This is a genomic window from Methanosarcina acetivorans C2A, assembly GCF_000007345.1.
Lineage (GTDB): Archaea > Halobacteriota > Methanosarcinia > Methanosarcinales > Methanosarcinaceae > Methanosarcina > Methanosarcina acetivorans.
The window spans coordinates 2,249,192-2,479,877 of record NC_003552.1 but is presented as its reverse complement, the minus strand read 5'-3'; the positions used below and the strand labels follow the sequence as shown (position 1 = coordinate 2,479,877).

Annotated in this window: 180 protein-coding genes, 3 pseudogenes and 3 CRISPR repeat arrays (1 of these 186 only partly in view); of the genes and pseudogenes, 99 read left to right on the top strand and 84 right to left on the bottom strand. The window is 40.8% G+C overall.

Annotation, left to right across the window (positions count from 1 at the left end):
• The first annotated feature begins 715 nt into the window (after positions 1 to 715).
• Positions 716 to 2,974, top strand: a complete 2,259-nt coding sequence (gene glgX / locus MA_RS10415; RefSeq protein WP_011021995.1) for a glycogen debranching protein GlgX — start codon at positions 716 to 718, stop codon at positions 2,972 to 2,974.
• A gap of 28 nt (positions 2,975 to 3,002) precedes the next feature.
• Here glgX and MA_RS10410 read toward each other — a convergent pair whose 3' ends face one another.
• Complete coding sequence (locus tag MA_RS10410) at positions 3,003 to 4,691, bottom strand: SulP family inorganic anion transporter (protein WP_048065280.1); 1,689 nt, start codon at positions 4,689 to 4,691, stop codon at positions 3,003 to 3,005.
• A 445-nt stretch (positions 4,692 to 5,136) separates the two neighbouring features.
• Here MA_RS10410 and MA_RS10405 point away from each other — a divergent pair, with 445 nt between their 5' ends.
• Positions 5,137 to 5,499 carry an STAS/SEC14 domain-containing protein gene (locus tag MA_RS10405; RefSeq protein ID WP_011021993.1) on the top strand — a complete coding sequence of 121 codons (363 nt, stop codon included), beginning with the start codon at positions 5,137 to 5,139 and terminating at the stop codon, positions 5,497 to 5,499.
• A 444-nt stretch (positions 5,500 to 5,943) separates the two neighbouring features.
• Here MA_RS10405 and MA_RS10400 read toward each other — a convergent pair whose 3' ends face one another.
• The 4 genes from MA_RS10400 to MA_RS26850 all read right to left on the bottom strand — a co-directional run bounded on the left by MA_RS10400 (position 5,944) and on the right by MA_RS26850 (position 9,379).
• Positions 5,944 to 6,258, bottom strand: a complete 315-nt coding sequence (locus tag MA_RS10400) for a hypothetical protein (protein WP_157860170.1) — start codon at positions 6,256 to 6,258, stop codon at positions 5,944 to 5,946.
• Between the two features lie 365 nt (positions 6,259 to 6,623).
• Entirely contained in the window at positions 6,624 to 7,415 is a 792-nt protein-coding gene (locus MA_RS28555) for a fasciclin domain-containing protein (protein WP_011021991.1), read from the bottom strand.
• Between the two features lie 444 nt (positions 7,416 to 7,859).
• Complete coding sequence (locus tag MA_RS10390) at positions 7,860 to 9,029, bottom strand: ATP-grasp domain-containing protein (RefSeq protein ID WP_011021990.1); 1,170 nt, start codon at positions 9,027 to 9,029, stop codon at positions 7,860 to 7,862.
• Positions 9,030 to 9,229: 200 nt separating this feature from the next.
• Complete coding sequence (locus tag MA_RS26850) at positions 9,230 to 9,379, bottom strand: hypothetical protein (protein WP_157860169.1); 150 nt, start codon at positions 9,377 to 9,379, stop codon at positions 9,230 to 9,232.
• A gap of 225 nt (positions 9,380 to 9,604) precedes the next feature.
• On the opposite strand from MA_RS26850, the gene MA_RS10385 reads away from it, so the two are divergent.
• From MA_RS10385 to MA_RS24525, 4 genes are all read left to right on the top strand, one after another.
• Positions 9,605 to 9,865, top strand: coding sequence for a glyoxalase/bleomycin resistance/dioxygenase family protein (locus MA_RS10385; RefSeq protein ID WP_011021989.1), 261 nt, complete (start codon positions 9,605 to 9,607; stop codon positions 9,863 to 9,865).
• A gap of 205 nt (positions 9,866 to 10,070) precedes the next feature.
• Positions 10,071 to 11,000 (top strand): DUF5996 family protein, encoded by a 930-nt coding sequence (locus MA_RS10380; protein ID WP_048065279.1) that lies wholly within the window; start codon positions 10,071 to 10,073, stop codon positions 10,998 to 11,000.
• 136 nt (positions 11,001 to 11,136) lie between these two features.
• Positions 11,137 to 11,340 carry a hypothetical protein gene (locus MA_RS10375; protein ID WP_011021987.1) on the top strand — a complete coding sequence of 68 codons (204 nt, stop codon included), beginning with the start codon at positions 11,137 to 11,139 and terminating at the stop codon, positions 11,338 to 11,340.
• A 113-nt stretch (positions 11,341 to 11,453) separates the two neighbouring features.
• On the top strand, positions 11,454 to 14,252 hold the full coding sequence (locus tag MA_RS24525; protein ID WP_052279148.1) for a PAS domain S-box protein: 2,799 nt from the start codon (positions 11,454 to 11,456) through the stop codon (positions 14,250 to 14,252).
• A 1,018-nt stretch (positions 14,253 to 15,270) separates the two neighbouring features.
• Here the strand turns inward: MA_RS24525 and MA_RS10360 are convergent.
• Positions 15,271 to 18,429 carry a chemotaxis protein CheB gene (locus tag MA_RS10360; protein ID WP_011021984.1) on the bottom strand — a complete coding sequence of 1,053 codons (3,159 nt, stop codon included), beginning with the start codon at positions 18,427 to 18,429 and terminating at the stop codon, positions 15,271 to 15,273.
• A gap of 1,169 nt (positions 18,430 to 19,598) precedes the next feature.
• Between MA_RS10360 and MA_RS10350 the strand changes: the two genes are divergently transcribed.
• The 3 genes from MA_RS10350 (at position 19,599) to MA_RS10340 (ending at position 23,868) form a co-directional block, all read left to right on the top strand.
• Positions 19,599 to 19,841, top strand: a complete 243-nt coding sequence (locus MA_RS10350) for a hypothetical protein (RefSeq protein WP_048065276.1) — start codon at positions 19,599 to 19,601, stop codon at positions 19,839 to 19,841.
• Positions 19,842 to 20,556: 715 nt separating this feature from the next.
• On the top strand, positions 20,557 to 22,041 hold the full coding sequence (locus MA_RS10345; RefSeq protein ID WP_011021981.1) for an IS1182-like element ISMac2 family transposase: 1,485 nt from the start codon (positions 20,557 to 20,559) through the stop codon (positions 22,039 to 22,041).
• 903 nt (positions 22,042 to 22,944) lie between these two features.
• A complete protein-coding gene (locus MA_RS10340) occupies positions 22,945 to 23,868 on the top strand; it encodes a helix-turn-helix transcriptional regulator (RefSeq protein ID WP_226990819.1) in 924 nt (307 codons plus the stop codon).
• Between the two features lie 825 nt (positions 23,869 to 24,693).
• Here MA_RS10340 and MA_RS10335 read toward each other — a convergent pair.
• From MA_RS10335 to radC, 6 genes are all read right to left on the bottom strand, one after another.
• On the bottom strand, positions 24,694 to 25,047 hold the full coding sequence (locus MA_RS10335; RefSeq protein WP_157860168.1) for a hypothetical protein: 354 nt from the start codon (positions 25,045 to 25,047) through the stop codon (positions 24,694 to 24,696).
• A gap of 213 nt (positions 25,048 to 25,260) precedes the next feature.
• Positions 25,261 to 25,575 (bottom strand): hypothetical protein, encoded by a 315-nt coding sequence (locus MA_RS10330; protein WP_157860167.1) that lies wholly within the window; start codon positions 25,573 to 25,575, stop codon positions 25,261 to 25,263.
• Between the two features lie 2,260 nt (positions 25,576 to 27,835).
• Positions 27,836 to 29,512 (bottom strand): indolepyruvate ferredoxin oxidoreductase subunit alpha, encoded by a 1,677-nt coding sequence (locus MA_RS10325; protein ID WP_011021977.1) that lies wholly within the window; start codon positions 29,510 to 29,512, stop codon positions 27,836 to 27,838.
• 55 nt (positions 29,513 to 29,567) lie between these two features.
• Complete coding sequence (gene mmp11 / locus MA_RS10320; protein ID WP_011021976.1) at positions 29,568 to 30,623, bottom strand: methanogenesis marker protein 11; 1,056 nt, start codon at positions 30,621 to 30,623, stop codon at positions 29,568 to 29,570.
• A gap of 198 nt (positions 30,624 to 30,821) precedes the next feature.
• A complete protein-coding gene (locus MA_RS10315) occupies positions 30,822 to 31,400 on the bottom strand; it encodes a flavodoxin family protein (RefSeq protein ID WP_011021975.1) in 579 nt (192 codons plus the stop codon).
• Between the two features lie 365 nt (positions 31,401 to 31,765).
• Positions 31,766 to 32,455 (bottom strand): RadC family protein, encoded by a 690-nt coding sequence (radC, locus tag MA_RS10310; protein ID WP_011021974.1) that lies wholly within the window; start codon positions 32,453 to 32,455, stop codon positions 31,766 to 31,768.
• A 320-nt stretch (positions 32,456 to 32,775) separates the two neighbouring features.
• Between radC and MA_RS10305 the strand changes: the two genes are divergently transcribed.
• Positions 32,776 to 33,612 (top strand): molybdopterin synthase, encoded by an 837-nt coding sequence (locus MA_RS10305; RefSeq protein WP_048065273.1) that lies wholly within the window; start codon positions 32,776 to 32,778, stop codon positions 33,610 to 33,612.
• 59 nt (positions 33,613 to 33,671) lie between these two features.
• Positions 33,672 to 34,349 (top strand): molybdenum cofactor guanylyltransferase, encoded by a 678-nt coding sequence (locus tag MA_RS10300; protein WP_011021972.1) that lies wholly within the window; start codon positions 33,672 to 33,674, stop codon positions 34,347 to 34,349.
• A gap of 472 nt (positions 34,350 to 34,821) precedes the next feature.
• Here MA_RS10300 and MA_RS26840 read toward each other — a convergent pair whose 3' ends face one another.
• Together MA_RS26840 and MA_RS10295 are read right to left on the bottom strand one after the other, a co-directional pair.
• Complete coding sequence (locus MA_RS26840) at positions 34,822 to 34,980, bottom strand: hypothetical protein (RefSeq protein ID WP_157860166.1); 159 nt, start codon at positions 34,978 to 34,980, stop codon at positions 34,822 to 34,824.
• Between the two features lie 421 nt (positions 34,981 to 35,401).
• Positions 35,402 to 35,983: a DUF523 domain-containing protein gene (locus tag MA_RS10295; protein ID WP_011021971.1), complete on the bottom strand. Its 582-nt coding sequence runs from the start codon at positions 35,981 to 35,983 to the stop codon at positions 35,402 to 35,404.
• Between the two features lie 87 nt (positions 35,984 to 36,070).
• On the opposite strand from MA_RS10295, the gene MA_RS26835 reads away from it, so the two are divergent.
• Positions 36,071 to 36,226: a hypothetical protein gene (locus MA_RS26835; protein WP_157860165.1), complete on the top strand. Its 156-nt coding sequence runs from the start codon at positions 36,071 to 36,073 to the stop codon at positions 36,224 to 36,226.
• Positions 36,219 to 37,124 (top strand): hypothetical protein, encoded by a 906-nt coding sequence (locus MA_RS10290; RefSeq protein WP_011021970.1) that lies wholly within the window; start codon positions 36,219 to 36,221, stop codon positions 37,122 to 37,124. The genes MA_RS26835 and MA_RS10290 overlap by 8 nt, the downstream gene beginning before the upstream one ends.
• An 805-nt stretch (positions 37,125 to 37,929) precedes the next feature.
• Here the strand turns inward: MA_RS10290 and MA_RS10285 are convergent.
• Positions 37,930 to 38,838, bottom strand: coding sequence for a TIGR00269 family protein (locus MA_RS10285; protein ID WP_011021969.1), 909 nt, complete (start codon positions 38,836 to 38,838; stop codon positions 37,930 to 37,932).
• Positions 38,839 to 40,506: 1,668 nt separating this feature from the next.
• Here MA_RS10285 and MA_RS10280 point away from each other — a divergent pair.
• Complete coding sequence (locus tag MA_RS10280; RefSeq protein WP_011021968.1) at positions 40,507 to 41,895, top strand: tripartite tricarboxylate transporter permease; 1,389 nt, start codon at positions 40,507 to 40,509, stop codon at positions 41,893 to 41,895.
• Positions 41,896 to 41,986: 91 nt separating this feature from the next.
• Here MA_RS10280 and MA_RS10275 read toward each other — a convergent pair whose 3' ends face one another.
• Entirely contained in the window at positions 41,987 to 42,706 is a 720-nt protein-coding gene (locus MA_RS10275) for a DUF169 domain-containing protein (RefSeq protein WP_048065272.1), read from the bottom strand.
• Between the two features lie 461 nt (positions 42,707 to 43,167).
• On the opposite strand from MA_RS10275, the gene MA_RS10270 reads away from it, so the two are divergent.
• The 4 genes from MA_RS10270 (at position 43,168) to MA_RS10255 (ending at position 47,753) form a co-directional block, all read left to right on the top strand.
• Positions 43,168 to 43,677, top strand: a complete 510-nt coding sequence (locus tag MA_RS10270) for a PASTA domain-containing protein (RefSeq protein WP_011021966.1) — start codon at positions 43,168 to 43,170, stop codon at positions 43,675 to 43,677.
• A 274-nt stretch (positions 43,678 to 43,951) separates the two neighbouring features.
• The gene (locus MA_RS10265) at positions 43,952 to 45,118 is read left to right on the top strand and encodes a tetratricopeptide repeat protein (protein WP_085984844.1); all 1,167 of its coding nucleotides are present in this window, start codon (positions 43,952 to 43,954) and stop codon (positions 45,116 to 45,118) included.
• A gap of 194 nt (positions 45,119 to 45,312) precedes the next feature.
• On the top strand, positions 45,313 to 46,926 hold the full coding sequence (gene dacB / locus MA_RS10260; RefSeq protein WP_052279147.1) for a D-alanyl-D-alanine carboxypeptidase/D-alanyl-D-alanine endopeptidase: 1,614 nt from the start codon (positions 45,313 to 45,315) through the stop codon (positions 46,924 to 46,926).
• Positions 46,927 to 47,177: 251 nt separating this feature from the next.
• Entirely contained in the window at positions 47,178 to 47,753 is a 576-nt protein-coding gene (locus MA_RS10255; protein ID WP_011021963.1) for a tetratricopeptide repeat protein, read from the top strand.
• 209 nt (positions 47,754 to 47,962) lie between these two features.
• Here the strand turns inward: MA_RS10255 and MA_RS10250 are convergent, their stop codons facing one another.
• The 3 genes from MA_RS10250 to MA_RS10240 all read right to left on the bottom strand — a co-directional run bounded on the left by MA_RS10250 (position 47,963) and on the right by MA_RS10240 (position 51,528).
• Positions 47,963 to 48,751 (bottom strand): AAA family ATPase, encoded by a 789-nt coding sequence (locus tag MA_RS10250; protein ID WP_011021962.1) that lies wholly within the window; start codon positions 48,749 to 48,751, stop codon positions 47,963 to 47,965.
• A 297-nt stretch (positions 48,752 to 49,048) separates the two neighbouring features.
• Positions 49,049 to 50,542 carry an asparagine synthetase B family protein gene (locus MA_RS10245; RefSeq protein WP_011021961.1) on the bottom strand — a complete coding sequence of 498 codons (1,494 nt, stop codon included), beginning with the start codon at positions 50,540 to 50,542 and terminating at the stop codon, positions 49,049 to 49,051.
• Positions 50,543 to 51,297: 755 nt separating this feature from the next.
• On the bottom strand, positions 51,298 to 51,528 hold the full coding sequence (locus MA_RS10240) for a hypothetical protein (protein ID WP_048065270.1): 231 nt from the start codon (positions 51,526 to 51,528) through the stop codon (positions 51,298 to 51,300).
• A 404-nt stretch (positions 51,529 to 51,932) separates the two neighbouring features.
• On the opposite strand from MA_RS10240, the gene purS reads away from it, so the two are divergent.
• The 3 genes from purS to MA_RS10225 all read left to right on the top strand — a co-directional run bounded on the left by purS (position 51,933) and on the right by MA_RS10225 (position 53,999).
• Positions 51,933 to 52,184: a phosphoribosylformylglycinamidine synthase subunit PurS gene (purS, locus tag MA_RS10235; RefSeq protein WP_048066286.1), complete on the top strand. Its 252-nt coding sequence runs from the start codon at positions 51,933 to 51,935 to the stop codon at positions 52,182 to 52,184.
• A gap of 90 nt (positions 52,185 to 52,274) precedes the next feature.
• Complete coding sequence (gene purQ / locus MA_RS10230) at positions 52,275 to 52,973, top strand: phosphoribosylformylglycinamidine synthase subunit PurQ (RefSeq protein ID WP_011021958.1); 699 nt, start codon at positions 52,275 to 52,277, stop codon at positions 52,971 to 52,973.
• Between the two features lie 183 nt (positions 52,974 to 53,156).
• Positions 53,157 to 53,999 (top strand): MBL fold metallo-hydrolase, encoded by an 843-nt coding sequence (locus MA_RS10225; RefSeq protein WP_011021957.1) that lies wholly within the window; start codon positions 53,157 to 53,159, stop codon positions 53,997 to 53,999.
• Positions 54,000 to 54,275: 276 nt separating this feature from the next.
• Here MA_RS10225 and MA_RS29765 read toward each other — a convergent pair whose 3' ends face one another.
• Complete coding sequence (locus MA_RS29765) at positions 54,276 to 54,350, bottom strand: hypothetical protein (protein ID WP_157860481.1); 75 nt, start codon at positions 54,348 to 54,350, stop codon at positions 54,276 to 54,278.
• A 373-nt stretch (positions 54,351 to 54,723) separates the two neighbouring features.
• Here MA_RS29765 and MA_RS10220 point away from each other — a divergent pair, with 373 nt between their 5' ends.
• On the top strand, positions 54,724 to 55,788 hold the full coding sequence (locus MA_RS10220; protein ID WP_048065269.1) for a right-handed parallel beta-helix repeat-containing protein: 1,065 nt from the start codon (positions 54,724 to 54,726) through the stop codon (positions 55,786 to 55,788).
• 255 nt (positions 55,789 to 56,043) lie between these two features.
• On the opposite strand, the gene rnhB is transcribed toward MA_RS10220, so the two are convergent.
• Entirely contained in the window at positions 56,044 to 56,715 is a 672-nt protein-coding gene (gene rnhB, locus MA_RS10210) for a ribonuclease HII (protein ID WP_011021954.1), read from the bottom strand.
• A 596-nt stretch (positions 56,716 to 57,311) separates the two neighbouring features.
• On the opposite strand from rnhB, the gene MA_RS29360 reads away from it, so the two are divergent.
• The 4 genes from MA_RS29360 (at position 57,312) to pheT (ending at position 63,098) form a co-directional block, all read left to right on the top strand.
• Complete coding sequence (locus tag MA_RS29360) at positions 57,312 to 57,440, top strand: hypothetical protein (RefSeq protein WP_281085415.1); 129 nt, start codon at positions 57,312 to 57,314, stop codon at positions 57,438 to 57,440.
• A 3-nt stretch (positions 57,441 to 57,443) separates the two neighbouring features.
• Positions 57,444 to 59,195, top strand: a complete 1,752-nt coding sequence (locus MA_RS10205; RefSeq protein WP_011021953.1) for an acetolactate synthase large subunit — start codon at positions 57,444 to 57,446, stop codon at positions 59,193 to 59,195.
• Positions 59,196 to 59,726: 531 nt separating this feature from the next.
• Positions 59,727 to 61,250, top strand: coding sequence for a PAS domain-containing sensor histidine kinase (locus MA_RS10200; RefSeq protein ID WP_052279146.1), 1,524 nt, complete (start codon positions 59,727 to 59,729; stop codon positions 61,248 to 61,250).
• 210 nt (positions 61,251 to 61,460) lie between these two features.
• Entirely contained in the window at positions 61,461 to 63,098 is a 1,638-nt protein-coding gene (gene pheT, locus MA_RS10195) for a phenylalanine--tRNA ligase subunit beta (protein WP_011021951.1), read from the top strand.
• An 85-nt stretch (positions 63,099 to 63,183) separates the two neighbouring features.
• Here pheT and MA_RS10190 read toward each other — a convergent pair whose 3' ends face one another.
• A complete protein-coding gene (locus tag MA_RS10190; RefSeq protein ID WP_011021950.1) occupies positions 63,184 to 63,810 on the bottom strand; it encodes a restriction endonuclease in 627 nt (208 codons plus the stop codon).
• 165 nt (positions 63,811 to 63,975) lie between these two features.
• Between MA_RS10190 and MA_RS10185 the strand changes: the two genes are divergently transcribed.
• Positions 63,976 to 64,764: a DUF429 domain-containing protein gene (locus MA_RS10185; RefSeq protein ID WP_011021949.1), complete on the top strand. Its 789-nt coding sequence runs from the start codon at positions 63,976 to 63,978 to the stop codon at positions 64,762 to 64,764.
• A gap of 20 nt (positions 64,765 to 64,784) precedes the next feature.
• Here the strand turns inward: MA_RS10185 and MA_RS10180 are convergent, their stop codons facing one another.
• The gene (locus MA_RS10180; RefSeq protein ID WP_011021948.1) at positions 64,785 to 65,579 is read right to left on the bottom strand and encodes a helix-turn-helix transcriptional regulator; all 795 of its coding nucleotides are present in this window, start codon (positions 65,577 to 65,579) and stop codon (positions 64,785 to 64,787) included.
• A gap of 1,233 nt (positions 65,580 to 66,812) precedes the next feature.
• On the opposite strand from MA_RS10180, the gene MA_RS10175 reads away from it, so the two are divergent.
• Positions 66,813 to 67,634 carry a formylglycine-generating enzyme family protein gene (locus MA_RS10175; RefSeq protein WP_226990818.1) on the top strand — a complete coding sequence of 274 codons (822 nt, stop codon included), beginning with the start codon at positions 66,813 to 66,815 and terminating at the stop codon, positions 67,632 to 67,634.
• Between the two features lie 233 nt (positions 67,635 to 67,867).
• Here the strand turns inward: MA_RS10175 and MA_RS10170 are convergent, their stop codons facing one another.
• Both MA_RS10170 and MA_RS10165 read right to left on the bottom strand, forming a co-directional pair.
• Positions 67,868 to 69,412, bottom strand: a complete 1,545-nt coding sequence (locus MA_RS10170) for an aminotransferase class V-fold PLP-dependent enzyme (protein WP_157860163.1) — start codon at positions 69,410 to 69,412, stop codon at positions 67,868 to 67,870.
• Positions 69,413 to 69,633: 221 nt separating this feature from the next.
• Positions 69,634 to 71,040 (bottom strand): glutamate decarboxylase, encoded by a 1,407-nt coding sequence (locus MA_RS10165; protein ID WP_011021944.1) that lies wholly within the window; start codon positions 71,038 to 71,040, stop codon positions 69,634 to 69,636.
• 316 nt (positions 71,041 to 71,356) lie between these two features.
• On the opposite strand from MA_RS10165, the pseudogene MA_RS10160 reads away from it, so the two are divergent.
• The 3 genes and pseudogenes from MA_RS10160 to MA_RS10150 all read left to right on the top strand — a co-directional run.
• A pseudogene (locus MA_RS10160) lies at positions 71,357 to 72,478 on the top strand (IS1182-like element ISMac1 family transposase); the annotation flags it as partial.
• A 133-nt stretch (positions 72,479 to 72,611) separates the two neighbouring features.
• A pseudogene (locus MA_RS10155) lies at positions 72,612 to 72,974 on the top strand (transposase); the annotation flags it as partial.
• Between the two features lie 914 nt (positions 72,975 to 73,888).
• Positions 73,889 to 74,524 (top strand): DUF2284 domain-containing protein, encoded by a 636-nt coding sequence (locus MA_RS10150; RefSeq protein WP_011021943.1) that lies wholly within the window; start codon positions 73,889 to 73,891, stop codon positions 74,522 to 74,524.
• A gap of 556 nt (positions 74,525 to 75,080) precedes the next feature.
• Here the strand turns inward: MA_RS10150 and MA_RS10145 are convergent.
• From MA_RS10145 to MA_RS10135, 3 genes are all read right to left on the bottom strand, one after another.
• A complete protein-coding gene (locus tag MA_RS10145; protein WP_011021942.1) occupies positions 75,081 to 76,043 on the bottom strand; it encodes an MBL fold metallo-hydrolase in 963 nt (320 codons plus the stop codon).
• A 217-nt stretch (positions 76,044 to 76,260) separates the two neighbouring features.
• The gene (locus tag MA_RS10140) at positions 76,261 to 77,109 is read right to left on the bottom strand and encodes a class I SAM-dependent methyltransferase (protein ID WP_052279145.1); all 849 of its coding nucleotides are present in this window, start codon (positions 77,107 to 77,109) and stop codon (positions 76,261 to 76,263) included.
• Positions 77,110 to 77,285: 176 nt separating this feature from the next.
• Positions 77,286 to 78,623 (bottom strand): TIGR00341 family protein, encoded by a 1,338-nt coding sequence (locus MA_RS10135; RefSeq protein ID WP_011021940.1) that lies wholly within the window; start codon positions 78,621 to 78,623, stop codon positions 77,286 to 77,288.
• A gap of 451 nt (positions 78,624 to 79,074) precedes the next feature.
• On the opposite strand from MA_RS10135, the gene MA_RS10130 reads away from it, so the two are divergent.
• Both MA_RS10130 and MA_RS10125 read left to right on the top strand, forming a co-directional pair.
• Positions 79,075 to 80,364 carry a tetratricopeptide repeat protein gene (locus MA_RS10130; RefSeq protein ID WP_011021939.1) on the top strand — a complete coding sequence of 430 codons (1,290 nt, stop codon included), beginning with the start codon at positions 79,075 to 79,077 and terminating at the stop codon, positions 80,362 to 80,364.
• A gap of 767 nt (positions 80,365 to 81,131) precedes the next feature.
• A complete protein-coding gene (locus MA_RS10125; protein WP_157860162.1) occupies positions 81,132 to 81,299 on the top strand; it encodes a hypothetical protein in 168 nt (55 codons plus the stop codon).
• Between the two features lie 109 nt (positions 81,300 to 81,408).
• Here the strand turns inward: MA_RS10125 and MA_RS10120 are convergent, their stop codons facing one another.
• The 12 genes from MA_RS10120 to cas10 all read right to left on the bottom strand — a co-directional run bounded on the left by MA_RS10120 (position 81,409) and on the right by cas10 (position 95,581).
• Positions 81,409 to 82,890, bottom strand: a complete 1,482-nt coding sequence (locus tag MA_RS10120) for an ATP-binding protein (protein ID WP_011021937.1) — start codon at positions 82,888 to 82,890, stop codon at positions 81,409 to 81,411.
• Between the two features lie 397 nt (positions 82,891 to 83,287).
• Complete coding sequence (locus MA_RS10115) at positions 83,288 to 83,770, bottom strand: hydrolase (protein WP_011021936.1); 483 nt, start codon at positions 83,768 to 83,770, stop codon at positions 83,288 to 83,290.
• 214 nt (positions 83,771 to 83,984) lie between these two features.
• Complete coding sequence (locus tag MA_RS10110; RefSeq protein WP_048065267.1) at positions 83,985 to 84,209, bottom strand: hypothetical protein; 225 nt, start codon at positions 84,207 to 84,209, stop codon at positions 83,985 to 83,987.
• Between the two features lie 45 nt (positions 84,210 to 84,254).
• On the bottom strand, positions 84,255 to 84,503 hold the full coding sequence (locus MA_RS10105; RefSeq protein WP_011021935.1) for a hypothetical protein: 249 nt from the start codon (positions 84,501 to 84,503) through the stop codon (positions 84,255 to 84,257).
• Positions 84,504 to 84,711: 208 nt separating this feature from the next.
• Positions 84,712 to 84,954 (bottom strand): DUF7557 family protein, encoded by a 243-nt coding sequence (locus tag MA_RS10095; RefSeq protein ID WP_048066280.1) that lies wholly within the window; start codon positions 84,952 to 84,954, stop codon positions 84,712 to 84,714.
• Between the two features lie 531 nt (positions 84,955 to 85,485).
• A complete protein-coding gene (locus tag MA_RS10090; protein WP_011021933.1) occupies positions 85,486 to 86,865 on the bottom strand; it encodes a carbon-nitrogen hydrolase family protein in 1,380 nt (459 codons plus the stop codon).
• A 25-nt stretch (positions 86,866 to 86,890) separates the two neighbouring features.
• Positions 86,891 to 90,127: a tetratricopeptide repeat protein gene (locus tag MA_RS24520; protein ID WP_011021932.1), complete on the bottom strand. Its 3,237-nt coding sequence runs from the start codon at positions 90,125 to 90,127 to the stop codon at positions 86,891 to 86,893.
• A 25-nt stretch (positions 90,128 to 90,152) separates the two neighbouring features.
• Positions 90,153 to 91,325, bottom strand: coding sequence for a type III-A CRISPR-associated RAMP protein Csm5 (csm5, locus tag MA_RS10080; protein WP_011021931.1), 1,173 nt, complete (start codon positions 91,323 to 91,325; stop codon positions 90,153 to 90,155).
• A complete protein-coding gene (gene csm4 / locus MA_RS10075; protein ID WP_011021930.1) occupies positions 91,322 to 92,395 on the bottom strand; it encodes a type III-A CRISPR-associated RAMP protein Csm4 in 1,074 nt (357 codons plus the stop codon). The genes csm5 and csm4 overlap by 4 nt, the downstream gene beginning before the upstream one ends.
• Entirely contained in the window at positions 92,388 to 93,164 is a 777-nt protein-coding gene (gene csm3, locus MA_RS10070; protein WP_011021929.1) for a type III-A CRISPR-associated RAMP protein Csm3, read from the bottom strand. The genes csm4 and csm3 overlap by 8 nt, the downstream gene beginning before the upstream one ends.
• Positions 93,165 to 93,665, bottom strand: coding sequence for a type III-A CRISPR-associated protein Csm2 (csm2, locus tag MA_RS10065; RefSeq protein WP_011021928.1), 501 nt, complete (start codon positions 93,663 to 93,665; stop codon positions 93,165 to 93,167). It abuts the gene before it with no gap.
• Positions 93,662 to 95,581, bottom strand: coding sequence for a type III-A CRISPR-associated protein Cas10/Csm1 (gene cas10, locus MA_RS10060; RefSeq protein WP_011021927.1), 1,920 nt, complete (start codon positions 95,579 to 95,581; stop codon positions 93,662 to 93,664). The genes csm2 and cas10 overlap by 4 nt, the downstream gene beginning before the upstream one ends.
• Between cas10 and MA_RS10055 the strand changes: the two genes are divergently transcribed.
• On the top strand, positions 95,547 to 96,464 hold the full coding sequence (locus MA_RS10055) for an IS481-like element ISMac4 family transposase (RefSeq protein WP_011021141.1): 918 nt from the start codon (positions 95,547 to 95,549) through the stop codon (positions 96,462 to 96,464). The genes cas10 and MA_RS10055 overlap by 35 nt on opposite strands.
• 41 nt (positions 96,465 to 96,505) lie before the next feature.
• Here MA_RS10055 and MA_RS10050 read toward each other — a convergent pair whose 3' ends face one another.
• The 5 genes from MA_RS10050 to MA_RS10030 form a co-directional block, all read right to left on the bottom strand.
• Positions 96,506 to 97,207: an HD domain-containing protein gene (locus MA_RS10050; protein ID WP_048065263.1), complete on the bottom strand. Its 702-nt coding sequence runs from the start codon at positions 97,205 to 97,207 to the stop codon at positions 96,506 to 96,508.
• Positions 97,208 to 97,826: 619 nt separating this feature from the next.
• On the bottom strand, positions 97,827 to 98,498 hold the full coding sequence (locus MA_RS10045; protein WP_048065262.1) for a CRISPR-associated endonuclease Cas6: 672 nt from the start codon (positions 98,496 to 98,498) through the stop codon (positions 97,827 to 97,829).
• Positions 98,499 to 98,679: 181 nt separating this feature from the next.
• Positions 98,680 to 100,623: direct repeats of the CRISPR family, unit length 37 nt; unit sequence GTTTCAATCCTTGTTTTAGTGGATCTTGCTCGCGAAT.
• 96 nt (positions 100,624 to 100,719) lie between these two features.
• Positions 100,720 to 101,194: a CRISPR direct-repeat array (repeat unit 37 nt; unit sequence GTTTCAATCCTTGTTTTAGTGGATCTTGCTCGCGAAT).
• Between the two features lie 280 nt (positions 101,195 to 101,474).
• The gene (locus MA_RS10040; RefSeq protein WP_048065261.1) at positions 101,475 to 101,987 is read right to left on the bottom strand and encodes a metal-binding protein; all 513 of its coding nucleotides are present in this window, start codon (positions 101,985 to 101,987) and stop codon (positions 101,475 to 101,477) included.
• Between the two features lie 576 nt (positions 101,988 to 102,563).
• Complete coding sequence (locus tag MA_RS10035; RefSeq protein ID WP_011021922.1) at positions 102,564 to 103,136, bottom strand: plasmid pRiA4b ORF-3 family protein; 573 nt, start codon at positions 103,134 to 103,136, stop codon at positions 102,564 to 102,566.
• Positions 103,137 to 103,261: 125 nt separating this feature from the next.
• Positions 103,262 to 103,675, bottom strand: a complete 414-nt coding sequence (locus MA_RS10030) for a hypothetical protein (RefSeq protein ID WP_048065260.1) — start codon at positions 103,673 to 103,675, stop codon at positions 103,262 to 103,264.
• 102 nt (positions 103,676 to 103,777) lie between these two features.
• Between MA_RS10030 and MA_RS10025 the strand changes: the two genes are divergently transcribed.
• A complete protein-coding gene (locus tag MA_RS10025; protein ID WP_011021920.1) occupies positions 103,778 to 104,125 on the top strand; it encodes a hypothetical protein in 348 nt (115 codons plus the stop codon).
• A 44-nt stretch (positions 104,126 to 104,169) separates the two neighbouring features.
• Here MA_RS10025 and MA_RS10020 read toward each other — a convergent pair whose 3' ends face one another.
• Positions 104,170 to 105,060 (bottom strand): YecA family protein, encoded by an 891-nt coding sequence (locus MA_RS10020; RefSeq protein ID WP_011021919.1) that lies wholly within the window; start codon positions 105,058 to 105,060, stop codon positions 104,170 to 104,172.
• 99 nt (positions 105,061 to 105,159) lie between these two features.
• On the bottom strand, positions 105,160 to 105,732 hold the full coding sequence (locus tag MA_RS10015; RefSeq protein WP_011021918.1) for a plasmid pRiA4b ORF-3 family protein: 573 nt from the start codon (positions 105,730 to 105,732) through the stop codon (positions 105,160 to 105,162).
• Positions 105,733 to 106,324: 592 nt separating this feature from the next.
• On the opposite strand from MA_RS10015, the gene MA_RS24515 reads away from it, so the two are divergent.
• Both MA_RS24515 and MA_RS10005 read left to right on the top strand, forming a co-directional pair.
• Positions 106,325 to 107,068, top strand: a complete 744-nt coding sequence (locus tag MA_RS24515; protein WP_052279143.1) for a class I SAM-dependent methyltransferase — start codon at positions 106,325 to 106,327, stop codon at positions 107,066 to 107,068.
• Positions 107,069 to 107,840: 772 nt separating this feature from the next.
• Positions 107,841 to 109,115, top strand: a complete 1,275-nt coding sequence (locus MA_RS10005; protein ID WP_011021916.1) for an adenylosuccinate synthase — start codon at positions 107,841 to 107,843, stop codon at positions 109,113 to 109,115.
• 90 nt (positions 109,116 to 109,205) lie between these two features.
• Here MA_RS10005 and MA_RS25435 read toward each other — a convergent pair whose 3' ends face one another.
• Together MA_RS25435 and MA_RS09995 are read right to left on the bottom strand one after the other, a co-directional pair.
• Entirely contained in the window at positions 109,206 to 109,604 is a 399-nt protein-coding gene (locus tag MA_RS25435) for an HAD family hydrolase (protein ID WP_248698099.1), read from the bottom strand.
• 20 nt (positions 109,605 to 109,624) lie between these two features.
• A complete protein-coding gene (locus MA_RS09995; protein ID WP_157860161.1) occupies positions 109,625 to 109,912 on the bottom strand; it encodes a hypothetical protein in 288 nt (95 codons plus the stop codon).
• A gap of 274 nt (positions 109,913 to 110,186) precedes the next feature.
• Positions 110,187 to 110,660: direct repeats of the CRISPR family, unit length 37 nt; unit sequence GTTTCAATCCTTGTTTTAGTGGATCTTGCTCTCGAAT.
• Positions 110,661 to 111,295: 635 nt separating this feature from the next.
• Between MA_RS09995 and MA_RS09990 the strand changes: the two genes are divergently transcribed.
• From MA_RS09990 to MA_RS09960, 7 genes are all read left to right on the top strand, one after another.
• The gene (locus MA_RS09990) at positions 111,296 to 112,873 is read left to right on the top strand and encodes an ABC transporter substrate-binding protein (RefSeq protein ID WP_011021913.1); all 1,578 of its coding nucleotides are present in this window, start codon (positions 111,296 to 111,298) and stop codon (positions 112,871 to 112,873) included.
• Positions 112,874 to 113,504: 631 nt separating this feature from the next.
• The gene (locus MA_RS09985; RefSeq protein WP_011021912.1) at positions 113,505 to 115,166 is read left to right on the top strand and encodes an ABC transporter substrate-binding protein; all 1,662 of its coding nucleotides are present in this window, start codon (positions 113,505 to 113,507) and stop codon (positions 115,164 to 115,166) included.
• A 269-nt stretch (positions 115,167 to 115,435) separates the two neighbouring features.
• Complete coding sequence (locus tag MA_RS09980) at positions 115,436 to 117,058, top strand: ABC transporter substrate-binding protein (RefSeq protein WP_011021911.1); 1,623 nt, start codon at positions 115,436 to 115,438, stop codon at positions 117,056 to 117,058.
• Positions 117,059 to 117,289: 231 nt separating this feature from the next.
• Positions 117,290 to 118,282 carry an ABC transporter permease gene (locus tag MA_RS09975; RefSeq protein ID WP_011021910.1) on the top strand — a complete coding sequence of 331 codons (993 nt, stop codon included), beginning with the start codon at positions 117,290 to 117,292 and terminating at the stop codon, positions 118,280 to 118,282.
• On the top strand, positions 118,279 to 119,136 hold the full coding sequence (locus MA_RS09970; RefSeq protein ID WP_011021909.1) for an ABC transporter permease: 858 nt from the start codon (positions 118,279 to 118,281) through the stop codon (positions 119,134 to 119,136). The genes MA_RS09975 and MA_RS09970 overlap by 4 nt, the downstream gene beginning before the upstream one ends.
• 109 nt (positions 119,137 to 119,245) lie before the next feature.
• Positions 119,246 to 120,223: an oligopeptide/dipeptide ABC transporter ATP-binding protein gene (locus MA_RS09965; protein ID WP_011021908.1), complete on the top strand. Its 978-nt coding sequence runs from the start codon at positions 119,246 to 119,248 to the stop codon at positions 120,221 to 120,223.
• On the top strand, positions 120,213 to 120,824 hold the full coding sequence (locus MA_RS09960) for an ABC transporter ATP-binding protein (protein ID WP_011021907.1): 612 nt from the start codon (positions 120,213 to 120,215) through the stop codon (positions 120,822 to 120,824). The genes MA_RS09965 and MA_RS09960 overlap by 11 nt, the downstream gene beginning before the upstream one ends.
• A gap of 365 nt (positions 120,825 to 121,189) precedes the next feature.
• On the opposite strand, the gene MA_RS09955 is transcribed toward MA_RS09960, so the two are convergent.
• From MA_RS09955 to MA_RS09950, 3 genes are all read right to left on the bottom strand, one after another.
• Positions 121,190 to 121,735, bottom strand: a complete 546-nt coding sequence (locus MA_RS09955) for a dTDP-4-dehydrorhamnose 3,5-epimerase family protein (RefSeq protein ID WP_011021906.1) — start codon at positions 121,733 to 121,735, stop codon at positions 121,190 to 121,192.
• Between the two features lie 103 nt (positions 121,736 to 121,838).
• Positions 121,839 to 122,012 (bottom strand): hypothetical protein, encoded by a 174-nt coding sequence (locus MA_RS26820; protein ID WP_157860160.1) that lies wholly within the window; start codon positions 122,010 to 122,012, stop codon positions 121,839 to 121,841.
• 1,546 nt (positions 122,013 to 123,558) lie between these two features.
• Positions 123,559 to 124,491 carry a tetratricopeptide repeat protein gene (locus MA_RS09950; protein ID WP_011021904.1) on the bottom strand — a complete coding sequence of 311 codons (933 nt, stop codon included), beginning with the start codon at positions 124,489 to 124,491 and terminating at the stop codon, positions 123,559 to 123,561.
• A gap of 469 nt (positions 124,492 to 124,960) precedes the next feature.
• Between MA_RS09950 and MA_RS09945 the strand changes: the two genes are divergently transcribed.
• From MA_RS09945 to MA_RS09925, 4 genes are all read left to right on the top strand, one after another.
• Positions 124,961 to 125,368, top strand: coding sequence for a DUF1699 family protein (locus tag MA_RS09945; protein ID WP_011021903.1), 408 nt, complete (start codon positions 124,961 to 124,963; stop codon positions 125,366 to 125,368).
• A 364-nt stretch (positions 125,369 to 125,732) separates the two neighbouring features.
• Positions 125,733 to 127,172, top strand: a complete 1,440-nt coding sequence (locus MA_RS09940; protein ID WP_011021902.1) for a carbon starvation CstA family protein — start codon at positions 125,733 to 125,735, stop codon at positions 127,170 to 127,172.
• A gap of 128 nt (positions 127,173 to 127,300) precedes the next feature.
• Entirely contained in the window at positions 127,301 to 127,438 is a 138-nt protein-coding gene (locus MA_RS26815; protein WP_157860159.1) for a hypothetical protein, read from the top strand.
• Positions 127,439 to 127,825: 387 nt separating this feature from the next.
• Positions 127,826 to 132,829 carry a PKD domain-containing protein gene (locus MA_RS09925; protein WP_048066275.1) on the top strand — a complete coding sequence of 1,668 codons (5,004 nt, stop codon included), beginning with the start codon at positions 127,826 to 127,828 and terminating at the stop codon, positions 132,827 to 132,829.
• 322 nt (positions 132,830 to 133,151) lie between these two features.
• Here the strand turns inward: MA_RS09925 and MA_RS24510 are convergent, their stop codons facing one another.
• A complete protein-coding gene (locus MA_RS24510) occupies positions 133,152 to 133,604 on the bottom strand; it encodes a hypothetical protein (RefSeq protein ID WP_052279141.1) in 453 nt (150 codons plus the stop codon).
• Positions 133,594 to 134,928: an ExeM/NucH family extracellular endonuclease gene (locus MA_RS09920; RefSeq protein WP_052279140.1), complete on the bottom strand. Its 1,335-nt coding sequence runs from the start codon at positions 134,926 to 134,928 to the stop codon at positions 133,594 to 133,596. The genes MA_RS24510 and MA_RS09920 overlap by 11 nt, the downstream gene beginning before the upstream one ends.
• A 519-nt stretch (positions 134,929 to 135,447) precedes the next feature.
• Here MA_RS09920 and MA_RS29355 point away from each other — a divergent pair.
• On the top strand, positions 135,448 to 135,654 hold the full coding sequence (locus MA_RS29355) for a type II toxin-antitoxin system HicB family antitoxin (RefSeq protein ID WP_083755992.1): 207 nt from the start codon (positions 135,448 to 135,450) through the stop codon (positions 135,652 to 135,654).
• 279 nt (positions 135,655 to 135,933) lie between these two features.
• Complete coding sequence (locus tag MA_RS09915) at positions 135,934 to 136,656, top strand: flavodoxin family protein (RefSeq protein ID WP_048065257.1); 723 nt, start codon at positions 135,934 to 135,936, stop codon at positions 136,654 to 136,656.
• A 357-nt stretch (positions 136,657 to 137,013) separates the two neighbouring features.
• On the opposite strand, the gene MA_RS09910 is transcribed toward MA_RS09915, so the two are convergent.
• Positions 137,014 to 138,075 carry an NAD(P)-dependent alcohol dehydrogenase gene (locus MA_RS09910; RefSeq protein ID WP_048065256.1) on the bottom strand — a complete coding sequence of 354 codons (1,062 nt, stop codon included), beginning with the start codon at positions 138,073 to 138,075 and terminating at the stop codon, positions 137,014 to 137,016.
• 223 nt (positions 138,076 to 138,298) lie between these two features.
• On the opposite strand from MA_RS09910, the gene MA_RS09905 reads away from it, so the two are divergent.
• The 11 genes from MA_RS09905 to MA_RS09855 all read left to right on the top strand — a co-directional run bounded on the left by MA_RS09905 (position 138,299) and on the right by MA_RS09855 (position 153,632).
• Positions 138,299 to 139,585: a transposase gene (locus MA_RS09905; protein WP_011021898.1), complete on the top strand. Its 1,287-nt coding sequence runs from the start codon at positions 138,299 to 138,301 to the stop codon at positions 139,583 to 139,585.
• A gap of 618 nt (positions 139,586 to 140,203) precedes the next feature.
• The gene (locus MA_RS09900; protein WP_011021897.1) at positions 140,204 to 140,575 is read left to right on the top strand and encodes a hypothetical protein; all 372 of its coding nucleotides are present in this window, start codon (positions 140,204 to 140,206) and stop codon (positions 140,573 to 140,575) included.
• Between the two features lie 169 nt (positions 140,576 to 140,744).
• Positions 140,745 to 140,981, top strand: a complete 237-nt coding sequence (locus MA_RS09895) for a hypothetical protein (protein WP_048065255.1) — start codon at positions 140,745 to 140,747, stop codon at positions 140,979 to 140,981.
• A 209-nt stretch (positions 140,982 to 141,190) separates the two neighbouring features.
• Positions 141,191 to 141,946: a hypothetical protein gene (locus MA_RS09890; protein WP_011021895.1), complete on the top strand. Its 756-nt coding sequence runs from the start codon at positions 141,191 to 141,193 to the stop codon at positions 141,944 to 141,946.
• 25 nt (positions 141,947 to 141,971) lie between these two features.
• A complete protein-coding gene (locus tag MA_RS09885) occupies positions 141,972 to 143,258 on the top strand; it encodes a transposase (protein WP_011020086.1) in 1,287 nt (428 codons plus the stop codon).
• A 251-nt stretch (positions 143,259 to 143,509) separates the two neighbouring features.
• Positions 143,510 to 145,429 carry a DUF927 domain-containing protein gene (locus MA_RS09880; protein ID WP_011021894.1) on the top strand — a complete coding sequence of 640 codons (1,920 nt, stop codon included), beginning with the start codon at positions 143,510 to 143,512 and terminating at the stop codon, positions 145,427 to 145,429.
• Positions 145,430 to 146,764: 1,335 nt separating this feature from the next.
• Positions 146,765 to 147,076 (top strand): hypothetical protein, encoded by a 312-nt coding sequence (locus tag MA_RS09875; protein WP_011021893.1) that lies wholly within the window; start codon positions 146,765 to 146,767, stop codon positions 147,074 to 147,076.
• Positions 147,073 to 147,927, top strand: a complete 855-nt coding sequence (locus MA_RS09870; RefSeq protein WP_011021892.1) for a hypothetical protein — start codon at positions 147,073 to 147,075, stop codon at positions 147,925 to 147,927. Before MA_RS09875 ends, MA_RS09870 begins: the two co-directional genes overlap by 4 nt.
• Positions 147,924 to 149,606 carry a pentapeptide repeat-containing protein gene (locus tag MA_RS26235; protein WP_011021891.1) on the top strand — a complete coding sequence of 561 codons (1,683 nt, stop codon included), beginning with the start codon at positions 147,924 to 147,926 and terminating at the stop codon, positions 149,604 to 149,606. Before MA_RS09870 ends, MA_RS26235 begins: the two co-directional genes overlap by 4 nt.
• Positions 149,607 to 150,040: 434 nt before the next feature.
• Positions 150,041 to 152,239 (top strand): hypothetical protein, encoded by a 2,199-nt coding sequence (locus tag MA_RS09860; protein ID WP_048065254.1) that lies wholly within the window; start codon positions 150,041 to 150,043, stop codon positions 152,237 to 152,239.
• A gap of 475 nt (positions 152,240 to 152,714) precedes the next feature.
• A complete protein-coding gene (locus tag MA_RS09855) occupies positions 152,715 to 153,632 on the top strand; it encodes an IS481-like element ISMac4 family transposase (RefSeq protein WP_011021141.1) in 918 nt (305 codons plus the stop codon).
• 91 nt (positions 153,633 to 153,723) lie between these two features.
• On the opposite strand, the gene MA_RS09850 is transcribed toward MA_RS09855, so the two are convergent.
• Positions 153,724 to 154,449, bottom strand: a complete 726-nt coding sequence (locus MA_RS09850) for a hypothetical protein (RefSeq protein ID WP_011021889.1) — start codon at positions 154,447 to 154,449, stop codon at positions 153,724 to 153,726.
• 8 nt (positions 154,450 to 154,457) lie between these two features.
• The gene (locus MA_RS09845) at positions 154,458 to 154,778 is read right to left on the bottom strand and encodes a hypothetical protein (RefSeq protein WP_048065253.1); all 321 of its coding nucleotides are present in this window, start codon (positions 154,776 to 154,778) and stop codon (positions 154,458 to 154,460) included.
• Positions 154,779 to 155,323: 545 nt separating this feature from the next.
• Between MA_RS09845 and MA_RS09840 the strand changes: the two genes are divergently transcribed.
• Positions 155,324 to 156,211 carry a hypothetical protein gene (locus MA_RS09840; RefSeq protein ID WP_011021887.1) on the top strand — a complete coding sequence of 296 codons (888 nt, stop codon included), beginning with the start codon at positions 155,324 to 155,326 and terminating at the stop codon, positions 156,209 to 156,211.
• Positions 156,204 to 156,641, top strand: a complete 438-nt coding sequence (locus MA_RS09835; protein ID WP_011021886.1) for a hypothetical protein — start codon at positions 156,204 to 156,206, stop codon at positions 156,639 to 156,641. The genes MA_RS09840 and MA_RS09835 overlap by 8 nt, the downstream gene beginning before the upstream one ends.
• Before the next feature lie 346 nt (positions 156,642 to 156,987).
• On the opposite strand, the gene MA_RS09830 is transcribed toward MA_RS09835, so the two are convergent.
• Positions 156,988 to 157,602 (bottom strand): hypothetical protein, encoded by a 615-nt coding sequence (locus MA_RS09830; RefSeq protein ID WP_048065252.1) that lies wholly within the window; start codon positions 157,600 to 157,602, stop codon positions 156,988 to 156,990.
• 210 nt (positions 157,603 to 157,812) lie between these two features.
• Between MA_RS09830 and MA_RS09825 the strand changes: the two genes are divergently transcribed.
• Both MA_RS09825 and MA_RS26810 read left to right on the top strand, forming a co-directional pair.
• Positions 157,813 to 158,871, top strand: a complete 1,059-nt coding sequence (locus tag MA_RS09825) for a hypothetical protein (RefSeq protein WP_048065251.1) — start codon at positions 157,813 to 157,815, stop codon at positions 158,869 to 158,871.
• Between the two features lie 397 nt (positions 158,872 to 159,268).
• The gene (locus MA_RS26810; RefSeq protein WP_157860158.1) at positions 159,269 to 159,409 is read left to right on the top strand and encodes a hypothetical protein; all 141 of its coding nucleotides are present in this window, start codon (positions 159,269 to 159,271) and stop codon (positions 159,407 to 159,409) included.
• A gap of 80 nt (positions 159,410 to 159,489) precedes the next feature.
• Here the strand turns inward: MA_RS26810 and istB are convergent, their stop codons facing one another.
• The 4 genes from istB to MA_RS25415 form a co-directional block, all read right to left on the bottom strand.
• Complete coding sequence (gene istB, locus MA_RS09820; RefSeq protein WP_011020063.1) at positions 159,490 to 160,263, bottom strand: IS21-like element ISMac3 family helper ATPase IstB; 774 nt, start codon at positions 160,261 to 160,263, stop codon at positions 159,490 to 159,492.
• A complete protein-coding gene (gene istA / locus MA_RS09815) occupies positions 160,260 to 161,504 on the bottom strand; it encodes an IS21 family transposase (protein ID WP_011021883.1) in 1,245 nt (414 codons plus the stop codon). Before istA ends, istB begins: the two co-directional genes overlap by 4 nt.
• 47 nt (positions 161,505 to 161,551) lie before the next feature.
• Positions 161,552 to 162,109 (bottom strand): hypothetical protein, encoded by a 558-nt coding sequence (locus tag MA_RS09810; protein WP_011021882.1) that lies wholly within the window; start codon positions 162,107 to 162,109, stop codon positions 161,552 to 161,554.
• Between the two features lie 25 nt (positions 162,110 to 162,134).
• Positions 162,135 to 162,817 (bottom strand): IS1 family transposase gene (locus MA_RS25415; protein WP_085984841.1). Its coding sequence is split into 2 segments (ribosomal slippage): positions 162,135 to 162,494 and positions 162,497 to 162,817, totalling 681 coding nucleotides; the frame shifts between segments, so codons are not numbered across the junction.
• A gap of 778 nt (positions 162,818 to 163,595) precedes the next feature.
• Between MA_RS25415 and MA_RS09795 the strand changes: the two genes are divergently transcribed.
• Together MA_RS09795 and MA_RS09790 are read left to right on the top strand one after the other, a co-directional pair.
• Positions 163,596 to 165,284, top strand: a complete 1,689-nt coding sequence (locus tag MA_RS09795) for a sensor histidine kinase (protein ID WP_011021879.1) — start codon at positions 163,596 to 163,598, stop codon at positions 165,282 to 165,284.
• A gap of 74 nt (positions 165,285 to 165,358) precedes the next feature.
• Positions 165,359 to 165,655, top strand: coding sequence for a hypothetical protein (locus MA_RS09790; RefSeq protein WP_011021878.1), 297 nt, complete (start codon positions 165,359 to 165,361; stop codon positions 165,653 to 165,655).
• A 19-nt stretch (positions 165,656 to 165,674) separates the two neighbouring features.
• Here the strand turns inward: MA_RS09790 and MA_RS29350 are convergent, their stop codons facing one another.
• Positions 165,675 to 165,800 (bottom strand): hypothetical protein, encoded by a 126-nt coding sequence (locus MA_RS29350; RefSeq protein WP_282680030.1) that lies wholly within the window; start codon positions 165,798 to 165,800, stop codon positions 165,675 to 165,677.
• Positions 165,801 to 166,171: 371 nt separating this feature from the next.
• On the opposite strand from MA_RS29350, the gene MA_RS09785 reads away from it, so the two are divergent.
• The 3 genes from MA_RS09785 (at position 166,172) to glgP (ending at position 168,711) form a co-directional block, all read left to right on the top strand.
• Positions 166,172 to 166,375 carry a hypothetical protein gene (locus MA_RS09785; RefSeq protein WP_011021877.1) on the top strand — a complete coding sequence of 68 codons (204 nt, stop codon included), beginning with the start codon at positions 166,172 to 166,174 and terminating at the stop codon, positions 166,373 to 166,375.
• Positions 166,376 to 166,562: 187 nt separating this feature from the next.
• Positions 166,563 to 166,859: a hypothetical protein gene (locus MA_RS09780; protein ID WP_048065249.1), complete on the top strand. Its 297-nt coding sequence runs from the start codon at positions 166,563 to 166,565 to the stop codon at positions 166,857 to 166,859.
• A gap of 202 nt (positions 166,860 to 167,061) precedes the next feature.
• Complete coding sequence (glgP, locus tag MA_RS09775; RefSeq protein ID WP_011021875.1) at positions 167,062 to 168,711, top strand: alpha-glucan family phosphorylase; 1,650 nt, start codon at positions 167,062 to 167,064, stop codon at positions 168,709 to 168,711.
• Positions 168,712 to 168,997: 286 nt separating this feature from the next.
• On the opposite strand, the gene MA_RS09770 is transcribed toward glgP, so the two are convergent.
• On the bottom strand, positions 168,998 to 170,179 hold the full coding sequence (locus MA_RS09770) for a tetratricopeptide repeat protein (protein ID WP_048065248.1): 1,182 nt from the start codon (positions 170,177 to 170,179) through the stop codon (positions 168,998 to 169,000).
• Between the two features lie 241 nt (positions 170,180 to 170,420).
• Between MA_RS09770 and MA_RS09765 the strand changes: the two genes are divergently transcribed.
• The gene (locus MA_RS09765; protein ID WP_011021873.1) at positions 170,421 to 170,627 is read left to right on the top strand and encodes a hypothetical protein; all 207 of its coding nucleotides are present in this window, start codon (positions 170,421 to 170,423) and stop codon (positions 170,625 to 170,627) included.
• 697 nt (positions 170,628 to 171,324) lie between these two features.
• On the opposite strand, the gene MA_RS09755 is transcribed toward MA_RS09765, so the two are convergent.
• Positions 171,325 to 173,163, bottom strand: coding sequence for a M3 family oligoendopeptidase (locus MA_RS09755; protein ID WP_011021871.1), 1,839 nt, complete (start codon positions 173,161 to 173,163; stop codon positions 171,325 to 171,327).
• A gap of 382 nt (positions 173,164 to 173,545) precedes the next feature.
• Between MA_RS09755 and MA_RS09750 the strand changes: the two genes are divergently transcribed.
• Together MA_RS09750 and MA_RS09745 are read left to right on the top strand one after the other, a co-directional pair.
• On the top strand, positions 173,546 to 173,752 hold the full coding sequence (locus MA_RS09750) for a hypothetical protein (protein ID WP_011021870.1): 207 nt from the start codon (positions 173,546 to 173,548) through the stop codon (positions 173,750 to 173,752).
• A gap of 412 nt (positions 173,753 to 174,164) precedes the next feature.
• Positions 174,165 to 175,457, top strand: a complete 1,293-nt coding sequence (locus tag MA_RS09745; protein ID WP_048065247.1) for a Fic family protein — start codon at positions 174,165 to 174,167, stop codon at positions 175,455 to 175,457.
• A gap of 237 nt (positions 175,458 to 175,694) precedes the next feature.
• Here MA_RS09745 and MA_RS09740 read toward each other — a convergent pair whose 3' ends face one another.
• Positions 175,695 to 176,213 carry a protein-tyrosine phosphatase family protein gene (locus tag MA_RS09740; RefSeq protein WP_011021868.1) on the bottom strand — a complete coding sequence of 173 codons (519 nt, stop codon included), beginning with the start codon at positions 176,211 to 176,213 and terminating at the stop codon, positions 175,695 to 175,697.
• Between the two features lie 331 nt (positions 176,214 to 176,544).
• Between MA_RS09740 and MA_RS24500 the strand changes: the two genes are divergently transcribed.
• From MA_RS24500 to lon, 5 genes are all read left to right on the top strand, one after another.
• Positions 176,545 to 178,401: an ATP-dependent nuclease gene (locus MA_RS24500; RefSeq protein WP_157860157.1), complete on the top strand. Its 1,857-nt coding sequence runs from the start codon at positions 176,545 to 176,547 to the stop codon at positions 178,399 to 178,401.
• Positions 178,398 to 178,847: a UvrD-helicase domain-containing protein gene (locus tag MA_RS09730; RefSeq protein WP_157860155.1), complete on the top strand. Its 450-nt coding sequence runs from the start codon at positions 178,398 to 178,400 to the stop codon at positions 178,845 to 178,847. The genes MA_RS24500 and MA_RS09730 overlap by 4 nt, the downstream gene beginning before the upstream one ends.
• Before the next feature lie 128 nt (positions 178,848 to 178,975).
• Entirely contained in the window at positions 178,976 to 180,352 is a 1,377-nt protein-coding gene (locus MA_RS09725; protein WP_226990855.1) for a UvrD-helicase domain-containing protein, read from the top strand.
• Positions 180,353 to 180,503: 151 nt separating this feature from the next.
• Positions 180,504 to 180,923, top strand: a complete 420-nt coding sequence (locus MA_RS09720) for a MarR family winged helix-turn-helix transcriptional regulator (protein ID WP_011021864.1) — start codon at positions 180,504 to 180,506, stop codon at positions 180,921 to 180,923.
• A gap of 101 nt (positions 180,924 to 181,024) precedes the next feature.
• Positions 181,025 to 183,418: an endopeptidase La gene (gene lon, locus MA_RS09715; protein WP_011021863.1), complete on the top strand. Its 2,394-nt coding sequence runs from the start codon at positions 181,025 to 181,027 to the stop codon at positions 183,416 to 183,418.
• A gap of 150 nt (positions 183,419 to 183,568) precedes the next feature.
• Here the strand turns inward: lon and MA_RS09710 are convergent, their stop codons facing one another.
• A complete protein-coding gene (locus MA_RS09710) occupies positions 183,569 to 185,218 on the bottom strand; it encodes an ABC1 kinase family protein (protein ID WP_226990817.1) in 1,650 nt (549 codons plus the stop codon).
• A gap of 315 nt (positions 185,219 to 185,533) precedes the next feature.
• Here MA_RS09710 and MA_RS09705 point away from each other — a divergent pair, with 315 nt between their 5' ends.
• The gene (locus tag MA_RS09705) at positions 185,534 to 186,202 is read left to right on the top strand and encodes a flavodoxin family protein (RefSeq protein WP_011021861.1); all 669 of its coding nucleotides are present in this window, start codon (positions 185,534 to 185,536) and stop codon (positions 186,200 to 186,202) included.
• A gap of 491 nt (positions 186,203 to 186,693) precedes the next feature.
• Here the strand turns inward: MA_RS09705 and MA_RS09700 are convergent, their stop codons facing one another.
• The 3 genes from MA_RS09700 to MA_RS09695 form a co-directional block, all read right to left on the bottom strand.
• Positions 186,694 to 187,629, bottom strand: coding sequence for a hypothetical protein (locus MA_RS09700; RefSeq protein ID WP_011021860.1), 936 nt, complete (start codon positions 187,627 to 187,629; stop codon positions 186,694 to 186,696).
• A 235-nt stretch (positions 187,630 to 187,864) separates the two neighbouring features.
• Positions 187,865 to 188,008, bottom strand: coding sequence for an antitoxin VapB family protein (locus MA_RS26805; RefSeq protein WP_157860154.1), 144 nt, complete (start codon positions 188,006 to 188,008; stop codon positions 187,865 to 187,867).
• Between the two features lie 47 nt (positions 188,009 to 188,055).
• Positions 188,056 to 189,231, bottom strand: coding sequence for a multidrug effflux MFS transporter (locus tag MA_RS09695; RefSeq protein WP_226990816.1), 1,176 nt, complete (start codon positions 189,229 to 189,231; stop codon positions 188,056 to 188,058).
• A gap of 371 nt (positions 189,232 to 189,602) precedes the next feature.
• Here MA_RS09695 and MA_RS09690 point away from each other — a divergent pair, with 371 nt between their 5' ends.
• The 3 genes from MA_RS09690 (at position 189,603) to MA_RS09680 (ending at position 192,292) form a co-directional block, all read left to right on the top strand.
• A complete protein-coding gene (locus tag MA_RS09690) occupies positions 189,603 to 190,382 on the top strand; it encodes an alpha/beta fold hydrolase (protein WP_011021858.1) in 780 nt (259 codons plus the stop codon).
• A gap of 370 nt (positions 190,383 to 190,752) precedes the next feature.
• Positions 190,753 to 191,547, top strand: a complete 795-nt coding sequence (locus MA_RS09685) for an alpha/beta fold hydrolase (RefSeq protein WP_011021857.1) — start codon at positions 190,753 to 190,755, stop codon at positions 191,545 to 191,547.
• Between the two features lie 109 nt (positions 191,548 to 191,656).
• Positions 191,657 to 192,292, top strand: a complete 636-nt coding sequence (locus tag MA_RS09680) for a LysE family translocator (protein WP_011021856.1) — start codon at positions 191,657 to 191,659, stop codon at positions 192,290 to 192,292.
• 93 nt (positions 192,293 to 192,385) lie between these two features.
• Here the strand turns inward: MA_RS09680 and MA_RS09675 are convergent, their stop codons facing one another.
• Positions 192,386 to 193,555, bottom strand: coding sequence for an AAA family ATPase (locus tag MA_RS09675; protein WP_048065244.1), 1,170 nt, complete (start codon positions 193,553 to 193,555; stop codon positions 192,386 to 192,388).
• A gap of 349 nt (positions 193,556 to 193,904) precedes the next feature.
• The gene (locus MA_RS28550) at positions 193,905 to 194,066 is read right to left on the bottom strand and encodes a hypothetical protein (protein ID WP_157860153.1); all 162 of its coding nucleotides are present in this window, start codon (positions 194,064 to 194,066) and stop codon (positions 193,905 to 193,907) included.
• 1,002 nt (positions 194,067 to 195,068) lie between these two features.
• Between MA_RS28550 and MA_RS09670 the strand changes: the two genes are divergently transcribed.
• From MA_RS09670 to MA_RS09605, 11 genes are all read left to right on the top strand, one after another.
• A complete protein-coding gene (locus MA_RS09670) occupies positions 195,069 to 195,512 on the top strand; it encodes a type VII toxin-antitoxin system MntA family adenylyltransferase antitoxin (RefSeq protein WP_052279139.1) in 444 nt (147 codons plus the stop codon).
• A complete protein-coding gene (locus MA_RS09665; RefSeq protein ID WP_011021853.1) occupies positions 195,509 to 195,931 on the top strand; it encodes a type VII toxin-antitoxin system HepT family RNase toxin in 423 nt (140 codons plus the stop codon). Before MA_RS09670 ends, MA_RS09665 begins: the two co-directional genes overlap by 4 nt.
• A gap of 809 nt (positions 195,932 to 196,740) precedes the next feature.
• The gene (locus MA_RS09655) at positions 196,741 to 197,355 is read left to right on the top strand and encodes a cohesin domain-containing protein (RefSeq protein WP_048065242.1); all 615 of its coding nucleotides are present in this window, start codon (positions 196,741 to 196,743) and stop codon (positions 197,353 to 197,355) included.
• Between the two features lie 5 nt (positions 197,356 to 197,360).
• On the top strand, positions 197,361 to 198,620 hold the full coding sequence (locus MA_RS09650; protein ID WP_157860152.1) for an ABC transporter substrate-binding protein: 1,260 nt from the start codon (positions 197,361 to 197,363) through the stop codon (positions 198,618 to 198,620).
• A 6-nt stretch (positions 198,621 to 198,626) separates the two neighbouring features.
• Entirely contained in the window at positions 198,627 to 199,391 is a 765-nt protein-coding gene (locus tag MA_RS09645) for a DUF4198 domain-containing protein (protein ID WP_011021850.1), read from the top strand.
• A gap of 16 nt (positions 199,392 to 199,407) precedes the next feature.
• Positions 199,408 to 200,034 (top strand): class I SAM-dependent methyltransferase, encoded by a 627-nt coding sequence (locus MA_RS09640; protein ID WP_011021849.1) that lies wholly within the window; start codon positions 199,408 to 199,410, stop codon positions 200,032 to 200,034.
• Between the two features lie 61 nt (positions 200,035 to 200,095).
• Positions 200,096 to 200,278, top strand: coding sequence for a hypothetical protein (locus MA_RS09635; protein ID WP_048065241.1), 183 nt, complete (start codon positions 200,096 to 200,098; stop codon positions 200,276 to 200,278).
• A gap of 193 nt (positions 200,279 to 200,471) precedes the next feature.
• A complete protein-coding gene (locus tag MA_RS09630) occupies positions 200,472 to 201,548 on the top strand; it encodes a FecCD family ABC transporter permease (protein ID WP_157860150.1) in 1,077 nt (358 codons plus the stop codon).
• Between the two features lie 286 nt (positions 201,549 to 201,834).
• Entirely contained in the window at positions 201,835 to 202,038 is a 204-nt protein-coding gene (locus MA_RS09625; protein WP_011021847.1) for a hypothetical protein, read from the top strand.
• A gap of 1,084 nt (positions 202,039 to 203,122) precedes the next feature.
• Positions 203,123 to 206,887, top strand: a complete 3,765-nt coding sequence (locus tag MA_RS24495) for a PAS domain-containing protein (protein ID WP_011021845.1) — start codon at positions 203,123 to 203,125, stop codon at positions 206,885 to 206,887.
• Positions 206,888 to 207,289: 402 nt separating this feature from the next.
• A complete protein-coding gene (locus MA_RS09605; protein ID WP_011021844.1) occupies positions 207,290 to 207,679 on the top strand; it encodes a VOC family protein in 390 nt (129 codons plus the stop codon).
• Positions 207,680 to 207,736: 57 nt separating this feature from the next.
• Here MA_RS09605 and MA_RS09600 read toward each other — a convergent pair whose 3' ends face one another.
• Entirely contained in the window at positions 207,737 to 209,095 is a 1,359-nt protein-coding gene (locus MA_RS09600) for an MATE family efflux transporter (RefSeq protein WP_011021843.1), read from the bottom strand.
• A 535-nt stretch (positions 209,096 to 209,630) separates the two neighbouring features.
• On the opposite strand from MA_RS09600, the gene MA_RS09590 reads away from it, so the two are divergent.
• The 3 genes from MA_RS09590 (at position 209,631) to MA_RS09580 (ending at position 216,778) form a co-directional block, all read left to right on the top strand.
• Positions 209,631 to 211,517 carry a hypothetical protein gene (locus MA_RS09590; protein ID WP_011021842.1) on the top strand — a complete coding sequence of 629 codons (1,887 nt, stop codon included), beginning with the start codon at positions 209,631 to 209,633 and terminating at the stop codon, positions 211,515 to 211,517.
• A 121-nt stretch (positions 211,518 to 211,638) separates the two neighbouring features.
• Positions 211,639 to 212,535, top strand: coding sequence for a carbohydrate kinase family protein (locus tag MA_RS09585; protein WP_048066267.1), 897 nt, complete (start codon positions 211,639 to 211,641; stop codon positions 212,533 to 212,535).
• 199 nt (positions 212,536 to 212,734) lie between these two features.
• Entirely contained in the window at positions 212,735 to 216,778 is a 4,044-nt protein-coding gene (locus MA_RS09580) for a HEAT repeat domain-containing protein (RefSeq protein ID WP_011021840.1), read from the top strand.
• A 184-nt stretch (positions 216,779 to 216,962) separates the two neighbouring features.
• Here the strand turns inward: MA_RS09580 and MA_RS09575 are convergent, their stop codons facing one another.
• Entirely contained in the window at positions 216,963 to 217,169 is a 207-nt protein-coding gene (locus MA_RS09575) for a CRISPR-associated endonuclease Cas1 (protein ID WP_281085527.1), read from the bottom strand.
• A gap of 627 nt (positions 217,170 to 217,796) precedes the next feature.
• Between MA_RS09575 and MA_RS09570 the strand changes: the two genes are divergently transcribed.
• Together MA_RS09570 and MA_RS25405 are read left to right on the top strand one after the other, a co-directional pair.
• Positions 217,797 to 220,556 (top strand): PKD domain-containing protein, encoded by a 2,760-nt coding sequence (locus MA_RS09570; RefSeq protein ID WP_011021839.1) that lies wholly within the window; start codon positions 217,797 to 217,799, stop codon positions 220,554 to 220,556.
• Between the two features lie 123 nt (positions 220,557 to 220,679).
• Positions 220,680 to 220,796, top strand: coding sequence for a hypothetical protein (locus MA_RS25405; RefSeq protein ID WP_157860148.1), 117 nt, complete (start codon positions 220,680 to 220,682; stop codon positions 220,794 to 220,796).
• A gap of 75 nt (positions 220,797 to 220,871) precedes the next feature.
• On the opposite strand, the gene MA_RS09565 is transcribed toward MA_RS25405, so the two are convergent.
• The 4 genes and pseudogenes from MA_RS09565 to MA_RS09550 all read right to left on the bottom strand — a co-directional run bounded on the left by MA_RS09565 (position 220,872) and on the right by MA_RS09550 (position 224,474).
• Complete coding sequence (locus MA_RS09565) at positions 220,872 to 221,708, bottom strand: carotenoid biosynthesis protein (protein ID WP_226990815.1); 837 nt, start codon at positions 221,706 to 221,708, stop codon at positions 220,872 to 220,874.
• 117 nt (positions 221,709 to 221,825) lie between these two features.
• Positions 221,826 to 221,987, bottom strand: a pseudogene (locus MA_RS26795) (transposase); the annotation flags it as partial.
• A gap of 418 nt (positions 221,988 to 222,405) precedes the next feature.
• A complete protein-coding gene (locus MA_RS09555) occupies positions 222,406 to 223,128 on the bottom strand; it encodes a flavodoxin family protein (RefSeq protein WP_011021837.1) in 723 nt (240 codons plus the stop codon).
• 512 nt (positions 223,129 to 223,640) lie between these two features.
• Entirely contained in the window at positions 223,641 to 224,474 is an 834-nt protein-coding gene (locus MA_RS09550) for a TrmB family transcriptional regulator (RefSeq protein WP_011021836.1), read from the bottom strand.
• Positions 224,475 to 224,750: 276 nt separating this feature from the next.
• Between MA_RS09550 and MA_RS09545 the strand changes: the two genes are divergently transcribed.
• Positions 224,751 to 225,464, top strand: a complete 714-nt coding sequence (locus MA_RS09545) for an SAM-dependent methyltransferase (protein WP_193589527.1) — start codon at positions 224,751 to 224,753, stop codon at positions 225,462 to 225,464.
• 693 nt (positions 225,465 to 226,157) lie between these two features.
• Here MA_RS09545 and eif1A read toward each other — a convergent pair.
• The 6 genes from eif1A to MA_RS09515 form a co-directional block, all read right to left on the bottom strand.
• Positions 226,158 to 226,487 (bottom strand): translation initiation factor eIF-1A, encoded by a 330-nt coding sequence (eif1A, locus tag MA_RS25400; RefSeq protein ID WP_083755900.1) that lies wholly within the window; start codon positions 226,485 to 226,487, stop codon positions 226,158 to 226,160.
• A gap of 247 nt (positions 226,488 to 226,734) precedes the next feature.
• The gene (locus MA_RS09535; RefSeq protein ID WP_048065235.1) at positions 226,735 to 226,917 is read right to left on the bottom strand and encodes a CxxC-x17-CxxC domain-containing protein; all 183 of its coding nucleotides are present in this window, start codon (positions 226,915 to 226,917) and stop codon (positions 226,735 to 226,737) included.
• Between the two features lie 462 nt (positions 226,918 to 227,379).
• On the bottom strand, positions 227,380 to 227,568 hold the full coding sequence (locus MA_RS09530; RefSeq protein ID WP_048065234.1) for a CxxC-x17-CxxC domain-containing protein: 189 nt from the start codon (positions 227,566 to 227,568) through the stop codon (positions 227,380 to 227,382).
• A 627-nt stretch (positions 227,569 to 228,195) separates the two neighbouring features.
• Entirely contained in the window at positions 228,196 to 228,810 is a 615-nt protein-coding gene (locus MA_RS09525; protein WP_226990854.1) for an undecaprenyl diphosphate synthase family protein, read from the bottom strand.
• A 690-nt stretch (positions 228,811 to 229,500) separates the two neighbouring features.
• Positions 229,501 to 229,962, bottom strand: a complete 462-nt coding sequence (locus MA_RS28190) for a hypothetical protein (protein ID WP_011021832.1) — start codon at positions 229,960 to 229,962, stop codon at positions 229,501 to 229,503.
• A gap of 439 nt (positions 229,963 to 230,401) precedes the next feature.
• Positions 230,402 to 230,686 carry the final stretch of a transposase gene (locus tag MA_RS09515; protein ID WP_226990814.1) on the bottom strand. Its footprint extends 522 nt past the window's final position, so 285 of the gene's 807 nt are visible here — the last part of the coding sequence; its start codon lies beyond the right edge, outside the window — the gene reads right to left on this strand; the stop codon is at positions 230,402 to 230,404.

Below are 230,686 nucleotides of genomic sequence, written 5' to 3'. Positions count from 1 at the left end.
AGAAATCGGAGATTTTCTGGGAGTTGTGATGTAATCACAACTGTACGAGGTCCTTTTCGCTCCTCTCAGGAGGACTGCTTTGCAAGCTATAGAATGAGCTGAGCTCAAGAGGATCGAAGAACCATGTATAATATTTCTCAACCCCGTACAACGTCATTCACTTTACAGAAGCTTTTTTGTCCCGCTCGACGGAGGAGAGTGGTCTTTTTCTAAAAGACAAAAAAGAGCCAGAAAATGAAAACAGCAAGTCAGCAAGTAAAAGCTTCTGAGCCACTTGTGAGCAAGAACTGGAGTCAAGAAAACAAAATATAAAGAAATTTAGGTCTTAATTTTTCTTTCATTAATTGTGCTTTTTTTCCTTTTGGGAACGGCCACCAGACAAGCTGGCGGGGGCGTACCATATTTACCTGTTACTTCAAATGGGGTTCCCAGGGTTAAGGAATTATTCTCTGGATGGAAAAAAGGGCGGTCAATAGTTCTTTACATAAGTCTGGATGGATGAAAGCCGCAAAATTATTTGCTTTTGAGGATAAAGATAAATTAAACAAATTAAACAAATTAAACAAATTAAACAGATTAAACAGATCCGCAGGATAACCTGTACATAACTGATGAACAAGGTTATCCGAGCTTCAATTTTCAGAACTACGAACAGACACTGCCAGGAACCAAAAAATAATCTCAGGAGAACTATAATACGGATTACGAACAGATTTTGAAGACGCGCAGTTACAAAATTGAAAAAGGATACCCTCACCCTCCTGGAGCGACTTGTGACGAAGAAGGAGTTAATTTTTCAATTTATTCTGAACATGCCGATTATGTTGAGCTCCTGCTTTTCGATAAACATGATGATCTGGAGCCTGTACTTGTCCTTTCAACAAATAGAGTCGAAGAACTTACCCGCCCCGGAAAAGTTGAGAGTTTAGTGGAAGCCTCAAAGGAAATTGGGACCTCAAAGGAAATTGGGACCTCAAAGGAAATTAAAACCTCACAGAAAATCGAAACCGCTGAGACTCCAGGTATTGCCCTTAACAAAACTTTCCACTTCTGGCATGTGTACATACGCGGTCTTAAGCCCGGAGTCCACTATGCCTACAGGATAGGCGGCCCTTTTGATCCATCCGGAGGGTATCGTTTTGATGGGGGGAAAGTCCTGATAGATCCTTACTCGCGGGGGAACAATAAAACCCTCTGGGACAGAGAAAAAGCCAGCGTGCCAGGAGACAACCTTTCTACATCCATGCGTAGCGTGGTGATAGATCCCTCCAGGTACAGGTGGGAAAATAACAGTCACATCACGGCGGAAAAAGTATATGAGATGCCCGGAAAATGGGAGGATCTCTTCGGCAAAAGCAGGCTGCAAGAGCTGAACGAGACCATCATCTATGAGCTGCATGTGGGCGGATTCACGAGATCTCCAAGCTCAGGGGTTAAGACTCCAGGTACATTTTCAGGGATTATAGAAAAAATTCCATATCTCAAGGAGCTTGGCATCACTGCGGTAGAGCTGATGCCTGTCTTTGATTTTGATGATACTATAAGCCCGGAGGGGAAAAGGCACTACTGGGGATATGATCCTATATGTTTTTTTGCTCCTCACAGCGGCTATTGCAAAAACCCTGAACGCGGAGACCATACGAAAGAATTCCGGGATATGGTCAAAGCCCTGCACAAAGCCGGAATAGAGGTAATCCTTGATGTGGTTTTCAACCATACCGCTGAAGGGGACCATCTGGGTCCGGTTTTTTCTTTCAAAGGTATAGACAACAGCATTTACTATCATCTGGAGCCTGACAGGCAATATTACAGCAATTACTCGGGGTGTGGAAACACTGTAAACTGCAACCATCCGATTTCCCAGAAGCTGATCGTAGACAGCCTGAAATACTGGACAGAAGAAATGCATGTTGATGGTTTTCGTTTTGACCAGGGCTCTATTCTTTCACTTGATACCGATGGAAAAGTTATGAAATATCCCCCTGTGATATGGCAGATTGAACTGGACGATTCCCTCGGATACATAAAGGTGATTGCGGAAGCCTGGGACGCGGCTGCACTCAACCAGGTCGGATACTTCCCGGGACCCAGGTGGGCGGAATGGAACGGTTATTATCGGGACGAGATCCGCCGCTTTGTCCGAGGAGACCCCGGGCTTGTAGGGAGGGTTGCAAGCCGGATTGCCGGGAGCCCCGATCTCTACCAGTCCGAATCAAGGCTTCCGATCAATAGTGTTAATTTTGTGACCTGCCACGATGGGTTTACACTTAACGACCTTGTTTCTTACAATTACAAACACAACGAGGCTAATGGGGAAAATAATAGGGATGGGACTGATAACAACCTGAGCTGGAACTGTGGGGTTGAAGGAGAGACCGAAGACCCGGAGATCGAAGCTTTGCGGGAACGGCAGATCAAAAATTTCGCCTCTATCCTTCTGCTTTCCATAGGGGTTCCGATGATTTCCATGGGGGATGAAGTCAGGCGGACCCAAAAAGGCAACAACAACGCTTACTGCCAGGACAATGGGACCGGCTGGTTTGACTGGAACCTTGTGGGAAGAAATCGGGATATGTTCCGCTTCTGGAAACTGATGATCGATTTTCGGAAACGCCATACCACTATTCTTCGCCCCCGTTACTTTACGGGTAAGGAAAACGAGCGGGGGCTAAAAGATATTTCCTGGTACGGCTGCAAGCTCAACAGTCCGGGCTGGGACGACCCTTATGCCCGAGCCCTTTCCTTTACCATGGGAGAACCCGGTGATGAAGAAGACATCCATGTTATGATGAATATGTACTGGGAACCTCTGGAGTTCGAGATTCCAGGACTCAGAGAGCGAAACTGGCACAGGGCAGTCGACACCTTCCTGCCTCCTCCTCAGGATATTGCCGGAGCCGGAGAAGAAGTCCAGGTAAATGGAAGCAGCTGCACTGTTCAGGGAAGAAGTGTAGTTGTGCTGATTTCAAAATGACCAGCTGAAAAAGCTATCAGTTGTTCTCTTAATCTGCTGTTCTTTTATATGCCTCTATAACATCCTGGACGGACTCAAAGATATGGTCCCTGCCAATCATTTTGGTTATGCCGTCCCTGTCAAGCTCATTCATCACAGGCTGCACCACTTCACTTAATACAAGAGTGATATTCATTTGTTGCAGCTGGATGCATACATTTTTGAACGCTTCTATAGCGGTGAAATCGATATCTCCGATATTCGTTGCAGAAATGCAAAACCACTTAAGTGAGCCATCTTTTTTGGCAAGTTCAATTATTTCTTTCGTGAAGCGGTTTTCGTTAGCAAAGTAGAGGTTTGAGCCAAAACGGTAGATTAACAGGCCTTCAACAGCTTGCTGGCCTTTTTCAAGCGGAACTGTCCTCATGGCTCCGCCGGGTTTTGGAACAAGCAGCAGGTTGAGCGGTCGATAACTGTGGCGCAGGTGAGCAATGACCGAGAGTACGATAGCTATCACAATTCCCTGCTCGACGCCTATGACTACGACCGTCATAGCTGTTATCAGGGCGACATTGAATTCTACAGGGCGTTGTCTGTGAAGAGCAGTCATCCCTTCGGTATCGATAAGTCGCAGCCCGATGAGGAATACCATCGATGAAAGTACAGCCGTGGGCAAATAGGCGAATGGTCTGGTAAAGAACATAAGGACTATCAGGACAATGAAGACCGTTGTGAGCTGAGTAAGCTGGGTCTGCCCTCCTACACTTCTGACCATTTCGGTCTTGGTCGGACTGCCGTTGACAACGAAAGTACCTGAAATCCCTGCTGCTGCATTAGCAAGGCTCAATCCGATGAGATCCGAATTCTCATTGAAAGTGTCCGAAAACTTCACAGAATAAGCCCGGGACGTTGCAGCACTCTGGGCGAGGATGATTAAAAAACAGGCTACTGAGATGTTAAAGAGCTTTGGGATATCAGAAAGTGGGACTTGAGGAAAAGAGAGATGAGGCAAACCTCCGGGTACCGCATCAAGGATAATAATCCCGTAAGAAGTAAGATCGAACATCCAGCTTGCAGCAATTGCCCCGATGATAGCTATTAGTGCACCCGGGACTTTGCTTCCAATCCTTTCGCTAAGGAAAATAATCCCGATTACAGATAATGAAACTATGAGTGTGGGAACATTTGTAAGATCCAGGTCTCTCACTAAAGATGCAAGCTGCATAAATGTTCCGTATGACCCTGCAGAAATCCCGAACATCCCGGCAAGCTGTGAGATCGAGATACGGATACCTACACCTGTGAGAAATCCTATCAAAACTGTGTGAGAGAGGAAATCAGCCAGAAAACCGAGTTGCAGCAGGCCTGCAATAAGAAGGAAGATTGCTGCAATTAGAGCGATCATCCCGGCATATGCAACGTATTGAGGAGATCCCGGCACTGCCATTGTTATCAGTCCGCTCGCTATAATTGCCGCAGTCGCAGAATCAGCTCCAACTACGAGATGTCGGGATGATCCAAAAATGGCAAAAACCAACATTGGGAGAAGGATTGTATAGATCCCGGTAACCAGAGGCATACCTGCAATCTTTGTGTACCCCATAACTTCGGGAATGGCAAACGCTGCGAATGCGATTCCTGCAGTGATTTCCAGAGGTATTTGTTTAGGGCTGGAGGGGAATGCACCCTGGAAGAAGGGGAAATGAAGGAACCTTTTAGGATTTTTTTCATGTGTCATATTCGCTTTAATCTCCCCATTAAAAATAATTCTGGATTTGAATTCATGAACAAGGAACCGCCTGAACCGATTTAATTGCCAACTTTCGGCTATGAGCCTCTGATCATATCTTACAGGCCATATTATGGGCTTACAGTTTCAATCATATTCATATATCGATTTTCAATCATAATCCACTATGATTTTTCAGTCATAATTCTTTATGATTTTCAGTCATGATTTATCTATAATTTTTCTTTTATTCCTCAACAAACTTCTGGTCAATTCCTCAACAAACTTCTGGTCATTTTACAAAAGAAATTTTTAATTTATTTGTCCAGGATACATTTTTTGATCACGTCATGAACTACACGGTTTGGAGCCAAAATTTATATTCGTAGGAACAATAAATTAAATTGATTTTGTAACGTTATCAAGTGAAGCAGAATCGAAAAGGGGGAATAAAATGATAGAAATTATGCCTGGTTTGCCGGAAAACGTCGTTGCCGCTGTTGCAAATGGAAAGATAACTGGAGAGGACTATGAAAAGGTGTTGATTCCAGCCATTGAGGACAAAATACGGACGCAAGGAAAGATTCGTATGCTCTATCAATTGGGTCCGAATTTCACGGGTTTTACCTATAATGCCATGTGGGATGATGCCAAAGTTGGCATATGGCACCTCACTGCGTTTGAAAAGATCGCAGTTGTCTCAGACGTGGACTGGATAATTGACGCTGTTAAAGTATTCAAGTTTGCCATTCCCTGTCCGGTAAAAACCTTCCGGAACAAAGAGTTTGCCGAAGCAAAGGCCTGGATCAGTGAATGAAAAACCATGACATGAAAAGCCGCTTTTTCAGCTAATTGCATGTCTTCTTTTGCTCATGGTTTTTAGAGCCTATCCGAAAAGTGTTGTGACCTATTGTAACTTACCATTAGCAATATGCAAAACCGAAGAGGATGCCCTGCTATTATAGACCTGCTGTAACTTTTCGATCGCATTACCGACTTTTCGGATAGGCACTTAGTAGCCGAACCATATACTATTGAGCTCTGGTCCTAGAATCAGAAAATACAAATAAGTTATAAAAAAATGGAAAGATTAAAAAGTATTGAAAATTCTCTTGCGACTCTTGAGTCGTTCTCTTTATTTTTTCCTTATTGAGGTGGGATTATATCTTATCAATTTGATGAATAACCCCACTGTTTAAATTTACATTATAAGTTTTCTTTTTTATTTGTTATTTTTCCTTTTTAAACTCTTTTGCATTCGTCAAATTCTATCAGTCAAGTTCTCCCTCACAGCTGTTAAGTTTTCTCTTTTCTCTGATATATTTTCACTTAAATTTGATAAGTTTTCTCTTTTCTCTGATACATTTTCACTTAAATTCGATAAGTTTTCTTTTTTCCCTGATATATTTTCACTTAAATTTGATAAATTTTCTCTTTTTTCAGTTATGTTTTCACTTAAATTCGATAAGTTCTCTCTTTTTTCAGTTATATTTTCCTTTATATTTTCCACTCTATTTTCGTCTTCCGATGTATTTTGAGAACAGCCGGAAGCGAATAGCATTATTGAGACAAGCATTACCGTGATAAGCACAGTACCCAAAAATCTTATCTTGCTGATAATCTCTCCCCCATTCAGGCTTAAACGTAAATAGAAAAATATGTCCCCTATGTATATTATATATATGATTATATAATTCTTCCCTTCATAGCTGCAACTTCTTTTCCAGTCTTTCGAGGACTTATCGAGGACTTAATTGGCTGATATTTTTCCAGAATATCAATGAAGGAGGCATTTCCCTTTGTTATTGGTGGACGACCAGATTAATGAAGAATCAAAACAGAAAAATCAGAACCGAAAAATGAAGAAGCAGAACCGAAAAATTGGAAAAGAAGAGAAGTATTAAAGCTTCTCACGACTCCAGCGTTTCTCTTTTAGTCAGTTCATGGAGAAGTCGTATTTTCCGCTCCACTGGGCGGGATTAGTACTTTATCTATCTGATGAATTACCCCATTGCTGGCTACGATATCCGCTTCTGTTATGTTTGCACCGCCAACCTGAACACCATTTTCTGTCACAGTGATGGGAAGTTCTTCTCCTTCAAGTGTCCTGACACTCGTCATGTTTTCAAGATTATTTTCCATCAGTATTTTACCGTCAACAATATGGTAAGTTAAGACTTTTTCCAGTTCCCTGGTATTGTTCTCAAGCGCGGGGATCGCGTTTTCAGGAAGTTCGTCGAAGGCTTCGTTAGTTGGAGCAAAAACAGTATAAATTCCCTCCTCGGCGAGAAGCGGCTCAAGTCCTGCAACGTTGAGAAGCTCAACAAAAGTTGTGAAGTTTCTGTCAGCTAACGCTTGCATGACATTTCTATCGCTTTTCTCGACAACATTTAATATTTCTTGAGGTACACCTTCAACTTCCTCTCCTAAATTCTCACGTTCAGTTTCTCTGTATTCGGTTCTATTTGTTTGATTCTCAGTCTCATTTAATAAACTTTCAGATTCGTTTTCTACAATTCCTGTTTCATTTTCTACAATTCCTGTTTCATTTTCTACTACTCTGGTTTCATTTTCTACAATTCCTGTTTCATTTTCTACAATTTCTGTTTCATTTTCGGCACTTTGCTGAGAACATCCTGAAGTGAATAGCATTAGTGCGATAAGCGTCACTGTAATGAATACAGTACCAAAAAGTTTTATTTTCCTGATGATTTCATCTCCCCTTTTATTCATAAAAAATGCAGTGGAAAAATATCCCCCATGAATAATACATACACATCGTTATATAATTTGTCATTAATATAACGCTGCTCCTCTTTAAGACGGTATTAATAAATTATTTCATTCAATAAGATGAATATTTCCAAGGTTCAGAATACAGTAAAAGCAATATTTTTTATCTATTCTCTTTTTTGGCGTCTTTTTCAGTATCAAATAGCTTTTTGAATCTTAAATAAATTCTATAAAATAGAATTAAAAAAGGTAAAAATTTTTGTTTGAGAACTTATCTGAGTTTCTTCTTATTTATCTGGATTCACACTATTAAACCGAAGTTACTGTTTGTGGCTCAGATATCCGGGCACAGGACTCTAGGGCTCTATAAGTGCTTGGCTCGGAATTCCAGGGATATAAGTGGAGGAAGAAGTCACTAGAGGGAAAAATCACCTGAGGGAAAAATCACCTGAAAGTGATGTACTCCTTCAGATCCGATTTCAGAATCCTTCCAATTTCTTCCCAGTTGCTGTTTCTGGTTTCCGTAAATATGTATCCGAAGAACCCGTATTTCTCAGGGTCGGATTTTCTGAGTTCCAGGGGCTTTTCAAAGTCTGAAAGCAGTTTTTCGTAATCGAAAGTTTGTACTGCTTTTGAATCTATTTCTGCAGGCTTGTTCAATACCACAAGGCAGAAGTTTTTTTCTTCTCTGTCTGCAAGGATCTTATCCCAGTCCGGTTCACGTTTTTCATGGAAATACCTGAAAGTGTTAATCCCGTAGGCGAAATATGCGATATCCGTTGTGCACCAGCCTGCAAAACGCATTGGGTTCAGCTCTATTGGTTGAATTCTCCTGTCTTCCCCTATTCGAATCTCGATATGGAGTGGAAAATTCTTAAGCCCGGCAAGTTTTCCTATCTCTTTCAAAAGGTCTTCTACAGTTTCCCTGTAAGTTTCCATAACGGCTTTCGAAGTAAAATATACCCTGTCACTAACATCGTTTTCCGAAGAAAATATATGCTTCAAGATATCGAGGACCACAGGTTTTCCGGCACTGTTGAAGTAAGCGTCAACCGCAAATTCTTCGCCTTCGATATTTTCTTCGATGATGAAGTTCCCCACATCAAGCACCTGAACCGGATAGCGTCCCTTTATTTCCTCTACTTCTGCTTTTATACGCTTGATGACTGGTGCCCAATCCTCATCGGTTGAAACCTTGTACACGCCAAGGCTGAAAAAGCCTACTGCAGGCTTTATAATGAAGGGCTTTTTTATTTCCTCAACCCGGATTTCGTCCAACTTTTCAAACTCAATGCCCTGGAAATAAAAGTCAGGGTATATTCTCTCCAGCAGTTTTCTGAATTTGATTTTGTTCTTAAAAAGCTCTATTTTCTCAGGCAGTCCTGTAAAGCCCAAATTTTCCGAAATCCAGCCAAGAGAATTTTCAGAATTGGAATAAAGGGAATATTCACCTTTTTCTTTCATTAATTCGATAAACTCGGCTTTTTCAAGAAGCTTCATCCCTTTTTCCTCACTTATTTCGGCTGCCATTTCATTTTTTAAAACAGGAATCTGCATTTCTACAGCGGTATCTTTCAAAAATTCAGAGACGTAGGGGTGGTCGAGGATTAACATTTTTTCTAACCTTTCTTATGATCGTTGAGCTTGGAAACCCGAATCTGTTAGGAGCTGAATTCGGATCGAAACCTGAATTTGGACAGGAACCTGAAGCCAGATAATAAGAGAAGTTAGTAATATTTATTTTGGCACTATTTATATCAGGATGTGTTGCAGAAAATGAGTTTTAATAGAAGGTTTTTGTCATCGGAATCTATTCAGCCGGTGGTATAAAGGATTGCAGCGAAAACCGGGACTGAGGCAGCACTGAGGACAATTATATCCGTATATGTCCTGAAAAGGACAATGAGCAGAGAAACCACGCCTGCGCCTATAAGGGGAGATATGTTTTCTCCAGATTTGGTCAATGAAGTTTTCTAAATTTACAAGCTCATTTCCCTAAAAATATCTGTTATAAAAAATATTGGTTATAAACTGGAGGGATAGACCGAATAATATACCTGAAGTACTCAATTAACTTCATTATTGGAACCCAAAAACATGAAAGTACTTCAAACCCTCTCCCGCCTCTACATTTCCGACCTTAACTCCTACCTCGAATTCTACGAAAAACTCCTCAGCACCCCCTCACCATGCGTTTCGAAATCCCACAAATCGGCCTGGAACTGGCTCAAATAGGAGACATTCTGCTAATAGTCGGCTCGGTTGAAGCTCTGAAACCTTTTGGAAGCACACAGGCTACATTTCTTGTCGATTCCCTCGATGAGTTCAGGGTTTATCTGGAAGAAAAAGGAGCAAAAATCATCCGGGGACCGGCAGAAGTTCCGACCGGCAGGAATATGCCAGTAAAACATCCTGAACATCCTGACGGGTCGGTAATAGAGTATGTGTAACACTCAAAAATATCTGAAAGTCAAACGTAAGCGGTAAGCTTCAAAGATCCTGTCCTAAAACCAATATCTTAAATTTTTTATTCGGGCGGAAAATGTTTTAATCTTATGAATCGACCTGTTTACATAAATAAATCATCTGACTCTAACAGGGTTATCGGTAAACCTTACCGTAGTAAATTTGGGGAATTTTGCGAGGGGGATAATCATGGTAAACAGCAGTATACGGGACGAACAGTTTCCGCCTTTGCCGATTGAAGAATGGGAAGATACTAAGAATACGCTGCACCTGTTTCTGCAGGTTGTGGGAAAAGTCAGACTTGCACTTCATCCAAAGATGAACCACTGGTGGCATGTGCCTTTTTATGTTTCGGTACGCGGGCTTACAACGGGACCGATTCCTTACGAGGGCATGATTTTTGAAATGGAGTTTAATTTCCGCGATGAAGGGCATGCTTTAAAGATCGAGACAAGTGTTGGGGACACAAGAAACGTGCCTTTGAAGGGGCTTTCAGTTGCGGGATTTTATGAGAAGGTGTTTTCAAATCTGAATGAACTCGGGATCGTAGCAGGGATCAGGCCTGTACCTTACGATATCCCGTGGACGACAGAGCCTTTTGCATCGGATTATCAGCATATGGCTTATGATGAGGCATATGTGAACAGGTTCTGGAGGATCCTTGTACAGGTCAATTCGATTTTTCAGGTCTTCCGGGGATGGTTTACTGGAAAAAGTTCGCCTGTACACTTTTTCTGGCACCATGCTGACCTTGCCCTTACTCTGTTTTCGGGCAGGTCTGCCCCTGTCAGGGAAGGGGCAAATCCCGTAGAACGTGAAGCGTCTTCGCATGAATTGATCAGCTACGGGTTCTGGGCAGGAGACCAGAATGTTCGGGAGCCGGCTTTTTATGCTTATATGCACCCGCAACCAGCTGGTTTCATGGACGAGCTGCTAAGCCCGAAAGAGGCTTTCTGGAGTCCGGAGGCCGGGCTTGCACTTCTCATGTATGGTGATGTCCGAAAGGCAGAGTCCCCGGAAAAGGCAGTACTCGATTTTCTTGAAAGCGTTTATCAGGCAGGGGTAAAAAGAGCAAAATGGGATATTGAAGCTTTCAGGCTTTCATCATCAGAGCAGTAGTTTGAAGAGCAGACCAAAAAACCTTTAGCCCTGCAAACAGCTGAAAATACTGGAAGGCTGATACACTGGAAAATCTGAAGAATAGCTGAACACGCTGGAAAACTGATATACTGGAAAGTCTGAAAAACAGCTAAAGATGCTGAAATTGCTGGAAAGAATGAAAATACTGGAGAAGCCCGGAAAACCTGGTGCTTGGTTTCGAAATAAAAATCGCATAAGAATTATATATTTCTTCTTAAATATTAATGTTGAAAAATTGTCAGGCAAATTGATCCTCTTTTCTAAAAATGAAATTATGGAGTTTAGCATCAATGCAAAAATAGCATCAATGCAAAAATAGCATCAATGCGAAAATGATTTCAGAAGGTTCCTGTATAATTAGAATATTGCCCAAGAAGAAATGCATGATTTAAACATGTGCTTTTTGATTTTTTTGTATTGGGGAGAAGCGGAATGAGAAAAAAACTGCGAAGTTCTGGTGTCGATATTATTGGCGACGTTCCCTGGGGAACACACTTCTGCCAGTTCTACCATACAAAAAAAGATTTGATGGATGTACTGGCCTCCTATTTCAAGGCTGGACTGGAAAATAATGAATTTTGCATGTGGGTTACATCTCAACCCTCGGAAACGGAAGAGGCAAAAGAAGCCCTCAGAAAGGCTGTGCATGATTTCGATGTTTACCTGGAGAAGGGACAAATCGAAATTGTTTCTTCCACTCACTGGTATGTACAAGAGGGTTCTTTTGATTCGGAAAGAGTATTGAACTGCTGGATCGAAAAACTCAATAAGGCCTTGGCCAGTGGGTATGACGGTTTGAGGTTGAGAGAGAATCCTTTCTGGCAGGAAAAAAAGGACTGGAGTAGTTTTGATAATTATGAAAAAGAACTGGATCGGATTATCGGTAACTACCGGATGATCTCTCTCTGCACCTATTCTCTTGACAGGTGCGACGCGACTGAGATCATTGATGTGGTTAGCAAGCACCAGTTTGCTCTGATCAAAAGGAACGGAAAATGGGAGCAGATAGAAAATTCCAGGCGTGTGAAGATAGAAGATAAAATTCAGACACTCGCGAATATTGTGGAAACGTCGGACGATGCCATTATAACCGAGTCCCTTGATGGCGTTATTATCAGCTGGAATAAAGGTGCCGAACGGATTTATGGATATTCGGCTAAGGAAATTCTGGGGAAGTCCATCTCCACCCTTGAGCCCCCTATACTGGTCGAAGAAACAAGAGAATTGAACGAACTGATTAGACAGGAAGATAAAATTCACCATTATGAAACTTTACGTTCAAGAAAGGACGGTGAGATCATAAATGTCTCACTTAGTGTTTCTCCAATTTTTGATGTCTCCGAAAATCTGAGCGCAATCCTGGTCATCGCCAGGGATATAACCGGAAGTAAAAAAGCAGATGAAAAACTCAAGAAAAGCGAGGAAAGATACAGGATTGTCACAGAGCAAACAGGGCAGGTGATATATGACTACGATATAAGAACGGATAAATGCAGCTGGGCGGGAGCCATAGAAGAAGTTACGGGATATAGTTCTGAAGAATTTCAGAAACTTGGCAAGAATGTCTGGATTAAGAATATCAAGCCCCTAAATACAAATTGTGCGGAAAGAAAATCCCGGGGTGTGAGAAGGGAAGAGAACAGGTTTAAAGAAGAATTAATGTTTAGAAGAAAAGACGGAACCAGCATTTACATAGAAAACAGAGGGGTCTGCCTTACAAATTCTGAAGGTTATCTTTACGGGGCTATCGGAGTACTGAAAGACATTACAGGTTCCAGGCTTGCAAAAATTCAGCTTCAGGAAAGCGAAGAAAGATATCGTATAGCAACCGAAAGGACAGGGCAGGCTGTATTCGATTTTAATCTCAACACATTCGAACTGAGATTGGCGGGGGCCGTCCGGGAAGTAACAGGGTACGATCCGGAGGAGCTGGGAAATCTGGATAAATCGGTCCTGATAGAATATGTGCACCCTGAAGACAGAACCGAACTGCTTGATACGCTCGGAAAGTCTTTTGAGGAAAAGAAAAAATTTCAGGCAGAAAATAAATTCCAGGTAGAATTCAGGCTCAGAAATAGGGATGGGAACTACATTTATGCCGAAAGTCGCGGCATCTGGCTGACAGACGGCAGTGGGGAGATACATAGAGCCATCGGGGTAATTAAAGATATTACGGACCAGATACTTTCAATAAAAAAAGTTGAAGATAGTGAGAAGAAATACCGCTCTTTCATACAGAATTTCCACGGCATTATTTATCAGGCTGATGAAAACTTTGTTCCTATATTTCTGCATGGGGCTATTGAAGAGCTCACAGGGTACAGGGCAAAGGAGTTTACATCCAGGGTTAACTGGAAAGACCTAATTTATCCGGATGACCTGCCTCTTGTTGTAAAAGAAGAGGAAAAGATTAAAAGTTCTCAGTCTGCTGATTATGGAGAACTCGAATATCGTATAAGGCACAGGGATGGGAGGATCAGATGGGTTGATGAAATTTACCAGAAAATTCAGGGAAATGATGGAAATCCGGGATTCTATCAGAGCACGATTTATGATGTAACCGAAAGAAAAGAGGCGGAAAATTTCGTTGCGAATATCGAAGCTGCCCGCAAAAAGGAAATCCACCACAGGATCAAGAATAATTTGCAGGTAATCTCGTCCCTGCTCAGTCTCCAGGCAGAAAAGTTCCGGGATCAGGAGGTACTCGAAGCTTTCAGGGAAAGTCAGGACCGGATAATCTCAATGACCCTTATCCACGAAGAACTCTATAAAGGAGGAGGAACCGATACACTGAACTTCTCAAAATATATTCAAAAATTAACTGAAAACCTCTTCCGGATCTACGGCCTTAAAAGTAAAAATATCTGCCTGTTTATGGATTTGGAAGAAAATGCCTTCTTTAATATGGATACTGCGGTCCCGCTGGGAATAATTGTTAACGAACTCGTCTCCAATTCCCTCAAATATGCATTTATCGATAAGCAGGAAGGAGAAATTCGGATCTGCCTTTGCAGGGAAGAAAAGAATGATGGAATGAACAGGTCCCTTTTCAGCCTTATAATTTCGGATAATGGAACAGGAATTCCTGAAAATGTAGAGTTGGAAAACGTTGAGTCACTAGGACTGCAGCTAGTAAACATCCTTATTGATCAGCTGGATGGAGAAATCGAGCTTAAGCGAGATCATGGGACAGAATTTAGAATTAATTTCGAGGTAGCGGAAGAATCATAAGTTCCATTAATTAATGAACAGCAGGTGTTTTTTGCGACAAAAAAAATCAGGAAAAACATGATCAAGAATCTCTGGAATAAAAAACATCAGATAAAAACATCAGATAAAAACATCAGATAAAAACATCAGATAAAAACATCAGATAAAAACATCAGGTAAAAATATCAGGTAAAAATATCAGGTAAAAATATCAGGTAAAAATATCAGGTAAAAATTGAAGGAAAGCCCGGAAGATTTATGTCCTTTTTACTGTAGACCCCGAGATAGTAGCTCCAAAGATATTTTCCCCAAAATATTCATTCGGAACAGGACAATTGTCTTCCAGGCAATTCTTTTCTGACATACCTTCCCGGTTATTCCCGCTCTTTTTGGCCTATCTTCCCCGTTATAATATACAACGTCTCGTTGTTATTTTAAATTAATTATCAGAAAAATTGTTTCTTAGCAAAAGTTAGTCCTGCATAAAATGTTTTAAAACCAAACAACAATTTAATATTAATTATGTTTTTTTAATTTCTCGGGGCATTCAGAAAATTCAGCGCGGAGTTTTTTCTTGAAAGGCAATGCAAGATAATTTTATTCAAAATCCCGGCTTTAAGGGTTCGATAAGAATTCTTATATCTATTCTATAAAAAATTGAAAGTGTTTGTATTTTGGCTTCGTACAAATTTATCAAAATCAACTTTAATAAGCCGAAAATAAATCAGTAAAAAGACATCAGGCCATTCAGCTAAAATTAATTGTGATTCCTTATTTAGAGGATTTCCACAGACCCTGAACCATTTTTTAATCAGGTGGAGATTTTGGGAATTTTCCTCATGCCTGTACCTGGCAAGCATAGCTTTTGCATCTCCATCCCTCTCCGATGCGCCCGGCCTGCGGAGTAAACGCACGTCGTCTTCAACACAAAGACGATTCCGGTTTTTCCGGCACCCAGAAGGCACCTGGAAGTTTTTTATCCGCCAATCCCTCAACCTTTTTTTGCGAAAGTTAGCCAGCTATCTGAGCATATCCTTTTTCAGTTATTGCCTTCCTTCTGTCTTCTTCCTGATTTTATCTCCCGCTCTGTAGTTGAAATAGCATATACCTCGCCGGCTTCATTTACCAGTGGAGAGGCGGTCAGCCATATATTCACTATCCTGTCATCCTTACTGAGCCGCCGGGTGCAGTAAGGTTTCAGGTCCTCAGCCTGACTAAGCCTCTTCACCATTTCCAGCTCTTCTTCTTTCTGTTTCTGTGGAATCATGCTGCTAATATTCATCTTCAGGGCCTCGGCTTCACTCCAGCCGTACATCTTCTCGGCCTTTTGGTTCCAGGCCATGATGTGACCCTCCAAGTCCTGTAATGTTATAGCATCATTCGAGTCGCGCACGACAACTGAGGATAGGCGGTGAATCGAAGCCTCGGATTCCTTCAGCAACTCCCTCGTCTGCTTCAATTCGGTAATCTCAATGAAGGTTATCACCGCTCCTTTAATGACATTTTCAAGGGTGCGGTAAGGCCGGATGCGCATCAGGTACCACGTGCCGTCCCGGGTCTGGACTTCAATTTCTTTAGGAGTCAGGTTGTCAAGTACCTCCCTCACATCCTCTGTCAGGCGGTCATATCCCAGCATGTTTGAGACAATGTCCCCTACAGGCCTGCCCACATCGGTCGGGATCAGTTTGATCACCCGTGTGACGGCAGGGGTAAAACGCATAATACGCATATGATAGTCGACGAAAATGGTGCCTATGTCAGTGCCTGCAAGCAGGTTGTTCATATCGTTATTGGCCTGAGACAGGTCAGCAACCCTATTCTGCAGTTCGGCATTGACCGTGGCCAGTTCCTCGTTTACCGACTGCAGTTCCTCCTTTGAGCTCTCCAGCTCCTCATTGGCGGATTGTAGTTCCTCATTTATTGACTGCATTTCTTCATTTGAGGATTTTAGTTCTTCATTGGAGGTCTCCAGCTCTTCATTGGCAGCCCTGAGGTCTTCTTCCTTGGTCTGCAGTTCCTTCATCAGCGCCGAAACGCGCTCATCAACTTCTCCTTTGCTCTCGGTAATTCCTTTTATTAAATCCTCGGAAACTGCTTTCCCGAGTATATTCTGTTCGGCCTTCGGAGGTTCTTCAAAAGTGATCAGGAACAGGTCCGGCTCTTCTGCATCAGGACCTGAAACCACAGGTAGCAACGCAAGATTGACGGTAGTGAAGTCGCCGTTGGTTTTGACCCTCAGCCCGGAGTAAAATAATGATCTTTTATCGATTGCTGCTCTGTGCAGGGCCGTAGCCAGCCTGTTGGCCAAACCCTCGCGTGCCATCTTCAGAATGTTCATACCAGCTTCGCCCGGAGCCGGTTCCAGGTACATGCCTGTACGACCATGTATATAAAGGATGTCGCCTTTTTCGTTTACGAGCGCACTTACAGGGGCATAATGTTGAAGCAGGATACGCTCGGTCAACTCACGAAACTTAGGCCTGCCTCCGGGGGGGGTCTCTTCAAAAATTTTTCGAATCACTTTGGGTTCAATTCTTGGTGGGATTAAAGTCACTATGGAGCGGAGTTGTTCATTTCCAACATTCGGTTTACTCTGGTAGAGCTTCGCTTTGCGGTCTAACGTGTCAAAAAGGTTCATGAACCCGTTCACGGTCTCGGAGGAGCCGAGGAAGAGAAATTTGCCGGGGTTCAACGCGTAGTAGAAGAGAGGGATGAGTCTCTTCTGCAGTTCCCCGTCCATATAAATCAGCACGTTGCGGCAGCTGAGCAGGTCGAGTTTGGAGAACGGGGGGTCTTTGACAAGGTCGTGCTCTGAGAAGATTACCATGTCACGGATGTTTTTTCGGATGCGGTAGTTGCCGTCCGGGCCCTGTGTGAAGAAGCGCTCCAACCTTTCCTCCGAGACATCGACCGAGATGCTGGGAGGATAGGTGCCGATGCGGGCCTCTTCGATTGCCTGACTGTCGATATCTGTTGCGAAAATTTGTACATTGAAAGTTTGCTTCAATGCCTCCATATGTTCTTGAAGCAGGATGCCGATCGAATAAGCTTCCTCGCCTGTGGAACAGCCGGGCACCCAAACCCGTATCGATTCGCCTGCGTACTTGCCGACAAAGAGATTGGGGATAATTTTTTTCTGAAACGCATCAAATGCCTTGGGATTACGGAAAAAATTGGTGACGCTGATCAGGAAGTCGCGAAAGAGCGCTTCTACCTCTGCAGGTTTTTGCTCTAAATAATCCACATATTCATCTATTTTCTTGATATTGTGGACGGCCATACGCCGCTCGACACGTCGGACGATAGTGCCCTTCTTGTAATGGGAAAAATCGTGGCTGGTATGGGCAAACACCAGGTTGAATATTTTCTTCATCGCGTCTTCAGCCCTGGAGACCGGCTGGGTTATTTTCCCGAAGGCCTGAGTAACATAGGCAATGAGCTGGGCAGGCATTTCTTCCGGCGGCAAGATGTAGTCTGCCAGACCGGTGTCGATGACGCTACGGGGCATGCTGTCGTATTCGCTGGATTCGGGAGATTGTGCCATCACCATCCCGCCTTCAGCCTTGATTGCCCTTACTCCCAGAGTGCCGTCGCTGCCTGTGCCTGAAAGCACGATTCCGATGGCCTGCTCTTTCTTTTCCTCGGCCAGGGAGCGGAAGAAGAAATCAATCGGCGTACGGTGCCCGTGCGGCTCGACCGGTTCCAGCAGGTGCAGTTCACTCTCACGATAAACCATGTTTCTGTTAGGCGGAATGACATAAACGCAGTTAGGCTTGACGTCCATCCCGTCCTTAACCTCATAAACCGGCATATTTGTGTAGCGCCCTATCAGGGTGTGGAGGATGCTCTTGTGTTTCGGGTCAAGGTGCTGTACCAGGACAAAGGCCATGCCCGGTCCAGGGCTGTCAGGCATGGACGAAAAGAAAGCTTCGAATGCAGCCAGCCCCCCAGCCGACGCGCCGACGCCCACAACGGGAAAGTCCTCTTTTGTGAATTTATCAGAATTCTTATTCGAAACAGGAAGTTCACTGGTAGAGGTTTCTTTTCCTATCTGCTTTTCTCCCGGCTTCTTTTCCTCTTCTGGCATCTTTTCCTTTTCCGGGTTCTTTTCCCCTTCGGGTATCTTTTCCTCTTCCGGCATCTTTTCCTCTTTTGATACCTGTGTTTTCTCTTTGCTCTTGGTTTCACCTGTGCCCATGTTGTCGCATCCTTTCGTCCCTGAACCTGAATCTTTGGAATGACCTTATCAGTATTCTATTATAGAAGTTACATTCAGATATATATGAAAGTTACATTCAGATATGCATAAATCCGGATACTGAACTTTAAAGATGAAATCCGGGAATTTTTCCACCGGAGAGGATATTTTTTAAATATTTACATCCAATCGATTTAATTTTTAGTTTAATCTATTTTCGGTTGTTGAATCGTGAAAATACATATATGTAAACAGCCTGAAGATTTGATAATATTCTCAATTGAAGTTGTTGATGTACTTAATAATAAGTTAATAAGGATCTATGTATTTAATAAGTTAATAAGGATCTATGTATTGAAAGTACAAAAATAGGTGTATCAGACGTTCTATTTTGGCTTCAGGTTTTTTACGGTTAAAAGTCTAATGTTATCCACTTCTCAGTAACCTCAAATCCTGCTGATTTTCTTCCGGGAACCAAATACTCATATCTGGAACATGTATGAACCGTTGATTGAGTCCAAAATTCCAAACTGAAAAAAGCTCTTATTGGGAACAATTAGGGATAATATAATTTTTAAAAGGCTTGATAAATATTTAATCCATTATTTATGATTTTATTTTGAATTAAAAGTTTAGAAATGCTTATTTTTTAAATCAAATTTTATTTGCTTCTCCTCAGTAAGTATATTTATATTTAAACCGGTTAATATTAACGCTAACAACCGACAGACAGCTGACAAGACAATTGGAATGAATTTTACCAGGGCCAAGGAGAAAGTGTAAATGGTCCTCATAGAAAGCATCAATGTGGTCAAACTTCGTTTCAGTCAATATTGTTGGAGCACTGAGCTAATCGAGTCAACAATTTACGGATTTAATCTCCTGATGAATATTGAAGCCTCAGGAGCGACAACTTGGGGAGCAAGTGATTTGGGGATTAAGTTTCAAAGGTCAAATTCTTGCCTGTAAATCCAATCACTGGATTGTAGAAATCACCGGATTTCAGAACAGGGTCTGTTCATCAGTGTGTAAATTATTTTCATACAACTGAACACGATTGGGAGCATAATTTATGAGAACTAAAAAATTTGACAGATCAAAAAAGACTCTTGCTATTTTGCTGTTACTTTGCTTTGTATTGTCAGTGACAGCTACGTTGGTGAGCGCAGATGAAAATATTAAGTATGGCAAGAGTAAAGCTGGCTACAAAGCTGGCTACAGCAAAGGCTACGAAGAAGGTAAAATACAGGGTCAGAACGACTGTGGGCAATACGGCAGCACAGAAGTTCTCAATAAAATACCTACTCCTTTCAACAAATCCAGCTGGACCAAAGATTACACAGAAAGCTACAACAAAGGCTACAAAGATGGATATTTCGATGGCTACACTAAAAGTAGATACGAATGCTTGAAATGAGGAATAAGCCCCTTGAAATTTAAAACCTTAACTCCGCCATTTTTAGGGGATAAGTATGTCTTATTCATAAATTATCAGCATCATCTGCCTCTAACGTGAAAACTTTCGTTTGTTTTTCACATTCCCTAATAGGGAACACATCCTATTGGAGAGGGAGGATTGCAGAATGCCTCTTGATTTGGAATATGAGCTTCATTTTCAATCCTTATTCCCTAATTCGTCCGAGTTAAGGTTAAAATTAAAAGATTTCAATCCCTGAGATGATGCCCGGTACGGTGTTTTTCTGCAAAAGTTTCTATTTTAGAGTTCCTGTTTGAGAATCCTTTCCCGGGTCTTATGACGGGTATGGTTCTCGGCTTTTTAATCCTTTTTAGTAGCTTTTTTCTTACTTCGAAAATAAATGAAGTATCCATACACGAATATGACCTGTAGAGGTCAGGAACATGTAAACTCATTTTTCGAGGAGAAAAATTTCATGAATTAGGTGTTGCCATAATCTTATGCTTGGAAGTCAAATAGCCTGTTTCCGAAGATTAAATATCTTCTCCCAGGATTAGATTTCTTTTTTCTATTTTTTTCATAACAGGCTGTCTCAAAACTATGCTTGATTGTACATTTGGGTAAGAATTATTAGGAACATTTATCTTTTTAAATATATATCTTTATATTAAAAATATATTGTTTGAGAAAATTACCCCCAGTGTCTCACCATGTTCAAAAGGTATGATCAAAAGCAGCAATTTTTACTTCCATTTAACCTGGAAGAGTTTGTTCCTGAAAACCATATTGCCAGAGTGCTAAACGACATCATAGACGTCATCGATATTAGTGCTATTGAATCCACTTATTCTGAGGAAGGCTGCCCTGCCTATCATCCACGACTTCTTTTAAAAATCTTACTTTATGGATACCTGATAAACATCAGAAGCTCACGTAAGATAGAGCAAATGACCCAAACTGATACTGCTTTTATGTACCTTGCAGCCATGCAAAAACCTGATTTCCACACAATATGTCGCTTCCGTTCAACTCATCTTGGCCCCATTAAAGAAATCTTTTCTCAGGTTGTCACGTTTTGCAAAGAAATGGATCTGATTGGTTCCAGTATCTCAATTGACGGAACAAAGGTTAAGGCAAACGCTTCTCCAAGACAAAGCAAGAGCTCGGATGCTCTCGAAAAAGAAATTGACAAGATACTCAAAGAGAGCATTGAAACCGATAAACATGAAGATGAAATTTACGGTGACTCGACACCTTACCAGATTCCAGAAGAACTGGTTGACAAGAAGAAAAGATTAGAGAAAATTAAGGCTGCTAAGAAAAAGCTCGATGAAGAAAAGCTGAAAAAAGTAAACATTACAGACAACGATGCTCGAATTATGAAGCATAAAGATGGAAGCAAGAAACCTTCCTATAATTGTCAGGTTGCTGTTGATGAAAAGGAACAAATAATCGTTGCAGCAGACGTGGTCAACGAAGAAAACGACTTGCATCAGATGGAACCAATGATACAGAATGTAAAAAATACACTGGGGGATAAACCAACAATAGTGCTTGCAGATGCAGGTTATTTCTCATACGATAATGTAGAATTTTTACTCAATGAAGAAATTGATGCTTATATTCCCGACAACTTCTATAAAGCTGAAAAAGAAGGAAAAACCAGGAAGTTCAGGAAAGCTCTTTTTAAATACGATGAAGAAAAGGACTGCTATTATTGTCCTGCTGCATTTGAAATTCCCTTTATAAGAATACAAAAGAGGAAAGGTGAACCTGATTTAAGATATTATGTATGTAGCTATTGTTCTAAGTGTGTGTTGAAAAATGCATGTACTATGAGTGGAAAAAGGACAATAACAAGAGATCCTCGAGAACATTTAATGGAGGATATGAGGGCTAAACTGAATACAGAAAAGGGTACGGAAAAGTATCAGAAAAGAATGTCTACCGTAGAACCTGTGTTTGGTCAGATGAAACAGGATAGAGGATTCAGGGAATTTCTGTTGAGAGGGAAAGGAAAGACAAAAATTGAATTTGTTATGATGTGTACCGTACACAACATAAGGAAAATAGCGGATTTCATGAAGAGGGAAGGTAAAAACCTGAAAGAAATTCTGAATATGATTACTAGAAGAGGAAATGAATGTGGGAATAGATGGGGAAGTGTAGCAGGAATGGCGCATAAGTTATGGTGATCAGTGAAAATTAATCTATTCTTGTCGAAATGAAATAAAAATTGAGATGGGATATTACCCAATTGTAGAATAAGGAATGGTTTTGAGACAGCCTGATAATCAAGGTTTTGCAAGTTTCTATGTATAATTATGCCAATAAATTGAATTTTTTAACATCACATGTGTGTGTTGTTGCAATACTATAACCATCACTTATTTAAATATAAATTAATAATAAATGATATATTTATCTACCATATGTCCTAACTTAATTGTGAGCAGTTGCCCTGATCAATTAGATTTTATTTCGTAAAGTAAAATGTAAATTGTTTCGCGGATTAATGAAGTCAACTTATAATATCAACTCATAGCGTCGATTTATAGATTGGTATCAAATTGGCCGAATCGCATAGTTTGAATAATCGCTCTTGATTGTGATTCGAAAGCAGACCATAGAATAACTAATATTGAATACAGAAATGGATTTTGGTAGATTCAGTAATTAGTACTACATGTCAAATGGGGAAAGCACTACACATCAAATGGGGATTGGGAGAAGCTATAATATATAAGAAATAAATCAATGGGCATCAAAAAGGTCGCAATGAGCCAGCTTCAAAATTTTATATTATTTGAATTTATAAGGTAATTTTGAAACCTGCTCGCAAATAGCAAAATCCATATTGGTCATGGGGGATAACAGAGTCCAAATTGGATCATGGGGGATAACAGAGTCCAAATTGGATCATGGGGGACAATAGAATCCAGATTGGATCCGGGGTGCGATTCGGTGATCAAACCTGAAAAATAAATATCTCCTGTATTCGAGAAAAACATCTCCTATATTCGGAAAAATGTAGAGAAATTTTTGCTTGTAATTTTGAAACTGATCCCACGCCTCAATTTACAATTATGGATTTGTTGATGGAAATGAATCTGAGGTTCTACATTATTTGCATTGCTGCTTTACTCACTTTACTTGCATCTGCTTCACTTGCTTTAGGGGTGCCTTTCTTAGAAGACAACAACGTCACTGCAACAGTCCATGGGGCAACCTATGCCAAGGACACTCTTGAGCTCCTGAACGATACAGTGATTAGTATAAATTCCACTCCCTCTCAATCAATGGTAGCAAAAGACGGCATTTATTCTTTTGAACTGGCTCCCGGAGACTATGCTATCACAGCCAGGTATTACCGTAATAATACTCTCATCTATTCGAAAGAAACCACTTTCAAGATTGAAGGGGAAGGAAATTACGTGTTTGATCTCTTGCTTTATCCTGTCTCCGAATATCCGGTAACAGAACCAATTCAGGACTCCTACAGCATAGACCCCCCCGAAACTATCGGGATTGGTCCTTCAACTACAGATTACCTGCCAATAAGTTACCTGTCAATAGTCTTTGTGCTTATTCTGCTGCTTGGTGGAGGCTATAAATTTTCCAGCAAACACAAAAACACGAATAAAAATAAATTTCAGGAAAGAAAGTTCGATATACCCGGGATTCTGGTAAAAGTCCCCGGTAGAAGCACCGGTTTGGGGGTGAGATCCGAAAGTTCCGGAGGAGCAGTCTCCTTAACAGAGCCAATAATAGAACCTGCAGGTAATCCGGATATTGAAACTGCTGCTCTAAACAGAATTCCTCTCTCTCCAGAGCTTTGTGAAGTCCTGGACATAATTCGAGGCCATAAGGGTAGGATTACCCAGAAAGACTTGCGCAGCAAGCTGGATTATTCCGAAGTAAAAGTCAGTCTCATGCTCTCCGAACTGGAAAAAAGGGGCCTGATTCGGAAGCTCAGGAACGGACGTGAGAATATTTTGGTTTTAGTAGACGAAGAACACTGAAAGTCCGGCGACTTAACATTTTCACTTATCTTTGACCTTTTCACTTATTTTTAGCATCTCTAAATTTAGGTTATGCTATTCTAAATGTGCTTCTAAGTTATGACATTTAAAGTTGGCTGGTGTATCCCGCTGTAAGCAATAAAGTATTCGACTGAAATAAAGCCGTTTTTTCTTAGAATCAGGTGCTTCTTTGTTTATCTCGTTAAAACCTGTAGCCGGACGATTTCTGGGTTGCAGAAGGCGTTTACAGGAGCCTGGCAAGGTCCGAGCATTTTACCTGGGATATTTCCCCATCTTGTGCTCTGCCGAAGATACCTGAACACAGGACGGTATTTGGACTGAAACTTATGGCTCGATCTATTTTAAAGGCATACATTCAGGCATACATTCAGTAACTATATCGATGCTGGAACGACATTACCAGACGAGATTACCAGACGAGATTACCAGACGAGATTACCAGACGGGATTACCAGATGACATTAACAGAAGTGATATGAGAGAAGAATTCTGAAGTTTTTACTAAAAACTCTTGACCTGAAAAGACAGGAATCATCTGGAGAAATGAGGCATCATTGGTTAGAGAAAAAGGCAGAACGGGTTAGGACTTACACAGTAGATTGACTGGAAAACCAGCAGCATGAGACTTTAAAAGGAATATTCAAATCACAATCACTATTACAGACCTGCTAGTGCCTCAGTTTGAACCTTATATGTGTAATTCCTATCCCATTGGGCTCTATATTTTGTGAATAGTTGTTACTCGCCACGTAAACGATTTTGTGTAAGGGCTTATGTCGCTATCTTCCGTTGAAGATTCCCAAGTTAGCTAAAGATTCCATGGTTAAATTTTAAGAGTTTCAATTCCCAGTGACCGGGAACCCATATTCTGATTACCTTTTTGGTTGCTGTTCCGTGGTGATGCTTGTCGTAACTATCCGTCTTTATTACTTTAAACTCATAGTGGCCGGGAACCCATACCCATATCCAAAATTTCTGTTTCCAGCTGTGTATGTTCTTACCTTTATCATTTTTCAGAGATTTGGCGCTACCATCGTTGATGATTTTCTTATCCCTGTACTTATTTTGATCAGCTCCCCCCGCGCTTGCTGCTGCAGCGGTTACTGATAGTACAAAGCAAACTGCTAGAAAGATACCAATTATCTTTTTCATTTTCAAGCTTTGATCCACTCCCAAAACTATTCCCAAAACGATTGTAAAAGTTATCTTTAAAAAAAGTCAGAACTTTGGAAAAAGTCAGAATGAGTTAGGACTTACGCAGTAGTTTAACTGGTAAACCTTAACTGGTAAATTCCTATCTCATCAGGTGTTACCGTCATGGATTGTACTCAAGCTTGTGGTTCGGTATTTTAGTTAGCTAACTTGTTGTAGTTACCAGAACCAGCCCCAGGACCAGAAGCCAGGTATCCACACCATGATTATCTTGTAGTATATAACTTGTATGTACTTATATCCAGTCCACTTCTTCTGGTAGTACCCTACTTTTCTCTTCTCAGAGTGACCTTTCACCCAGCTTTTCTTATATTCTTTATGCTTCTTTCCGTCTTTATAATCATATTTCTTGTAATTATCCCCTTTCTTGTCATATCCTTTGTAACCAGATCCTCCTGCGCTTGCTGCTGCAGCAGTTACTGACAATACAAAACAAACTGCTAAAAAAATACCAATTATCTTTTTCATTTTCAAGACTTTACCCACTCCCAGTATTTATTTAAACAATATATTTCTACACCTAATAAATACCGATAATTCCTCCAGACTTCCAGACTTTCTGAAACCCAGACTTTCTGAAACCATCGGTTTTGTGTATCAAATTGTTTTTCGGTTTTTGTGTATCTGTGTATCAAATCGTTTTCCGGCTACTGCCGGTTTGAAACTAACTTTTTGTCTTACCGCCTGTCTGCGGCTTGACAATTCTAAAATTGAGCAGATTAAATATAAATATACTTATAATAAATCCCAGCCTAAAAAGGTTTAATTAATAAAATAAGAGTTTTGAAGGATTTAATTAATAAAATAAAAGTTTTCAAGTTTTTAAGTCGATTTATATCCTTAAATATTCTATTTAATGCCCGCAAGACCCCTTAAAATTTAAATTTTGAGAGTGAATTATTGAATATCTCAGGCACAAACAAGTTTCTTCATATTTTATAGAACATAGAGGTGGTGTTTGTTTTTTCAGATCAGATATAATAATTCGTCCTCACTATCGATTCTTCCAGGTATTCTTATTTGGTCATTGGTGAAGGAATTTTCTCCCCTGAGACATATTTTTGTTTCCAGGTAAAAAGAGCTTAAGAGGATTTATATCAAAAAATAATTATTTTTAAACTTTTTATTCTCACTATAAGTGCAAATAACGTATTAAATATCTAAAAGGTTCATTAAAAATCTCATATTCTGAGACAAATCAATATAACCAGTTATTTGTAGATTCCCGGGTACAGGCATAAAAAGGCTATATGATTGTTATAGACACAGAGCTTGCGGAGTTTCACTGAGAAAACAGCAGCACAAGGCTCATCGGCTGCATGAGTCTTTGAACTACTGAAGTCATTTCTGTTGGGTAGCCGGGTGCGGCGAGATTCCGATGTAGAGTTTTGCCGCCCGAGTTGCGCCTCGGGAGTACGCGGTCTGTTTCGCTCCGCTCAAGCAGACTAATTTGCAGATAAAAATCGGGAGATTCGCTCAAGCAGACGATTTATGGGTTAAGAAGTGATCTGAGCTCAAGCAGACGATTTATAGGTTATAACAGTTAGCTTCGTTCAAGATGGCTGAATTATAATTTCTGTCCAATACGACCTTACTCGCTGTACTGGGTTGTTCCTGTCCCGCTCGACGCAGGAGAGCGGCCTTTCCTAAAAATGGAAGAAGAGATTAAAACGAAGAGATTAAAACGAAGAGATTAAAAAACTCACGTCAATTTTGAATTACGGGCACAAATAATGAAAGTAATTAAAAGTACTTTCATGGCGTGCGACAAGATGTTATGTCATGAATTGCTAAGATGCTGCCCTTTCCATTTGGGGTAACCCTACCAGAATGTGCGTCATTAGTAATGATGGGGTGCAAAGCTTCTGGGACAATGTGAGAACCTCTGAAAATCCAGTTCAGATAACTTGCTAGGGTAAGGGCTCCATGGGAAACGTAAAGTTAACCATTGTAAAAGTCGTGAAGTACAACAAGCGAAATTGGATTGATACGCTTGAACCAAAATGGTACGAAATCAGGCTTTAACAGCTGGCGTGATGTTAAATCAAATGGACAAACGGTTTCCGGCTTATAGATGGTCCCTAAAGAACCCATAATTATTCATGACATAAAACTTGGTAAGCTCTATTTGTCCCCTTTAAGAGGGTAGGAACTTCGTAAGGAGCAAGAATGACAAAGAGGGTAAAGGATTCAGTAAAAAACGAATGTCAATCCATTGGTCATCGGTTAAGGAGTTTTCTTGCCTGAAAGCTATCGATTTTGCACCAAAAGGCTGCCTTAAATTTTGGCTTTATTACATGAAATCGATATCCAGTTCCAGTCCACAACACATTAAAATTATTGACAATTGTTGTGAGAATGGAGGCAATTTATCACGATTCCTCACTCAACCGAAGACGCATGAATGTCAATCTGTAATGGATTGAATAGGGGTTCAAACTTTGCCCTAATCTGAAAAGATGCTGACTTACTGATAGTGTTTTCTTGTGTGAACGGAAACAAACTCACGAATGTAAGATACTCAAAGACACCAGTAGGTGAGAGGCGTACAGACAGTAATGTTAATGGGCTGTTATCCGGGATCACAAAATCAGTTATGCAAATAACTGATGCCTGATACAGAAAGGGTTTGAAAACACTCGAGCCGTATGAAGGGAAACTTTCACGTACGGTTCCTGGGGGAGAAAGGAGGAGTAATCCTCCCGACTTACCCGACAAAGAGCCGCCAAATGCCTCAATATTTTATGCATCGGCATTTTATGAAAATAACTGAAATTCCCGGAAGAGCAAGTTTTTTCAGGATCAGGTCCGAAAGCTCTGAACCGGGGCCAGGCTTTTTTTCTTCGTCTCTCTCCAGATCAAAAAATGACACATCAGGCACTATTGCTTCGACCATTTTTTGTAGGTCAGGGACTTTCTGCCCACCTGTCATGGCTGCGACTTCGTTCTGGAGTACAAGCACAAGCACTTCATAACCTTCGTTTGCAGCGTTTAAGAGCCCTAAGATTCCGGAATGTGCGAGGGCAAAGTCTCCTATTACGGCTATGCCTTTCTTCTCAAAGCCGCAGGCAACCGAGATTGCCGAGCCGAGGGCAAAGCTTACATCAACTGCAGCAAGGGGTTCTGGAGCGCTCCGGACCGAACAGCCCATGTCGCCGGCGATTTGAACATCGGGTATGCGGAGAAAGCGGTAAAGAGGAAGATAGGGACAGTCATCACAGATGGAAGCCCTGTCTTTTTTCCTGTCACCGGCGCGGACAGAATCCACGGAGACTGAGGGTGTTTCTTCTTCAATGTGCTCAAGGGCAAAAGAGATATCTTCTGGTGTTATTTGCCCGTAGGGTAGATGCCCTGTTTTTTTGCCGCAGACATTGCCTGCAATCCGAATTTGTTCTTCTATGAAGGGTTCTGACTCTTCCGCTATCAGCACCCTGCGTTTATTTTTAAGGAAATTCTCGATTTTCTGCAGGGGAAGGGGATTTACAAGGTTGAGCACAAGATGGGAAACTTCAGGGAGACGATCCATTTTTTTCAATGTGTCTTCCACGAATGAAGCCGCAAAACCGGAGGAGATAATTCCTATCCGTTCAGCCTCTTGCCCTTTTTTCCTTCCTTCTCTGATTTCGTTCAGGTCGGTATTTTCGGCTTCTGCTTCAAGCATCGGATAGGTTTTGGAATGAAAATGCTGGTGTTTTTCTACCATCCTAAGTTTCCAGATCGAACGGTTAAAAGTTGGGTGAGGAGCTGAAGCAGGGGGAAGGCGCAGGATTTTTCCTTCGGTTTTCTCCAGGCCTGCGGTTACCCTTAGAATTACCGGGGCTCGGCTTTCTTCCGAAAGTTCGTAAGCTCTCCGGAGGGCTCGGTACGCAGCATCAGGATCCACCGGGTCAAATACTGCAACTTCCGCTATTCTACCGTACCAGCGGGAGTCCTGCTCATTCTGAGAGCCTTTCACGCCGGGGTCGTCCCCTGTAATGATTACCAGCCCTGCACCTGTCGTATGCGTAACCGAGGTTATAAGGGGGTCGGAGAGCAGATTCATCCCGACGTGTTTTACAAGCACAAGAGCCCTTCTGCCTGAAACCGATGCTCCGAGTGCGATTTCGAGCGCAACTTTCTCGTTTGTAAGCCATCTGGCTTCACAGGTTGAATCGCGTGAGATGGTTGAGGCGTTATCTGCTTTAGTTGAAACCTTGTCCGTTTTAGTCGAGATGCTATCAGTTTTCAAAAAAAGTTCCATCAAGGAGGTGACAGGATATCCGGGGACTCCTGTTATAAGGGTGACGTCGCTGTCAAGGGCTGCAAGATAGAGGGCTTCAAATCCGTTACATGATACTGCTTCTTTTTCTTCTCCGTTCAAATTGACCCCTCCACTTCCGGGAATTTCAGGAATTTCGTCAGGCTTTAACATCTTTCAGGTAAATTCAGATACCATTTAATTGGTTTTAAGTACCATTTAATTGGTTTTAAGTATCATTTAATTGGTTTTTCCCTGTATTCATCGGCTGTATCTCTGTGCCGGGAATAATGGATTCTTCGGGTTTTCCGAACCAGGGCAGGGAGGCAAGAGCACCTATTATCCCGTTGCCGTCAAGCAGAACTTCTACATTGTTTTCTTCGGCACAGTGAAGGGCATCTGCCTTGGAAACCCTTTCTGTCCGGCAGCGATTGCTGTAGGCGTAAAGCCCTTTTGCATAAAAATCAGATAAGACGACAAGCCCCGTTTCTCTGGATGCGCTGTATTTTTGAAGAGTTCTTTTAAAAGAGCTTACGAGCCCTTCCTTTGCTTTTTTGTCCACACAGCCGAATTCCAGGACCGTTGACATGCAGTTCTGAGTCTTTTCCGGAACAGGGAAAAGCTGGACAAGGGAGTGGGAGAGATAGACGGCTTCCTGACAGTCCAGTTCTTTTGCGATGTTATGGGTCAGGGTCCAGGTGGCTCCGACGTCCTTTGAATCGGTGTCGTCTATGCCTATCAGGACGCGATCCCTGCGGGGAACCACAACTGTTCCTTTGGCACAGCGCTCTCCCCCGGATTCGGAAATCCTGTAGCGCAGCACTCCGTCTGCAAGTGCTCTGCAGCGGGTTGCACCGACCCCTCCGCCTCCAAGCCCTGCATAGGTGATTTCCACTTCGTCCCCCTGTACGATCACGGATTCTATGCCTGCGGCTGCTACCGAGGGTTTGAGTTCGAGTTTTGAGGTCCCTGTTTTCATAAAATAGCGGATCATATTTCCCGTTGAACGGGCTTTCAGGATAAGAGGAGCTTTTGCATAATGGTAAAGGGACCAGGCCGCCCCGCTGTAGCAATTGGAATGCTCAATAATCTCAGCATACTCGTTTTTCGCATCACAGACCGCATAGATGCCCCGATAAGGCACGGTATAGGGGTCATTTAGAGTAATTTCCTCAGTCTGTCTTTTATCCAGTGCACAGGCGTTTATATGTTTTGTAATGCCGAAGACCTCCTTTTTGTGGGGGATGGAAAGTGGGAGGATAATTTGTTTGATCGAAAAGCCCATTTCCTATAGATATACATATAGGTATCGCAGGTTTAGCAAGTTATATAGTAGGGGTATAAGGTATTGGTTTGTCAGATGTATTGGTTTGCCGGCTGTATTTGCCGGATGTATTGGTTTGCCAGGTAAATCGGAGGCGAGTATAAGAACCTAACAATACAAGTATCTAACTGTTTTTACCCAATTAAAATGAATTTCATCTCAATTACAATGAATTTTTTTCAGGAGCCAGGCCATATTTTGCCCCAGGTTTTTCATATTCTCAATGCCTTCCTGATCCTGGTCGACTTCTCCTATGGCATTTCCGTAAACCATGTTCCAGTAACTTGAGCCTACAAGAAACATTTCTTTGCTGTACAGGAAGTTGTTAAGGGTATCAAAGGCACTGATAGCCCCTCCGCGGCGGGCAGCAATAACCGAGGCTCCCACTTTATGCTTTAAAAGCCCCCTGTTTCCTGCCAGTACCATACTTGCCCGGTCAATCAGGGCTTTCATCTGGGAAGTCACATTAGCGGAATATACGGGGGAACCAAGAATAATCCCGTCCGAAGCCGCCATTTTCTCCAGGCATTCATTAAAAAAGTCATCTTTATTGACACATTGCTTATTTTTGTTTTTATGACAGGCCCGGCAGGCCTTGCAGCCCACTATGTTTTTGTCTGAGAGTTGAATGAGTTCGGTTTCAATACCCTCTTTCTTCAGTTCGTCAAACACAATTTGAATCAGGATTGCGGTATTCCCGTTTTTTCGCGGGCTTCCGTTAATGCCGATAACTTTCATAAGCTTCAACTCTTAATTTCTTTTTTCCGTTTTTCTTTTTTCCGTAATGTGCACAGATGTGGAATTTGTTCACTTATATTTGTTCACTTACATTTGTTCACTTACATTTGTTCACTTACATTTGTTCACTTACATTTATTCACTTACATTTATTCACTTACATTTATTCACTTACTTGTCCAAATCTGTCATTAAAGGTGAGGAAGATTTCTAAATACTGCCTATTCAAGAAAAACAAGTGATTTTTATGGATTTTTGCTAAAAACGAGTTGTGTAAGAGATTTTCGGTACTTTACGAGTTTAGTTCTTGAAAGTTTAGTTCTTGAAAATTTGATTTTTGCGAGTTCTGAAAGATCAAATGCTTTTTACCTTACAAACCCTTCGTCTTTGAGGCTCACGTACCTGCCATCTCCTATGATTATGTGGTCAAGGATGTCGATTCCGAGGAGTTTTCCTCCTTCGACAAGTTTTTCAGTAACCATTATGTCTTCCCTGCTCGGGCTCGGGTCCCCTGAGGGATGGTTGTGGACCATGATCACCGAAGCCGAGGATTCCAGAAGAGCCGATTTAAAAACCTCACGCGGATGCACGATGCTGGCGTTCAGGCTGCCTATGGATACCACTTCTTCTTTCAGAATCTGGTTTTTTGTATCAAGATAGAGTGTTATAAATTTTTCTTTTTTTTGTTCCCGCATTCTGGGGTACATCAGGGCATAGACATCTTTTGGGGAACAGATTTTCCTCTTTGGCTCTTCCACAAAAGTCTCAAGCCGCCTTGCAAGCTCGAAAACCGCAGCTATCTGGGCAGCTTTTGCTTTTCCGACCCCATGAACCTGCGTAAGCCTTGAAACGTTTGCAAGGCTCAGCTGTTTGATGTTGTATTCCGCAAGTATCCGGCTGCAGAGGCTTATTACATTTTCTTCCTTTGACCCTGTCCTCAGGACTATCCCCAGCAGCTCGGCATTTGAAAGGGACTCCGGCCCGCTTCGAATAAGCCTTTCTCTGGGACGATCTTCTTCGGGAAGGTCATGAATCCTTACTTTGTTTACTTCCATACTCTACCCCTATTTAATCTGATTTTTCTCACAGAACTCCTCTGAATTCTCTGGGTTCCTCTGATTTACTTTGAGTTCCTTGTCTCTGTCTGAATCTCTCCGAATTCGCCGAACAGACAGACACTATATATTATCGAAGTTTCAATATTTGAACCTTTACAAAAATTATCCAATCAGTCTTTTTTTCTACATATTCGACTTAATTACTTTGACTCTTCTTTTAATTTCATCTCGATTGATCTGAACCCTGTAAAAAAAGAAATGAAAGAGAAGAAAGATGCCGGCCCTTACTTATACCGGGAAGTCCATAAGGCTCTTTGATGAAGGTCATTTCTGTTGTAGGGTATAAGAAATCGGGCAAGACAGCCCTTGTTTCAGCTCTTGTCCGGCATCTTTCCGGCTTCGGGACAGTTGGCACTGTAAAACACATGGGAGAACAGCGCCTCAACCCTGGAGAAACGGATACAGGCAGGCATTTTGATGCGGGAGCGGATATGGTAGTAGGGATCACGGGCTCCGAACTTGTCAGCTTTGCCAGAGACTCCAGCCTTGAAAACGCCCTCGATATGCTCTGCGACCGGGGGCTTGATTTTGCTGTAGTAGAAGGGTTTAAGGACAGCAATCTCCCGAAAATCGTGATTGAAGGCCTTGAGGGGGTTTCCAATGTCGTTTTCAGAGTACCTGCTGATATTGATCCTCATGAGGAACTCACGGCTTCCCTTGTAGGCATGACCCTTGCCCAGCCTGACCGCTACACCCTTGAAGCCCTTATAAAGAAAGCCCGGAAAAATCCGGTTATCCAGAAAGCAGGAGCAATCGGCACTTTCACTGGCATCGTCCGCGAACTTGCAGGAGAGGAAAAGACAGCAAGGCTCGAGTTTGAGAAATACGAACCCGAAGCCTCAAAGGTGCTGGACAAAATCGGGGAAGAGATTAAGCAAAAAGAAGGAATCCTCGAGGTCCTCCTCCACCACAAAACAGGCGTCATCGAAGCCGGCGAAGATATAGTCTACATCGTGATCGCATCCGCCCACAGGGCTGAACTCTTCCCCGCCCTCAGCGAAGCCATCGAGCGGATAAAAGCCGAAGCCCCAATCTGGAAAAAGGAATTCACGGAAAAAGAAGAGTTCTGGGTCCACGACAGGGAACACGCCTGACGACAGGGAACACCCCTGAATACAAAAATTGAGAGCAGCAAAAACAGGGACGGAAATTAATGAGCGGAAAAACAGAACTTAAACCGGGGAGAACAAAATCCAGAAGCGCAATCGTGCTGGCAGGAGGCAGGGGCCGCCGGATGGGCATGGTCGAAAAAGCTCTCCTCGAATTTGAAGGAAAAACTATCCTCGAACGCCTGCTTGAAAACCTCTTCCGGGTCGTGGACGAGGTAATCCTTTCGGTCCGCGACATCCCCCAGAAAGAAAAACTCCTCCCGGTGCTCGAAAAATTCCCGGACCGGGAAATCCGTTTCTGTTTTGATTCCAGAGAGGATGCCGGGCCCCTTGAAGGCATCCGGGCAGGGTTGCTCGAATCAAGGTCAGAGTACTCTTTCGTCTGCGCCGGGGATATGCCTTTTGTAAATTCCGAAATTGTTGACCTGCTGTTTGAAAAGGCAAATGGGCATGATGCTGCTCTCCCGAGGTGGGAGGAGGATAGAATGTATGAGCCTCTGCATGCGGTCTACTCAAGAAAAATGCTGCTGGAAATTGAGAAGACTTTTGAAGGGGAAAGGAATTCGGTGCTTACGCCGGTTTTTGCGATGAAGGATGTTGTTTTTGTTGAGGTTTCGGAGATTCGGGGAATTGATCCTGAGTTGAGGACTTTTGCGAATATTAATACGGTTGAAGATATTGAGAGTATGATAGGGTCTGTGGTGGGAAAAGTGGAATTGTGATATGAATTTGGTTAACAGATTTTGATATTTTTACTTGTTTGAATAACCGCTTCATCTGAAAAGTTTATGCTTAAGGCTTATCATCTGGAAAGTTTATGCTTAAGGCTTTATCATCTGAAAAATAAGGTTGAAATCCTCATTTTTTTACTGTTTTGCTATATTTTTCATGAAAAGGCCGGTCGCCTTCGACGACCGGTGAGTGCCCGGGTTTTTTAGAACCTATGCACTAAGGTTAGTCTGGCGGATTGGAGCAAAATGGATCTTTATTTGTCACGCTGATATTTCATTAAACCTATTTTCACTTTCCCGCATTCTCTATTTCAAGCTTCATATCTCGCTTCTATTCCCCTGAATCTGCGCAGCTTCCAGGACTTCAGTAAACTCGGGAGACATTCAGGACAAAAAGCCTTTTTTCCAATAGCACGAGACTTATCCTAAATACACGATCTGAATATATAATGAATCAGTATCCTTAACGATTTTGTGTGTCGCGTGTGAAGTCACTGGCGGTCATACATTTGTCTGACATTTCTTGAATTAGTTTTTCCCTTTCTTCCCTTATCCTTTTCATGTCCTCATCAAATGATTCATGAAGTGGGACGCGTATACACCGTATGGGACCTTTTCTCATGGTTTTTCCTTCTGTCTATATCCATGATTTTTCATATTGATTATTTTTTAAACAAATATATAATTACACATCATTGGTCATCAGTTAAGTAGTTTGATATTTTTTCACCACTGTATGACGAAGAGCCGAAAACGACAAAGTGAGGCTACAATATTTACGGATATATTTAGTTGAAGACCTGATAAGGTTCTCATGGTATGCGGTCTAGGTGCGATCTAGGAGACCCTCATTGTAAACGACATCAGTAAGAGCTGGTATCGATTCAGAAATATATCAAAAACAAATATATCAAAAACAAATTATTGAATTGATCAATGAGAGATTAGTTTATATCGCTCACAAAAACAACGGAAAGTTACATTGGTAAACTACAGTCATCACGACAATCGATTAATTACAGCTTCCAGATGTTTTTTTCCTTTTACCTTCCCGCATCCTCTATCTCAAACTCAACCCCGCGCCCTTCAAGCTCTTTTATAATTTCTTCCATGAACACGCCCGGTCCTGGGGTGTGGTTGTGGTGGAATTCTTTTGATTTTCCGGGTTCGCCGCCTACGCTTGTTATGTATACGCCACAGGAGGGACTTTTGGGGACGCCGATAATCCTGAGCTTTATGCCGTTGGCTGCGAGGTCTTCGAGCATGTCGGCAAGGGGGGTGAAGATTTTGCGGCAGAAGCGTCTGTAGGAGGGGTGGTCGAGCTGGTCTTTCGTGATTTCCCGGCGCCTCATTCCAAGGTACATGGATTCGGGGCAGGGGAGCTGGATTATGTTTGCGCCTTTCGGGTTGACCGGGGTGGCGGGTTTTGCTCCTTTGAGTCTTGCAAGGGGGTTGAGCAGGCAGTGGCCCAGGACTAGGATCTCTTTAGGGGAGTCGTCTGTTTCGGGTTTTTCGGGGAGCGTGTATTTTCTGGGAACTGCGGGGTTTTCAGGGGTTATGGGATTTTCGGGAGATGCGAAGCTGTCCGGGGATGTGGGGGATTTGTAGGTTTCCAGTTTTTTCATGGGGTCACCTTTGCGTCAACTGTTTCTTTTCTTTTATGGGATCGCCATTTTTACATTTACGTAGATGAGAGATTGGGATGAGAGATTATGAGAGATTATATATTTATCTTCTGCATATGTATCCGAAAAATGGTATATGTGAGCCTGCAAACGAACCTTGTTTTTGCAGCCAGTCAGGACATGGCTGTTGTAGGGATGCAGAGCCAATGCCTTTTTATTCGGAAGGTTGTGTCACATGCATGAAGATTTTGGAACAATACTGAATAGAGGGTTCAAGACCTGGGTTAGAAATCTAAATATTTGTATTCCATATGTCCTGAATTTTTTTGTTAATTTAGTCCTTTATGTCTTTTTCTTTGCTATACTGGGTTTCCTGTTCTTCAACTCAGCTTCGGGAAACGTTATTAACCTTTCCACTCTTTCAAACGAGGAACTTTACTCCCTGCTCGTGGACGGGTTTATGGCTAACATTCCAGCCTCGATAGCCTCAATTCTTGTTTTTTCCCTGCTTGGGCTGTTCCTTCAGTCCTTTTTCACGGCAGGAGCAATCGGGATGGCAAAAAAGGCTTCCGAGACCGGGGATACCGTAATTTCCGACATGGTCAGGTTTGGCTCGAAAAACGCTGTCAGGTTCTTCCTTGTAAACCTGCTGTTGACCCTGATACTTCTTGCAGGTATCGTATTCGTAGTGCCTGGAGCCCTTACAATCGGAAACCTGAGCGGGCTGATCGAAAACCCGGCAGCAACTGTACAGGGTATGGGCACACTTGTCTTAGGAATCCTTGCCTGGGGAATCTACGTCCTGGTCATAAATATCACACTTTCCATTACCCCTTATGCCCTCGTAATCGACGAACTTGACCCCCTTGAAGCTATAAAAAAAGGTTACAGTTTTTTCAAGGAGAATAAACTCGATGTTTTCTTCATCTGGATTATTGTAGTCGGGCTGGCTTTCATCAATGGTCTTGTCAGCGAGCTTCTGGGTTCGGAAAACACTCTGATCTCAGGTCTAACATACTTCATCCCGATCCTCATACTTCAGCCGCTGACCACTGTTCTGTGGACCCGCCTCTACCTGACCATGGAAAGCAGGGAGCTCTATGACCCTTATGAACTGCTTTCCGATCCCGATGATTTCTAAAAGCTCCTGGAATCCAAAAATTCTTTTTTAATTTTCTGTTTTTTTCATTTTCTTTTTTAGTGCCTATAATTAAGCCGTTAATCCATTCCGTGCCCGGATCTTGAAGTTTTCAGTTTTTTCTTCCTGCATCGCAAGGGACTGTGCCTTCCTGTCCACCAGAAAAAAACCTGCAAGCCAGTACCGCAATTAAAAGAGGAAATGTCCTGAATAAATGTTACCAGAAATAAGAGAATATGGTCCTTAATCCCGTAAACCGTTTTTATAGTGGGAAATATAAGCGCCCCCGCCGGCTTGTCTGGAGGCCATTCTCATTAGGGAAAAAAGCAGAATATATGAAAAAGAAATAAAGACCGGAATCTATCCCTCGCTGCATGTTCGGTTCCGATTCTTATCCACAAACGTCATCAGTTGTTTTTACTTTTGGCATTTTCTTATTCTTTCTTCTTATTTGTGGGAAGACCGCTCTCCTGCGTCTCTTTATTTTACCATTATTTTAAGTAAGTCCTCTTTGAGCATAGCTCACTTTTTCCCATAGTAGTCTGCTTGAGCGAAACTCACTTTTCAACCACGAGTTAGTCCTCTTGAGCGAAACTCACTTTTCAACCACGAGTTAGTCCTCTTGAGCGAAACGAAGTGGAGCGAAAAGGACGGCGGGCTCCCGAATCGCAATTCGGGTGGCGCAACTCTGCCGGGACAAGAAAGACATAATACAGCGAATACTATTGTATGGGTCAGAAAATTTGTAATTACAGTCCTTTTTCAGGTTCTTTTCAGTTCCTTTTCAGGTGTTATTTTCTGGTCCTTTTCAGGTCCTGCCGAGCAGTTTACATGCCTGGCAGATATCTTCGGTACAGGTATCCCCGCAGATCCTGCATTTTTCGATTTTTGCAGGTGGCAGTTCCTTTGCAAGGGCGCCAACGAGCTTGTCAAAGCCGCGTAGTAAGGAATACTTGGTGCCCGGGTGTCCTGTCTCAAAATTGTTTAGCAGTTCCCTAATTTCCCCTCTGAGGGCTTCTCCTGCATACGGGCACTCACTGAAGTCCACAGGCAGGGAGTTTATTAAGGCATAGAGTGCCACTTCTTTTTCCGGGATATTCCGCAGGGGTTTTGCCCGCAACACAAGTCCTTCTACGGCTGCAGGAGGCGCAAGCCTGACCATGCGTTCCATATCTCCCCTGAAATGGTTGAGGAGAATGGTCTGGGCTTCATCGTCCAGGTTGTGCCCTGTTACAAGTTTCGTTGCCCCTATTTCAAGCGCTACTCTGTTAAGGATACTTTTTCTGAGAACTCCGCAGTAGCTGCATGTGCCTTTTTCCCGGTCCATTGCAGCCAGCTCGTCCATTGTAACCCCGTGTTCGTCTTTAAAAGACTTTATTATATGCCGGACGCCAAGGGTTTCCGTAAGCTTTTTTGCAAGCTCGAGGGAGTGGGGACGATATCCGTGGATTCCCTCATCGATTGAAACAGCCACGATCTGAATATCCGGCCTGTTCCCCAGGATCTTATGCATCACATAGAGAGCAACCGAGCTGTCCTTTCCCCCACTCAGGGCAACGGCTATTACGTCATTTTTCTTGATGCTGTAGTCTTTCCGGACTGTCAGCTTGATTTTCCTTTCAACGTCCTCTATAAAATGCCTTTTGCAGAGGTGCATTCCGGAGTATTTTTGAAAAATGATAGCTTCATGGTTGCACTTTTTACATTTAATAGTCATTTGAAATCCTTTTAAAATCCTTTTTTCTGCTTTGCACGAATTATCTGGAAAAAGCGGAAAATCTGCGTTTGTGAGTGTTTGGACTATATTTTATTTTGAAATAATTTTTCTTTGATCTATTCACTTGGATCTGTAAAATTATAATTGTGAAGGCTGCTTTAGGAAAGGAATCTCTCGTATATATGGTTTTTTACGTGCTTTCTGGAGAAATCGGTGTGTTTTTTATCTGCTTCAAGAGGTTTCCTCAACTTTATTCTGAAACTCTGTTTCCAAAAGTATATCCTTCTCAATAATCAAACCTTACTTATTATTCAGGCATTCGAATAATTTCGGGGAAACCAGGTTCAGCAAGGAGCAAAAACACAGGAAAAAAGGTGACTGCAGATGAATAAAGAGATCGAATAATTGTGGGAATGAGAAAAAATACCTGAAAGAGGAGATGAAAAGAGGCATAATAAACCGAGAAGAGGAAGTGACAGGAAAAAGATACTACCTGGGAGAGGAAGTGACCTGAAAGAGGATCAGCCGGGCAGGGGAGAGTCAGAAGAGGCAGAAGTAATCAGAGAGGGAAGAAAAAGGAAGCAAAAAGAAAAATGACAGAAATAATGAGCTGTACTGGAAATGGAGATAATTGACTTCAAGGTTGATCAATCCCTGAGCTGATTTCTTAAATTGAATCAGGTAGTTTGGAGATCAGAGTGGAAGTGAGAGGTAAAAATAGTATTGAGAGAGGGATTTGCCTCTCACTTCTCCGTTGGTTCTGATATCTGCGGAAGCCGGTTGAGGAATGGCGAACCTCATTTTCGACTTCCGCCTACGAAACCTCTCTCGGAATCGGGCACCGAGGAATGGCAAAAAACCTCGATAGTCGCCTCATCCTGGAGAGGTTCCGGTTGCGCAGGGCAGGACTGAGGAATGGCGAACCTCATTTGCCCTGGACTGCTGTTTTTTTGCTAAATGCTCTCATGAACCCCATTCAATATTAGCATTTAGGACTACATGCTATAGTATAGCTGTTATATATAAAACATAAGTGGAAATTATTTTTCTATTTCTTTGATGTAATAAATCGCCTTCAAAATTTTCAAGCAATTTATCGCAATGATGGGCTGAAATTGTTTGTACGAGCAAATGCTGCTATTTATATCTTCTTATAAAATGCCTCCTGCTCAGTAAAAAAAGCAAAATTCTAAAAGAAAATTTACTTATAATATTGAGGTCAAAATTCCTGGCCTTAATTTGAAATTACTGAGTTTCGCTTCCCGAGTTTCGCTTCCCGAGTTTCGCTTCGGGAGCACGAGGTCCTTTTCACTCGCTTCGCTCGTTCAAGAGGACTAAAAAAAGAATAAACCACAGATTTTCTTGCCCTTATTTATCAGTCTTTTATCTATCAATTGCGGCACTTGTTTGCAGATTATTTTTTCACCTGAGGGGCTGGTTTTAGCTCTGTATGGTGCGGAAAAAGGCTCTGCAGTATCTTTGAGTACATAGGGGTAAAATTAACCGATTAATAAATGATCGTAAATAGTTTTGACTTCAAGTATTTAAGCTCGGAAGAATGAGCACTTATTGACATAATTAACTATTAATACTAATTTTGTAAACTATTTAGTTAAGTTTGTTGAAATCTAATGAATTTTACTATAGTTCTTAGGGGAGTGCTGTTGAGTGGAAGAAGTTTCTTTATTCCTGATCCTTTTTTCTGTGCTTGCAGGCTATCTGCTGGGCATATTTTCAGGGCTTTTGCCTGGAATACATACTAATAATTTTGCACTTGCACTTGTAGCACTTGCCCCTTTTCTGGCTGAGAAGGGAGTCGCCCCTTTCTACATTGCCCTCATAATCCTCTCAAATGCGGTCTCTCATACGTTTCACGATATAATCCCGTCGGTGTTTTTAGGGGCGCCTGACGGAGATACGGCACTTGCGGTCCTTCCGGGGCACAGGCTTTTGCTTGAAGGCGCAGGGGCAGAGGCGGTCCGGCTTTCAGCCCTCGGAAGTGCAGGTTCGGTGGTTGTATCCATGCTTTTTGTCCTGCCTTTTTCCCTTTTCTTCGGGGCAGTTTACCCCTACCTGCAGGAGTATATGGCATGGGTCCTTCTAACGATTGTGTTTATCATGCTTGCGAGCGAGAAGGGCGAGGAGGTAAAGGGTCAGGGTTCACATGCAAAATACAGGTATAAAGCTTATGCCCTCCTGCTGTTTTTGATCACAGGAGTTCTGGGACTCTTCGCATTTTCAAGAGAAAATGTCCTGCTCCCGGTTATAAGCCTCGGGCAGGCATCCGTACTTCTTCCTCTCCTCAGCGGACTTTTCGGGGCTTCCCAGCTCATCATAAGCCTTCTCACAAAATCCGAGATCCCAGCCGAATCCGTTTCAAAATTCGAGCTTTCCCGAAAAAGGATCTTAAGAGGAGTCTTTACGGGCAGCACCGCAGGTTCCTTTGTAGCCTGGCTGCCAGGAGTTTCTTCTGCTATTGCTGCCCTTCTGGCCGGGCTTTTTGTAAGGTCCGATTTTGACCGAAGGTCCGTCAAAAAAGAAAGTATCAAGCCTGATTCCGGGGAGCAAAAGTCCTTTCTTTTTTCCGATCCCGATGCAGATAGTCAGGCGCTTGAGAGCTCAAAAGAATTTATTGTCTCGGTTTCAGGGGTAAATACCTCAAATGCGATTTTCGGGCTGGTAGCCCTCATGGTTATAGGAAAGGCAAGGAGTGGAGCAATGGCTGCCGTGAATGAAATCCTGGGGATTGGATCACCTGGTTTTCAGGTAGTACTGCCCTTTTTTGCTGCGATCCTGCTGACTGCCCTGTTTTCGTACTTTTCTACAGTCTGGATTGGGCACAACGCCCATCACTTGCTCCGGAAACTTGACTATACAAAACTCTGCACCGGAGTTCTGGCAGGGCTTGCAATAACGGTCTTTCTTTTTACAGGGTTTTTCGGGCTTTTCATTTTTGTAATTTCTACTTCAATAGGCATGCTCCCGTCTTTTATGAAAATCAGGAAATCCCATGCAATGGGAGTTATTTTACTGCCTGTTATCCTCTATTTCCTGTAATCCCGTATTTTTGTAACCTTTTACTTCCTATTTTTCTTTTATTTTCCGTATTCCTCTTTTTTTGTATAAGTATGCGCTTTTCCCTATCTTATCAATGCGCAGGAGCTTTTCCAACAATCGCCCTCAACCCTTCCACGAGGTCTTTCAGTGTTTTTGCGGGAATGCCAACGGTCAGTTCTGACTCCTGAATTTCCGTATAAGCCCTGCTGCCCGTACAGCCGACTGTTATTCCCATTTTGCCTGTCAGGTAGGGTTCGGCAACGGCATCGGAACAAAGACTCTGCTTGCCTGCAAATTCGGCTTCAATTCTCCCGCCTTCATTGTAGAGGGCTGCCTGGGTCAGGAGCATTAACTGTTCGGGAGTGCCGATTATCACAATAACATCAGGCATGAAACTTGCACTTTCAAGAGGGGCGTAAAGGGTTGCAACTGTGGATTCTGCCTCTACCATTGGGACCCTATCAAGGGTTTTTTTCGAAGCTTCAAGGGTCTTGAAATGCTTCAGTTTGTCAAAATAGAATTCCCCGCTTGCCAGCTTTGGCGGCATATGCCCAAGCCCCATTGCTGCAGCTCCTCCTTTGCAGGTCTGGTCTTCAAGAACGGCATAAAACTCTTCTTTTGTTCTGCGCACGCGATCCATCATCTGGCAGTGCTTCATCTTTTCTTTGATCCGCTGTATCCCTTCAGGAATTTCGGCACCTTTAGGAACCAGGGCTACTGCCACTGGTGAGGTTTCAAGCTTAAGCAATTCGATTATTTCCTTCCCATATTCATTTATTTCCTTAATTTGTCTGGGACTTGCTTTTTCCATCGTGATCACTCCTTATTATTCCCAACCCACTCTTTTTCGGCCCTTACTTTACAGGTTTATATATTCATGCTAAAGGATAGTGTAAGACTGAAAGCTTAAATAGAAATCAGAAGCAATGGTTCTTTCCGGTTTTTTGTGCCAGCTTTTCCGACTTGCGTTTGTTCTGGACATGCTTTCGATCACATGTTGTTATATTCTTCACATGAAATATTCTACACATGAAGTTATATCTTCTTCCATGAGATTAGCTTCCTTTCATGAAATCCTTTACTAAGGAGCGAAAATATAAAACTTAAAATGTATTGGATCGAAATTGTAGATGGAATAAAATAGAAGGGTTGAATAAAAGGTAAAACTGATTTCTTTAGATGAAGCTGGATCGAAAGAAAACTGGAGTGAAAGCCAAATCCCGATTTCGGCTTCACTGGAAGCAATGAATTGAGAAGAGGGGTTTACAGGTCATGAAAACACAACTTGAACAGCGTTTGGTAGAACTCAGGGCTGAATACGAATCAGGTCAGAAAATCCTCAAAGACATCGAGGCAAAGCTTGTAGAACTTGAAAACAGAAAGAAAAACCTGAATGAAACGCTCCTCAGGATCAGCGGCGCAATCGAGCTTCTGGAAGAGGTTCTGGAAGACCAAGGTAAAGTTAGCACTCCGGAAGTATCCGATTTGGAAGTACAGGAGGCCGAGTCTGAGATAAAAGAAGTTGAAGTGCCCGTTGTTATAAGGTTACCACTGGAGCATGCTGTTAAAAAGCTGGAAGAAACAGGACTTCGCGTAGGTAATGTCGGAGAGAAGAGCGTTTTTGTAGGAGGTGTCCGTTTCGGAGATGTTGTCCAGCAGGAACCGAAGGGTGGAACGCATGTGGATAAAGGGTCAGCGATAGACCTGCTCATAGCAAAAAAAGGGAAACTTAAACCGAATCTGAGCCAGAACTCACTTTTAAGTTCTTTTTCAGACCATTGAAGTCAGCCACCCTTTTTCAGGCAGACCTTTGAGTAACATCTACAGTTCCGAGTGATTTCTGTAATGGGTAGTCTATGAATTTTTAATCTATGAATTTTCAATCTATGAATTTTTAATCTATGAATTTTCAATCTATGAATTTTCAATCTATGAATATTTAATCTATGAATTTTCAATCTATGAATTTTTAATCTATGAATATTTAATCTATGAATTTTCAATCTATGAATTTTTATGAAAAGAAGGACAGGTACTAACGGGAGGCCCGGTATTGATGAGAGAATTTAATTCTGAATTTGATAAACTTCTTCCGGAACTCCGGGGGAAGTGTAATGCTGCACTCAGGGGTTTTGGCAATTTAAATAGTTCCGGAGATACGAACCTGTACATCGCTCTCAAAGAGTTTTTAACTGCATGTCACCAAATTTCAACCATTCTCTGGGATAAGAACAACAGAAAACACCGAAAGCATCTCAGGTCCATCTTTTCCATAAACAATAATTCTCCCCTTTCCCCCAGAGTTTTGTCCGAACTGGAGACAGTGCTTGAAAAAATGAAAAATATACCGGGAGAGAGCACCAGCATGCAGGAGCCAGCAGCTCTTTCCTATGCTCCCGAAACAAAAACCTTAACAATTGACGGAGAAAAGTATGAACTCCTGCCCCTCTTTCTGGCTGTCAGAGATCTTTATGCTTCCCTTCCTTTTTTCAAAGAGCTTCAGACCTGTACTGAGATGCTTGAAAAGAATCCTCAGGATGCTACGGCCCTCTTTCAGAAAGCAGTCCTCCTCTATAAGGCAAGAAGGTTTGAAGCCGCTCTGCAGCTTATAGAACAGGTGCTTGAAATAGTGCCTGATGACTTCAGGGTCTGGTACAACAGGGGTGTAGTCCTCTCGGAAATGGGCAGGCTTGAAGATGCATTAGCTGCCTATGATAGGGTAATTGAGCTTGAACCGGTTTTTGAAATGGCATGGGACAATAAAGGAGTTGTGCTTGCACGGCTTGGCAGATTTGAAGAAGCCCTCGAAACGTACGAAAAAGTACTCCTGAGAAACCCGAAATATGCTGAAGCCTGGGCAGGAAAAGGTTCGGTCCTTTCTGCACTTGACCGGAAAGAAGAAGCCCTTGAAGCATACCTTTCAGCCCTCAAAATCAGGCCTGATTACCTGGAAGCTCTGAAATCCGTCGGCAGCCTGTTTTCCAGGCTGGGCAGGTATGAGGAGGCTCTGGCCGCATACGATACAGCTCTTCAGGCTGCTCCTGAAGCCCCTGAACTCTGGGCAGGCAGAGGGCTTGTCCTTTCGGAGCTGGATAGACAGGAAGAAGCCCTGCAAAGTTGTAGCAGAGCTCTTGAATTGAAACCGGGATTTGCTCCTGCACTTGAAGTCAAGGTAAAAATTCTTTCGGAAATAGGCAGGCAGAAGGCAAGAGCTTCTCAATAAATTCTTTTTCCTGGTAAAACTCTTTTAATTTACTTATTTTATTTCATTTCTACGTTCTTCTTTTTCTGAGATCTATCTCTTTTTCTCTACCATACAGTTCAGTGAGTAGCGCAACCAATTGTGGATTTTTGATTCTTACATGTTTATTAGATTCGCTGATGAAATATCCTAGAGAAAGGTCAAGGGGAGATTACATGAAGTCTGATGCTCATGAGTCTAAGAAGTTATGCTATTTACTGCTGGGAACAATATTCCTTATTACGGTTTGCCAACCGTTTGCCGGGGCTGGAGGAAACAGTCAGGATAGCCCTTTAGAGGGTAACCCTCTTCCTGCATCTGTAACAGAAATAATGAATGATACAAAATATGATCATGCCTTTTGGGGAATCCTTGTAGAAGATCTGGAGACCGGGGAAGTTGTCTACCAGCTGAATCCGGAGAAGATGTTCATTCCTGGCTCTACCACCAAGCTTTACACGGGAGCAGCTGCACTCGATATAATAGGGGCTGATTACAGGTTCGAGACTCCTATATATGCCCGTGGTAATGTGGACTCTTCAGGAAACCTGAACGGAGACCTGATACTGGTAGCCAGCGGAGACCTGACAATGGGAGGCCGGACCACTCCGGATGGAAAGATCGATTATACCGACATCGATCACAGCTATGCAAACTCCATTGGCAACGCAATTTTAACGACCCCTGACCCTTTATCCGGCCTGGATCAGCTGGCCCAACAGGTATCAGCTGCCGGGATCAAAAGTGTCTCGGGAGACGTTATCATTGACGATAGACTCTTCGATAAAATCAATCCTCCTGATAGTGCCAACGATTACACCCTCACACCGATAGTTATCAATGATAACCTGATTGATATAATGGTCAAACCTGCTCAGCCAGGAATGGCGGCGGAGGTGGATTGGCGGCCGCAGACCGCAGCCTACGCGATCGAAGCCGATGTTGTAACAACCGACGCGAATGAGACTGCCCGGATAGAGATATCAACAGGCGGTCCGGGTATAATCAATGTATCGGGGCAGGTACCCGCAGGCGAAGACACTATCGTCCAGACATATACGGTGGATGATCCTTCTTCTTTTGCCCGCTCTCTTCTGATAGAAGCGCTGGAGCGTCAGGGAGTGAAAGTAAACGCTTCAGTTAAAGGCAATAACCCTGCAGACCTGTTACCAGCCACCACGAACTACTCGGAGTTTGAAAGAGTAGCTCTTCTGACCTCTCTGCCTTTCTCTGAGAACCTGAAACTGATAATGAAGGTCAGCCAGAACATGCAGGCTGATTCCCTTCTGCCTCTTATGGCAGTAAAGGAAGGAAAAAGAAGCTTCTGGGACGGTCTGATCATAGAGCGCTCCTTCCTGGAAAAAACCGGAATTGACCTTAATGCCGTATCCATATCTGATGGCAGAGGAAACTCTCCTGCTGATTATATGACACCCAGAACTACGGTTGATCTCCTGAGGTATATGTCTTCCGGAAATGACTCTCAGGTATATCGGGATGCTCTGCCCATTCTCGGAGTTGACGGGTCTCTGGCGACTTCTGTTGGTCCCGAGAGCCCTGCGAAAGGAAAAGTTCAGGCCAAGACCGGAACAACTGCCAAGTATGATGTAGTCAATGACAGACTAATCCTCTGTTCCCAGGCTCTGGGCGGATATATGAACACATCCGAAGACCGAAAGCTAGCCTTTGCAATATATGTGAACAACGTCCCTGTAAAGGATGTCAAGGAGATGAAGCAGGTTAGCAATGACCTCGGAAGTATCTGCGAGGCGATATACGAGGAGAATTAGACATAAAAATATATTTGGAGTTGATTGGACAGAAAACCTCCGGGCATTGTTCTCATGCCGAACGCTTCTTATTCGGACCTTCTGCCTGGAAGATATCCGTATTCGAATCAGAAAAAGTATATCTCATTGGAAACAAAAGTGCACAATACCAGTCTTGACCCTGATTTCAAGCATAAATAGGAAAATCAGGCATTGAAGATGATTCCGAAAGGGGTCCAAATAAACCTTGATCCGGAAACGGAGGATTCGAAATGGCAGAGGAAAATAATATCACAGAAAGCTCTAAGGAAAAGCAAAAGGAGCCGGAAGCGGCAGGAAAAACCGAAGAAAGAGAGGATCCCGGACAGCTCCTTATAACAGCACAAGAAGCTGATAATTATGAAGAGAAACTCGGGCTCTATGATAAAGCCTTAAATCTGGATCCCAGGTACTTTGATGCCTGGCTCCAGAAGGGTTTTGTCCTGGACAGGATAGGGAAGTCCGAGGAAGCTCTTGCCTGTTACGATAAAGCTCTTGAACTCGATCCCGAGCACCTGGGAATTAAGTGTCTCAAAGGTTTTGCCTACAATAACCTGAAGGATTTTGAAAAAGCCATAGAGTGTTATGACGAAGTCCTCAAGGTCAACCCTGAGGATGTTTTTTCCTGGTACCAGAAAGGCTCGGTCCTGGAAAGCCTTGGCAGATACGGAGAGGCTATGGAAGCTTACGACAGGGCTCTGGAAATAGACCCAACTGATGTCCTTATCAGGGAGAAAAGGCTGAGGCTTCTGGAGCTTATTTATAATAAAGGAACCCTGACAGACTCCCCGGACAGTGGCTTTAACTGAGCCCTGAAAATGCAAAAAAATTTCAGGACAAAATTTTAGTAGAAATCGGGGAAAAATTTCAGGACAAAATTTGAGTAGAAATTGGGAAAATTTCAGGACAAATTTGAGAACAAATAAAGGAAAAAATCAGGAAAAAATTTGGAAAAATTAGAAAAAATTGAAAAGAAATTGAAGAATTAATACAAAATTGTAGGGCTGTGTTTCAGCCTTTACTTCTTACTCGCCTCTTCTTCCTTCCTGATTTCCTCAACGGTTTCTATGAGTTTTTCCTTGATTTTCACTATGGAATCAACAGCTTCGCCGCCTATTTCAATCGGAGCCCTTTTTTCCAGGTCAGCCTGCATTAGCTGCTGGTCAAAGGGAATTTCCCCAAGTACCGGGATGCCCAGCTCTTCAAGTTTGGCGTTGACTTTTCCGGCGCCTCCTTTGTTAATTACGGCAGCGATATGTTTTATCCCGATTTCGGACGAGAGTTTTTTGATTCTTTCGGCGGTTTCAAGGGACCTGGCTCCTGGCTCTACCACCACAATCATAATATCCATCCCGCGTGTGGTGCCTCTTCCCAGATGCTCGATTCCGGCTTCCATGTCCAGGATAACGGCACTCTTTTCCCTGAGCATCAGGTGTCTGAGAAGAGCTCTCAGGAAAGCTGAAGCCGGGCACATGCACCCGCTTCCTCCTTTGTCCACGGTGCCCATGACAAGCATCCTGACCCCGTCAGGCCCTATTACTCCGTATTTGCCTGCAATGTCGTCCACTTTCGGGTTGTAGATAAAAGCTCCGCCTTCTGCACCTGCTCTTTCCTCAATAAGGTCTTTGAAATCCGTGAGGGGTTTCGGGGGATTTTCTATTCCCAGAGAAGATGCCAGGTTCATGTCCGGGTCTGCATCGATTGCCAGTACTTCGTATCCGTCTCTTGCAAGCAGTCTTGCCAGAGTGCCTGAGAGAGTAGTTTTTCCAACGCCGCCTTTTCCGGTAATTGCTATTTTTATTTGAATTCCCCCTTAGATTCTGGTTAGAGTTTCAGGTAATAGTTTTCTACTCGAATATAACAATCAAACTGTTTATACTTACTCATTTGTGCCGGCTTTTTTCAAGATATCCGCAGGCAAACTTTCATTATTTCCTATTCCGTTATTTCCTGTTCCGCGTCCTGGATTGTGTTCCGAAAGTGAGATTTGCTTCCTGAAGACGATTTTTATCCGTGGTAAGTTATAATCGTGTGCCAATCGGGTTTTCGTACTCTCCGCGATATGCTCTTTTACGAGTACCCATATCGTCCTCTATCTTGCTTTTCAGTTATTTACAAACTCAAAACCTTTTTCCGAAGCAATTTGCATGAGGTATTTTTCTATATGGCTCTCCTGCTTTTTGGAAAAGCCCGAATCCCTGGCAAGCCGGTCGAGCACCTTCTGTACTCCGGTCCCGTATTGCATTGCTTTTTTCTCTTTCCAGAGAATTTCCGGAGGGATTAACCCTTTTGCCGCTTTTCTGAGAATATATTTTCTTTCGTAGTAGCCGTCTTCATAGTAGCCATCTTTTTTCAGGACCTTCAGCTCCGGGCGTATTGCAAGCCCGGTTTTTATTACTTCTTTATCCAGGAAGGGAACCCGGAGTTCCACGGAGTTGGCCATTGTAACCATATCATCCCTTTCAAGGTTAATTTTTGAGATGGTTGCAAGGTCCGAGTAGATCTCCCTGTCGAGCACCTCAGCCCCCTTTTTGAGAAACTCTTCATGCCTCCTGTACCCTCCAAAGAGTTCATCCGCCCCCTGTCCGGTCAGAAGGACTCGCTTCCCGTCTTCTTTTGCGGTTTTTGCCACGATATAAAGGGGAATTCCTATTGCAACCGTCATCGGATCCGTGGATTCGGTTGCATAGACTACCCGAGGTACTGCAGCTTCTATTTCTTCGGGCGAGAGGAAATGGACTTTCAGGTTTTTCCTCATACCGATAGCTTCAGCTGCCCTCTCAGCCTGGGTAATGTCATGGGAATCCGGAAGCCCAACCGCATAAAGGGAAACCCCGGGATCGATGCGTTTTGCAAGGGCTGCTAAAAAAGTACTGTCAATACCTCCTGAAAATGCAATTCCTGTAGTCGGGGTAAGCCTGAGTTCCACAGCTTTTTCAAGAGTTTCTTTCAGTTGAGACAAAGCCTCATGTTCTGTATAAATCCTCTTTTCAGGCGATTTTATCTCCAGGTATCCTTCCGGGATTTTTTCTGTGATTTTCCCGCTTTCGGTATTGAAACCCAGAATCCCTCCCTGCGGGAAAGGCTTTGCTTTTCTGCTAATAAAAGCAAGGGCTTTTTTTTCGGAAGCAAAAGCTATTTCCGGCTTTTCGCCCTCTGTCCCGGAACAGTAAAAGAGAGGCTTTACTCCTGAAGGGTCCCTGGCAAGTACAAGTTCTCCTCCGCAAGCATATGCAAGAGCATAGTCTCCGTTTACTTTGGATAGTGCAGAGCAGACAGCGTCTATCGGAGTACTTCCTTCCTTTACCCCGGTTTCTATAAGTGAAAAAAGCAGTTCGGTATCGGAATCGATTTTTATCCCTATCTCAGCTGCAAGCTCGCGGAAATTAAAGATTTCCCCGTTGAGGACGAGAGCTCCTTTTCCTGTGAGCGGCTGAGGCATATCTCCTGTTATTTTAAGCAGGGTATTTCCTATGCTCAGGTCCCCTGCAGTATGGATTCCACAGGCATCAGGTCCCCTGTGCCCCAGGGCTGCAAGCATTTTCTTTACTTTCAAATTACTGTCAGGGGTTCCGAACACGCCCGCTATTCCGCACATGATTGCACCTTTTTTTCTGTTCTTTCTGTCCGGTATACACGAGCGTCACCCAGTATTTATTATTTTGCAATCTTCCGGCAGGATATCTCCAAACTTTCCCTCCTGCGCCGCGCCGGGATGGGTCGGGAAGTCGGTCAGGTCTAAAAAAATAAGTTGAAAACCAGCGCTACAATTAAGAGGAACCGTATGTTGATAAATGTCCCCCGAGTTAAGAGAATACTTTTTCTTAAATCCGGAAACCGTTTTTCAATTTACGGGTAAATATCAGCGTCACCGCCGGCTTGTTTGGTGGCTCTACTCAAAAGAAAAAGTAGATATTATAGAGAAACGATACTGAAATTTCTGCCAATTTGACCTTTTTAGCGTTTTTTCTAACTCAAAAGTGTATTCGGCATCTTTAATTGCCTTTTGTCTCTTTTTTCTTTTTATTTACGGAAAGACCGCTCTCCTGCGTCGAGCGGGGAAAAAGCTGCTCAGTATAGCGAATAAGGTTTTTTGGGTGATATTTTAAATTTAACTCGCTTAAAAATTAACTCCTGAGAATTTCAACTCGGATAAATGGGTTCATATGCGCAGGATTAAAATTCGAGGCTAAAAAAGAAAGGTCCGTTTTTCGCCTTTATTCTGGCATTGGATCAGAAACATTTTCTCTTTTTTATCCTTGCCTTTTTTCTGCCTTTCTCTTTTCTTGCTTCTGTTTCTTCCCTATACTCTTCTCGATTCCCTTCTCTTTTTTTATTCTCGTCATCCGGTCTTTATCCGGGTGATTCTTCAAGAAGCACTTCTGCAGCGAACATGGGGTCTCCCTGCAGGGCAGCGAAAGGATTCCTTGCGCTTTTTTCGTCCCCTATCCAGATGGAGTGCGCACAGTAAAGGCAGCAGCAGCGGGTGGCATACAGGTTATTTTTCGGCGTGTAAGCTCTGCAGCAATTGCTGCCCCTCAGGACTCCGTATTTGCAGAGGACAAGCTGCCTGGTCAGGTGCATATCCTATTCCAGACTATCCTGTTTACAATCCCAGCTAGCCGGTTCGTTGAGGCTCAGTATTTCACCCAATATATAATTATGTTTTATATACATTTAAAACTTAACTATTCTGTTCCGTTTTTTTATATTTTGAAATTTTATAAATACGGATGAGGCTGTAGAACGGAAAGAAAGCTCTGGTTTTGAAGGACTTTGCCTGTTATGAAGGAAGTTTTTTATCTGTGCCCTCCAATATACGCAACGTTTTTAAGCATCTTATATTTATTATGGTGCAGACCGGAAATTATTCCCTTAAAGTTTATACTTAAAATTCACCTTCTCTTTCACCTGATGCCGCATTCAGGCTCCCGAAAAGCAGGTGAAATTCCGATTAAACTGAAAACTTAAAATTGAGGCTTACAAAGATGCAGTACCAGGCAACAGTGACTATTGAACAGAAAGCAGGCATGCTTGACCCTGAAGGCACCACAGCTAAAAGGGCTCTCGGGCACCTCGGATACGCAGTTGAAAGCGTAAAGACCGCAAAACTGTACGAAATCGTGCTCGAAGCAGAATCTGCCGAAGTTGCGGAGCAGAAGGTTGATGAGATGTGCCAGAAGCTTATCGCAAACCCAATCATCCACAACTACACTATAAAGCTAAAGGAACTTAACTGAGGGCTTCCCGGAAAGAAAAGGGATTGAAAATCAGGCAAATCCGGAAAGCCAAACATTTTTAAAATATCGAAGGAAGATTGAGGGAAAAAGATGAAGATTGCCATTATTCAGTTCGGAGGCACAAACTGTGATATGGACGTCCTGCATGTCCTTAAAGACGTGGTTGGTGTGGATGCCGAAACTGTCTGGTACAAAGAAGAAAACCTTACCGGCTTTGACGGAGTCGTTGTCCCGGGAGGCTTTTCCTACGGAGACTACCTCCGGGCAGGGGCAATTGCGGCCCGCACTCCGATTATGGATTCCGTAAAAAAAATCGCAGCCGAAGGAAAACCCGTGCTCGGGATCTGCAACGGTTTCCAGGTGCTGACCGAAGCCAGGCTCCTTGCAGGGGCTCTTACCACAAACGAATATCCTAAGTTCAGGTGCCACTGGACCAATCTCAGGGTCGAGACGGCTGATACCCCCTTTACCTCGAAGTTCAGAAAAGGCGAGGTTATAAGGATGCCCATCGCCCACATGGAAGGCAAGTTCTACGCCGAAGAATCTACCCTTGCAGAACTTGACGAAAACGAGCAGGTTGTCTTCCGTTACGTGGACGAAAAAGGAAGAGTAACGGATGAAGCCAACCCTAACGGTTCCCTGGAAAATATCGCAGGAATATTAAACGCATCAAGAAACATTCTCGGCCTCATGCCCCATCCGGAAAGAGCTTCCGAATCAATCCTTGGCTCTGATGACGGAAGAAAGGTCTTCGAGTCCATGGCGGATTATATTACTGAAAACTTCTAATCCGCTGCTCGTTTCTTTTTCAGTTTTTTTCTTTTTATGAACGGTTCCTTTTATTTTTTTGTGATTTTTTTTATTTTCTTACAGGACCGCGTGCAGTGGTAAACTCGGTAAACTCAATCCTGACTATTTTTACGAGTATTTTGTAACAATGCTATTATAGACCACAGGCAAAATAAACACTTTATGAAACTCACCGTCCTTGTTGATAATAACACCCTTATTGACAGGTATTTCTTTGCCGAGCCCGGTTTGTCTTTTCTGCTGGAGGATTCGGGTACCAGAGTTCTTTTTGATACCGGGTATTCGGATATCTTCCTTAAAAACGCCCGGAAAATGGGGCTTTCACTTCTGGATCTTGATTACCTGGTCCTCTCCCACGGGCACCTGGACCACAGCTGGGGACTCGAACCTCTGATCCGTTTATTCACGGAAGCAGGGATAGAGAGGCTGCCCGGCAGATCTCCGGTTCTCGTTGCCCATCCCCTGGCCTTCGAAAGCAAAAAAATTGAAGGGATAGGGGAAATCGGAAGTCTGTTCACTCCCAAAAAGCTTTCAGAACACTTCAGGTTACAGCTCTCAGGTACTCCCTTCTGGCTTAGCGAGAGGCTCGTTTTCCTTGGGGAAATTCCCAGGAACTTCACTTTTGAGGCAGAGGCAGCTATCGGATATGTGCGGGACATCAAGGGGAACAAAATTCCCGACCTACTTCCGGACGATACGGCACTCGTATACAGGGCAGAAACAGGGCTAGTAATTATTACGGGCTGTTCTCATTCCGGGATCTGCAATATTACCGAATATGCAAAAGAAGTCTGCGGAGACAGCAGGGTCCTTGATATAGTAGGCGGCTTTCATCTCCTGGAACCCTCAAAAGAACGGATGCGCGGGACCCTTGACTACCTTAAAAAACTTGACCCCGAATGCATCCATGCCTGCCACTGTACGGACTTAAACTCAAAAATCGAGCTTTCAAAGGTTTGCAGGCTTAAGGAAGTGGGAGTCGGGCTGCAGATTGAATACTTTTAACTATTTTTTAATTCTCCTTTTCTTTTCCCTTTTCTTTTTCGAATTATAAGGAAATCTTGAGAACTCAGGAAATCTTTCGGAAGGTTTTCATTCAATTTTTTCCAGTTCTTCTTTTATATCTCAATTGTCTGTCAGGAGTGTTTGACAGTATATTTGAATTCTCCGCAGTGCTATTTTTTTCCTATTTTTGAGGAAGTTTTGTCTTCGGGGCCTGGGATAGCCGCTTCCGAAGTCTGTACATCATTTTTTTGTACACCATTTTTTTGAGCTCTTCTATCAGCTCATCCCGCGCACTTTTGCGGTGATCGAGGCTGCCGAGACCATAGGGGAGGTTGCATCTGCCTTGTGCATGGAGATTATTTTATTTTCGTCAAGTAGTTTCGGGTAATTGCTTTTTGATTTTTAATTTATTCGACCAGCTTATGGATATGAAGAAATTGGTTTATCTGAAGACGTCGGTTTAATTCTATGGGCCTTGTGACAGAGATTTTTTTCCTGTTCCTTGGATCATTTCTTTAGATCTTTGCGTCCCTCCATTAAACCGATTTTCCGACTGCATGAGAATGTATTTAGGTGGGATAGTAAACGAAAGTTCAGATTTATTATTCAGAACACATATTTCAAAATCTTTTTATTACTTTAACTTATATTCTTATGAGTTATTATAATACACTATTTATTTTTCTATGTGTATAATTTAATCAACTATAGGGGGCATTGGTTAATGAAAGGAAAAGCAATTCTGAATGCTTTTTTAATTTTCCTCTTCATACTCGGATCAGTCACAATCTCGACAGCCGCTGCGGTTATTTCCGTAGATTCAAATGGGGGAGGAAACTACATCTCTATTCAGGAAGCTGTTAATAATGCACAGGAAGGAGACACGATTCTCGTAAACCCCGGAATATATAAGGAAAACGTAAAGGTCGAAAAGAAAGTTTCAATTCTTGCAAACTCCTCGTCAGAGGCTCCGGGAAAACGCATTTATGTACTGGGTACGGTTTTGGATGAAGAAGTTTTTTACGTTAACTCAAGCAACGTCACAATAGACGGCTTCTTTATTTCCGGTGTGTCTTCCGGAGGGGACAAATATGAGGTAGGGATTTACCTTGAAGGAGTTGAAAACTGCTCGTTGAGCAACAACGCTCTGATAATGAATGATGTGGGAATTTCTCTCACAGGAGCTAAGGAAAACTACCTGGTCAATAACCTTGTAAGTCTGGGATATCAGGGGATTGCTCTTGAGAATTCTGAAGATAACACACTGTTAGGCAACCTTATGCTAACAAATGATATGGGAATCCTGCTGTATAACTCTGCAAATAACACCCTTATGAACAACACAGCTGACTCAAATACAAAAGGAGTTTCCCTTGAAGCGTCCGACATGAACGCTCTGACGTCAAACACGATTTCTAAGAACGAGTATGGAATCTTTACCCTGAAGTCTAAGTCCAATGTTCTGTTTAATAATTCCTTATACCTGAATGGTGTTGGAGCATACTTTAATGATTCCTCTGATAACACGGTCTACATGAACGATTTCGTCAACTACATCAATGCTGAGGATGAGGGTACTAACTTCTGGAACACCAGTTCAACAGGCAACTACTGGGACAAATATTCGGGAGACGACGCTAATGGAGACCGTATAGGTGACACTCCGTACGTTATCAATGAAACAACCGGGAGTAAAGATTACATGCCTCTGATGAATGAAACTTCTTCATATGAGGTTTCCGAAAACGAGAGTGAAGTTGATGGTAACGAGACATTTGTAACGAATTAAAAAAATCTTCATTCAACATAAAAGAAGAGAAAGGATGAAATTTAAAAAGATAGAGGAGAATTCAGGAGTTTCGTACTCTTGAGGAGTTTCGTACTCTTGAGGAGTTTCGTACTCTTGAGGAGTTTCGTACTCTTGAGGAGTCTCATATTCTTTTTCTCTTTTCTTTTTTTTGCAGAGAACTGCCAGACAGGCTGTTGAAGGCGTTTTATAAAAGTCTGTATTTCTCAAGTCTGGACCTTACTTTTCTTCCGGATTTCACTTTTTTCCGGCTTTTTCCAGTTCTTCCCTTATGTTTTCTACGGTTTGCCAGGACTGTCTGACAATTTCTGGGAACTTCCCGTCGTGTTCTTTTCCCCATTTCAAGAGAAAAGCTTTTGTTTTAGGATCTGAGGGATAACCGCTTCCGAAGTCTACGCTCCATTCTTTTTTGATCTCTTCGATGAGTTCGTCCCTGCGTACTTTTGCAATGATCGAGGCTGCCGAGACTACAGGATATATTGCATCGGCCTGGTGCATAGAGATGATTTCTATTTTCTTTGCGTGGGCAGGGTTGGTTTTTGCGTACTGCCTGCGGAGGTTTTCGGCAAAGCGTTCGGCTTTTACGTCTGCAGCATCGGCATATACGATATCCGGTTTCAGCTGTTCGAGAACTTTTGCAAAACAGATAACCATGATCTCGTTCATACTCATAATTTTCCGGAGTTCGTCAATCTGAGCAGGGGTGATCTCAAGGATGAAGAAACCGTCGGCGTGTTTTTTGATCTGGGATGCGAGCTGCTCCCTTTTTTTCGGCGTCAGTTTCTTGGAATCGGCAACTCCAAGCACCTTGAGTATATGGGCTCTGGACTCCTCGATTTTTACGCCTCCTATGCACATGGGCCCGATTACAGGACCTTTTCCGGCTTCATCAATTCCTGCGATCATCATTTTCTGGCTGTCTCCTGATTTGAGAGAAGAGGGCTTTTGTAAGTTTTACGGATCAGGAAAAGTAATAATATAATGGGTGGAAGGGGAGTAGAAAAAGGATCTCTGCAACTGGACATAGGCATAGTTGTATCAGGCCTCGGAGGGAATTCCAATCAGGAACCGAATCAATTCAATGGCTTTTTTCTCTGTTTTGTGTCCGTTTTGGACTCTATGTCGGGCCGTCATATTAATCCTTTTAGTACTTATAGGACCCAGCGTAGGTGCTGGTTTGTTCATAGGGTATAATGGTTCCCTGGTTGCAAGAATAGGTATCCATTTTAAAAGAACTTTTGGTTTATGTATGCTGGTTCCTATAATTTCTGTTTGTGGAGTTACTGGAGCGAGCTTTTAACCGCATGTCTATTCCTGAAGGAACTAAAGCTACAGCAACTATCTTATTCCTGTTAGTACCAGCGGCTTTTGCATTCAGGGTCTGTCCTTTGGCGGAATCATTCAGGGTCTGTTCTGTGACGGAATGAATCAATCCTGAAAACTAAAATCATTATATACAATTATAATTATAATTATGTATGAGTATAAAGGGGAAGGGGAATGAAATGAAAGGCAACAGAAAGAGTCACAGGAATAACCACCACAGAGGCTGCACGCATTACAGCCGGAAGACACAACGCACCCGATCACATCACGAAGCGGATGACGTGGTTTGCGAGAGCACAGGAGGATGATCGATGGATCCTCACGGATGTCTGCACGAAGCTGTGTCGGCCCACAGGGACACCAGCTCGGCAGACAAGAGCCAGGAAGTAAAGGAGAAGATTGTGGCAGAGGACACCACTCTCACTACAGCTCAGCTCATGGTCCAGTGCCTCGAGAATGAGGGTGTCGAGTACATTTTCGGGCTTCCAGGTGAAGAGAACATCAGGTTCGTCGATGCTCTAGGAGATTCAACTATCCGCTTCATTGTGGTGCGCCATGAACAGGGTGCTTCATTCATGGCTGACATTTATGGTCGAGTCACGGGCAAGGCGGGTGTCTGTATATCCACGCTGGGACCGGGTGCTATTAATCTGCTTCTGGGAACAGCCGACGCCTTCACCGACAGCACCCCTCTGGTGGCGATCAGCGCCCAGGTCAGCCTCAACCGCATCTACAAGGAGACTCATCAGGTTGTCGATCTGCTGAACATGTTCAAGCCGGTTACAAAATGGGCCGAGATGATTATCGGTTCCGCTGCCATACCCGAAATGATGCGGGAAGCGTTTGAGAAAGCCCAAACTTCGCGGCCGGGTGCCGTCTATCTTTGCGTTCCTGAGGACGTAGAGTCAATCTCGGGCCTCACCGGCTTGCGCCCGCTTGCCCGGTCCGATGAAGCGGACAGTATGCCAGGGTCCGCACAGATTACACGCGCAGCTCAAGTCCTGCAAGAGGCGACAAAACCGATTATCCTCGCAGGCCATGGCGCAGTGCGAGACTACGCCGGGGACGCTCTTGTCCGGTTCTCCGAACGCCTTCGGATCCCGGTTGCAACCACGTTCATGGGCAAGGGTATCTTCCCTGATGACCATCCCAACTCCCTGGGCACCATAGGGTTCATGCAGCATGACTACGTGAACTTCGGATTCGATGAGGCGGATGTGATCGTCTGCGTCGGCTATGATCTCCAGGAGTTCGATCCCGTACGCATAAACCCCAATGCCGACAAGAAGATCCTGCACCTGCATCGATACCCGGCCGAGATCGATGCTCACTATCCCGTCACCGTCAGTGTTGAGGGGAACCTCTCGGCTGCGCTTGACGGGCTAGCCGCAATAATAACTCCGAAAGAGGGATTGGATGCCGAGGACAGAAAAATCCGTAACCTGCTCAGGGAAGAGCTCGAGTATGGGGCACGTGCCGATGCATATCCAGTCAAACCGCAGCGGCTGGTCTCCGACATCCGCGCGGCCATGGGGGATTCGGATATCGCGCTGGTTGATACCGGTGCCCTGAAAATGTGGATGGCCCGCCTCTACCCGACGTATCAGCCGAATACCTGTGTGATCTCGAACGGTTTAGCGACGATGGCGTTTGCTGTGCCCGGGGCGATCGGCGCGAAACTCGCTTATCCTGACCGGAAGGTGCTCGCCGTAACGGGAGATGGCAGCTTCCTGATGAATTCCCAGGAACTGGAGACTGCGATACGGGAACGTATCCCGTTCGTTGTACTCGTCTGGGTCGATGACGCCTACGGCCTGATCAAGTGGAAGATGGACTTGGAACTGGGGCGCCATTCCTTTGTCGATTTCGGCAACCCGGACCTTGTCAAGTACGCCGAAAGCTTCGGGGCCAGGGGCTACCGCATTGAGGTGGCTGCCGACCTCTTGCCAACGCTCAAGAAGGCTCTTGCCGAAGATGTGGTCTCAGTGGTCGTCTGTCCGGTCGACTATTCAGAGAATATCAGGCTCACCGATAAGCTGGGACAGCTGACGCAGCCTATCTGATTTCAAGCCCTGTATTGACAAAAAAGTGACTGCTATGGGAATGAAAAAAAACTAGGCTATTTGTCGGAAGAGCTGCTACTGTCTATTCTGCGCTGTGGGAGCTGCGAAATCGATTTAGGCTCTCAATTTTTATGCCTTATATGCAGATGGACTCGATCATAGAACCTTTTCCGGCTTCATGGATTCCTGTGAGTATCATTCTCGGCTGTCTCATTATTTAGGGAAAAGAACAGGTTTTGCCCATTAATTTTTGCCCATTAATAATTGTTTCTTTATCGGGGAAGGGGGTACTATTACTCCCAGAATTACTTCTAAGTCTTGCCCTTACCTTTTCCCGAAACAGGGAATTACTTTTTGAAATTTGTTTTTTTGATGTGATAGAAATATTTATATATTATTTATAAAGAAAAAGGAAGCTTTTTTCCGGTATCTTTATAAACTATTATCAGGTATCATGGGTATCATGTATTTGCAGCATGTGTGAATATTTCTGAAAAAAGCCATTGAATCAGTATTTTTGGGTGATCTGCCATGGATGATGTGAGTCTGGAAGTTATGAGTTCCTTTACCTTGCTAATAATCATATTCTATTTTTGGAGTATTGGTCGAAAAAGTGCAAATATTTCCCGGAAAGGCTGGTTCCTTATTATCGCCGGATTTTTCCTTTTATTTGCAGGGCATCTTGCGGATCTGTATGAAAGTTTACGGCTGGTTGGAGAAAACCCTGTGAGCCCTTTGCATAATATTTTCTTAAAAGCCTTTCTTGGAGGCCCGGTCAGTTACGTGTTGATTGCTGCAGGGCTACTGAAATGGGTAAGCACAGTGGCAAGCGTTGAAAAATTAAAGGCTGAAGTGGAAAAGAGGAAAGAGATGCAGGAGAAACTCAGTAGGGAGAGGTCAATGCTCTCCGGACTATTGAACTCAATTCCTGATGCCGTCTTTTTTAAAGATCCCGAAGGGACTTACCTGGGGTGTAATCCTGTCTTCTGTGAATTTGTGAAAAGGCCGACAGAGGGCGTTGTGGGGAAGAAGAACCCGGATTTTTATTCTAAAGAAGTAGCCAGCTTTCTCAATGCCGAGGATAAGGAGATATTTGAAACCGGGAAAGCGATTATCCGGGAGAGGTGGGCAACTCGCCCTGACGGGAGGAAAGTCCTGCTGCAGACTGTAAAAGCTCCCCTTTACGACGAAACGGGGAACTTTATAGGGCTTGTGGGAGTGAGCCGGGACATCACTGAAAGGCAGAGAGCCGAAGACGCCCTTCTGAAAGTCCGGATTGCCGAAGATGCCAGCCAGGCTAAAAGCGAGTTTATTGCCACCGTAAGTCATGAGTTGAAGACACCCCTTAATTCAATTATCGGGTTTTCGGATCTGCTTCTTGAAGATAGCTCCGGAAAACTTAGCGAGCGCCAGGCCAGATACATTAATAATATTTCAATCAGCGGCAAACACCTGCTCCAGTTCATAGATGACATCCTTGACCTTTCAAAAATAGAAGCTGGAAAGACTTTTCTGGAACCTGAGAATTTCGAGTTTACAAAGATCTTTAAAGATATCGAAAAAGTATTCCGTCCGCGGGTATCCGGGAAAAAATTGTCCCTTAATTTTGAGGTCGACTCCGGGATAAAAAGCTTCTATGCTGACAAAATGATGTTCAAGCAAATCCTTTACAACCTTATAAGCAATGCTGTAAAGTTCACTCCGGAAGAGGGGTCCATAACAGTCTCGGCAGCAAAAATTGGAAATATGGTTCGAATTTGCGTAAAAGATACCGGAATAGGAATTTCCCGGGAAGACATGGACTCTTTTTTCCAGCCTTTCAAACAACCTGACTCTTTCTTCAAGCGCAGGTACGAAAGGACAGGACTCGGACTCTTCCTTGTTAAAAGGTTTGTTGAAATGCACGGCGGAAACATCCAGGCGGAGAGTGTGCCTGGGGAAGGTTCTTCTTTCATTATTGAACTTCCCCTTAAAACCGGCAACGAAGGAATAATGGGTGTGATAAGTGGAAATGAAGATAAAGGGCAGTTTATCTCGGCCGTGAGCTCTCTCTAAGTAAAATAGAACCTTTTGATGAGGCTTCTGATGCGGCTTCTGTTGAGGCTTTTGGGAAAAGCAATTTAGCCGGAAAGGGCTGAAGTAATGAAGCAAAAGTTCGGAACTGAAAAATTGCTGTTTTCCTAATGTCCGGAAACAAAAGCATTAAATCTAAAGTTGATTATTTTTGGGGTTAAGTTAGCTAGTAAGAGATGAGATGAAATCCCCATGCCAGTAATCACCTTGCATTATGAAGACCTTGAGAAACTCACGGGAACAGATAAGGAAACCATCATAAAAAGGGTGCCCATGATTGGGGCCGATATCGAAAGAGTTGAAGACGAGTATGTCGATATCGAGTTCTTCCCTGACAGGCCTGACCTTTACAGTGTGGAAGGGGCAGCCAGGGCAATGAGGGGTTTTCTGGACCTTGAGACGGGGCTTCCCGAATATGCGATAAAGCCTTACGAGGTATCCATATCTGTCAGTGAGAATATCCTGAAGATCAGGCCCTTCCTCGGGTGTGCGGTTGTAAGGGGAGTAAAGTTTACGTCCTCTTCCATCAAGTCCCTCATGGACCTGCAGGAAGACCTGCACTGGGGCCTTGGGAGAAACAGGAAAAAAGTTTCTATCGGCGTCCATGACCTTAAAAATGTGCAGCCTCCCTTCAGGTACATGGCAGTTGACCCCAGCTTTGAATTCGTGCCCCTTGACTACACTGAAAAAATGAGTATGACCGATATTCTGGAAAAGCACCCCAAAGGCACAAGGTTTGCCCATCTCGTAAAGGACTTTGAAAAATACCCGATCATCCTGGATGCAAATGACAACGTGCTGTCCTTCCCACCCATCATCAACGGGACACTTACCACTGTTACCGAACAGACAACCGACCTCTTCATTGATGTCACAGGTCTCGGGGAAGCTGTGTACATTGCCCTGAACATCGTGGTCACAGCCCTTGCCGAAAGAGGTGGTCAGATTGAGTTTGTAAGGGTAATCCGTCCGGGAGGCGAAGAACTTGTCCTGCCTGACCTTGAGCCCAAAGAAAGGCTGCTTACAACAGGCGAGGTAAAAGCCCTGATGGGCATGGACCTCACGGTTGAAGAGATCGTAAAACAGCTTGAAAGGATGCGCTTTGGAGCAGCTGCCCTTGATAAGGAAGCCGTTGAAGTAAAGGTGCCCGCTTACAGGGCAGACATCCTTCATAACTATGACCTTGTAGAGGACATTGCCAAAGGTTACGGCTATGAGAATATCAAGGTAAAGGTTCCTGAGACCTATACCCCGGGCAAATCTCATCCGATTTCTCTCATGAGGGCCTCGGTAAACGAAATTATGGTCGGGCTCGGCTACTATGAGGTTATGCCTTTTACGCTTACCAGCGAAAAGATCAACTTTGAAAACATGTGCAGGCCAAAGACTGATGATGTTACCTACGTGCTTCATCCGATCAGCGAAGACCAGACAATGATCCGGACAACCGTGCTCCCGAATCTGCTTGAAATTCTTTCCTTAAACCAGCACAGGGAACTTCCGCAGAAGATCTTCGAGTTCGGAGAAGTCGTAAGCAACGAGACAACCGGTCAGCACGTAGCTGCGGTCTCAATCCACCCGCAGGCAAACTTCACCGAGGTATACGAGGTAGTGGACGCCCTGATGAGGGAGATGATGCTTCCCTATGAGGTAAAAGAGTCCGAAGACCCGGCTTTCCTTGAAGGCAGGCGGGCAGATGTTTATGTCAATGGCAAAAAGCTCGGAGTTTTTGGAGAATTCCACCCCGAAGTAATAAGCAACTTCGCACTCGGATATGCCGTTGTAGGGTTTGAACTTGACCTTAACGACCTTATAGGCAAAAAGATTTAATTAAAAGATTTAATAAAACTAAAAAGATTTAATAAGATTAAAATAATTTTCAGATCGAGGGAACTTCCCTCTCCTCTTCTTTTTCTCATTTTTCTTTCAGTATCTTTTCCATTTCTGCCGCTATTTTTCGCACTTCAGGTATTTCTTCGGTTTCAGCCAGCCTGTTCACAAGTTCGAGCATCTTCTCCTTCATCAAGTCCAGGTCTTCAAGGGCAAAGGAAAGTTCTCTGGTGAGGGTTTCCAGGCTTTTTGTTTCGACTAAGCCAGAAAGCTTTTCAGGTTCGGTGCTTATTAAGGAGATAGCCTCGGGGGCGTTGAGGTCAACGTCGTATTCTTCTTCAAAGTCCCCTTTTGGAATGGTTTTAAGCCACCTGACCAGCCGGGTGTGGCTTATAAAGTCGCTGAGCTGCCTGTACTCATAGTTTCCGGTAACCTTTCCGATCATCACCTCATTTCTGGTCTTGAAAGGGACTGCCACAAGATCTCCTTTCTTTATTTTTGCGATAAAGGAATAGATTTCCCCTGCCCAGGTTTCGGAAAGTTCTCCCTTCATGCCGGGATATTTCTCAAGTATGAGCTTCTTTATCTGCTTTTCGTCTTCAATAACGGATAAATCCGGAAATTCCGCCCCTCCTATGGTAATCACGCTGTTCTCAAGGATTATCTCTTCATCTTCCAGAGTGCCTGCGGCTTTGAGCAACCAGAACTTCATAACCTGCCTCCGATTTTATCAGATTTTTTAAGGATTCTTAGCATTTCTACGGATTGGTTTAATTAGTAGATCATGTTCGTATACCCTGTTGCTAATTAACGTTTTCCAGCAATCCCTTATCTTCACGGGAAAAACTCTTTTAAGTTTGCACTCCCAGGTACAGGTATGGGAAAAAAGGTCTTTGTCGGGGTTGACGGTTGTAGAGCAGGCTGGTTTGTAGTGTTCTTTGGAGGAGGAAATGAGTCCGACTGTAGCTGGAAGGTTGAAATTTTCCCTGAGTTCTCATGCCTTGTTGATTTTTTGAAAAATAACTATGAGCAGGTTGACCCCCTCATTCTTATCGATATTCCTATAGGCCTGAAAACAGGAGGGAGTGGAGAGCGGCTTTCGGACCTTGGAGCCCGGAGTATTCTGAAAGCTCGGAAGTCCAGCATTTTTCCGGTGCCGTGCAGGGAAGCAATTTATGCGAAAACCTATAAGGAAGCCTGTGAGGTTAACGAAAGGCTCACGGGAAAACGCATCTCAAAACAGGCCTGGAACATAGTGCCCAAAATCCGGGATGTGGACGGTTTTCTGGTCGAAAACGAAAATTTCAGGGAAAAGGTCAGGGAAGTCGGACCTGAAATCTGTTTTCAGGCTTTTGCAGGCTTTCCCATGAAATACCCGAAAAAGAAAGATGAAGGTTTTCTTGAAAGAAAGGAAGTTCTGGATAATGTCTGCCCTTTTGCCGAAGAAATCGTCGAATATGCCCTTTCGAAGTACAGGCGAAAGGACCTTTCAAAAGACGATATTCTGGATGCTCTTGCAGCCGCGCTCACCGCACAAATGGGGGGCATCTGTGGGTTTACTTATGTGCCCAATGAGCCTGAAATCGATAGCAAAGGACTGAAAATCCAGATGGTTTACTGCGAGTGCGAAAAAGTTCGAAGTCGTGAAAAGCAGAGTGAACTTTGAGAAGGTTTGGAATAAAAAATTCAAATTTCCGGCTTTTCTTCCGTTGGTTCAGCCACCCGCATGCAGTACCAGAAAAGCTCCTTTCCCCAGCCTAAAGCCTTTTCTTCGGTGGATATGAGTAGCTGGTCTCTCAACTTCCCGTCATTTTCGAAGAGTTTTAGTGAAAGGAACTTGTCCGTTACAACGATTATTGGAATGGGTGAGGGTTTCTGGCAGGTGAATATTTTTGAATTTTCGCTTTTGAAAAGTCTCTCCGCTTCTTCAGGATAACTGGAAACCAGACGCTCTATAACATTTTTCGTCATGCAAAGTGTGAGTTTGGCCCCATTTTCCACAAGGTCTGCGTAGAGGAAAGGTGATTCCGGATGGAAATAAGATACAAGGGTAAAGATCTCTTTTGAACTCTGGATATTATCCACGAAAACCTTTGGAGTTTCAAGCATGTGTTCTACGTCGGGCTCAAGCAGTTCGCATTTCCCGAGTTCGTCAATTCTCTCCAGAAGGTACTCGGGAATAGGAGTTAAATCCCGGTTTTTCCAGTATTCGCCATTAACTTCAAAGACCTCTATCGAATTCAGGAAAGGCTCCATATTTTCAACTATTACTTTTCCGATTTCGGATAACATGTAAACTTTCTTTTCTTCAATTATCAGGTAGGCATCTTTCATTTTCTTAATATGTGGCTGGATAGAGCTGGCATCTACGTTAAGCAATTTCTTGATTGTATCAATATCTCTTGGCTCTTCTTTCAGAAGAAGTAAAAGATCTTTTCTCCTGTCAGAATAGAAGATGAGATTGACCAGTGACTGTTTCATCTGTACACCTGAAGTTTATCCGCTGTTCGTATAATTCATTAAAGACTTTTTTGTTTAAGCCGCAAAAAAATTTCATTCTTGAGCCTAATTTCTCTCCTTATATTTTAATATTTTTCGAATTTTAAGGCTCTCCGGAGAATTATTTATTGCAATATTATTTGAAAAATTCAAATAAGACTATGAAAAACTAAATCAAATTATAATGTGAAAACTAAATTATGCGGTAACTAAATTATGCGGTAACTAAATTATGTGGAAACTAAATTATGTGGAAACTAAATTATGTGGAAACTAAATTATGTGGAAACTAAAAATTGGGTCGTCCACCTTTACATGGTTGATATTTTGGAAAAAGCAACGTCTGACTCAAACGCTCGGATTCTGATCCATACAACCTTATTTTCCATATCATGTCGTTCCTGTCTTAGCAGAGTTGAGCCGCCCGAATTGCGCCTCGGGAGTACGCGGTCTGTTTCGCTTCGCTCAAGCAGACTAATTGATGGTTTTTACAGGTAGTTTTGCTCAAGCAGACTATTTATGGGTTAAAAAGTGAGCTGGACTCAAGCGGACTAAATTAAGATTTTCTTCACCATGCAACCTTACTCGCTATATTGAGTCGTTCTTTTCCGCTCAACGCGAAAGAGCGGCCTTTCCCTAAAAGACTGAAATGAAGAAAAAGAAGAAAAAGAAGAAGAAAAAAGCCAGCAAGTGAAAGTGAAATAGGAAACCGTGGGGATTCCATGTCTATACTTAGTGTTTTTTATTGCTTTTTCAAGTCTGGATTTCTTTTTTCTCAGGGCCGTTAGACAAGCTGGCAGAGGCGCTTTATACTTATCTGTGAATTTTAATGAGGGCTCCAGGGAAAGATATGAATTGTCTGATGAATTGTCTGTTCCTTTTTGAGTTGCAGACTTGACAGGTTCACCTGAAAGGGGTAGTATCAATAAAACAAAAGGTCCCGGTTTCGGATATCCGGATAATATCAACCGATTAATACGGGACCGCCGAAAATTGAAGTTCAGTATAACTAATCTAAGCAGAATGAAAAATCAAAAAATTAATAAAAGTTAAACGGGAAGAAATAAAAAACAAAAGAAGAAAATAGCAAAAAGCTGAAGAGTGTTTACTTATTCATACTGGAGTTGTGAGCCTCTGGATCCAAACATACACCTTTGTAAAGAATGTACATGCTCAAAAGCATCTGCGCCTTCTTTTGATAGCCTGGATGAAGATTTGGCTGAGAATTTAACTAAAAACTCAGCCAGTACCGGAACTAATAGTTCAGCCGGAGATTCGATTTCAGACGTCATTAACCGTCAAAGCGGAAGCGATACCCTGATCCGAAACTCAATCGGAATGGAGTTTGTCCTGATCCCTGCAGGAGAATTTGAGATGGGTTCTCCTTCCCGGGAGAAGCGCAGAAAGCTCTGGGAAAGCCCTGTACACAGGGTATCTATAAAAAAGCCTTTTTATCTTGGCAGGTATCCGGTTACCCAGGAACAGTGGAGTAAAGTTACGGGAAGTAACCCCTCGTTTTTCAGAGGGGAAAAGCATCCGGTTGAAACTGTTTCCTGGGAAGAGGCACAGGCTTTTATCCGAAAACTTAACACTCTTGAAAATAATGGTGGAAGGAGCGCAATTTACCGCCTCCCTACAGAAGCCGAGTGGGAATATGCAGCAAGGGCAGGAAGCACAGGCAGCTACTTTTTCGGTAATGATGAAACGAAACTTAAAGAACATGCCTGGTTTCTTGAAAACTCAGGACTTGAAACTCATCCAGTCGGTTTGAAGAAGCCCAATCCCTGGGGCCTTTACGACATCTACGGAAATGTAGGTGAGTGGGTGCAGGACGAGTACCATATCAGCTACAAAGGAGCACCTTCAGATGGGAGGGCCTGGGAGAGCTCCTTCCAGGGAATATCTACTCAGGTGAGGATAAGAAGAGGTGGAGGCTGGAACGGAAACGCAGGCTGCTGCCGGTCGGCTGAAAGACTTTTTGCGCCACAGGATAAGAGGCTCAACAGCCTGGGATTCAGGGTTGTTAAGGAGGTTTGATTCTCTGGAAAAACCCCCTAAGAAACCTTTTTATATCTGTTTATCCATTTCGCCTTTCCATTCTACCTATTTATCCGTTTCGCCTTTCCATTCTACCTGTTAATCCGTTTCACCGTTTCATTCTACCGATTTATCCGCGTCGCTGTTCTCTGATTCTTCCTTTCAGTATTGAATGAATTTTTTCCTCTGATCTCCGTACAGAATCCCGGGAGAATCTCTTTCGTTCTTCCTGCTTACGGTCCTCTTCTCAGGAATACTCTTTGCTTTACCTTTTCTGATTCAATAATTTGGGCCTCGGGTTCGAGCATAAGTCCGGAGAGAAAGTGCATAAATCTATAGACGTCTGAGAAGTTTGTCACAAGGCCAAGCGATACGCGTATGCTTTCCATTTTAGTTTTTACGGCAAGGCAGGCTTCACAGTTCTTGCAATCCGAGCCATAAGGATACCGGCTGGAAGAATCCAGCTTCTCAAAGCATTCAGCCATCTCATTTCTGCTAATTTCATGGCTGATCTCTCCGTCTCCAGGATTGCAGAAGCAGCCTGTTCTTAAAGAGATACCTGCCTCATTTGCCGCATCCAGTATTGTATGGCAATCAAAAGTTCTTCCATCCTCATGGTAAAGGTTAAAAGCAATTGTTGCTCCCCGTTTCTCAGGCACGGATGGGCCGTGAATCTTTACCAGAGCCTGGCTATTGGGATACTTCAGAGCCTGCATCTTATCCAGCAGCCAGCCTGTAAGACCCATTACTCTTTTGTGAATGGTGTCCACACCAATCCCTTCTATGTGATTCAATCCTATTTCCAGGGCAGGTATGCTGAGATAATTAATGGTGCCGTCTTCAAAAGCCTCAAAGGCTTCGTTTCCCTGGTGCAGCCGATACCAGTTTTCTTTCCGGACGGAAACCATACTGACGGTTCCTCCGGAAAACCAGGGTCTCTTTAGTTTATTCAAAGCATCTTTTCGGGCAAGGAGGCAGCCTAGGCCTGTAGGGTAACCAAAAATTTTGTAAAATGAGATTGAGACAAAATCAGGATTCCACTGGTCAAGGTCAAGGCGATTGGTAGGAACGAAGGCAGCAGAGTCCAACAATACATCCCAACCTTTTTTCCGAGCTTTTTCTATCCATTCCATGGGGTGCTGCACTCCCGAAAAGTTAGATTGGGAAGGATAGGCAAAGAGGTTGTTCCCTCCGGGTATGGCCTGATCAAGATAAATATCGAGCTTTTCTTCATCCACTCTTAGTTCAGAGGATGATACTGGAATGTAGTTTACTAAAGCTCCTTTACTCCCTGCAAAAATCCTGATGCCATTGATTGAGTTATGATTATCCGTGGTCAGCAAAAACTGCCCTCCTCTTTCGAACGGATAGGCTTCTCCTATCAGTCTGAGGGCACCTGTTGCATTGGGTGTAAAGATAACCACATATTCGTCAGGAGACGCATTAAAAAAGCTTAATATTTTTTCTCTGGTCTGATCCACAAGCTTTGTCATAGCCATTGATGTGGGATTTTCCGAATGAGGGTTCCCAAAAACATTGTGTTGAAGTAATTCCATATGTTTGAGGAGCTGACTGCTGGCATACAGCCCTCCACCTGTATAATCCATATAGATTTGATCATGCCGGTCCAGGCGTGCATACTCAAGCTCCCTCAGTCTATCGAGAATGAGCGTTGTTTCAAATTCCGGATAATTTTGCCTGAATTCCTCAAAAGCGTCATTCATTTTTTCCGGACTGTAATCAGGAATCACTCCAGAATATTTGACTGTTGCCTGCATACGTTTATCCTCCATAGAAAATTCTATAATTTCGCAGCTTTCGGCCCTGCACGGCTTTCATTGCCTGGTCGGAAATTGATTCATTTGCGTATTTTTCACCGGCAACTATCAAAGCAGGAAGTTTGTGTGGAATATTGATCCCACCTCACTGCGTCTACGTCAATCTTTTATTGGTTTGAGAGCCGATTTTTCAAAAAACAAGCTGCTTGAAATGCAAGTTTTCAGCAAATATGAGCCATGTCTTTTCCTGACGGGCATGGTTTTTCTGCCCCGGCTTCGGTTCCATTTTCAAGGAATTGACAGGCTTTTTCGAGGTCTTCGACTATAATTGATGCCATGTCAGGAGTTAAGTTTTCTCTTACGACAATGCGCATTATCTCGATATCCGCCGCATTTTCCGGAAGACAGTAGGCGGGGACTATCCAGCCCTTTTCCCTCAATTTGTGCGAGAGCTGGAGCAGGGAATAGCCAGTCTTCTCTTTTTGTCGGAAAGCAATTATAGGGAGCCTTTCTCCTTTGTTCAGCATTTCGAAACGTCCCAACCTGTCAACCTTTTCGGCGAGATCCTGGGAAACGGCAAGGATTTTTTTCATTATTCCGGTATAGCCAGCTCTTCCGAACCTTAAAAAATTGTAATATTGGGCTGCGACCATTGCACTGCCTCCTGAAAAGTTCAGGGTGTACGAATCTTCCATTTCCCCAAGGTAGTTTACATGGAAAATCAGGTCTTCGGGGAGGGCATTTTTATTACGGAAGATCAGCCAGCCAAGGCCCGGATAAGTCAATCCGTACTTATGCCCTGAAACGTTTATGGATTTTACTCTTTCCAGCCTGAAATCCCACTCAAAATCCGGTTCGGTAAAAGGTAATATGAAGCCTCCACTTGCAGCATCGATATGGATGGGTATATCCCAGCCCTTTTCTTCCTTATATTCCAGAAGTAAATCGTTGATGTCTTTTACAGGATCTATTTCTCCCGTAAAAGTCGTTCCCAGTACGCAACCGACACAGATGGTGTTCTCATCAATCCTTTCTGCGACAGCTTCGGCTGTAATTGTACGCCTATCTTTATCTATTGGAACTTTTCTGGTATCGACATCAAAGTACCTGGCAAACTTATCCCAGCAAACGTGAGCATCGTTTCCGAAAATTATGTTTGGTTTATCCGTACCTCTCCCCGATTTTTTCCAGCTCCATTTATGAGCCAGCAAACCCAGCATTATAGCTTCTGAAGAGCCAGCTGTTGAAGTGCCCACAAAATCGGTGTGATGGCCATTAAAAAGGCGTCCAAGCATATTCACCATATTATGGTGAATAACTCTGGAAGTTTGAGGATATTCGAAAATATCTATGATATTTTTGCTGATGTTTTCCATGACAAGCTTATCTGCTTCCGGTTCCATCCATGTGTTGACAAAACTTGCCAGATTCAGGAAAGGATTGCCGTCGAGGCTCTGCTCATCATGTACCAGTTGATAAGCTGCTCTCGGGCTCATACCCTCCTCAGGAAATTCATACTTTGGAATTCCTTTTTCTTTTGTTTTTGGGACATACCTGGCACTATATGCGCCAACACGGTATTTTTTCGACTCATCCAAACTTTCCAGATTCATTTTCCTTGAAATCATATTTTAACCCCCCTAAGATACAGTAATAAAATCCTCTGTCTTCTCCGGCTTACTTTGAAAAAAAAGAAAATACAAAGCTGCTGGAAGGAGAGCCTAGGCTTCTAATTAATTATCTCTCTTCATTTTAATAATAATCGTCTAATTTTTTTTATTTTCGAGAAAATTTCCATAACGTTGTTTTCATTTCGATAGCAGTTTTGTAATTTTTAAATAAAAACTTCCTGAACAGGTTGTCTCAAAACTATACTCTATCATACATTTGGGTCAGAAACCCGTAATCTTTATCTTTTTTACAAAACAAATTCCAGTGTTTCCCATGTTTCGAAAGTACGATCAAAAGCAGCAGTTTTTACTTCCGTTAGACCTGGAAGATTTTGTTCCTGAAAACCATATCGCCAGAGTACTAAACGACATCGTAGATGTCGTTGATATCACTGCTATTGAATCCACTTACTCTAAGGAAGGCTGCCCAGCCTATCATCCAAGACCTCTTTTAAAAATATTACTTTATGGTTACCTTATAGGCATTAGAAGTTCACGTAAACTGCAACAAATGACTCAAACTGATACTGCATTTATGTATCTGGCAGCCATGCAAAAACCTGATTTTCATACGATTTGTCGATTCCGTTCAACTCATCTTGGCCCTATAAAAGAAATCTTTTCCCAGGTTGTCACATTTTGTAAAGAAATGGATATGATTGGTTCCAGTATCTCAATTGACGGAACAAAGGTTAAGGCAAATGCTTCATCAAGACAGAGCAAGAGTTCGGATGCTCTCGAAAAAGAAATAGATAAGATACTCAAAGAGAGTATTGAGACAGATAAACATGAAGATGAAATTTATGGTGACTCGACACCATATCAGATTCCAGAAGAGCTTGTTGACAAGAAGAAAAGACTGGAAAAAATAAAAGCTGCTAAGAAGAAGCTTGATGAAGAAAAGCTGAAAAAAATAAACATCACAGATAACGATGCTCGAATTATGAAGCATAAAGATGGAAGCAAGAAACCTTCCTACAATTGTCAGGTTGCTGTTGATGAAAAAGAGCAAATAATCGTTGCAGCAGACGTTGTCAACGAAGAAAACGACCTTCATCAAATAGAACCAATGATACAGAATGTAAAAAACACACTGGGATATAAACCAACAATAGTACTTGCAGATGCAGGTTATTTCTCATATGAGAATCTGGAATTTTTACAGGAAGAAGGCATTGATGCTTATATTCCTGACAATTTCTATAAAGCTGAAAAAGAAGGAAAAACCAGGAAGTTCAGGAAGTCTCTTTTTACATACGATGAAGAAAAAGACTGCTATTATTGTCCTGCTGCATTTGAAATCCCCTTTACAAGAATACAAAAGAGGAAAGGTGAACCTGATTTAAGGTATTATGTATGTAGCTACTGTTCTCAGTGTGTGCTGAAAAATGCATGTACTAAGAGCCTATCCGAAAAGTGTTGTGACCTATGGTAACTTACCATTAGCAATATGCAAAACCGAAGAGGATGCCCTGCTATTATAGACCTGCTGTAACTTTTCGATCGCATTACCGACTTTTCGGATAGGCACTAAGAGCGGAAAAAGGACAATAACAAGAGATCCTAGGGAACATTTGATGGAGGATATGAGGGATAAACTGAACACAGAGAAGGGGACAGAAAAGTATCAGAAAAGAATGTCTACCGTAGAACCTGTGTTTGGTCAGATGAAACAGGATAGAGGGTTCAGAGAATTCCTATTGAGAGGAAAAAGGAAGACAGGAATTGAATTTGTTATGATGTGTACTGTACATAATATAAAGAAAATAGCAGACTTTATAAAAAGAGAAGGGAAAAACCTGAAAAGTATGCTGAAAATGATAGTTGGAGGAGGAAGTAAAGGGTGGAATAAAGGGGGAATTCGAGCAAGAATAACAAATACTCTATGTTGACCCATGAAAATTATCTCTCATTGTTGAAATGAAATAAAAATTGAAATGGGTATTACCCAATTGTACAATTTAAAATGGTTATGAGACAGTCTGTGAAGAGATTTTATGGAAATCACAGAAATGGTTTGGCACCCTTGACCTCTGCCTGTAAAAACCAGGCAGAGGTAAAAAAGGAGTTACAGGTGCTTTCGACGATTTAGGAGGCGATTTTAGATTTGTGTCTGTCGGGTAGAGACACTTCTCTATACTACTAACTGCTATTTAATACTTTTGTTTTCTTTTTTGTTACTCATTGTTAATTATATATCTTTTTATATTACTTGCCCAGGAGTACTATTTTCCCTGAAAGTTTGCCGTTAAAGAGTGGTAAAATATTAAAAGTCAATCCTGAAATCAAGAAACACAGATATTTTTCTCTCCCTGCGCCGCGCAGCAATGGGGTCGGCCTGGCAGTCAGATAAATACTTACATTGAGACCTGAAGCTGCTTTTCAATTCCGGTAAATGTAAGCGCCTCCGTCAACCTGTCTGAAGACTCTGCAAAAAAGAAAGAAATACAGATTTGAAAGAAAAAGGGAACCGAAATTTATGCCAGTTTGATCTTTTTTTGCTTTTATCAAAGGGTTGTGGTTAGCTTTTAATTGTCATCAGCTTTTAATTTACCTTTTTCTCTTCATTTTCCTTTTTTACGGGAAAGCCCGCTCTCCTGTTTCTCTTCACTTTATCATTGTTTTTAAGTTTGTCTTTTTGAGCGAGTGTTTAAGAGTTAATGATCTATTGCCCGCATCAAACATTGCCTGAGCCAAATGCATTTGAATAAAGTTAAGTAGTATCCGGTCTTCGGGTAAAATAGCGAAGAGATAAATGACTTATGTGCCGTTTTTGAGTGAAAAATAGGTTTGAGAAGGGAAGATTATGCCGTTTCAAGATGTAACCCCCGAAGAACTTGAGTTCCTTGTGAAAAAAGCCCTTGAGCTGGAAGCTGTTGACGCAAAGATAATTCCCACCTATCAGGTCTTTGTGGAAAAAAGGGTTGTCTTAAAGTGCAGAGGCTGTATGGGGTACGGGAAAAAATTGACATGCCCGCCGCACGTCCCTACTGTTGATGAGTTTCGGGAAATACTTAAAGAGTACAGGTATGCCCTGCTTGTCAAGTTCCGTTCGCCTGCGGTTGCTGATGAGGAGATTGCAAAAGCCCCTTACAAGACCTGGCTTGACCCGGAAGCCCCTGCAGAAACAAGGGAAAAAGCAGGAAAGTTCTGGGGCGATTATTTCGACTACAGCAAAAAAACGCTGCTCTCAATGCTTGAGCTTGAAAAGGCAGCTTTTAACGAAGGTTTTACCTTTGCGGTTGCATTTGTTAACGGTTCATGCAGGCTCTGTGAAAAGTGCAACGTTGAAAAGGGACTCTGCATCCATTCAAACATGGCAAGGATTCCGGAACACGCTGTCGGGATCAATATGAAAAAGACGGCAGAAGAAGCTGAAATGCCTCTGACATTCCCTATCAAGGGACGGCCTGAACCCATGTCCATCCTTTTGATCGACTGAAGCCGGAGACTGAGACAATTATAAACTCAAGTTCCTATAATAAATTAAGGTGTTTTCCCGGTTACCTGGTCTTTTATTAACCCACCTATCCCGGATTCCGGGAAGGAATATGTTATTTTTCTCTTCCTGGGCCGCAACGGGCCTTGATCAGCTGACATCCAATAAAAGTAACTCAAAAAACCAGTAGCGTAATTGAGAGCGACAAAATTGAATGAAATGTCTCCCGGACTAAGAGAACAATTTCCTTAAATCCGGCAGCAGCTTTTCAATTACAGGTAAATATAAGTGCCTCCGCCAGCTTGCCTGGCGGCCCTTCACCAATAAGCAGAAAAATGAATGAGAAATATACTGAATTTACTCCGGCCGGAGCTGTTTTTTCTCATTTACACTAATAAGCATCCTTAGAAGCTTTTAATTCTTCTTTGTCTCTGTCCTTCTTCTTTTCAGTTTTTTGGAAAAGGCCTCTCTCCTGCGTCGAGCGGGACAAGAACGGTACAGCGTAGTGAATTAGGTTGTATGGATCAGAATACCATTTTTCCTTCTCGGCTATCTCGACTCAGGGATTTCCGCCAAATACATAGGTTGTGCCGACCGAATTGAGTATGAATTGTTCCGGCATCTCTTCGGCAAAGCGGTTTATTGCTTTCCAGCCTGTGCAGTGCATGGGCACAATATGATCGGGGGAGATCCTTTTCATTTCATCTATAGTAGGCTGGATAATAGGGTCAAAGAGCCGTCCGGTCAGGTGGAAACCTCCCAGGACTGCATGGACCTTATCTGTGCCAGCCATTTTTTTTGCATATTCTACGGTATTGATAATCCCTGCATGGGCGCAACCGCTGATAACAACAAGCCCTTTACCCTTCAATTTTATCACAAGTCCCTGATCATCCAGGAAGGGATCAGTTAACCATTTTCCGTCAACCTTTGCCTCAGCCCAGGGGAAACCTTTTTCGAAGGGGATTTTGCGCTCGACCTCTCCGGTTGTGTGGATAAGGCCGTTTGCAATAGGGGACGCTTTTTCGGACTTTATGATGTCAGCTCCTGCTCCTTTCAGATCTCCTTCATCGAGTGAGGGCAGTATTACAGGGTGCCCGATTACAGGAATATTAAAGCGGCGTTCAAGAAAGGCATCGGGGTGAAGAACAAGTGGAACTTCTTTACCCTGCTCTTTACTTACGAATTTCAAAAGGTCAACAAGCCCGAGAAAATGGTCCGGATGCCCATGGCTGAGGGCAACAGCTTCTATTCTGCCAAGATCAGCTTTCAACAGCTCTGCGTTATTAAATAGGTTGGCTGGAGTGACTGCTGCATCCATCAACACGGTGTGCTCCTCATTCCCTGCCCATACTTTGATCAGGCACGAAAAGCCGTGTTCGGCAAAAAGCATCTGCGGAAAAAAAGGTATCTGTGGTCGTCTGCATACGTCGGTGCTTTCTATTAGAAATATATCCGTGTAATTATCCATAAGGACTGTTATTTCCAGTCGGTCTGCTTCCCGAATATTCAGCTCATTCATATATACACCCAGCAGTTTTGTCTTTTAGCCGTTTTTAGACGATTGGACCGTTTAGTCAATCAGACAGTTTGGTCAATCAGACAGTTTAGTCAATTATATACAGGTTTATACAAGGTTGAAGGACATTGATCTTTATAAGTTTTTCAAAATTCTCTGAACCACCATCTTGAGACCTTTAGACGAACCGATATTTTCAATTTACCGGCAGGTAATTCGGCTACACTTTCCTCGCAGCTATGGCTATCCAGTCTCCACCTTTTCTGTACGGTTCTCCTAAAAGACTGTTCCATACCTGCTCAACTTCAAATCCGCTCTGCTCAAGCGCCAGGCTTATTGTTTCAAGGGAATAATCATGCAACCAGAGCCTGTATGTCCTTACCGTTCCATCTTCGTCGGTGACGATATACTGGTTCAGCCAGGTCTCATTTTCCGGGTAATCGAATCCTTCTTCCAGCACAAGGTGCCTTCCTGGCCTCCAGAATCCACCTTCTGAGACGTACCACCTGTTCTTGAGCCCCTCTCGCATTCGAAGCACTCGTGTTGACACTTCAAAGATGAAAATCCCCTCGTCATTCAAGGACCTGTGAATGAGGTTCAGGAGCAGGTCACTTTTTTCCTCGGAAAAAGTGCAGATTTCCCCGTAGACCTGAAGCACGACATCAAAGGTTTCCTCATACTCAATATTGAAAAAATCGGTGCAAACATAATCAATATCATGCTGCTCCTTTTCAGCCTGAGTGCGGGCATAGTCTATAGACCTCCGGGATATATCGATTCCCGTGACCTGCATGCCTTCCATGAATAACCTGCTGCTGTAAAGACCCGGGCCGCAGCCAAGGTCGAGTACCCTGTCTCCTGTTTTCAGGAAACCTGAACCTGTCAGGTGGCTAACCGTTTTTTCGATTTCTGCAGTTTTCCGGCTTGCCCCTTCATGGGTCTGGTCAAGGTGGGCTTTGAGCATGCTCTTTGAGATATGCGGGTCATCCCAGAATTGGGGTTCCCCGGGTTCGAAAAGAGGGGGTTTTGAAGTGTGGGAGAAGATGCTGGGGAAGTAGCTCCGGGTCATGACAAATCATCATTAGAAATAGATAGATGTTATAAGAACAGGATGGACAAACATCCTGTGCAGTTAATAGGGTCCAAAAGTTAAAAAGCAATTTGATTTTTATGGGTTTCAATCGTTTTTATACCTGCGCTCACACAGGAAAAGAGGAAATTTCCGGGAGGAGGGTGTCCCGGAGCTTAATATGATGTCTGCTGGGCCACGACGAATCCTACAGTGACTTCAACCTCTTTACCGGTAGCTTCTTTCAGCCGCTCGTCAGCTATTCTGGCAATATCCGGAGGAATTTCTTCCCCGGCTTGATACCCCACGATAAAACCCACAATGACCGGCTTTTTCTGCAGGGGTACTGTGGGTATGTGGTCGACGATTATTTCCAGCAGGATGTCTCCGGGTTTATAGTCGACATTTATGATCCCGCTCAGTATAAATCCTGCTTCTGCATATTCGGGTTCTTCAAACATTATCTCCAGTTCCTGGTTAACCTGCTGTTCAACAAGGGCGGTCTGGAAGGAGGCGTAAGTGACAAGGGCGAGAACTATGGAGAGGATGGCGATTAAGACGACGAGGACTGCGGTGCGTGAGATCACTGCGGCGCGGGCATGTCCAACAGCCTTTTCCTCAGCAGGGCGAAAGCCTGAAAGCCAGAACAGGATAAGGGCAGATACGTTGATGGCAAGCAGGTTCACGAGCACCAGTACACCCGCTGTCAGCGCAACACCATAGAGTCCCCAGGCAATCCCGAGCCCCGATGTTGCAGCCGGAGGAACGAGGGCAACGGCAATTGCCACCCCCACGAGGGTAGACCCGGAGCCCCGCATAATGCTTATGGCGCCGGCAAGCCCTGAGCCCAGTGCAAGGAAGAGGGACAGGAAGTTAGGGCTGGTACGCTCGGCAATCTGGCCTATGCTACGGATATCGAGGTCAGGAGGCAAAAGCAGCGTTCCTTTCATGAGTAAACCTATCAAAGCAGCGACCAGGATTGCAAGCAGGAGCCCTCCTACCTGTAGTTTTATCCCACGGGAGGCAAGTTCTCTCTCATTGATGACAGTCCCGACGCTGGCGGAGATTGCCGGGCCCATGAGCGGAGCAACGACCATTGCCCCTATGATTGTTGCGGCAGAGTTAAGCAGCAGCCCCCCTGTAGCGATAATAGTGCTTAAAACAAGGAAAGCATAAAAAGTGGAAGTTGCGGGTGCGAGGTCTTCCGCACGTGCGATGAGTTCTTCCCGGGAAATGCGAAGTCCGGAATAACGTTTCTTCAACGCCTCCAGACGTGAGGAAACGACCGTCTCGGGTGACAGGACGATTGTGTACGCATTCTCGCTGATTCCCGCTTCACGCAGCCTAGCCATCACCGGTTCGACACCGATCGGAGGTATGGGGAACTGGACCAGGGCTTCGAATTCCCCTCTCCCTGTTTCGTCCCAGACTGCATAGTCGATTTTCTCGTCGTCAAGCACAGCCAGAACCGAATCCCGCTTCCCTTCCGGAATAAGCACCTGAACAATACGCATAATATTATTATGGCATTTTAATATATAACATATATTATCAATTTAGGGATATAATAGAAAGTTATATAATATTTTTAGCCAAACTTATCTAAATATCTCGATAACTGAAGAAGAAATACGCTATCTATCGGCTTTTTTAACCGGGAAACGGCTATTTACATTTCTATTCTATCAGCAGGTTTTTTTCCATGTGAAAAGATTATCCATTCGTATCAGTTATTTCATAACAGTCATTCTGGCTTTTCCGAAACATCGAGAAGGTTATTTCTCGTCTCCGGAGCTATAATAAGTTAACAGGATCAGTTTGAAATAAGAGAACGGACTTTGAGATAAGATTTCTCGGTGAATTTGCCGCCCGCAGGGGAGAGGTTGGGTGTGTACCTAATTCTCATGCAAAAAAAGAATTACCCTATCAAAATCACTCTAAACCGAATTACACGGGAACGATACTATGGCAAATGATTTTAAAAAAAATCCAGACAGGACAGGTAAGGAAGACAGGCCGGACAGAGCAGGTAAAACAGGAAAAAAAGGCGCAGGCAAGAAAGGCAGAACCCCTAAGACCGGTGCGGGCAGGGCAGACAAATCCAGTGAAACAGCATATGACCGCCTGAAAAAAGCCCTTGAGCCTTATCAAAAAACCCTGGAGACAAACCCTGGGGATGCAGCCGCCTGGGCAGGTAAAGGCTCGGTTTATCTGAGGCACAGGATGTATAAGGACTCCTTGAAAGCCTATGAAAAAGCTCTTGGTATCGAACCTGAAAATCCTGCCTACCTCTACGAAAAGGGTTTCGTGCTCCTTCAACTTAATAGGGAAGAAGATGCCCTGCAGGTGTTTGACAGGTTGCTTGAATTAAAGCCGGATAATGACAAGGCCTGGAACCTGAAAACCTCCGTCCTCTGCAGGCTCGGACAGCACGAAAAAGCTCTTGAAGCCTCTGAAAAAGCTCTTACTTCCAATCCCAAACTGGCAGGCGCCTGGCATGCAAAAGGCACTGTCCTGGCTGACCTCGGCAGATATGAGGAATCCATAAGAGCCTACGATTCCGCCCTCAAAATAAACCCCAAACTTGCCCGCGCCTGGGAAGGAAAAGCCTTTGCCCTTTGCAGCCTGGACCGGCCGGTTGAAGCTATAATAGCTTACGATTCCGCCCTCCAGATAAACCCTGACAATGCAAAAACCTGGGTCGGAAAGGCACTGGTCCACCTCAAGCTCGGTAAATATAAAAAAGCGCTTGAGCCCTGCAACAAGGCTATCTCAATAAAACCCGATTTAGCCGAAGCCTGGTACTGCAAGGGCATGATTCTTGCCGGTCTTGAAAAAGACGACGAAGCCCTCGGAGCCTTTGAAAGAGCCCTCCGGATCCGGCCGGACTATCCCGATGCCCGACAGGCAAGAAACTCCATAAGTTCCAAACTCGGAATCGACTTCGATGAAGAGGAAGACGAAGAGGAAACGGAAGAAGAAAAGCCGGAAGTAGGGAGGAGCGTCTGGACGAGAAAAGAGCCGACAGGTGAGATCGTGAAAAGAAGTCGGGGTCAGGAAAGAGAGCGGCGAGGAAAAGGAGTTAAAAGGGAAGAACGGGTAAGGAAAGGCCCTGGAGGAGAAGCTAAGAAGAGTGAATGGGCGAGGAAAAAGCTGGAAGGAGGGGGAACTGATAAAGGCCGAGGGCAGGAAAAAAAGCAAGGAAGAAAAGTGGTCAGGAAAAATCTTGGGAAAGGGGGAGAGAAAAAGAAGTGATTTTTCTTTTTTCCCGGGATGGTCAGTTGTTTAACCACTTACTTATAAACAGATGGTCAGTTGTTTAACCACTTACTTATAAAAGGCTGGTCAGGTGTTACCTCCCTGCTCAAATTATGATCAATCTGCTTTCCAGAGCCATAAAATAAATATCCAAAAAAAGTAAATGTCCCTCCTCGGGAATAAATTCTGATTTCTGATGCTGGCACAGGGATTTACGTTCTTTTCTGTGCTGCAAGTTTTCTATCTTCTTAATTTTTCCTTTTCTACCTTCTTAATTTTTCCTTTCCTATCTTCTTAATTTTTCCTTTTCCTATCTTCTTAATTTTTCCTTTTTCTATCTTCTTAATTTTTCCTTTTTCTATCTTCTTAATTTTTCCTTTTTCTATCTTCTTAATTTTTCCTTTTTCTATCTTCTTAATTTGTCCATTTTCGATCTTCTTAATTTGTCCTTATCCTTTCTGGCTCACAAATTTATATTCTCTTTCATATTTTCTTCAATTTCTCTGGATGGATTTTTATATTTTGAGTGGCTTCGTAGCAGAAATTTGTTCAATACTATAAACCTGCAAGAAATTATCTGTGACCAGAAAGGTGATCTTACGCTTCAATATATGACTCAATTGTATGCTGTGTACCGCTCAACGGGAAATCATTCAAGGTATTGCCGGAATGTTTTGTCGAACGTTTTCAACGAGATGGAGTTTAATAAGCCGCTTTATTGCTTTACCCTGCCAGGCTTCCTTCTTGTTGCAGGTGGGCTGCATATGACCCTTAATTTTTTACAGGCCCCTTACCACGGAGAAAGCCCGGGTTCAGGGCTGGTTATTTTGCTTCTGTTGCTGCTGAGTTTCTTCGGGATTTTTATGGCTTTTACCGGAGTTCTGCTACATTCGGTAGCCGGTCTTATCCGATATAAAATGAGCAACTCCTGAAAGCTTGCAATATCGTTTTTTATGGTGAGTATTTTATTGTGAGCTTCGTCCGCTCAGGCGGAAGCTGCTCTGTTAATGTTTTTGTTCTCAGGAAGCTGGGAAAAAGAAGTTACAGCAGAAGCAGGAAGATGGAAGCGGGTAATGTAGCATATTTTCCGCTGAGGTCAAATCTGTCTTTTGAAATAAGGATTCCTCTTTCAAATACAGTCAGGCCCCGATAATCACTGCTATTGATCCGGTTCTGGTATTTCAGTTCAATTCCGAGAAGAACGCTTCCCTTTTCTTTCAGGACAAAATCCACTTCTTTTTTGCCGCCTCCTGTTTTCAAATAGAAGACGCGGTCATGAGGGGAGAAGACGTCGCTTGGGTATTTTTCGTATATGAAACGCAGCAAATGGGAATGAAAAACGGATTCTACCAGTTTGCTTCTGGTTTCGGGGCTGCTGAGGTAGAGATTTGCAGATTCAAAGTAGTCAGTAAGGCCTGAAGCCCAGGCGTGCAGGGCATGGAAGATGAAAGGGTCCTGAAAGTAGATTTTTTTCTCTTTTTTGAAGTTTGCAGTCTTTTTTGGAAGGTCAAGGGGATAGAGCACGTTCAGGACAAAAGAGTCTTCAAGGGCAGTGACATATTTCCGGACTGTTACATGAGCTCCGATATCGGTTTCATCTGTGATGCTCCTCCAGCTAACGGGTGTTGTAAGCTTTCCGGCTATGCTTCTGAGAGTCTGTTTTACCGGCATTTCCGGAATGTTCCAGCGGGCCAGATCGCCTATGAGGGACTGGATATATATTTCGTAGATACTGCTGTCGATTTTGTTTTTTGAGAAAAACTCGTTAACAGCTCTCGGGATCCCTCCGGTGAGCAGATACTGGTCAAAGAGCCTGTCAAGTTCGGGCTGGTAGAGGAGGAGCATGTTCAGGAGAGGGTCAGCTCTGCCTTCAGAGAGGTTTGAAAGGATTTCCTGCCTTTTTTCGGCTTCAAAGAGCCCGTTTGCTTCCATGAACTGTTTCAGGTCGGAGTTAAGGGTTTCTGCATATTCGGAAAACTTCATCGGAAAAAAGATCTTATCCAGAGTTCCTTCCCCTTCCCCCCTCCTCCCCGGAAGCCTTTCGATACTGCTCTTTATATCGATTGAGTGAGACCCTGTCAGGACTACAGTTGCATTATTCAAAGCCCCGGTATCAACAAGGTACTTCAGTCCCTTTTCCCAATCCCGGACCGAAGAAATTTCATCCAGGAAAATATATTTTCTCTCCAGCCGGAAAGCTGCTGCCCACTTAAGGTAGAGATCCAGAACCTCAAAAAGCTCTTTTTCATCAGCCACAAGGTCACAGGTAAAGTAAAAAATGCTCTGGGAATGCTCAATTGTTTCAAGCAGCTCCCGGATTATGAGCTTGACCAGCGTGGTCTTTCCAACCTGCCTCGGTCCTCTCAAAGTGTAAATCCTGTCCCTGTCAAACTTCAGCTCCGAAAGAAGCCTCGGACTCCACTTCATGAGCGATTCATCCAGTTTTTTCAGTTTGGCATCATCCCGGATAGCAGCAGGATTTCTCCACCAGGGGTTCTGAGCCGAGAGCTGCATCAAATCCATATGGTTTACTCTATGTCCTTTGTGGTTTATATAGTTTGGTTATATGCTTAACCACTTATTTATATATAGCTGGTTAGACATTTAACCACTTACTTATAAACAACTGGTTAGGTACTTTCCCCAGGTTTATATCTAACTGGTTAGATGCTGATCTCTCTATATTCTAGAAGAAAATTCCAAAAGAGAATAAACCAGCTTTCCAGAGCTGGAAATTAAATCTTCCCTTCTCAGGAAAAAATTCTGTTTGCCGGCATTCCAATTCTTTTTTAATATATTTTTTCTGCCACCGGCCAGAAGAAGAAAGATCCCGGATCAAAATTCCCGCTCAAGTAACTATAAACTCTATAAACTCAAACTATCAGCCTGTATACTCAAACCGCCGCTATTCTAACTCGATTTATTGGACTTCTGCAAGAATAACAACATAATTCTTCCCGTATTTTTCGGCACAGGTCGGACATGTGGTATACCACATATACCATTTCTTAATTTCAAGCCCCCGGCCTTTTGCATAACCTTCAAAGTCCGCACACCATTCCCCTGTTTTTTCAAAAGCTCCCTCGTAGACTTTACTCAGGAACTTCCCGCTCAGGGTCAGGTTTTCAGCCCCATCGACTTCTCTATCAACAGCCAGATAAATGTCCATATTGCTTTCGGATGTGTGATCTGACAGGCCGAGCCAGTCAGGAATTTCCGCCCCTGCCCTGGCAACTTTTTCGTTCATTCTCATAACTACTTCCCCGAAGTTCAGGGGCATGTAATTCTGAGTGGTCACAGAATCTTTGATGAACTTTTTATTCTTCCATTCAAAGAGTTTGCCGTCCCAGGGGGCGGGGTCAAACGGAGGACAACATTCCGGAGTTTCGGTTTCGCTGGTCATGACTATTCTCCCATTTAGAGAATTACTCCGGGAGTTATTTTAGGCTTTGGGTTCCGGTGAGTTTGGGGGTAAAATTAGTTTTAGAACCTGTCCGAAAAGTCAGTAATGCATGTTGAAAAGTTACAATGCGTCTATAAAATCAAATTATCTGCTACGGGTTTGCATATCAGAGGTTGTAAAAGTTACAGCAGGTAACTACTTTTCTGATGGGCTCTTAACCCACCCTAAAAAATGAAGAGCCATCTTCTTTGTTTATGTCCCCAACGTACTCACGATATATTACGTACTTGCCACTTGCTTTTTTCATGCATCTTACCCCAAGTCCACTCTTCTTCAACATCGCTTTCCTCTTCTCGGCATCGGATTTATCCAGTCCGAAATAACTGAGCTCATCGAGCATGTAGGTTTTACCATTAAATTTCCTAAAAGTTTTATGCATAGCGACCCCCGAAGCTATTTAGTTTTGAATAAAGAGTAAAGGCTGTCACTGACTTTCCTTAACCTGATATACAATCTCGTTTCCATCTTCCCCTGTTTTCCGAATACCCTCACTACTTATGATATAATCATCAGTTTCAGAAATGTCAGAAGCGTGATCCTGTATCGCTTTAATTGCCTCACCAATTGTAATAGGTTCATCTGCATTATCCGGAATATGAATCGGTTCATCTATTCCTTTTTTTGTGATTAATGCAAGTTTTTCCAGTGCTTCGATTAGAGTCATTTCTGTCATGGTTTTTATTCCTCCTTCCAGAAGTTCTTTTCTTATTCTGCTCTAATATAGTTTGGGTTTCTTGTGTTAACAGGAGTTTTAAGCTTCCTGACATGCGAAGAAGGCTCTTCTTTGATTCCATCAAGCGCGTGAAAAATTCTTTTTCTAACTTCAGGCAAGAATTTGATGATGTCCTTGATCGCACGTGAAGTGTATTGAACAGAGTACATCATTCCTCTTCAATGCCCAACAATTTTTTTGCTTCCTTTTCGCTATAAACTCTCCCTGCTTTGATATCTTTCAGGCTTTCTTCAATTCCTTCAATTTCCTCCTCACTCAGCGGTTCCTTATCATGTGCCATCCTGATGAGCCGTTCAACTACAGAATTATAAGATTCAGTCGGATAAATTTTCAAATTGCTGAGCATATCCTTAACTTTAGGGTCAAGACAGATCGTAGTCGTAGCTGCCATATAGCATCCTATAGGGTCCGATAGGAGGTAATTATATCGAGTAAAGAGCATCTGCCATGTCTTCGCTGAGCTGCTTTTAAAGGGATCGGAAGTGTTTTTAAAAATGCTTTTGATTACCCGTATCTTTGTAACCTTCAATCCCTTTGTTTTGATGAGCTGCTATCTTATACCTACATTCGCAGTTTTTTTTGAAAATCAATATTTTTTCCGATATCGTTTTTCAGAATTCTTGATTAATGTAGCCAAATTGAAATTTGGATATAAATTGAATACTACATTTTTTGGTCTCTGAACATTCCGTATAGCCATTTTTAACTCCTGCATAGAAATCCAATAAATTAGTGTAAGGGCAAAAATCGATAGCAAGAAAAATAATGAATATACGAAAAATACTGCGGAAAGTGGGTTCTCAATTAAGGAATTGCCTGGATATAGTGAAGGAAAAACTCAGGTATTTTCGGTTGCCTGAAAGAAGTTTTGATCCTTGTTTTAGTGGAAGTTAGTATAATAGAAAAAAGAGAAGGAAGAAAATTATATTCTTATAATCTTTATTTCTTCTACAGGATTTGGTTTTTCAGATGGATCTATTGGTGAGATTTTTGGGAAGTATTTATGGGAAAGATTGAATTTTGCTATAATTATTCCTTCTTCATTCTTCCTTAATTCACACAATTTCAAAGATTGGTCATTCTCTTGTTTGTACCCCTTTTTTACAAGTTTATGGAAATGCTTAGAATCCATTTGTCCAAAAATAGAGGTACCTCCTTCACTTGCTACATTTGCAATTACTACATATCCTAAACTATTTTTTACATGTGAATCAGCTTCTTGGTGGAATCTACTGGTAGCAGAATTATAGGAGGGAACAAACAAAATGTCGGCTTTTTTTCTAAAACTGTCATGAAAATTACCAAAATCTCTGCAAATCAACACGGAGAATTTACCAAATGGTGTTTCATCATAGGTGTTAATTTTTTCACCTGGTACCATTCCCAACCCGCATATTCTGCAGTCCTCAAAATCCGATGGTGTCATTTTGAATTGAGCCGGTAAAAGATCTCTGTCAGAATCCATAATAACTCTGCAGACATTGTGACCTTGTTCATCATAATAACTACCAGCTATCACAATCATATCTGGGTAACGTTTTTCGATTTCAGAAAGCCAATCTTCACAAATGCATAACTCGGGTAAACATATGATGTTAACGTTTTCTTTGTTGGCTATATCAAGAGCCTTAAAAATCTTCTCTTTGGTAGCTTCTTTATTTTTAATTTCCAGAGGAAAGGATTCGGAAAGTTCAAAGGCGATCTGAACAGTCCCTACCTTAACGGTATCCTTCTTTTCTTTAAAATCAAAATCGTATATAACTGCTTCTTTTCCAGAGCGGGGTTTATATACCATTCTCATCCGTTCTCCAAACTTGTTACCCATATGAAGTATCAACACCAAATTACTTTGAGGCGTACCACCTGTAGTTGATACAAAAATTTGGTCTACTGTATCTCGAACTTTTCCGGCTTTCTGTTTATAGAACTTCAGTAGTTTTTCGTAATCAGTGGGATCTTTGAAGATAGTAGAGACTTTAACTTTCTCTTCATCAAAATTATAGCGTTCACAAATTATTTTTTTGGCGATTAAAGCAACGTAGATAGTATCTTGCTTATTGTAGGTGGTTTGCTCTGTACCGAAAAGGAAAATCTCCTGAAGATCAAATGATTCTTTTATTTTCCTGATGGTAGGTTCGAGTATAGGTAGATCCAGATCCTTATAATCCCCTAACTCCCACCTCTTTTTACTTTCCTCGTATACGTTCACTGTAAATGAAGAATTTTTGGGGCTAAAAATTGAATCTTCTCCGATACCAAGATCACTATTACCTATATTTGCAAGCAGAATAGCTGTTTTCATGTTTGATCTTCCTTAAATTGTATTTTCACCCAATCAAGGTTTTTCCTTCGAGACTTTTTCCTTCAAGGTTTACTACTTTTATGTGTTTAACAGGGAGCGGCGTCACATCTAGATTCATAGGTGTGGGAGTTGAGAAAAACTTATAAACAAGATTGAAATCTGCGATAATTACTCCTTCCACTCCTTCATTTAATTCACATAGCTTAAAAGTTCTATCATCTTTTTTCTTGAATCCTTTGCTTACTAGTCCTGGGAAATAGCTGTCTTTCATTCTCCCGAAAATGGCTGTTCCACCATATTTTGCTGTGTTTGAAATTATAACATATGAAAGACTGTTTTCGACATGGTCGTGAGCAAGTTGATGGAACCTTCCGTTGGCAGAATTAAATGAAGGAACAAATAGAATATCAATATCCGATCTTTTCTTAAAATCCGAGCAGAAATTGCCAAAATCCCTGCAAATTAGCACTGCAAATTTTCCAAAAGGAGTTTCATGGTAGATGTTGATATTCTTTCCCGGCACCATACCAAGGCCACATACACTGGAATCTTCAAATTCCGAAGGCGTTATTTTGAATTGTGGAGGTAGCAGGTTCTGATCAACCTGCCCTTTGTTTGATGAATCCATAACTTCGTTTGATGAATCCATAACAACCATGCAGACATTATGTCCCTTTTGATCGTAATAACTACCAGCGATGATTATCAATTCTGGATAGCGTTTTTTGATTTCAGAAAGCCAATCCTCGCAAATGCACAACTCAGATAAACATACGATATCAACTTTTTCTTTGGTAGCTATATCAAGGACCTTAAAGACCTTATCTCGGGTCGCCTCTTTATCTATTATTTCCGGCGGAAATGATTCCGACAGTTCAAAATTGATTTGAGCCGTTCCTATTCTTACAATTTCCTTCTTCTCTATATGGAGATATCTATATAATTCCTGATATATATGTTTACATAGAAGTCTCACTTCATTGTCGACAACATATTCAATCGACATGTTTAATTTTTCCACCGGATCTCGCATGGTCTTATTGCTAGAGTTTATCAATATTGAAACGTTTTTGTAAACAGATATTATTTCATCGTCTATTTTGTTTTGGAGTTCATCAATAAATCTCAAAAAATCTTCCTTATTTTCATCAATATGGTTACAGCTAAGATATCTTTTATTAGAAATAAAATTTTCAACCTTAATATACCCTTTATACATAAGATAATATTTCTCTGCATCCTGATTTGTATCTTTTATCTTTTCAAATATCTTAACTGCCCTTTCAATCAAGTGAATATCTGGAGGCTCTGAGTTAATTGCTTCACTTATCAGTTTTTGCCCCTGAAATATCAATTTTTTTCTCTGAAAACTATCTATTTCAAATGACAATAATTTCTCAAGATCTTCGTATTTTACTTCGTCTCTAAATTGTTCTAACTCTTTTATAGCTTCATCGCATTTTTCAATTCTTAACTCATGTTTCTTTTGCATTTCAATATGAAGAGACGAAAAGCTAATCTGAGAGCGTATTTTGGCATTTAACACGAATTTTATTTCATCTTCAAAATCATTCTTAATGAAATGGTTTTGATATTGTTGGCAAGTATGAATTATTTTCTTGAAATGATTCATTTTTGTAAAAGTATCTGGTTCGGTCTCTGTATAATCAAAATATAACTGAATTACATTTAAAACATCTTTTAATACAAATGAACGATAATGTTTATTTTGTAGGTCTTTTTTATGAATAATAAATTTTTTACCTTGAAAAATCAACTTTTTTATCTGAAAACAATATATTGCAGATGACGACAGTTTTTCAAGCTCTACATCTTTTATTTCGTCTTTAATTTTTTTTATTTTTTTAATAGCTTCATCACACTTTTCAGCACTTAACTCGTGTTTTTTTTGCATTTCAATATCAAGAAAAGAAAATTTTATTTGAGAGCGTATTTTGAATTCTAACATTTTTTTTCTTTCATCTTCAGAATCACTTTTAATAAAAAGATCCTGATATTGTTCGCACATATGAATGACTTCCCCGAAAAACATCATTTTCGTCTGATTATTTATTTCATTCTCTGCACAATAAAAATACGATTCAATTAGTTTAAATTCGTTTTTTAATACGGACGAATGATATTGTTTAATTTCAGGATACCTTTCAATAAATTGAATGTGGACTTTAAGCGCACGTTCATACCTATTCGTTGCTTCATCAATTGAACCCAATTCGGACAACAAATTTCCAAGATTATAATAAGCAGAACCAGTAAGTGCTTGATACTCTTCGTTTTCGGGATGTATTTCAAGCAGATTTTCATGAATTTGAAGTGATTCTTCATATCTTTGCTTTGCTTCTTCAATTAAGCCCAATTCAGACAACACATATCCAAGATTATAGTAGGCAGAACCAATGAGAGAGAGATACTCTTCGTTTTCAGGATACTTGTTAAGTAAATCTTGAAGAATTTGAATTTCTCTTTCATATATTTTCTTTGCTTTTTCTATTAATTTCACGTTTATAAGGAAAATCCCAAAATCTTCAAGAGTTACACTTATTTGTGCTTTTAGAAAAGAATTTTCTGGGTTTTCTTCAAATTGATTTTCACAAAGTTTCAATTTGAGATTCATTATATCATAATGAATCTTTTGTAAATCTACACACTTGTCACTCTTCTTGGTATCTTCGAGTAAATTAAGTGCCTTCTTGTAATTTTCGTTATCAATCTCAATTTTAGCGGAACTAAGTTGATTCTGGATTTTGTATTCTATGATTTCTTCTGTATCTTGAGATTTGTATAAAAGCATTACCTTCTCATTAAACTTGAAAATTGATTCAAAAAGTGAGTGAGGAGTGCCACCAGTGGTAGATACAAAAACTTGATTTATGTCGGAAGGAATTTTCTTAATTTCACTGTGATAAGTAATTAACATTTCAATATAATCGGAAGGATTCTGAGATACTTCATTTATGCTTATGCATTGTTCATCAATGCCATATCTGCTACTCAGGATTTTTTTTACAATAGATGCAGTACAAATAGAATCCTTTGGATAAGGTGTGATTTGCTTTGTGACAAAGAGTAGAATTTTTTCCAGATTGAATGATTCCTTAATTTTTTCAATAAAAGGATCCAGATTCTCACATATTTTTCTTATTTCCTCGAATACGTGTTCACCGGAGGTATTAAATAATTGAGTATCCTTTTGCCCAAGATCTCTAACTCCAATGTTTGTAATCAGGATTGCCGTTTGCATGATTCAACCCTCGAATCACTCAACATCAACTGCTTTCGAATTCTAACTTAACCCAGCCGAGAGGTTTGCCTTCAAGAGTTACACGCTTTGTTTTTGGGAAATTTATTGAAAACTTATTTGTACCAGGTTTCTTTCCGAGACCAAAACTATTTCTAATGGTAGTATTTTCAAGTTTCCAGTTTTTCGGATTTCCTACTAAACAAGTGGAAAATCCCGGAAGAGTTTCTATGATTAAACCAATTGTTGTGCTGTACCAGCCGCCCCCCCAGCCAATATGTAGGATAGCTTCATTTCCATTACAGCTTAGAACTTTATTCCATAAACTGTCGAATTCTTCGGCCGCCTCATCACAATTGTAATTCTCCCACAGATATTCCAGATGCTTTTCGATTACTTTTTTTGAAAACTCATTGCAGGCCTTGCAAATCGCCTGAACATTCATGTATCTGACACATGGGTGGTTTTTAAATTTAGGTTCATTCTGGTCCTGTGTAATCAAATAATTGTCAAAAGCAACGTCAAAAGAGAGTTCTGTGCCGGTCTTCAAATTTTCAACATAGACAGGAATTTCTTGAGAGTTGCCGACAATTTTGATTTCAGAAACCTCTAAACGACTCTTACTAACCAGATTCGTATCTGAAGGTTTCAACACGCGAAGTATATCCGATCGAGGATCTTTACCAAAGATTACTTCTGAAATGTTCTCATCAAGCATTTTTAAGTCACGAGCAGCAATTCTAGATTTATCCAGCCATTTTTGTAGACCATTCTGGACAATTTCCATTCCATCAGGTCTTTCATTCAGACAGTTCCACATGAGAGCCGTCCTGATAGATCCTTTGATTGAAGATCCGGGTAAATAAGGCCCCCCGCATTTTACGAATTCCTTGATCGCAAACTCTGATTCACGGTTTCGCTTACCAATAATTGCAGAAACAGCATAGGAGGTAAAAGTATTGGGATCGATCTGTTTTGCATCCATAAACTTGCTGATAGAGAAATCGCTACCAGTGTAATATCTGGGATTTTTCATCTCTTGGTTAAGGTTAATTCTTTTCTCTATGCAATAGTCAATGAATTTTTCGAAATCAATGAACCTGATTTCATCTTTCTTTTCGTTCAGATAAAAATCAACCATTTTCAACTCGTTTCCATTACCGATGTGCAGGGGGGACAAGAGTTCTATCTTGCATTTCATGTGTTTTCACCGCCACTGATGCTAATCGGGATCGAGTAGGCTAACCCATAGTGGTACAGTTTTTCGAGTCCGTCCAAGTTCGTAGCATCCTTGATCAGTTTGCCCTTGGGCGCTTTTTCGAATATAGATCCTTCTTTTATGAAGAGTCTCTGAGGTTTATGAAAGGAACTTTTGGAACCGTATGGATAGGCATAGCCCCCCCTTAAAGAAAAACCCCATCTTGCTCTTTCAGATGAAAATAGACCGCTTTCATTCTCGTTTTCATCGTCTTTTGGATAGAAAAGAGATAATAGGAGGTAAGTTTTTGAATCTGGCACCTTCAGTTCAATGTTTTTTACTTCCATGGAAAAGTTTCCATATCCCCAGGTGCGTTTACCTCCGATTCCATCATGTTGTAACAAGCGTAATGCTGAAATAACCTTTTTTTCACAATCTTCGTCATCACAGTCAAGTATAAACCAAATCCCCGAATCTTCATTGAAACGAATTGAGCCAAGAAAGTAGATGCTGGATTCAGCATTTTCCCTACTAACAGAAACTTTGGGGAGAAGGAGATCTTTCTTGAATTCAGAAAATATATCCCCACGTACGGCTGTGTTCTTATTATCCTTAATTTCATTGATATCTGTTTTAGACAATTCTTCCGAATCTTCTGATTTTGTAGTCTTACTCTCTGTGATCGCATTGAGATCTTTTTTAAACAAGCGCTCTTCAGCAATCCATTTTTCAAAAAATTTCTGCGTCAGATATGTTGTTTTTTTCAGTTTTTTGGAGTAATCTTGAAGAAGGTTTTCCTCAATATTGGCCTGATTCATGGGTTTCGGGAAATAGAGAGTTTCTTTGATAAAAGGAAAACCTGAAGATATCCTGAAAGGCACATTTTCGGAGAAATTTTGGAGAAACTTTGTCACCCATTCTCTTCCATAGAGCTTTGCAAGGGAATTACAGATCGCGTTGAATATGGTATCCGAATGCAATACAAGACTGTTTTCTTCAAGTCCTATTCCAACTTCTCCAATATGCAAAGGAGAAGTGAAATCAAGCTTGACAATCTTGACAGTTTTAATCATTTTTTCCCCCTTTGAAGGCCGTTACGATATCTTCCACTGAGTCTCTATCTTTCAGAATGTAACTTTCATCTCCAGAAACGTAATATTCTCTTGGATATCCAGTATAAGTAACCCTTTCAAACTTTACCTTTCCATAACCTCTTGAGCCGTGCCCTCCAAGAGCATCCTGTTCGAGTAACTTCAAAGCCATCTGTATTCTTGTGATGTCTTCCTCAAGTTCAGTCTCTTCCTCAGCGTCGTAAACGAGTTCAAATTTGAATTTCGCTCCGGCTGGAATCCTTTCGATCTGTCTGGGATTTGCCGCCGAACTGATCCGATCGATGCTGTTTTCAAACTTCCATTCGGTGTAAGGGAGGCCGGTATCAATATCAAACAATTCTTTATCATTTGACAGGTGCATGTCCCGAACAATTAAACGACTGGGGATATGCTTTTGCTCTTCATTCTTGTCTTTTTTGCTGCTCCCGAAGAGCCTACAGATTTCACAGTGTTCATCAGTGCATACATGTATATTGATATCGGGATTATGACTTATTGCAAATAGCTCTTTTTCCAGAGATTTTTCTGATAGGCTTCTAAGTTTTCCTTTCAATGAACTACCAGGGATGTAGGGAAAATCTGTCATGGGATCCCTAATTACGGGACTGTCGATGCCTCCGATCTTTACAGTCTCTTTAGAGGCTCCGATATGCATACCTGTAACTACTTTCATCTCACCTGTGATCAGTATTTTCCCAATAAATTTGAGTTTCATAGTCTCTTCACTCATTTAATCGCGACCCCCTGCAAGTTTATGATATACTATTACACCTTCAAGCAGTGTTACCACAGAATCAAAATGTTCTGTCAAATCCGTATTTTCTGGAAATCTTTCCCTATCGAGAAGAGAATCAAGGAGGTCAGTCAACCTTTTAATATTATAATTGCGAGCTGTTACGTATGCAAGGTTCAGTTTTAACTTTGAAATATGTGTAGTTTTGAGACCTGATTTTTTTGTTTTCTCTTTTACTATCTGGAAACCATTTAGCAATCTGCGTAACTGAGTGGAAGTAACTTTATCTTTAACGAGTTTAATGCCCATTATACAGGAAGCATTCAAGATTTTGGATTTGTCGATATCCGAGCCTGATTTTAACGGTAATATATACTCCTTCTCTTCCATTTCGTACCACTTATTTAATTTCCATTGGTCGAAATTATTTATCTCATTACATAACTCAATCAGTTTGCCCTCATGCAATAAGTTTGAAAGATCCTGTTCTTTTATCATGAGTTCACCTTTCTTCCCAGTAGATCTAAAATATTCAGAGCTAAATCAATATCATAAATAGGGCTCACTTTGTCAGAATAAACAGAATAGAAATATTTCCTTAGTTCTTCATGTCGATTATTATCAAGGAGATTCTTCATGTCTTTATTTTGAGATACAAAATAGTGCAACTGGATCACCCAGTTGGCTTTTTCAGGATATTTGCAGTATTCTTCTCTCGCTGCAAGTAATTTCCTTACCATGGATTTTGAGGCATTTCCTTTATCATTCATGATGTACCAGAAAATGGGCTTGAAATCAGCAAACAGTTTTCTTGCATCTCTCCAGCTTATGGAGTCTTCCAACCCTGCATCTTTTATCCCTTCAAACTTTCTGGAAATTTGCTCTTTCCCAGCACCCCTGTCAAGAAGATAGATCCTGTCCTTTCCATCCTCTTTGGAACATTCTTCTTTATTTCCGCAAACTCTGGCAATCTGGTACAGCGGATGTTTACTGCCGAATATCGAAAATCCAGCTGATATCGTAACATGTGGATTCTCAGCCACATATTTGCGGAACAATTCTTCGATATCAAAGCATAGTTCAAAAACGTCATCCCATGCACCGAGGATAAAAAGGTCATCTCCACCTGCATAGACAATACTAAAATTTCGAGAATGTCTTCTCTCCTTCACTAGCTTTGGAGAATTACTTTGCCAGTTACAGACGTTCAGCACTTTTTCTTCTTTAAACTCTCCAAGCAGGTTCAGATAACCTTTGAAAAAATAATTCATCATTCTCGAAAGACTGGATATTCTTGTGACGTTTCGCTGATCTTCGGGGAGCCCATATGTGAAAATTTTCCCGAGATTGTCAACGTCCATTCGGACAGCACCGAGTTTCTTGGATCCGTTTGATTTCTCTGCAAGTTCCTCTAAGCTGAAGATTTCCCTTTCACTTTTCCTATAATCAGGCTTAGCGCAGTAAATGGCAATTGGAATGGAGGATATGCGAATATCGAAAATCAATTTTTTGCTTTTTATGAGACCTATTACTTCGTCTGTATCAAAGCTATTTATGGCATATATTGCGGAAGGACTTCTATCCATTCCCAATTTTCCTTTTTCCACAAGTTTCAGTTTGCTGAAAGGTACCGAAAACCCGTAACCTTGGTCTTCTTTTATGATATAGAATGAGTTCCCGAATCTGGCCAGCTCCCTACCAACTTCCATCTGTTCGTGGCAAAGGGGACAGAACATAACTCCCTCTTCATCATCAACTGGCTCCAGATCTTCTGATGGTACTATTTTCCTGCACGCGTCACAAGGATCACCGTAATCTCCAAGTTCCAGAATTTTTGAAGGGTTCTTTTCGAGTACTGACTTATATTTTTGGGCCTTTTTCAGCGAGTTTTCTTGGTTGACATCCATCCATATATGGCTAAAATTAACAAACTTGTCCCCTGAAAACGAAAGCCAAGAAAGGGCAAGGTAAAGGCTGCTGCTTAACCGTTTCTTGATCAACCAACATTCAAGGTCTGCTTTTAGTTCTTTCATTATATCGTCAGTTTCTTTGGTGCAGGGTGCGAGGATGAAAAAGTTCCCACCTCCGGAATAAACTATGTTTGCCTTCGGAAGCCCGAGCCTTTCAACGATCTCATGCACGATGTCCTCGCAGAACATCTCCAGGTAGAAGGACCGCCCCCTAAGAAGCTTCAGTGCCCCTTTTGAGGAAATGTGGTATATGAAATCCTGGATTCCCGAAACATCCCCACCGATGAGCAGGTATTTTTTAGAATCTCGATCCTTAATTTTCTCTTCTATGTTTTCATCCAGTTCCCTTTCATGTTTTATCCCGAAATTATTTCGCGCTAAATATGTCGGTTGTAATCCCTTATCTTTTGTGAAACTTAATGGAAAAAAGATACGTTGGATCATTGCTCAAAAATCGAAGGGTGAATCTACCTCGACGATAGCTGAGATCCAGGGGATCTCAGCCCGTCGAGTTCAGCAGATCTACAAAGAATACGTTGAAACTGGTCAGCTTCCTCAAGTTGGCATTAATCTTGGAAGACCAAAGAACCCCTTATCCTCCTCTGATAAGGAATTGATTGACCAAACTTACTCTGATTATAAGTTTGGAGCCTGTTACCTTGAGATTCTCATCGAAGGCAAATATAATCGTAAGATATCTCATAACAGAATCCATAACTATCTACTTAGCATGGACCTTGCCAAGGAAAACCGAAAAAAGAAACAGAGAAGAAAATGGTGTAGATACGAACGCGAACACAGCATGTCTGCTGCACACATCGATTGGCATGAGAATCCCCTGTTAGGACTGCAAGTCTGTGCCATTCTTGATGATTCATCAAGAATGATAATTGCAGGTGGAGAGTACGTTCATTGCAACACGGAGAACACCATTAAAGTGATTGATGAACTTGTTAAAGAGTACTGGGACATATACCCTTTAAGAGAGCTCATTATGGATCATGGAAGTGAATTCGGAGCTCACAGGATTAATAAGGATGGTTCATGGGATAGTGACTTTAAAAGATGCATTGAAGAACTTGGAATCAAACCAATACTTGCAAGGGTAAGACATCCTCAGACAAACGGAAAAATAGAGAAATGGTTCGATACATATCAAAGGTTTAGAGGAGAGTTTGAATCATTTGAAGAATTCGTACAGTGGTATAACAAGAGGCCTCATGGAGCTTTGAAACTTGAACAGTTAGAATCGCCACAGGAAGCATTCTGGAATAGATTACCAGTTGAGGCAAAGTTCAGAATAGGAGTGAGATTGTTTGGGTGGTGAAAACATGGACAAGAGGAAAAAAGTTTCAAAGCGAAATTATTTCAGGACAAAACATCCAGTTCCCTTTCATGAAACTTATAAATACAGGAAGCGATCGCACAGGCGGTCTTGAGATGGTCAAAAAGAGAAATATCTTCATTAGCCCCCCTTCCTGCGGGAATAAATGCTGTATTTTCCTCAAGGAACATTAGCAGAAGATCCTCATTGATCTGGTTAATTCCAGGGCCAGAGAGTTTTCCAAAAAAATCGTTAAAAGATTCATATATCCTGCTGCAACCCTCTTTTGCAAGATCTGGGTTATCTGCTCCTAAACAAGGATACATAAAAACGCCGGGGTTTAGCTTTTTTGGCTCATAGAATTTCGGTTTAAAATCCTCAACATTATCCCTTATTTTTGAAATCCCTGAAAAAACAGACTTCAATAGATGTTTTCTACTATCATTTTCTTCGGCATTGGCCTCATCCCCAAGAGATAAACGCGAAGCTTCACTAACCATAAACAACAAGTTTTTTTCTTTCTGACTCAGCCCATCCTCCTTAATTTCATCAATTGATAGAGCATGGTGATATTTGGCAAACAGTGAAAATAATTCAGTACTTGCAAATGAGCTGAGAAACTCAAATCCCCTCTCAGAATGCCCTTTCTCCTCACCATCGAGACCTGGGACAACATGGCCTACGTCGTGTAATAAAGCCCCTACTTTTAAAAAATGATAATCGTTATCGGCATCACTTTCAGACATTAACAAGTTATTTATTTGTGAAATATATAAACATTACTAAATATTTCTAGAAATCTGTTTGTATATTTCCTAAAAAATATTAAATGAAATGTCAACTTTCCGGATAATTAGGTTAAGATTTTCAATCCTTATATTTCAGGATTCTGTTTTGCAACCATAATAGACGACAAATGTGTATGGTTGGGACTGAAAATTTTCAATCCTTGTTTTGGTGGAACCTGTTTTGCAATAGGGTCACAAAAAGCCCTATTATGCTTTTGTTTTCAAAATAGAGCAATTTTTTGATACATATTTTTTAGCGTTTTCCGCTGATCTCCCTGTTACAATAGGGTATATAAAGATCAGCAGCATATTAATTTTTCGAAAATGAACTAACTGATGTTGATATTATATTTTTAGAACGTACATGGTGGTACATTGGGGTAAATTTCTTTAAGAACTTGGGGTAGATCAGCGGGAAAAAACTATTTCTTTTTATTTGCATTCAAGCCGACTGATCATTAGGGTAGAATTGTAGCCTAAACACCACCTAAGCTTGGTTTTCTTTTAACTTATTCTAAGTTTAATCCAAGTAATATTTGATATATGTAACGTAATTTGAAAAAGAGAACGAATGATTTTAGTTATCTCGGTATACACGGATCTCTTGGACGGTACCTTTACCCATAGCAGCTGATTTTCCAATTCCCATGTATTTGGGGATGCAAAAATTTGCCATGAAGCCCCCATAAAAGGAGAGAAAGTTTACGTCTTTATATTCGCTTCTAGTTATTTTTACGTCAAGGTCGCATTTGATCAGATCAGGAACGGTGTAGTTGAGACCTTTTGACATGGAAAGAAGGTTGCCTGTGAGGATCCTACGGAGCATTTCTTTTTGCTCTTCCATGGTTTTGAGCTGCAGGAACTTTTCATGGTTTTCCTGTTTAATCGGCAACCATGGAGTGAGGAATTCATAGAAATGAATCTTGTCCGAAAGCCCGAATTCCTGTTTTTTGATTGTCATGGATCTCTGGATAATCTCGTATTCAGTATCTCCAAGCTTTACAATGTCAAAGTCATCAAAAATCTCCTTCAGGACATCAATTCCTTCGTTGATACCCAGAATTAGAGGCCTGTTTCTGATAACCTTGTACTGGATTGTAGGGTATCTGTACACAAGCTTGTCTGTTATGTGGTTGTGGAGCTGGACGTATTCATTGAATTTTGTTGCAAAAAAACCGCGGGTGCAGAGGATATTTTCTTTAAACTCTTTTGTGGACCTGAAGGTCATCTCGAGGGTCTTTAGTTTCATATTAACCAGCAAAAAATCAGCTTAAAAGTTATTATATAAATTAAAAAAGAAATTACCGGTTAAAAAGCTTTTGAAATTGATCCTTATTTCCATGAATGATTTTCAAGCCTTTTAGTTTCAATCCTTATTTTGCTGGAAGCTGTTTTGCAACAGGAAAAATGTCGTAAGGAAAGGGAGGATTGTTTCAATCCTCGTTTTAGTGGATCTTGCTCGCGAATTGGATACAGAATGAACGTGAAAAACTTGCTGTAAAGAGTTTCAATCCTTGTTTTAGTGGATCTTGCTCGCGAATTGTAGAGGTCAGGATTCATGATTTCCCTCAATTACAGTTTCAATCCTTGTTTTAGTGGATCTTGCTCGCGAATTCGGTGAGGCTTGACAACTGTCAAAATATTAATGTCCATCAGTTTCAATCCTTGTTTTAGTGGATCTTGCTCGCGAATTTATCATTCTCTGCTAATATCCCTACCATGTAAGGTTTCAATCCTTGTTTTAGTGGATCTTGCTCGCGAATGGGAAGAAGTTCATTCTGAATACCCATTCAATCTTTGTTTCAATCCTTGTTTTAGTGGATCTTGCTCGCGAATTATGAAGCGTGCAGAGTTGTTACAGGATCCTAAAAGTTTCAATCCTTGTTTTAGTGGATCTTGCTCGCGAATGCAGATTTGTGCCTTACCATCCTCTCAAAATCTAAATGTTTCAATCCTTGTTTTAGTGGATCTTGCTCGCGAATTAATAATGAGGATTGCGGAACATTACAGCAATTTTGTTTCAATCCTTGTTTTAGTGGATCTTGCTCGCGAATCTTATCATATTTCGTGATTTGCGTCGAAATATAAGTTTCAATCCTTGTTTTAGTGGATCTTGCTCGCGAATGGTGTCCGTAGTAATTCCTGTAGCCTCCAAAAAGAGTTTCAATCCTTGTTTTAGTGGATCTTGCTCGCGAATTTACTGGTGAGACCGTGATAAAATACAAAAACATTGGTTTCAATCCTTGTTTTAGTGGATCTTGCTCGCGAATACTTCGACACATTCAATGGTGCCGTCTGGAATCTTTGTTTCAATCCTTGTTTTAGTGGATCTTGCTCGCGAATTTTTTTCACATCAATTATAGCCCCTGTAACACCAGATAGTTTCAATCCTTGTTTTAGTGGATCTTGCTCGCGAATCCTGACTGATGAGGTTATAGAAGCCAGGAACGCATATGTTTCAATCCTTGTTTTAGTGGATCTTGCTCGCGAATTCACGTAGTGGCTTTGAAATTTGAACAGTTGGGTAGTTTCAATCCTTGTTTTAGTGGATCTTGCTCGCGAATTTCTATACGTAGTTCATTAAGCTCTTCTTTTAGAGTGTTTCAATCCTTGTTTTAGTGGATCTTGCTCGCGAATAGTTCCAGAAGACCAGCTAAAAAAGCAGTTGGAGGAATGTTTCAATCCTTGTTTTAGTGGATCTTGCTCGCGAATCTGATACTGGTAACATTGTACTAATTACCAACAAGGGTTTCAATCCTTGTTTTAGTGGATCTTGCTCGCGAATAAAGTGGATCACATACACAGGAAAAGACGCTTATATGTTTCAATCCTTGTTTTAGTGGATCTTGCTCGCGAATACGCTGAATTCGGGATTACCGGGAAAGCCTTCAGGTTTCAATCCTTGTTTTAGTGGATCTTGCTCGCGAATACTTTCTGTACAAAGTGTTTTTCATAGCCCTGTTGTAAGTTTCAATCCTTGTTTTAGTGGATCTTGCTCGCGAATACCGTATTTCGGCGATATCATCCCAACCTGAGAGATGTTTCAATCCTTGTTTTAGTGGATCTTGCTCGCGAATATTCGAACCCGGGAACCAGGCTCAAAAAGAGCTTGATTAGTTTCAATCCTTGTTTTAGTGGATCTTGCTCGCGAATGTATCACGTTAAGAAATGCTGTGATCAAATCGAGGAGTTTCAATCCTTGTTTTAGTGGATCTTGCTCGCGAATTAGTCATCGGTTACCATTACACGGTTTCCAGTTCCGGAGTTTCAATCCTTGTTTTAGTGGATCTTGCTCGCGAATATATACGCTTCGTGGTTTGGATCTACTTCAAGCTTGGTTTCAATCCTTGTTTTAGTGCCTATCCGAAAAGTCGGTAATGCGATCGAAAAGTTACAGCAGGTCTATAATAGTAGGGCATCTTCTTCGGTTTTGTATATTGCTAATGGTAAGTTACAGTAGGTCACAACACTTTTCGGATAGGCTCTTAGTGGATCTTGCTCGCGAATAAAAATATGGTTTGAAAACAGAAGACAAACGGCTGGGTTTCAATCCTTGTTTTAGTGGATCTTGCTCGCGAATAAAACATATCAATTTTATTTATATTGCTCAATTTTGTTTCAATCCTTGTTTTAGTGGATCTTGCTCGCGAATAAGGATTTCAAGTCGTACGCAACAGGCCCCGAAGGAGGTTTCAATCCTTGTTTTAGTGGATCTTGCTCGCGAATACTCAAAAATCTACAACAACTGGATATGTTGCCGGGGTTTCAATCCTTGTTTTAGTGGATCTTGCTCGCGAATTTGATAGTACATTCCTTTAGGCAAAATAAGATCTTTGTTTCAATCCTTGTTTTAGTGGATCTTGCTCGCGAATCCTGATACACATAATAAGGAGAGAAGCAATGGTTTGGTTTCAATCCTTGTTTTAGTGGATCTTGCTCGCGAATAGGGCAAAAATTTCCGTTATTACGCCAGAAAAGGCCTAAAATCACCTCTTTTTTGGGACCTGAATTCTTGCTGGAAAATTATCAAACCCTTTATAAATACAAGAAAAACTTCTTAAACGCAGATATTCGGGGAAAGCAATCAATGTATTTACTAGGAGTTAAGATGTTTTCATATATATTTCTTGACTTTTTCCGCTGATCTCCCTGTTACATTAGAGTACATAAAGATCAGCGGCAGATAATTCATTGAAAATGAATTGACAGCTGGTTTATTCTGTTTTTACGACCTGCTGGTGTGAACACTTTTCAGTTTCTTTTTTATTCTCGTGGATTTTGTTTTTACTTTGGTGTATATCATATCCGACACTATATGTGCTTCAATAGAGACAACAATTCCGGCTAATAATGAAATCAAATATCTTGTCGGGATTTGAGTTATGTCGAGGTCGAAAAACTTGACAACAGGCGCTATGATGAATAAACTTACAGTTGAAATGATTATGATGGGGCCTGATAACGGATGGTGAAGTTTTCCACGGTGCTTGAATATTTTTTGATAAGGCCACCAGATGTATTTGAGGATTCCCCACCTTTTGAAGGGTTCGCTTTTGGTATCAAGGTCGGGACTGAGATAATATGTTCCGAATAGGAGTGCAAACGAAAATATTGCAATAGTGTCAAATTCAAGATATTCCAGCGGAATATGCGATTTTATATAGTGCGTATGTAAACCTAGCAATATACCAAACAGCAATATGATGTTTATTTTTGTGTGAGTTTTTCCATTGGGCATTCTGAACACCGTTTTTAAACCGGAGAGTATCTATCTGACTCGAAACCTCTTCTCATCTATCCGATACGCATACTTTCTTAATTTTTATACAAACATTTATATAATTTCTTTAATTAGACGGTAATAGTTAATAATTCATTTGGCCGGTTATCGATAGACTTTGAATAAAATGTATTCAAGTTTCAGTCCGTGTCCAGTAAATCTTGCTACGAATTTGCAAACTCTGTCTCTGGTATAGCCAGAGTGCGTACTATGGAATCCCTATGCTGTGAAATGAAAGGATATCTTATATCCGATACCTGGACTTTGAAAAAAAGAATAAGGAAGCTAAAATTGGTAAAAGGTTAGAAAAAGGAAAAGGAAAAGGAAAACAGAAAAGAAAAAGGAAAAAGGAATTATGGGCGATTACGGGGCTGGATTGAAAACTCTGGCCCAGTCAAAAATGCATTTTAAGACCTTTTCCATGAAAACAATGCATCTCTGTATGAAAACAATGCATCTCTGTATGAAAACAATGCATCTCTGTAAGTGTATTTTTACATCTAAAGCCTTTTGAAAGTTTAAACTTGAAATTTTTCATTTTCGGAACGAAACGTCTTTCGGGTCAAAGTCTTCGGGGTCAAAGTCTTCTCCCAGCCATGTTACAGTATCTTCGTATTCCTCATGTTCCGGGTTCTTCAGGATCTCCAGCATATCTTCATAGCCCCATATCCCTCCTATGTCTTCCGGGACAGCGGCTCTTTTTCCCGCAGTACAGATGGGATAATCTACCCCTTCTTCTCGCGGGAGGATTTTTTCAAGCCGGACTTTTACCTGCCAGTTGTCCCCGAAATCGTAGGTGTACAGAGCATCCTTATTTTCCGGCGTGAAATAATTGGAGATTTTTGCTTTCTTTTCCGGGACAAGAGGCTCCACGAAGGCTTCAAAATCGTCGCCTTCAGTTCCGATTTTATCCAGCACTCCTGTCTTCGGGTTTGGCATTTCGAATTCGTGCAGGTGGTAATCTTCCCAGTCCATTACGTCCTGGATAGCATCGTGAAGGTCAAGGAAGGTATAATTTTCCGGTACCTGGATACGTCGCCAGATCTGAGGGGTAATGCCTTTCATGGAAAGTTTTAACTGGTAAACTTTCTCGAAGGTCTTTTTCATAGAATATTCACCAGAAACGATTATCTGATTCTCTCTATTTTAGTTTTTGGGGTCTTTTTGTCCGAAATATAGGTAATATGCGGGTAAAAAGGCTCTTTGCCGATAAAAAGGTGATTTTGTTTCCTTTATGGCATGAAGTGAGGAAAATCCCTGATCGTCTCTAAACATTCATCTACGGATAGGCCTTTAAAAATTTCAAACCACTTCTTCGTGTGCCTCATGTATGAAAGATTGAAAAAGCCATCTCCAGCATATTCCATGCGGGCAAACTTTGTTTCAAAAAATGGGGATATGGCATTTGGGCCTGGGCAAGCGTACTTCGCACAGAAGTAGAAGGAACTCCGGTACCACTTCGTATAAATGTCCACTACATAGTTGAAACGCGTGTCCTCAGGCGGAGGCTCGATGTATTCTGGCTTTAGAAACGATTCGACAAGTTCATTCGCCTTTGTTTCCACTTCTACCTTTACATTTTCCGGCACCTTGGGTTTTGGAGATTTTTGTGGACGAAAAGTCCACGCTTTTTGTCCTCTTTTCATGGAATCTCATATGTATAATATCCGGAAATTACTTTTCATAATAAAGATTTTTTTAGCGGATCTCAGAAAACTTCAAATTCATGGTATTGTATCGTACTTATCATGCAGGAGAGTAAAGTCAAAGATACGGACTTCATAGGGACATGGCACATTTATAAGATGGAACTATGGGATGAGGACTATTTCAATATGGACGTTCAGGCTTATATTGAGATTAAACCGGACAACCTCGGGTTTTTTCAATTTGGTCTGGTTTGCGGTGAAATAGATGGAAGGATCGTTAATTACGTTGAAGGCACAAGATTTGAATTCACCTGGGAAGGAAATGACGAGTGCGACCCTTTCTCTGGTTTTGGCTGGGTCAGGATAAGAAAAAACGATGAACTCGAAGGCGAGTTCAGGCTTCATCGTGGAGATAGTTCTACCTTTTCAGCAAAGAAAGTGGAGTAATAACCGCAGAAATAACCGCAGAAATTGTTCGGAAACCACTTAATTTATCCCTGTAATAGTTTTTTTGCTGTTTCCATATCCCCAAGCTCTGCATATGATTCAGCTTCTGCTCTGATCATATTTCTTATTATTGACTCGTCTGAATGAGGTAAAATCCGGCAGAAATCCTGGCAGTATTTTATCCTCTTCAAATAAAAGGAGTTATCTTCCACCGCTGCGTTAGCTAACTCCATTTCAAAATCCTGACACCAATTAAAAATACTTTGTGTTAGACCGGAAATGAATTTATCAGCATCCTTAACAGATTTTATATGAGGGGGAACAATACTCATTATCATGTTCCACGCTTTTTCCCACTTTTCCATCCCATCCCCGTAATTCCGTTTTTCAATGTCTTCATAGCCTTCTTGAATTAAATCATCAATCATTTCCATATTCCATTTTTCTGGGATTATCCGGTTCCATAATTCTATTATTGCCAACCAGATGAAATCTTCTTCCTGGTCTGGCGCCTGGAAATTCTGTGTGAAATAATGATCTTCTGCTAACTGAATTGCGGAGATATAATTTCGAGCCTGTTTTTTGAAACGTTCTATTTCGAAATCGATATTCATTGACTCCAATTTTTCAATTATTTCCGAAGTGCTCATATCTCTTACTTTATTCAGGTTCCAGCTTCTTAGAATGAAATCTTTGAAGTTTATATCCTTATCATCAGAGTATTTTTCAATTTCCTTGCCAATTTTTTCCAATTCTTCGGGCTTATCCTGTAATTTCTGTTCAAATCTCATAATGGCTAACCGACTAACAACTGGTTTTTCGGATTTTGAAGTGGTTCGATTTATAGTGGCTCCCTTGTTACCTAAACAACAATGTTTATATTTCTTGCCTGAGCCACATGGACACGGATCATTTCTACCAATTTTCTTTGACATTTTGGTTAGTTCCCTTGTTTTTTGAGGATTAATTCAGAATCGACATTTTTTCTATTTTAGAGACATATATTTTTATTGGAGGCTTCGAAGTTCTCGGCTTCAGAATAAAATGTCCTTTGGGTCAAAGTACTCGGGGTCAAAATCTTCCCCCAGCCATTCCACAGCATCTTCATATTTTTCATGTTCCGGATCCTTCAGGATCTCCAGCATATCTGCATAGCCCCAGATCCCCCCAATGTCTTCAGGAACAGCTGCTCTTTTTCCGGCAGTGCAGACAGGATATTTCATTCCTTCTTTTCCTGGAAGGATTTTTTCAAGCCGGATCTTTACCTGCAAGTCGTCCCCAAAATCGTATGTATACAGAGCATTCTTGTTTTCCAGTGTGAATAATTTAGAGAGTTTAACTTTCTCCTCGGGCACAAGCAGCAACGTGTCGCTGAAATGTTCGTAACCTTCATCTTCAGCCCCAATTTTTACAGGCACTCCTGTCTTGGGATTTTTCATTTCGAATTCGTGCAAATGGTAGTCGTCCCAATTCATTACAGCCTGGATAGCATTATGAAGGTCAAAGAAGGTATAGTTTTCCGGCACCTGGATTCGCCGCCAGATCTGAGGGACAATGCCTTTCATGGAAAGTTTTAGCTGATAAACCTTCTCGGAAGTATCTTTCATTAATTATTCACCAATGAGTATACTTGAATCTCCCTATTTCAGGTTTTGGGGTTTTTTTGTCCCGAAATCAACTGGTAACATAGAGGCAAGAAGACCTCTTAACCGATGAGCAATGGAATCCAGTAATGTATTACCCAAATCCGGAGAAATATTCTCTAAACTTTAACTGCATAGGTGCATGGAAGCTCTACGTGTGGAGAGACATTCCGCCGAGTCACTGAATAAAGGTGATTTTGAGGTTACATGATATTTAGATCAGGCATTAAAGTGCATTAGTCTGAGTCTGAAAATAAGAAAAAGATTCTGGAAAATCTTTTATCTGATGGTTGGGAGGTTTTTAGTGGATTAAGCATTTCAGATGTCTCAATCTGAAGTCTCAATCTGGATAATATTTATGCTCAAGATCTTCTCAGGAAATATGCTGCAATAAATACATCAGAAAATGGGAATTCAAAGAAATTGGCAGGAAAATCCAGAGCCACTCCGTAGAAAAAAAATAATATGATGAAGTGTTTATGGAGATTTTAAAAAGTGACACACTAGATTATTCTATAGATAAGATCATTCTATAGATATTAGAGGATTGAGTCGAATGTATAGTAATATTTTTGGAAGCTTTATTTATAGGCTTATAAATCCGGGGAATTGTAATAGTTTTCTAGATCTTGGATGCGGTCGTGGACAGGATTTGAAATACTTCAAAGATGAAATGAATTGTATTAATGGGTCAAGGTTTGTTGGAATTGATAAGCTGGAAAAATCAATATTAATTGCTAAGAACGCATATCAAAACGAAGGCATAGAATTCTACCATATGGATGTAGCACAGGGTCTGGGGTTTGATGATGAAAGCTTTGACATTGTTTATTCAATGAACGCAGTTGAGTGTATAGCAGATAAGCCAAGATTGGCTTCTGAAATATACAGGGTACTCAAAGAAAAAGGTCAGGTTATTTGCTGTCACTGTGATTGGGATTCAGTAGTATATAACGGACATGATAAAAATCTAATAAGTGATATTCTCAAGAAGTATAGTGGATGGCAACAACCCTGGATGGATGAAGCTGATTCCTGGATGGGAAGAAGGCTTTGGGGAATGTTCAATTCCACAGGATTATTTAATGGCGAGATTCATATTTTTAACCATATCGAGACTGATTTTAAAGAAAATAGTCTGGGATGGAATATGATCAGGGAATTTAGTTACATGGTAGAGGCCGGGATAATAAGCAAAGATGATTACGACAGGTTTTGCAATGACATTGCAGAAACGGCAGAAAAGGGTGAGTATCTATATGTCCGCCCAATTTATATATACAAAGGCCTCAAGGACTGAGGCTTTGCACTTAAATTCTCATTTCCTCCAGCCTTCAGGTGCAGGTGCAGGACTTTAGTGCAATTTGAGAATTTGGATAGCTTGTTGTATTTTGGAGAGTTCTGAATTAAGTTCTGAATTAAGTTCTGAATTAAATAATTGGTGAGAAAATCTATAATGTAGCCTGTATGCATACAAGCACGAAGGTTACTCAAGATGGAAGTAATCCTCCTCCTCTTTTCTGCAGTGTGTTGTTTCTTCTGCAGTGTTCCTAACGTTGCCCAGATATTCTTTACCACTTTTACGTAAAGGGTTTACTGCTCCTTTAGGAATAAATATAATGATGAGTTACCTGCTTGAAGTTGAGGTAGGCATGTTTCAGCAATTCAGGATACTTTCAAATCTGATACATGAACTAAATTAGGTAAAGGAATTATTGGTTAAGGAACCTTTAAGGAATGAAGAAATCTATCAAGGAATCTATTAACGTAAAAATGCCTACTGTAATCGCCCGTTAATTTTTGAACGGTAATTCCAGATTTGCAGAAGCAACAATAAAAATAACACATTTCTTTCGATAGCATCGTACTTAATAACGAATGAAATGGATTTGTGATATTATCAATAATAAATCCTTTTTTGGCAGACGGGTGGAAAATCAGAATAACTTATTAAATGCAAGCCAAAGGACTACATAAAATCAGGAACTATTATTCCAAAAACGCAACTGTTATAAATTATCAAAAGTTAATGTCGTTGCCGAATGTTGAAGGAATCTTAATGGAGAAAATTTATGAGTGTAACAGTTATCGTTGGCGCACAGTGTGGTGACGAAGGCAAAGGAAAAATGGTGGATTTGATAGCACAGGACTATGATTTGGTTATCCGTTTTCAGGGTGGAGACAATGCAGGGCATACAGTGGTTAATCAATATGGTACGTTTAAAATGCATTTAATCCCATGTGGAATTTTTAATCAAAACGCAATCAGTCTTGTTGGAACCGGTATGGTTGTAAATCCGGATGAGCTGCAAAAAGAAATGAAACAAATTACCTCTGCCGGTATGTCGGTTGATAACCTGAAAATATCAACACGAGCCAACATATTAATGCCTTATCACAGGGATTTGGACGAGCTAAACGAACAGTCTGGTGGAATGTCCATTGGCACAACAAAGCGGGGAATTGGTCCGGCCTATGCTGGCAGGGCGACAAGAACAAATATCCGTTTTGGGGATTTGGCCCATCAAGACTATTTAAAAAGTCATTTTGAAAAGGTACTGCCTGCGATCAATCATCAGCTGTCTTTTTTCGGCGCTGCCCAATATACAGTAGATCAGCTTTGTGAATACTGCAGCAATTGGTACAAACTGTATAATGAACATATCGTTGATGCCTTTACATTGATCCACAATATGATGAAAGAGAATAAAAGAATTCTTTTTGAAGGCCAGCTCGGCGTTATGAAAGATATTGATTTGGGTATATATCCTTTTGTGACATCCTCCAACCCAATTGCTGCCTATGCGGCTGTTAGTTCGGGGATTCCTGCTCGTTCAATCACCTCTGTTATTGGGGTTGCAAAAGCCTTTTCAAGCCAGGTGGGAGACGGTCCTTTTCCGACGGAGGTGCTTGACAACTGTATCGTTTCACTCAGGGGAACTGGAAAGAATATCGATGATGAGTTTGGGGCAAGGACAGGAAGACCCAGGCGCCTGGGTTGGCTGGACATTCCCGTATTGCGCTATGCCCATACGATCAATGGTTTTGATACACTTGCCATATGCAAACTTGACAAAATGGACAGCCTGCCTGAAATAAAAATATGTACGAGTTACCGTTACCAGGATCAAATACTGTCGGTCTTTCCGGATACGGAAATATTGGGTCAGGTCAAAGCAGAATATGAAACGCTGCCCGGATGGGAATGCACAACGAGAGGGGTAAATAGTTTTGACGATTTGCCAGAGAATGCAAAAAGTTACATAAAAAGGATTGAAGAATTGGTTGGGGTTCCGGTCAAATACATTGGAGTAGGTCCGGCAAGGAGTGACGTTATTATCAGATAATTTGATAAGTTATGCTTTATCGTAGATTTTAGTGGATCTTGCTCACGAATTTCTTCAAAAAATATAATGAATGTGAACCAGCTGCCATTCTTACAATGCATACACTGAACTGCTTTCTATATAGTCAACTGCATTTAATATCTCGAAAGCATTTTCAATAATAACATCTGACATTTCACTTTGTGATTTTGGCTCTAAAATCCCGTAAATTCCATTTTTGAACCATATTGTTCTTATCCCAAGAACCTTTGCTGGAATAATATCGTTATCAAGTCTGTCTCCGATAAAAATTGTTTCTATCGGTTCAGTTGACAATTTATCCAGATAATATTGAAAAAATTTACAGTCGGGTTTGCTGATTTTTATATCATCTGATATATCTGTACAAGAAAAATACTGTAAAACACCTAAATCCTTTAAAACATTCTTAATGTCAGCATTAGCATTATCGGCAAGTGAAAGTGTATACTTATTATATAGATTTCTTATAACTTCCTTTATGCCAGGTATTAATTTACGAGGATATACTTTACTAATTCATCGGTATATCCTCTGGTTAATCTAATAATCTGTTCACAAGCAGCTTTATCGGGTGCTGTACATTTCCACGCAATACTTCTAATAGGATTTGATTCTCTACATAGAATACTCGAGTTTAAAACAGTACTAAATTCATCTTCGGAAATATTATAACCTTTTTGATTAAGAATGATTCGTTCTTTTTCCAGTAAAGCGTTATAAATGTCTTCTTCGTACAAAATAGTAGAACCGATATCAAATAGAATTGTTTTAATCACATTCAATACATCCCCAAATCGTTATTTCATATTATATTTTTAGTTATATTTAGAAATAATTCAGACAGAAGATATTCTTTCCAGTGTGTGGCACAGCAAATCGCCGACAGGACGTCGGCATCTTTGTATGCAGAATATTTCAGCTAACGTCCTGCGTCTTCCCGACGTCTTCGAACCTTACAGGCGAAGTCAGAGGCTTACGTTTCGCTTGCAAATCTTCGTTCCTAGGAGCCGACTCCTTCTTATGTATTTTGAATATGGCATGTTTGACCTGGTTTCAATCCTTGTTTTAGTGGATCTTGCTCTCGAATAATGTTAAGAGGAAATTTCAAAAGTGATGGTTACCGGTTTCAATCCTTGTTTTAGTGGATCTTGCTCTCGAATTAATGGAAATTAAAAGTACAGCTATTACAGCATTCAGTTTCAATCCTTGTTTTAGTGGATCTTGCTCTCGAATTGTTTCTTAATTGTATAGTCATGATTACCCCTGCAAGTTTCAATCCTTGTTTTAGTGGATCTTGCTCTCGAATGTGTTTGCAGCATCGTTATTGGTGGCTACAGCATAGTTTCAATCCTTGTTTTAGTGGATCTTGCTCTCGAATAATAATTCTGTTTCCCAATCTCATAATTCATGTGTGGTTTCAATCCTTGTTTTAGTGGATCTTGCTCTCGAATGTGACCCACGGGACGCAGACAACTCAACACATATTGGTTTCAATCCTTGTTTTAGTGGATCTTGCTCTCGAATAGGGCAAAATTTTCCGTTATTTGGCCGGAAAAGGCCTGAAATCGCCCCTTTTTTGGGGCTAAAATTCTTGCTGGAAAATTATCAAACCCTTTATAAATACAAGAAAAACAGGGTTATAGTGGTATGGAGACATCTCAAAATATGCTTTTCTTTCTATTAAACTTTTGTTTTTGATTGCTACTGTTGTGCGTGTAACCTTTTTCATCAGCATATAGTTTCAATTCTTTTTACTGAATCTTTTTTGTGAATTTGTGCAGGTATCATTCTTTTGGTATGAAAGTCCATGCGTACTTTCATCTTTTTGTGCCTGTTATTCGAAGAATTTCATGTGCGTTTTATTGCAAGTTCTCAAAAAATTTCTTAACTGGCCAAAATTATAATTTAATCGTACTTTACTACTTCTTAAGTTGATATTAGTAACACAAAAATTTCAGAACTTATTTATAGAAATTTGGTTCTAAACAGGGAGTAATAATTTTCTTTAGAAAAGTAGTGCTTAAATGTTATTTTTAGACTCAAACATGTTATCTGGAGGTTTCTGGACTTGTTTATGGCTGGAAAATACTCACGAAATAACGGGTTTTTTGTAAAAAGGAGGAGGGATTCTTATTAAGAGGAATCAGCAGTACCTGATCATGGGAATAATATTTGTGGTTTTAGCAATTGCTACTCTGGCATACACTTCAGTGCCAAGCAATTCTGCCCGGAGCCCGGATGAATTGATTTCGGCGGCTTCGGCTCATGGAGGGGAACCGGAGGCGGGCTTTGATCCGATGTATGGCTGGGGGACTTATCATGAGCCTTTGATTCAGAGTACGCTTTTCAAGTGGGATAGTAACATGTCCCTTGTTAATGATTTAGCTACGGGGTATTCTGTTAGTGAGGACAGTTTGGTCTGGACTGTTACCATAAGGGATGATGTCAAATTTACTGATGGAGTGGCATTGACTGCGGAAGATGTGGCTTTCTCGTTTAATACGGCGGCGGTATCGGCGGGATATCTGGACCTGACGGCACTTGAGAGGGCTGAAGCGTTAAATGATACTGCTGTGCAGTTCACCCTGAAAAATCCTCGCGCAACTTTTATCAACACGCTTGGGAGGCTGGGGATTGTTCCGGAGCACGCTTATAATGATTCTTATGGACAGAATCCGATAGGGTCCGGGCCTTATAAATTTGTTCAGTGGGATAAGGGGCAGCAGACGATATTTGAGAGAAATGAGGACTATTATGGGCAGAAACCTTATTTTAAGAAATTTACCATTCTCTATCTGGAAAATGACGCTGCTTTTGCTGCTGCAAAGAAAGGGGACGTTGACTTTGCAAAGATTACTGCAACAAGCGCAAGAGAAGAAGTAGAGGGCATGAAAGTGGTGCCTGTAGCTTCATACGACTCTACTTACATCTCACTGCCACTGACTCCGGATACAGGTAATAAAACTAAAGACGGCTATCCGATTGGAAACAATATCACATCGGATCTTGCTGTCCGAAAAGCCCTGCATGTGGGAATAGATCGGCAGTCGCTTATTGACGACGTGCTGAACGGTTTTGGGGACAAGGAGCTTACCGGGGTAGATCACCTTCCCTGGGTAAATCCGGAAGCTATGGTTGAAGATGCAGACCCGGAGGAAGCTGTAAGAATTTTGGAAGAAGGCGGGTGGACCGATACTGATGGAGACGGGATAGTCGAGAAAAATGGGCTGAAGGCATCCCTTATGCTTTATTATCCTTCAAATAACCCTGACCGTCAGGCTCTCGCCCTTGCCCTTGCAGATCAGGTTGTAAAATTCGGAATTGAGCTAATCCCTGAAGGGAAGAGTTCGAATGAACTAATCACTGTAAAGTATGCAAACCCTTCAATCTCGGGCTATGGGACCAATGACCTGGACCCCGTATACACCTCCTACCTCAGCTCACTTGCCGGAGGCGAATATAGTAATACAGGGTATTACAATAACCCGAAAGTTGATGCTTACCTGATAGCGTCCCAAAACAGTTCAACTTTAGAAGAGGCGTACAACTACGTTAAATTAGCTGCATGGGACGGTAGCACCGGTTTTTCGGCAAGAGGAGATGCAGCTAAATTATACATTATAGATCCGAACTATATTTTCCTTGTTGATGACACTCTGGACATAGGTACTCCCAAAACCCAGCCTCATGGAGGAGACCCATATGGAAATATCTACGATTGGAAACGCATAAACTGAGATCGAATCAAGCTCGGGAGAGAATGGAGAGGAGAGAATCAGGAGCAAATGATCGAAAAGAGAATAATAAAGATCTCATAAATAGAGAAATCATGAAATTTTCAGGTTAAAATGAGCTTATGGAGAGCTTTTACCTCCATAAAGTTTTATTTTCATATTTAACTGCTTTTTATTTGCACTTGAGGCTATTCCGGTTACTGAGTGCAGACTGGCAATTTTTTATTCGTTCTTTATGTTTTACTTGCTGTTTTACTTGCTGTTTTACTTGCTGTTTTAATTCCTATTTTAATTCCTGTTTTTCAGCATATGATGGTTACAGCTAACTAAAGATCTATGTAAAAGATGATTTTCATATCAAGTAATACAAAATGCTGGAAAAGGAATATCTTAGTAATACATTTTTTTCGGAAAGAATATATACTTAAAATGAATTTATTAAATTCAGTATAATTATTAGTTGAGAAAGTAATACTTTAGTGTTATTTTTATTTTTTAAAGTATTATTCAAAAAAAAGGTCTTTCAGTTATTACAATATGGATTCGTGAATTTCCGTAAGAATAATTGTGGACTTTAATATTAAATTGAGGAAAAGGTTGAGGAGGAGTTTCGATTAAGAAAAACCAGCAATATTTGCTCATAGGCTCAGTAATCATAATTATAGCGGCTTTTGTTGTTGTCAGTTCGATTTCCGGTTCGGATGCAGATTCGAAGTCCGTTGACCAGGCTTCCCAGCTTGCCGGAGAAATGGTCTCCGAAGAAGTTGACGAATTGAATTCTCCGGGGTCGGATGAACTTATAGCAGCCGTAGGAACCCATGGGGGAGAGCCCGAAGCAGGCTTCAACCCTATTAGCGGCTGGGGCAAAAGCAGTGAACCCCTTGTCCAGAGTACACTTTTCAAACTGGACAGCCAGGCGAGTCTGATCAATGACCTGGCAACGAATTATACGGTAAGCAGTGACGGGTTAAAATGGACGGTTACAATAAGGGACGATGTTAAATTCCATGACGGAGTGCCTTTAACTGCTGAGGACGTAGCCTTCACCTTTAATACGGCAGCAGAAGGCAGCGGGAGTCTGGACTTGTCCATGCTGGAAAGCGCTTCTGCAATCGATAATTATACGGTCGAATTTTACCTGAATGACCCTCAATCTACTTTCATCAATAAGCTCGTAGCCCTGGGGATTGTCCCCGAACACGCCTACAGCGAATCTTACGGGCAGAATCCTATAGGATCGGGCCCGTACATGTTCGTGCAGTGGGATAAGGGGCAGCAGGTCATCTTTGAAGCAAACCCGGATTATTACGGGCAGGAACCGTACTTTAAAAAGATAACCATGCTTTTTATGGCTTCTGATGCTGCTTTTGCGGCTGCGAGGGCAGGGCAGGTCGACCTTGCCGAAATTCCGGCTTCGTACGCCTATCAGGAGGTAGATGGGATGAAAATAGTGTCCCTTGACTCTATTGATGCCCGGGGAATAAGCTTCCCCCTGCAGGCAAATACGGGCAAGAAAAATGAAAACGGCTATGCAATCGGAAACAATGTAACCTCGGATGCTGCAATAAGAAAAGCCCTGAATATCGGGATAGACAGGCAGGTCCTGATCAATGGAGCTTTGAACGGGCAGGGGAAAGAGGAGTTCACGGGTGTTGACAAATTACCCTGGGGTAATAAGGAAGCTATTTTTGAAGACGGAGACCTCGAAGGTGCAAAAGAAATTTTAACCGAAGCCGGCTGGGAAGATACTGATGGGGATGGCATTCTTGAGAAGAACGGAGAAAAAGCCGAGTTTACCCTGCTATACCCTTCAAGTGCAATGGAAAGGCAGGCACTGGCAGTTTCAGTTTCCGAAGAAGCCAGAAAACTTGGGATAAACATTAAGGTCGAGGGTAAAAGCTGGAATGAAATTGATACCCTTGTCCATTCGACTCCTGTAGTCTTCGGTTACGGTTCTCTGGACCCGACTGACATCTATTTGAGGTATTACAGCAAGAGCTACGACCCGTCAAACTACAACAACGTAATAATGTACAGCAATCCTGCTGTGGACGGCTACCTGAGAGCTGCCATAACCAGTTTTGACCAGGACGCTGCAAATGAAAACTGGCAGCTTGCTGCCTGGGACGGGACAACGGGCTTTTCCGAAAAAGGAGATGCTACCTGGCTCTGGATGGCAACCATCAATTACGTCTACATTATGGACGAGGACCTGGATATAGGGACCCCCAGAATACAGCCTCACGGTGCAAACATCTTCGGGAACATCCTGGAATGGAAACGCACGGAAAACTAAACCGGGAGTTAAGTTTCGACATTACTTGAACTCCCTTTTTTCCTTTTTGATTTCCTGCCGGAGAGCTTGAGGATCTGATCATGAGTAATAAGGGGCCAGGAAGTTATCATGAGTAATACCCGGGCTAATGAGTAAGATTGGGCTAGAAAATGATCCTGAGAAATATCTGGCTAATTGAGAAATATCTGGCTAATGAGTAAGGCTGGGCTATGTCCTGATTATGCATTAAGGAAGGAGGAGGGATTTAAATTAAAAAAAACCAGCAATATTTGCTGCTAGGGGTAGTAGTTGTAGTTCTGGCGCTTATTTTAGTTTTTATGTCATCCGGGGCGCCGGTCAATTCGGTTTCCGGAGCTTCCGATGAACTTGTTGTGAATGTTTATTCACATACTGGAGAACCGGATACAGGTTTTGATCCGCTGCAGGGCTGGGGGTGCGGGCATGTGAATTTTGAGCCGCTGGTACAGAGTACCCTTTTTAAATCGGCTGATGACGGGAGTATAATTAACGATCTTGCTACAGGTTATTCTGTCAGCCCCGACGGGAAGACCTGGACCGTAAATGTAAGGGATGATATCAAATTCACAGACGGGGAAAAATTAACTGCAAACGACGTGGCGTTTACCTTCAATACTGCAGTTGGCAGTAATTCCGAACTGGACATGAGTAATCTTGAAAGTGCCAGGGCAATAAATGATACCGCAGTCGAATTCAAATTACAGGAACCTCAGTCCAGTTTCATATGGAGGCTCAGGTACGTCGGAATCGTGCCGGAACATGCATATGAAAAAGAGACCTACGGGCGCAATCCTGTTGGGTCAGGCCCGTACAAGCTGGTCCAGTGGGATAGGAGCCAGCAGGCAATATTTGAATACAATCCCGATTACTACGGACAGAAGCCGTACTTCAAAAAAATAACCATGTTATTCCTAGATAAAGATACTGCATTTGCAGCTGCAAAGTCCAGGAAAGTGGACATAGCTGAAATCGAAATCAACAATGTAAATCAAACCATAGACGGGTACGACTTTATCTCCCTTCCCTCCTCAAGAGCCTTTGGGGTTTCTTTTCCGACGCAGTATGATACCGGCAGTAAAAGCCTTCAGGGAGACCCTATAGGCAATAATGTAACAGCCGATATAACAATTCGAAAAGCCTTGAACACGGGGATCGACAGGAAAGCCATACTTGACGGAGTCCTGTACGGAAAAGGAGATGTGGAATATACCGGAGTGGACCAGCGGGAATTCGGAAACCCTGAAGCTAAAATTAAGGACTCGAATCTTGAGGAAGCCATAAAAGTCCTCGAAGCTGCAGGGTGGGAAGACTCTGATGGCGACGGGATCCGGGAAAAGAACGGGACTGAGGCGGAATTTGACCTGTACTATTCTTCCTCGGACCAGACAAGGCAGGCTCTTTCAGTGGCTGTAAGCGAGCAGGCCCGGAAAATGGGTATAAAAATTAACCTTATGGGCACAAACTGGGACGAGATCTACGCAAACCAGTACAGTTCAGCTGTCCTGTACGCTTACAGCAGCATAGATACCTTCAATCTGTATCACCAGTACCACAGTAAAGAAGCCGACGCTACTTACATGAATCCGGGCCTTTACAGTAATCCTGTGGTAGATGGGTATCTGGAATCGGCGCTGAGGTCGTCAGACCAGGCCCAGGCCACAAAATTCTGGCAGTTAGCTGCATACGACGGGAGCACCGGTTACGGGCCTGCAGGCGATGCAACCTGGTTATGGCTGGTTACAATGGATTATCTGTACGCTATGGACGAAACCCTGGATCTCGGGACTCCGCAACAGAATGCCGGGTCGGATATTTTAGGAAATATCTATGAGTGGACAAGGATAGATGAATCCAGCTCGACTTCAGGTAAGTGATAACTTCAGGTGAGTGATATTTGCAGTAAAAATGATGTAAATATCAATCATGCTACGTTTTTACCCTAAGCCGGGATCGGCAGGAGATAATTGAAGAACGCTTATGGAAGTTGATGCTTGTAGAAGCCCGTTTTTCAATTCCTGGGTGTGAAAATTTGGTCAATTATTAATAATGTGTGTCACTGGTGTGAAATATAGTTGTATTATAATCGCTGTGATTGAGGGAATAACGTGTCAGAAAATGCAAAAATATCAGGCTTTATAGGGAAAAAAATTCTCCGGTTAATAAGCCTTTTGCTTATAGTTTCTTTTGTAAGTTTCATGCTCATTCAATACTCGCCTATAGACCCCGTTCGAGCTTATCTTGGAGAGATGGCGGTGAGTGCGGAGCATAAAGCCAAACTTGAAGAATACTGGGGAGTTAACACGCCGCCAGAGGAGAAATTCCTGAACTGGGCCGGAGATATTCTCAAAGGGGATTTCGGAGTCTCACTGATTTACAGGATGCCTGTTACTGACGTGATTAAAGAAAGGTTTGCAGCGTCTCTGGCTCTGATGGCTTCTTCCTGGATGATTTCAGGAGTTCTGGGCTTCATTTTGGGAATCGCTTCCGGAATGCATAAAGGGACCCTGTTTGACCGGGCAATAAAAACCTACTGTTACATTTTAACCGCCACCCCGACATTCTGGCTGGCCCTGGTTTTTTTGATGATATTTTCCGTGCAGTTAGGCTGGTTCCCTATAGGTTTAAGCGTACCCATAGGGGTTACGGCTGAGAACGTGACTTTTTTTGACCGGATAGAGCACTTAATCCTCCCTGCACTGACTTTGAGTTTACTCGGTGTTGCTCAGATTGCAATGTTTACCCGAGAAAAATTAACCGAAGTTATGTCCAGCGATTATGTGTTATTTGCAAAGGCAAGAGGTGAAAAAGGGCTGGACCTTGTCTTAAGGCACGGGGTTAGGAACGTTGCCCTCCCCGCCATTACCCTGCAGTTTTTAAGTTTCAGTGAACTGTTTGGCGGTGCGGTTCTGGTTGAACAGGTCTTTTCCTATCCCGGTATTGGGCGGGCTACAGTAGCAGCAGGCTTAATGTCTGATGTACCTCTACTTCTGGGAATAGTTCTTGTAAGTGCGGTGTTTGTCTTTACTGGAAACCTCATTGCTGACATTATCTATGAATTCATAGATCCGAGGATAAAACAGCAGGAGACAACAATATGAGCACTGCTGTCGTAACCGTTAACAGAAGCTTATTCCCCGGACTGAATTTAAGGCAGAAGACGTTTCTTATAATCGGTTTCACGTCCCTTTTACTGCTTGCAATTGTGGTTTCAAGCCTCCTTGTAGAAGGCGAGTCCTTACCAACGGACTTTGGTTCCAAAAACCTTGCTCCATCCCTTGAACACCCCTTCGGGACCGACTGGATGGGAAGGGACATGTTTATAAGAACCCTGGAAGGCCTGGGCCTGAGCATAGTTATCGGAGCTTTTGCTTCCGTAATCAGTACTTTTCTGACCGTAATTTTAGGTCTGCTTTCAAGTGCAGGAAAGACCGCAGATTCTTTTGTATCCTGGCTTGTGGACCTCTTTCTTTCAATCCCTCACCTGCTGTTAATAATCCTTATTTCCATAGGCCTGGGAGGAGGAGCTACAGGGGTTATTGTCGGGGTTGCATTAACGCACTGGACAAGCCTGACCAGGGTTGTAAGGGCCGAAATCAAGCAGTTAAAAACCCAGGAATACATCCATATCTCCAGAAACCTTGGCAAATCAAAGTGGTGGATAGCTACAAAACATATCCTGCCTCATCTAATCCCCCAGATCTTGCTGGGTACGATTTTGCTGTTTCCCCATGCCATTTTGCACGAAGCGTCCGTCACATTCCTGGGGTTCGGACTTTCCCCCCACGAACCGGCAATCGGCATAATTCTGTCAGAATCTATGAGGTATCTCTCGGCAGGATACTGGTGGCTTGCCTTCTTCCCGGGCTTATCCCTGCTGATTGTGGTCCTTGCATTTGATATGATAGGAGAAAATTTGGGGAAATTGATGGATCCAAAAAGTGCTCACGAATAAGTGCTCATGAATAGGTGCTCACGAATAAGTGCTCACGAATAAGTGCTCACGAATAAGTGCTCACGAATAAGTGCTCACGAAAATGAAATAAGATCTGAATGGTGTCAATATGGGAAACAAAACTGAAATAAACAATGAAGAAAGGAAGGAGATCGAACCTCTATTAAAAGTAGAAGACCTTTCCCTTTCTTTTATTCAATACGCTGCCGGGCTCCGGCAAACCGAGTTAAAAGTGATCTGTAATTTGAGTATAGAAGCTTACAGAGGCGAGGTTTTGGCTGTTGTCGGTTCGAGCGGATCCGGTAAAAGTCTTCTGGCTCATGCGATTTTAGGGATTTTGCCTTCAAACGCGAAACTTGCCGGGAATATGGAATACGATGGCAAAAAACTCACTCAGCAGATTAAAGAAAAAATAAGGGGAAAAGAAATAGCGCTTGTCCCTCAGTCCACAACCTATCTGGACCCTTTAATGCGAATTTCGAATCAGGTAATAGGCTCAGTTGATGAGGAAAACGAAGGCATGATGAAGCAACTTCAGCGGGATATTTTTCGGAAATACGATTTGAAACCGGATGTTGAGAAAATGTTTCCCCATGAGCTTTCGGGAGGGATGACCCGGAGGGTTCTGGTTTCTACTGCCGTTATGGGTTCTGCAAAGCTTGTAATTGCAGATGAACCGACTCCGGGCCTGGACGAAAAAACCCTGAATGAAACCCTGAGTTACTTCAAGGACATGGCAAACAGGGGCTGTGCGGTGATCCTTATCACTCACGATATCGAAGCTGCGTTAAAAATCTCGGATAAAATTGCAGTATTCTATGCAGGGACGGTTCTGGAAGTAGCGAATGTTGAAGATTTCAAAAATGACGGAGAGAATTTAAGGCACCCATATACCCGGGCTCTCTGGAATGCCCTTCCCCAGAACAAATTCCAGGCAATTAAAGGGCACCAGCCAATGCTGGACGAAGTTATTGACAGATGTGTCTTTTATGAAAGGTGTTCTAAAAAGAACGAGCTCTGTTCTCAGGGTATCCCCCAGTTTAAAATGGTAAACGGAGGAGAGGTGAGGTGCAATAATGTCCCTTAAGGCCGAGAATATCAGTTTCGGATACAAAAGAGGCAATTTGATTTTAAACGATGTGAATATATCTTTAGGTCGTGGAGAGGTGCTGGGACTGATCGGGGACAGCGGAAGCGGCAAATCGACCCTCTGTAAAATCCTGGCAGGCTACGAAAACAATTACCAAGGGAAGGTAAGTCTCGACGAAAAAGCAATTCCCTCAAAAGGTTATAACCCGGTCCAGCTTGTCTTTCAGCACCCTGAAAAAGCCGTAAACCCCAGATGGAAAATGAAGGATATTTTGAATGAAGGACATACGGTCCCCCGGGATATTCTGGATTCCTTCGGAATAAAAAATAAATGGCTTAACCGCTGGCCAAATGAGCTTTCGGGGGGTGAACTCCAGAGATTTGCCCTTGCAAGGGCTTTAAGTCCCGAAACCAAATTTTTGATAGCGGACGAAATAACCACAATGGTGGATGCCATTACCCAGGCTCAAATCTGGAATATCGTTGTGGACGTGGTTGAAAAAATGAACATCGGAGTACTGGTCGTAAGCCACGAAAAAAATTTAATCAAAAGGATATGTCATGATGTCGTCTATCTGGATGACATAAATACTGTCTGAGACATGTCTGAGAACCATATCTTAAACCCATATCTTAAACCCATATCTGGATAAAAATCCATATCCTCTTAATGAAACTTAAATATCTATACTCCATTAATGAAACATAATATCTATGCCGAAGATGATTCCCTTCAGCTTTATTTTATTTGGAATGAAAGTACTGTGATTTGAAAAGCACTTTCGTTCCTTTGTGCATGTTTTTTGCAGAATTTAATGTTTGTTTTTTATCTATATATAAAGATATTTTTAATGGATATTGCTTATCAGACCTTGCTTATCAGTCCTTTATTCTATTTTGAATGTTTTCTTAAATATCTAAAAAAATAAAAATTTTTATCATCGTGGCTGTTTTCTGATCTGCTTCATTCCATTTTGCAGTTCCAATTATAGGGAATAATATTATTGGAAATGGGATTAACCCGTCTTTCGTCAACATCTTCAGGGTCATAGAGTAGGGAAGGCATTCCTATCACTACAGATACATCATTGCCTACATTTTTTGTACCGTGAAAGATTCCTGGTGGGATATAAACCGTACGTGGGTACCTATCCCCCATAAAAATTTCATTCAAAACTTTATACGTAGGTGAGTCTTCTCTGTAATCATATAAGACAACTTTTACCATTCCACTTACACAAAACAGGTGATCTTCCTGTTTAGAGTGAAGATGCCAGCCTTTTATCATTCCGGGATAAGAATAGGAAGCAATTATCTGTTTGATATCCTGTGCTTTCATATCTTCATCGTCTAAACGTATGAGCTCGGTCAAAAAGCCTCTCTCATCGCTAAACAGTTTAGTATCCTTTACAACAACACCTTCAATCAGCCTTTCTCCATAAAAACCTGGAATGTTTTGGACCCTTGGCTTTTCCAGTTTATTAAAATCCTCCATACTTTTTACTTGCATGTTTGCACCTCTTTTTTCCTACGTCTCTGATTATTAACCCTTGCCAATCTCAAAATAGTTCTGTAATGCAAGAATTTGCCAAACTTGACAGTATATTACAGATTTATTCGCTTGATTCTGTGGTCATTAAAGATTTACCCTTTTCGTCTTCCCGGAAACCGGTTTTCTCTTTGCAGATAATGTTCTCTACTTCAAGGTAGACTACTTTGCCAGGAATTAATAGAAGCTGGAATACCCTGAATTCTTCTTCACATATGCTATGCAATTTGCATTCCATTCAAAAATAGTAGCCTTAATTCTTGGAGTGGGATATTTTATAATTTTTTTACTTTAGTCCTTTCAGTTTTATAAACACCACCTGTACAGGTTATCATGATCGTCTTTTAATATTTTCTAATATTATGCTCCCAAATCTATCTATAATTTTAAGATATTTAAATATTATTTTTTTGAGCTTTTGTATTACTTAATTAATAATTTTATATAAATAAGTATTACTAAATCAAATTTATTTGTTTATACTTCAGAATTCATAACATAATTATTAGTACTATTCGGCTTATCACAAAAACCTGAATTCTATATACTCAGAATATGAATATGGTCTAAAAGGTAGGTGGGCCACCTTTACATGGTTGATATTTTTGAAAAAAACAATGTCTAACTTAAACTCTTTGATTCTGACCCTTAAACTCTTTGATTCTGACCCGCCCGAGTTTCGCCAGCAGAGTTGCGGCTCTGCAGTGAGCGGTCTGTTTCGGCAGAGTTGCGACTCTGCAGTGCGCTGTCTGTTTCGCTCCGCTCAAGCAGACTACTTTATAGATTAGAGAAGGCGTTTCACTCAGCCGAACTAAATTAAGATTTCTTCCCCATACAATGTTACTCTCTATATCGAGTCGTTCTTGTCCCGCTAGACGCAGGAGAGCGGTCTTTCCCAAATAGACTAAAAAGAACAAAGAAGGAAAAAGCTAGCAAATAAAAAAATTAATGGAACGTAAAAAAACTAACCGGTAAAAGTGACCTGAAGGCCCTATAATTCCTGTTTTTTGCTTTTTCTTCTTTTTTGTGAAGGGCCGCCAGACAAGCTGGCGGAGGCGCTTATATTTATCTGTGAGATTTAATAAGGCTCCCGGCGTCAGGAGAAAGTATTCTGAGGACAGGAAATACGGTGCTGAATTCAGTTTATCCCGAAAGCGGTATAACTTACCTGTTTCTTTTCGAGTCGCAGATTTGACAGGTTCAGCCCTGTAAGAGGTAGCAGTAAAACAAAAGATCCCAGTAACAGCCATTGAAGAACTGAAAATGCTTGAAGCCGGTTGTATAATGGTTGTATAATAATACTGTTGGGCGGTTCGGTTGCGCCCAGGTCGCTTATCATGTTCTGCGATGTACTTACCCGGGATAGAGGGTCTCAGCCGTGATAATCCCCAGGAAAGCCAGTACGCCTGCACCGAACAGGAGTTCTCCGGCAATGTTTTCGTAGCGCATGCGGGAGTGTGATCTGTCAGCCATGGCAATTTATAGCCCTTGAAGGTTAAAGTTGTTTATGAGTTACGCTGGGTGAAATTCCGTGAAGTAGTAAAAATTTTCATGCCCTTTTGATTTCCAGTTTTTCCGGTTTTCAGATAATTTTTTCAGGTCTTTTTTCGAATCCTTTTGAGTTTCAAACATTAAAGTTTCAAACATTGAAAACACAGGCGCATGCCTTAAAGCGGTTCAAAACATGGTGAGTTTTTGACTTCATATCACGCCGGGAATATGAAATTTTACGCTGGAATTTTGTCCTGCAGATGGGTTTTACCCTGTAATGTTGCATCGTCAAGTTAAGCGGTTTTCTTTAATTTATCAAGTGTCCTTTTCACTCCCACCTTCGGATTAAGTTTCAGTGCGGTTTCAAAATGTTCTATTGCCCCGGCATTGTTTCCCTGTAAATAGAGTATTTCTCCCAAAACCCTATGAATTTTTGATTTACTATCTTTGTCAGAGAATCTTTTTAACCTGTTTTTTAGAGGAGCTATAAGTGCATCATATTCCCGAGGATCGGTATTTTCGGATAGCTCTACTTTCAGTTCTTTAAGGGCTTCAAGAAATTCAATATCGTTCCCAACACTGATGCAGTCATGTCTATACAATTTGGAGTCAAGAAAGGTACCTTCGAAAGTGTAACGATAAGCTCTATTCTTACCGTGTATCAAATACAGGATTTTCTTTTTTGTGTCAAATCGGTAGCTTTTTGCCCAGCTAAGCTCGGTTCCGACCGTTTCAGGCACTTTTTTCCATAACAGTTTTCTATTCTTTATATCAAAGAAAAACAGTTTGCAGCTATCCGACTTACTGGTACTTTCCAGAGCCTGGCACACAGCAAAACGTCCGTCATCCGAAATACCGGTAGGACCCATATTTGCCCTACATCTTTGCTTGATCAGAGTCTCTCCATAGGAGTTAATTATATGGAATACCCCATACATGCCCTTAGAAGTCAAATCGCTGAGGATAAACACTCCGGGGTTTGAAACCATCCCATTATTAGGGTGTCTCATTTTAGCCTGAAGTTTTATCTTCCCCTTTTCCAGCAAAATATATTTCCCGTTTTCTTTTTGATCTTTCCACGCTAAAATGAACTTACCTTTTGGGGACTGGTGATATTCCCCCGTAAAATCACCGACTGATAAAACGTTGTCAGTTATCGAATAATCTATTTTGGGAGACTTTTGAGAGTGCTTTGCTCTGTTTTTAAAAACGTCAAATAAACCCATGTTGCGAACACCAAAAACATGTATATCTTAATAAAGGACTACTCGTCGTGTATAAACACCTAATTCTTTATAATGTTTTTGAATCTGATGGATTTCTATTGTCTATCGTAGTTGGTTTAAGTCAAATGCTCGTTTTTGAGGAAAAAAGAACAAACTTTATAAGATATGCAAGAAATCTCATGAGAGCCTGAAGCTGATAGAAACAAATGGATAAAATAATTGATCTAAACTTCGGAAGCAACTATAGTAAAGTTGAGAGTAAAAACCGAAACATAGATTAAAAAATAACTTGTAAAAACATTCTTTCATTTGATTTTCGGCTTTTTTAGGTCAATTTTGTAAATCATATATGAATCGTATTTCGGAATACTACCTAAATAATATTAGTTTAATAAGAAAAATATTTATAATAAGTATGCATAGTTTACAGTATAGTAAAATTGAAACAAAGTCATAGAGGGGGAAAAACATGAAAATTAGAGTAGTTAGTTCCAGAGAAGAAATCGCAACACTTAATCCGAATGAACGCCTCGTTCACCTGACATTCAGACCTTCAAACAAGGATATTTTTGAGCTGGTAGAGAGCTGCCCGAGGATTGAGGTGGTTCAGTTACCTAAATCTTATATGGCTACCGTATCAAATTCCATAAAAATGTTCTTCCAGATGCAGAGAATTCAGCTTATCGAAGGAGATATCTGGGGACACAGGAAAGACATAAACGAATATTATGCGGTTCCATCCTCAGTGATTGAAAATATTAAGGAAATGAAAATCGAAGGTAAAACCAATGAGGAGATCGAAAAACAGATTTCAGGTGAAAGCAAGCTGAACCCCGAAATGATTGCTTATATCCTGGCAAAAGAAGTCTCTGTTTGAGTTTAAAAAGAATACGAAGTAATGTACCAGTAGGTATTTGAGTAGGTGTTTGCCGGAGATTAGATCGGATAGAAATGGGTTGTTCTGTCGTATCTAATCGCCAGCTTAAATCTTCAACTTTTTAATATTTTTTTAGATTTTTTAAGGTTTTTTTCCTCTGTTTTCCTCTGTTTTCATTAGTTTACAATTTATTTATGAAGAAGTGAAACAATCCTGCATGTTAATAGAGAATGTTTTTTGAGTACATTTGAAGGAAACGTAAAGATAAATTTGAAGGGAAATTTGAATGGAAATTTGAAGGGAAATTTGAAGGGAAATTTGAATGGAAATGGGCAAATAATAGAAAGTATCATTATTAAATTATATGATCAGTTTCCTGCTTTCTCTAGCCGCACTTGTGCTGGGTTATTTTTCTTATGGTGCGTTTGTCGAAAAAGTATTTGGCGCTGATCCCTCGCGAAGGACACCCGCACACACCCGGGAGGATGGTATTGATTTTGTTCCTCTCAGCTGGCGCAGCACGTTCCTTATCCAGTTTCTCAACATTGCTGGCTTAGGCCCTATATATGGAGCTATTCTGGGAGCTTTATACGGTCCGGCTGCTTTCCTGTGGATTGTCCTGGGCAGTATTTTTGCAGGCGGGGTGCATGATTATTTTTCAGGAATGTTGAGTGTCCGTCATGAAGGAAAGAGCATTTCTGAGATTGTGGGGATATACTTAGGCAGCCAGATGAAGAGTGGAATGATTGCATTTTCCGTCATTTTACTCGTACTTATAGGGACGGTGTTCATGTCCGGACCGGCAGTACTTCTGGCAAATCTGGGGTTCCCAGGGCTGCTGGCCCAATCGAATTTCTGGCTGGCTATTATTCTCTTTTATTACTTCGTGGCTACTGTCGTTCCAATCGACAGGATCATAGGCCGTATTTATCCCTTATTCGGAGCTGTCCTGTTGATTATGGCATCAGGTATCGGCTCCATGCTCCTCATCAAAGGATACGAGATCCCTGAAATAACCTTCAGGAGTTTCCATCCTGACGGTCTTCCTCTGTGGCCTATGCTTTTCATAACCATCGCCTGCGGAGCCGTTAGCGGGTTCCACTCAACCCAATCCCCTATAATGGCCCGATGTCTGCCCGATGAAAAATATGGCAGACGTATTTTTTACGGTGCCATGATAGCAGAAGGGGCTATAGCCCTTATCTGGGCCGCTGCTGCAATGTCTTTCTTTCCGGGAGGAATAGCCGGCCTTAGCGAAGTTACCGGTGCAGGAGGTGCTGCTCTGGTCGTAAAGAATGTGTCACTGGGTCTGCTTGGATCCGTGGGAGGAATTCTCGCTATCCTGGGGGTTATTGCCTGCCCCATCACATCCGGAGATACGGCCTTCAGGAGTGCACGTCTGACCATAGCTGATGCGATGAGCCTGGACCAGCGACCTTTAAAGAACAGATTAACGATAGCTCTCCCAATCTTTGCCATAGGGTTTAGTCTGACCCTTATCGATTTCAGCATAGTCTGGCGTTACTTCTCTTTTTCGAACCAGGCACTGGCTACCATAGTCCTCTGGACATCTGCGGTATATCTGTCAGATAACGACAAATTTCACTGGATCGCTACCCTCCCCGCTACATTTATGACAGCCGTTGTAACAACGTACATCTTACAGGCTTCTGAGGGGTTCGGCTTACCAGCCACTGTCTCTTATCCTGCAGGAGTAGTCTGTGCAGCCGCAGCCTGTGGATTATTTGCCACCTTTTTAAGGAAAAGATCTCTATCATCAGCTTACTCGGTGAGTGAACAATGAATAAGCTAATGGACTGCCGAATACGAAATGAAAATCTTCTTCCACTACCAATTCATTTGGAATCTATTTTTTTCTGCCGGCGGTCTTCTTTGCGCTTCTCCGAATACGTGTGTTGAAGAAAAGTGAATTTGGGAGAACCCTGGTTTTTTCCAGATTTCGAAGAATATTTGGAAAGATATTTGGAAAGATATTTGGAAAGATATATTGGAAAGATATTTGGAAAGATATTTAGAATGAGCTTTAGAAGGAACACTTTTACAATCTGATTTTTTGGCTTTACAGAAAGCTACCTATTCCAGACTGGTTAAAATTGACAAAAAGATATCTTGACATTAGTTTAAATTAATGGATATCAATCATTTCTGAGGAATTCTACAGAACTATTTTTATAATTTTTTCAATAAAATATTGGGAAAATTTTACAAAGCTAATAAAAGAAAGATTATTATCTTTTAGTTTACAATTATTTTGTAAACTTATGTGAATCTTCTTTGCCCAGTCTTTCTCGTAATCGAACTCGGTCGCGCTAACCCGCCTGACCTGGGATAGTTCATACAGCAATGAGCTGCTATATATCCTTACAGAGATTGGTCAAATTCAAGGTTTTCAAAATACTCAGCAAATTTAATAATCCATATATAGGGGGGCCTGAAATGGAAGGGACGAAATGGAATAAGGTATTTGGGGGGCAGACTTTCACTAAAACTTTAGGCATAATGGCACTTGCTTTTTTAGTGCTGGTGAGTATCGCAGGCGCCTCACCATTTGCCTACATTACAAATGAAGAAAGCAACAGTATCTCTGTAATTGACGTTTCTACAAACAAAGTTGCAGCTACGATACCCGTGGGATCCAATCCCGTTGGAGTTGCAATCAACCCTGACGGCACAAAGGTATACGTGGCAAATGATCACAGCAACGATGTATCTGTAATTGACACGGCAACAAATGCAGTTACAGCCACTGTGCCTGCAGGAAGTTCTCCTCAGGGGATTGCAGTCAGCCCGGATGGGAAAACGATATATGTGGCAAATTTGGCCGGTAACAGTATTTCTGTAATCGATACAACCTCAAATACTGTTGTAAGTACGGTGAAAACGGGAAGAAATCCTACGGGCGTAGCGGTAAGTCCGGATGGAAAAAAGGTATATGTAACAAATTCCGAGGACAAAACCGTCTCTATAATTGACACTGCCACAAAAGTTGTTATAAGCACGGTATCCGTTGGAAAAGATCCCAGGGAAATTGCGGTCACACCGGATGGAGCTAAGGTGTACGTAGCAAACTCCGATAGCGGGACTGTCTCTGTAATTGACGTTTCTACAAATAGTGTTACAGACACTGTAAAGGTAGAGGGAGCTCCTTTCGGAGTTGCAGTCACCCCGGACGGAGCAAAAGTGTATGTGACTAATTATGATCAATATTTCAGCACCGTCGCTGTAATTGACGTTGCTACAAACAAAGTTACGGCTACAATACCTGTAGGCCCCGATCCCGTGGGAGTTGCAGTCACCCCGGACGGAACAAAAGTGTATGTAGCAATCAACCTCTGTAACACCGTCTCTGTAATTGACACTGCTACCAACACCGTTACAGCCACGATGCCTGTAGGAAAAAGTCCCCGTGCTTCAGGTAGGTTTATAGGTTCCGTCCCGGTACAACCGGTTTATCCTTCAGCGAACTTCAACAACAACATCACATCGGATTATGTTTTCCTTTCCGTACCTGTGCAGTTTACGGACTTATCGGAAAATGCAACGAAATGGAACTGGGATTTTGGTGACGGATTTACTTCAATTAAACAGAATCCTGTGCATACATATTCTGAAGTAGGGACTTATACTGTTAAGCTGACAGTAAGCAATTCAAACGGTACGGATTCGAAGCTTACTACAGTAAATGTCGTGCCAAAAGGTTCTCTTGCGCCTTCATATGCCTATATTGCGAACCTCAACAGCAACACTGTCTCTGTAATTAATACAGGAAACAGCAGCCTTACAACCACGGTGCCCGTGGGAATCGGTCCTCTGGGAGTTGCAGCCAGCCCGGATGGAACAAGGATATATGTGACGAACTCTTTCTACAACTACCGCGGTACTGTCTCTGTAATTGATACGGCCTTAAACGAGGTTATAGCCACCGTGGATATAGGAGATAAATATAGTCCCTGTGGAATTGCAGTAACCCCGGACGGAAAAAAACTATATGTGGCGAATCGTGACATCGATGGTGTTTCCGTAATTGACACGTCCATAAATACTGTTATAGCCACGATACCTGTGGGAATCAACCCTTTAGGGGTTGCAGCCAACCCGGATGGAACAAAAGTATATGTGACGAACCGTTACAGCAATAATGTTTCTGTAATTGACACTGCCACAAACAAGGTTGTAGCGACTGTGAAAACCGGATCCGGACCATGTGGAATCACAGTAAACCAGGAAGGAACAAACTTATATGTGGCAAATTGCGAAAATAACACTATTTCGATAATTGATACAGGTTCAAACACCGCTACAGCCTCAGTGCCTGCAGGAACATGGCCTATGGGAGTTGCAGTCAGTCCGGATGGGACAAAAGTATATGTGGCGAATGAACGCAGCAACAATGTCTCCGTAATTGATCTCGCAACAAAAACTGATATAGCTGCCGTGAAAGTCGGAAGGTGTCCTTACGGAATTGCTGTCACCCCGGACGGAACAAGGGTATATGTAGCGAACTGTGGCAACAACCAGAATCTCGGAAAAACTGTCTCTATAATTGACACAGCTACAAACAAGGTTATAGCCACTGTAAAAACAGGTTTCAGTCCTGTTGCTTTCGGTCAGTTTATAAGTCCTCTCCCGGCACAACCGGTACTTCCTGCTGCAAACTTCAGCAGCAGTCTCACATCCGGTTATGCGCCTCTTTCTGTCCAGTTTACGGATTTCTCGAAGAATGTGGAGAGGTGGGGCTGGGACTTCGGAGACGGAACCAGTTCCCCGGATCAGAATCCGATGCATACTTACTCCAGAGCAGGGAATTACAATGTAACGCTTACAGTAGACAATAAAAACGGCACTGATTCGAAAGTTGCCACAGTAACCGTTCTGGCACAGCCGGTATTTTCTGCATCCCCAACTTCAGGAAAAACACCTCTTAGTGTTAGTTTTACTGACCAGAGCACTGGCTCACCTACGGCATGGAACTGGACTTTTGGGGATGGGACCTATTCCACGGAACAGAACCCTGTACACATATATAAAAAAGCAGGAAAATATGCTGTTAAGTTGACATTAAACGAAACGGGGACCAAGAGTGAAGTAACAAAATACAGCTATATTATTGTTTCAAACGGATATGAAGTCCCTGTTGCTGCTTTTTCCGCATCTCCTGTTTCAGGAAAGGAGCCTCTCAGTGTTAGTTTTACTGACCAGAGTACAGGATCTCCAACCTCATGGAAGTGGACTTTCGGAGACGGGACCCATTCAACTGCGGAGAACCCCGTACATGTATACAGCGAAGCAGGAACTTACTCCGTTACATTAACGGTAAGAAATGAAAAAGGCAGCAATACATTAACAAAATCCAGATATATTCGTGTTTCAAACGGTTTAGATGGGCCTGTCACCAGCTTTTCTGCATCTCAGACTTCAGGAGAAGCGCCTCTTACTGTTGATTTTTCTGGCGAGGGAAAAGGGTATCCAAAGTTGTGGAAATGGTCTTTCGGAGACGGGAATACTTCAACAGATAAAAATCCTGTATACACTTTCAATAAATCAGGACTTTATTCTGTTAGATTGACAGCAAGTAACGAAAAAGGCAGTAACACTTTGTCTAAAACCGGCTATATTGCGGTCTCAAGCCCTTTAGCTGTTCCTGTTCCAAAATTCTCTGCATCCCTCACTTCCGGAAACCCCCCTCTTACGGTTAGTTTTACTGACCAGAGTACAGGGTCTCCAAATTCGTGGAAGTGGTCTTTCGGAGACGGGAATACTTCAACAGATAGAAATCCGGTGCATACATTCAATGAATCAGGCCTTTATTCTGTCAGGTTGACGGTAAGTAATGCAAACGGCAGTAATGCATTGACTAAAACCGGCTATATCGCCGTCTCAAGAGTTTCAAGCATTCCTGTCACCATCTTCTCTGCGTCTCAGACTTCAGAAAAAACACCTTTTATTATTCGCTTTACTGACCAGAGCACAGGATCTCCAGTTTCATGGAAATGGTTTTTCGGAGATGGAAGTAATTCAACAGAACAGAATCCCGTACACACCTACAATAAATCCGGAAATTATACCGTTTCTTTGACAACAAATAATGAGGGGGGAAGTAATAGGGTACAAAAAACAAGCTACATAAGCGTAGTCGCTGAAAACGGTGTTGTCACGTCGAATCCGGGCTATATTGTCCCTTCCACCGCCTTTTCAGCAAGTCAAACTGCAGGAAGTATGCCTCTTACTGTTAGTTTTTCCGACGAGAGCATAGACTCACCTACTTCATGGAAATGGACTTTCGGAGATGGAAACAGTTCAACGGAACAGAATCCCGTACACACCTACAATAAATCCGGAAAATATTCTGTTACCCTTATAACAAGCAATCCAAACGGCAGTAATGCGTTGACAATGTTCGGTTATATTGCTGTCTCAAACGTTTTAGATGGGCCTGTTGCCAGCTTCTCTGCGTCTAAGACTTCAGGAAGCATGCCTCTTACTGTTAGCTTTACTGACCGGAGCACAGGCTCACCTACAGCATGGACATGGGCTTTCGGAGATGGAAATGGCTCAAAAGAAAAGAATCCCGTGCACACCTACAATAAATCCGGAAGATACGCTGTTACATTGACCGCAGCTAATGCAAACGGCGTTAATTCGTTGAGAAAATCCGGCTATATTGTTGTTTCAAACGTTTTAAACGGCCCTGTTGCCAGCTTCTCTGCATCCTCTACTTCAGGAAAAGCCCCATTTACCGTTCGTTTTACTGACGAGAGTACAGGCCTGCCTTCTTCATGGAAATGGACTTTCGGAGATGGAAGCAATGCAACAACGGAACAGAATCCTGTCCACACATACAATGAGTCAGGACTCTATTCTGTTACACTGACCGCAGCTAATGCAAATGGCTTTAATTATTTGACAAAATCCAGCTATATTGCTGTCTCAAGTATTTTAGACATTCCTGTTGCCGGTTTTTCTGCATCTCCTACTTCCGGAAGTGCGCCTCTCACTGTTAGCTTTACCGACGAGAGCACAGGTCTGCCGACGTCATGGAGATGGACTTTCGGAGACGGAAGTAATGCAACAACGGAACAGAATCCTGTCCACACATACAATAAGTCAGGACTCTATTCTGTTACATTGACCGCAGCTAATGCAAACGGCAGTAATACGTTGTCAAAGACGGGTTATATTGCTGTTTCAAACTCCCTTGTTGCTGCTTTTTCCGCATTCCCAACTTCAGGGCCTGCACCGCTCAGTGTGAATTTTACTGACAACAGCACAGGATCGCCGGCTGCATGGAAATGGTCTTTTGGTGATGGAAATTCTTCAACGGAACAGAATCCTGTCCACATATACAATAGAGCAGGACGATATACTGTTAGTTTAACGGTAAATAATTCGGAAAGCATCAGTAGTGAAGCCAGGACCAGATATATCGTAGTCAGTAAGTAAAATCGTAGTCAGTAAGTAAATATACCGGATCGAAAAAATGGCTCTGTAGAAATCCATCCATATCAGCTTCAAGAGGCTGAAAACTTATCAAAAGATGTCCTGACATTCAGTTTTAATTAATTGGGATCGGTTCTTTCTGAGGATTTCCACAGAGCTCCCCGATATGTACCCTTTGATATATCGGTCTCTTCGAATTTTTTGCTGTCTATTGGGAGTTAACTCTTTTTTGTAGTTGGGCATTTATGGTTGCAGAACTTCTTGATACACTGTTCCCAACCTTTGATATTTTGAATTTCATCCCGGAAGTATTACTTTCATCGAATTACCCTGCATTGCCGGAAAGGTTAAGCCCGACGATTACAGGATCATGGTCTGAGGATCGACATTTATCAGTACTATTCCATTTCCCCCTGTAACCGAATTCTGGGGATTCATCGGAGTTAATATGCCATACTGTTGCACCTGTGACTTGCCGAGTCATGTTTGTATTTGAAAGAGCATAATCGGGGGTTCCCCACTGCCCATCAAAGACATAAGTGTAGGCATCAGGGCCGATGAAAGCTGAAACCAGGTTGGTGTAGCCCGCGTTTTTCATGGCGGTAATCGGGTCTTCAAGGGCATAAGAGTTCATGTCACCCATGACCAGATAATAATTATCCCCACTTTGTGTCGGGTCACTGGCAAGCCAGGTTATCAGGTCATTTGCAGCTTTTGTCCTGACACCATTAAAGTACCCCTGTCCGTCTTCCTTATCATCGTCCTCGCTATCTACCACATCGCCCTGTCCAGGGGGGGTTTTTTGATTTGAGATGGTTGATCGCTAAGGTAAACCTCTCTCCGGTGGCGATTTCCTCGAATGTCTGGGCCAGAGGTTGGCGGTTTCTGGACGAAAATGCTCCTGTAGATATTGTCGCTGCTGTGCCGATTGGTACGACTTTCTGGGAATTGTAGATGATCCCGACTGAAATGGCATCCGTACCCAGCTTCTGTAATCCCGGGTCAATAAATGCGTAAGTCACATTATCAGGTTTGTCTTCATAAGCATTCAGGCCGTTTACCAGATCCCGGATGGCACTGAACTCTCCATAACCATCGTTTTCAATCTCCATCAGCCCGATCACATCGGCATTCAGATCTGTTATGGCATCGAAAATCTTGGCTCGCTGGCGTTCGAATTCTGCTTGCGATTTAGCCCCTCTCGAGGTCTGGAATCCTCCACCCTGGCCATCACCGTTGAAATAGTTTTCCACATTAAAACTGGCGATCTTTATAATACCACCCACGGATTCAGGTTTATCAGGGCGTGGGTTTGATACTGACATATTCCGGATACTTTGAGGATGGATCCTGTATTCTCCGAAACCAAAGCTCAGGATTCCGGTAATACCTTGAACGGAATCTCCACTACGCAGCGTTAGGGGGAAGGCCCCAGGGTCGGGATAACTCTTTTTACTTCCATCGTCGAGGATAATTTTGCTGCGCTGATTTAAAGCCTGGAGGGTGATGGCCGGTCGTCCGGGTTTGGATAAACTTGTAGGGTTTGGTAACCGTGAGGAGGGAGAGAGAGTTTTTTCGCCATAAAGAGCAAAGTTGTGATTGGAAGTGATGATAAATTCCTGTGGCAATTCGACCAGCATGCCCTCGTATCTCTCAAAGTATTTTGTATCCGCTGCGGGCAGTGTAACTGGCAGAACAGTAACCTGATACGAGCTCGCAGTCCCGTTTAACTTCGTAATTTCGGACAATTTTATCTGCGTTAGCCCAAATGTTTCTTTGACTATTCCTGTAACCTGCACCGTATCTCCTATGGATATGTTTTCGATTTTTCCCAGTTCCCCTGGATCATAGACGAAGATTCCTTCTGAGGTCTCCGGCAGGTTATCCGCATCCCTGTCTTCTTCCTGTAAATAGAATCCATTGAGTTTATCCTTACCCTGGAAATCGCCAACTACGATTGCTTCTACAGAAACATTTTTGCCAATCAACGGACTTGCCAACCCTTCTCCCTGGATAACATTAATCTCTGTAATATCTTCCTGGGCCAGGCTGCCATTTATAGTGAGAACTAATGTCACTCCAGCCAGAAAAATAAAACTCATTCCTGCTCTTAAACCTATTTCATTACCCCCAATATTGATTCGTCAGGATTTATTTTCGAATATTCCCCCCAAATATCAACAAACTTGGATGCTCGAAAAACGCTCATGATATTCTTCGAAAACTATTCTTCGAATACCGGGCACAAAAAATGAAAATGAATTGAGTATTTTCATGCCAGACAAACGAGGTCTCTTAAAGTGGTAGATCCCCATGCAACTTTCAGTTATCTTTGTGGAATTCGAAAGTTTCCGCCCAATTCAATAATAATTATAATTATTTGTATTTATAATTATTAATAATAAAGCTTGTCTGTAGCATTTTTTAACTCATTATCTGGTCAGATCTAAAATTTATTCATCGCATTTTACTGGTTTAACTGTTTATTTTGCTATGTTAAGAAGCGGAATATTAAGAAAAGAGGAGATGAAGAATTCTCGGATTAACAGATATGTTTAACAAAGGAGGGGACAAAGGAGAGACAAACTTGTCCTTGAGAAGACGAACAAGTCAGAGGGTTTATTGCCAGCTGTCCCGGCTTCCCAGGCTGTTTTTCACAGGGAGATACTGTAGAAGAATTTATTGAGAATCAAAAAAGAGCGATCCAGGTCTGCCTGGAATCTTGCCTGGAATCTTTTCTGAAATCTTTTCTGAAATCTTGCCTGAAATCCCCCGCAGAAGACGAACTGCGGGAATGCATTGGTAAGTGCAGTTTAACTTCATTTTGAAAATGTGTTTTTCTTCCCGTGTCTTCATAGGACACTGGAAAAAAATAAGATCATTCTTTACCGCTATATTTCATGTGACAATTTCTCAAATAAATTTTTATGTATGGATGTAATTTCTGATTTAATGTAATATTTTTTTCAGTGGAACTTTTTTAATTTTGGTAAGATCCAAAAAAATGTGATTTGTAAAACAGAAGTGTGGAAAGACTGCGTTTGATGCAATAAATACCAGCCTGTTCTTTGCTAAGAGTGGTTGAGGTATGTTGGAGGGAATCACATATGAAAGTTCTGGCAATAAATTCCAGTCCCAGGATGGATAAAGGCAACACAGCATTGATATTAAACCCCTTTCTTGAAGGGATGAAAGAGGCAGGGGCAGAGGTCGAACTCTTCTATACAAAGAAGCTAAAAATCAGTCCCTGCACGGGTGAATTTAACTGCTGGCTGAAAACTCCGGGTAAATGTTACCAAAATGACGATATGAACATTTTATATCCCAGGATCGATGCGGCTGATGTTATAGTATTTGCTACTCCCGTCTATGTAGACGGGGTCACAGGTCAGATGAAGAACTTTATTGACAGGATGCTTCCCAGAGTAGAGCCTTTTGTTGAGCTGCGAGATGGACACTGTCGCCACCCGGTACGTGGGGGACCCAAAGCCCTCAAATTTGTACTTGTTTCCAACTGCGGATTCTGGGAAATGGATAATTTTGATTCCCTGCTTGTGTTTATGAAAGCTTTTTGCAAGAATGCATCCACAGAATTTGCAGGAGCACTTTTACGCCCGCACGGGGAAGCCCTAAGTTCTATGCTGGAGATGGGTGCTCCGATAGATGATGTTTTTGAAGCAGCAAGGGAGGTAGGCCGCCAGCTTGTAAAGGAAGGAAAAATGTCACAAGAAACCCTTGATATTGTAAGTCGTGAACTCCTGCCAAAGGAAATGTATATTCAGATTGCAAATCAGACCTTCCGGCAGTGCTTGGAATCGCTGGATAGGTAATTAACGCAATCTGACGTGATCCGTATCTCTAATTCTTTAATTTTTTGAGGCTAATGGCTTGAATATAAATTTTTCAGGTTTTTAATCTGGACTTTTCCGGGGTATATCTAATTAATTTGAAATATATTTTACCTGTCAACGGGCTGCTTAAATCTCCCAGAATAGGTTTGTTAAGAAAATCGTAAGAAAAGCGAAATTGAAAACCCGTGATTTTTCGGTTTTAGAAGGGCTACTCTGCCGGGCTTTTACGCCCCTATCCTATCTATCTGCTCAGTCCTTTTATCCCATGGGGAGAGAATATCCCTCCCTCAAAACTCTGAGCTTTGCGAAGAGTTCAGGGAAGGGGAGTTGACTCGCTTATTCCTCCAGAAGCACAACAGGTTTTATCAGGTCTCTTGGTTTATCTTTCATGAGCATGAGAGCCTCTTCTATTTTGTCGAACCCTTCAAATACGTGGGTGGCCATTTTTTCCGGTTTTATTCTTCCGTAGGTGCATAGAGCTGCCATTCTTTCCATTCTCAGACGACCTCCGGTTGTCAGGCCACCACGTATATCTTTGTGAGCCATACCCGACCCCCATTCAATACGTGGAATAGGAAGTGTGTCTCCGGTTCCGTAGTAGTTGACATTTGATACCGTGCCTCCGGGTTTTACAATTTTGACTGCATCCGAAATTGTGTTTTCATTTCCTCCTGCTATGATTACGGAGTCCACACCTTTTCCATTCGTCTTTTCAAGAATCTGCCCAACGAGTCCGCCTTTTCTGTAATCAACAACTTCAGATGCTCCGTATTCCAGAGCAAGATCAACGGTGACTTTCCGACTACCTACTGCAATGAGCCTGCCTGCACCAAGAATAGATGCGCCTGCCACTGCCATCAAACCGACAGGACCAATTCCTATGACTGCAACTGTGGAGCCTGTTTTAATATTTGCCATTTCCGCACCCTGTATCCCAGTAGTTGCCATATCTGATAGCATGACAGCTTGTTCGAGTGGCATTCCTTTTGGAAGTAGAGCTAAATTCATGTCTGCATCATTTACATGGAAATATTCTGCAAAGACCCCATTTTTGAAGTTTGAAAACTTCCATCCACCTAGCATTCCATTTGAGTGCATAGGTATTTCATCCTGTGCTTCCATGGACCGCCAGTCAGGTGTAACTGCAGGAATAATTACTTTATCGTCAGGTTTGAAATCTTTGACTTCTGATCCGATTTCATCTATAACACCTACAGCCTCGTGTCCTAAAATCATGTTTTTGCGCTCTCCAAGCGCACCTTCCCAGACAGTATGAACATCTGATGTACACGGCGCGACCGCAAGAGGCCTCACGATTGCATCATATGGTCCTGCTGAAGGTCTTTCAGCATCAATCCAGCCCACTTTCCCGATTTCAAGCATTGCAAATCCTTTCATATTATTCACACCAACCTTCTCAAAACAATTATTTTTTTCAATGTTTTTTATAATACCCCGCCTATTAATCTGCTGTAGTGTTATTTATAATTACTAAGGATGGAAACTTGAATTTTATTTTTAATTCAATTCGAGACTTTTTATTATTTTCTGGTTTTTCGTTTTCCCTCTATATCGTGCAAAACAATAAAATTTTAATTATATTGATATATTTTTTCTATTTATGGGAAAAGGAAACATTGCAATAGATAAATCAATGATAAAAACAATAGTTGACGGCAAAATAATAATTCCTTTGCCAAAAGTTTTGGTTGAAAATCGATACTATCCTATGTTCTCTATATTCTCCCCTACTCAGTGTGATAGTTGTGGAAGTAAATTACATGTTAACTCTCATCACACTCGTTTTATTATATCACGTTACGGCACTATATCTCTCAATGTTACATACTGGCTTTGTCCCACTTGTAAGAAACATTATCATGATCAGGTTATTGGTGTTCAGGGTTCTGCAAATTACAGTTCTGAATATTATGATACACAAATAAATGTCAGATACGATGGACGATGCAGTCTGCACAATTCTCGGCGAATTGGGGAAACATATACAGAAGGAGTAATAAATGTCTGTGGAAGAGCTCCTTGTCCCACTTCATTGTGGTTATATGAACAGAAACTAGCAAAACTTTCAAAGCAAGAACTTTTGAACCAAGGAGTTAGCTTTGAAGAAACATTGTATGTTGATGGGAATTGGATCAAGAATGGATGGAAAAAAAAGCTTGAAGAATTTATTGGAACGAAACTCACAAAGAAAGAATGGAAAAAAATGCGATATAAATCTGTTTACGTTGTTGCTACCAAAGAGAAGGTCATTTTAGATTTTGAAGTAACTGAGAGGTTACCAACAATTGAGGCTCTGATGCCTCTTTTTATACGAATAAAGAACCGATTTCCTGAAGATAAAATCAAAAAGATTGTTTCTGATGAGGATAAAGCGATCATTGGAGCCGTAAAAATGGTCTTTCCTGAAGTGACTCATTCTTTTTGTGTGTTTCATCAATTAAAAAACGTTAGTAAGAGGTATTATGAGGAATTCAGTTCTATTGAAGAGATTCCAGATAACGATAAGATTACCTACAATGAGATATCTCAATTGATACTTTCTGATACGGTTATCAGTGCTGTTGCGCATATTCAGAAGATACGAGAATTTAACTCTGATCTTGAACTTTCTGAAGCGTCTCATAAAGCGATTTCTTATGCCGAAGAGATTTTCAGCAAGAATGTGAGCTTCTTGAAAAAAGGTTTTACACCTGAGACAGATAATACAATGGAACAAATATTTTCTTTGATATGTGATATCGTAGACAAAGCAAGGTCATTCAAAACCGATAATGGACTAACTAATTTTTGTTACAATCTATTTACTTTTTTCAACAAACGGTGTTTCAGCACTGGAAAATGGAAAGGTTTCTCACCTTTAATGAGAGCAAGATTCCAATATGGATAATGCTAGAATTGGAGAATAATTAGTTCTTAAACTTGATGGCTTATAGCTGTAGCTGTCGGAAATTCCCACAAAAATAGTTCCACAATTTGGAAAATTTTGGTGAATGCTTGTGTAAATGAATCAACATTTTTAAATGAGTGAATTGATTTGCTCAAATTGGGATGAAATTTTGTGGTTGTCTTGAAATTGAAGAAAAACCAGAAAAAATTAAAAAGACTCAAAATTAAAGATATTTGCTGATTAATATTGAATAATAATTGTTTAATGCTTTAGTAAGATCAGCATTGGAATAAATTCGCAAACTAAAAGATCAAACATAGTTGTTAAAAGACAAAAAAAATATGGAAAATAAAAATAAGAACTAGATAAAAAAAGAGGTCTTGTATTGAGACAAGACTTTTCTCGATAAGATAGCAACATCTCTACGTTCTTATTGCTAATAAGCTTAATGTCGTATAGAATAAGAAGCAGAATGTAGTGATATTCAATTTTCAAGGGATTATTAGAGTCCCAAAATTGAATGACATACATTTTCTGTTTTTTCTACAAAAATCTAAAAATCGGTTAGCTTAGGCTAACTATGATAACAAATAATAAATATATAAAAGGTGAAATCTTATGAAAAGTAATAACAATAATAATGAAGACAAAGAACAGCCAATAGAAATCGGCATAGATGAGAACGGATACTTTAATTATGAATTTACAATACAGGAAGATGAAAGATGGATTAAACTTTATGAGAATGAAAGAGTAAGAGAGCTAATTCATGGTGCAAGAGGTCGTGGAGATCCTCATGATGCGTTAGAACATGTTCGTATAAAACTAACTTTGATTATATTTAATATGAAATGCACCGAAGAAGAAATAGCTGAATTTGAAAAAGAATCGCGTGCTTTATATGCTGAACTTGATAGGCAGATGAAGGCGATGAATCCACCTAGCATATTCAAAATCAGTGAAAAAATGAAGCATGTTTACCCCATATGATATGCCTTATTTTTTTCTTTTTTTAGATAACAATGGAGGTGCTAACTAATGCCTCCTGACACCTTTTTTTCAAAATTTCCCTCTCGATTAATTTATATAGTTAGAAAACATACTACATATGAAATAAAATATAAAAAATATCCAATAAAAACATGAGTCGGTGAAAAATATGAAAGATGGCGATAGAAAGGTATCGATCAGTCTTTGCTTAAAAATTAAAGATGCAATATTTCTCGATGGAGAGAAAGGAAACAAACCAATGAGCGCTTTCCTAAGAGAGATTATAGAATCTTATATTGAAAATCTGAGAGATCTAAAAGACTCGAACGACAAAGAACCAGCCAAAATTGTTAGTGCAGTAGGAACCACAGTCAATGCAATAACTGTGGAAGGTTTTGAATGCTAAACTGACGAAAAGGAGACTTAAAAGAATGGTATAAAAAACTGAAGTCCTGTTTGGATCAGGACTTCTGTTGTGAGCGTAAAAACCAACGCCGACAGAAATAGTTCAAAAACAATTTTACGACTTAATAAGTACAATTGTATTATAACTATTTAACTTTTTCTGTGGAACTGGTTCTTTCGCTCATGATTTTATAATGGTGAGATGAAATCATGAAAGAAAATGAACTTAAAAATGTAGAGCTTGAAAACAGCTCTGAAATTGAGACTTCTGAACCTGAGGTCACGCCGACTGAATCCACAACTGATGATGAAAATTATGTTATTGTCTATAAAAAGGGAATGAAAGGTAATGAGAAATTAAGAATACTGGATGATTTCTTAGCTACCGATTTAACTGATTCAGTAAGAAAATATCTTAATAGGGACGATATTGAGCTTACAGGAGAAATAACAAGCGATCCACAAGCACTTAGAGATTATTTAATGTCAAGGGGAGTTGTGGATAAAAAATTTATTCAAACAAGGGAACTCATAGAACAGGAAAGAACCATACTAAATTATAAACTTCTAGTTTGGGAAAAAGGCGGTCAATGTGCAAGACTGAAAACCGATGAAGACATAAAACTCAAAAAACCCACACCTGAAGAACGTAATCCAATACCCGTATGTGACCTAACGAATCCAGAAAAGAGCATTGAAGATTTAACCACATACATAAATAAAGAATATGGAATAAATATCAAACTAAATAAAGAATTCGCTAATGATAGTAATGCATTCATGAAATATCTGGACTCAACCTGTCCAGGGCTGTCTGGTGAGAAGAAAGAACAGTTGGTTCGGACGGTATTTTCCGCAAGAAAAATTTTCAGAAATACAGAATACGACATTTATAAAATTGAGACTTTTTATTATTTTCTGGTTTTTCGTTTTCCCTCTATATCGTGCAAAACAATAAAATTTTAATTATATTGATATATTTTTTCTATTTATGGGAAAAGGAAACATTGCAATAGATAAATCAATGATAAAAACGATAGTTGACGGCAAAATAATAATTCCTTTGCCAAAAGTTTTGGTTGAAAATCGATACTATCCTATGTTCTCTATATTCTCCCCTACTCAGTGTGATAGTTGTGGAAGTAAATTACATGTTAACTCTCATCACACTCGTTTTATTATATCACGTTACGGCACTATATCTCTCAATGTTACATACTGGCTTTGTCCCACTTGTAAGAAACATTATCATGATCGGGTTATTGGTGTTCAGGGTTCTGCAAATTACAGTTCTGAATATTATGATACACAAATAAATGTCAGATACGATGGACGATGCAGTCTGCACAATTCTCGGCGAATTGGGGAAACATATACAGAAGGAGTAATAAATGTCTGTGGAAGAGCTCCTTGTCCCACTTCATTGTGGTTATATGAACAGAAACTAGCAAAACTTTCAAAGCAAGAACTTTTGAACCAAGGAGTTAGCTTTGAAGAAACATTGTATGTTGATGGGAATTGGATCAAGAATGGATGGAAAAAAAAGCTTGAAGAATTTATTGGAACGAAACTCACAAAGAAAGAATGGAAAAAAATGCGATATAAATCTGTTTACGTTGTTGCTACCAAAGAGAAGGTCATTTTAGATTTTGAAGTAACTGAGAGGTTACCAACAATTGAGGCTCTGATGCCTCTTTTTATACGAATAAAGAACCGATTTCCTGAAGATAAAATCAAAAAGATTGTTTCTGATGAGGATAAAGCGATCATTGGAGCCGTAAAAATGGTCTTTCCTGAAGTGACTCATTCTTTTTGTGTGTTTCATCAATTAAAAAACGTTAGTAAGAGGTATTATGAGGAATTCAGTTCTGTTGAAGAGATTCCAGATAACGATAAGATTACCTACAATGAGATATCTCAATTGATACTTTCTGATACGGTTATCAGTGCTGTTGCGCATATTCAGAAGATACGAGAATTTAACTCTGATCTTGAACTTTCTGAAGCGTCTCATAAAGCGATTTCTTATGCCGAAGAGATTTTCAGCAAGAATGTGAGCTTCTTGAAAAAAGGTTTTACACCTGAGACAGATAATACAATGGAACAAATATTTTCTTTGATATGTGATATAGTAGACAAAGTAAGGTCATTCAAAACCGATAATGGACTAACTAATTTTTGTTACAATCTATTTACTTTTTTCAACAAACGGTGTTTCAGCACTGGAAAATGGAAAGGTTTCTCACCTTTAATGAGAGCAAGATTCCAATATGGATAATGCTAGAATTGGAGAATAATTAGTTCTTAAACTTGATGGCTTATAGCTGTAGCTGTCGGAAATTCCCACAAAAATAGTTCCACAATTTGGAAAATTTTGGTGGATGCTTGTGTGAATGAATCAACATTTTTAAATGAGTGAATTGATTTGCTCAAATTGGGATAAAATTTTGTGGTTGTCTTGAGATTGAAGAAAAACCAGAAAAAATTAAAAAGACTCATAAAATTCCATATGGTTTTTCCATAGATCCTATGAATGGAATTTGCAAAATTTCATATGAGAAAAACGAAGAAGGCAAAACAGAAGAAAAACCAATAGTCCTTGCTCAGAGGCCAGTATATATAACTTCCAAATTTAAAAATTTCGATAAAAATGTTACATTGAAGGAAAAAGAATTTCTTGGAATTGAAATACACAGTAAAAATGGTAAAATAGAGGAACTAGTAGTTACTCCCGAAGATATATTTACTAAAGGTAAAAAAGGACTCGGTGGGCTATACAACAAAAAGCTATTGCATTTTGAAGATAAAGAAAAAGATTTAGCCAAGTTTTTTGTTAGCTTTTATGATCTTAACGAAGATATTTTAAAAGAAAGTGTATTTGCAGACAAAAATGGATGGAATGCAGACTTTACACAATTTGTTTTCGGAAACAGAGTTTACTTTGAAGGAGGATTCAAAGATATCCACATCCCTGAGAAATTCAAGAATGACGTTACTAAAGGAATTTCATCAAAGGGAGATATAAAAGAATTCGAAAGACTTACACAAAAATTATTCAATACAAAAGCATACAGGCACTTATCTTACATAGCCATACTTTCTCTAGTACTTAGAATAATAGGTGCGGAAAGCATATTAATAAACATTTATTCACAAACTACTGTAGGTAAGACACTAATTTGCAGATTAGTGATGTCTCAATATGGTTTTGCACCGGAAAAAGGAAATAATGGATTGGTTCACGCTGCCGCAGGATCAAAATCAGGTTTTGAAAGTTTATTATATGGATATAACGATCGACCAGTTTATTTTGATGAATCAAAAAGCGAAGACAAAGAAGAAAAAAATAGTGCTGGTTTATCAATTTATGACATAGTAAATGGATTAAGTAGAATCCTATCCAATCAAGACAATACAGTTAAAAATTCAAGAGACCATACTAACTGTGTCTTCATGACTAGTGAATTTCCAATAATTAATACAACTGATCAACAAGGAAAACAAGTAAGAACCAGATTCATCGAAGCAGAAACATATATTCCAGATATGGGAATAGAAGACATTAAACTTTTAGAAGACGCAATGGTGGATCATTACGGACTTTTTAGTGAAACAATAATGGAAATTATATTCAAGTACAAAGATGAATTAAGAGATTTATATAAAAAATATCAGACTGAACTATCAAAAAAAGGTTTAACCAAAATAGAAAGTAGAATATCAAAGTTCTATGCTTCGATAATGCTTGGTGGATTCCTGTTTGAAAAGACTCTCGAAAGGCTGAATGAAAAATACGGAACCACATTCGAGATTCAAGGCTTTGAAGAAACTGAAAAACATTTCTTTGAAGAAGAACTAAATGAAAGACCGGTAGAAACATTGGACATCACAACATTAAAAACAATTTTGAATTTAGTTAACTCTGAATATGAAAAATACTTTGCTAATGTTATTCCACCATCTCAACCAAGAATAGGTTGGTTAGAAACAAACTCAAAAACAAATAGATATGAGCTGGTTATATTAAAAGATAAATTAATGAATGAAGTACTCAAGGATAGAAAAGAAAGCTTTAACCAAATGTGTAAAGCCTGGAATAAATTAGAAGTTATAAACCCATATTCAAGAGGCGATAGGGGCAACAAATACACAAGACCAAAAATTTATTCAACTTCGGATGGTAAATCATTGTCGGGAGATGTAGTTGTCTTTTATGTTGATAGACTACTCGTTATATTAGGTTTAACTCCAAAAGATGTGCTTAAAAATTTAGGTACTGACGGAGAGTATGAAAGAGATAATAAGCATGGTGCGGAAGATAAAACCGCAGTTGTGCTGCCTGATTTCTCAACTGATATTGAAAAACCTTCCACACCAGAAAGACATAAAGAAATGTCCGATGAAATGGTTGCAAAAATGAGATCAGAAAGCGAAGCATTATCGAATTAATTTTCATTTTCCTTTTTTATTCTTTTTACAGTCCACAACTTATTTTTTAACCAATAGCAGTAGCGTTTGTGGATTATATTCATTATTTTCAAGCAAATGTGCTGTAATGTGTTTACAAAGTTAAACTGCACATTATATAGGAGAAGACCAAATGTGCTAAATGTGCTAAAAATAAATAGATAATAAATTATTTTCTTTTTTTCTCTTCTATCCTATAGTCGGCAGGTCGACATTAGATTTTAAGTATTTTTAATGATGGCGTTTTTCAAACATTATGTAATATATGTTGGGTTCAAAACTGGTTAACATATGACCCAAATCTCACGGCATATATAAACAATGAGTCGTTTTTGCAATAATGTCTAGTATCAGGAATAATGTGTTTTCTAGCAAAAACGCTATCAGTAAAAATATTACGAAAAAAACAAGTTACCTGCCGAAAGCAGGTTCTATCTTAGTAAAACTAAATTCAAATAAAATATTATGTCTCTATTTCTGAAAAAAAAGCACATTAGCACATTACGTATCGGTAAAGGGCAAAAAAAATAGTACTTTTTCGTTTAGACAGTTTATAGGAAAAGACCAAATGTGCAAATGTCCCTGCGTTGCACATTACGTTGCACATTTCATAGATGTTCTAAGCTTGCGTATTTATAGTCCTTCATTTCGGTCACGGGCACAAAATTCATAAATATATCCTACGGTGAGTACCGCCCTCGGCTCCGCCTCCGTCGCCACTCACGATATGAATTTTGTGACATCTAACTCGGAGAGAAGGAAGAGAGATATAAAGAGTTATCGCAGTGCGGACAGCTTTAACCTGCCGAACTGCTTGCCTATCAGCCCTTCAGAAGTCCTAGAATAACAAACAACGCAATTTGATCGTTCAATGACTTATTTCAAAATAAACCCAATCCTGAACTTTTAAGACTGATAATGGCACCTTTCTTGTGCAAATAATCAAAAAGATTCTATTTTGCTTCAAGTTTTATCAGACGAAAATCCAGCCTAGAACTTGCTCAAGTGGAAAGACCATTCAATCAGGATATTCACCGGAGGAATGCCAGAAAATCTCGCCTGATAAATTAATACCTTTAACATAGTTAATTCCTGAGGGAATTTTGATAAGTAGTTAAATTCATTAAGGCTTCTGCTGTCTGTATTTATTAGCTAATTAATTGTTCAGTGTTGAATGTCTACATTAAAGTTTTCGATAATTTATAAAGATTTATTTATTTGTATTGCATTTACTAGAACAAAAAACATCGATGCCAGTTTTATAAAGTTTCCATTCTCGTATTAAATTTCATATTAGCCAAAAAGGAGCTTGATTCTTTGGAAAACTTGGTAAAAATTTTAGCACCTTTACTAACGATCTTAGCATGTTCATTAGGCTTATATGAAAAGTATGGAGCAAAATTTACTTTTGAAGCTCTTTTAGTCATAATATTCGTATTATTGATAATTTTCAAACTTTCTAAAGATACAAAGACAGAAGCGAAAGATGAAATCCCATCTTCTGATCATAAAGAATCAATTAAACAAATAGCTTCAATTAAATCTGTATTAAGTATTGTAAAAATTAAAGACATTAAACAAAATGTGGAAACAAATACAAAGAAAGAAAATAAAGAGGGTACAAAATGAATCCTCTGTTTCCGAAAATAGAGTGGCTCGATAACTGTGAAGCTAAAACAAGAATTAAATACTGGCTTACATCAAATAGTCGATTTTCTACTTTTGTAGCTGACAGTTTTATACAACTTACGGACCTTTCAGAATGGATAATAGATCATACCAATGATGATACGGTTGTGGGTGAATTCAAAACTCGATCTGAAACATTCAATGTGAAACACCAATTAATCGATACACTCGTTAAAGATCTGAAGAAAAAAAATGTAAAATTTGTAACTTATTCGTCTACGTTAAGCAAAATTGATAGTTTGGTAACTAGGCCAATAAATTTAGACCAAAAAATTGACATTAGATCAGCGCTTGGAGGAGTTAAAACTGAAAATATTAATCAAAAAGCGAATGTATATTTAGAATATCTGCCTCTAGAAAAAATAAGAGAAGATCGTATTGAGCAGTTACGTGATTCATTCTTAGAAGATTTATGTCTAAATGGATCTAATGTGTTACTATTGTTTAAATTTGGCGGAAAAGGATTTAATGCGCTACATCCAAAATTCAAAGATTGGTTTATAGACGGATTTTGCCGTAATACTATCGAAAAATCTAATATAAGGATCTGTGTACTGAATAAAGGAGATATAGAGGACATTGATATTGAGAATGAATATCATGAAGAACTTGGAAATATTAAAGAGGAAGCTTTTTTAGATGAAACTCATAGGTACGTAGAAGATGCAAATATATGTTATGGTTTTTGCTTTGTGATAACGAATATTCATAAACATAGTCCAATTACTTACGATGATTTTAAGTGTCTTTTGACTGCTTTACTCATTGATATAAGAGAGAATCGAAAATGATCAATAAATTAAGTTTCAATATATTTATTGATAGTGTCCTCCGTATCTTATCCATTGATCTAAAGACTTCGTTAAATTTTCTAGTCATTCCTGATATCCTTGATGACTCTTTAGCAAAAGCAATACTAACTGAAGTTGGGAAAAGTGAGCATGAATCTTCGCAACTAATAAAAGAGCTTAAATGTTACCCAATATGGCATGAGAGAACTAATAATACTTGGACATTTAATGAAGATGTCAGACAGTATATTATCGAAAAAATAGACAATATTGCTGTATCTAGAAAAATTGTTCTTTCAGAGATGAAAAAATATTTAGGTAAAATTAACGACCCATATTTATACATTGATTACTACATTCAAATTGCTCGGTTATCACTTATTATTGGTGAAAATAAGAAAGAAGTGATATATGCCTTAAGGAAAATTTTCGATACTTGTGGCTCTTTCGGTCAGTTTAGCTTGGAATTCATCTCCGAAGCAGAAAGGGTCGTTGATTTGTGTTTAAGCGAAAATTTTTCGGAAAATTCAGATTATGGAATGAATATTCCTGAAGAAATACTTAGTGTTTATTATATGCGTGGATTGTACGCTTACAAAACTAAAAGATATCGTGAAGCAATGTATTTCTTATCTCCAGTTTGGAAACAAGGAAGTAAAAACTCAAAAGTTATTGTGGATGCTTCGATATCAGCTTATCTTATTGGCTTAATGTTGAGTAAAAGTGAACTACAATTGAAAGACTCTAAAATTGCTTTTTGTGAAAGTATTCAATTATCAACAATAGCCAATGTTAATAAATGTAAGGCTCAAGCTCTTCTAGTCATAAACAATCTTATTGGAGCTGATCTTAGTGAATCCGATCTGAGGGACGCTTTTTTACATGAAGCTCATCTTAATGAAGCTGATCTGAGTAAAGCAAATCTGAGTAAAGCAAATCTGAGCGAAGCAGATCTCAAGGGAGCATATATGAGGAGAGCGAATTTAAGTGAAGCAAATCTGAGCAAAGCAAAACTAAGTGGAGTTGATCTGAGTGGAGCAAACCTTAGTGGAGCTGATCTCAATGAATTCTACCTAAATAAAGCAACTTACACTAGGGGAGCCAATTTGAGTGAGGCCGATCTAAGTGAGGCCGATCTAAGTGAAGCTAACCTGAAAGGAGCAAACCTTAGTGGTGCAAACTTACGTGGAACCAATCTGAGTAAAGCCAACTTGAGGGAGGTTGATCTTAGTGGAGCCGATCTTCGTGAAGCCGATCTAAGTGGAGTTGATCTTAGTGGAGCAAATCTTAGTGGAGCCGATCTTAGCGGAGTCGATCTGAGTAGAGCCAATTTGAATGGAGCCGATCTAAATGGAATTGACCTGAGAAGAGCAAACCTGAATGAAGCTAATCTGAGCAAAACAAATCTGAATGAAGCTGATCTGAGTAAAGCAAAGTTGAGTGGAGCCTATTTAAGTGAAGCAAAATTGAAGGGAGCAAAACTGAAGGGAGCATATATGAGAAAAGCAAATCTGAGTGAAGCTGATCTGAATGGAGCCGACCTTAGGGAAGCGAATCTGAGTGAAGCAAATCTAAATGGAGTCGACCTTAGTGTAATCGACCTAAGAGGAGCTAATCTGAATGGAGTCAATATCCTAATGGCAAAGTATGACGCAAATACTCTGTTCAACCCTAACTAAAGAGCAGAAAAAAGTAATTTTTATAGCAATTTAATAAATATATTTCCTTTATATGTTCAATTATAAAAGTTACATAGGTCATAATCCTTTTCGGATAAACCTTAAGCGAACCTTAACTCAATAAAAAAGAAATGTAAATAACTCTTAAAATCCTCAGCTTTAAGACCAATTTTCTTGATAGTTAATAATTTAAGGATTTCATTATAATCGCTTAAACAACTCATGGACAAGACCTGATACTGAAAACTAATTAATAATCTTCATTTAGAGAAAGTGAACTCTGGAAAACTTGCCTACTTACTAAGCGAAATTTCAATGATGTTTTTACCAAGCTAATAATTTTCAGTGTTTATTCTATTCCTTTATAAAATTCAATATACGTGTTGTCGTCCAATGTAGTAAATATGGAGTGAGATTCTGAAAAGGTGAAATCAATGGCCAAGATGTTTTGTCTAAATAATTTTCTAATTGCAAGCCCTTATAACATTGATACTAATTTACAAGGAACTTTAACAGAAGATTTATTTTACCAAAAATATTTTATCAAATCTTCAACATATGAGGTTCTTAATAAGAGTATGGACTCTGCCTTGAACTCCCACATTTTGCCATTGCCAATAAGTATATTTTTATATGGATATAATGGCACTGGTAAAACAACTTATCTTAAATGGTACGCAAAGAACTATATTAACAATTATAATAAAATATTTTTTGATTTAAAAGACGCTGTTCTCGATAATGATTCATGCATGGATTGTCTGAAATTATTCGATGATTATTTTTATTACTTAATTTGTAATATTTTTAGCTACTACCCGAAAACTATTAACAATTTATTGTTTACCTTATTTCATTTGCAATTAAGAATTACAAATGCATTCACTCCTAAATTCTTTTATAAACTTAAACGTTACATTGATGAAACTAAACATGTAGATGTTGATGATACTGCTTTTATTAACCTTACTTCTGGATGTTCATATAAAGATTTAATGACATTATTATTATTTTACTATTATAATTATCCCGATGAATTTGGCCAATTCTTTGGAATTTCCATAAATAAAGAGTTACCTTTGCTGATGATCTTCGATAACATTAACCATGTGGAGATAGATCTTTACAATTCGGAGTTTCCAAAAGTTATTGAAAGCGTTTATCAAAATGTAAAAAGAACTCAAAAAGAAAGTAATATTAAAATCAATAAAGATATTATTTTTATTTTTTGTACTAGTGATATTAATTGTTCACTCATGAATTGTCAATCAGCTAATACTTCTGTCCGTTATAACATAGAATTTAGACCTCTTGCCGAAGAATCAGAAATAATTTTTAAGAGAATCCTTATTGCCAAGCAACATGCAGTAAAAGTAAATCAACAACAAGAAGAGTTTTTAGAATATATTTTGAATGAGGAATTTACTAAGCGATCTTTTTTACCTTTATTCAATTTTAATATTAGAAAATTAGCAAAAATACTTTGCGAAATAACTGAAGAGTCAGATCCAACTTATTTTGTTAACATAAAAAAATTATCTAAATCTGCGTCAACTAGATATGGTTCAAGAGGAATAGAATATTTCTTAGTAATTAAGTATCTTCTGAAAAATGACTATTTGAAAGAAAGATTATTTCTTAATAATGAATCTTTAATTGTCGGATGTCATGCCGGCTATGTTAATCCAGCAAGACTACTACTAACAGATATACTTAATAAATCTCAGTATTCCTTGGATGAGTATACTCGAACTGCGAAGAGCAATCCTGTTGGTTTATATAACCTGTTTTGTACATTTGATGAGATCTTCGTAGGTAGCATTGATTTGTATTTTGGAATTCTTACTAATTTATTCCTACTCAATAAAGAAAATTGGTGTAACTTAATTACGTTTATCAATAAACAGGTTTTTTCAGAAGACAGTTTCTCTGATGAAAAGAAAGCACTGAAAAAATTGATAACACAGCCAAATGATAGTAATATTACCGATATAAATAAATTAAATGATATAAAAATTAGATTAAATCCTGCTGGTTTTGTATATATTCGTGATATCACAAGACATTATGAATTCTTTTCATTCAGAGTCGGTAACGAAAACCCTTTATTTTGCTCACTTGGTTATGAAAATAAAGGAAATGATATTGAGTTTGAGTTTATTAAGAATATTAAAAATACGTTTAAGTTTGCAAAGGAGCGTATTGATCTTCTTATTACATTTTTAGAAACAAGATCCGCAGATAATTTTGAGTCCAGTAATCATTGTTTTAGGACATATAACAATTACGACATATTTGAAGATGATACTTTTGTACGAAGACGATCGATTCTACACTCCATAAGAATAATAGATTCACATATCAGTTATATTGATGGATTTAGATGTTTCATTTTGAATAATGGCAGTTATTTGAGCACAATAGCTGCGTCTAATATTAGAACAGTTAAATCAAACATAAATAAAGAAATTATTGATATGATAGAGCAATATGTTTCTTTATTAATACAGATTAATGAAAATACAGGATATACACAGAATTTGATTTCGGTGTTCGAAAAAAATATCAGCATTATTAAACAAAGTAAATATGCTGATTGTCTAACGTCAGTTAACCATGGAAGAACATTATGATCTGTTGAAGGTCTTCGAAAAGTTAGGTAATTCTATTAAATTGAAGAGATTTAATAATACAGCCTAATTGATATTTGAGAGTATCTGATACTTAGCGTTTTTTGGCATTCTATTATCACATAAGCACATTTACTGAAGTCAATCTCTTCCTGTTTATTTACATCATAAGTTCATACCAAAACCATTTTTATTCTCAAAAGTAAGTAACATCTCAGAACTATTTCTATGATCAGAAATCAATTGATATTAGGAAAACCGATTCTGCCCTTACATCAGCTCGTGATCAGAGATTACAGACAAGCAGAATCTAGTACTCACCAATATAAGTGCTGCAAGCCCTTCTAAAGCCCTACAAGCCCTCGAGAGCGAAAACAGATATGAGAAAGCTTGCAGATTTTTTACCCTTCTTCTCAGGTCTTGTTTTATCCCGAAATTATTTCGCGCTAAATATGTCGGTTGTAATCCCTTATCTTTTGTGAAACTTAATGGAAAAAAGATACGTTGGATCATTGCTCAAAAATCGAAGGGTGAATCTACCTCGACGATAGCTGAGATCCAGGGGATCTCAGCCCGTCGAGTTCAGCAGATCTACAAAGAATACGTTGAAACTGGTCAGCTTCCTCAAGTTGGCATTAATCTTGGAAGACCAAAGAACCCCTTATCCTCCTCTGATAAGGAATTGATTGACCAAACTTACTCTGATTATAAGTTTGGAGCCTGTTACCTTGAGATTCTCATCGAAGGCAAATATAATCGTAAGATATCTCATAACAGAATCCATAACTATCTACTTAGCATGGACCTTGCCAAGGAAAACCGAAAAAAGAAACAGAGAAGAAAATGGTGTAGATACGAACGCGAACACAGCATGTCTGCTGCACACATCGATTGGCATGAGAATCCCCTGTTAGGACTGCAAGTCTGTGCCATTCTTGATGATTCATCAAGAATGATAATTGCAGGTGGAGAGTACGTTCATTGCAACACGGAGAACACCATTAAAGTGATTGATGAACTTGTTAAAGAGTACTGGGACATATACCCTTTAAGAGAGCTCATTATGGATCATGGAAGTGAATTCGGAGCTCACAGGATTAATAAGGATGGTTCATGGGATAGTGACTTTAAAAGATGCATTGAAGAACTTGGAATCAAACCAATACTTGCAAGGGTAAGACATCCTCAGACAAACGGAAAAATAGAGAAATGGTTCGATACATATCAAAGGTTTAGAGGAGAGTTTGAATCATTTGAAGAATTCGTACAGTGGTATAACAAGAGGCCTCATGGAGCTTTGAAACTTGAACAGTTAGAATCGCCACAGGAAGCATTCTGGAATAGATTACCAGTTGAGGCAAAGTTCAGAATAGGAGTGAGATTGTTTGGGTGGTGAAAACATGGACAAGAGGAAAAAAGTTTCAAAGCGAAATTATTTCAGGACAAAACACTTCTTCTCAGGTCTTGAAAAATAGATAAAGGACAATTCAATGGTGAACTATCTTCACTGGTCTTTCAACCACTTCTGCGGGCAAATCGCATAATTCAAGCTGTAGCTTTTTGGACTTAATTAAAATATAAGCTTTCTTTTTTCCGAATGCAAGCTTGGGTTGCAATTTTTTAAGTTCGCTATCTGTCAGTCTTCTTACGAACCTATTTTCAACAAGCGGTTTTGCTTGAATATCTGGAAAGATAATTATATCGCCCTGTTTGACTTTGATAAACTCTTTGAGTGCCTTACCGAGATTGTCTACAGGAATAGCAGTTATCAGATACAGCTTATAAGGAATAGATTTGAAAAAATTGTTATCCACAACTGCATTTTTGTATCTCAGAAGTATTTTGTCATAATTGCGGACTCTATACGCATTGCTTGTGATTTCAGCTTTAGCAATCGATTTACCTGCCAGTTTATTGCCTAATTCAATATTCTCTCTTTTCAGATCATCTCTTTCTTTTTCCATGTCTTTGACTCGTTCAAGCAGATCAGCAACTATATCAGACCTGTCAGAAGTACTTGCATCAATACTGCCCGATAACCCTTCTGAGGACTTAGGGAGGTCTGGTGCGGGTTTGCTATCAACTACTTTGATATTCTCTTTAATCACGTTCTCTTTGATTATATTCTCGTTCTTTACAGTCGGTGTAATTACCCTATCTTTAAATATCTCTGTAACCGTTTCGTCATCCAGTGTATCAGCATATTTTACCAATGCGCTTGCTAACGAGCATTATATTCACGAACCGCAGTCTCCCTACCTAAAGTCGGATTCTCCAAATGCTGAAAACCCAGGTCAGTTAGGAAATAATGATATGGTATCTTACCTTCCCTGGCAACATACCCGAATTTTTGGTATCTGAGAACTAGACCGCGTAAAGTTTCATATTTTCCAGTATAACCTGACTCTCTGAAAATATCTTGAATAGTAATGGAATCAAAGCCGATTGTCTCTAGTATCAGCTTCTTGGTCAAGCAATCTTTTTCTTTGCTGTTGCCTTTGATTTTTTTAGATTTGCCAACCGACTCTTTATATAATTTCATATAGCTTCGACTCTTTTTTGTGTGCAGATAATTATGCACACGCTAGTATTTCAGAGTTTTGCGGGATTTAAAATTTTTATTTACACGTAAATATATTATTATCACTCTCTAAAAAAACTCTTTGAAATATAACGAGTATAGCTAATATATCAAATATCAATAGAAATAGTAGAATGTGGATTTTCGACTTCAATATAAAGAAAAAACATACAATCTTTCTTCCAGACTAACTTTACGTAAAGTCCTGAAACGCGAGCTAAAAAGGACTCAATTTCTACGAAAATAGAAAAATGGGACTTTTGAGTATTGAATTGTCAAGCTCAGTAGATAATAGCAAAACCAAAAGATTGAAGACACAAAATTTCACAAACATAATATAAAAGTTTCACGTTTGGAAATAAAAATAAATATAGAGCTAATTCGAGCGCGTATGTGGATGGAATTAATAAAAGAGAAAGATATTGAAGTTGATTCATTATGTATAAAGAGATTAACTGTTGTAGAGAATAAGATTCTTTGTTCATTCCATATTTGGAGGTGCCACATTGCCAGAAATAACAAAAATTAAAGATACGTGTGTAAATCTAGATACTATTTCTGGAAATATTCCTAAAGACGAAAAACCCAAAAATGTTCCTGAATATCAACAATGGCTACTTTCTAAATTCAAGGACGCAAGTTCAAATGAAAGAAATAAATCTTATTACGAATCTGTGTTTCTTAAGGCTAAACAGGATTTTGAAAAATCAAACTTTTGGACTGCACTAACTAATAATTTCAAAGAATACAGCGACTACTATCGTGTTAGTACGGGTTACACTTTATTTGCTAACTATTTAGAATCAGGGTTGAAACCTGAAATACTAATTAAACCTTATGATTCATTTATACTCAAGACATTTAGATACAATGTTATAAATAATAATAGTTGGCCGAATGAACCTGAAGAAGGATGGATGCTTCCAAGTAAAGGATTTAGTAAAATCAATGATCTTCTAAGAACGTTAATTGTAGTAAAATATCTAGACGGTGTCGACTTTATAGTAGAAAAAATCAAAGAGATTGATAATAATTGTAAAGTTGAATATAAAGCAAAAGATGATGGATATTATGCAGCTCATGTTTATATTACACGAACTTTCGAAATTCCAGACTTTAATTGGAGCACTAGAAAAGAAGACATTTTAGTTGAGATTCAGATAACAACCCAGCTTCAAGAAGTCATAAGAAAGTTATTACATCAGCACTATGAGGAAAATAGAAAAAAAATAGAGATTGAATCAACGAAGTGGCAATGGGACTATAAGTGCGATCAATTTGCTTCAAATTATTTGGGTCATATACTTCATTACATTGAAGGAATGATCATGGATATTAGAGACAAACAAGATATTAAAAAGTTTGATACTAAAGAGATGACATTTCATGAATAGAGAATTCACAGACTATTTGCATAATATTGGCGCGACGGGTCCAATAATAGATAAAGCAGAAAATGCCTACAAAAACTGCGAAAACATTTGTCCTGAAGAGATTAAAGGAATTTTTGTAAGCGAGTATACAGAAGAAAACGGAAACAGGATGTATGAAAACCTATGGTTTTTTTCTGAACGATATTGCATGGAATCAAAGAACTTTACGCAGAGAGACAATATTGATATTACTCCATATAATAAAATAATCAAGCGTCTCTTCATTGAAAAGAAAGATTATGAATTTACTGAAGCAAATGCACAGTCAAGAGCAATACTTCATTTTGTTCTTCATATGGGAATAGACGGTACTATCAAAGCTTCAGGAGAAAACTGTGATCACCTTCTGAATATAGTTAAAAGTTATTTTATTCCAAATTTGCTAATTTAAATCTTCCTTCTGATTTTTTTGAATTTCATTTACTTGACAACAGGATTTGTTTTCTAGGGCTTCTCAAAAGCTTTCTACGTGATGCCTCGATTACTGATAGAATTTTAAGTTGTCGGCGAGGTAGAGAGTTCATAAATTGAGGCGACGGGGGAGGCGAAGCCGGAGGAGGCGGCTCAAGGTAGGATGTAACTATGAACCCTCTACCTCATACCTTGTGTTTCAGTGTAAGCTCTCTGCAAGCCCTATAAACCGAAAACAGCAAAAATAGATAGGGAATCTTACTAACGAGAAAAGAAATATTGCAAAAACGATAAGAGAATTTTAATTTTTTCACTGGATTGGTAATTTATTTTAACAAATCTTTATATTTTATTATCCTTTTACTAGACACAATTTTTTCATCACCACAATATTGGCATTTATAGTACCTTGTTGTCTTTTGTATTATTCCTTTCGAGCATCTTGTCTCTTCAATCAGTGGTCTTTTTATCTCCTTATAACCGAAACCTTTATTGCATTTTTTACATTTTGTGTGGTCGCTGATTAGCCCAATAGATAAAATTATAACAGCTATAATGACTAAAGCATATCCAAAAACAAATGTAAACTCAAATTTTTGTCCAGTATTATCCAATATAATTGAAAGATTATTATCGTTAAATAAAACTGGATAACTGCAAAATAAAACTCCCAAAATGGAAATAGAAAAGCCTAAAATTGTGGTTTTTGTTTCACCAAAGCGACTGATAAAGAACGGAGCCAATTTTTCAATAAATGCTGTAAAAATATTCCAGATTATGTTCTCATTTTCCTTTCTACCTTCGAATGTAGAATAATTTTCAGAAATATGTGTGCGTTGGGAGTTATCAGTATAATGTTCATAATATTGTGAATTATCCCCAATAATAGTGTGTTCAATGTTACAATTATCGAATTTTGGATTAGAGGATTTTTTTGTCAACAAATCAACCCCAACTGTAACTACACAAAAATACTCTATATGACCAAAAACATTATCCTTTTGTTTATTTAAGAGCTTCTAAATTTATTGACGTTATAACTTTTGATTTAAATACTAATCAAAAACGCCTATATAAATCGATGATAATGATACAAATATTGAACAAAATCAAAAAGAATATTTACTTATTTACATATTGAAAAAGACGTGTTGGAAAATAAAGACTTGTATGGGATTCTATCAAATGTATCTGATATTACTATAAAAGAAATTTTAATTCCTTCAATAATTATCTTAATTACTTCTTTTTTATTAGCACGTTTTGATAAACATTATGTAACCAAGACTGGAAAAGATAAATATCTAATTTTTCTAAAAGATAATTCGCAATCTGTTAGTGACTTTTTACAAAAAATATCAGCCTATAATTCTTACACTTCGATAAAGTGTTTGATTTTATTTGAAGGTGTTTTATTTGGAATTATTTATTCAGTTAAAGTAATCAATTATATTTTTTCTATCGCTGACAATTTGGTAAATAGTTTTCTTATCAATATATTTCCCAATTTAATATTATACACATCAAAGAAATATGACAACTTTAATGTGGATCTCTTTGTATTTGTATCAACTTTTAATTATATAAGTGTCATTACTGGTTTTATTATTTTCGGGTGGCTAATATTTTTAGAAAATAAAAATTATTCACTGTCAAGACTTACAGAAGAACTTTACTTAACAAAATGGTCAATATTTGTTCACTATAGCTATTGGTTTTTTATAGGAACACTTGTTGGAATCAATATCCTAATTATGTTTTTCACAGGGGTTTCAATTTCCTATTTTAGTTCCATAAATTTTGATTTTTCTAATATTTGGATATATATTTATAATATGTCCACAAACTTAGTGGCACAAATACCTGCAAAAAAGGGATTAGATATAGTATTCCGCTATGCAATTGGTCTTTTTCTTAGTTTTTCGTCATTAATGATTTTATATTTTAATATCATAGGCTTTTCTGCTAAATTCAAAAAACAAGTAACCAATTTCTATAATGCGAAGTTCCCTTATGTCACAATAAAAATGGAATCTGGGGAGATAAATGGTCAATTATATAATTTTGAAAATAAGTCAATGTTAATTTTAAATGGGAACAATATATTAAAAGCAGTACCCTGGGATCAAATAAGAACGATGGAAATGAATAATAAAGAAGAAATAAATTCAACAAAAATAATTAACTGTAAATCTCTACATCCACGATAACATCTAGCTTATTTTCGACTTTCTTTCTTTTCCGCAATATTGATGTTTTTATAACTCAGCTTATATCCTGAAAAATGCTCAAAACCCTTTAGAAGCCTTACAAAGGGTCATTGCGGATTTTCGAGACATCTATATCATCTCAATTTCAAACCGCTTCATAGCTCTTTCTTGAGATCATCTATTTTGCAGAAAATTTAAGGTTCTCAAAACTTGGAAAATAAAGTATGGAGTTTAATGCATTGTTTTTAACATAGTATCAATTAATTATCTTTTTTGATCATTTTTGCTGATAGTGATTTTGACATCTCAAAATGACTTTATTTTGTCTCTAGACTAGAAAATACATTGTTTTAAATACTTTCAATGTATAGTCAGTTTTATAAGAAAAAAGAAAGACTTGAATCTTGAAGAACTAGAAGCTCAGAAAAAAGAACTAGGGGCACAGATAAAAGCCAAGAAAGCAGAAGAACGGAAAACAAATCCGAAATTAAAAAAGCCTAAATATCCAAAAAGTGGCTTTATTGTCAAGGGCGGTTAACTTTTTTCCATTTTGGGCGGTTTAGAATTTGCCAACCTTTTAATATAAATTTTACTCAATTTTTCATAAACTTTTAGAAATTACTGGCATATATTTCCTGTTTTTATTCCCTGTTTCTTCCTTTCTTTCAGTCTGTAACTTTCCCCTTTGATGTTAATCGTAGTTGAATGGTGGAGAATCCTATCAAGTACAGCAGCCGCTATTACATGGTCCTTGAATATCTCTCCCCATTCTCCATATGATTTATTTGATGTCAAGATCGTTGAACTCTTTTCATACCGTCTTGAGATCAGCTGAAATAGGCAGTGAGCTCCTTCTTCGTCAAATGGGAGATACCCTATTTCGTCAATTATCAGCACTTTATATTTCATCAAGTCCCTTAGTTTCTTTTCAAGCATTCCTTCTCGATTTGCTATTTTCAACTTCTCGATAAGGTTTCCTGTATTGGTAAAGTAAACCGAAATCCCTGCTTTTGCTACTTCAATCCCAAGAGCGATTGCAAGATGAGACTTTCCAACTCCGGGAGGACCAAGGAAAACGACATTCTCTGAATTATGAACAAATCTCAAGGTTGCAAGGTCTTCGATTGCTTTTTTATCAATGGATTTCTGAAATTCAAAATCGAATTCCTCAAGAGTCTTTTTAACGGGAAAAACTGCACTTTTCATCCTTCTCTCAATTGCAACAGCTTCTCTGTGTTTCTTTTCCTGTTCAAACAAGTAATCAAGGACTTCCATTGTTGTCTTGTTGTCCCTTGCAGCAATTTCAAGGTAGTTATCCAGAAGCTCTTCGATAGAATTAAGTTTCAGGTATTGCAGGTTATTGTGAAGTCTCTCATAGGTGAAGTTGTTCATTCAAAACCACCTTCACTAAATATTTCATAGACATCAAGAGACCTTTTTTCAACTTCGGGATCTGAGAACTTCAACGGGATCTGTGAATCTTTTTTGCATTTTGAGTTCTCTTTAAGAATCTCACTCAGGAGACCCTGGAAATGTTCCTTTTTCCTTGAAACTCTGCAGTTTCCAGGAAGGATTTCATGTTCACAGACTTTCTCATAATCAACATAGACCTCGAATATTCCTTCAAGGATCTGAAGCTCTGCAGTTCTCCCTGCAAACCTGTAAGGAACAGAATACTTATTTCCAAGGAACGAAATATAACAGTCTCTGGAGACCTTTCTGGTCTCCTTATGGACAACTTTGTAAGGAGGAACCTGATCCAGAGGGATCAGTTTCTCCTCCTTAAAACGTTCAAGGGGGATTTGATAGGTTGTTCCGTGGACAGTTGAATTTACCCTTTCCAACCACCTGTGAACTTGGGCGTTCAGGTCTTCGAGAGAGGTAAATCGTCTTCCAAGGAAGAAATCCCTCTTGACATAGCCTACCGTATTTTCAATTTTACCTTTTGTCTGAGGCCTGTAAGGCCTGCATAACCGTGGAATAAAACCAAAGCATTTGAAGAAATCCTCAAACTGTGAGTTCCATTCAGAATCTGATGATTTTAAGGCTCTTTTGATAACAACCTGTTTCATGTTATCATAGAGAATCTCCTGTGTAAATCCTCCAAAGTACTCAAAGGCGTTCAGATGACACTGGATAAGAGTGGAAGTGTCTATGCCCAGTGTAAATTCAACATATTTCATCCTGGAATATCCAAGAATCATGTTGAAGCAAAAGAGTTTCTTTATCTTTCCATCAACCTCAACTGTTCCCATCTCTGCCCAGTCAACCTGAGCCTGTACACCTGGTTTTGTTTCATAGCGGAGTACAGCAGGGACTCCCTGTTTAGGTCGGACTTCTCTTACGAAGTCCTTGACTATGGTTTTTCCTCCATCAAAACCCATTTCTTTGATTTCCCTATAAAGGCGAACAGCAGTATAAGGACCTTCTTTGAGTTTTTCTTGTATGTAAGGTTTGAAAGGATCAAGTTTACTCGGTTTTGGCGGACGTTTCTGAGGTTCTGGGGCAGTTTTCTTTTTAAGATATTTCCTCACAGTTTCCCTAGCATAACCTGTTCTTCTAGAGATCTCACTGATGCTGAAGCCTTGTGAATACAAATCTCGTATCGATAGCCATTCCTCCGTTTTCAGCATTATCTACAATCCTCGAACTTTTCACAAGGATTGAGAATTGGAAGTTTTTAAACCGCCGAAATTGGAAGATTCTTAACCGCCCTTGACACAGGTAAACCCCACCAGCTATCAACAATACATGTATCAGTGTATCCTGTTCCTGATAATACACTAAATTTACCTGTTTTCTTGACATAATGTCCAGCATCTGGATCGGAAAGCTGTCCAGTCTCTTTATTTTTCAAACCACTGCAATTACACTCAAAAAATCTTCGATCCCAAATCCAGATTTTGTCACCAATAAGGTTAAGATTTCTACATTCTTGGATTAGTAATTCTGCATATTTGTCCAGATAAGGATAAATCATTTTTAGGTTTCGTCGATAAGAAGAAAGAGTAATCTTTTCTCCGCTTTTGATTTTTAATTCATTCCTTAGAGCTTGGTTCTGGTTGTAATCTCTGATAAATGATTCAAGATTAGAATATCCAAGTTTGCATCTTGATAACTCTAGCTTGAAAATATTATTGAAAGATAATTCTTTAAGTTGAGGTTTATACCCCATTGATACCTGAATGTCATTAAAATAAGAACCAAGCGAAGGGTTTAATTCAAAAATGTTCCTCAAATATCCTCTAAATTTTTTGGTATTGTTAACTAAATATAGATAACTCTTTATTTCTGTGTTTCATCAATAGAAGAACAGAGTACTTTAGCATTTCAAGACTCTTCGTATAACACTTTGTCTTTCGTCTCAACCTTGCCAGAAAGTGCCTTAATATGCCATTATATCCTTCAACTGTATACGTTTCTGCTTCGGATTGAGTATGAATATTTTCAGGAATAAACTCTGCATATGCCCTCCAGTGATCAGTCATCACCTCTCCAATCTCTTTCTTCTTTAATTTTTCCCAGAGTAGTTGTCCAGTTTTCGTTCCTCTGCTACCAAAAGAGCAGTTGATGAACTTTTTCCCAACTCTATCAACAGCAATCCAGATCCAGCAATATTTTTTTTGTTACCGATGTAAGTGTGCATCTCATCCAGTTCAACAATAGAGATCTCATTTTCGCTTTTTAGCTCCCCTATCTCCTGACCAAATTTCATTATCCATTTTTGGACAGAAACATGACTTACCCCTAAAAATCGTCCTATTGAGCGAAATCCTAATCCTTCAAGATAAAGTTGCAAAGCCTGTCTCTTAACTAAAGGAGAACTAGCAGTTGATTTTAGCTCGACTGAATAGTTATATCCACAATCGTGGCATTTGTAGCGTTGACGTCCACAAACTATACCGTTTTTTGTGTGATTGGAACTTTTGCATCTTGGGCAGTTCATGCAGAAATATAGGTTTTCATAATATATAACTATAATTAACTACCAATACCAAAAAGTGTTTTGGATCGCTTATTTATGTATCAATTGTAGGCATTTTGTTACCTTTGTTATTCATGCCTGTAACTCAAGAGATGCATTTGAAAATAAAATGGATTATGATCATACTTTTCATCTCCGGGTTAGAGTCTGTTTTTCTGTATATAAACTCTGAACTTAATTATATTAATAAAGCTGATCATAAAAGTACTGACCCTCAATTATTAAAACAATAAACTCAAAGCAAATAAATTTTTGAGACTTATTTTCATAATAGGACAAGCTGATATATACTCATAGGTATTAGATTAGATGTAAAGAGATTACATAAAATAATTAGAAACGCTCATGCCAACTTAAACTCATTTTTGTAATCCTACTTTTTTGCAGCCTCTCCAAGACCCATCCCGGTAAATCCCTGCCCGTCCTCCCGATCTCCCAGCCGTAGGCTTGTGGCTCACTGCTCCGTCCTGTATTCAGGGAGGCAGTGTCTTACGGAGGCTGGCGCAGACATCCTGTAAGGACAGCCATCTCAGATGGTTTTCCCACCAATTAATTCGCAGATAGTGCCAAAACCAAGAAGTATCAACTACTTACAAAAAGAAAACAGAGCACAAACAATACTATCCTTAATATAGTTCTAAGTTCCTATTTACCATATAATTAATCAAACGGGAATATTTTGGCTACAAAGGTGATCTTATAGTAACATGCATACTCATTCTGAAACGGTGGTGATAACATGTACGAGATAGAATGCGGGCAAGAGGAGCGCAGAATACGCAGATATAATAGTGTTCTGGAGGGAATTAATCGAATCTTCAGCAGTGTTGTGAATGTTGAAACAGAAGAGGAGTTGGGGAATGCTTGTCTATCTGTGGCACTAGAAATAACCGGTAGCCGAATTGGCTTCGTTGGTGAAGTCGGGGCTGACGGGCTACTGCATGACATCGCAATAAGCGAGATAGGATGGGAGGAATGTTTGATGTACGACAAAACAGGACATCGTCGCCCTCCAGGTGATTTTATCCTTCACGGACTATATGGCTTCGTAATCAATAGTGGAAAGAGCTTCTTTACTAACAATCCGTCATCACATTCTGAAAGTATCGGGCTGCCTCAAGGTCATCCCTCACTCATTTCATTTCTGGGTGTGCCCCTTATCCTAGATAGAAATACAAAAGGTATACTTGCTGTTGCAAACCGCGAAGGCGGCTATAGTCTGGTGCAGCAGGAAGATCTCGAAGCTATAGCGCCGGCAGTGACGCAGGCGCTAGAAAGAAAAAAGGTAGAACAAGAACGAAAGTATGCTGAGGAAGCTCTTAAAGAAGCATATCAGAGTTTGGAAGATAGAGTTAGAGAACGCACAGCAGAACTTGAGAAAGCTTATAATTCATTGAAAGAGAGTGAAGAAAGCCTTGCTGAGGCTCAAAGAATAGCTCATATCGGAAATTGGGATTGGAACATTGTAACCAACAAAGTATATTGGTCTGATGAAACATATTGTATTTTTGGGCTTGACCCTCAAAAATTAGAGGCAACTTTCGATTTATTTTTTAGCTATGTTCACCCAGACGACCGAAACCCCATAGAGAATGCTGTTGAAAAAGCTTTAAAAGGAGAATCCTATAGCATTGATTATAGGCTTGTTTTGCCTAGCGGAGAGCGCACAGTCCATTCATATGGAAAAGTCATTTTTGATAACAAAAATATCCCCATCCGAATGAAAGGAACAACTCAGGATATCACTGAGCGAAAAAAGGCTGAAGAATCTCTGGAAAATATGAAGGAAATTAGCATAAAAGAAATCCATCATAGGATTAAGAATAATTTACAGGTGATTTCATCCTTGCTTGACCTTCAAATAGATATTTTCTCTAATCGTGAAATATGTAAGACCCCAGAAGTTATTGAGGCTTTTAGAGAAAGCCAAAATCGTGTAGTTTCAGTGGCGCTGATTCATGAAGAGCTATACAAAAGTAAAGGAATGGACAGTCTAGATTTTGCGGCTTATCTTCAAAAACTCACTAAAAATTTTTTAAAGTCATATAATATAGACGCTGATGATATAAATCTGAAACTGGATTTTGAGCAGGTTTACCTTGGGATGGATACTGCGGTTCCTCTTGGCATCATTGTCAATGAATTATTCTCAAATTCTTTGAAGCATGCCTTCCCAAATAAAAGGGAAAGAGAAATAAAAATAACATTGCAAAAAGAAGAGAATGTATATAAAAAGGCTAGTTTCCACTATATGCTTACAGTAACAGATAATGGAAAAGGCATTCCAGAGGAAATAGACATTCAGACTGCTGATTCTCTCGGACTTCAGCTTGTAAATATCCTTGTTGAACAAATAGATGGGTGTATCGAGCTTAAAAGAAATAAAGGAACAGAATTCACGATATGGTTTAACAACATCGAGAAATGAGCCAACGATGCCCATCTATGCTATAATACAGAACAGCCTGAACCCGCTAGGGCTGCCAATAACAGAAAAACAGGATGGGCAAAACCGCAGTCAGCATCATCCGCGTAGCGGTCATTATGATCATAGGCGTGAGCATTCTTGCAGCGGTCAATGACACAACATCCAGCATGGCTGCCGGAGGCCTCACAATCCACCTGACAGAAAATCCGGTAGACTGCGACACTATAACGCTGGATGGAACTACTTTTGAATTTGACTTCGGTAATGGCATAGCCGCAGGACACATCCCGGTTCAGATTGCAGATACTGCCCAAGGGACAGCTAACAATCTCAAGTATGTTTTAACAGAAAACGAATATCCAGCAAAATGAAGAGTCCTCCGGAGGACTCTCAGCACCTGCCAAGAGCGATGAGGATTTCTCTATCTTCTCGCAGGATCTCAGCCAGCATATGGTTAAAATTTGCATCGGTCTTGATATAAAGCCCATGCCTCATTTTTTGTTCTTTTTCGTCCATCCTACTTTCGGCAGGTAACTTGATTTTTTCCAAGGATTTTTAATGATGGCGTTTTTGTGGGAAAACACATTTTCTTCCACATAAAACATTACTGCAAAAATGTTTCGTTACTTATATAGGGCGTAAGATTTGAGTCATATGTTAACCAGCTTCAAGTATATTACAAATTTGCAGAATGTTTAAAAACAATACCAGAAAAAATATATCATTTATAATGTCGACCTGACGAATATAGGGTCCATCATTTCAGTCACTTTCTATTGGTTCTATTTGACCATTCGAATATTTAGCTCTTTGTGACTCTTCCTAATGAATATGAATATCGACAGTGAAAGAACTATTTATATAGTTTCATACACATATAAAACAATATGACATTCCAGAAAACGTATGCCGATGAGGATTTCCTCGCCGCTCTCGATCCCGAAAAATTCCGTACTGCTGCTTTTGTCGCAAAACAGGTGGGCTGCGCCCTCTCAACCGCAAAAGCAGCCCTCGACAAACTTGTAGCATCCGGCGCTGCCAAGAAGGTCGCAGTGGATGACGGCGCAACCTACGTATTTTTGAAAATGTGAACTCAGCCCACTCCCGCTATATTTCTTTTTTTCCCGACCTCCCTGTATTTTGTACCGGTCGACATAGATTTTTCAGTTTTCGACATCAATAGGTGTTTATTTAGACGTCGATAGTGAAAGAAATATTTATATATTTTGAAAGTCTATGGGCATATTGTGGGGCATCGCCCCAAGGATGTGAAAAAATATGGAGAACATGAAATTTGATGAAGTGATTATACGAGGACTGATTGAAGAAATCGAGACCGAAAGACTTGCAAAATATCGCGATGTCCAGCAGTATGTTTCGGAAAAACAGGATATCCTCGACGGGGAAACTGTCAAGCTCAAAATCGAAGGTGAAGATCCCGAAAAAGTCGTGGCCGGTGTCTATCGCAGGAGTACTCTGGCGGATGGTGTGTGCGTATGCTCTGCCGAAATCCCCATTGGTGTATGGGAATACATCAACGTGGGAGAGTGCATTGAAGGAAAAGCAGAAAAGTGAGTACGACTGCCTACGGCGATGATTCTGCACTCGGTACGACACAGGCAGACCGATCACAGAAATAGAAAACAGGTTGGAGAGAGCTTCAGGATCTGGGGGAAGATGCAAGCCCAGATCCTGGCACAATGGTGACGCTCGAAGAAGGTGATCAGAATGGGTGCACTGTCATTATTTTTTATAGTCTTAAAACATATGGGGAAATATGGCGACTATAGGATATTTTTCGATGGAGATAGGACTTCGCAATGAAATCCCTACATATGCAGGTGGACTTGGAGTGCTCGCAGGTGACACAATCCGTTCGGCTTCAGACCTCAAAATTCCGCTTGTAGCAGTTACTCTGGTCAGCAATAAAGGATATTTCAGACAGAGCCTTGACGTCATGGGGAACCAGACCGAAAAAATTGAAGAATGGACCCCTTCGAGTTTTATGACCCGAACGCCTCAGGAAGTGAGTGTTAAAATTCAGGACAGAGAGGTTAAAATCCAGGCATGGCAATATAACTGCAAGAGCCTTACAGGGGGATGCGTACCCATTATTTTCCTCGATACCAATGTAGAGGGGAACGCATGGGAAGATCGTGGGATCACAGATTTTCTTTATGGAGGGGATCACACCTACAGGCTCAAACAGGAAATAGTGCTCGGGATAGGGGGAGTGAGGATGCTTAATGCTCTGGGCTTTAAGGTCCGGAAATATCATATGAATGAAGGGCATTCAAGCCTGCTCGCCCTGGAACTCTTAAAGTGCAATAATAAAGACGCTACGAAAGTAAAGGACCTCTGCATTTTTACCACTCATACTCCCGTGGAAGCCGGGCATGACAAGTTCGATTACAGGCTTGTGGACGACCTTATCCGAGATAAAAACGATGTGGAGATCCTCAGAAGGTTCGGAGGGGAAGACCGCTTTGATACGAGCCTTTTTGCCCTAAACCTGTCTAACTATGTCAATGGCGTCACGAAGCGGCACAGCCGTGTCTCAAGCGAACTATTCCCCGGCTACTCTATTCAGGCAATAACAAATGGTGTCCACTCCTATACCTGGACTTCTCCTTTTTTCAGGAAACTTTTTGACCATTATCTGCCAGGCTGGGCAAATGAGCCTGAACTTCTGGTAAGGATCGGAGGAATTCCGGACGATGAAATCTGGCAAGCCCGCAGAAATGCAAAAAAAGCCCTCATAGACGAGGTCAACAAAAGGACAGGAGCAGGCATGGACTATGAGACCCTGACAATAGGTTTTGCACGGCGTATGGCTGAGTATAAACGTGCAACCCTGATCCTATCCGACCTTGAAAGACTTAGAAAGATTAACAGAAGGGGAAGAATTCAGCTGATCTTCGCAGGCAAATCCCATCCGAATGACGGAGCCGGCAAACAGCTTATACGAGATATTTTCAGAAGTATCGAAACGCTCCGAAACGAGATCAAGATCGTCTTTCTGGAAAACTATGACATGGAACTTGCCGCAAAAATGGTTTCCGGAGTTGACGTCTGGCTGAACACTCCGACCCGCCCCTACGAGGCCTCGGGCACAAGCGGCATGAAAGCTGCCCATAACGGGGTCGTAAATTTCAGTGTACTTGACGGCTGGTGGATTGAAGGGTGGATCGAAGGGGTAACCGGCTGGTCCATAGGGCCCAAGCCCGAAGAACACCTCTCAGGAGAGGAAGCAAGGCTTGCTGAGCTTGATGACCTCTACAACAAACTCTACTACATTATCGTCCCCACCTACTACGAACGCAGAGACGAATGGTTTAAACTGATAAATAACTCGATAGGCATGATTGCATATTATTTCAACAGCCACAGGATGATGAGGCGTTATGTTACGCATGCTTACCTGTAATCTTTAGAAATTGGTTGCTCGGAAAGTTGAAGGAAAAAGTCAGTTAAAGAAGGTCATTTGAAAGAAAAACAAGTTAAAGAAAAGGTCAGCTAAAAAAGCAAGCTAAAGAAAAGGTCAGCTAAAAAAACAAGTTAAAGAAAAGGTCAGCTAAAAAAGCAAGCTAAAGAAAAGGTCAGCTAAAAAAACAAGTTAAAGAAAAGGTCAGCTAAAAAAACAAGTTAAAGAAAAGGTCAGCTAAAAAAGCAAGTTAAAGAAAAGGCCAGCTACAGAAAAAGTCCGGAAAAGCTTATGCCTTTCCTGGGCTCATTCTACGAATATTTTCACGTGCACTTTCAGCTCTTGTTTTAAGCCCTTTACTCTCCCAGAGGTCAGCTGCAATCTTAAAAGCATTTTCTGCAGCTCTCAGGTTTCCGAGTTTCAGGAAAACCTTTCCCCTTTCATACCAGGCTTCGGGATGATCGGGCTTAAGCCGGGTTGCATTCTCAAAAGCGTGCAAAGCCTCTTTTTCCGAACCGGCTTTAAAGAGAATTTTTCCCCGGAGCTTCCAGGCTTCGGCATTTTCAGGCTTTACCTCAAGGGCGTTTTTAAACGCCTGCATGGCTTTTTCCTGCTCGCCAAACCTGAGCCAGAGCTTCCCGGTTTTGAACAGGGCATCGGGGTCCCCGGGATTTCTTTCCAGGATTTTTTCATATTCGCTGAGCTTCTCTTCACACAGGCTTATTAGGGAGAGCACGGAGTCCTTGCCTTCCCAGGCATTTTTCTGCACAGGGTTCAGGGAAATGGATTTTTCGAAAGCCTCAAGCGCATCCCGGAAACGTTCGAGCTTTTTTAAAGCAAAACCCATGTTAGTCCAGAGCCCTGCATTCTCAGGCTTGATTTCGGCAGCTCTTTCGAAGATCTCAAGAGCTTCTTCATAGCGTTTGAGTTTCAGGAGGGAATTTCCCTTATGGTATAGGGCTGGAAAATCCCGAGGATTTTCCTCCAGCACACGGTCAAAAGCTTTGAGTGCAAGCCTCAGCCTTCCCTGCCTGTAGAGAGCCACTCCTTCTTCGTAAATGCTTTCTGCCCCTCCGGTTTCCGGGTTTCCGGCTTCCCCTTTCTCCTCCGTTCTGTCTCTTTCAAGCCCGATTTCCGAGAGGTATCTGAACCCTTCCGAATCCCCTCGGGCAGGCCTGGCATCAAGATATATGAACTCCTCTTTTGGCACGAAAGACTTGCAAATCCATCCGGGTTCAACCCTTCGGTTAGTGATTATGCAGTACCCGTTTATGTACTTTGAACAGACTCCGCAGCAGTAGATGCGCCTCTCCAGACGGTACCGTATCTGGTCAAGCTCGGTAGTAACCAGCCCCTGGTTCAGCCTTGTTTTGAAGGTCTCGTAAGGAATATTTTTGATTTTAATATAGACTGTTGAAGGAGCAGGCGGGTCCCATTCAAAGGGCTTTTCGATTTTGTCTTTGCGGATCATAACTTTCTTTGAGCTTTTTGGTCTGAGTTACCGGTGTTTTCGAGTTCCGAGAATATAAGCCTTTTTTGACTTTTTTTTCGAAGCCTTTTTCAAAGCTTTTTTCGGAGCTTGAAGTCATTCATATTACTAAGAACTTATTACCCTCAAATTTTAATAATTAAACAAATTAATTAAAGTAACGAATATTTATAGTAATTAGTATTCAATCGGCATATTTTCTAAAATAAGGGAGAGTAAACTTATGAGCTATAAGAAAACACATGGAGTCCCTGCACTATTCTCTTTTTTCATCCCCGGCCTGGGCCAGCTTGTAAAGGGGCAAGTATCCAAGGCGCTTGGCGTCTGGGCAGCCCTGTTGATCAGTGCATTCATGAGCATTATCGGAATCGGGATTTTAATGGGAATGGTTGTTTGGGTCGCACAGATCTATGATGCCTATAACGCTTGAACGGAAAATAGATCAGCCACTGTTACATGATTGAGATCTTGCTCTAATTTCGTTTTCTGAGTTATTTCGTTTTCCGAGTTTTGCTTCCCGAGTTCCGCTTCCCGAGTTCCGCTTCCCGAGTTTCGCTTCGGGAGCACGAGGTCCTTTTCGCTCCACTCCGTTTCGCTCAAGAGGACTACTTGATGGGTTTTAGTAGTAAGTTTCACTCAAGCAGACTAATTTATAGTTATAGTCATGAGCTTCGCTGTGCTCAAGAGGACTACATTACGATACTTTTAACCATATAACCTTATTCGCCATACCGAGTCTTTCCTGTCCCGCTCGATGCAGGAGAGCGGTCTTTCCCAAGAAGACAAAAAAGAAGAAAAAGAGAACGTAAACGTAAAGAAGAATAAAAACAACATGCCAGCAAGTAAAAGCTTCTGAGACGCTTGTGAGTGAAAAAGATAAGCAAACAGGTCAAATGAACTTAAATTTCGGTCTTGTTTTTCATTCAAATCTGTATTTTCTTCTTTTTGGAAAGGGCCGCCAGATAAGCTGGCGGAGGCGTTTATATTCACCTGAGAATTTGAATGAGGTTCAATAGGTCAAGGAAAATATTCCTTGGATAGGTAAGAAAGTTCTGAATTCATTATCTCCTGGTGAATCACCAAAAAATAGGTTAAGAGAAAAAAGGTTTAAGAGAAATTCAGGTTCATCATCCGTTTTCCAGTTCATTCAATTCCTGAATTCTCAACTCCACGATGTCCATTGCATCTTCAAAGAGTTGCCTGTTGATTTCGATCCCGAAACATTTCTTGAGTTTTTCTTCAGGAGGCATTATCGAACCTGCTGAGAGGTATGCAATGTAGTTTTTGTTGAAGGTCTCCGGGGTTTCCCGATACTGCTTAAAGAGGGCGAGAGTGATTGCCTTTGAAATCGCGTAGTTGAAAGTATAGTAGTTATTTGTCAGGTAGATGTGGTTAATGTAAGTCCATTCCGCAGAGTCTTCATCGTAATATTCTACTGAGTCACTCCTGTATTCTTTAGAGAGGGCTGTCCAGAGGGCATTAAGTTCTGCTCCGCTGACAGTTCCGTTTTCATTACTTTTTTCAGCGCATAAGCTGTGTGCCTTGTATTCGAATTCCGTAATCATGGGCTGGCGAGTAAAATAGTTCTGGTATTCCCCGATATGCTGGGCAAGCACGGCAACTGCAGTTTCTTTATCAGAATTTTCGACCATGTGATCGACAAAGAGTTCTTCGTTGAAAGTGGACGGGACCTCCATTTCGTAGATCTGACCCGTGCAATAAAGATAATCCACGGAATTGCCCATCAGATAGAAATTGATTCCGTGCCCGAGCTCATGAGTAAGAGTCTTCTGGTCACTGATAATGCCGTTGTAGTTCATAAAAATCAGGGCAGGAGCCTTCAGGGCACAGAGCCCGTAACAGTAACCTCCGGGCTGTTTTCCATGTTCGGGGTCAGGGTACACGTCTATGAACTTCCCTGTAGCCATCTCCAGAAAAATCTCGTTGAAACGGGAATCCATCCCGGAATAGGATTTCTGGACCTCCTGCAAAGCATCTGAGTAAGTATAATTTTTGCCCGGTTGATCAGTCAACTGCAACATAAGGTCGTATGGCCTGAGCGTTTCAAGCCCGAGCTTTTTCCTCCTGAGCCCGTTATAATCCTCAAATACATGTTTTCTCTTCTTGAAAACCGTACTCATGTCATCAACCTGATCCTCTGTGAGATAAAGGTCGTACAGGCTGGATTCATAAGAGTCCCTGTAATTCAGTTCTCTTGCTATAAGGTCGTCAAGTCGGGCTTTTTTAGAATAAAGAAAAGCCATTGAATCGGATTCATTTACCAGATGGTAAAACCTCTTATCATAACACCTTTTCCTGTTTTCCCGGCTCTGGTCTGTCGAAAGCAAAGTGTTATAGGACTGAGAATTGACCTGAAACTCCTCTCCGCTCTCAAGAGTTATATTTCCTGCCATCGTGACTTTATTGGTTATTTTCGAAATAGCCTCAGTCTCCAGTTTCATGCGCTGGTTTTCCAGATCTGCAAGATATATAGCATGGGCTTCATTCATAGGCCTGTGCTCTACAAACCTCATATATGTTGCTTCAAGATAAGGCCGATATACCTCAAGTCCGGGCTCTTCGGAAAAGAGCCTGTCCCACTCCTCTTTATTAAGCGAGGTCAGTTTCACGGTTGCAAATGCGCTGGCCATTTTATGTTCTGTAATCAGGTTCTGAGACCCCTCGATAAGAGAAATAAAAAACTGGTCATTCACATTTTTGCTGAACTGGGTATATGCGTAAATATAGAGAACATCAGTGGACCTTGAGAAATCCTTTTCAGTTTCCAGATAATCCAGTAGAACTGACCCGGACAATCTCTCAAACTCCGGACGGAAAGTTTCGTTTATTTCTTCCGAGCTCTTTTTTAACGCCCCGAGTTTTTCCAGAGCATCTTCTCTGCTGTTGAAAAGATAAGAATCATTCCACTCCGTAGTAATCTCATCGGGATTAAGTTCTTTAAACATGTGATTCTCTCCTGTACTTATGGAAGATTTCTCTACTTTTTCGGAAATCCCATACCCTGAAAAGACTACAAAAACCTTTACCTAACTTTCGTCCCAAAATCCGTTACCCTCCGACTATCATTCTGTTATCCTATTACTGAAAACATATGCATCTGACTAAGAATATATCGGGACTAACTCATATGAACCTGCTGTTAAAAAGAATCCAGAAATGCAATCTAAAACCTCAAATTTAGAATTGTAGATCTGCAGAGTACAGATTAAGAAACAAATTTAAAGGAAAAAGACTCATCCAGATCGAATTATTTATATCCGTCCTCTCATTAAGTATTTATAAAAGACGAGTTCTTAGAAAGATAAGTTCTTAAAAAAGGTAAGTTCTATGGAATGCAGGAGAACACACGGAGTTCCCGCCCTATTTTCTTTTTTCGTACCCGGCCTGGGGCAGCTTGTAAAGGGAGATTTTCTCAAGGCACTTGGCATCTGGTTAGCCTTCATGGTTACCGGAGCCATGCATTTCTTCGGGACTGGATTTTTAATATGGGCGATTATATGGGTCTGGCAGCTCTATGATGCTTACAATGCCTGAAAAATAAGTCGCGGAAATCTGTAAAGGGCAGTATAAGTGCACTAAAGTAACCTACTTAGCTATACACTATTAGCCATGCACTATTAGCTAAGCACTAAACTCTTTTTGAAATTGAAGGGGCAGCATTATTTTTGAATTATATCTCTTAATTACCTCTTCTATTCTCTTTTTTACTGGCTGATGTCGAGTCGTCAATCTTCAATTTTACTATCAATATCTATCAATACTCATCAAATTGATAGGAAAAAGAAAGAGAATTGATTAAAAACATTATCAAACGATAGTGCAGATATGGAGAAGTATAATTTGGAACTATCAATATCTATCAAAATCAATCAAATTGATAGAAAAGAATATAGGAAATAAACTATCAATATCTATCAAAATCAATCAAATTGATAGAAATGGTAATATGAAACTCCCGAAAGTCCCTGAATTTTCAAAAGAAGCCCTTGAAGAAGCTGAAAAATTTCGTCATGACGATCAAATTGCAGATTTGGTTAATGAATATAATGAAAGGTATCTGCACTGGGAGGAGTTAAAACATAGAAAACTCCCCCTTGACCCTGTCATTGTATGGAACCTGATGAAATTGTCGAGAGAATTAAAAGCAAAATCCTTAAAATTTGGGGACTGGGTTTTCAAGTATAACTTAATAGATGAATTTCATGAAAGACTTCACATCCTTGATAAATCCGCAGCAGGAAATCTTCTAAGCAGCCTTGATGCCTTACAGGACAATAGAAGAAAATACATTATCAGTTCCCTGATGGAAGAGGCAATCGCTTCAAGCCAGATAGAAGGAGCAGCAACTACAAGGGAAATTGCAAAAAAGATGCTGCAGGAAAACAGGAAGCCCAAAAATAAAGACGAAAAAATGATTGTAAACAATTACGATACAGTAAAGCATATAGTGGATATAAAAAATGAAGCCTTCACCCCCGAGAGAATTCTTGAAATCCACAGGATGATCACAGGAGGAACACTTGAACAACCCCAATACGAAGGCAATTTCAGGGAAAGCAACGAGATTGCCGTTTATTCCCATGACGGGACACTGCTTCATAAACCTGTGGAATACACCGAAGTCCCTAAGCTGGTTAAGGAATTATGTGATTTTGCCAAAAGCAAGGATGAAGATTTCATTCATCCCGTGATAAAGGGGATAATCATCCATTTCCTGGTCGGATACATCCACCCCTTCAACGACGGAAACGGCAGGACCGCAAGGGCTCTTTTCTACTGGTATCTCATCAAAAACGACTACTGGCTTTTCGAGTACATGGCAGTCTCAAGAGTAATAAATAACTCAAAAAAACAGTATCGGAATGCCTACATCTACACCGAATCCGACAGAACCCCCAACGATTCCGGTGACCTCACATATTTCATCAAATACAATCTCGACTGCATACAAAAAGCCCTTGATGACACCCTCGAGTATCTGGAAAGAAAACAAAAAGAGCAGGCTCAAACCCTTAAAATCATTACCGAATCCGGAAATCTTACTTTAAGGCAGGCAGAAATCCTCAAGCAGTTCTTGAAGCAGCCTGAAAAACCCGTCACAATCAAAGAAATAGTGACCATTTACAGTGTGGCGTATGCTACAGCCAGAAGTGACCTTTTCCGGCTTGCAGAACTGGGATATGTTGAAAAAAGGAAGGCTGGGAAGGAGTTTATTTTCGTATGCAAGAGGGCTTATTGAATATATCTTCTCTGAGTGGTTTGTTATCAGAATCTATCAGAATCTGTCAAAATCTATCAAGATCTATCAAGACATATCAAATTGATAGAAAAGACCTGATTTTAAAAGGCTGAAAGAGTAAGCGCAAACTCATCAGCGAAATTCGGAGTGCTCACTATCAAAAGCTATCAAAAAAACACTCCTATCAATTTCAATCAGAATTCAACAAAAAGTCGTCAGACAAATCTTAATATTTTGTTAGTATTTTCGTATCATTTCTTCCTGCCATTCAGCTTCAGGCCACCCTCCAAAGCCTCGATGCATAGTTAGTTCATCAAGATAGTTAAGTACCTCGGCCACCGAAAAAACAAGGTCCTTGAGCACACATCCGAGAACCGTGCCTGTCCTGCCTATGCCCCCCAGACAGTGGACAACAATCCCTTCTCCTTCATCCATTTTTGATCTTATGACAGCAGTTGCCTGCCTGATAAGCCGCTCCTCTCTTTCAGGGTCCTCCGGCCCATAACCAAAATAAAGGTCTTCCAATTCTGCAGAGAACAGCAATTTGAGAGGATATGGATTGTAATTAACCTCCGAACTGCTGAGACAGACTACGTTTGAAAAACCGGCTTCCCCAATTTTCTCCCAGGGGGTAGACTCCCGTGGACGAGACATGCCAGCAAGAAGAACAGGCTCTTTGAGCACGACATAGAAATTCAGTGGAATTCGGATACCTTCTATTGAAGGCATCTCCCTTGGACTCAACAACGAGGGCATAATGCTAAGAGTATGAGAAGCAGGAGATATAAATTTTCATCAATTGATTTGTGGGGGCTGGTATATTTTGGAATCTGAACTTTGACTCTAAATCTTCTTACAGCTTGACATCATCCGTAAAATTATGATTTTTCTATTAATATCTATCAAAACCTATCAAATTGGTAGAAACTAAAGAAATCATAGGATAATTGCAATATTCTTTTTAAATTAATTATGATTCAAATAGAAAACAATATGCATATATATATGGCAAGTCTCAACAAAGATCTGAAATATGTTTCATATTTTGGAAATTTTTGAAGTACGATAATAGAAGAGAGACCTTGCTATGTATCTAAAGAGAATGCATGTCAAAAACTTTAGATGTATTAAAGAGATTAATTTAGAACTTAACTCGGGATTAAATGTAATTATTGGTGCCAATAATTCTGGAAAAACTTCTATACTGGACTCATTGAGATTAGCTCTAGGCATTGGTAGTTACAGTAGAAGCATTTATGTTTCAAATGAGGATTTTTTTGTAGATGAATTTGGACAGAAAGCCCAAACTATTGAGATAGACCTTACTTTTTCTGAACTGACTCCAGAGGATAGGGGAGTCTTCATTGAGATGTTAAAAGTTAATGGTGATGGAAACCATGAATTAGAGTTTCACGTTAGGTATAAAATTGAGAAAAAAAACGGAATTGAAAAAATTCGGGTTAGATATTGGGGAGGAGAAAAAGAGGCAAATACTATTCCAATAGAAGTTATGGAACTATTTCACATCGTATATTTGGAGGCATTAAGAGATTCTGAGAATTATCTAAAGCCTAATAGAGGAAACAAATTAGGCCAACTGTTTCTAAAATTAGTTCCAGACGAAACTGCACAAGAAAAACACGCCCAGCAAATATACGAAAGTATTACTGCAAACGAAGATTGGAATGAACTAATAACGGATGCAAGAAAAAAGATTAATGAACACTTAGAAAATACGACTCTTGAGCATGATACTCTTAGCATAGATATTGATTTTGCTCCAGTGGATTTTACGAAGATTGCAGAAAGATTGAAAATTTATATACCTATCTTAAAAAAGATAAAAAGAGAAATGATAGAAAATATTTTTGAAGAAGAAGGATGGGAAAAATACTTTGAATATCCACATTCAGACGAACTGATATTAAAGAAAGACATAAAAGACTTATTGAAAAATGAAGCAAACTCTGAACTTAAATTCAAGATTTCAAAATTAGAAAAGTTCATTCAGAAGTTTGAGATATATCAAAATGGATTAGGATATAACAATTTGATATACATAGCAACTATAATAGGCGATTTGATTGAGAGAGTAAATAGGAAAAGTGAGAATTACATCGCACTTTTAATCGAAGAACCAGAGGCGCACCTCCATCCTCAACTACAAAATATATTGTTTAATTATTTTAAGAATATAGAATCAAAAAATATTCAAATTTTTCTCACTTCACATTCGCCTACAATTACAGCTAAAACTGATATCGATACAGTTATTTTAATGGAAAATAGTTTTAATGTAGACATTTTGCCTTTAAAAGATATTGAATTTGAAGATGAAACAGATAAAAAATATTTGCAGCGATTTCTTGACGTCACAAAATCACAGTTATTTTTTGCAAATGGAGTAATATTTGTAGAAGGAATCTCAGAAGCTATGCTTCTCCATATTTTTTCAAAAATTTTGGGTATTGATTTAGAGAAAAACGGAATTGAAGTTGTAAACATCGGTGGAGTAGCTTTTAAGCCTTTTGCGAAATTATTTAATTCAGAACATATGGATAAAAAAATAAAAGTAAGAGCTGCTATACTGTCAGATGATGATGAATCAGACGGAGAAGTATCTAGCAGAGCAAGGAATCTGGATGAACTTAATAGTGAAAATTTGAAGGTATTTTTAGGTAAAAAAACTTTTGAGTATGAACTATTTCTCTTAAATGAAGACCTTTTAACAAATTTATATAAAAAGTTACACCCTCGCTTTAATCCTCATGAAAATACTGAAAAAAATGCAGATGATTTAGTAAAAAAGTTAAAATCAAACAAGGACAAGGGTGAATTTTCTCAATTCTTAATGATGGAACTAATCGAGAAAGAAGATGTAAGAAATAAATTCAGAGTTCCAGAATATATAGAAGAATGTGTAAAATGGGTGGTTGGGTATTGAGGATTGAAGATTTTAGTAAAGATAAAATAAATATAATAAAAAAAGATGGTGTATTTGTTGTCAAGGCATGTGCAGGGAGTGGAAAAACATGTGTAGTTGCTGCTAAAATTTCTTCATTACTAAAAGAATGGATATCTCCTAATAGAGGAATAGCAGCAATATCATTTACTAATGTTGCTTGGCAAGAAATTGAAGATAAGTTGAAAAAGGATTTTGGAGCAGATTCAGGGTTATATTACCCACATTTCATTGGAACTATTGATAGTTTCATAGATAAGTATCTATTATTACCTTTTGGGCACTTGGTTCTTAATTGCGAAAATAGGCCAGAAATTATAATGAATTGGGAACCTGAGATCAGAGGAAAGCTCGAATGTAAGAAAAGTGGATGTAAATTAAGTAATCTCTCTTATGACATTAATGGAAATTCATTTGGATTCGGTTAAGGAACAAAACATCAAAAAGTGTTATTTTTTATGCAACATGTAAGCGGATTATATTGGAAAAACACTACACATCGTATTCGAAGTTGTGCATAAAATTCGTTAACCGATGACAAAAGAATGGAAATTTAATTAGTTATAGTGATAGCAGTCATTTTTCAAATTGTAGTCTAAGCCATCGTTACTGTAAGGCAGCAAAAATCCAACTACGTCAAAGTGGTTATTTAACTCAAGCTGATGCAAATTTTTTTGTGATGAAGTTGCTGGAAAAGTATCCAGACATTGCAAAAGCTATTGTATACAGATTTCCTATATTTCTTATAGATGAAGCTCAAGATACTTCTGATGTCCAAATGAAAATTTTTGAACTTTTGTTGGAAAATGGATTAGAAAGGCTTATGCTAATAGGGGATCCAAATCAAGCAATATACGAATGGAGAACAGCGAATCCGGAAGTATTTACAAGAAAAGAAATAGAATGGGAAACGCTAAATCTTTATGAAAATTGGAGAAGTTCAAAGGAGATTTGTGCTTTTACAGACAAAATAGTCTCAACTGATTATGTTTCAACCGCTTGTAATGAAGAAATCAAAGATTTTAATTTTAAACCAGAAATTTGGGGATATGACGTAAATAAATCCCTGAACTTAGAGACAAATAGACTAATTGAAGAATTCATAAGAATCTGTATAATTAAAGGCATTTCAATTAGTAAAGAAAAAGTAGCGATCTTGGTTAGAGGTAAAGATATTTTAACCGAAATTAGAAATCAAGGTGATTTTGTTAGAAAGGAACCTTGGAAAGAACAAATAAGAAATAATGGCAAACAAGAGATGGATGTAAATAGAATTCACTATAGGAATATAAGCAAAAGCAAATATCTGTTTGATAAGAAAGATTATAAAGAGTCTTTTAGATTACTTGAAAAAACTATTTTCGCGATAAAAAACGGGAAAGAGTATGTTTCAAATGATGAGCTAAAGGAGTTCATTGAGCAAATTGATTTTAAGAAATGGCGAATAGGATTATTTGATCTTCTTGCAAGGTTACCAAGTACTGATGTAAGTCTGAAAGAGTGGGTGGATCTTGCAAACGAGGTTATTAGGGGTGACTGTTTTTTCGGCATAAGTGATTTTGAAATTAAAATTAAGAAAGGTACTAACGAAATAAAATTTGGGCAAATCTTCGTAGATAAAGAAGTGGAAACTGAGAATTATACTTTAGGAACAGTTCATTCGGTAAAAGGAAGAACTTTTGAAGCTGTTCTCTTGATTTTAAAAGAAAAAGCTTACAGAAATAAAAAATATGTTGATCTTATAAACGAAAATATAAATGAGAATGAAGAAAAACGAATTATATATGTTGGTACCACAAGACCTCAAAAAATTCTAGTAATTGCAGTTCCAGAAAGCGATAAAAAGGTATGGGAATGCAAGTTTTACGGAAACAATGGATGCAAGCAAAAACAATTGGATCTTTCTGCCTTCACATGTGCAAACCTAAGCTGACCCCAAAATTCAAAATAGATTATTAAATAAAGACAGAACCGTGCATTAAAAAAATGGGCAGTCTTATGACTAAATTTTCATTTTCCAATCTTCCCTCAACCACCAAAAAGTATTTAATTAGGCAATGCCTAACTAACAACCTGGATCTAGTATGACAGAGAAAAAAGAGCATTTGTTAATAGTCTTTGAAAACCTGAGCAAAACCAAAAATGAGTGCTCTTGTGAGATCCTCTCTGAATGTGGGTTATCGGATATCACTGTAAAACAGATCGGATACCTGAAGATTATTGATGAACATGGGGACGTGACATTTAGCAGGCTTGCTAAGATCACCCGAAACTCAAAGCCAACCATCACGGAGATGGTTAACAAATTCGTGAAAATGGACTGCGTGTACAAGGAAAAGTCCCCGGAGGACGGGAGAATCTTTTACATTCGCCTGACTGAAAAAGGACGGAGAATAGCTCGTGCCGAAGAAAACGCATTGTTGAGGGTCATTGAAAAAATGGCAGGTTCTCTGGACGAGAAAGAAATTGACACGCTTATCAACCTCCTGGAAAAGGTATGGTAATTTTTTTTGTCCGGCGAAAAAGTTAGGTTAATTCAAACTAAATAACTAAATAACCGGGATAACCGGGACAGCATTTTTGATAATAATTGAGACGATAAACAATGTACACAGAACAAGCCGAGAATAACAGAGAAAGCCTTATAATGCCGCTCTTTGAGGTAGTGGTTTACCCGAAAGGCCGGGCGAAATTCCTGGCAGACAAAGTTACGGGAGAAATACTGTTAGCTGAGATGAAAACTACCGAGGCTGTGTATGCCGTCGGGCTGACAGTGAAAAGCGGCACGAAACCTTCGGAGATATCGGAAGATAGTCTGTACAAAACCGGAAACCTGCTTAAAATTGGCTATGTACAGCCTGCTGATGACGGATATCTGGTTATTGCGAAGGCTGTCCAGAAGGTAGAGGCAGTCTCTGTGTACCGGAAAAATGGATTGTTCTATGCCATGTTCAAGCCTGTTTTTGATATCCCTGACCTTGATGAAGATATCCAGGCAGAAATGATGGCGAACATTAAAAAGGCAATCCGAGAGATAAGCAGCCGCTTCCAGGGCTCTGAACAGTTTACCAAGCCAATTGAGAAGATGGACTCCATTGACCAGCTCATTGGATATGTTATGCCGTACATGCCGATAAAACTGGAAGAAAAACAGGCCCTTCTGGAGATAGTTTCTGTTCGTGAAAGGTATTTTGCATTTTTTGAGATCCTGATGAAGCAGAAAGAAAACATCAATTTCCAGATGGAAATGGCAAAAAAAGTTACCGACAAGATAAGCAAGTCGAACCGTGAAGCCATGCTGCGGGAGCAGCTGAAGATGATTCAGGAAGAGCTTAACGGAGGCGACGATGCCGCTTCAGGCGAAGGAGGATACAGGGAAAGGATTGAAAAATCAACGATGCCTGAAGAGGTCAAAAAGAAGGCATTGTCAGAGTTGAAGAAACTCGAAACCGGAGGCCCTCACAACCCTGAGAGCTCCGTTATCAGAAATTACCTGGACCTCATGCTCGACCTTCCCTGGGTGACGGAGGAGAAAAAGAGCATCGATATTGACGAAGCTCGCCGTGTCCTTGAAAGCAACCATAACGGGCTTGAAAAGGTCAAGGAAAGAATAATCCAGCACCTGGCGGTAATGAAACTGAAAAAGGAAAAACAGGGTTCGATTCTGCTCCTTACGGGCCCGCCCGGAACAGGGAAAACGAGCCTCGGAAAAAGTATTGCAGATGCCCTCGGCAGGGAGTATGTCAGGATTAGCCTCGGAGGCGTCAGGGACGAAGCCGAGATAAGAGGGCATAGAAGAACGTATATAGGAGCCCTGCCCGGAAGAATTATTCAGGGCATGAGAAAAGCAGGTACTAAAAACCCGGTCTTCATCCTCGACGAGGTCGATAAGCTTTCAACTTCCTACGCAGGAGACCCGGCAAGTGCCCTTCTGGAAGTCCTTGACCCCGAGCAGAACAACACATTCTCGGACCATTATCTGGAAGTCCCGTATGACCTGTCCGAAGTATTCTTCATAGCCACTGCCAATTCACTGGCAAGTATCCCCTGGCCTCTGCTTGACAGAATGGAGACAATCGAGATCTCGGGTTACACGAAAAATGAAAAACTTGCAATTGCAAAAGATCATCTGCTGCCCTGCATACTGGAAGAACACGGCCTTGATGCGGACAAGCTCAAAATTGAAGATGAAGCCCTGAAAGGGATCATCGACAAATACACCCGCGAAGCCGGGGTCCGTGGACTGAAAAAACAGCTTGCTAGGACTGCAAGGTTTGTGTCTGAAAAGATCGTGTCAGGAAAAACCGACCTCCCTTACGTGGTCAGAGCGGACATGCTCAAAGAGGTTCTCGGAAAAGAGATAATCAGGCAGGAAGAAGCCAGAAAAGAAAATGTTCCCGGAGTGGTAACCGGCCTTGCCTGGACCCCTGTGGGAGGAGACATCCTTTTCATTGAAGGAACATTCATGCCCGGAAACGGTAAGCTTACCCTTACAGGCCAGCTAGGGGACGTGATGAAAGAGTCGGCACAGATCTCTTTGAGCCTTGTCAGGTCCAGACTTGCCAGCACCGAAAACAGCTTTAACTTTACGGCAAGCGATGTCCATATCCACGTACCCTCGGGTGCGACCCCGAAGGACGGACCTTCAGCAGGCGTGACTCTCTTTACCGCCCTTACGTCCCTCATAACCGGTAAAGCGGTTGACCCCAAACTTGCCATGACTGGGGAAATAACGCTGAGCGGTGCAGTACTGCCCGTTGGAGGCATAAAAGAGAAAGTCCTGGCAGCCCACAGGGCAGGCATAAAGAAAGTAATCCTGCCAAAAGAAAACGAAAGAGACCTTGAGGACGTGCCTGAAGAAGTCAGAAACGAGCTTAAGTTTGTTCCTGTAGAGACCATTGAAGAGGTCTTAAAAGAAGCACTGGGTCTTGACCTCCCCGGACATGTGCTGTCGTCGTCATTTGCAGGTAACAGTTTTACAGCTACCCAGAATGTTTGAGTTTGAAAGTGCAGGACAGGGCAATGACCTGGTTGGGAGATATTCAAAGATGGGGTTTAGGTTAAAGCTTCCAGAAACGTGACCTACCCCGTCCATCCACTCAAAGCTGAATTCAAACTCTTAATTCAAAAACGGGAAAATAGCCGAAAGTCATATCCTGCCTGTCCTGAAGATATTGAATATAAGCCACATCCCAAAAATGCTGGCAAGAAGGAAACCGAATATTCCCAGAAGTGGCACTCCCCAGAGAAGGGGTTTCATGTTTGTCTGAGTTATCAGGGATGAAGCAACGATTATGGCAGAGATGATCAGGCTGAAAGACAGCCGATTGCTTGCGGTATTTATCTCTGAGATCAGCCTTTTAGTCTCTTCGGACTCAAGCTTTATTCCCAGATAACCGTTTTCGGCATTATCGAGGATATGGGAGATTTTTGTAGGGGCTCTCTGGAATATGCGGGACCAGCTGGAAATGTTGTCGTAAAGTACCCTGGCAATGTTCTGCGGATAAAAACTCTCTTTTATTGCGTTTTTCGCATAAGGCTCTACAAGCTCGGCTAAATTCAAATCGGGATCGATTATCAGCCCGAACCCCTCAACAGCAAGCGTACCCCTTACCAGCAGCGTAATATTGTAAGGCACTTTAACCTGATTCTTTCTCAGGACCTCTATTAACTCTTCTATTATTACCGAAGCATCGAGATTTTTCAGAGCCCTGCCGTAATATTTGGAACGGAAGTAATCAAAATCCACTTTCAAGACTTTTGTGTCCACATGAGAATCTATACCTCCCATATCCCGTAAGACTTCAACAAAAAGCGAGCTGTCCCCTTTAACCATTGCCGTCATCCCGTTCAGGAACATATCCCTTGTTTCTGAAGATAGGTGCCCAACCATTCCGAAATCGAGAAATGCCACTATTCCATCTTCCATTATCAGGATGTTCCCTGGATGCAGGTCAGCATGGAAAAAACCGTCTTCAAAGACCTGCTTAAGAAAAGAACCTGCAACTGCAAGAGCTATTGCACTCCTGTCAAACCCCTGCTTTTCAAGTAAATCCACGCGCCCGCCTTTTATCCCTTCGATATATTCGAGGGTCAGCACACGGGTGCCTGTATAATCCCAGTACACTTTGGGGATGTGGATTTGCTCGCTGTCCTTAAAATTCTCTGCAAACCGGTCTGTGTTCCAGCCTTCCTGCGAATAATCTATTTCTGCAAGAATACTGCGCGATAGTTCGTCAACAAGTTCAACCGGCCTGTAAAGTCTGGCTTCAGGGATGTGTTCGGTTAAAAGCCTGGATAAACTGTACATTATATCCAGATCGGATTCGATTACCTCTTTTATTCCAGGACGCTGGACCTTCACAACGACGTCGTCACCATTTTTTAGCTTTGCCCGATGCACCTGCCCGATTGACGCACATGCAAGTGGTTTTTTCTCAAAAGACTCGAACAAATCCTCAACAGGAAGTCCGAGTTCTTCTCTTATAATCAGCTCAACTTCCTCAAAACCAAAGGAAGGGGCATCGTCCTGAAGTTTTGAAAATTCGGCGGCGTATTCAAGAGGAACGAGGTCCCGCCTCATGCTCAGCAACTGGCCTAACTTGATGTAGGTCGGACCGAGTTCTTCAAGGATCCTGCGGGTTCTAACCGGGCCTGAGAGATTATGTTCATCTCTTTTTTCCTGTTTTTTGAGCCTGGAAGTAAAGTCTCCGAAACTGCCCAGACCGATCTGGTCAACAATATATCCGAACCCGTATTTCTGGAGAACCTCAATTATCTGGCCGTATCTTTTCAACATTGAATAACGGCGGAATCTTTTATGCAGCATATAAAGTCATTAGCCTGATGTTTTTGTGATGAGTACCGAAGTTATTTCGGGAATGAGTTTATTTAACACATATAATATTTTTTTGTATCTAATTAAGGTTCCTCTCAATTCTGGATCATCCTGTCAAAGAGTTATATGAACTACCACTCAGCTAAAGACTCATGGGTTTTATGCTTATTTATATAAAAACAGGACATTATTAGACTGACTGGAAACTCTATTCTCCGTTAACTGATCGGTCCCTATTCCTGAAAATCTGAATAGAATGAAAATGAAGGTAAAACCATGAAAGTAATAGCCATAAACGGAAGCCCCAGAAAGAAATGGAACACAGCCACCCTGCTGGAAAAAGCTCTTGAAGGCGCAGCTTCGGAGGGCGCGGAAACAGAAATAATCCACCTCTACGACCTCGATTTTAAAGGCTGCACAAGTTGTTTTGCCTGCAAATTGAAGAGCGGGAAAAGCTATGGAAAATGCGCAATGAAAGATGAGCTGACACCTGTACTTGAGAGGTTGGAAGATGCTGATGCTGTAATCCTGGGATCTCCAATCTATCTTGGGAATTTGACAGGCGAGATGAGATCGTTCATGGAACGCTATGTATTTCCATACCTCACATATTCCAATAGCTTGCCTTCCCTCTACCCAAAAAACACCCCTGTTGGTTTCATCTACACGATGGGAGCAAAGGAAGAATATTTTGATATGTTTGGGCTCAGGAAAACTATCGAATTGAATGAGAATCTTGCTAAGAGAATCTTCGGAGATTCCGAATCACTTTACAGCACCGATACCTACCAGTTCGATGATTATTCAAAGTACGTTGCTGACAGGTTTGATCCCGAAGAAAAGGCAAACAGGCGAAAAGAAGTATTCCCAAAAGACTGTGAGAAAGCCTTTGAGATGGGTGCAGGGTTCGTGAAGAGACAAAAAGATATGGAAGTGAGGGAGTAAAAGCAATAATTTTTGAGTTACATGATAAGCTCCTTAATATTGCTTTTTTCACTTCTTTCACTTTCATATCTGTTTTTTGTTAACGTCAATTTCCCCTCTTTTTCTTCCCTTTCGTGGGAAGGCCGCTCTCCTGCGTCGAGCGGGAAATAACGACACAATACAGCGAATAAGGTTGCATGGATCAGATAGATCTATTATTTTAGTCTGATTATTTGGTCTGCTTGAGCAAAGCTCCTGATTTTTACTTGCAAATTAATCTGCTTGAGCAAAGCTCCTGATTTTTACTTGCAAATTAATCTACTTGAGCAAAGCTCACTTTTTCCCATAATAGTCTGCTTGAGCGGAGCGAAACAGACCTCGTGCTGTTGCACTTGCAGTGCAACTCCCAGAAAATCTCCGATTTCCTGCGATCCCAAAGCGAAATTCGGGTGGCTCAACTCTGCTGAGGCGCAATTCGGGAAGAAAAGAAATTGCTTAAGCGGTAGCCTGTTTCACCATATTCGTGAAGAGCTGTGGAAAAACTCAAAGCGGTCCACCGCTTCAGGAGAAAGCCCCATTTCTTCAAACATCTCCCGGAAAACTGCCCGGTACTTCTCTTCAGGTATCGATTCCCAGCTGCTTCCTACATGCATTATGATTTCAAGCTTGACCTTTCCTGAGGAATCAAGTTCAACTATGTACCTGTTCCCGTTATCATAAGTCGTTACCTTGGCCTCCGGGATGGAGTATTTTACGGAACCCAGCCGTTTCCCGTCCTTTAAAAAGACTTCAGTTGGGTATGCATTAAAACCCAAACCGGACCCGTAGCTGGAATTATCACTGTTTTCCAAAAGATAGGCATATACAGCCGGGAAATTGGGAGATTCATTCACCTGTATTTCAGCATCCCAGGTCTGGTTTTGTGCGGCCTTTTTCAGAACCTCAAGATACTTTTCCGAATCATTTTCATCCGGGCCGAAAAGGAGTCCGAGTTTTTCAAGCATCCAGAAATCTTCTGGAAACTCTGATAGCTGCAAGGGAGCTCCGGGATCGACGTGGCTGAGGTTCGAAACGGCCACACAGGCTTGACCCCTAGTTCTAGGTCCGTTTTCACAGACGAAGACCATAAGCTCGGAGTTCTTGTTATAGTTAAGCCTTATATTCTGCACGAGCGCCGCACTTCCGAAACTTTCCCGGACCTCAGGCACATCCCCCGGTTCAAAACCTGAAAAGTTTCCGGGCCAAGGCCAGGAACCTTCCACTTCATAGCCGGCATTCTCCGCTTTTGTTAGCACGGAACTATAATCAAGAGACCCGATATCTACATCTTCGGAATAGTACCAGGAACTGTCGATAAAAGGCATTAGTATGAAAGGTCCGAATAAATACAGTACAAAAAGGAGGGGAAGGAGTAATAATAAGATCAGTATGGCTTTTTGCTTTTTCATGAAACCCTCAACTCCGGGAAATGCCGGTAAACTGAAGACCTTGTTATTATTCCGAATTATAAGTCCGATTTTAAGAATAGCGGGAATAATATCTCTTAGTTACCTATATCATTACACTCTACATACTAAAATAATAAATAATTTAGGCTTATTTTGCAGGCTCTTAGATCAAAAAATTGAAAGTTCCCTTGTTTTCCTGGAATCCTCTCCAGCTTTTCCAGAACTTCCTCGCCTCTCATAGTCCCGAAATAAACCGACAGATCCCCTTTTCGTTCTTCAGAAGACGATCGATAACATCGCTGAAACTTTCTCCCTCCAGTTTTGCATTTTTCAGCAAGTTGTATGCCTCGTCCCGGATTGAGATCGTATTTGTAGCCATGGATATGTGTATAAACACAGAAACAAAGTTCTTCGTTTGCCCTGTGTTCAGGCAGTTCCCCTGATCCCTCTCCTCTGCAAAACAATCCATGTAGCAAGCACCACAGCTCCGCAACCGAGAGCGATAGCCCCGAGCACGGGAATCTTATCCGCCCACTCCAGGGAGATAAACCACATGCCAACAGCCCCGAGTGTAAAGTAGCAGAAGATCAGCAGAGAAGAAGCCGAGCCAGCATCCCGGTCTACCTGTTCAAGTACAAGGTTATTGCTCGGGGGACGGCTCAGGCCAAGGGAAAATGTGATCAGGAACATCGGGAGAGCAAAGCTCCAGGGACCATGCTGTCCGGTGAAAAGAAGGAAAATCCCGCCCAGGAAAATTCCTGCAAACCCAACTGTCATCAGATGCTTTGATCTGATGCTTCTTGTCAACCGGAGGCAGGAGAAGGAACCGACCATCAGAGCCATGGCGTTGAAGGCAAAGAAGTAGCTGTATTTCTGCTCGGTCATGCCAAACCCGTTAATGTAGATATCGGAAGAGCCCGCGATGTAACTGTACAGGGGAAAAAGGCTTGCCGACATGACAAGGACCATAACTATGTAAGAAGGATTGAACAGCAGCCGGCTGTAGGTGTGCATTACCCGGGTAAGTGGGGTATCAGAGACCTTTGGAAGTGTTTCCGGAAAGCGGAGAACTCCGATCAACCCGATTAAGCCTAAAACTGCCTGAATGAAGAAGATCCAGGGCCAGGAGAAATCTGCAAGGACCCAGCCACCAATGACCGGAGCGAGCATGGGAGCAAGCGCCATTATAACCGCGATGTAAGCCAGAATCTTCTCCCTTTCCTGTCCGGAGAAAATATCTTTGGTCATGGCCATAGAGATAGAGGAACTGGCAGCAGCTCCTGCAGCCTGCAGTATCCGTAGGCCTATTAGCATGGAAGCACTGGACGCAAAGACACAGAGCAAGCTTGCCGCTACGTATACCGCAAGCCCGAAAAGAAGGGGCCTGCGGCGGCCAAATCTGTCGGAAATAGGGCCGTAGAAAAGCAGGAAAAACCCGTAGGTCACAAAGAAGCAGATAAGGGTCAGGTTAATCACCGACAGGGAAACACCCCAGGTTTCGGCAAGGGAAGGGAGGGCCGGCAAGATCATGTCCGTGGAAAGAGGAGGAAAGGCCGTAAGAAGGGCCAGAAGCGGTAAGGTTCCTTTCAGATTTCGCTTCAAATTATTATCTCCTGAACTATTTACCTTATTAATTTTAGAATCTATTTTATCATTTCTTTTTTGTTGAAAAGCCATAATAGGATCCTTTATTTCGTATTTATCAGTGTAGTAATTATTAAATAGTTATTGTTTTTTAAATGGTTGTTAATCTTGAAGTGTTTATTACATCTGATATTATTGCATCGGATTTTAGTACATCTGATTTTAGTGTATCTGATTGTCAATCGGGCATATAGTTACATGTGTAACTAACCACAATGATTATCGAAGGAAACGAGTTGTATATAACAGTTTCGAAAGTAAAGATCAGTATCAATAATTTTGAAAATCAATCCATTTTTAAACAATAGAAGCTTAAACCTGGTACAGGCATGGAAAATCTGAGAAAATACGGAAACCCACCCTTCACTATAGCCGTCATTCACGGAGGACCCGGCGCCCCCGGAGAAGTGGCTCCTGTTGCGAGGAAACTCTCCTCTATTCGAGGAGTTCTGGAACCCTTCCAGACAAAAACAACTCTTGAAGGTCAGATAAGGGAACTAAGAGAAGGTATGGAAGAAAATGGAGCTCTGCCGATAACCCTGATAGGTTTTTCCTGGGGGGCTATGCTCAGTTTTATCTTCACAGCCCGCTACCCTCAATTTGTAAAAAAACTGATTCTAATCGGAAGCGGGCCTTACGAAGAAAAATATGCTGTAAACATAAAGAGTACAAGGATAAGTCGGCTCGGAAAAGAAAATTGGGAAAACTTCCTTGCACTTAATGAAGCTCTGAACGACCCTTCAGCTAAAAACAGGGATAAAGCGCTATGCAGCTTTGGAAAGTTGATGTCTAAAGTGGATGCTTATGACCCGATCCCCCATGAAGAAGAACTACTCGAATGCAGCTATGATATCTTCAAAGGTGTATGGGAAAAAGCCAGCGAATTGAGGATCAGTGGTAAACTCCTGCAAATGGGAAATAAAATAAAATGTCCTGTAGTTGCAATTCATGGCGACTACGACCCTCACCCTTTTAAAGGAGTAAAAGAACCCCTTTCCGGAGTTTTAAAGGATTTCAGGTTCATTTTGCTGGAAAAATGCGGGCATAAACCCTGGGTGGAAAAGCAGGCAAAAGAGAGGTTTTATGAACTGCTGAAAGATGAAATTTGAAAATAAAATAAGAAATAAACTAAAAAATAAACCTTTTTATTAAGTATAGCTGACCACAAAAGATAAAATTCTCCATTCGTACACAGTTAAAAGGGTAAGCAATGGCAGAGTTCCTTTCAAATTTCTTTTTAATTTTTCATTGGATTTATTTGTTTTTTGATGAGAATGATAGCAGGGTCCTTTTTAACTTTTAATTGTTAAAAGGTCGTAATAAATTGGCTGTCAATCGCAGGATGGTTACATATATAATTAATCAAGATGTTTCTCGAAAGAGTTGAGTTGTATATAACAGTTACGAAGCACAGGTAAGAACCAATAGAATTCCAAAACCAATTGTTTTTAAGCTAAACAGATCTAATCTGAGAGGCGTATGACGTATCTGAGGAAATACGGAAATTCACCGTTTACTACAGCCGTTATCCACGGCGGGCCCGGTGTTCCTGGAGAAATGGCCTCTGTCGCTAGAGAACTTTCCTCCTTTACCGGAATCCTTGAACCACTCCAGACTAAAGCAACCATTGAGGGCCAGGTAAAGGAACTAAGAAATATTTTGAAAGAGCATGGGGCTCTGCCGGTAACCCTTATAGGGTTTTCCTGGGGTGCAACTCTCAGTTATATCTTTACAGCTCTTCACCCTCGATTCGTGAAAAAATTGATTCTGGTCGGAAGTGGACCATATGAACAGAGATATGCCGTAAACATAACGAGCACCCGGATAAGCAGGTTAGGAAGGGAAGACTGGGAAGACTTCCGTTCTCTGGACGCGGTTCTCAACAATTCTACGGCTAAAAACAGGAATGAAACTTTTTGCATCCTGGGAAAGCTGCTCTCGAAAGTTGATACCTATGACCCTCTGCCCCATGAAGTAGAATTGATCAAATGTAGCTATGATGTATTCAAAGGCGTATGGAGAGAAGCACACGAGTTAAGGAGCAGCGGTAAGCTTCTGAAACTGGGAACAAAAGTCAGATGCCCGGTAGTTGCAATTCACGGAGACTATGATCCCCACCCGTTCGATGGAGTTAAAGAACCCTTATCCGGGGTTTTGAAGGATTTCAGATTTATCTTGCTGGAAAAATGCGGGCACAGACCCTGGATTGAAAGAGAAGCAAAGGAAAAGTTTTATGAACTGCTGGAGAAAGAAATCCACATACGATGCCTTTAAAAATATGTTAATTCACATTTAAACCCAAACCCGTCTTCCGAATACATAGTTAGAAGGACAAAAGGCTAGAAAGAAAAATGGCTAGAACTAAAAACGGTTAAAAGGAAAAGTGAGAAATTTGATAGAACAATCCCAGTTAATCTATTTCATTGCAGCCTCCGCAGCCCTTACGTTTCTTCCTGGACCCGATATTCTTTTCGTGCTCACCCAGAGCATTTCACAGGGCAAAATGGCAGGGATTGCAACCGCAACGGGTCTGTGTACGGGCATACTCGTCCACACCAGCGCAGCTGCTTTAGGGATTTCCGCCCTGCTATACAAATCTGCCCTTGCCTTCGAAATCGTAAAATATGCCGGAGCAGCCTATCTACTTTACCTTGCCTGGCAGGCTTTAAAGGAAAGCGGAGAACTGGTATCTTCTGCCCCTGTCCGGGAAACAAATGCACTTGCCCTTTACAGGCGCGGGATTTTTATGAATGTCCTGAATCCCAAAGTTGCTCTCTTCTTCCTCGCATTCCTCCCCCAGTTTGTAAACCTGGAATCAGGAAGCGTCCCGATACAGATGATATTCCTGGGCATAGTTTTCCTGATACAGGCCTGGCTGATCTTTTCCTCAATTTCGATCTTTGCCGGGATAATCGGAGATAAGATCGTACAGAGACCGGGCATTGGAAAGTACATTAACTGGGGAAAAGCAGGCATTTTTACCGTAATCGGAGTTAAACTTGCGCTTTCCCATAAATGAGCTACCCCTCCATCACAGCCAACGGCTGTCGAGGAAGGAACTTTCTTCTTTTTTCTTAAGTGCCTTATTGAGTACCGTCAATCCTTCAATCTATTAAGGATAAAGGATATTCCGCTTGATCCAGATTCTGAATACATTGTCCAGGATACCGTACATTCCCTCTTCCGGTTTTTTAATTGTCATCGTACTGTACAGATCCTTCATCGAGGTTGTCAGAGACGAGGCAGGTGTTTGCATATCGGATGCGATTTCGCTTAATCTGCGGTATTTTTCTCTTGACAGGAATTTCAGGATGGTTTTTTGCTGATCGCTGAATTTCCATTCATACCTGGATTCAAATTCACTATCGAATTCATTTAGCATGGAATTGAATGCGTTTTCAACATCAACCTCATCAATAGTGTTTTTGTTTTTCAGAACTGAGTTCTGATAGAGGATAAATCCTATTTTCTGGAAATAGAAAGGAAAGCCTCCGGTACATGCATATATTCTTTCCAGCGCGCTGTCAGTAATCCGTATGTTTTGGGTCAGGAGACGGTCTTGGATATATTTGGCAACATGTCCCTCTTCAATAGGCTCAAGTTGAATTCGTGCAGCCATGAGGTACAGCGGAGAATCCGGCTTTAAAAATACTTCATGCAGCAGAGACACCGAAGACCCCGAGAAGATATATCTGACAGAAGGCTGGCTGTCCATCTGGCTCTTTAATATATTGAAAATATATCCGTTAAACCTCCTTAATTCCTGAAACTCATCAAAAGCAAGAATTATCGGTTCTTTCTTTTCTCCTGAAAATCCCCTGATGAAATCAAAAGTTTCAGCCACCAGTTCCTGTTCGTTAACGTCTTTTTCCCGGAATCTGAGATAAACGTTCCCTATGTGTTCGATGCTGCCCCCGATCTCAGAAAGTGATTTATACGCAGCCGTGATTTTTCCTCGAAATACCTGAGAATATTTCTGCACAAGCCCTTTAAGCTGGTGTTTTTCCTCGTACGCTGCAAGCAAAGCTCGCGTAACAACCCTGAAGAAATCACTCAAACCTGTCATTTCTCTGCAATTTATGGTAACGAAAAGGACCTCGTCTTCAACACGTGTTTTAAGGTTCCTGAGCAGGGAAGTCTTCCCTATTCTGCGCGGCCCTATGATAACATTGTTCTGTGCCAGGGTCTCTATGTCCATCTTCATTTTTTCAATTTCATTTTCTCTTCCTATGAAATAAGGAGGTTCGACTTCTCCCCCCACTACAAATAAGGATTCAGGCATCAATAATTTTCCTCCTGCTGCAAGACCTTTTACCAGGGGTAATGTCCATTATGGGTATAGTTGAAAGCAAATATATTTAAAAATAACTATTGATTTAGTAGTTAAAAATGAATATATTTGAATTTAACGATTACTTCGTCCATAAGTTAAAGTGAAGTTAAAAACAAAATCATCAGAAATGAATATCTTTAAAAGAAAATACAAAATAGTAGCCATAACAAATAAATTGAAAATTCAAGACTTCCAATTAAATTTATGATTTAACCCATTAAAAGTTAAACTGGTGGAGTTTGGAGTTATTCTTTAGAAGATCCGGAAAAATCCGGAATTCACATGTTAAATAATAAATTTAAATCCCGTGATACTCTTCTGGCTCGATAGGAGGCATTGAAATAAAAGCAAGCAAGAAACTCTCCAGCCTCTTGTTATCTATCCTGATACTAATGTTGATGTTGCCTGCCTGCAGCTCCGCAAGTTCTCTGATTACGGAGAAAGAAGTAATCGTATACAATAACACGTTTGAAGGCTAAAGCGAGAACTGGAAAGCAAAATACTAAACGAAACACATATTTTAATAACCACCGGCCACAAAACCCATTACGACGGGAAGGACGAAAGCAAGCTTGTTCTAACTTACAGAGGCAATCTTTCCCAGGAAGAAAATCCAAGACAATTAATATATTCTTATGAAGCAGGCAGAAAGGGCGGCTCCGGGAATGTGTTTGGTGAAAACGACACCGTGAAAGTTGTGTTGAGGATGGACGGAAAAAGGGAGAGTCTGGAATTGAAAAGGGCTAAATAAGCCCTATTTTCGGAAACCACATAGTTAACCCCGCAGTTAAATAGAGCCGGGCAGAACTGCTGAAGTTCTGATATGTTGAAGAGCCTGCTATTTGCTTATCGGAGCAGATAACCGGAATAATTAAAGAGGAATAGCTAAACCATCAAATCGAATTTTCAGTAAAAAAATCAATCATGTGGACAGACGACCAAAAGTCAATTAATGTTACAAAATAATGTAAGTCAAATCTGCATGTTTAAAAGTGAGTTTTATGATAACGGACCAGAATCTTGCATAATTTCATCTTATCAATGATATGGCTGGAAAGAACTCTGCCCCCGACACAACGATGATGTTTGCAGCAAATTACTCATATTTCTTTTCGCAGTTTACCTCAATTTGAAAACGTCGCAATACTTTTCGATTCTCTTTTTCAATTAAATATTTTTTCAGGGTTTAATCGTTTTTTAGACCTCTTCTTCGCCAATTTAGAGAGATAAAGACGAACAAGAACAGAACGTTTAGGAAGGAAATAGCAAAAAAGGAAAAAGTAAAGAAAAACAGTAAAAAGGAGAAAGCAAAGAAAGAAACACCTAAAAATCGTAACAAACCAGGGAAAACTAAAGGCTGCACAAGTTATAAACGGAAAGTAAGCATAAGTCATGAGCAATAGATCACATTCAATTACTTTATGCGATTGGATCTAAACGATTGACTCCATTGTTTGATCATATGCAGGCCGACGACACACAATCTGGTATGGAACAGCTGGAAAGAAAGCTGCGCGAATTTTTCTTACATGTAGATAGTGTTACACTTGCTTATCTTTTCGGTTCGACGGTCCGGGGGGAAGCTAACTGCCTGAGTGATATAGATATTGCCATCCTTTTTGACAGCACCCTGACAAAAAAGGAAGCTTTTGACCTTCAGCTGAAGCTGATAGTCGACCTTGGTGACGTTCTTAAAACAAAAAATGTGGATCTTGTCGTGCTCAACGACTCTCCTCTGCTCCTGGCATTCAATATCATACGTGACGGAGTCATTTTGAAATCTGAAGAGAGGATAAGAGTACATTTTGAAACGGGGATAATGTCCAGGTACTATGATGAGCAATATTATATCAAAAGGCACATGAAAAGAGCTATTGAAAGAATGGCTAAAGGCAGGTTTGGATGAGACAGGAAGTAATAGACAAGCTTGAGCTGCTTGAAGGATATATTGCCGTCTTGAAGGACCTTCAGCAATACAGCTTCGAAGAAATCGAACAAAATTATGTGCTCAGGGGAGCTGTAGAAAGATATTTACAAATCTCGCTTGAATGTATGCTGGATATTGGTGAGATCATTATTTCAATGGAAAAAATTAAGCGTCCACAAAGTTATAAGGAAATATTCCGTACCCTGGGAGAAAATGGAATTCTTCCTGAAACTTTTGCCAGAAAAATTGAGCCCGCCGTCGGATTTCGGAATATACTCGTGCACATGTATGCAAAAGTAGAAGTGGATAAGCTTTATGAAAAACTGCAAAACGGCATTGAAGATATGGAAGATTTCATTGAATACGTTGCCCGATTCCTAGCTGAAAGAGAGGATTAAACTTTTTTTGGAATTTACTTGAAAATTTTTAAAGCCCCAAACCAGATCTAATAGAATAAACCTGTACAGTATTGTTTATTAATCTGTTAGGGAGAAATGAAGTGCCCAATATTTTAGTCGGTTGCATAATTCAGTTTTCTATTATGTTGCATAATTCAATGTTCTATTATTTTCCATTCGGATCATCTTGAGCATCGAATTAAAGAAACTTTATCAGTGAACTTCTTTGCAGGCATTTAATCCTCAATTTTCAAAAAAGCCTATTAGATCCCGGTTTTTCGAAGCTTTCTCTGCTTTTTAACTTTTTTATTAGCATTCATATGGTTTTCTAAATTTTTCTTAACGTAAAAAGCATTGAATCTCATTTCTGCATGAAGCCTCCGATTCAACAAAATTGAGTAATAATCATTGGAAGTAAATAATGAATTGATATTACTTAATATTAATTTAGTGTAAATATTAGTTTAAATCGGAAGTTTAATATCCTACATTATTAATACTTTTTTTTGAATTCGTAACAATAGAGAAATCAAAAACCTTTGCCATTAGTGAGAAACGCGGAAAAGGAGCACTTTTCTCTGTCTGTTCTCTGTCTGTATCCATGCATACCGGAATAAAATAGAAATCATCGCTTATACCGGGTGCAGCGATCTTTAGAGGTATAGCAGCACGTCTGGGAATTGGCCGTTCCGGCACACAAAATAGTGGCATCTGGTATCCAGCCATTGGTATCCATTCATGAAATTCTGACTGATATTTCACGACCTGTCTTTAGACAGCTGAGTTTAAAGGGTTCAAAGGGTGATCGGATGAAAAAAAATTCATGGAAGAAGTTGAAGAGAGATTTCCTGTCCGGGACCTGCTTTGTCTTGCTGGTTCTGGTATTTGCAACCGTTCCGGGCCAGGCGCAGCAGGCAACTGTCGGTTTAAGCACGCCTGAGCTGGTGAAGGAGAGTACGGTTTATGCAACCGTAAACGTCGAAAATGCTGAAAACCTTGATGCCGGACAGTTTGACCTCGAATTCAACCCGGCTGTCCTGAAAGTTGTCGGCATTGAGAACGGGAGTATCGGCAAGACCGAAATACCCGTGCAGTGGCGTTCGATTGACAGCGGAACGGTCAGGGTGATCTTTAACCTGGAAGGGGTCACCGGAGTAAGCGGTTCGGGACAGCTTGCCAGCGTTGGATTTGAGGTGATAGGTGACGGAGAAAGCGAGCTTTTCATTTCTGATGGTCTGCTTGGAGATACCGAAGCTAAGAGTATTGATACGGACTGGGGAGTTTCCGGAGCCAGCAGTGTCGATGCGGACCTGAGGGACGCTGAAACGGAAGACACACCGAAAGCTACACCCGGTTTTGAGGCAGTGCTTACTCTTACAGGACTGACCACGGCTATCTATCTTATCAGGAGCGGACAGAGGTGAACAGCATGAAAACAAAGGCCCTGGCCGGATCACTCTTTAGTTTGCTGCTGCTTACATTGCTGGCATTACCGGCAACAGCATCTGATTCTGCTGCTGAATCGGATATCCTGCTCAGCGTTCTCGGAAACGCAAACGAAGACGGAGCCATAGATATGAAGGACGTGGAGTACACCGAAAGCATCATTCTGGGCTCCGGCAACCGGACGCAGTTTGCAGATGCCACGGGGGATAACAGCATCGATATGCTTGACGTAACAAAAATCGAGCTTATCAAGCTTGGAAAAGCGAAAGAGCTTACGCTTGTTGACGGAGTTGGCAGGCAGGTAAATGTGGCTCTGCCGGTAGAAAATATCATTCCAACAGACTACCGTACTACAGAAACCCTGCTTGCTCTCGGAACAGGAGATATGATTGTAGGAGTTGACCGGGCTTTCCATGAGCGGATGTCTGAGTTTGGCCTTACGGAGCTTCCCGAGGTTGCGATGCACGGCCAGTCGGTTGATTACGAAATGGTGCTGACTCTCAAACCCGATATAGTCCTCCTCCCTCTCTGGCAGGCAGAAAATGCCGATGAGATAGCCAAAAATCTTCCGGATACGTCCGTGGTCGTAATGGGTCTTGCTTCCCAGAAAAGCATAGATTCCGACCTGACAACTATGGGTTTTGTCCTGGGAAAAGAAGCAGAGGTAAACGAACTTCTCAGCTGGATGCAGGGCTATGAGGTCCTCGTAGAAGAACGCACAAAAGACCTGAAGGCTGAGGATATGCCGGCTTTCTATTACGAATACATGTCGGGAGGTGAGGAAAAATGGTGGGTTATAACCCCGGACGACCCCAGTGCAGGCCAGGTGGCCGAAGGGACCGGAGGACTCAATATCGCAACCGGATTAGCCGGGACCTCTGTGGAAGTGGATCCCGAATGGGTGATCGAGAAAAACCCGGATTTCATGTTTGCGGATTTGATGAAGGGCTTTGATAGCGGACCCGGAAAAACGAAAGAGGACATGGAAAATCTGCTGGGAAAAGTCCTGTCCGGCAGGCCGGGCTTTGAAAAGGTCAATGCTGTGAAAAATAATCACGTCTACCTGGTTGACAGGGATATTATCGGCGGACCCAGGTGGGTAATAGGGCATATTTTCTTTACCAAATGCATGCATCCCGAACTTTTTGAAGACATCGACCCGGCAGAAATCCACAAAGAGTACCTCAAAAAATTCCATAACCTCGAGGTCGCCGGAACCTGGGCTTATCCTCTTCCGGAGTGAGGAACTATGATGCAGAAAGCTTCACAGAAAGAAGCCTTTTCTCCCTTTTTTCCTGAAGACCTCCCCGATATCGTACGCGGACATGAGATCTGGATTGAACACAGTATGCAGAATGTTTCTCCCGGAGATCCTGTAGCTTGTGTCCTTTGTTTCGGGCATAATATGAAAAGTGACAAAGCCGTTCAGGTCAAAAAAGTGAGTCCTGCAATTTTCAGCGCCCTGGGAGAAAACCGTACAGTCGAGGTCAGTACCGCAGAGGACCACTTGTTGATGCAGTTCATCCCAACCTTTGCAGGATACCACACCATTGGAGTAGAATACGACGGTGGGATCCTCAATTTACCTCATCCCGGCCTGGAAGGTCCGAAATATTACCAGCAGTATACAAAGACCATCCTTCCGGTATGTCAGGTAAGGAATTGTCAGGTAGAATGGATTTATCAGACAATATCTGATCTGATAGTCGGGCACGAACTGGAGATAATTCCGCTGGGCTACAGGCGGTATAAGGTAGGAGAACACATCCTGTTGAAAATACTGTATGACGGACATGGACTGCCTGAAGCAACCGTGTATGGAATACACAGCGGCAACCAGGAAAAACCTCTTGAAAGGACAACCGATCAGAAAGGCATGGTCGAATTCGAACTGGAAAAAGATGGGAAATGGATGTTCAAAGTAGGGCACAGGGACCCTGAAAAAGGTGTGAAGGGCCTGTATGACAAAAAGGTAATGACTGCAACTTTCACAATTATGAATGTAGGTGAATAGACGTAGGTGAGAACACATGGAAGTAAAACCGCAAATTAGAGCATGGTGGGACACTGCAGAACATGATTATGATGCCATTGCGGCCCATGGAGTGCATTCCGAAGAAGAAAGGGAACTCTGGACCGAAGTGATTACCCAGCTCCTGGGAAGCGACCAGCAACTGAAGATTCTGGATATGGGAACCGGGACCGGATTTTTAGCGCTGCTACTGGCTGAACTGGGATACGAGGTAACAGGAGCGGACTGGGCAGCCAGTAAACTGGAAAAGGCGAAAAAAAAGATGGAAAGGACCGGAAATTTCGTAAATTTTGTGGTGGAGGATGCAGAAAACCTCTCCTTTGAATCCGAACAGTTCGATGCGGTTGTAAGCAGGCACCTGGTCTGGACCCTGGCTAATCCGGACTCGGCATTTAAAGAATGGGCGAGAGTGACAAAACCCGGAGGAAAAGTCCTGACTGACATCCCATCCAGACATTCCCATCCAGGAAACCATCACTTCGGGGAAGAGATCGGAAAAGAACTGCCCTTTTACAATGGGGCAGACCCTGGAGATGTGATCAGCATGTTTGAAGCTGCAGGGCTTGTGAATGTGTCGGTCAGAGTGTTCGATAAAATGATGCTTGTGGAAGGAGAGAAAGCATAATCCACACAATTTCGGATGTGAAGATGGCTTCATCCATGATAATTGTGCAGGAAACTATTCGATGAATTTGGGATCCACGCCAGTCGCTTCAATGGTCCGGGCAGTCGAATTCTGGATATCTGTCTTCCCTTTCACGGTTATCGGTATGCTGTTAGCAAGCATAGTAATCGAGTTCGGGATATTTGACCGGTTGTTTCAGATTATGAAACCGATACTGAACAAAGCGCATTTCACTCCCCATTAAGGAGGTGCGTTTATGACTGCTTTTGGTTAGACAAGCGCAGTCATAACGATGCTCTCGGAATGACCTGGGCTGACAGTCTCAATGATTTTTTTTCTCCGGTGCTGGCTTTAAATGGATTCTTCTGCTGCCAGGCTGTTTACGGTACTTACCAAAAAAAATACAATAAATTTTCTATTGAGCCGGATGTGTATCCTTGGAAACAAAACAGCATACTTTGACTACAAAAGAAGTTAAAATTCAATATAAAAAATTCATCGGAAGAAAAATATTCTTCACTTTCTTCCTTTTAGCCTCAATAATCCTCGTAGCAGGCATATCGGCCTCTTTAGGGTCTGCAAACCTTTCTCTCGGGGAAACCTATTCTGCAGTACTGCACAGGTTCCTTCCGGCTTACTTTGCGTCCAGTTCGCTTGCCGACGTATGCATATGGAACCTCAGGCTTCCCCGCATATTCATGGGGATTGTAGCAGGTTTCGGGCTTGGGGTTGCGGGCTGCGTAACGCAGGCAATCCTCAAAAACCCGCTTGCAAGTCCATATACACTTGGCATATCCTCGGGAGCCGGCTTCGGGGCATCCCTTGCAATCCTTACAGGTTCGGGGATCATCGGGGGAGATTATCTTGTAATAGGCAATGCATTCTTATTTGCTCTGCTGTGTTCTTTTATAATCCTGGGTTTATCAAACCGAAAGGATGCAACGCCTGAAACCATGATTCTGGCCGGCATTGCGATGATGTATCTTTTCAGTGCAATGACAACTATCCTTCAATACTTCGGCGAGGCGGAAGCCGTAAAAGAAGCAATTTTCTGGGCAGTCGGAGACCTTGGCAGGTCTTCCTGGCCCAAGGTTAGCATAATTACCATCACCCTTGCATGCTGCGTCTTCCTGCTCATGATAAAGTCCCTTGACCTCAATATTATGGCTGCAGGAGATGAAACCGCAGCAAGCCTGGGTGTAAATGTCAAAGGTACCCGAATCCTGCTGATGGCGGTCACAACCCTGCTGGTCGCATGTATTGTGTGCTTTACGGGGACGATAGGTTTTATAGGCCTGGTTGCCCCGCATCTCACGCGCATTGCCATAGGAGGCGATAACAGGTTTGTTCTCCCGGTATCCGGCCTTTTCGGCGCATTACTGCTGATCAGCGCAGACCTTGTGGCAAGAAGAGTTCTGGCTCCGATTATCCTTCCCGTAGGAGCAATAACCGCCTTCATGGGCGCTCCGCTTTTCCTGTATATGATCATGAAACGAAAACGGGAATACTGGTAATCGAAAAAAACGGGTCTATGGTGCATGAAAACCACTTTCCGCAGACATCCTTTCAATTTCCACAAGTTTTCATGCTATCGTTTTTTCTGAAGATTACCCCGGTTCTTCAAACACGCGTTTTTGAAATATCCCACAATTTCTACATTTTGCCTCATTGAAAACTTCCAGCACCCATTTCCCGAAGCTTCAGTTGAGATAAATAACTGCAAATTTTCAAAGAATTCTCAAAAAACGACAGCAATAGGAATGTTATTTTTTTGAAGATATCTGCGGAAAGTCAGATGAAATGCAGCTCGTAAACGCAAGGCCCCTAAATTTCGCAGAACCAGCACCGGCACTAACAGGAAAGCTCAAGAGCCGCCTTGAAAGCGATAGAATGAAAACCGGTCTCGTCTTTCCGAGTGCCTGGGACAGAGTTTTGCCTGAGAACTGGAAACCTGTAAAGAGCATATCAGCAAAAAATCCCAAACTTCTCCTGAAGAATCAATAAAATGCCCAAACTTTTTCCTGGAAACTCAACCCTGGGCTTTCATGAAGGTCTCCTTTTCAGATATTCTCTGGAAGGCAGCTTAAAAAAATATTTTGTAAGTATAGCTCAGAAAGATGATAATCCATAGAAGAATTATGCAAATTTATGAAAATATATTAAGAGGATGGGGAAAGTAGGGGTTTTTTGTTTTCTCCATCCCCTGGAGAATTTTTTTTACTTATATTCCCCATTTTACTTTTGTAAACACTTGTATATGAATGTTCGTCTAAATGATATAGTATCATATATAGAGAGTTATTTCACCCCTCACTTAGCAATAATAATTTGTCTGTTTAACTCCTCACAAAAACAGTTTTTTTAGAATTTTGTCTATGTACCCGATCCATTACTAGAAAAAAATATTTTAAAGTATATATTTTCCAGAAATTCGTTTTTTAAGATTCCAGTACGGTGCGTAGAATTTTTGCATCTTATGCTATAACAGGCGTAGACAGGCATCCTGATTGCTGAAAAGCTGAAAACTCTAATCGAGACCACACTTGTAGAAGTTGCAGATACGGTCAGAACCGGAGATGCTGCCGGAGATGCTGCCTGGAATGTTTTTCTGCCGGATTCATGCATGACTATCCTTCAGGGTACGTCTGTTCAAAAGCCGCTTCAATCGCCCGTATAATTGGACGGTATTATTGGACAAACTGAGGCTTAATCACGCATAATTAGCTCGCGTCTTTTTAGAAGAACTTAAAATTCAAAAAAGAGCATTCAAATTTTAAGTCGAATCACGATAAAATGAATTAAGGATTAATGAATCACTCTTCTGGTTTGAACGGAAATGTCCCATAATTCTATAAATATTCAATACGCATCATATGCTTTTTTAAACAATGGATGCGTAACGGGCAAATGTATGCATTTAAATGTATGCATTTTTAAGTGAAAAGCTTCCGGCATATCAAATACATAATTTATTAACAGTGGAAATAGAGTAGTCCTCTATAAACTAATTTTAGCCGGTGATTTGAGCAAAGGACAAAGGGGCTTATTTCCATAAAGAAAGGAAACAAGAGCAGAAAAGTGAGGAAAAATGGGGGACTCTAAAAGCTTCGAAGACAGCAGAAAGCTCGAAAGGGATGTAAATGAACAATTAATTGGAAAATTTCTTTCCGATGACCCGAATCCTTTCCTGAGAGTGGAAAAAGATGGTACAATAGTCTATGCCAACAGGGCGGCTTTTCCTTTGCTGGAACACTGGGGAGTCCGGGAAAAGGAAAAACTCCCTCAAGCCCTGAGGCACAGCTTCCTGAAAGTGCTTACTCTAAAAAATCCGGGATGCCTTGAGCTTACTGCAGGAAAAAAGATTTACTCCGTGAGGTTCTCCCCTCTCCCCGAAGAGGGCTGCGTAAACATCTACGGGTTTGACATAAGCAGGCAGGTGGAAGCGGAAGAAATATTCCGGAAAAACGAGGAAAGATACCGCATCGTTGCCGAGCAAACGGGGCAGCTTGTATATGATTATGACATCAGCACAGGGGAAATTGAATGGGCGGGAGCAATCAAAGAGCTTACCGGATACAGCCCTGAAGAGTTCGGGCAGGTAGACCTGGAAGGCTGGAGGGACCATATCCATCCGGAAGATGTGGAAAGAGCCTGGGAAATCCATGAAAAGTGCATGAGAACAGGGGAGAAATATCTTGCAGAGTACCGGTTCAGGAGAAAGGATGGGAGCTATTACCGTGTGGAAGACAGCAGTGTGTACCTTAAAAATGAAAAAGGTCAGATGAACTGGATTATTGGCGTAATAAAAGATATAAGTGAAAAGAAAATAGCCCTGGAAGTCCTGGAGAAAAGTGAAGAAAGGTTCCGGGCAGTTGCAGAAAGGACAGGACAGCTTATTTATGATTATGATTTAAGGACAAACCGGAGTACCTGGGAAGGGGCAATCGAAGAACTGACGGGATACAGTTATGAGGAGTTCCAGAAATTCGTCCCTGAGGTCTGGGCCGAACACCTCCATACGGAGGACCGCCAGAGGGCGGTTGAGACCTATAAAAAATCCCTGGATACAGGGGAAGATTTCCATAAAGAGTACAGGCTTAGAAGAAAAGACGGCAGCTACTTCTACGCAGAGGACAACGGCTTTTACATAAAAGATAAGGATGGGAAAGTCTACAGGGCTGCCGGAGTAATAAAGGACATAACGGAACAGAAACTTGCCCTGGAAAAACTGGAAAGAAGCGAAGAAAGGTACCGCCTTATTGCAGAACATACCGGACAGGTCCTGTATCATGATGATTACATAAAGGGAACAACTGAATGGGCGGGAGCAATCCCCGAAATTACCGGATACGGCTTTGAGGAAATCCAGGAAATCAACACCGACGGCTGGCTTGGGCTGATCCATCCCGAAGACCGGGAAAAGGTAATGGCGGCACATTACCGGTGCATGGAAAACGGAGGGGATTTTTTTGAAGAGTACAGGCTCAAAAGGGCAGACGGAAGCTATGTCACCGTGGAAGATGAAGGAGTCTACCTTGAAGACGAAAGTGGAAACATATCCAAAGCACTTGGGGTTATCAAAGATATTGAAGAGAAGAAGCTTGCCCAGAAGAAACTATCAGAAAGTGAGGAGCGCTTCAGGGTAGCTGCCGAACAGACAGGCCAGATCGTCTTTGAACACGACCACATAAATGACGTGCTTACCTGGGCAGGTGCCATAAGCGAAATTACCGGCTACAGCACAGAGGAATTCCGGGAATTCGTTGGGAAGACGTGGACAGAGCATGTCCACCCCGAAGACCGGAAAAGGACCTTTGCAGAATTCAAAAAGTTCCAGGAAAAAGACAGCCACTTCCGGGTGGAATACAGGTTCAGGAGGAAAGACGGGAACTACTTCCACGTAGAAGACAGCGGAGTCTACCTGCGAAACGAAAAGGGGAAGATCCGCAAAGCTATCGGGGTAATAAAAGATATCACTCCCATAAAGCTTGCCGCAGAAAAACTTCAGGAAAGCGAAGAAAGGTTCCGCATAGCAACAGAAAAGACAGGACAGCTCGTATACGATTACGATGTAGCTTCAGACCGCATTAAATGGGCAGGAGCTATTGAGGATATCAGCGGTTATACCAGTGAGGAAATGCACAAGCTTACGGCCGGTGAGCTCTTGAAAAAGCATATCCACCCTGAGGACTATGAAAAAGCATTCACGTATTTTAGAAATGTTTTCAAGATCGGAGGGAGTTACTCCCAGGAATACAGGTTCAAACGAAAGTCCGGGGACTATATTTATGTGGAAGACTGCGGGACTTATTTGAGAGACAAAGAGGGCAGAGTATACCGGATGATCGGGGTGATAAAAAACATCACTGAGAGGAAACTTGCAACTGAAGAACTGCGGAGAAGCGAAGAAAAATTCCGCATCGTTGCCGAGCAGACCGGGCAGCTGGTATATGATTATGACATTCCTGGAGATAAAATAGGCTGGGGAGGAGATATCAAAGAACTTATGGATTACGGGGATGAAGAATTCAAAAAATTAAGCAGCCTGGAGGACTGGAAAGAACTCCTGCACCCGGAGGATCGCAAAAGAGCAGTCGATTCATATAACAGATGCCTGGAAAAGGGAGAAAAATACCGCGAGGAATACAGGCTCAAAAGGAAGGACGGTACCTATATTTATGTGGAAAACAGAGGAGTATTCCTGAAGGATGAAAACGGGCGCATATACAGGATGCTCGGGGCAAACAAAGACATTACGCAGATTAAAAATTCCCTTGAAAAAGTAAGGGAAAGCGAAGAGAAATACCGCTCATTTATACAAAACTTCAAAGGAGTTGCCTTTCAGGGAGACGTTGACTTTGATCCGGTTTTTGCAGAGGGTCTCCTGAAAGAAATAACCGGATACAGCGAAGAAGAATTCCTTTCCGGAAAAGTACGCTGGGACATGATTGTGAAGGAAGAGGACAGGCTCCGCATTTTTGAAGACGCCGAGAAACTGAAAAACATCCCTGGGACGATCATTAACCGGGAGTACCGGATAAGGCACAAGGACGGAAAAGTTCGATGGGTCAATGAGATCATACAGAACATCTCCGATTCTTCAGGGAAACCCGTGCTTGTGCAGGGCTCAATCTATGACATCACCGAAAGAAAGGAAGCAGAAGAAGCCCTGGCAAGGACCGAGGAAATCCGCAAGAAAGAGATCCACCACAGGATCAAGAATAACCTCCAGGTAATATCCAGCCTCCTCGAACTGCAGGCTGATAAGTTCAAAGACAGGGAAGTTATTGAGGCATTCAGGGAAAGCCAGAACCGCGTGGCGTCTATGGCCATTATCCACGAAGAGCTGTACAGGGCAGGGGACATCGAAACCCTTGATTTTTCAGCCTATCTACGGAAGCTGACTTCGGACCTTCTCAGCTCGTATACGGTCAGGAAAGAGGACGTAAAACTGAAACTGGAGGCAGAGGATACATTCCTGGGAATGGACACGGCAATTCCTCTGGGAATCATTATCAACGAACTTGTCTCCAATGCCCTGAAATACGCCTTCCCTGCAGGAAGAAGAGGGGAAATCCGGATAAAACTCTGCCGGAAGGAGATCAATGAAAATAAAAACATAGATGAGATCATAAGTAATAATTATAGAGGGAGTTCAATTAAGAACAGTTACCTTTATTCACTGGTTGTCTCGGACAACGGGTTGGGTTTTCCTGAAAACGTCGACTTCAAGAATACAGATTCTCTGGGCCTGCAGCTGGTAAATATCCTTGTAGAACAGCTGGAGGGTACAATCGAAATGGAGAAGAACGGAGGAACTACATTCAGGATCAGTTTCACGGAAACCGAATAAGGAACCCGGTATAAGCAAAAAGAGCATGCAGATGATAGTGAAAGTGCAATGGAATTACTATAACGGTCATCCTGCAGACTAAAAAACTTATTTGAATATCTCAAAAAGGTTATCATTTTAAGTCGTTTTTGTCCCCGGAAGTAGACATACCCTTTCGGAATAGTCTGAAAAATATTGTTTTTAACAGGCTGTTTCAATATACTGAGTGCATATACTGAGTGCACATTTTGGTCATAATGTTTCAAGACTATACTTAGTTCACACTTTGGCATAACTGTCTGAATATTTATCATTCTTCTTTCTACTCCCCCAAGTTGAAAAAGTAACTGTCTGAAAAAGCAAAGCCTAAATCAATATATAAATACCATCCAGCCCATCTAGTTATAACAGGGGGTACTTATAATGCCAAGAGTTATTCATTTCGAGATACGTGCAGAAGATATTGAAAGGGCAAAAAAGTTCTACGAGGATGTGTTCGGCTGGAAGATAGAGAAGTGGGAAGGTCCAATGGAATACTGGAGCATAACAACCGGTAAACAAGAAGAGCCAGGAATCAATGGTGGTATGATGAGAAGGCAGGTAGGAGAACCGGGGGCAGACACTCCGATAAGCACCTATATCTGCACAATAGACGTCCCGGACATCGATAAATACCTGAATCAGATACAGAAGCACGGAGGCAAAGTGACTGGAGAAAAGAGACCCATAACCGGTGTAGGCTGGCTTGCATATTGTCTCGACACAGAAAAAAATATATTCGGGATAATGCAGCCTGATATGAGTGCCAGATAACCTTTTCTTCATTTATGTATTTATTTATTAATTTATTTGTCAGAACCTCTTATCAGATCAGGCCTCAATTTCCAGGCTTAATTTGAAGCTTTTCTCTTTCTTTTCCTTAGTCTTAAACTTTTGATACTCCCTCTCCAGCAATCCCGCAGCCAGCACGCAAGCCAGAAAATCCGAAATGGGAAAAGCAGCCCACACTCCGTCCAGTCCGTAAAATCTCGGCAGGACCAGCACCAGAGGCAGCAGGAACAGGAGCTGCCTTGCAAGAGACAGGAAAAAAGCGGGTTTTGGTTTTCCAAGGGCCTGAAACACGGTTGTGCCTACAAGCTGGAAACCTATGAAGGGCAGGATAAGCACCACAATCCGCATGGCCAGGGTTCCTGCGGCTGTGAGTTCAGGATCAGGGCTGAAGATATGGATGATTGGAGCCGGAAAGAGAAACATGACCAGAAACCCTGGGAGGGAGAAGAGAGTGCTGACTTTCAGGGCGACCTTAACCGATTCGATCACTCTTGAAAACTGCTTTGCACCATAGTTATAGCCCACTATGGGCTGGAGGCCGAAGGAAATCCCGAGCATCGGCAGGAAGATTAGCAGGAGCAGGCGGTGGATGATCCCGAAGGCTGCAATTGAGACGTCTCCTCCGTAGGTTGCAAGGGCGTTGTTTACAAAAATCATCATGACACTGTTTGAAGCTTCAACAATAAAGGGACCGATGCCTATTGCCACCACTTCTTTTGAGATGGCGGAGTCCGGGACCAGAAATCCAGGCTTGAAGGCAACCGAGCCTTTTCCGGCAAGGAAGTAACGCAATAAGAAGACAGTGGATGCAAGCTGGGCAAGAACCGTTGCAACAGCAGCTCCCCTGACTCCCATGTCAAGTCCGAAAATGAAAACCGGATCAAGCACAATATTCAACCCGGCCCCTAAAAGCATTCCGAACATTGCATAACGGGCGTTGCCCTCGGCTCTTACAAGGTCTTCGGCTGCGATCCCGAGAGTAAAAACAACCGAACCTGCCATTATTATTTCAAGGTAACTCCGTGCATAGGGCATAATCCCGGGAGTTGCTCCGAAAAGTTTCAGCAGCGGCTCTATGAAGGAAAGCCCTATAAGGGAGTAAGCAAGCCCGAGAAAAACTCCCAGGAAAAACACGGTCCCAAGGGCTTTTTCAGCCCTATGAAGTTCTTTAGACCCAAGAGCCCTTGAAACGATCGAAGACCCTCCTACCCCGAGCCCGATCGCTATTCCCATTGCCAGCATGTGGATCGGAAAAGCTATCACAAGCCCTCCAATGCCGGAAACGCTTTCTTCCCCGAGAGCCCTGCCAACGAAGATAGTATCGACTACGTTGTAAAAAGCATAAACAAGCATCCCGATTATGGAAGGGGCTGAGAGCTTGAAAAGAAGTTTACCCACTTTTTCAGTGCCCAGAAAGCTGCTGTGTTCGCGTATCCCGGTCCTCTCCTACCTGCAGTTTTTACAGGGTGAGCTTTAACGGTGTTTTCTTCAGGGTAATTTCGGGGAAATATCGAGAGAAATTTCGAGGGAAATTTGCAGGTTCTTCCAGGTCTGAAAGGTATAAAGCAGTTTCTAATAAAAATTAAGGTAGTGCGTTTGGATGATGTATATGAGATCTCACATATGATACCTCCCGGTTTCCCCGCAGTAAGAATGGATTTCGGAAAAAGTTTCCTGGCGGATTTCTCTGTTTTTACAGGGTTAAAGAAACTTTCTGCTTGTAATAATAGAGGTACTTTTAATAGAGGTACTTTTTTAAAGTTTCTTGAAGAAACATAAACTGAAAAATTATACGAACTGAAGTATACAAAACGAAACGTACGGAATAAAAAATTGTACGGAAATATAAATTTTAATCAGGGCTAAATTTTACGAACATCAATAACAGCAGTAAATCTGGAAATATTAAGTAAGGGGTAAAGAGGGCTGAAAAATGAGAGTTTATCGGACAAAAAATTATGTAATTTTTGCATTTTCACTTCTGCTTTTAATTCAGGGCTCAGCTTCGGTTCAGGCCGCAGGTGTAACAGACCCGATGGGAGACTTTGCCTATCCTGACATTACAGAGCTTGCCTGTGAGGTCAGCGACGGGTATCTTTATGCCGAAATCAGCTTTGCAGAAAACCTCGAGGGAGAAGACTGTGCAGGAGCAGTCTTTATTGATACCGACAGGAATTCCGGGACAGGTTACAATAAAGGGATCGGGGCAGACTACGTTTACACTTTCAGTGTTATGAACATAATCTATTCCGACCCTATTGTCTCTGCTGCATTAAATGACGATCCTGTAAGCGAAAACACACTGTCTATTTCCGGAAACAAATTGCTTATCACACTCCCCCTCGGTATGCTTGGCAACGACGATGGGGACATGGATCTTTTTGTTGCCAGCCATTCCGAACTTGTAAAGGCTCTCTTTTTTGACCGGGCGCCTGATTATGGAGTCCTGAACACAAAAACAGGAGAACTCAGCATTTCGGGCCCGACCGGGAATCTGGATGGAAGTTTTCAGGATCAGACTGGAGATTCGGAAGGTGCGGACATCACAGGAGTCGATATCATGGCACATGATGGAGTCCTTGACCTGCTGTTAACTTATGAGAATGATGTTGAGTCCGGAAGCGGCTTTTATGGAGAAGACATAAACGGCTGGATTTTCATCGATTCGGATCAGGATATAGCAACAGGCTTTACGAATACGGAACAGGCACCTCCCTCTTTTGGAATAGATTACCGCATTGATTATACGATCGGGCCCATGCTCGGGACGGATGCGAGCCTGAAGACAGAAAATGAAGAATCAGACCTGACCCGGATGGGATATACGGAAACAGGAGGTATTTCCCTGGGTGTACCCTACAACGACGCAATGTTCATACCCTCCGGAAACCAGGTATTTCTGAGGCTTCCGTTAGGGCTTCTAGGTTATGATGATGGAAAAGTTAACCTCGTTGTTGACTCCTTTACGGTCGATGGCTCCCTCTCCGGAGAAATGGAACAGGTCCCTGACTTTGGGAAAGGAGCGCTGGATACCGGGACCGGAAGTTTGAGCCCCCTGCTGACATATACCGAAAATCCCGTAGAGATCAACGATCCTGCCGGGGACTCTACAGGCTTTGGCTATGACGGAGATGACCTCACCCTGGTCGAAGCCGGATACTCAGACAATATCATGCTGCTGACAATTGAATACTCCGAACTCGAACTTGACGACGGGGCGATTACTACCATATTTTTCGACACCGACCAGGGGACAACCCCCCTTCCCGAATATATGCTCGTATACTCCCTTTACAACGGAAAACTGGATGCGGATATTTTCGGGGACGTGGCCGGGACCTACGGCGTAAGGGATGCCGGACATCTGATCAGCATGAAAGGAAACCGTATGTACCTGAGCATTCCCCTTGAGTTCCTGCAAGACGAAGGCAATATGGACATCTATGTTGAAACGGCTCTTGTGCCAAGCAAAGCCGATATCCCTCTTACCGACCAGAGCAGGGAATGGCTTGCAGGAGACGAAGTAAAGACCGGAATCGGCCAGGTTCACATTGACCCTGACAAATTCGGAAGAACGATTTACGATAGGGCACCTGACACAGGCTTCATCCCAATCTCAAAGCAGGGTACGGTGCAAACCGGGCAGAACCAGCAGACAAATCAGGACAAAACTCAGCAGTTCCCACAGGACGGAAAGGACACCGCCGGCCTGAAAGGAGAAGCCGATACCCGGAATCCTGAAAGTCCGGGCCCAGGAACTTTATTTGCTTTTCTGGCGATGCTTGCAGGAGTGTTTACCTTAAAGCGCAAAGATGCTTAAGCAAAAGAACCCGCATCCGAAAATGTAAAACAGAAAAGTGCAAAACAGAAAAGTGCAAAACAGAAAAGTGCAAAACAGAAAAGTGCAAAACAGAAATAAAGCTGTAAAACCAGTTAATGATATGAAAGCTCTCACCTTCGGAGAAGCCCTTTTTGATATCATCAAAGGCACCGTCCATCTCGGAGGTGCCCCCCTTAACCTTGCAGCCCACCTCGCAAAACTGGGAGCAAAACCGGCTGTACTCACCGCAGTCGGAAAAGATGAGCTTGGCAAAACTCTCCTTTCCAGGGCTGAAGAGATGGGAGTTGACACTTCGTATATCCTGCTTGATGAAAAGAGACCTACAGGGACCGTAACCGTAGAACTTCAAGCCGAAGGAATCCCTATTTTCACAATCAATGAAGGCGTAGCCTGGGACGCGATTACCCCGGATGAAAGAGAATTTGAAGCTCTTGCAGCCGAAGAGTGGGACGTTTTTTGCTTCGGGACCCTAGCCCAGAGGTCGGAAGAAAACAGGAAGACACTTAAAAGGCTGCTTTCGGAAATAAAAGCAAAACATTTTTTCTACGATGTAAACTTGAGAGCCGGATTCTACAGAAAGGAATGGATCTTATCTTCCCTTGAGCGCTGCACGATCCTCAAAATGAATGAAGAAGAGGCAGCAAAAATTTCCGGTATGCTTTTTGGCACCACGTATGCCTGTAGAACTCTTTGCCGCCTGCTTACGGACAGGTACCCGAAAATATCCGTGATCTGCATAACAAAAGGACCTGAGGGAGCAGCTGTCTATCAGGATGGAGTCTACGAGGAAATTAAAACCACCCCCGTAGAAGTTGCGGATACGGTCGGAGCAGGAGATGCTTTTTCTGCTGGATTCCTATATACCTTTCTTTCAGGGTACGGAGTTTCAAAAGCCGTTTCAGTTGCCATCATGCTTGGGACTTATGTTGCATCAAAACCGGGGTCGGTGCCGGAGTATTCGGAAGAACTTAGGAAGGAACTGGGAATTTTAGAGTGAGAAAGGAAATCTTCTTTTCTGCAAGCCTCAGGACCTGAAATAGAAGAGAGCGGATTTTCGTCTAATCTTTCACTCTATGTTCATGAGCAATAAAAGTCAAACATGGGAGTCCATGTAAAATCGAAATATTAATTTACATGGTTTCGAAAGTTAGATGGTTTAAAACAGCAAAAACATGTTTATTGCCATGGGGATATGAATGGTAATTTCAGAATTAGCTTTAGGTCTTCTTACTAACCTACTATATGACTCAGCCAAGAAAATCCCAGGCAGACTTTTTGATCATTCTTCGAAAGCATATAAAAATGCAATTAAAGAATTAAATAAGAAATATAGACAAAGTGGAACGCAAATTGATATCTTTCTGCGTCAGAAAAACGTAAAAACGGCAATCAAAGAATACCTTGAAAATCCAAACAGTAGTGACTTACTAAAGAGCTTAAATGACGATTTTCTTGCATCGTTTAGTGAAGAGAATTTCTCCAGAGAATATGCAAAGTCAATATTAAATACTTTTTTCGAAATTTTAGATCATGAGATTGAAAAAGACTCTGAACTCAGGGAGAATCTTAAAACTCATTTAGCGAAACAGACTTATCAAATATCTCGTGAAACAAATCAAGGAGTCCATAATCTATCTCAAGGATTCCAAGAAATGTCTCAAAGAGTTGTGGAAATACACGACAAAGTAATTAATGGCAATAAGATGGATCAAAACTTTGGAAAGGAATTAGGTACAGATTTCCAAGAATCAATAACAAAATACATCTATAAGATAATAGCTGAAGACAGTGAATTCGGGATTAGTGAAGTATATACAGAGCTTTCAGCCAAAGAAATTTTGCCGATAAGCCTCAAGTTTCACGATGAAAAAAGCGACAGAACCCGAGATTATGAGGTACTCGAACTTGTCAAGAAAGAAGAAAGGCTCATTATCTCGGGGGAATCAGGTGCTGGTAAAACAACCACCCTCAAATGGTTGAATTTCATCTATGCAACAAATTACCTTGAGGGAAAAAACGAAAGCATTCCTCTTTACGTGGAATTAAACTCGTACATCAAAGGCTCTTTTTACGATTATGTGAGGATAAAAGCGCAGGGAAGAGGAATTTCAAAAGACATTTTAGAAATACTGTTGAAAGGAGAAACCATACTGTTCATTGATGGCTTTGACCTACTCTCGCCTACTGATGGGTTCTTTCCTTATGAAGAGATTTCCAATTTTGTATCCGAATACAGCAACTGCAAATTCATCATTTCATCGAGACCTGACTTTTTTGAGAGTATTAGAAGTGATTTCAAAGTTTCGGAACTGGAGAAACTCACATACGGAAAAATCCTGACATTCATTTATAAATGCGTTCCAGATATGGAAACTAGGGGCATTCTAAATGATAAAATCCTAGGTGATAAGCAATTAAAATCTCTATTCACAAATCCAATGCTACTCTCTCTTGCAATCAGAGTTGCAATGGAAAGAAAGAGCAATACTGAAGATTTGCTCCCTTCAAGCCGTCCTGAAATGTATAAAGCCTTTATATCTGGTCTTTTTGCTCATGTAAAAACAAAAGGAAAAAGCCTTTGTTCCGACCAGATACAGATAAGAAATGCTCTCACGGATTTGTATTTTAGGCTTCAGTGCTGGAATAAGGTTTCATGTGAGTACGATGAAGCGTTGAATTTTGTCGCAAAGAATGCTAACGATCCCAGATTTAAAGAAACAACCTCTCAGCATATTCTAGAAGATTGCTTCAAACTCGGGCTTTTAAATAGAAAAGACACCGAAGTAGAATATGGATTCCATCAGTCTTTTCAGGAATATTTTGCAGCCATAAAATTAAAAGAATATTTTGAGAATGGATTTGATATTTCAGAAGCTTTCAGTCAGCCGAAATGGGAAGAAGTCGTGATATTTACCTCTGAAATGTTGGATTCGGCTGACAAATTCATCGATTCAATTATTTTAAAAGGCAATCTGTTCTTGGCTTCAAAGTGTTCAAATAAAGCAAGTGATGAAATAAAAGAGAAGATCTGCTCTTTACTTGCCGATAAAATGGATTCGAAGTATAAACTGGAAAAAATAAACGTGATTGAGAGCTTGGAAAGGATTGGAATCATCGGAATTGGTACAATTGCCAAAGCTCTTAGAGATGAAGACAAAGACATCAGGTGGAACGCAGCAGAAGCACTTGGAAACATTAGGTCGGAGGCAGCAGTTCAGTTACTCCTCGATGCATTGAAAGATGAAAATGAAGATGTGAGGTCGAATGCAGCAAACGCACTCGGAAGTACCGGATCGAAAAAAGCAGTGAAGCCGCTAATTGATGCATTAGAAGATGAAAATGAAGATGTGCGAAAGGAAGCAGCGGAAGCACTTGGCTATATTGAATCGGAAGGAGCGGTGCAATCATTAATCGACGCATTGAGAGATGAAAATGAACATGTGCGGTCAGCAGCTGCGCATTCACTTATAGTAATCAACGATGAAATAGCAGAGAAATCACTAATTGATATATTGAATAATGAAAACGAAGATCTGTCTGTCAGATGGGATGCAGTAAAAGCACTCAAAGATATTGAATCGGAGAAAGCAGTGAAGGCATTGGTTAATGCACTCAAAGACAAAGAATTACGGAATATTTCTTCACTTATGTTAGGTTATTTAGAATCTGAAACCGCAGTTATGTTATTGATTGAAGCGTTGAAAGATGAAGATTTAGATTTACAACATAATGCTAGACAAGCACTTGGAAGTATATGCTCTTCTATAATTAAAAGCAGGGATTCCTTTCCTTATTCTGCAGAGTTTAGAAATGAGTATGATACTGTAGTGCAATTGCTAGTCAATGCACTTAAAAATGAAGATATAAACGTACGAAGAGGTGTAACAGGAGTATTTTTACAAATTCAATATGAAATAGCAATAGCAGTACAACCGTTAATTAATGCACTTAAAGATCAAGACGAAGAGGTAAGAATGAATGCTGCCCTTGCACTAAGTCATACAAAATCTGAAGCCGCAGTTCAATCTCTAATCGGTGCATTAAAAGATAAATCAGAATCTGTCAGAGGTGTAGCTGCACATGCGCTTGGGGAAATAAAGTCTAAAACTGCAGTTAAGCCGTTAATCGATGCATTAAACGATAAAAGTGAATTTGTGAGAAGTGATGTAGTGGGGGCACTTGGGGAAATAAAGTCTGAAGCTGCTGTGCAGCCTCTAATCGATTTACTAAAAGACGAAGATGTAAATGAAGATGAATATGCAGATGAAGAGGAGTATATAGATGAAGATATAGATGGAGATATACGAGTGAGTGCTGCAATTGCACTTGGAAAAATAAAGTCTGAAGCTGCTGTGCAGCCCCTAATCGATTTGCTTAAAGACGAAAACGAAAATGTGCGGTGGAGTGCTGTCGTTGCACTTGGGGATATTAAGTCTGAAACCGCAGTGCAACCGTTAATTGATAAATTAAATGATGAAGATGAACATGTGAGAAGTGAAGCAATAAGAGCACTTGAGAGTTTTAAATCTGAAACTGCCGTGCGACAGCTAATCAATGCGCTTAATAATGAGAGCAAAAATGTTCGAAAAGGTACTGCAGCGGTACTTGGAGTTATTGAGTCGGAACTCTCGATCACTCCTTTAATCAATTTGCTTAAAGATGAAAATGAAGATGTACGGTTGAGTGCTGCATATTCACTTTGCAACTTCGAATCTAAACATGCTATGCAGCTGCTAATTAATGTAATGATAGACGAGAACGAACCGGAATCTATGAGAGAAAGTCTATTAAAGACGTTTATGTTGTTAAGTTCTTATCCTCAATCCAGAGTAGGTCAGTCTGAAACGATGGTACAGCTATTCACAAATGTAATGGAAAACGAAAATGAAGGTGTTGGGTCTGAAATTATAGTGAAACTACTAGGCAATGTAATGACAGATAAAGATAAGCATGTGCGGCTGAGTGTGGTAGAAGTGCTTGGTAATATTGAATCTGAAACCGCAATGCAACTACTAATCAATTCACTGAAAGATGAAGCTGGAGATGTGCAAAGGAAAACTGCAGCTATTCTCAAAGAGATCTGTACTGTAAAGAACAAAAAGCAGTTGGAAGAATTGTTGAAATCGGAACACGAATTTTCAGTCAATACAGCATTTGAGATCCTCGAAAAAATTGAAAAAGAGGAAGAGTCAAAGACCATTTTATTCGAGAGTGGCTTGGATATTAATGAACAAGGATGACTATTCTAAAATGGGCATTTAAGTTTCTTGTAATGACTCCTTAAAAATAGCTTATACCATAATTGATTTTTTGGTTTTTAATGAACTCTTTCACTATGGAAAAATAGTCTTTTTAGTTTTAGTATTGTTTTAGAATTCATGATTCATATTTATTTCAAAACAAATTATAAAAAATGTTTTGTTTTTAAATATTTCTTTTACTTCCTTTTCTTCTAATCCGAAATAATTTCTTTGCTATCTCAAGCCTTGCCTCTTTATCCTCAAAAACATGATACTGAGCAAACTTTGTTTTTACGTTGGTACTTTCAGGAGGAAGCATTGTTGTCAAGAGTTTTCCATCCCAATCGAGAATGAAAATCTGGACATTATTTTCACCCCCCAAATTAGATATATTCGTTTGTAATGCTCCATCGTTGGGTCGGCCCTTAAAAGACGGGCGTAAACGGATTGAAGATAGGGGTTAGTCAGTGGTCTAATTACTTGCTTTCTCTGTTTTGCTTTCTCTATTAGACCGATACCAGTAATTTAGAGCATCTCGATGAAGCCCAAGTGCTGTTATGCTCATAACTATGCTTACCACCAGCAAAAAGGGTGGGTTCAGGATGGCGCCTTTAACCAGGCTCGGCAACTCTCGCATGCTGGCTTGCTTACTTCTTAATAAAATATACTCCCCTATATAGAACTCTGAATTCTCCTCATCTAAGCTGACTTTTCTCGAGTTTTTTCTTTATAGCCTTGTAATCTTTACTCTTTCACGCAGAAGGGAGTTTCAGCGTTTTCGGAACTTTCTACATGGTAGTTCCATGGCAGTATGAATTCTTAAGACATCTTGTAAGTTTTTATGCCTGAGCATTTTGATGTTTTAATTCAGCCTTGATTTACCAGAATATCGCTTTTTTATACACGATCTTAATTTCTTTTATTTTTATATATTTGGAATTTAAAATTAAATAATTAAACATTCAATTTATGACCTGGGAATTAACGTTTTTTAGATGAATATAAGGGGAAGAAGCTGGTGAAAATTAACAAAGAATTATACTCGATAGCTTTGGTTTTAACTGTCTTATTTTTTGTGTTTTCTATTTTAATTTCATCCGTGGCTTCAGCGGCACAGGTGACGAGAATTGGTAGTGGATCTGATCCTGCTATTTATGGTAACAAGATAGTATGGACAAGTGGGGGTGTTATTCATCTCTATGATTTAACCTCGAAAACAGGCACTACAGTTAGCTCTTCTGCAGCATCTCATCCGGCTATCTACGGCAACAAATTAGTGTGGCATGATAAAAGCAGTGGAGTGCCAAGACTTACAGTTTATGACATACCTTCGGGTGCTCGTTCGTATATCACACAGGATGTAGGAAACTACAGTTTTCCCGCTATTTACGGCAATAGAATTGTGTGGAGTGCAAATTACAATAGGTCAAGTTATAGTTACAACGTATATATGCGTGATATATCTACCTCAACACAAGTCTGGATAGCTCAAGGAGAGAATCCAGAAATATACGAGACCAAGATAACATATGGTTACGACGATGATGACGGGCGAAACATTGCTGTTTATGATGTTAATACTAAGGAGACCATAAACGTACATCATTCCAGTCAGGTATTTAATCCGCATATGTATGGTAATAAAGTGATATGGTCAAACTTCTATACAAGATCTGGATTTATACAAATGTATGACCTTGTCGCTAAAAAGGCTATAGATGTTACCAGTGATAATACAGGTAATACTTTATATGGATCTGATACTATTGATGCTGGAGATGACACGGGCACTCATATTGACATAAGCGGGGATGAAATCGTATATTCAAAATCTGGCGATGACCAGTTTGGTTATGCCGGTGTATACGTTTATGATATTCCTTCAGCAAAAAGCACTCCAGTCTATATTTATCCAAGGGGAACTCACACAACACCTGATATCTACAATGATACTATTGTATGGGGAATAGACAGTAGTTATGGTGGGGTTAATGATACTGGCATCTATATCTGTGATCTTTCTGTCACAAACACCTTGCCACCTGTAGCTGAATTTACTGCAAACACAACTTATGGAGCTGCACCTCTAGTTGTGTTATTCACCGATGCCAGCACTGGCGGAGTACCTACTTCCTGGATTTGGGATTTTGGGCACGGGATTGACTCAAAACATGTCATGAATGCAACGCACACATTTACTAAGCCAGGAAACTATACAATCAGTCTGACTGCGGGAAATGACGCAGGTAATAATAAAGTAATGAAGCCAAATTACATAGTCGTTACTAATCCATTTCCAGTTGCAAACTTCAGTAGCAATGTTACCCATGGTTATCCTCCTCTCTCAATTCAATTTACTGACCTTTCACAAAATGCAACTGGATGGAACTGGGATTTTGGGGATGGAAGTAATTCTACACAAAGAAGTCCAGTTCATGAATATGCAGATTCAGGAATCTATTCAGTTAATCTGACAGCAATCAATGAAAATGGTACAGATTCAAAGTTAACTACAATAACAGTAATGCAGCTAGTCGGTGTAGGTCCATATGCATATATTACGAACTCCGGCGACAACAATGTCTCAGTAATTGACACGACTACTAACAAGGTTACAGCCATGATTCCTGTAGGAAACTATCCTATGGGAGTTGCTGTTACACTGGATGGAAAAAAGGTATATGTGACTAACTTTTTTGGCCGTACTATATCTGTAATTGATGCAACAAAAAACAAAGTTACAGCCACAATTCCTCTAGGAAACTCTCCTCGTGGAGTTGCAGTTTCCCCTGATGGGAAAAGGGTATATGTGCCACATCATGAGGTGGGAAATCCCAGCAACAACACTACCCTCATTATAGACACAGATACCAACGAGGTTGAAGCCACAGTACTTGTAGGCGAAGTTCCTTTTGGAGTTGCTGTTACACTGGATGGGAAAAAGGTGTATGTGACTAATCTCCGTGACAAAACTGTCTCTGTAATTGACACGGCAACAAACACTGTTATAGCCACAATTCCTGTAGGAGACGATCCTTGTGGAGTTGCAATAAGTCCGGATGGGAAAAAAGTATATGTGGGGAACCGCGGTGACAGTACTGTCTCTATAATTGATACAGCTACAAATACTGTTACAGCTACGGTGGATCTAGAAAACTCTCCTTATGGAATTGTAGTCAATCCGACAGGAACAAAGGTATATGTTGCAGGAACAAAGAAAGCATATGCGGCTGGCACAGTCGATGGTTTTGTCTCTGTAATTGACACGGCTACCAACAAGGTTACAGCCACAATTCCTGTAGGAAATAGTCCTTTTGGAGTTGCAGTCACACCGGATGGATCAAAGGTATATGTGGCTAATCAGCTCAGAGATACTGTTTCTGTAATTGACACATCAACAAACAAGGTTACAGCAACTATGAATGTAGGACGTAATCCTAATTCCTTCGGGCAGTTTATAGGTTCTCTCCAAGCACAACCAATATTCCCTGTTGCAAACTTCAGTAGCAACGTTACCGAGGGTTATGCTCCCCTAACAGTAAAGTTTAATGACATGTCCCAGAAAGCAACTTCAAGGATCTGGGACTTCAATGGCGACGGACAGCTCGATTCCAGTAATATAAATCCGGTTTATATATATGCAAATCCTGGAACCTATACTGTCAACCTAACTGTAAGCAACAAAAATGGAACTGACTCAAAAACTGCTGCAATAAATGTACTTACACCTAGCAGTTCAAGTGGTGTAAGTAGCCATAGTAGTTCCAGTGGTGGTTGAGGCGCAGACATTTCTCCTGAACCTGCAAAAAATGTCCAGGTAAAGGAACTTTTCACAAGCTTTTATTACAAACGGAAAGCCTGTAAAGTTTGATTTCACAAAAATGCAACCTGTGTTGTGTATGTGAGTTTTGATGCAAAGAAAACCTTTGGCAAGACCACAACCATTGCTGAACAGCTTAAAGGAAGATCTTCTCTGGTCTCGACTCCCTTCTGGAGAGGTCTTGAAAGACGGGCGTAAAAGGCTTGTAAGATGATGTTAGCCGGTGGTCTAATTACTTGCTTTCTCTGTTTTGCTTTCTTTATTAGACCGATACTAGTAATTTAGAGCATCTCGGTGAAGCCAAATTGCTCCTATGCTCATAAATATACTTACCACCAGCAAAAAGGGTGGGTTCAGGATGGCACCTGAAACTAATCCTGCTATCAGGAAATAGGCATGAAATCCAAGAGGCACAAGAAAGACAAATGCAGCCTGAGACTGTACCGAGACTTCCGGGAGTAATGCCAAAATCAATAGCAGAGCACCTCCTAAGACTACAGCGATAGTAGCGTAATGTATCAGGTCATTGGGAATGTTGGTAATGAGCTCGTTGGTAATAAGCACGCCCGCAGTGCCGCAGATTATAGCTCCTGCAGGGGAGAGCCAGCGTCCCCAGAATCCAGGGAGCTTTGATAGCAATCGAAGGCTTGCTGAAAATGAGAACACAACCCAGAACCATGCCCAGAAGTTGTTGTAAGGGACACCGAAGTACTGATGTTCAAGACCTTTTCCCCAATCCCACATGCCCAGGCGGATGGCTATCGCGTCCATGGAAAGGTCGATGCTCAGGGCCATCAGGCCGTCGAGCACCGGGCGTGCCCATTCCGGAAGGTTGGTTTTATCGGAAAAGGAGCGAACGCTATAGATGATAGTCCCCCAGGCCACCCCAACGACCACAGGGACAGGCCCAAGCATTACCAGAAAGCGTCCGTACTCGTAGGCGTCGAGCTGTTGGATTGTAGCCCATTCCAGCAGCAAGCCGAAGAGCACCACGGCAAGAAGTTGCCAGACTACATAGGAGCCTCGCTGCCACGCATTTTGCAGACAGACCAGAAAGAGCACTAAAACCAGAATCTCGAAGGCGAAAAAGTATGGATTTAGCACGGGCATGCGCATTAAATACTAATTGACAGTTTAAAAAACTTGCGAAAATGTTTGATCACACAATGCTTCGCATAATACCCCCATAATACCCCGAGTAATGCCTCTTATAATACCTCGTATAATGCCAGTGCGAAGGATGTAGAAAATGCCGTTCATTATTTTCCGATCATTTTCTCTAGGTCTTCCAGGTTTCTTTTTAGGTTTGAGCAATGGCAGTAAAGGGTTTATTTTATTCCAGAATTCATCAGATATCTCGTAGTCGCGTCCCGTTTTTCGTTTTATCACTGCAAAACATTACCCTGAATCGGAATTCATATATTTTTCGGATAGGCTCTTAGTCAAACGAATTTCAAAGTAAAAAGATCAAAATACGGCTCTGTAAAAAACCTATATAAATCAGCATTAAGGGACTGAAACTAACTATGGAAAATACAGATCATAAGGTTCAGTTCAAGCTAATGCGGATTTATTACTTCATCGGTTTTCTACAGAGCCCCAAAAACCGCGTGTTTTTAATTTCACTTTTCTTAACTTTATTTCAACAAACGTATTCGGGGTAGATTTAAGCAGACCGCTTGCAAGAAAAATATATTTTAAATGAATTGGCTATATGTCAGAAGGTAAAAATGAAAACACCTGCACTTCTATTTTTAGGATGTAATATTCACAAAAAATAAAATAAGTATGAAATTAATTACCTTAATCATTTCTCCAGTGCTTCTAAACTTTGCCGAAAATGCTGATTTAAGATCTGAATATACATATCTCTTGGAAGGAGTTCTCGGCTTACAATATCAAGGGTTTCCTGTGACATTTCTCCTTCCTTTACAAGCTGGCAGCCTGCCTCTTTTGCTGCCTCGAAAACGTCGTTAATCGGTGCACCCGATTTCAACATGACAGCCATGGCTCCACCATGAGGGCGCAAAAGTGCCCCTGCAAATTCAACAGATAAATTTATGCAAACGGCTTTCATATGTACAAGCAGAGGATCAAAATTGTCCTTTTCCCAGAAGCCGCAGTTGGAGACCAGAACAAACTTGCGGGCCCTCGTGTCTCCACGCTGAGGGTGGCGGCAGTGTTCATCTCGTAATTCGAAGAATGGGTGTGCGAGAGGAATAATACGATCCATAAGGTTTTTCATCGGACCTGTGACTCCATCTACATAAACCGGCGTTGCAAATACTATAACATCAGCCGTATCGATCCTTGGATATAATAAATTCATATCATCATTATGCAGACATTTGCCTGGCGTTTTTAGCCAGCAGTTGAATTCTCCTGTGCACGGATGAATCTTGAGTTTACTCGTATAGAAAAGTTCCACTTCTGCCCCTGCTTCTTTCATCCCTTCAAGAAAAGGGTTCAGTATCATAGCTGTGTTGCCTTTATCCATTCTAGGACTGGAATTTATTGCCAGAACTTTCATAAGGTGTTTCCTCCAACATTTCTCAACCACTCTTAGTAAAGAACAGTCTGCTGTTTTAGTTATAAAACAGCAATCATTCAAGCTCTGTATTGTAAATCATATTTTTCAGATCTTACAAAATAAAATAACTCTATTGAAAAAATATTAAATTAAATCATAAATAACATCAAAACATAAAGATTTATTTGAGAAAATTTCACAAGTCATGTTAATGACTTCAAGAAAGAAACTGAAAAGAATCTATTAAAAAAGTCACAAAACTTACCTGCTCTGCAAAATGCCCCTTTTAAAGCTGGAAAAATCGCGGATTTTTCAATTTCTCTTTTCTTAACTTTATTTCAACAAACGTATTCGGGGTAGATTTAAGCAGACCGCCGGCAGGAAAAAGATATTTTAGCTAAACAGAATAGAGAAGAAGAACTTTCATTCAATTTTAAGTAACTTACTTTCATCTTCAGGAAAAAGAGGTGAAAACTAATAGAAAAATTGAAATTTACGGATATTTTTGCAAGTCAAGTCAGAGAAAACAATTCACCCTTTGTCCAGAGTTCATCAAATTTTGTCCTGAATCGCTTTGCATATGATTCGTCATATATTCTTGTCATACCGAGGTTTCTACTCATATTGAACTGGTCTTCAATATCGAGCAGGGTTATCTTGGAATCAATGATTGTAAAATTGTATTCGGTTTCCAAAATTCTTACTTCCATCAGGTCCTTAATATAGTGTTTAAATGACAGATCTTCTATTGAATCAATAAGCTCTTTTAATGATGGCAGTAATTGTGATCCCGGATCTAAAATTTTAACTTTTATGCCACGCTGTACTAAACTCAAATAAGCTTTGCTAAAGGTGGATATTGAGGCATCATACAGCTCTGATCTTCCAGGCTTGTACTTAATATGGATTACAACACATATTTCATGCTCGATTTTCTCAAAAAATGAATCCAACATTTCATTTAGTTCATTATTACGAAACCTGTCAGGCCAGAAGACAGTTTCAACATTTTGCGGGGAATTGTCTTTGCAGAGTTCCCTTTCGATTTCATCGAATGTTTCTTTGAGCATTTTGAGCTCATTGAGTGTTTCTTCCTCTTTTCTTTTGTACATGAGTTTAAATGCGCTTTTAGGATCAACCGCCCGGTATCTCTGTGGCCGTGACGGTTGGATTTCGACAAGCTCATAGTTTTTGAGAGCTTTGAGAACCTCGTATATCTTTCCTATAGGGACTTTCGATGCATGTGATAATTTACTTGCTTCCATAGAATCTTGTTTTAGAAGTGTTAGGTAAACTGAACTCTCATACTTGTTCAATCCAATTTTTGCAAGTAATTTTTCATTCATTTTTTCACTACTTTTCAGTTTATTGTAGAGTAAAACGGTTATCTTTCCGAACGTTATTAAGATTACTGTTCAAGCATATGAAAGTGAAGTTGTTAAGTTAAAGGCTATACTGACCGAATACATCCGTTCAAATAAAAGAACGATATGTGACAAAGGTTGCCTCGAAATCTATAGAAGAACAATAAATAACAAACTCCAATAATAAGTAATAAACTCCAATAATAAGTAATAAACTCCATGAAATAATATGGGATAGATTAACTAAAAGTGGTCAAGATGCTGTTTACAAAAAGTAACAAATATGATTTTGATTTTGTTAAAGAAAACATGATGGGACCAAACGCAATAAAGATTCTTGAGGAAGTGTCCGAATCTTTGAAGCTTGAAAAAGGCATGAGAATACTTGATCTTGGATGTGGGAGAGGGCTGACCTCAATATTCCTGGCAAAAGAATATGATGTTACGGTTTTTGCAACTGATCTCTGGATAAGTGCAACAGATAACTATGAGAGAATCAAGTCAATGGGATTGGAAGATAAAATAATACCAATACACGCAGAAGCTCATGATCTGCCGTTTGCAAATGAGTTTTTTGATGCTGCTATCAGTATAGATGCCTATCACTATTTCGGGGTTGAAAAAGATTATTTGACAAAGTATTTTGCTCCACTCGTAAAAAAAGGAGGGCAAATAGCAGTTGCAGTTCCGGGCTTGAAGCAGGAATTTACAAATGGAGTTCCAGCAGAATTAGTGCCATACTGGTTTGATGATATGACTTTAACTCTACACTCATGTGATTGGTGGTATAATTTATGGAAAAACTCTGATTTGGTAAGTATTAAAGAATGCAAAGAATTAAATTGCTTGGAAGAATCCTGGCAGGACTGGCTTTCGTGTGATAACGACTATGCTCGTAGGGATATAGGAATGATGGAAGCTGAAGGTGGAAATTACTTTAATCTGGTTTCAATCATAGCTACAAAGTTATGATTCAAAATCTGTTGAGGAGCTCACGACCTGGCCTACAAAATTCCGTTAACGACTTCCTTATATCGACATGAGGTCTTCAGGTATGTGATTTTGGGGAGAATAAGGTTCTATGGATTCCATAGAACATCATCGATTTCATGGAAGGACATAAATCCATATTGATAATTTCAACACAATATTAGATTCGGATAGATTCTACTTAAAAATTTCAAGTAAAGCAGAAGAACATAGCGACATTTTTAAAAAACAAACATGAAATTATTCAAATTACAGGCGAAAAAAACGGAAGTACTTTTCAAGTCACATTATTTCAAGTCACATTACTTTCATTCTAAATAGATAAAGGAAAAAAATGAGCGGATTAGAAACTGCTACTTTCTCAATGTACATTGCCAGGTTTTCGTATTTCTTAATCATCCAGGTGTGTTTGGGAGAGATTTATGCAGACCTCCGACAGGAAAAATATTTTAAAACATAGATGAAAGAGAATGAAAAGTTTCATCATTCTTTCACAGCAAACATAAACACTAAAGGCAGAGGTATGTAAATAAGTCGTTCTCTATGAAACCTTGCACACAACAACAGAGACGCGCTTCTGCTGAAAAGTAAAATATGGATTCAGGCATCTGTTTCAGACACCTTTATTTCAGATACCCGTTATATCAGGCATCTTTATTCGATACTTTTTAATCATTATTTAATGTAGCCTTTCCGCTCAAGCCATTCAACCTGGGGCCTTGTGTATTTCCAGGTTACTTCGGCTTTGGAGTCCTGAATTTCCCAGGGATTGGCTATGACAACATCGCCTTCTCGGATCCACATCCTCTTCTTTTTAGAGCCTGGAATCCTGCCCATGCGAACAACTCCGTCCATACACTGAAGTGTTACCCTTTTCGAACCGAGTAAACTCGCAACCGTTGCCAGGACTTCATTTCTGTCCTTGCGGGGGATTCGTACCCTTGATACTTCGGGAGTATCTCCTGCATTGGCCGGTTTATTTGATCCTGTTCGCCTTTTTCTAATAGTGCTTCTGTAATTAGCCAGGTTAATTCCTCCTTCAAAAATATTTTATTAATTTTTTTATAAGTCTTGGATTGAATGGTTCATACAAATCCTCACTTCCGATTTCGGTTTGTTCTTACTTTTCCTTTCCTGATTAGGTGGAAATAAGTAACGAAACAAAGAGAATAAACCAAAAAAACAAAAAGAAAAGATGAATCAGGTGTTAATGGAACCTTAATTACAAATTAACACCTGATACAGATTATCCTTAAAATTTCCTGTGGTTAGGAAGACATTCCCTGCAGTATACTGGTCTGCCTTCGGTGGGTTTGAACGGTACTTCGGTTTCAACACCGCAATCAGAACAGATCACTTTTGTCATTTCCCTTGGTCCGCTGTTACCGCGGAAACCTCCGGAATTTCCCCTGAAATTTCTGTCATTAAAAGCCATTTTCGTTTCACCTCCGCTTTAGCGGATATTTAAGAATATTAAAAACAAGATGTATATCCCTTAGTTTAAAAACAAAAATCGGTTTTTAATAACAGATTATACGTCTCTTTATTTTCAACGCATACACCATACAGTCAAATTACATAAAGGTGCCTATACAAAAGAGATCACATTCTCTCAAAGGGGAGAACGCTTTTTTAAACATAGTTTACAGAGACGGTAACAGCCCGTTTGTTGACTATGCTTTTGAAACCGGATTGCTTGAAAAATTTCCACTTACCTTTAAAAACGGACACCTAAAAGCCAAAAGATCACTAAATTACATAATTTATTGGCCCTGTAAAGCGCTTCTTCCCAAGCTGCAAAAAGCCACAGGTAAAAAAAGTATATTCTTGGTCTAATGTTCATTAAAAAAGTGAAAAAGAAATAAGTGTTGATGTAACTCAGTTACACAAACAACATTTAATATCTGCGGTTTTCTCTGGGTGCCCTGTGGTTAGGAAGACACTCTCTGCAGTAAACCGGTCTTTCGGGGTCAGGTTTGAAAGGCACTTCGGTTTCAACACCGCAATCAGAACAGGTTGCCTTGTGCATTTCTCTGGGAGCGCCGAAATTAGAATTTCCTCTGAAGTTTCTGTCATTAAAAGCCATTTTTGTTTCACCTTTGGTTTTAGTTGTTAATTAATTGTTTGAAAATAAGACTGTATAGAACTCTTTGATTAAAAACAAAAATTGGTTTTTAATAACAGTTGTTATACGGCTCTTTATTTTTCAACAGACATACGTTGCATTTATAATATATAAAGATTCCCATAAAATAAGAGCACAATCTCTCAAAAAGGAACAACTTCTAAGTTTGGTTTGCAGAGGAGATAACAGCCTATTTTCTGATAGCTCCTGAAAATGGAACTCAGTTAACAGGTTTTCACTTGAATCATAAAACCCCTCCCAGAGAAAAAAATCGCTTAATCTAAGGAAGCCCTGCAAAGTGCCCCTTATAAAGCTGCAAAAATCACGGGTTTTTCAATTTAACTTTTCTCAACCTTATCTTAACAAACGTACTCGGGGAAGATTTAAGCAAACCCCCGGCAAGAAAAATATATTTTAATTGAACCGGAATGATTGAAAGGATTTCATTCCTTATTTGGGGTCCAGTTTCAGATGGTTCCTATGAAAACAAGACTCGGTTAACAGGAACAGGTTTTCAATTTGATTTGAAAACAGCCCAAAAAAGAAAAAAATCAATTTTACTGAATCGGTAAAAGGCAAGAAAGTCAATTATCCGCCCAATGTAATATCTTGATCTTGATAAAACTCCAGTGCATTGAATAAATGTTCTGGCTTAAAATCTGGCCACATTTCGTCAACCACGTATATATCCGAATATACCGTTTGAACCGGAAGCATTCCACTGAGTCTACGTCTTCCTCCCCAACGGATAAGTAAATCTATTCTTGGAATCTCTGCTGATGCAATATTTTCTATCATTTTTTTACTATCTGAAGAGTTCTCAAATGCATACGTTAAATCCCAGTACCAACCATAATTTACCAAAAAATTTATCCTTACTTTACCTTTCCCAAATTTAGTCCTCTTTGTATATGCAAGTAACTCTTTTGGAAACATGTCCGAATTGGTATTCCCTACCACAAGAAGTTCAGCATCATGTTTGGAAAGTTCTTTAACTGATTTTATACAGGCATCTACAAACGCTTTTCTTTGAATTTGAGGCCTTTTTGTGTTATCTTGAGTGAATCCAAAAAAAGTAACTTCGCCTATCCCTATTTTTACGCATATATCATATAGTTCCAGGCCTGGAACTATTCCATGTTTATATCCTTCATGCTTTTCTAAGCCTCTGTCTAAAGCCCATCTCCTGTTTCCATCCGGTATTATAGCTATGTGCCCTGGTAGTCTTTTAAATTTAGGTGTATCCAGAAAATAACCCCCTATTTCTTTGCTTAAAAATGATATAAATAATCTTCACTGAACTCAGCTAACGAATTTTATGCGTAGAATTTAGTTGGAAGTCTTAACTTTAATCAGAAAAAACTCCCCCAGAGGAAAAAATCGTTTAATCTGAAGAAGCCCTGCAAAGTGCCCCTTATAAAGCTGGAAAAACCTATGTTTTTACATTTCCTGCTTAACAAACGTGTTAAGGGGAGATTGAAGCCAGAAGCAGGCAGGAAAAACACTTTTGGATTGATAAGAGTGATTTTAGGTGAATTATACATTAAAAAGGTGAATTATACATTAAAATATTGTTCGATTTAAAAACATTTTATGCAGCAATGATTTTTGTTCAGAAACAATATTTCTTATAATTGATTTAAAATAAGAATCGGATAATGTATATTATAACGGGAGCAATTAGGTCATAAGAGTGGAATAAGGTCGGACATGTGAAGAAATTGCCTGGAAGACGTTGGTGCCATTCCGAACAATATACTTGGAAGTCATATTTTCGGAGCTACTGTATTGGGGAATACGGTAGAAGGAACGAAACTCTTCTAGGGTTTCCTCCAATCTTTTTTAATGTACTTTTCACTTCTGAAACTTCGATGCCTTATATAAAAACAGTTTTTAGGGAAGCTCAATAATAAAAATAGGATGTGCTTGCAGACCGCTGGTAGGAAAAATATATCTAAACTGAATGAGACATCGAAAAAATGTAATAAAAAACAGCAAAAAAATCTTTGTTTTACTATTGTTCACAAAAATAGAAAAAAAAGAATGAATTAAGTTAACATTTTCCAGTGCTTCTAAACTTTGCTGAACATGCTGATTTAAGATCTGAATATACATACCTCTTGGCCGGAGTTCTCGGCTTACAATATCAAGGGTCTCCTGTGACATTTCTCCTTCCTTTACGAGCTGGCAGCCTGCCTCTTTTGCTGCCTTGAAAATGTCATTTATCGGTGCCCCCATCTTCAGCATTCCAGCCATGGCTCCACTGTGAAGGCGTAAAAGTGCCCCTGCAAATTCAACAGATAAATTTTTGCAAAGGGCTTTCATATGTACAAACGGAGGATCAAAATTATCCATTTTCCAGATCAGATTTTTTTGGATCTTACAAAAATTAAAAAAGCTCCACTGAAAAAATATTATAGTAAATCAAAAATCTCCCACAGAGAAAAAAGAATCGCTTGACCTAAGAAAGTCCTGCAAAGTGCTCCTTATAGGACTGCAAAAATCCCGGGTTTTTAATTTCTCTTTGGATTCAGGCGAACCCATTTAAGGAAAAATATATTTTAACTGAATTGAAGAGTCTTTTTAATTTTTTCTGGTTTTTCTTCAATTTCAAGACAACCACAAAATTTCATCCCAATTTGAGCAAATCAATTCACTCATTTAAAAATGTTGATTCATTTACACAAGCATTCACCAAAATTTTCCAAATTGTGGAACTATTTTTGTGGGAATTTCCGACAGCTACAGCTATAAGCCATCAAGTTTAAGAACTAATTATTCTCCAATTCTAGCATTATCCATATTGGAATCTTGCTCTCATTAAAGGTGAGAAACCTTTCCATTTTCCAGTGCTGAAACACCGTTTGTTGAAAAAAGTAAATAGATTGTAACAAAAATTAGTTAGTCCATTATCGGTTTTGAATGACCTTGCTTTGTCTACGATATCACATATCAAAGAAAATATTTGTTCCATTGTATTATCTGTCTCAGGTGTAAAACCTTTTTTCAAGAAGCTCACATTCTTGCTGAAAATCTCTTCGGCATAAGAAATCGCTTTATGAGACGCTTCAGAAAGTTC

Excerpts from the sequence above, each read along its gene's own strand:
- MA_RS10410 (WP_048065280.1), bottom strand. The coding sequence starts at position 4,691 with ATGACACATGAAAAAAATCCTAAAAGGTTCCTTCATTTCCCCTTCTTC.
- MA_RS10405 (WP_011021993.1), top strand. The coding sequence starts at position 5,137 with ATGATAGAAATTATGCCTGGTTTGCCGGAAAACGTCGTTGCCGCTGTT.
- MA_RS10400 (WP_157860170.1), bottom strand. The coding sequence starts at position 6,258 with ATGCTTGTCTCAATAATGCTATTCGCTTCCGGCTGTTCTCAAAATACA.
- MA_RS28555 (WP_011021991.1), bottom strand. The coding sequence starts at position 7,415 with ATGAATAAAAGGGGAGATGAAATCATCAGGAAAATAAAACTTTTTGGT.
- MA_RS10390 (WP_011021990.1), bottom strand. The coding sequence starts at position 9,029 with ATGTTAATCCTCGACCACCCCTACGTCTCTGAATTTTTGAAAGATACC.
- MA_RS10385 (WP_011021989.1), top strand. The coding sequence starts at position 9,605 with ATGCGTTTCGAAATCCCACAAATCGGCCTGGAACTGGCTCAAATAGGA.
- MA_RS10380 (WP_048065279.1), top strand. The coding sequence starts at position 10,071 with ATGGTAAACAGCAGTATACGGGACGAACAGTTTCCGCCTTTGCCGATT.
- MA_RS10375 (WP_011021987.1), top strand. The coding sequence starts at position 11,137 with ATGCTGAAATTGCTGGAAAGAATGAAAATACTGGAGAAGCCCGGAAAA.
- MA_RS24525 (WP_052279148.1), top strand. The coding sequence starts at position 11,454 with ATGAGAAAAAAACTGCGAAGTTCTGGTGTCGATATTATTGGCGACGTT.
- MA_RS10360 (WP_011021984.1), bottom strand. The coding sequence starts at position 18,429 with ATGGGCACAGGTGAAACCAAGAGCAAAGAGAAAACACAGGTATCAAAA.
- MA_RS10350 (WP_048065276.1), top strand. The coding sequence starts at position 19,599 with ATGAAAATATTAAGTATGGCAAGAGTAAAGCTGGCTACAAAGCTGGCT.
- MA_RS10345 (WP_011021981.1), top strand. The coding sequence starts at position 20,557 with ATGTTCAAAAGGTATGATCAAAAGCAGCAATTTTTACTTCCATTTAAC.
- MA_RS10340 (WP_226990819.1), top strand. The coding sequence starts at position 22,945 with ATGGAAATGAATCTGAGGTTCTACATTATTTGCATTGCTGCTTTACTC.
- MA_RS10325 (WP_011021977.1), bottom strand. The coding sequence starts at position 29,512 with ATGTTAAAGCCTGACGAAATTCCTGAAATTCCCGGAAGTGGAGGGGTC.
- mmp11 (WP_011021976.1), bottom strand. The coding sequence starts at position 30,623 with ATGGGCTTTTCGATCAAACAAATTATCCTCCCACTTTCCATCCCCCAC.
- MA_RS10315 (WP_011021975.1), bottom strand. The coding sequence starts at position 31,400 with ATGAAAGTTATCGGCATTAACGGAAGCCCGCGAAAAAACGGGAATACC.
- radC (WP_011021974.1), bottom strand. The coding sequence starts at position 32,455 with ATGGAAGTAAACAAAGTAAGGATTCATGACCTTCCCGAAGAAGATCGT.
- MA_RS10305 (WP_048065273.1), top strand. The coding sequence starts at position 32,776 with ATGAAGGTCATTTCTGTTGTAGGGTATAAGAAATCGGGCAAGACAGCC.
- MA_RS10300 (WP_011021972.1), top strand. The coding sequence starts at position 33,672 with ATGAGCGGAAAAACAGAACTTAAACCGGGGAGAACAAAATCCAGAAGC.
- MA_RS26840 (WP_157860166.1), bottom strand. The coding sequence starts at position 34,980 with ATGAGAAAAGGTCCCATACGGTGTATACGCGTCCCACTTCATGAATCA.
- MA_RS10295 (WP_011021971.1), bottom strand. The coding sequence starts at position 35,983 with ATGAAAAAACTGGAAACCTACAAATCCCCCACATCCCCGGACAGCTTC.
- MA_RS26835 (WP_157860165.1), top strand. The coding sequence starts at position 36,071 with ATGAGAGATTATATATTTATCTTCTGCATATGTATCCGAAAAATGGTA.
- MA_RS10290 (WP_011021970.1), top strand. The coding sequence starts at position 36,219 with ATGCATGAAGATTTTGGAACAATACTGAATAGAGGGTTCAAGACCTGG.
- MA_RS10285 (WP_011021969.1), bottom strand. The coding sequence starts at position 38,838 with ATGACTATTAAATGTAAAAAGTGCAACCATGAAGCTATCATTTTTCAA.
- MA_RS10275 (WP_048065272.1), bottom strand. The coding sequence starts at position 42,706 with ATGGAAAAAGCAAGTCCCAGACAAATTAAGGAAATAAATGAATATGGG.
- MA_RS10270 (WP_011021966.1), top strand. The coding sequence starts at position 43,168 with ATGAAAACACAACTTGAACAGCGTTTGGTAGAACTCAGGGCTGAATAC.
- MA_RS10265 (WP_085984844.1), top strand. The coding sequence starts at position 43,952 with ATGAGAGAATTTAATTCTGAATTTGATAAACTTCTTCCGGAACTCCGG.
- dacB (WP_052279147.1), top strand. The coding sequence starts at position 45,313 with ATGAAGTCTGATGCTCATGAGTCTAAGAAGTTATGCTATTTACTGCTG.
- MA_RS10255 (WP_011021963.1), top strand. The coding sequence starts at position 47,178 with ATGGCAGAGGAAAATAATATCACAGAAAGCTCTAAGGAAAAGCAAAAG.
- MA_RS10245 (WP_011021961.1), bottom strand. The coding sequence starts at position 50,542 with ATGTGCGGAATAGCGGGCGTGTTCGGAACCCCTGACAGTAATTTGAAA.
- MA_RS10240 (WP_048065270.1), bottom strand. The coding sequence starts at position 51,528 with ATGCACCTGACCAGGCAGCTTGTCCTCTGCAAATACGGAGTCCTGAGG.
- purS (WP_048066286.1), top strand. The coding sequence starts at position 51,933 with ATGCAGTACCAGGCAACAGTGACTATTGAACAGAAAGCAGGCATGCTT.
- purQ (WP_011021958.1), top strand. The coding sequence starts at position 52,275 with ATGAAGATTGCCATTATTCAGTTCGGAGGCACAAACTGTGATATGGAC.
- MA_RS10225 (WP_011021957.1), top strand. The coding sequence starts at position 53,157 with ATGAAACTCACCGTCCTTGTTGATAATAACACCCTTATTGACAGGTAT.
- MA_RS10220 (WP_048065269.1), top strand. The coding sequence starts at position 54,724 with ATGAAAGGAAAAGCAATTCTGAATGCTTTTTTAATTTTCCTCTTCATA.
- rnhB (WP_011021954.1), bottom strand. The coding sequence starts at position 56,715 with ATGATGATCGCAGGAATTGATGAAGCCGGAAAAGGTCCTGTAATCGGG.
- MA_RS29360 (WP_281085415.1), top strand. The coding sequence starts at position 57,312 with ATGAAAGGCAACAGAAAGAGTCACAGGAATAACCACCACAGAGGCTGC.
- MA_RS10205 (WP_011021953.1), top strand. The coding sequence starts at position 57,444 with ATGGATCCTCACGGATGTCTGCACGAAGCTGTGTCGGCCCACAGGGAC.
- MA_RS10200 (WP_052279146.1), top strand. The coding sequence starts at position 59,727 with ATGGATGATGTGAGTCTGGAAGTTATGAGTTCCTTTACCTTGCTAATA.
- pheT (WP_011021951.1), top strand. The coding sequence starts at position 61,461 with ATGCCAGTAATCACCTTGCATTATGAAGACCTTGAGAAACTCACGGGA.
- MA_RS10190 (WP_011021950.1), bottom strand. The coding sequence starts at position 63,810 with ATGAAGTTCTGGTTGCTCAAAGCCGCAGGCACTCTGGAAGATGAAGAG.
- MA_RS10185 (WP_011021949.1), top strand. The coding sequence starts at position 63,976 with ATGGGAAAAAAGGTCTTTGTCGGGGTTGACGGTTGTAGAGCAGGCTGG.
- MA_RS10180 (WP_011021948.1), bottom strand. The coding sequence starts at position 65,579 with ATGAAACAGTCACTGGTCAATCTCATCTTCTATTCTGACAGGAGAAAA.
- MA_RS10170 (WP_157860163.1), bottom strand. The coding sequence starts at position 69,412 with ATGCAGGCAACAGTCAAATATTCTGGAGTGATTCCTGATTACAGTCCG.
- MA_RS10165 (WP_011021944.1), bottom strand. The coding sequence starts at position 71,040 with ATGATTTCAAGGAAAATGAATCTGGAAAGTTTGGATGAGTCGAAAAAA.
- MA_RS10150 (WP_011021943.1), top strand. The coding sequence starts at position 73,889 with ATGCCGTTTCAAGATGTAACCCCCGAAGAACTTGAGTTCCTTGTGAAA.
- MA_RS10145 (WP_011021942.1), bottom strand. The coding sequence starts at position 76,043 with ATGAATGAGCTGAATATTCGGGAAGCAGACCGACTGGAAATAACAGTC.
- MA_RS10140 (WP_052279145.1), bottom strand. The coding sequence starts at position 77,109 with ATGACCCGGAGCTACTTCCCCAGCATCTTCTCCCACACTTCAAAACCC.
- MA_RS10135 (WP_011021940.1), bottom strand. The coding sequence starts at position 78,623 with ATGCGTATTGTTCAGGTGCTTATTCCGGAAGGGAAGCGGGATTCGGTT.
- MA_RS10130 (WP_011021939.1), top strand. The coding sequence starts at position 79,075 with ATGGCAAATGATTTTAAAAAAAATCCAGACAGGACAGGTAAGGAAGAC.
- MA_RS10125 (WP_157860162.1), top strand. The coding sequence starts at position 81,132 with ATGACCCTTAATTTTTTACAGGCCCCTTACCACGGAGAAAGCCCGGGT.
- MA_RS10120 (WP_011021937.1), bottom strand. The coding sequence starts at position 82,890 with ATGGATTTGATGCAGCTCTCGGCTCAGAACCCCTGGTGGAGAAATCCT.
- MA_RS10115 (WP_011021936.1), bottom strand. The coding sequence starts at position 83,770 with ATGACCAGCGAAACCGAAACTCCGGAATGTTGTCCTCCGTTTGACCCC.
- MA_RS10110 (WP_048065267.1), bottom strand. The coding sequence starts at position 84,209 with ATGCATAAAACTTTTAGGAAATTTAATGGTAAAACCTACATGCTCGAT.
- MA_RS10105 (WP_011021935.1), bottom strand. The coding sequence starts at position 84,503 with ATGACAGAAATGACTCTAATCGAAGCACTGGAAAAACTTGCATTAATC.
- MA_RS10095 (WP_048066280.1), bottom strand. The coding sequence starts at position 84,954 with ATGGCAGCTACGACTACGATCTGTCTTGACCCTAAAGTTAAGGATATG.
- MA_RS10090 (WP_011021933.1), bottom strand. The coding sequence starts at position 86,865 with ATGAAAACAGCTATTCTGCTTGCAAATATAGGTAATAGTGATCTTGGT.
- MA_RS24520 (WP_011021932.1), bottom strand. The coding sequence starts at position 90,127 with ATGCAAACGGCAATCCTGATTACAAACATTGGAGTTAGAGATCTTGGG.
- csm5 (WP_011021931.1), bottom strand. The coding sequence starts at position 91,325 with ATGAAATGCAAGATAGAACTCTTGTCCCCCCTGCACATCGGTAATGGA.
- csm4 (WP_011021930.1), bottom strand. The coding sequence starts at position 92,395 with ATGATTAAAACTGTCAAGATTGTCAAGCTTGATTTCACTTCTCCTTTG.
- csm3 (WP_011021929.1), bottom strand. The coding sequence starts at position 93,164 with ATGAGTGAAGAGACTATGAAACTCAAATTTATTGGGAAAATACTGATC.
- csm2 (WP_011021928.1), bottom strand. The coding sequence starts at position 93,665 with ATGATAAAAGAACAGGATCTTTCAAACTTATTGCATGAGGGCAAACTG.
- cas10 (WP_011021927.1), bottom strand. The coding sequence starts at position 95,581 with ATGATCCAACGTATCTTTTTTCCATTAAGTTTCACAAAAGATAAGGGA.
- MA_RS10050 (WP_048065263.1), bottom strand. The coding sequence starts at position 97,207 with ATGTCTGAAAGTGATGCCGATAACGATTATCATTTTTTAAAAGTAGGG.
- MA_RS10045 (WP_048065262.1), bottom strand. The coding sequence starts at position 98,498 with ATGAAACTAAAGACCCTCGAGATGACCTTCAGGTCCACAAAAGAGTTT.
- MA_RS10040 (WP_048065261.1), bottom strand. The coding sequence starts at position 101,987 with ATGCCCAATGGAAAAACTCACACAAAAATAAACATCATATTGCTGTTT.
- MA_RS10035 (WP_011021922.1), bottom strand. The coding sequence starts at position 103,136 with ATGAAAAAGACCTTCGAGAAAGTTTACCAGTTAAAACTTTCCATGAAA.
- MA_RS10030 (WP_048065260.1), bottom strand. The coding sequence starts at position 103,675 with ATGAAAAGAGGACAAAAAGCGTGGACTTTTCGTCCACAAAAATCTCCA.
- MA_RS10025 (WP_011021920.1), top strand. The coding sequence starts at position 103,778 with ATGCAGGAGAGTAAAGTCAAAGATACGGACTTCATAGGGACATGGCAC.
- MA_RS10020 (WP_011021919.1), bottom strand. The coding sequence starts at position 105,060 with ATGTCAAAGAAAATTGGTAGAAATGATCCGTGTCCATGTGGCTCAGGC.
- MA_RS10015 (WP_011021918.1), bottom strand. The coding sequence starts at position 105,732 with ATGAAAGATACTTCCGAGAAGGTTTATCAGCTAAAACTTTCCATGAAA.
- MA_RS24515 (WP_052279143.1), top strand. The coding sequence starts at position 106,325 with ATGTATAGTAATATTTTTGGAAGCTTTATTTATAGGCTTATAAATCCG.
- MA_RS10005 (WP_011021916.1), top strand. The coding sequence starts at position 107,841 with ATGAGTGTAACAGTTATCGTTGGCGCACAGTGTGGTGACGAAGGCAAA.
- MA_RS09990 (WP_011021913.1), top strand. The coding sequence starts at position 111,296 with ATGGGAATAATATTTGTGGTTTTAGCAATTGCTACTCTGGCATACACT.
- MA_RS09970 (WP_011021909.1), top strand. The coding sequence starts at position 118,279 with ATGAGCACTGCTGTCGTAACCGTTAACAGAAGCTTATTCCCCGGACTG.
- MA_RS09965 (WP_011021908.1), top strand. The coding sequence starts at position 119,246 with ATGGGAAACAAAACTGAAATAAACAATGAAGAAAGGAAGGAGATCGAA.
- MA_RS09960 (WP_011021907.1), top strand. The coding sequence starts at position 120,213 with ATGTCCCTTAAGGCCGAGAATATCAGTTTCGGATACAAAAGAGGCAAT.
- MA_RS09955 (WP_011021906.1), bottom strand. The coding sequence starts at position 121,735 with ATGCAAGTAAAAAGTATGGAGGATTTTAATAAACTGGAAAAGCCAAGG.
- MA_RS26820 (WP_157860160.1), bottom strand. The coding sequence starts at position 122,012 with ATGGAATGCAAATTGCATAGCATATGTGAAGAAGAATTCAGGGTATTC.
- MA_RS09950 (WP_011021904.1), bottom strand. The coding sequence starts at position 124,491 with ATGGGTTTATTTGACGTTTTTAAAAACAGAGCAAAGCACTCTCAAAAG.
- MA_RS09945 (WP_011021903.1), top strand. The coding sequence starts at position 124,961 with ATGAAAATTAGAGTAGTTAGTTCCAGAGAAGAAATCGCAACACTTAAT.
- MA_RS09940 (WP_011021902.1), top strand. The coding sequence starts at position 125,733 with ATGATCAGTTTCCTGCTTTCTCTAGCCGCACTTGTGCTGGGTTATTTT.
- MA_RS09925 (WP_048066275.1), top strand. The coding sequence starts at position 127,826 with ATGGAAGGGACGAAATGGAATAAGGTATTTGGGGGGCAGACTTTCACT.
- MA_RS09920 (WP_052279140.1), bottom strand. The coding sequence starts at position 134,928 with ATGAGTTTTATTTTTCTGGCTGGAGTGACATTAGTTCTCACTATAAAT.
- MA_RS09915 (WP_048065257.1), top strand. The coding sequence starts at position 135,934 with ATGAAAGTTCTGGCAATAAATTCCAGTCCCAGGATGGATAAAGGCAAC.
- MA_RS09910 (WP_048065256.1), bottom strand. The coding sequence starts at position 138,075 with ATGAAAGGATTTGCAATGCTTGAAATCGGGAAAGTGGGCTGGATTGAT.
- MA_RS09905 (WP_011021898.1), top strand. The coding sequence starts at position 138,299 with ATGGGAAAAGGAAACATTGCAATAGATAAATCAATGATAAAAACAATA.
- MA_RS09900 (WP_011021897.1), top strand. The coding sequence starts at position 140,204 with ATGAAAAGTAATAACAATAATAATGAAGACAAAGAACAGCCAATAGAA.
- MA_RS09895 (WP_048065255.1), top strand. The coding sequence starts at position 140,745 with ATGAAAGATGGCGATAGAAAGGTATCGATCAGTCTTTGCTTAAAAATT.
- MA_RS09890 (WP_011021895.1), top strand. The coding sequence starts at position 141,191 with ATGAAAGAAAATGAACTTAAAAATGTAGAGCTTGAAAACAGCTCTGAA.
- MA_RS09885 (WP_011020086.1), top strand. The coding sequence starts at position 141,972 with ATGGGAAAAGGAAACATTGCAATAGATAAATCAATGATAAAAACGATA.
- MA_RS09880 (WP_011021894.1), top strand. The coding sequence starts at position 143,510 with ATGAATGGAATTTGCAAAATTTCATATGAGAAAAACGAAGAAGGCAAA.
- MA_RS09870 (WP_011021892.1), top strand. The coding sequence starts at position 147,073 with ATGAATCCTCTGTTTCCGAAAATAGAGTGGCTCGATAACTGTGAAGCT.
- MA_RS26235 (WP_011021891.1), top strand. The coding sequence starts at position 147,924 with ATGATCAATAAATTAAGTTTCAATATATTTATTGATAGTGTCCTCCGT.
- MA_RS09860 (WP_048065254.1), top strand. The coding sequence starts at position 150,041 with ATGGCCAAGATGTTTTGTCTAAATAATTTTCTAATTGCAAGCCCTTAT.
- MA_RS09845 (WP_048065253.1), bottom strand. The coding sequence starts at position 154,778 with ATGAAATTATATAAAGAGTCGGTTGGCAAATCTAAAAAAATCAAAGGC.
- MA_RS09835 (WP_011021886.1), top strand. The coding sequence starts at position 156,204 with ATGAATAGAGAATTCACAGACTATTTGCATAATATTGGCGCGACGGGT.
- istB (WP_011020063.1), bottom strand. The coding sequence starts at position 160,263 with ATGAACAACTTCACCTATGAGAGACTTCACAATAACCTGCAATACCTG.
- istA (WP_011021883.1), bottom strand. The coding sequence starts at position 161,504 with ATGCTGAAAACGGAGGAATGGCTATCGATACGAGATTTGTATTCACAA.
- MA_RS09795 (WP_011021879.1), top strand. The coding sequence starts at position 163,596 with ATGTACGAGATAGAATGCGGGCAAGAGGAGCGCAGAATACGCAGATAT.
- MA_RS09790 (WP_011021878.1), top strand. The coding sequence starts at position 165,359 with ATGGGCAAAACCGCAGTCAGCATCATCCGCGTAGCGGTCATTATGATC.
- MA_RS29350 (WP_282680030.1), bottom strand. The coding sequence starts at position 165,800 with ATGGACGAAAAAGAACAAAAAATGAGGCATGGGCTTTATATCAAGACC.
- MA_RS09785 (WP_011021877.1), top strand. The coding sequence starts at position 166,172 with ATGACATTCCAGAAAACGTATGCCGATGAGGATTTCCTCGCCGCTCTC.
- MA_RS09780 (WP_048065249.1), top strand. The coding sequence starts at position 166,563 with ATGGAGAACATGAAATTTGATGAAGTGATTATACGAGGACTGATTGAA.
- glgP (WP_011021875.1), top strand. The coding sequence starts at position 167,062 with ATGGCGACTATAGGATATTTTTCGATGGAGATAGGACTTCGCAATGAA.
- MA_RS09770 (WP_048065248.1), bottom strand. The coding sequence starts at position 170,179 with ATGATCCGCAAAGACAAAATCGAAAAGCCCTTTGAATGGGACCCGCCT.
- MA_RS09765 (WP_011021873.1), top strand. The coding sequence starts at position 170,421 with ATGAGCTATAAGAAAACACATGGAGTCCCTGCACTATTCTCTTTTTTC.
- MA_RS09755 (WP_011021871.1), bottom strand. The coding sequence starts at position 173,163 with ATGTTTAAAGAACTTAATCCCGATGAGATTACTACGGAGTGGAATGAT.
- MA_RS09750 (WP_011021870.1), top strand. The coding sequence starts at position 173,546 with ATGGAATGCAGGAGAACACACGGAGTTCCCGCCCTATTTTCTTTTTTC.
- MA_RS09745 (WP_048065247.1), top strand. The coding sequence starts at position 174,165 with ATGAAACTCCCGAAAGTCCCTGAATTTTCAAAAGAAGCCCTTGAAGAA.
- MA_RS09740 (WP_011021868.1), bottom strand. The coding sequence starts at position 176,213 with ATGCCCTCGTTGTTGAGTCCAAGGGAGATGCCTTCAATAGAAGGTATC.
- MA_RS24500 (WP_157860157.1), top strand. The coding sequence starts at position 176,545 with ATGTATCTAAAGAGAATGCATGTCAAAAACTTTAGATGTATTAAAGAG.
- MA_RS09720 (WP_011021864.1), top strand. The coding sequence starts at position 180,504 with ATGACAGAGAAAAAAGAGCATTTGTTAATAGTCTTTGAAAACCTGAGC.
- lon (WP_011021863.1), top strand. The coding sequence starts at position 181,025 with ATGTACACAGAACAAGCCGAGAATAACAGAGAAAGCCTTATAATGCCG.
- MA_RS09710 (WP_226990817.1), bottom strand. The coding sequence starts at position 185,218 with ATGTTGAAAAGATACGGCCAGATAATTGAGGTTCTCCAGAAATACGGG.
- MA_RS09705 (WP_011021861.1), top strand. The coding sequence starts at position 185,534 with ATGAAAGTAATAGCCATAAACGGAAGCCCCAGAAAGAAATGGAACACA.
- MA_RS09700 (WP_011021860.1), bottom strand. The coding sequence starts at position 187,629 with ATGAAAAAGCAAAAAGCCATACTGATCTTATTATTACTCCTTCCCCTC.
- MA_RS26805 (WP_157860154.1), bottom strand. The coding sequence starts at position 188,008 with ATGGCTACAAATACGATCTCAATCCGGGACGAGGCATACAACTTGCTG.
- MA_RS09690 (WP_011021858.1), top strand. The coding sequence starts at position 189,603 with ATGGAAAATCTGAGAAAATACGGAAACCCACCCTTCACTATAGCCGTC.
- MA_RS09685 (WP_011021857.1), top strand. The coding sequence starts at position 190,753 with ATGACGTATCTGAGGAAATACGGAAATTCACCGTTTACTACAGCCGTT.
- MA_RS09675 (WP_048065244.1), bottom strand. The coding sequence starts at position 193,555 with ATGCCTGAATCCTTATTTGTAGTGGGGGGAGAAGTCGAACCTCCTTAT.
- MA_RS09670 (WP_052279139.1), top strand. The coding sequence starts at position 195,069 with ATGCAGGCCGACGACACACAATCTGGTATGGAACAGCTGGAAAGAAAG.
- MA_RS09665 (WP_011021853.1), top strand. The coding sequence starts at position 195,509 with ATGAGACAGGAAGTAATAGACAAGCTTGAGCTGCTTGAAGGATATATT.
- MA_RS09655 (WP_048065242.1), top strand. The coding sequence starts at position 196,741 with ATGAAAAAAAATTCATGGAAGAAGTTGAAGAGAGATTTCCTGTCCGGG.
- MA_RS09650 (WP_157860152.1), top strand. The coding sequence starts at position 197,361 with ATGAAAACAAAGGCCCTGGCCGGATCACTCTTTAGTTTGCTGCTGCTT.
- MA_RS09645 (WP_011021850.1), top strand. The coding sequence starts at position 198,627 with ATGATGCAGAAAGCTTCACAGAAAGAAGCCTTTTCTCCCTTTTTTCCT.
- MA_RS09640 (WP_011021849.1), top strand. The coding sequence starts at position 199,408 with ATGGAAGTAAAACCGCAAATTAGAGCATGGTGGGACACTGCAGAACAT.
- MA_RS09635 (WP_048065241.1), top strand. The coding sequence starts at position 200,096 with ATGAATTTGGGATCCACGCCAGTCGCTTCAATGGTCCGGGCAGTCGAA.
- MA_RS09625 (WP_011021847.1), top strand. The coding sequence starts at position 201,835 with ATGCAGCTCGTAAACGCAAGGCCCCTAAATTTCGCAGAACCAGCACCG.
- MA_RS24495 (WP_011021845.1), top strand. The coding sequence starts at position 203,123 with ATGGGGGACTCTAAAAGCTTCGAAGACAGCAGAAAGCTCGAAAGGGAT.
- MA_RS09605 (WP_011021844.1), top strand. The coding sequence starts at position 207,290 with ATGCCAAGAGTTATTCATTTCGAGATACGTGCAGAAGATATTGAAAGG.
- MA_RS09590 (WP_011021842.1), top strand. The coding sequence starts at position 209,631 with ATGAGAGTTTATCGGACAAAAAATTATGTAATTTTTGCATTTTCACTT.
- MA_RS09585 (WP_048066267.1), top strand. The coding sequence starts at position 211,639 with ATGAAAGCTCTCACCTTCGGAGAAGCCCTTTTTGATATCATCAAAGGC.
- MA_RS09580 (WP_011021840.1), top strand. The coding sequence starts at position 212,735 with ATGGTAATTTCAGAATTAGCTTTAGGTCTTCTTACTAACCTACTATAT.
- MA_RS09565 (WP_226990815.1), bottom strand. The coding sequence starts at position 221,708 with ATGCCCGTGCTAAATCCATACTTTTTCGCCTTCGAGATTCTGGTTTTA.
- MA_RS09555 (WP_011021837.1), bottom strand. The coding sequence starts at position 223,128 with ATGAAAGTTCTGGCAATAAATTCCAGTCCTAGAATGGATAAAGGCAAC.
- MA_RS09550 (WP_011021836.1), bottom strand. The coding sequence starts at position 224,474 with ATGAATGAAAAATTACTTGCAAAAATTGGATTGAACAAGTATGAGAGT.
- MA_RS09545 (WP_193589527.1), top strand. The coding sequence starts at position 224,751 with ATGCTGTTTACAAAAAGTAACAAATATGATTTTGATTTTGTTAAAGAA.
- MA_RS09535 (WP_048065235.1), bottom strand. The coding sequence starts at position 226,917 with ATGGCTTTTAATGACAGAAATTTCAGGGGAAATTCCGGAGGTTTCCGC.
- MA_RS09530 (WP_048065234.1), bottom strand. The coding sequence starts at position 227,568 with ATGGCTTTTAATGACAGAAACTTCAGAGGAAATTCTAATTTCGGCGCT.
- MA_RS28190 (WP_011021832.1), bottom strand. The coding sequence starts at position 229,962 with ATGGATAATTTTGATCCTCCGTTTGTACATATGAAAGCCCTTTGCAAA.